Origin of the sequence: Streptomyces sp. MMG1533 (genome assembly GCF_001279775.1) — a bacterium.
Classification (GTDB): Bacteria; Actinomycetota; Actinomycetes; order Streptomycetales; family Streptomycetaceae; genus Streptomyces.
Map to the genome: position 1 here is coordinate 1 of NZ_LGDG01000167.1, position 189,357 is coordinate 189,357.

The following is a 189,357-nucleotide window of genomic DNA, read 5'->3' on the forward strand; positions in this document are numbered from 1 at the left end:
CGGCCTCACCCAGGCCGACGCGGCCAACCGGATGGCCGGCTTCGTGCTGCTCGCCGTGGCGATGCGCCCGATGGGCGGCTGGCTGTCGGACCGCATCGGCCCGGTGCGGGTGCTGGCCGGGGCCCTGGGCGTGGTGCTGGCCGGGGCGCTCACACAGTCCTTCGCACCGGCCCTGGCACCGGTGGGCACGATCGCCTTCCTGGCCATGGCCGCCGCGCTGGGCGCGGGCAGCGGTGCGGTGTTCGCCCTGGTGGCCCTGATGGCCCCGGCGAACAAGGTCGGCTCGGTCACCGGCATCGTCGGCGCCGCGGGCGGCCTGGGCGGCTTCGTGCCGCCGTTGCTGATGGGCTCGCTGTACGGCGCGTACGGCTCGTACGCGATCGGCCTGGTCCTCCTGGGTGTGGTCGCGGCGGCGGCGCTGACCTTCACCGAAACCGGGGTGCGGCACGCACTCGCCCGTCGCACACCCACCGCCCACTCCCACTGAACCGCGCAGAGCGGAACCGAGTCCTTCGATGTGCGAGTACCGCGGCTGCCAGTCCGTGGCGACGATCGACGAGCTGACCCGCGAACACGACAAGTGGTGTCGGCGACGGCGTCGCTCCACGGCAGCGGGCGGTCGGTTTTCCGCACGCGTCGTGAGCGGAGCCGGTCGGACTCGAAGCCACGGCCGCGGCGGATCGTGAGGCGCCCGAGCCGTTCCACCCCGGAATCCGCTCCCCACCGCTTCCCGGTCGATCGGCCGGGAAGCGAAGCGTTCCGCGTTCGTCACCACCTCGCCGGCCATGAGCTCGGTGGACTCAACCGGTGGCTGCACGTGTCTGGCCGGGTTGCTCGGCCAGCGCCTTGACGCCGCGCAAGGTGGCTTCCATGTTGGTGCGCAGCTCGGTGATCCGGAAGGCCACGATCTCCTCTTCCCGCTCGGGCGTGCGGTCGATCGCCAGGCTGACCCCGGAGCGGCCCGGCCCGATGCGGGCGATCTGCCGTAGCCGGGTGCCGGCCCCCTCGGGCTCCAGTTCGAAGCGCCATGTGGCCAGCGGGCTTGCGGGGCGCGGTGACGGGGTGCCGAAGCGGCCGTCCTCGTCGACGACCGCCCAGCAGAACACCCGCTGCTCCTCCAGTTCGACGACGTGCGAGACGGTCCGCCACTCGCCGATCATCCGGTGGCGGTTGTACCCCGCGAAACGCGCCCCCTCCGCGGGCCCCTCCGCGCCTTCGAGCCACTCCGCACGCTGCAGTTCAGGGCTCAGGCGGGCCGACAGGGCGATGTCGGTCACCAGGCTCCACACCCTCGACGGAGCCGCTTCCACGTAGACGTCACAGCGCACACTCGGAGCTTCGGCGTATCGCACGGGCTCTCCTCCTCGACGGGTCGGGTCGGGTCCGGTCTCGTGTCTCAGCTGTCGAAGTCGACCGTGAGAGTGTCGGAGGCGGCATAGGTCTGGCAGGTGAGGACGTAGCCCTTGGAGACCTCGGCCGGTTCCAGGGCGTAGTTGCGGCGCATGTCGGCGTCGCCGTCGGTGACGAGGGCGCGGCAGGTTCCGCAGACGCCGCCCTTGCACGCGAACGGCAGGTCGGGGCGGGCCTGTTGGGCACCGTCGAGGATGCTGCGCCGACGGGGCACGGCGAACGTGGTCGCCCGGCCGTCGAGGACCACGGTGACCTCGCTCGTCGGGCCCCGGTCGGTGGCGTCGTCGCGGTCGGTGGCGGGTGGGGCGGGCGGTTCCTCGTCCGCGTGGAACAGTTCCTGGTGGACACGGTCCGCCGGGACACCGAGTCCGTCGAGGAGCGCGCGGGCGTCGCGCACCATGCCGTGCGGGCCGCACAGCCACCAGTGGGCGACCTCCCGGACGTCGAGGAGAGCGTCCAGCAGTGCGGTGAGCCGCTCGGCGTCGAGTCGGCCGGAGAGCAACTCGGCCTCGCGCGGCTCGCGGGACAGGACGTGGGCGAGCTGGAAACGGGCCGGGTACCGGTCCTTCAGGTCGGCGAGTTCGTCCGCGAACATCACGGTGCCGGTGCGCCGGTTGCCGTACAGGAGCGTGACGCGCGAGTCCTCGTCCGCGGCGAGGACGGACGCGGCGATGGACAGCATCGGCGTGACACCGGACCCGGCGGCGACGAGTACGTGGTGGCCGAGGCCGCCGGTACCGGTCAGATCCGGGCTGAACGCACCGGTCGGGGCCATCACCTGGAGGGTGTCCCCGGGGCGTATGCCGTGCACGAGCCAGGAGGAGAACAAGCCCTCCGGTACCACGCGGACGCCGATGCGCGGTGCCGTACCGGCCGGTGAGCAGATCGAGTACGAGCGCCGCTCGTCGCGACCGTCGATCTCGCGGCGCAGGGTGAGGCACTGTCCGGGCCGGAACGCGAACTCGGCGGCCAGGCGGTCGGGGACGTCGAAGGTGAGAGCGGCCGCGTCGGCGCACAGCGGCTCCACAGAGGAAACCCGCAGTGCGTGGAAGGCCGGGCGGCGGGGCCGAACAGGGGGCAGGGTCATGGCAGGTCCTTGACGTGGGGGAACGGCTCCAGACAGGTACGGCAGCGCCGAAGTGCCGTGCAGGCGGTGGCGGCGAAGCGTGAGATCTCCTCGGTGTCGGCCGAGGCACAGCGCGGGCAGGGCACCTCGGCCGGCCCGATGGTCAGGTTCAGCCAGGTCCGGCCCTGTGCCGACCCCGGCGCGCCCCGTGGGCCGGGCGGTGCGATGCCGTGCTCCGCGAGTTTGCGGCGGCCCTCGTCGGTGATCCGATCGGTGGTCCACGGCGGGTCGAGCACCGTGACCACCCGAACGTCGGCGAAGCCGGCGGCCCGCAGCCGGGCCGCCACCTCGGCGCGCATCTCGGCCACGGCGGGGCAGCCCGCGTACGTCGGGGTGAGCCGCGCCTCGACGGTTCCGTCCGGTGTCACCTCGACGCCGCGCAGCACCCCGAGGTCGGCGAGCGTCAGCATCGGCAGTTCGGGGTCGGGGACCTCGGCGGCGATCCGCGACGCCCGCTCCGACGCCGCCGTCACCACGACGCGTCCGGGTGGGCGCGGGCGACGCTCTGCAGTTCGGCGAGGAGGGGCGCCAGGTGCGGGGTGTGTGCTCCGTTCCTGCCGGAGCCCGGAACCGGGGATGCCGGCGTGTCGAGCGGGGACACGTGATCGGACCGGTTCAGCCCGGCCTCGCCCAGCACGTGGAACAGCTCCAGCCGGGTCCGCGCGGCGACGGCGGCCGGATCCGCGCCGAGGCGCGCGGCCGCACGGTCCGTCAGCAACTCGTCCAGCCAGGGGGCGAGGGCGTGCAGCGCGGCCCGCACACGTCCGGCGGACTCGTCGGTGCCGTCACCGAGCCGTACCGTCCACTCCGCGGCGTAACGGCGGTGGTAGGCCAGCTCCTTGACACTCTTCGCGGCGATCGCGGCCAGCACCGGGTCGGGCGCCGCGGCGAGCGCCTCGCACACGGCCAGCCGCCAGACGGACAGCACCAGCAGACGGGTGACGGTGAAGGCGAAGTCGCCGCCCGGCAGTTCGGCGAGGCGTACGTTGCGGAAGTCCTCCGGGTCGCGGAAGTAGGCGTACGCGTCCTCGCCACGCCCCGTGCCGTCGGCCCGGCCCGCCCTGGCGTACAGCAGACGGGCCTGGCCGAGGAGGTCGAGGCCGATGTTGGCCAGCGCCAACTCCTCCTCCAGTTCCGGGGCGCGGGTGCACCACTCGGCCAGCCGCTGCGCGGACACCAGGGCGTCGTCGCCGAGTGCCAGACAGCAGGCGGCCAGGTCTTCCGCGTCGACCCCGTCGGGCACCGCCTGGTCGACACCGTGCAGCGGGTCGGTGAACCCGGTGCCGAATGCCCACCGCGCGTTGTCGCCGTCGACGTACAGGTCCTCGTCGGTCATGCGCTGCTCCTGGATGTTCCTGGGGATGGCGGCCGTCCCTAGATGTGGGGGACGTCGTCGGGGATGTCGTAGAAGGTGGGGTGCCGGTAGACCTTGTCGCCGCTGGGCGCGAAGAAGGGGTCCTTCTCGTCGGGCGCGGAGGCGGCGATGGTGTCCGAGCGCACGGCCCAGATGCTCACGCCCTCGTTGCGTCGGGTGTAGAGATCGCGGGCGTGCAGGAGGGCCATCTCGTCGTCGGCGGCGCGCAGGGAGCCGACGTGGACGTGGTTGAGCCCGCGCTTGCCGCGCACGAAGACCTCGTACAGCGGCCAGTCGTCTGTGCTCGTCGTGCTCATGCCGCCGCTCCTTCCTGAAGTCGGGCCGTCCGCTTGGCCGCGTGCACGGCGGCGGCCCGCCGTACCCAGGCACCCTCCTCGTGCGCGGCCCGGCGACGGGCGATCCGTTCGGCGTTGCACGGTCCGTCACCGGAGACGACCCGCTTCAGCTCGTCCCAGTCGGGGGCGGAGAAGTCGTGGTGGCCGCGCTCCTCGTTCCACCGCAGGCCCGGGTCGGGCAGGGTGACGCCCAGCTTCTCCGCCTGCGGGACGGTCATGTCGACGAAGCGCTGCCGCAGGACGTCGTTGGAGTGCCGCTTGATCCTCCAGGCAATGGACCGCGCCGAGTTGGGGGAGTCGTCGTCGGGCGGGCCGAACATCATCAGCGACGGCCACCACCAGCGGTCGACGGCGTCCTGCACCATGGCCCGCTGTTCGTCGGTGCCGCGCATCATGGTCAGCAGCAGTTCGTAGCCCTGCCGCTGGTGGAAGGACTCCTCCTTGCAGACGCGGACCATGGCACGTCCGTACGGGCCGTACGAGGTACGGCACAGCGGGACCTGGTTGCAGATGGCCGCCCCGTCCACGAACCAGCCGATCACTCCGACGTCGGCGAAGGTGCGGGTGGGGTAGTTGAAGATCGAGGAGTACTTCTGACGGCCGTCGATCAGCCGCTCCGTCAGCTCCGTGCGGTCGGCGCCGAGCGTCTCGGCCGCCGAGTAGAGGTAGAGCCCGTGCCCCGCCTCGTCCTGCACCTTGGCGAAGAGGATCGCCTTGCGGCGCAGCGAGGGCGCCCGGGTGATCCACTCGCCCTCCGGCTGCATGCCGATGACCTCGGAGTGGGCGTGCTGGGCGATCTGCCGGACGAGCGTGGCCCGGTAGGCGTCGGGCATCCAGTCGCGGGGCTCGATGCGCTGGTCACGGGCGATGGTGTTCTCGAAGACGGCCTCGGGGGCGTACTGCCCCGGGGGCGCTGCGGTGGGGTTGTTCACGAGGGCGATGTCCTGTCGTGGTCGGTGGCGCGGGGTGGTCGGTGGTGGTGAGTGGTGCGGAGTGGTGAGTGGTGCGGAGTGGTGCGGAATGCTGAGTGGCCGGTTGTGGGCGTTGGGCGGGAGTGGTCAGTGGCCGCGGAAGACCGGGTCGCGGCGTTCCAGGAAGGCCGTGACGGCCTCGTGGTGGTCGCCGGTGGCGCCGAGCCGGCGCTGGACGACCGCCTCGCGTTCCAGCGCGGCCGGCAGCGTCGAGGCGCCCGCGGACCGCAGCAGCGCCTTGGTCTCCCGGTACGCGGCGGTGGGGCCGTCGGCGAGGCGACGGGCGAGGGCCAGCCCTTCGGCCGCGGCCCGGCCGTCCGGTACGACGCGGTGCACCAGCCCCCACTCCTGGGCGTCCCGCGCGGAGAAGCGGTCGCCCAGCAGCATGAGCCCGCCGGTCCGGGAGGGGCCGAGCTGACGGACGAGGGCCCGGGCGACCCCGGAGTCGGAGGCCAGCGCGAGGTTGCCGAAGGCGGTCGCGAACCGGGCGCTCTCGCCGGCCACACGCACGTCGCCGCAGAGCGCGATGCCGAGCCCCGCCCCCACGCAGGCGCCCTCCACGGCCACGACGAGCGGCACATGCAGCCCGTTCAGCTCCTTCACCAGGGGGTTGTAGTCGTTGGGGACGTTGGCGAAGGCCTTCGCCGGCGCGGTGCCGAGCAGCCGGGCGTGCTCCTTGAGGTCCTGCCCGACGCAGAAGTGCTTGCCGTGTGCCGTGAGCAGGGCCGCCCGGACGCCGCGTGCGGTGTCCGTCGTCAGGCGCCGCGCGGCCAGGAGGAGCGCGCCGCGCAGGTGCGCGTCGAGCGCGTTGCCGCTGCCGGAACCGCACATTTCGAGGACCGCGACGCCGTCGGTGACGTCGTACGTCACTCCGTACGAGCGGGCCGCCCGCGCGGCCGTGCCGCTGTCGTTCACCATCGGTAGAACCCCTGACCGGTCTTGCGGCCCAGCTCACCGCGGGCGACCTTCTCCCGCAGCAGCCGCGGCGGCACGAACCGCTCGCCGAGCGTCGTGTGCAGGTGCTCCGCGATGGCGAGCCGTACGTCGAGTCCCACCACGTCGGTGAGGCGCAGCGGGCCCATCGGGTGCCGGTAGCCGAGGCGCATGGCCGTGTCGATGGCCTCCGGGTCGGCGACCTGCTCCTCGACCATGCGGATCGCCTCAAGACCGAGGGCGAGGCCGAGGCGGCTGCTGGCGAACCCGGGTGAGTCCTTGACGACGACGTCCTGTTTGCCGAGGGCGTGTGTCCAGCGGACCGCCGCGGCCCGGGTCGCTCCGGTGGTGTCGGGGGCCAGGACCAGTTCGACGAGGGCGGAGACGGGCACGGGGTTGAAGAAGTGCATCCCCAGGAACCGCCCGGGCCTGCGCAGGGCCGCCGCGAGTTCGGTGACGGACAGGGAACTGGTGTTGCTGGCCAGCAGGCACCCCTCGTGCACGACGTCCTCGGCGGCGGCGAGCAACCCGGCCTTGAGAGCCGCGTCTTCCGGGACCGCCTCGACGACCAGGTCCGCGTCGTGGGGCAGTTCCGCGACCGAGGAGACGACGGCGACACGGTCCGCCACGTCGAGGTCCGACGGCCCTGTGAGCGTCCCGCGCTCGGCCGCCTGCCGAAGCCCCGTGGTGATCCGCTCCAGTGCGGCGGCGGCCGCCGAGCCGTCGCGTTCCACGACGACCACGCGTGATCCGGCGGCCGCGAAGGACTGGGCGATACCGGCGCCCATGCGACCGCCGCCGATCACCCCCACCACGCGGGGGGATGCTGTTGCCGAGGTCATGCCCGGCCTCCCTTCTTGTCCAGGAAGCGCGTCATGCGCTCCTCCTTGTCCGGGCTCTCGAAGAGCACCGCCTGGGCGAGGTCGTCGGCCACGGGATGGGCCCCCGGGGCGTCGGTGACGAGCTTCGTGAGCCGCAGGGCGAGCGCCGAGGAGCGGGCCATCCGGTCCAGCAGCGCGTGTGCCTCGGCGGCCAGCCGGTCCGTCGGTACGACGTCCATGACCAGCCCGCAGGCGAGTGCGGCCCGGGCGTCGAGGGTGCGTCCGGCGAGCAGGACCTGCTTGGCCACCGACTCGCCCACCAGTTCGCGCAGTCGCCAGCACGCACCGGCGGCGGCGAGGATGCCCAGGCCCGGTTCGGGGTTGCCGAAGACCGCGCCCGGCCCGGCGATCCTGAGGTCGCAGGCGTACGCCAACTCGGCACCGCCGCCCAGCGCCCAGCCCGGCACGGCGGCCACGGTGGGCAGGGGCAGCCTGCGCACCCGCTCGAACAGGCGGCTGTTGATCCCCTCCAGGGCCTCGTCCCGGCCGCGCCGCCGCAGTTCGCCGATGTCGGCACCGCCGGCGAAGACCCCGCCGTGCCCGGTGAGCAGGAGGAGCTTCGGGGCGCGCTCCAACTCGTCGCACACACGGTGCAGTTCAGCGATCATGCGGCCGTTGATGGCGTTGCGGGCGGCGGGCCGGCGCAGGGTGACGACCACCCGGTCCGTGCGCTCCTCGACCGACAGCGTCTCGTACGCCGGTTTCTCGTACGCCGGTTTCTCGTACGGCGCGTTCTCGTACGGCGCGTTCGCGTACGCCGGCGTCTCGTATGCCGGTTTGTCGCGCGTGCTCATACGCGCTCCACGAGCATGGCCACGCCCTGTCCGACCCCGACGCAGAGGGTCGCCAGGCCTCGCCGGCCGCCCTCCCGTTCCAGTCGGCCCAGCAGGGTGAGCAGGATGCGGGCGCCGGAGGCGCCCAGGGGGTGTCCGAGGGCGATGGCGCCGCCGTCGGCGTTGACGCTGTCCGGGTCGAGCTTCAGCCGGTGCGTGACCGCGAGGGCCTGGGCGGCGAAGGCCTCGTTGAGTTCGATCGCGTCGAGGTCCTCGGCCGTCCAGCCGGCCCGCTCCAGGGCCTTGGCGGTGGCCGGCACCGGGCCGAGCCCCATCAGACGGGGCTCGACCCCGGCCGAGGCGGCGGTGACGACCCGGGCCCGGGGAGTCAGCCCGTAGCGCTCCACCGCCGCCCCGCTCGCCACGACCAGGGCGGCAGCCCCGTCGGACAGCGGCGAGGAGTTGCCCGCCGTGACGATGCCGCCCGGGCGGAAGACGGTGCGCAGGCCGCTCAGCTTCTCCAACGTGGTGGTCGGACGCGGCCCTTCGTCCTCGGTCACCTCACCGTCCGCCACCGGCACCGGGACGATCTCCGGCACGAAGTGGCCCGCCGTCCGCGCGGCCAGCGCCCGACGGTGGCTGCGCAATGCGAAGGCGTCCGCCTCCAGGCGGCTGATGCGGTCCAGGGCGGCGACCTCCTCCGCGGTCTCACCCATCGACAAGGTCGTGGTCGCGGGGAAGCGCGGGTTGGTGAAGCGCCAGCCGAGTGAGGTGTCGTGGACGTCGCCGGGCCGGGACCAGGGTGTGCCCGGCTTGGCCATCACCCACGGCGCACGGGTCATCGACTCGACCCCGCCGGCCACGACCACCCCGGCCTCGCCCGCCCGTATCGACTGCGCGGCGGACGCGACGGCCGTAAGCCCCGAGGCGCACAGCCGGTTGACGGTGTATCCGGGCACGGTGTGCGGAAGTCCGGCCAGCAGTACGGCCATCCGCGCGACGTCACGGTTGTCCTCGCCGGCCTGGTTCGCGGCGCCGAGGATCACCTCGTCCACGGAGTCGGCCGGGATCCCGGCGCGGCGCACGGCCTCGCCGACGACGAGCGCGGCCAGGTCGTCGGGGCGCACGCAGGCCAGGGCACCGCCGTAACGGCCCTGCGGGGTACGGGCCCCGTCGATCAGATAGACCTCATCGGACATCGACGTGCTCCTCGGCGGGGGCGTGACGGCGGGACTGGAGGACCGAGAAGCGGCCGGTGACGAACGCCGGGTCGGTCAGGGTCGCGTTGGCGGCCGGGTTGGCCGACGTGCCGTGGAAGTCGCTGAAGGCGGCGGACTGGTTGGGGAACACGTCGCCGGTCAGGTTCTCCGACAGGTGCACCCCCGCCTCCAGAGCCGTCGCGCGCGCCGCCGTCAGCACGTCCTCGCCCCTCGCGTGGACGCAGGCCGTGAGCGCGCCGTGGCGTCGTACCGTGTCGTGCAGGACGCGCAGGGAGTGCGCGGTGCCGTCGGTGGCGATGACGAAGGCGATCGGTCCGAACCACTCGCTCGTGTAGGCCTTCTCGTCGGCCTCGGCGTCGAGCCGGGCCACCAGCGGGGTGCGGACGACGGCGTCCGGGTGGTCGGGGTGCGCCATGGCCCGCGAGGGATGGGCGGTACGGCCCAGGGCTTGGGCCTCCTCCAGACGCGCGAGGACTCCGCCGTTCACGATCGCGCCGAGGGTGGCGGCGGCACGGGCCGGGTCGCTCAGGAGGTCGTCCAGCGCGGAGCCCAGGTCGGCGGCGAACTCGTCGGCCGTACGCGTCCCTTGGTCGGTGGGGAACCCGTCGCGGGGCACCAGGATGTTCTGCGGGGTGGTGCACATCTGCCCGCTGTAGAGCGACAGCGAGAACGCGAGGTTGCGCAGCAGCCCGGCGTAGTCGTCCGTGGAGTCCACGACGACGGTGTTGAGGCCCGCCTTCTCCGTGTGCACGACGGCCTGGCGGGCGTTGGTCTCCAGCCAGTCGCCGAACTCGCTGGAACCGGTGAAGTCCACGATCCGCACGTCGGGGTGGGTGGCCAGGGCGGGAGCGGTGCGCTCCTCGGGGCGCGAGGCGGCCAGCAGCACCACGTCCGGGTCGAAACCGGCCTCGGCCAGCACCTGGCGGGCGATGCGCACGGTGATCGCCAGCGGCAGCACGGCCCGCCGGTGCGGCTTGACGATCACCGGGTTGCCCGTGACCAGGCTCGCGAAGAAGCCCGGATAGCCGTTCCAGGTGGGGAAGGTGTTGCAGGCGACGAGCACGGCCACGCCCCGGCCGACCGGGGTGTAGGTCTTGTCCACGACCAGCGGTCCGCCCCGGCGCCGGGGCTTGCTCCAGCGGGCGGTGGCCGGATGGCGCCGCTGCGCCTCCCACGCGTACGCCACCGCTTCAAGGCCGCGGTCCTGGGCGTGCGGGCCGCCCGCCTGGAAGGCCATCACGAAGGGCTGGCCGGTGGTGTGCTGGACGGCGTGCGCGATCTCGAAGCTCGCCGCGTTGAGGCGGGCCAGGATCTCGGCCGCCACCCCGGCCCGGACGTCGGGGCTCGCCGAACGCCACGCGGCGGCCGCGGACTTGGCCGTCGCCACCGCGACCTCGGGCACCAGATGCGGGTAGCTGATGCCGAGGGAAAAGCCGTACGGCGACACCTCCACCGCGGGGACCGTGCCGGTGGTGGGATGCCCGTCGAGCGGGAAGGGACGGTCGAGGAGGGCACGGAAGGCCGCCTCGCCCGCCTCGGGTGTTCCGGCTCCGTACGCGGAGGCGCTCGGTGCTTCCGGGTACGGCGTCCAGTAGCCGCGGTCGACCGTGCGGGCCACCGCTTGGTCGAGCAGGTCCGCGTGGCGGGCGTAGAAGTCGGGATGCTGGTCGGGGGACATGAGAACTCCAGGCCGAACGTTCGGTCGGTTGGTGGGTGCAGTGCGCCCAGGTGCGGGGGAGGGGAAGGCAGGTCGGGTCAGGCGTCGGCGAGCAGGATCGCCGGGCGTTCCACGCAGTCGGCCACGTAGCGCAGGAAGCCGCCGGCCACACCGCCGTCGCAGACCCGGTGGTCGAAGCTGAGCGACAGCTGCGTGACCTTGCGGACCGTGAGCGCGCCGTCCACCACCCAGGGTTTGTCCACGATGCGGCCGACGCCGAGGAGCGCCGCCTCCGGGTGGTTGATGATGGGCGTGGAGCCGTCGACGCCGAACACGCCGTAGTTGTTGAGGGTGAAGGTGCCCCCGGTCAGCCGGTCGGGCGGCAGGCTTCCGGTTCGGGCCAGTTCGGTCAACCGGGTGAGCTCGGCGGCCAGTTGGACCGTCGTGAGCCGGTGGGCGTCGCGGACGACGGGGACGACGAGCCCGCGCTCGGTCTGGGCGGCGAAGCCCAGGTGGACCTCGTCGAAGCGCAGGATCTCCCGCCGTTCGGTGTCGACGGCCGAGTTCAGCTCGGGGTAGCGGCGCAGACCGGCGACACAGATCCGGGCGAACAGGGCCAACAGCCCGACGCGGCGGCCGGGTTCGGCGGCCTCCAGCGCCTTCTTGGCCTGGAGCAGTCCGGTCGCGTCCACGTCGACCCAGGTCGTGGCGTCGGGGATCTCGGTCCGGCTGCGCGAGAGCTTGTCCGCGACTGCCTTGCGGACACCGCGGAGTGGGATGCGGACGGGGCTTTCCGAGACGGGTTCCGGCTGGGGGACCGCCGCGGGTTCGGTCGTGGTCGGTGAGGTCTGGGCGACGGCCCGTTCCACATCCCGTCGCAGGACGACCCCGGCGGGACCGGACGGCGCCAGCGCCGTGAGATCGATCCCGTGGTCCCGGGCCATCCTGCGCACGAGGGGCGAGATGACCCGGGGGGCGTGCGGCTCGATCGCCGGCGCCGCCTCGGCCACCGGCCCGGCGGGCCCCGCAGCGGCCCCAGTGCGTCGGCGGCGACGGCGCGGTGCCGGTTCGTGCCCGGTGCCGTAGCCGATCAGCACGTTGCCCGATCCGGCCTGCTCCTCCTCGCGATACCGCTCGGCGGAGGCGTCGAAGGCGGCGTCGGCGTCGGCGGCGTCGGCGGGTTCCGGTGCGGGCACCCCCGCCCCCACCGTGATCAGCGGTTCCCCCACTCCCAGCGCCGTGCCCGCCTCCGCGTGCAGCCGCAGCACCGTGCCCGCGTACGGCACCGGCACCTCGACCGCGGCCTTGGCGGTCTCCACCTCGACCACGATCTGGTCGATCGTCACGGTGTCGCCGACAGCGACCTTCCACTCGACGATCTCCGCGTCGGTCAGCCCCTCGCCGAGGTCGGGGAGCCGGAACAGCTGCTCTTGCAGCGTCGCGGTGGTCATGCGACCGCTCCCTTCAACAGATGCCGGGTGTCGGGCTCGTCGGAGAACTGCAGGCGGTCGACGGCGTCGAGGATCCGGTCGACGCCGGGCAGATGCGCGTGCTCCAGCTTCGGCGGCGGGTACGGGATGTCGAAGCCGGACACCCGCAGTACGGGCGCGGCGAGCGAGTGGAAGCAGCGCTCCTGCACCCGGGCGGCGATCTCCGCGCCGACCCCGGCGAAGCCCTGGGCCTCCTGCACGACCACGCAGCGCCCGGTCCTGCGGACCGACTCCGTGACGGTCTCGTCGTCGAAGGGCACCAGCGTGCGCAGGTCCACGACCTCCAGCTCGATCCCGTCCTCGGCGGCTGCCTCGGCAGCGGCCAGCGCCACCGGGACCGAGGGGCCGTACGCGACGACGGTGGCGTCACGCCCCGCGCGCCGGATCGCCGCCCGTCCGAACGGCAGCGCCCCGCGCGTCTCAAGGTCGGTGTCCTCGCGCGACCAGTACAGCTTCTTCGGCTCCAGGAAGACCACCGGGTCGGGGTCGGCCACAGCGTCCCGCAGCAGCCAGTACGCGTCCTCTGCCGTGGCCGGGGTGACGACCTTGAGGCCCGGCGTGTGCGCGTAGTACGCCTCGCTGGAGTCGCAGTGGTGCTCGACTCCACCGATCCCACCCGCGTAAGGGATGCGGATCACCATCGGCAGACCGATCCGGCCGCGGGTGCGGTTGCGCAGCTTGGCGACGTGCGAGGCGATCTGCTCGAACGCCGGGTAGGCGAATGCGTCGAACTGCATCTCCACCACGGGACGGAAGCCGCCCATCGCCATGCCGACCGCGAGCCCGACGATGCCGGCCTCGGCCAGGGGGGTGTCGAAGCAGCGCTGCTCGCCGAAGTCGCGGGTCAGCCCGTCGGTGATGCGGAACACGCCGCCGAGCGGACCGACGTCCTCGCCGAAGACGAGGACCCGTTCGTCCTCGCGCAGCGCGTCGCGCAGTGCGCTGTTGAGCGCTTGCGCCATCGTGACCTTGGCCATGGTCGTCAGTCCTCCTGGGACGGGGCGGATTCGGCGAGCTCGGCGGCCAACTGGGCACGCTGCTCGCGCAGTTGTGGGGTGGGTTCGGCATAGACGTGGTCGAACAGCTCCAGCGGGTCCAGTACGGAGTCCGCGTTCATTCCGGCGCGCACCCGCGCCGCCAGCTCCTCGGCCTCTTCCCGCAGCGCCGCCACGTCCTCGTCGGTGAGCGCGCCGCGCGAGCGCAGGTAGGTCTCCAGGCGCTCGACCGGGTCGGCCTCCCGCCACTGGTCGACCTCGTCGTCCTCCCGGTAGCGGGTGGCGTCGTCGGCGTTGGTGTGCGCGTCCATGCGGTAGGTGTGCGCCTCGACCAGGACGGGACCGTGACCCGCCCGGGCATGCTCGACGGCCGAGGTCAGCACCGCCAGCACGGCGACCAGGTCGTTGCCGTCCACCTGCTCCGAGCGCACGCCGTAGCCGATGCCCTTGTACGCGAGTGCGGGTGCCGCGGTCTGCCGGGCCAGCGGCACGGAGATCGCGTACTTGTTGTTCTGGACGAAGAAGACGACCGGGGCGCGGAAGACGGCCGCGAAGTTCAGCGCCTCGTGGAAGTCCCCCTCGCTGGTGGCGCCGTCGCCGACGAGGGCCATGGCCACGCCGTCCCCGCCGGCGCGGCGCAGGGACTCGGCCATGCCGGTCGCGTGCAGCACCTGGGTGGCCAGCGGGGTGCACTGGGGGGCGACACGGGTGGCGGCGGGGTCGTAGCCGCAGTGCCAGTCGCCGCGCAGCAGCGTCAGCACCTCGACCGGGTCGATGCCACGGGTCACCAGGGCGACGGAGTCGCGGTAGGTGGGGAACAGCCAGTCGTCCGGGCGCAGCGCGAGCACGGCGGCGATCTGGCAGGCCTCCTGGCCGCGGCTGGACGGGTAGACCGCGAGGCGGCCCTGCTTGGTGAGGGCGGTCGCCTGGGTGTCGAACCGGCGGCCCAGGACCATGCGCCGCCAGGCCTCGAGCAGGATCTCGACCTCAGGCTCGGTGTAGTCGGCCGGCTGCTTCGCGACCGGTGTGCCGTCCTCGGCCACGAACCGCACCGGCGTCAGGGACGGCAGGAGGCCCTGGACCGTCTGGCGGAGGCTCTTCACAGACATGCAGGGCACTCGCTTTCTCTGGACACTTGACAGGAGAATGGTGGCCATAGCGGAATAAGTGTTCAATAGCTCGGAAGAACCGGCGACGAACTGCCGAATCGTAGGGTCTGGGAGGCCAAAGTGTCCGAGGAAACCCCGCTGCCGGGGGCAGTGGCCGGACGAACTGCCGTCCCACTCGACGACATCGACCGGCAGATCCTGAGCCGGCTCCTCAAGGACGGCCGGATCTCGGTCCGGGCTCTCGCCGAGCAGGTGCACATCTCCCGGGCCAACGCCTACACGCGCATCGGCAGGCTCGTGGCCGAGGACGTCATCACGGGCTTCACCGCACAGCTCAACGCCCAGCGGGCGGGCCTGGGCACGAGTGCCTACGTGACACTGGGCATCGACCAGAACGCCTGGCGCGACATCTCGCGCGAGCTGCGTGAGATCCCCTACGTGGAGCACGTCGCCCTCGTCACGGGCGACCTCGACGTGCTGGTGCTGGTGCGGGCGCCGGACAACCTGGCGCTGCGCAAGGTGGTGCTGGAGAGCATCCAGGCGGTGCCGGGCGTGCGCTCCACCCGCACCTGGCTCGTCTTCGACGAGGTGCGGGGGCGCGGCGCCACCTGGACCGAGTGAGCGCGGCCGGTACGGCCACACGTCTCATACGTCTCGCATCACTCACACGTCTCACACGTCCCACTCGCGTCACACGTCGATCAGCTCGGCGGTCAGGCCGGGGCCCGGCGCGGGAACCACGAGCGGCTCCGGCTCCGGCCCCGGCACGGGGACAGGATCCGTCGACGGGGCGTGCCGCCGGGAACGCACCACGCGGAACCGTCCGGTGACGAAGTGGGCGCCCGCGTCCGGCAGTTCGGCGAGGGCCGAGGACGGGTCGGCGGGCAGGTCGTCGAGGTTCTCCACCAGATGCACCCCGGCGTCCAGCGCCGCCGCCGAGGCCGCCGCCAGCACCAGCGGGTCGGTGGAGTACACCGAGGCGTAGAGCGCGCCGTGCCGCGCCACCGTGCGGCGCAGGAGCGCCAGGCCGTGCGAGGTCGAGTCGGTGCCCACCAGGAAGGTCACCGGCCCGGGCCACTCGCGCGTGTAGACCCGCTCGTCCGAGGCGCGCAGCCGAACCAGCAGCGGACTGCGCAGGTCGGCGTACGGGTGGTCGGGATGGGCCACGGGCCCGGACGCGTGCAGTACCGGGCCGCACCGCGCGGCCTCCGTCAGAGCACCGCGCACCTCGTCGGCGGTGACCGCGCCCAGCACCCTTGCCGCGCGGGCGGGATGCCCGAGCAGCCGGTCCACGGCGTCGCCGAGGTCGGCCCCGAGGTCCCGCAGCGTCTTGTGCCCCTGGTCGGTGCTGAAGCCCCGCTCCGGTACCAGGATGTTCTGCGGCGTGGTGCGCACCGTGCCGTTGCCCCGGCACGAGGAGAGGGCGAGACCCCGTACCAGGCCCAGGTAGTCGTCGGTCGAGTCCACGACCACGGTGTTCAGGCCGGTCCGGTTGGCGAACACGGCGGCCTGGCGGGCGTGTTGCTCCAGCCAGTCGGCGAAGCGCGCCGAGCCTGTGAAGTCGACGATGCGCACCGCCGGGTCCGTGGCCAGCCGCCGGTGTATCTGCCGCTCCGGTTCCGCCACGGCCAGGGCCACGAGGTCGGGGGAGTGACCGGCCTGAGCCAGCACCTGCCGGGCGACCCGCACCGTGATCGCCAGCGGCAGTACCGAGCGCGGGTGCGGAGCCACGACGACCGGGTTGCCGGTCACCAGGCTGGCGAACAGGCCCGGATAGCCGTTCCAGAGCGGGAAGTCGGGACAGCCGACGAGCAGTGACACCCCACGGGGCACCAGGGTGCAGGTGCCCCGCAGCGCGCGCGGCGGTCCACCGCGTTCGGCGCTCTCCCAGTGCAGGTCGGCCGGGACACGTTCCGACTCGGCGAAGGCCTGGGCCACCGCCTCCAGGGCACGGTCCTGGGCGTGCGGCCCGGCGGCGCGGAGGGCCACTTGGAGGGGCTGGCCGGTGGTGTGGTGCACCGCGAGGGCCAGTTCGTGGCTGCGGGTGTTGAGCCGGCGCAGGATCTCCACGGCGATCCCGGCGCGCTGGTACGGCCCGGCCGCCCGCCAGCCGGCCGCCGCCCGCCCGGCCGCCGCGACCAGCTCCGCGGGATCGCAGCGCGGGTAGGCGACGGCCGGACCGACGCCGTAGGGCGACGACTCCGTGCGCACAAGACCCGTCTCGCCGGGCTGGCCCAGGTCGAAGGGCCGTCCCAGCAGCGAGCGGAACACCTTTCCCGCGGTGCGGGTCGACCTCATGCCCGCGTCGGCCGCGTCCTGGCCGGTCGCCTCCGTGAAGGGGCGGCGGCATTCACCGGCGGCGATCGCGCGAACCACGCTCTGGAGCAGCTCGCGGTGCCGTTCGTAGGGACCGGAGCCCATGGCCGTCAGCCTCTCCAGCTCGCCGCGAGTGCGAGCAGGGCGTCGTTCTCCTCCGGCAGCCCGATCGTCACCCGCACGCCCTCGCCGGGGAACGGACGGACCACGACCTTCCCGTCCAGGCAGTGCAGGGCGAAGTCCCCGCTGTCCTTGCCGAGCGGCAGCCAGACGAAGTTGGACTGGGAGTCCGGCACGTCGTGGCCCAGCGCCCGCAACCGCCCGGCGACACGGTCGCGTTCGGCGACCGTGCGGGCAGCACGGCGGGCGACCTCCGCGCCCTCGCCGAGGGCGACGACGGCGGCCCGCTGAGCGAGGGCGCTGACGCTGAACGGCACCTGCGTGCGGCGCACGTGCGCGGCGATCCCGGGCGGCGCGACGCAGTAGCCCACGCGCAGTCCCGCCAGTCCGTACGCCTTCGAGAAGGTCCGCAGCACCGCCACGTTCGGCCGGTCCCCGAGAAGGGCGAGGCCGTCGGGGACCCGGGCGGGATCGGCGTACTCCCGGTACGCCTCGTCGACGACGATCAGCACGTCCCGCGGCACCCGGTCCGCGAAGTCGGTCAGGGCCTGCGCACCGACCGCCGTGGAGGTCGGGTTGTTGGGATTGCAGACGAAGACCAGCCGGGTCCGGGCGGTGATCGCCGCGGCCATGGCGTCGAGGTCGAGGGCGTGGTCACGCAGGGGCACCCGCACCGCCGTACCGCCCGCGACGGCGGTGAGGATCGGGTACGCCTCGAACGAGCGCCAGCCGAACACGACCTCGTCACCGGGCCCGACGACCGTGTGCAGCAACTGCCCGCACACCTCGGAGGAGCCGGCGCCCACCGCGATCCGGTCCGGCTCGACCCCGTGGTGCGCCGCCAGGGTCTCGACGAGCGAGGCGGCGTGCAGATCGGGGTACCGCGACACGCCGCCGGCGGCCTCCGCGAGGGTTTCGGCCACCCCCGGCAGCAGGCCGTGCGGGGATTCGTTGCTGGCCAGCACTATGGCCCCGGGCAGTTTGCGGCCCGGGACGTAGGCGGGCAGCTGGGACAGGGAGGCACGGACACGCACCATGCTGGACTCGCTTCTGCAGCGCTGGGGCCCGAGGCATCGCCGTCGGGCACTTGACAGGCAAATCGTGAAGAGAGGACGACAGGCGCTCAACTGTTTGGGAAATTCGGCTACGAATCGCCGAAATCGATGCAGCTGATCGGCAAACCGTCTTCCGACGAGCCCTGCGGGACCTTTGGTACGAGACGGACGGCACGCCCTCTGCCGGGCGTCGGGTCGCCTTCTTGATCACGGGACGGACACAGCGGGCCGTCGGCGTCCCCGCCACGCGCGAGGCCCCAGCAGACTGCTGGCCGCCCGGGCGGCGCGATGTCCGCGGCCCGTCCCGTTCAGATCGAGGGAGACCATGCACAGCACCCAGACCCGCCTCCGCCACGGAGCCCTGACGGCGTGCGCGGCGGCTCTCGCGTTGCTCGCGGCCGGCTGCTCTCAGGCGTCCGCGGGCGCGCAGACCGGCGGCTGCCGCGACGACGGCCACTGGTCGGGACGGGAGCAGGCCGCGTGGCTGCGGACCGCGGTGGCCTTCCGGACCGAAGGGGCCGGCCCTTCGTACGAGGACGCGTCGGTCGTCGTCCGCGCACAGCACAAGGGCGATGCCCGGGTGCTGTGCCAACCGCTCACGGTGCAGGTCGAGTTCTGGACCCTCACGGCCACGGCGACGGGAACGGAGATGTCGTCCGTCATGCGCTATCGGCTGTCCACGGACGGAAACAGGACCCGCACCGTCGGTTTCCCACCCGGCCTTCCCACCGGACAGGAGGGCACCTGCACCCGGATCCTTGCGGCAGCGTACGCGGGCGCGCCCCTGAGCGGTCGGGAACTGCCGCGAACAACACGGGACTTGGGCATCGCCGGGGACAAGGACGTGCGGTTCGGGACGGAGCGGGTCGGTGCGTACCGGTTGCTCCGGCCGCAGGATCCCACCGTGTGCACCACGGACCGGCCATCGGCCGAGCCCGCACCCACCAGGTCGACGACCTGGGACATCTACCATCCGTGACGCGGTCACGCCCTGGTGGCCGGCCGCAACCAACCTCAGGCGCGCGGCGTGTGATGCGGTGGGACGGCTTTCGCCTGACCGCGAACGGAAGTCGAGGGGGACCCGATGGCGCAGGGGCGGACCGGGGACGTGACGTCGGGGACGAGACCGGGCGCGCGGCGGATCAGGACAGTGGGAGCCCAGGCGACGCGCTGGGTGTTCCGCCTCGTCATGGCCGCCCTGATCCTGCTGCTCGCCGTGCGCACCTACGCAGAGACGGGCGTCGCGCTCGCACGGTCGAACGGGTCGCTGCGCACGGCCGAGGCCACCGTCACGGAACTGAGGTCCCACACGGAGTCGGGGAGCGACGGCGGAGGACAGGACGGCGGCAGCGGCGACTGGTTCGTTGACACCGAGTACACGATCGAACTGCGCGTCGGCGACGAGCTGAAGACCGCGGACGGCGTCCCGGACGATTCCGCGTACGAGCTCCGGGAGGGGCAGCGGGTCGAGGCGAGCCTGTGGCACGGGCGAGTCGTGGAGATCGACGGGCGCGACGTGTGGCCCGGCCGGCACCCCGGAGGGTGGGACATCACGCTGTTCGCGCTGTACCCGTTGACCATGGGGTATCTGATCGCCCTCGCCGTGGCCGCCGCCGCGTACCTGGCCGGCCTCGGCGGCCGGGTGCGGCTGGAGCGGCAGGACCGGTCCGGGCCCTGGGCGTTCGGGTTCGTCGTCGGGGTGGCGGCGATCTTCGTGCTGATCGTGTGCGCGGCTTTCGGGAACAGCATCGCGTACTGGCCGCTCGTTCCCGTCGGCGCCGGAACCGCGGCCGCGATGTCGGGGCTGAGGGGGGCGCTCCGGCGGGCCCGGGCCACCCGCGTCGCGGACACACCCGGCGGGAGCACGGCGGCCCGGGTCTGAGAGCCGGGGCTCAGCTGCCCTGGATAATCACGCGAACGCGGTGGGGAACGGAGATGCGATGGTGCCGTCGTTGGACCGGTCGGCGACGATGCTCGTCGGCAGATCCGAGGAACTGAAGCGGCTCGACTCGGTGATCGGCAGCCTGGGACAGGGCGGCGTTCCCGCTGTGGTCGACATCGCCGCAGACGCCGGTATGGGGAAGAGCCGGCTGCTGAGCGAGATCTGTGCGCGGGCTCGGCGGCGTGGGCCGGCCGTGCTGCGCGGCAGGGCCACGGAGTACGAGCGGCACACTCCGTTCCAGACGTTCACGGACGCGTTCGCCGACGTCGATCGTGCCTTTCTCGACTCGGACGAGGTGCCCGACGCGGCGGCACCGGTGCTGCGCGGCACGGACCGTGTACAGGGCGCCGCGCCGGGCACGGGCAACCGCGACCGGTTCGGCCTCTATCGTGCCGTGGCGGAAGTGCTGACCAGCCTCGCGGAGCGGAGCGGGCTGGTGATGGTGCTGGACGACCTGCACTGGGCGGATCCCGCGTCCTTGGAGTTGCTGGACCACTTGATCCGGCACCCGGTGAGTGACCGGGTGCTGCTGGTCGTGGCCCGTCGAGCACGGCAGACGCCGCACTCTCTCGCCGCCGCTCTGGCACGCGGCGTCGACAGCGGAGCCGTGCTGCCCATGGCACTGAGGCCGCTGCCCGAGCAGGACTCGATCGATGCGCTGGCCTCCGACCTGCCACCGGGCGACGCGAAGGAGATCTATGCATCCAGCGAGGGCAACCCGCTGTACCTCCTCGCCCTTCTGCATGCCCGCCGTCATGGGGTGTCGTCGCGCGGCACCACCGTCCGGGCCCACGACGGCACGGTGTCCGGGGTGCCGAGCGGACTGGGATCCCTGTTGCTGGACGAACTGACCGCGTTGACCGCGGCAGAGCGCCGCACCGTCGAGGCAGTGGCGGTCCTCGGCGACCACGCCACGCCGGTGATGCTGCGCCTGACGACCGGGCCCACCACAGCGGAGGAACTCGACGACTGCATCGGTGCACTGGCGCGGCGCGATCTGCTGCGCAGGGGGTCCGACGGCCGCTTGACCCTGCGTCACCCGCTGCTGCGGGCACTGGTCTACGAGAACACGGCGGCACCGCGCCGCGCCGAGATCCACCGCGGTGCGGCGGACGCACTGGCGCGGGCGGGAGCCTCCGCCGCCGAGCGGGCCCATCACGTCGAGAGGTCGCTGGTCGGCTGGGATCCGGCGGCGGCGGCCGTGTTGAGCGAGGCGGCCGCCCAGTTCACCCACACGGCACCCGCGACCGCCGCCCATCTGCTGGACGTGGTCCTCCGGCTCATGCCGCACACGCCCGCCCACGCACGGCGGCGTGGAGAGTTGACGCTGGCCCGCGCCAGAGCCCTGGGTGTGGGCGGCAGCCTTCGGGAGAGCCGCGATCTGCTCCACACGCTGATCGGTGGCTCCGGTCAGGACGACGCATCGCTGCGCGGGGACGCTATCGCGCTGTGCGCCATGATGGAACGACACCTGGGGCACTCCCCGGAAGCGATCGCCCTCCTGCAGCGGGAACTGGTCCGCACTCCCGGTCCCGAGCCCCGTCAGGCGGTCTCCCTGGGACTCGCGCTGGGCATGGCCGCTCTGAACACCGTCTCCTACCCGGACGTACGCGACGACATCGGGCGGACGCTCTCGGTGGCCCGCGCCAACGGTGACCTCATGGGGGAGTTGGGGGCCCTGGCGCTGGGATCGTTGGGGGAGGCCTACGAAGGCGAGACGGCTGCGGCTCGCCGCCTCGCCGATGCCGCCGCCGGGCTCGCCGACGGTCTGACCGACCCCAGCCTCACGGAACTGTGCGAGTCGCTGGTGTGGCTGGCCTGGGCGGAAGCTCTACTGGAGCGCTATGCCGACGCGGAACGCCACGCCGACCGGGGGCTGGACATCGCCCGCCGCAGTGGCCAGGTCCACGTCCTGCCGCACCTGCTGAGCAGCCAGGCGTTCGTGCGCCTCAACACCTGCCGGCTGCCGTCCGCACTGGAGTCGGCCGAGGAGGCGGAAGCCGTCGCACGAGCCATCGGCAGCGGCGATCTCCTGGCCTTCACCCTGTGCTTCAAGGCGCTGATCCTGCTCCCGCACCGCCCCCTGGGCGACACCAGGGCCTTGCTGACCGCCGAGGAGGCCGTGGCCGCGGCCGGCGCAAGCCGCCACTGGTGGGCGTCGTTGGCCAGCTGCGTGCTCGGTCACACGGCGCTCGTGGGCGGCGACCCGCACCGCGCGCAGGACGCCATTCTGAGGGCGGGCGGTCCCGAACTACTGGGGCTGCAACCCTCCATACGCCCGGGCCAGCTGGACACCCTGGTCAGCACCGCCCTCGCGATCGGCGACGTCGAGCAGGCCGCGCGCTGGGCCGCACGAGCCGTCGAGGAAGCAGACCGGATGGGGCTGCACGGTCAGCGCGGGGCGGCACTGCGCGCCGAGGCGGCGCTCGCCCAGCACCACGGTGATGCCCGATCGGCCGCAGACCTCTTCGAGCGTGCCGCGCAGGCGTACGCACCCTCCGGCGCGAGGCTCTGGGAGGCGTACTCCCTGCTGCTGGCGAGCGTCCAGGCGCAGGCCGCGGGCGACGTTCCACGCGCCGTCGCCATGTGGGAGCAGGCCCGCCGTATCGCCGACGACGGCGGCGCGCGTCTGCTGTCCGGCCTGGCCGCGCTCGTGCGTCCCCAAGCCGAGGAGGCCCCCCTCGCTCCCACGGAACTCGACCAACTGACCGCACGTGAACGGGAGATCGCCGAACTCGTCGCCGAAGGACTGAGCAACCAGGCCATCGCGACGAAGCTGTACCTCAGCCGCCGTACGGTCGAAACCCACCTGTCGGCGATCTACCGGAAGACCTCCGTGTCGTCCCGCTCGGCGCTGGCGGGCCTCATGACGCGCACGGTCCTGGACCGGCGCGCGCGTGGACAATGAAACTCAGGCCGTGGCGTCCCGGTAGTCGCCGAGACAGCGGAAGGCGCCCCCGGTCGCCCGGAACAGGTACATCGCGTCCGCGTACCGGTAGGTGGACGAGTCGTAGCGCAGCCGTTTGGTGATCCCCCGGTAGTCGGTCTCGCGCAACCGGCCCATGATCGCGCCCCGTTCCGCGCGCGACGCGCCAAGGGCCGTCATGGCGCGGGCCACGAAGAGCGTCGCGTCGTAGGCCTCGGCGGAGTACCAGGGTGGGGCGGTGTGGAAGCGTGCGCGGTAGGCGGCGACGAACGACTTCGCTGCCGTCACCCGGGTCGGATCGAGGAAGGCGGTGGTGAACACCCAGCCCTCGGCGGCGTCGCCCGCCGAGGCGAGGAAGCGGGGGTCGACGGCGCGTTGACCGGCCAGCCGCGCACCGGAGTAGTCGGCCGAGCGCAGCGCCCGGGCCAGCCGCGCGGCCCGCGCGTACCCGCCGCCGAACACCACCGCGTCCGCTCCCGCATCCGTCACCGACTCCGCGAGAGCACGGAAGTCGTCGTCCGTGTCGTCCTCGGCGGCGAGGGTGCGCCGGACCGTGGTGCGCTGCGCGGACTGGACGGCCTCGTCGACGCCGGCGCACAGACGCCAGCTGAAGTCGCCCTCGGCGGCATCGTCGATCAGCACCGTCCTGCGGGCCCCGGCGGTGCGGACGAGGTACGCGACGACCGGCGCCGCCAGGGTCGCGTCATCGGGGCGGGTGGGCGCGTACACCCGGTACTTGGTGGGGTTCACCTCGTTCAGTCCTACCGACACGGTGACCATCGGGAGCCGTGCCTGCTGGTAGAGGCCGAGGGTGGCCTTGGCGCAGGCGTCGGTGGTCGGCCCGAGCACCGCGCGGACCCGGTCGTCGGCCACCAGCCGCCGGGCGACCTGCCGCGCCCGGGTCGCGCTGCCTTCGTCGTCGTGTACCTGGAGCGCCAGGTCGAAGCCGCGCCCGGCGCGGGAGTTGAGGTGGTCGAGGGCGAGCCGGACGCCGTTCTCCTGGGCGCGGCCCGTCGTACGGCCGCTGCCGCTCAGATCGGCGTGCAGGGCGACCACCAGGCGCGGGATCCGGATTCCGCTTCCCTGGGCCGAGGTGCGGCCGGGACGGTTCGCCGTCCACCACGCTGCCGTTCCGCCGGCCGCCAGGACCCCGGTGGCCGAGCCCAGTACCAGGAAGCGGCGGCGCGTGGCACCTCCCGAGCCGACGGCCGTCTCGTCGCCGGGCGCCGCGTCGGCCACCGTCGTCCCGGACGCTCCGGACACCTCGGTCGCGTCGACGGCGGGCAGGGCGAGCACCGCGGCCGAACGCCGTGCGATCAGCCGGGTCAGGGACTCCGGCAGCCAGCCGCCTCCCTCGCCCTCGCCCTCGCCCGTAGCGTCCAGGGCCCGCCGTACCTCGGCCACCGTCGGCCGGGAGCCGGGCTCCTTCGCCAGGCACCCCCGCAGCAGCGGCAGCAACGGCCCCGGTACGCCGTCCAGGGCCGGCTCGTCATGGACCGTGCGCAGCAGCATCTCGGCCGCGGAGCCCCCGCCGAAGGGGCGCTCGCCCGTCACGGCGTACGCCAGCAGACAGCCGAGCGAGAAGACGTCACTGGCCGGCCCGATCTCCCGGCCCCTTCCCTGGGCCTGTTCGGGGGACAGGAAGCCGGGGGAGCCGACGATCATCCCGCTGGCGGTGAGCGCGGTGTCCTCCGGCATCCGGGCGATACCGAAGTCGATCATCCGGGGTCCGTCGACCGCGAGCAGCACATTGCCGGGCTTGACGTCCCGGTGCACCAGCCCCGTCCCGTGCACCGCGTCCAGCGCCTCGGCCAGCCGTGTGCCCAGGACGCGGACGGTCCCGTACGGCAGCGGGCCGCACTCCTCCACCGCCTCCCCCAGTGCGGGCCCCGGCACGAACGCCGTGGCGAGCCACGGAGACTCCGCGTCCGGGTCCGCGTCGAGCAGCGGCACCACCCAGGGGTTGGCGACCCGGCCCGCCGTCTCCACCTCACGCCGGAAACGGGCCCTGAAGCCCGCGTCGTCCGAGTGCGCCGCGCGGATCACCTTCACCGCGGCGAGTGCGCCTCCGGGGGAGCGGGCCAGGTACACCACGCCCATGCCGCCCGCGCCCAGCCGGCGCAGCAACCGATATCCCGCGATCCTGGCCGGGTCGGCGCCGCGCAACGGCTCCATCAGCGCCGCCCCGTCGGGTGACCCCCTGGGACGCAGAGCCCCATCAGGTGGACACCTGGTAGGGCGCCACGCCCTGGTACGCGAACCGGCCGCCGTCGACCTTCCACAGGTAGACCCCGCTTCCGTCGACGACCAGGGTCCCGGTCGTCTTGTCGAACGCGAGGTTCCTGGCGATCCCCTTGTACGTGGCCGAGCGCAGCGCCGTCGTCAGGTTCTGCCGGGTGCGGCGCCCGGCGGTCAGCGAACGCAGAGTCCTCAAGGCGAGTTGCGCCACGTCGTACGTCTCGACGGCGTACCGCTCGGGCTCCGCGTCGAAACGCTTGCGGTAAGCGGCCCTGAACGCCTTCGCCTCGGGCGCCACGGTGGCGTCCATGACCGGGGCGAGGATCGCCCAGCCGTCGGCCGCGTCCCCCGCGGCGGACAGGAACCGGGCGTCGAGCACCCCCTGGGCGGCGGCCCTGGCCCCCGGGAAGTCACGGCTGCTCAGTTCCCGGGCCAGCAGCGCGGCCCGGTCGTGGTGACCGGCGAAGACCACGGAGTCCGCGCCGCCGTCGAGCAGGGCGTCCAGGGTCGGCCCGAAGTCGGTGCGCAGGGCGCTGACCACCTTCGGCACGGCTGGCTGCCGGGCGTCCCGCAGGATCTTGGCGAGGGTGCTGCTGATCTCCCAGGCGTACGCGTCCGCCGCCCGGTCGTCGACGATCCCGACCGTGCGCGACTTCGCGGTGCCGCGCAGGTACGCGTCGAGGTAGAACGGCAGGATCGTGTCCGTCACCCGGGCGTGCAGGAAGGAGCGGCTGCCCATCACCCCCAGCACGGTGGCGCCGGGCGACACCGCGATCAGGGGCAGCGAGGCGGCGTCGTACGTCGCCAGCGAGGCCAGAGCGGTGGCGTCCGTGGTGGGACCGACCACGGCCAGCACGGAGCGGTCGGCGACGAGTTTCTTGGCCGCTTCGGTTGCCCGGGCCGGATCGCCGCCGTCGTCCACCGTCTTCACGGCGAGTGTGAAGGGCTTGTTCGCACGGGAGTTGAACTCGTCGACCGCGAGCCGCAGCCCCCGCTCCTGAGCCCGGCCGATCGTCTTCTGATCGCCGCTCAGGTCGGCGTGCAGACCGAGGGTGTGCACGGGAGCGGTGGCCGTCGGGGTGGGGTCGTCGTTCTCGCCGTCACGGGTGAGCGCCGCCCACGCGGCCAGTCCGCCCCCGGCCGTGACAACCGCCGCGCCTCCGGTCAGGAGGAGGAAACGGCGTCTGCCGACGGCACGGGGCGCAGCCTGGGCTGCTGCGGTGTCCGTCGGAGCGGGGCCGGCGGACGCGGGGTCGACCTCGGTGTCGTCGATGGAGGGCAGCGCGAGCCCGGCGGCCGACCGTTCCGCGATCAGCCTGACCAACGGCTCGGGCAGCCAGGCCCCGTCGCCGGAGTCCGGCTCCTGCTCGTCGGGGTCCCGCTCATGCTCGTCGGGGTCCCGTTCCTCTTCGCCGGTGATCCCGGGCTCGGGCGCTGGAGGACCTGGCGACATCAGGGCCTCACGGGGGTCGGGAGGCGAGGCGGGCGACGAGGGCGTGGCGGCCGTGAGGGCCTCGGACAGCGTCTCGGCCGTGGGCCGCAGCTGCGGGTCCTTCTCCAGACAGCCGGCCACCAGTTCGGCGAGGCTTTCCGGTACACCCTCCAGGTCCGGCGCGTCGTGCACCGCGCGGAACAGCAGCGCGTCGAGGCTGCCAGTGCCGAACGGAGGCCGGCCGGTGGCGGCGTAGGCCAGCACGCAGCCCAACGAGAAGACGTCGCCGGCCGGCCCCAACTCCCGCCCGCCCTGCGCTTGTTCCGGTGACAGGAAGCCGGGAGTGCCGACCACGACGCCGGTCGACGTGAGCGCGGTGTCCTCCGGGGCGCGTGCCACACCGAAGTCGATCAGCCGTGGTCCGTCGAGCGCCAGCAGCACATTGCCCGGCTTGACGTCCCGGTGCACGAGACCGACGGCGTGCAGGTCCCGCAGTGCGTCGGCGAGCCGCGCCCCCAGCACCCGCAGGGTGCCCACGGGCAACGGCCCGTGCGCGGCGACGGCCTCACCGAGGGAGGGCCCCGGAACGAAGACGGTGGCCAGCCAGGGTTCTGTCGCTTCGGGGTCCGCGTCGACGAGGGCCGCCACCCAGGGGCTGGTCATCCGGCGGGCCGTGTCCACCTCACGCCTGAACCGCTCCCGGAAATCGGTGTCCTCGGCGTACTCGGCCCGGATCACCTTCAGCGCGACCAGTGATCCATCGGCCGGGCGGGCAAGGTACACCACGCCCATACCGCCCGCGCCGAGCCGTCCGAGCAGCCGGTAGCCCGCCAGCTTGGCGGGGTCGGAGGTCCGTAGCGGCTCCATCACTTCTCCTTCAGCCGCTGCTCGATGCGCGTCAGCATCTGAGCCAGGGCCTTGCTGCCCAGTTGTTCGAGTTCCTGCGCGGTGTTCCCGGCCCCGCCCGTCACGGAGACGGACACGACGACCGTGCCCAGCCGGGCGACCATCCACCGGTACGGCTGCGCGACACCGTCGTTCTCGACGTACTCGCCGGCTTCGAGGACGGAGTCGTCGGCGTACTCCTGCTCGCGGGCGCCGAAGGGGGTGCCGAGCGACATCAGACCCGTGATCCGCTCGCCGGACCGGGGCCGCTGCTCCGGGCAGCGCAGCACCTCTTCGAGGGTGGTGCTCAGTTGTTCGTCGGCGCCCAGGGCCGAGGCATGCACGGTGGAGACGGCCGTCACCGTGACCGCGCCCTTGCCTGAGCCGGCCGGCAGCCGACTGTAGCGGGACGTGCTCGCCAGCACCCCGCTTGGGAGCTTCTCGCGCTGCCAGCTGCAGTTCTCGTTCAGCACGGCCCAGGTGCCCGGCGTACTCTCGGCCGGACGCCGGGCGACGAAACCCCGGCCCCAGTCGTCCGGGGAGAGTGCGACGGACTCGGCCAGCCGGCGCCCGTCGTTCGAGGTCCGGGGGACGAGAGAGGCATCGGGCGTGAAGACCGAAGACGCGGCGGACGAGCCGCCCGACGGGGGCGCCCCGGCGCCCGGCGAAGCACTGGCCGAAGCGCTCGGAGAGGCACTTGCCGAGGTCGGACCGCTCTGCCGGGAAGGCCCGTCGTCCGTCCCCTGGTCCGAACACCCGGCCAGCAGAGTCCCCGCCACCAGCAAGGTCACCCAACTGCCCCGTATTCCATGGGCGTTGTCTGTCACTCAGTCCCCTCAACACCGTTCGTGCCGTCCGACGCCTCGAACGTAGACGGCTGAGAGAGAAGGGACCTCAGTAGAAACACGTAGTCGGCTACGTATTCCGCAGGAGTGTTCCGCAGGCCGGGGGCACTCTCGATCGACGCTCACGGCGCTCGACACCGGGACGAGGACAGTCGCGGTCGGCGCCAACGCGCCCGCGGACACGCACAGCAACCGTTCGCAGAAGACGATCGCCGAGAACCAGGCCGTTGCATGCCTGCGGTCGTTCGCCTCACGTCGATCGGCCGAGCGCAGTCCGATGGCGCCGAACCGCTCAACCATCACGCCCGGCTCCGGCGGGGCGCATCGCGCTCCAGGTGCCGGCCCAAAGGGTCCGGCGGTGCTGTGCTGCCCTCGGCCGGTGCTCGTGGACAGTGGTCGGCCCTGTGTTGCAAGAGCACGGCCGCCGCCGGACGCGGGTTCAGCTGACGCGTACGGGCAGGCTCCGGAAACCGCGGGTGATGTTGTTCAGGGCGCGGACCGGCTCGTCGGCGAGTTCGATCCGCCGTACGCGGGCGGCCAGAGCGTTGAGGACGGCGTGCACTTCGAGGCGGGCGAGGCCCTGGCCGGCACAGGCGTGGTTGCCGTAGCCGAAGGCGAGGTGGTCGACGGGGTTGCGGCGGATGTCGAAGCGGTCGGGGGCCGGGAAGTGGCGCTCGTCGCGGTTGGCGGCGCCGTAGCTGTGCAAAACACGCGCGCCGGACGGGATGACGACACCCTCGCCGAGGTCGACGTCCCGGGTGCTGACGCGGGAGAAGACCTGGATCGGGCTCTCCAGCCGGACGATCTCGTTGAAGGCGGCGGGCACCAACGACGTTTCCGAGCACAGCAGTTCCCACTGCTCGGGGTGGCGGGCGAACAGCCACATGGCGCTGGAGAGGGCGCTGATGGTGGTGTCGAACGCGGCCACGACATAGCCCGCGAGCAGGCCGATGGCGCCTTCGACGGGGATCTGCCCCGCCCTGTGGGCCTCCAGCATGGTCCAGCCGAACCCGCCCGGCACGAGGTTCTCCTCGGCGACGACCTGGGCGAGATGGCCCATGAGCGCCTCGACCTTCGGTACTGAGGCCGCCGTACGGGGGCAAGCCGGGCCTGAGCAGTCGAACCAGCCCGCGGCCATGTCGAGCAGTTGGTCGCGGCCCTCCGCGGGCCAGCCGATCAGGTCCGTGATCACGTGGACGGGGAGGTCCTGGGCCAGGTCCGTCACGGCGTCGAAGGAACCCCGTGCCACCAGGCCATCGGCCAGTTGCTCGGCCCGCCGGTCGATGTCCTCGGCGACGGGGCGCAGCGCGCGGGGGGAGAGCCGGTCGGTCAACAGCCTGCGTTGCTCATTGCTGACTGCCGCTCGCTATTTGGGCGGCAGGCTCGATGCGAAGATGCGTCCCTTGTTGATCCACTCGTCGAGGACGTCGTCCTCCGTGAGCGCGGTTCCGGCGACGAGGATCCAGCCGCGCATCGGGCGGCCGGTCATGTCGAAGACGCGTGTGCCGGGCTGGGCCAGGGCCGCCTCCGTGTCGTCAGGACCGACTCGCACCATCAGATCGTCGCCGCTCACGCCCACGGCCATGTTGCCGTGGTGCAGGAAGGCGATTCCCCCGAACATGTGCTTCTCCGTGACGTCCGGATCAGGGGCCAGCCGTTGTCTGATCCGTTCAGCCAGTCCTTCGTCGTACGCCATGCAGGTTCCTCCTGGTGTCCGGTGAGTCTCTGCTTGAGGTCGCGCAGGTCCTTGCTGATGGAGGAGCGGACCTGTCGGGTCAGGGGGCGCCGCCGGCCGGTGGATGCCGCCTTCGCCGCCCCTTACGCGAATGCGGGCGGTGGTGCCATGCGCGTGCGACTCGAAGGTGTACGTGACGTGCATGGGCATCGGGCCGGCCACGGAGATCATGTCCAGCAGGTGGGGCGGTTCGTACGCGGTCCCACGCAGCACGTGGTCGATGCGTCGGCCGAGGAAGTACGCCGTGCGGGTGGTCCCGGTGCCCGTACCGAAGCCCCCTTCGTCCGCTTTCCGGGTCAGCTCTGCGGTGCGGACGCGCTGGGTCCACTCGGCGTCATGGCGCCGGTCCAAGGCGTACTCGGCCACCTGTACGGGCGGGAGCGGGATCACGCTCGCGGCGGAAACGTCGATCGTCATGGCGCTACTGCCTTGTCCTCGACCGGCCGGGATCCAGGGCCACCAGCTCCATCCAGGATCCTCGAGGCGGGAGGCGAGCGCTAGCGCACGACGAGTTGTCGGGCGCTCCTGGAACCCCCCGTGTGCCGGTGCGTCGCAGTGGGACAGCGCGCGGTTTCCGCGAGACGCTGCCGCTGGCACCGCCCCTTGTCCCTTCCGCTCTCCTCCCCGGAGTCCGCCATGGCAGCACCGCCCGCCCCGTCCACTGAGGACGGTTACCGCTTCGACGACCTGCGCGCGCTCTTCATCAACTGCACGCTCAAGCCGTCCCCCCAGCTCAGCCACACCCAGGGACTCATCGACAAGAGCCGGGCGATCATGGACGCGCGCGGGGTGACCACGGAGCTCGTCCGCGCGGTCGACCAGGACATCGCGCCGGGCGTCTACCCCGACATGACCGAACACGGCTTTGCCACCGACGCCTGGCCCGGGCTGTTCGAGCAGGTGATGGCCGCGGACATCCTGGTACTGGCCGGGCCCATCTGGCTGGGCGACAACAGCTCAGTCACCAAGCAGGTCATCGAGCGTCTGTACAGCTGCTCCAGCCTGCTCAACTCCCAGGGACAGTACGCATACTACGGACGGGTCGGAGGGTGCCTGATCACCGGCAACGAGGACGGCGTCAAGCACTGTGCCATGAACGTCCTCTACAGCCTGCAGCACCTCGGCTACACCATCCCGCCGCAGGCGGACGCGGGCTGGATCGGCGTCGCTGGGCCCGGCCCCTCGTACCTGGACCCCGGTTCGGGCGGCCCGGAGAACGACTTCACCAACCGCAACACCGCCTTCATGACCTGGAACCTGATGCACCTGGCGGCCATGCTCAAACGGGCCGGAGGCGTTCCGGCCCACGGCAACCAGCGCACGGAGTGGGACGCCGGCTGCCGGCCGGGCGCGGACAACCCCGAGCATCGCTGAGCCGGACCGGGAGCCCAGCGCTGCCGACCCCCGTGCGCTGCGGGGTGCGGGGCGGCCGCCCGTTTGCGTCGAGTGGGAGAGCAACGGTCGAGTGCGAGAGCAACGGGAGGCTCTCCGACCCGTGACCAGGGCCCCCGACGTGCTCGGGGCCGGGTAGCCGAGCCGTGCGGTCAGGCGGTATCAGTGGGGTCGGGGCAGAACACCGGCACCCGCTGGACGAGGTTGTTGGCGAACCCTCCTCGGTTCCAGGGCTGTTCCAGTGGCTGGGTGTTCCCCGCCTCGTCATGGGCGCGGGCGCTCAGGACATGGTCGCCGGGGTCGGCGGACCACATGGCGGACCACCGGCGCCACGCCCATCGGTGTCCCTGATCCGGATCGAGTACGGCCCTGTGCCACGTCACGCCGTCGTCCGTGCTCACCTCCACCGATGTCACCGGGGCGCGTCCCGACCAGGCCCGCCCCTCCAACAGGACCGAGCCCGGCGTGACCACCCGCGTCCGGGACATGAAGTCGGGAAAGCCCGGCGGGATCAGGAGTGCCCTGGGAGCGATACGGGTGACCGGCTCGCCCGCCTCCTCGGGTGCCTGCCTGATCCGGTAGGCCACGGACTGCTGGAAGCCGGTGAAAGCGGTGTCGACGACCTTGATGTCACACAGCCACTTCACCTGGGCCATGCCGTACCAGCCAGGCACCACAAGGCGCAGCGGGCTGCCGTGCTGGGGCGGCAGAGGTGCGCCGTTCATCGCGTAGGCCACCAGGACCTCGGGCTCGTCGCCCGTGGCGACATCGAGCGGAAGGCCGCGCTGGTAGTCCTGCTCGACACCGCGCTCCACGCCGTGGTCCGCCCCGGTGAACACGACGTCGACCGCGTCGGACTCGACACCGGCCTCGTCGAGGAGCAGACGCAGGGGTACTCCCGTCCAGTCCGCCGTGCCGACGGCTTCGACCAGCCACGGCTGGCTCACCGGCCTCGGCGACAGCAGGGCCCTGCCGTTGCCCGCGCACTCCATCGTCACGCGTGTGGTGACCGCGGGGTAGGCGCGCAGTTGCGCCGAGGTCAGGCTGAGCTCGCGCCGTACGCGACCGCTCACCGTCAGCCGCGGGCCGGCTTCGTCCGGAACGTGGGGGATGTCGTAGTGCGTCAGGACGTAGTGCAGGCCGGGCGGGGTGACGTCGTAGCGCATGGCCTCCAGCGGCAGGCCGTGATTGCGGGCGGCCAGTGCCAGTTCGTCCTGCCCCAGGCCCTCGCCGGACGAGGCCAGCCGGGCGGGGGTGCTCATGTCGGCGAGTCGACGCCTCATGCCCTGATTATCCTCTTCCCTCACCGATCGTGCATGGGTGGAGGGAAGACAAGCGGACTTTGAGTCCGCCCCAGCCCGGAAGAGACGGCACCCACAGACACGGGGTCCCCATCAGCAAGCTGAACCGCACGGAACCCGCACGTGGGCTCCCTTCGTGACGTGGCCGGCGTTCGAGTTCCGCACGGGATTCGTTCAGTTCTGGCAGCCGCGCCTCGGAGGGGCGCGACTGCTCCGCGAAAACCACTTGAGGCGTCCTGCACGCGCTGGCACGGTGGCCCCTTGTGCCTGCAGCGGATGCGCCAGAGAGTCGAGATCGTGAACCAGTTGAAAGGGCCGCGTCACCGGCATCCAGTACTGGCCTCGCGTCCGGGCGGCTGCTCCGCTCCGCTGCTTTCCGATGGTTTCTGGGCGGCCAGTCGATCTCCATGGCCGGCAGTGCCATGTCGCCGGTCGCCCTGGCCTTCGGCGTCTTGGAGCTCACCGACAGTGCGGCCTGGCTGTCGGCGGTCACCACTGCGGCCTTGGTCCCGATGGTCGCGACGCTCCTCCTCGGCGGCGGCATCGCCGACCGCTACCGGCGCGACACCGTGCTGTGCCTCACCAGCCTGGGCGCCGGCCTCACCCAGGTCGGCGTCGCCTTCCTCCTCCTGGCACACCAGCACCCGGCGCTTTTGCTGCCGCTGTCTGCCCTCAACGGCATCTTTCAGGGACTGACCAAGCCTGCGTTGCGCGGCATCGTCTCGAATCTGGCGGCCGGCCGCGGCCTGCAGCAGGCCAGCTCCCTGGTGGCGTCCGTCAGGAACGCCACTCGGATCCTTGGCCCGACCGCAGCCGGCCTGATGACCGCTTGCGTCGGAGGCGGCTGGGCGATCGCCGCGGATGCCGTGTCCTTCCTCCTGGCGGCCGCCTTCTTCGCTCGGATGTCGCTGCCCGACCTGCCACCGCGTACCGAGGACGGCCCGACGATGCTCGGCGAACTGCGGGAGGGCTGGAGCTACTTCAGCTCCAAATCGTGGATCTGGACGGTGACGTTGGCCTTTGCCGTCTTCAACGCCGTCAACATGGGTGTCTGGCAGATCCTGGGCCCGGTGATCGCGAACGGCACGATCGGTGCTGAGGGCTGGGGACTGGTGCTGAGCGCGCGCGGTGTCGGGGCACTGCTGGCCAGTGTGGTGATGGTGAAGCTGACGGTGCGCCGGCCGATGGCGCCGGCGCTGTCCTCGATGTCGCTGGCCGCCGTCCCGTTGATCCTGCTCGGCGCCGGCGTGAACGCATTCTGGCTGGCTGCGGCGGCATTCGTGGCGGGAGTGGTCTCGGAGTTCTTCACGGTCGTGTGGGAGACCGTCTGCAACACCCACGTCCCGGAGCGGCTGCTCTCCCGGGTCGGCGCCCACGACGAGTTCTGGTCGTTCGTGCCTATCCCCGTTGGCCAGCTGTCCACGCCCTTCCTCGCCGCGGCGTTCGGAACGGCGGTGGTCGCCGTGACCGGCGGCTGGGTGGCGGCGGTGGCGATGCTGGTGCCGTTACTGGTTCCGTCACTTCGGAGAATCGAGATCAACCGGAACGACGATTGATCCCCAGAGGTGGAAGGGCGGCAGCCCGGCGAGCAGGCCGGGTAGGTGCTCGAAGGGGGCTGCCCTGCCTTCACCGAGGGCCTCTTCGGAGTCGTCCACCGTCGGCGCGTACTACGCCAGTCCTCGACTGTCCGGGCCTGGGAGGGCCATCGCTGCCCGCGCCGGGAGGGTGGGCGGTGCGCATCTCCGGTGCCGCAGCGGCGTCTTGGGCCGGCGGGCGCGTGCACCGTGCTGGGCAGGTGCTGCGGGGCGCTACACTTGACCTTGAGCTGGTCGCCGGAACTTCCGGTGTCCGAACTGTGCGTTGGTGGTCCAAGGAAAGACGTCCCGCTTCCTGCGGGGAGATGCAGGTGCAAGGCCTGCCCGGCGCTCTGTGTTGCGGATCCCGCCCTCGAATACCCGTGGGGGCGGGATCCGTTGCGTGGGGCGGGCTGCTCGCCGCGAGTGGTACGCGACAGTCTCGCTGCCGGGCTGCCGGGCTGCCGGGCTGCCGGGCTGCCGGGCACCGAAATCCGGGACCTGCCCCTCACCCAGCGATCACCGTCCCTGACGACAAACCGGACCCGCAGACCGACCTCGCTCGCGCACGAAGAGCCGATAACGCATCCGGGTTCACTCGCCGGGGGCGCGATATGCGTCACCGCTGAAGACCGTGTCGCAGATGTCCCGGCCGCCACTGATCCTGTTTGCAGATCGCCATTCGGCTCTACTGGAGGCGGACGGCCATCTCCACGGCCACCTCGTCACCCGCCGAGAGGCCCTGCGGCTTGCGCACAGCGTTTTTGAGCGGCAGCAGGTAGCCGCCCTGCCTGGGGAAGAGCGACGTTGTGAAGGCAACCTCGCCGATCCGGGCCTCGACCGGGATCACGCCCCAACCGTACGTGGCCATCGCGGCCACCTCGCGGATGTCGGCGGACTCCTCGTCCGGGACGGGGACGAAGTAATACGGCGACGGCCCGCGCCATTCGATCACCCGGCCGGAGAAGACGAACTCCATGAGGTCAGTGTCCTTCCTCAATGACGGCCAGGTCGCGCTCAGCGTACATGCGGTGCCACCACTCCTCGTTGAGGCCGTCCTGCAGGCAAGGTTGCGCGACAGAAATGGGTTGCAGTTGAAGATCGTGACGCGGATGCTCCCACCATGAAGATGCATGCCAACCAGCTGACGGTGTCACCTGAGACGGTGCGCATGTTGGTAGAGGAGCAGTTTCCTGAGTGGCGGAGCCTGCCAGTCAGGAGCATCGCGGCGCAGGGTACGGTCAACGCCATCTTCCGTATTGGCGATCGGTTCGCAGCCCGATTCCCTCTTGAGTCCGCAGACGTCGAGTCGACTCGGCGCTGGCTGGAGTCCGAAGCGGAAGCGGCTCGCGAGCTGGCAGGTCGCACGCGTTTCCCCACGCCCGAGCCGGTCGCGCTTGGTGAACCTGGGGCAGGTTACCCGCTTCCGTGGTCGGTGCAGACGTGGCTGCCCGGGGTCGTGGCCGCCAACGAGGACCCAGGCGAATCGTCTGCGTTTGCGCGTGACTTGGCCGATCTCATCGGCGACCTGCGCGCGATCGACACGCATGGCCGCACGTTCGCCGGCACAGGTCGAGGAGGCGACCTGCGGTCCCATGACGCGTGGATGGAGACCTGTTTCAGACACAGTGAGCAACTCCTGGATGTCCCTCGGCTGCGCCGTATCTGGGCAACTTTGCGTGAACTGCCGCGAGGTGCAGCTGAGGACGCCATGGCCCATTGCGATCTGATTCCTGGCAACGTGCTCGTGTCCGCCGGTCGGCTTGCGGGGATTCTCGACGTCGGCGGCTTCGGGCCGGCTGACCCTTCGCTGGATCTTGTGAGTGCGTGGCATTTGCTCGAGGCCGGGCCGCGGCAGGTGCTCCGTGATCGCCTGGGTAGCGACGACCTTGAATGGGAGCGAGGCAAGGCGTGGGCTTTCGCTCAAGCGATGGGGTTGGTCTGGTACTACGTCAAAAGCAACCCGGTCATGAGCCGGACGGGTCAACGATCCTTGGAACGTATCCTGGCGGACAAGTCGCTCACGTGACTTGAAGCAGCTGCTGGTCGCGGGTGAGGAAATCTTGATGGGACTGCTGTGCAATCGCTCTCCGTACTCACGGAACCTGGGGCGGTCGGGGTGCCGGCGGTTGAGCTCTGCTTCCACCGACAGGGCGACGTCGACCCTGTTGAAGACGAGGCTTGGATCCTGCCGTCGATGGTGGTGTCGACCATCTCGACGGCGCGCATCACGACACGCTTGAGCCGTCGAGGCCTACGGTGGTGAACCGCGCCCCCGTCATCTCCGCTCGCTCGCTCCTTGGTGACGGTCCACCACGACCGTGGGCTTGACCCGGGACGCCCCGAAGAGCAGGCCGCCACCACCAGGTTCGAGGATTCGGTCTTGGCCCCACTGACGGTGGCCAGTTGTGATTCCCGAGAACGATCAGTCCCGTTGAGCTTCGCTGGAGGCGGGCTGTCCGCTCCTGCGGGACTGGCGGCGGGTGATGCGCCTGGCTGTGAGCGTGATCGCGGCCCAGGTGATCCGTGAATAGCGACCGGTCTCCGGCGCCCCTGTGAGAAGCCGGCCGAGCCGAACAGGCTGACGCCCTCTAACGATCGCAGGGTGTTCGGGAACCCGCGCACGAAGACCGGCTCCCCGGCCGGTGCACCGAAACCGTCCAAGAGATCCGACATCGCGTTCCGCTGACAGGACAAGCGCCTGGGGGACGGCCAACGTCCCCCAGGCGCCCGGTCCTTGAGGTTAAAGACCGTCACGAACCATGGCGGCGACGATCTGGACGTGACGATCGGCGGCCGTGTTCGAGAACTCGTTCTCGTAGTTCAGGCCGTAGGGCCAGAAGTGCCCACCGCCGGTGGAGAGTTTGGCGGCCGATCCATCGAACCGCTTGACGAGTGCCGTGGCCTCCGCGCCGTTCCAGGTACCTCCGCCGCCCAGGGAGGACCAGCCCGAGCTGGTGCCCACTCCGATGGTGTGGGCGATCTCGTGCAGCGCGGTCCTCTGGGTCATGTAGCTGCGGTTGCCGAAGCGAATGGTTCCGTTGATGTTGCCGTCCGCGGTGGGCACGCCGGGGTCGTAGCGGACGGTGATGCTCTTGCCCAGATCGCTGAGGTTGTTGTAGCGGGCCACCGCGGCGTTCATGGCCGCCGTGATGAGGTCGTAGGCCGTCTGTTGGTCCTGGGTGGGGTTGCTCGCCCGTTCGAGGGTCCAGGTGATACTGGCCGCTGCCACCTGTTCCCGGGGCGCCGATGCGGCCGGCGGGGCAGCCTGCGCGACGCCGGGCCCGGCCAGTACGGCGGCCGCCAGCACGGCCACGACCATCTTGTTGCGCCGGGGTATGGCCGTGCGTGCGCTGGTGCTCTCCGGGGTCTGTCGTGGACTCATTGAGGGGTTCTCCTGTGGGGGGTTGGCCGTCGAGTGTGGGGATGACGGGGTGATCGGTCCGTCCGCCGGGGGAGGCGGTTCGGCAGGTGGAGGGGGCGGCATCCCGGAGGTTCGGGGTCCCGGGATCCGGGGGGCCGGGGTCCGGGGATCCGGGGATCCGGGGGAGAGGTGGTTCAGGCGCCGAGCTTCCCGACGCCCGCCCCGGCCCGCACGAGGGAGGGAACGTCGGCCGCGGGGTCCAGCGTGTACGAGTAGTAGGTGCGCGGCTCGATCACCGTGCCGTTGACCTCGCACGGGCCGGAACCGGTGAAGACGTTGTTGCGCTGCACCAGCCGGCCCGGTCCCGACTCGTCGTACCCGGCGGCGGAGTAGCAGGGGTGGGGAACGCTTTCGAAGTAGTTGCCCTCGACCAGCACGCCCGCGTTCATGGTCGACGCGACGCCGTACAGGGCGTTCCCCTTGTAGTAGTTGTTGTAGACGTGCACGGGTTCGCCGAACCGCACTCGTGGATGCCGCTGCCGCGAGCCGTCGAAGAAGTTGTGGTGGATGGAGACCTTCAACTTGCCGGCGTCCTGGCTGCCGTTGCCGTCGGAGTGCCCGAGCAGCATGCTCTTGTCGGTCCGGTTGAACCAGTTCCACGACACGGTGACGTACTGGGAGCCGCGGACGACGTCGACCGCTCCGTCGAGGGGCGCGACGAACTCGTTGTGGTCGATCCAGATGTGGTGCGACTCCTGGCCGACGTTGACGGCGTCGTCCTCGGCGTCGGTGAACTTGATGTTCCGCACGATGACGTTGTAGGAGCGGTAGAAGTCCAGGCCGCCGCCGTTGATGACGGCCGAGGAACCGACCCCGATGATGGTCTTGTTCGGGCGCACACCCTGCTTGCTGGTGATGTCGATGGTGCCCTGGACCCGGATGACCAGCGGACTCGTGGTGTCGATGTAGTCCAGGAACTGCTGGGTGGTGGTGGCGGTCACGGTCGGTCCGGCGGCTCCGCCGGTGGTGCCGTTCTGACCGAGCGCGTCGACCGCGGCGAAGCCGGTGGGGGACGTCTCCGCGAGCGGTGCCGACGGCGCCGGTGTCTGCGCGGCGGCGCTGCCGCTGCCGGCCGGGACCGCCGTGGCGCCGAGCAGCAGGGCGAGCAGGAGAGCGGGAACGCCGCGCGCGGTGCGTAACGACGACCTCATGTGGTTCCTCCCGGGGCGAGTGGGCGGATCTTCGTCGGGTCGTTCCAAAACAGGAGCACCCTGGAACACACGGGCAGAAAGCGCTTTCTCGGTTTCCCGAATGCTAAGCACGTGTTTTGTGCACGTCAACAAGTTCGCAGCTGTGAAAGGAAGTGTCGTGTCCCATCGGCATCGCATCATCCGGGCGTTGGCGCGGTTCCCCTGGTGCTCGGCGCGGGTCTCGTCGTCGCACCCGCGGCGAGCGCGGACTCGTCGCCGCAGAGCGCGGTCACCGTGCGGATCGACCCGTCCTACCAGCAGCAGGAGTTCGAGGGATGGGGCACGAGCCTCGTCTGGTTCGCCAACGCCACGGGCCGTTACCCCGAGCCCATCCGAAGACAGCTCGTGGACATGCTGTTCGGCGAGGACGGTCTCGGCCTCAACATCGCGCGGTACAACATCGGCGGCGGCAACGCCCCGGACGTCCGCAAGGACTACATGAAGACGGGCGCGACCATGGAGGGCTTCTGGAAGGCCCCCGAGGGAACCACCCGGCAGGACACGGACTGGTGGGATCCGAACAACCCGGACCACTGGGACTGGGACGCCGACGCGGGCCAGCGCTGGTGGGTGGACCAGATCAAGGACAAGATCACCCGCTGGGAGGCGTTCAGCAACTCGCCGCCCTGGTTCCAGACGGTCAGCGGTTACGTCTCCGGAGGCTACGACGCGAGCACGGACCAGATCCGCACGGACCGCGTCGACGAATTCGCCACCTACCTGGTGCGCGTGACCGAACAGCTGGAGAAGGCGCGCGGCATCGAGTTCGACACGTCGCCCCGCTCAACGAGCCCAACACGCCCTACTGGGGCACCCAGCTCGGAGCGGACGGTCAGCCCATGGGCGGACGCCAGGAGGGCGCACACGCGGGACCGGCGCTCCAGCAGAAGGTGCTCCTCGCGCTCGACAAGGCGCTCGACGGGGCCAAGACCGACGCCGAGATCTCCGCGATGGACGAGACCAACCCCAGCATCTTCACCCAGAACTGGAACGCCTACGGCGCCCCCGCGCGAGCCGCTGTCGACCAGCTCAACGTGCACACCTACGGCACGGGCATGCGCACCAGCGCACGTGACATCGCCAAGGGCGCGGACCAGAAGCTGTGGATGAGCGAGGTCGAGGGCACCTGGGGCACCGGCACCGACTTCACCGGCATGGATCCGGGGCTCGGCATCGCCACCCGGATGGTCGACGACATGCGCGAACTGGAGCCCTCGGCCTGGGTGTTCTGGCAGCCCATCGAGGACTCCGTCCCCCAGGCCGCGGCGGGCAAGAATGGGGCAGCATCCACGTCCCGTTCAACTGCACTGCCGAGGACACCCTGGAGACCTGCCCGATCCGGGCCAACTCGAAGTTCCACACCATCCGCAACTTCACCCACCACATCCGCCCCGGCGACCACTTCGTGAAGGTCGACGATCCGTCCAGCGTCGCCGCGGTGAAGAAGTCCGGCCGTGCGGCGACCGTGGTGCACGTGAACAGCGGCACGTCCGCGCGCTCCGTCACCCTCGATCTCTCCCGCTTCGGCAAGGTCGCGCCCCGGGCGACCGTGACACCCGTGGTGACGAGCGCCGACGGTGCCCTCGTCAAGGGCACACCGGTCCGGGTCACCGACCGTTCGGCCACGCTCGCCGTCCCCGCGAAGTCCGTCACGACCTTCCTGGTCGAGGGTGTCAGCGGCGTGGCGAAGGACGCCGCCCTCGTTCAGCCCGGGCATGTCTACCGACTCCAAGGGGCACAGAGCGGAAAGTCGTTGGCTCCGTCGGACGACGGCAGCAGTGTCGTCATCCGCACCACCGACGCCGGCAGTGCGCAACAGCTGTGGTCCGTGGCGAAGCTGACCCCCGGCACCGACAACCGCGAGCGCTACGCCCTTTCCGGCGCCACGACCGGCAAGCGGCTCACGGTGCGTGACAACCAGGCCGTCCTGGAGGGCCCGGCAGGCAGCCAGGTCTCCGAAGCCGCGCAGTGGATCCTGTCGACGACCGGCGACGGCACCTGGACGTTCGTCAACGCCGCCACCGGCCGCCTGCTCGACGTCGCCGGGCAGTCCTCGGCGGAGGGCGCCACCGTGTCCACGTACACCCCGACTTCGGCGGCGAACCAGCGCTGGGCCGTGACCGACGAGACGGTGCTGCGTACCGAGCCGGCCGAGGCGTTCACCGTCCCCGGTCTGCGTCCGGAGCTGCCGAAGACGGTGACACCGGTGTTCCGGGACGGCGCCCGGGGCTCGCTCCCCGTGGTGTGGAACCTTCCGTCGGACCGGAAGTGGCGCCACCCCGGGACCGTACGCGTCAGGGGCGAGGCGACCGACTCCCTCGGGCGGAAGATCCCCGCGACGGCAGTGGTCACCGTCGACACGATCGCCTCGACCCTGCCCGGCCGTGTCAAAACCTACGTGGGCGGGAAGCCGCAGCTGCCGGACACGGTCGTCGGCATCGGCGAGAACGGCGGCCGGGCCGACCTTCCGGTGACCTGGGACCCGGTACCCGACGGGGCCTTCGACACGGCCGGGGTCGTGACGCTGCGCGGCGTCGCACAGACCGTCGGGGGCGGCACGGTCGACGCGGCCGTGCGCGTACAGGTAACGGAAGCCACGGAGACCAACATCGCTTCCGACGAGGGCGTCGCGGTCGCCGCCACGTTCACCGAGAGCGGCTACTCCGCGGAGCGCCTGCGCAACGGTGACCTCTCCGAGAAGGCCTGGTCCAACTGGAAGCCGGGCAACACCAAGAACCCTTCGGACGCCATCACCTTCACGTGGCCGAAGGAACGGGACCTGAACCGGATCGTCGCGCACTTCCACCGGGACGGGAACAGCGCCTCCTTTCCCGAGAGCCTGAAGGTGCAGGTGCGGGCGGCCGACGACTCGACGTGGGTCGACGCGAGCGACGCCATCACGGTCGGGACCGAGGGCACACCCGTGGTCGACGTCCCGCTGGAAGCAGGACCGACGACCGGGGTGCGGGTGGTCATGACCGCACGTCCGGGCGGCTACATCACCATGAGTGAGATCGAGGTGAACGCCAAGGCTCCGGGCGCCTCCTCGGACGCCGCCGCCACGTCCATCGAGGTGGCCGGTGACCCGATCGCCTCGTTCGACCCGGACACGACCACCTACCGGGTCGTCACGGCCAACCCGAACCGGAGCACGGTCACCGCGACGGCACGCGACCCCTACGCGACCGTTGTCGTCGACAGGGCCGGCGAGTCCGGTCGCACGTCGGCCGTCGTCTCCGTGACCAGTGAGGACGGTTCACAGACACGGAAGTGTCGAGTGGTACGACGAGCTCGCGCGCCTGACCGACAGCCCGGTCGTCCGGCTCAACCGTGCGGTGGCCGTCGGCGAGGCCGACGGACCGCGCGCGGGCCACGGGCGGGGAACTCGGCGAACGCCTCCGACTGCTTCGGGTCCGCAACCCCTGCCGCCCGCTGCGAGCCCGTTCCTCCAGCCACTCGAGCCACCCGGCACCGCGCAGCTCGGCCACCACCACCCGGCCTCGGGTGAACGTCCTGCGGTCGCCGTCCGCGTGCACGTATCGCGTGTACGGGCCGTGCTGCGCCGGTCCGGGTGGCCTTGGGGACGCTGCCACACGGTATGCGGCTCTGCGAAATACATCGGAGGAGTTGAGAGGCTTTGGTGAGGCTCACCGATGTGGAGCGAAGGTCGAGTTTTCTCAATGCTGGCCTTTTCATCGCTCATTCTCCAGGTCGTCCAAGTCATTGACAGGTACACGGGGGGTGCCTAGGTTCGCCGATACACCCGATGTATCGAGGATCCGTCAGGTCTGGAGGGCGATGATGACCTCACAGCCGGAGAAACACTCGAAGGTGCCCCGTAGAGCCGTACTCGGCACCGCAGTGGGCGAAGCTGCAGCCGCTGCCCTGCCGGGGACGGCCCACGCCGTACAGCATGAGCAGCCGGTGCCGTCCGACGACGAACGCGGACGCCCCTGGAGACTCCGCAACAGGGTGACCACCGACGGCGCCTGGGCCGGCCGGGTTCCTGCGCGGCCAGGACCTGCTGGCCACCAACCAGGTCCGCTTCACGGTCCAGCACGGCCGCGTCCAGGCCACCGGCCAGAGTTCGGCAGTGGCTGGGGCACCTGTCGGCTGCCGGTCGTTCATCTGATGCTGCTGGACGACGGCAGCCCGGCCCGCACGCAGGACCTGGGCGACGGCACCCTTGCCATCGACCTGCCCCGCGGCCGTGAGGTGCTCGTCCACTCCGGCACCCGCCCCGACCTCGTCATCGAGCCCGTCGCCGTCTGCGAACCGGGCCCGGCCTGGGGACTGCCGTAGCGACCGTTCGTACGGACACACACCACCTCACCTCATCAACAGGGAGCGTTCTCATGGCGGTTCCGATCAGGACCGCGGTCGCCGCGCTCTGCGCAGGGCTGGCGGCCACACTCTTCACGACCGTGCCCGCACGGGCAGAACAGGACGTCGGTTCCCCCGGCCACAGCTGGTCCCTGTCCGCGGCAGCACACGCCCCGCGCGCGCAGATATCCCTGGACGACACCACCGGCACGCTGAGCCTCGCGGTGTCCCGTGGCGGCCGTACGGTCATCGAACCGTCGCCCGTCGGCATCGTCACCGAACAGGCCGACCTCTCCCAGGACCTGCGCTTCCTGCATCGCAAGGACCGGCTGATCGACGAGCGGTACCGGACGAAGTCCGGCAAACGGCTGGACCGCCGGGTCCGCATGAACGAAACCCGTCTGTCGTTCGCCGGCTCCGGCGGTGCCCGGCTCGACCTCGTCGTCCGCGCATCCGCCGACGGCGTCGCCTACCGGTACGTCCTGCCTGCCGGCTACGGCTACGGCGACGTGCTCGGCGAGACCTCCGCGTTCAATCTTCCGACGGACGCGAGTGCCTGGCTCGGCACCTACCGGGTCGACAACGAGGGCCAGTTCGCCAGGTACACCGCCGCGACCGCGCCGACCGGCGAGTACTCGGACCAGGCGCTGTTCGCGACAGACGGCGGCTACACCCTGCTCGCCGAGTCCGACCTCACCGGCACGTACTCCGGCGCCCGGCTCGCCCACGACCAGGGCACCGGCACCTACCGGATCAAGCTCGCGGACGACCGGGTCCACACCGACGGCCCCCTCGCCACCCCCTGGCGGGCCATGGTCACCGGCGACCTCGCCACCGTCACCCGATCCACCTTCACCGACGACCTCGCCCCCGCCTCCAAGGTCGCCGACCCCTCCTGGATCCGGCCCGGCACCGTGCTGTGGACCTGGCTCGCCGGCGGCAAAGAAGCCGGCCAGAGCCTCGCCGCGCAGAAGGCCTATGTCGATTACGCCGCCGAACGGCACTGGCCCTACGAGGCCGTCGACGCCGGCTGGTACTTCAAGACCGACGAGTGGGACACCACCGACCCCGACTGGCAGACCAACAGCTGGATGCCGGAGCTCGTCGACTACGCGCGCGCCAAAGGCGTCGGCATCATCGTCTGGATCCACCAGCGCGATCTCGACACACCCGACGAGCGTGCCCGGTGGCTGCCCACCCTGGAACGCTGGGGCGTGAAGGGCGTCAAGATCGACTTCATGAACTCCGAGGCGCAGCCCATGCTCCAGTGGTACGACGCGATCCTCACGCAGACCGCCGCCCACCACCTCATGGTCGACTTCCACGGCTCCACGATCCCCAAGGGCATCCAGCGCACCTGGCCGCAGGTCATGACCCTGGAGGGCGTCGCCGGAGAGGAGAAGCGCACCAACACCGCCGCCCACCTCACCACCCTGCCGTTCACCCGCAACGTCATCGGCTCCATGGACTTCACCCCCGGCGCCTTCCAGCGCGTCGGCCTGCGCCCCAATTCCGACGCGGCCGAGACCGGGCTCGCCGTCGTCTACGAGTCGGGCCTGCAGATGTTCGCCGGCACCCCCGAGTCGTACGACGCCCGCCCGCTCGCCCGGGCCTTCTACGACCAGCTCCCCGCAGCCTGGGACGACACCCGGCTGCTCGCCGGACAGCCCGGCCAGGAGGCCGTGCTCGCCCGTCGCAGCGGCGACCGCTGGTTCCTCGGCGGGGTGTACGCCGGTGCCGCCCACTCGGCCGACGTACCGTTGACCATCGGCCCCGGACGGTGGCTGGTCGAGACGATCCGGGACGGAACCGACGGGCTCGTCCAGGACCGGCAGGTCCTCCACGGCGGCGACACGCTCGCCGTCGACGTCGTCACCAACGGCGGCTTTGCCGCCATAGCCTGCCCCTGGCGCCCGGGCATCACCACCTGCTACCGATGACCACGATCTCTGGCCGGGTGCCAACTTGGGCGCCCGGCCGCCAGAAGTGGTTTCGCGGGATTTCTTTTCTGCAGTCGACCAGTCGACCAGTTGTCGGCTGCAGGGACGAGCATGAGTGTTTCCCGGCGTAGTGTGCCGGCCACGGCGGCGGGTACGGCAGTGGTGTTCGCCGCCTCGACGCCACCGGCAGCGGGCGCGGTCGACGCCTCGACGCCGGCCCTGCGCACGCGCGGTGCGGCGGCACGTTTGCTCCGATGTGTCGTGCAGGGCCGAGGCCGGCGCGCATCACTTCGGGAAGGCCGTCCGAACTCTTCGGGTGCCGCAGCGGAACAGGTGCCCTCCCGCCCCTGACGTGGGCAGGCGAGCCGTGGCCGATGCCCTCGATCGGCCTACGCTCAGGTGAGGGGCAGCCCCCAGCGGGGCGCGTCCCCGTTCGGGCGTACGGGCGCGACAGTCAGGTCGGGTCGGTCGCCCTTGGCGGTGATGAGGGCCGACTCGCCCTTGCGCAGGGTGACCTGGATCGCGCCGTCGCCGGCGTCGGAGTGCCGTAGGGGGCGGCCCTGCCCGTCCCGTACATCGACCGGTCCCGCGATTGCGTGCCGCACGACGCAGGGAGCGCCTGCCTCACTGACCAGTCGCACCCAGCGCGTGGTACCGCCCTGGCGGAGCGCGCTCAGCAGGAAAGCGCCCTGCGTACGGAAGTTGTGCACGGCCAGGTCCGCCCACGCGGCGGGCAGTGCGGGGAACACCCGGATGACGCCGCCCCACGACTGGCACACCATGTCGTGCAGTGACTGGGCTGCCGACAGGGGCGTCTCGATGACCGGACCGGACTCCTGGTACATGGTGTTGGGCTGGATGAAGCGGGTCATCAGCTCACCGAGGTAGTTCAGTGCGTCCTCGCCCTTTCCGAGCAGCGCCGACATGGAGGCGGCGCCGGTGAAGGTGTAGCCCTGGAGGGCGCCCTCGAATCCCACCCAGTGCGCCAACGATGTCTCGATCAGGGCGTGTTCATCGGCGGTTCGGCCGGTCACCTCGTACAACGGGTAGACCGCGAGCAGATGGGAGTAGTGGCGGTGCGACTTCGCGAAGGGGATGTCCGCGCCGATCATGAAACCGTTCGCGTCCGTCGGATACGGCGCGCGTTTCGCCAGCACTTCGCGCCAGCGGGGGGCCAACGCATCGTCGATACCGAGAAGTTCGGCCGATTCGAGGAGGGTGCGGCAGCCCCAGGTCAGGAGCATCAGGTCGTAGTTGCAGTCGCGCGAGTCGCCGCCGTACTCCGGGGAGAAGGTGGCGGGCAGGTGCAGTTTGCCGTCCGGGCCGGGCTCGAGGAAGTGCAGGTAGTAGTTGATCGCCTTGCGCAGGAGGGGGAAGAGGACGTCCCGGAGGATCGACTCGTCCATCGTGTGGCGGTAACTGAGCCAGACGTTGTGCAACGCCCAGGTCAGATTGCCGACTTCGGGGGTCGGCGGGTCCTGGCCGGGGATGCCGACGCCGTAGCCCGTGAGAGCGCTGGCCGCGCCGTTGACCAGATGGGGGTCGGTGGTGCGGGGGATGCCGAGCGAGTCGGCGCGGTAGGACGGCTCCACCTCCTTGGCGAGGTTGTCCCTGAACTCGCTCAACGCCCGGGTGATCGCGTCGAGTTCGAGATGGTTGGAGCCGTGGATGAGCCAGTACTCGAGCTGGGCGTTGAGGTTCCACCAGGTGTTGGGCCACGGTGTGGGTTCCAGCCACGGGCCGCTCGTCGCCATCACCGGAGCGTCGCGACGGGCGGCGGAGGCGGCCTTGTACAGCTGGATCCAGTAGAAGCGCTGGATGCGGGCGTCGGGGAGGGACAGGAAGCTCTTGCGGTAGAAGGCGTGCCACCAGGCGCGGTGGGCCACCGCCAGGGCGGAGTAGGGCAGTTGTGCTGCGGTGCGGACTGCTTCGAGGGCCCGGTCCAAGGCCGTGTTCTGCGGGTACGAGTGCGCGACGTGCACGTACAACGTCCTCGTCCGGCCCCCGGCCCGTTCCCGCCACGCGGTGACGTGCTGCCCGCCCGCCAGCAGCCGCTGCACGGATACGGCCACCCCGTCGTGGTCGGCGACCTCGGCGGGCGGGTTGCCCTGGTAGCCGTCCGGCAGCGGCTTGAAGCCGGCCCGAGGACTGATGGCGTCGGCCGGGTGGAACACCCAGCGGAAGCCGCGCTCGCCCTCGCTTGCCGTCACCTCCACGGCAAGGACCGAGCGGTCGTTGTGCACCAGGGCACGCAGGGCCAGAGTGCCTCTTTCGGTGGTGAGCGTGCCCGTCAACTCGGCCTCGTGCAGCGACAATCGCCAGTCGAGGCCGGTGATCGCACCCACCGGCTCCAGTGTGAAGTGCCCGATCGGCAGCCGGGCGAGGCCGAAGAGGGAGCCGAACTCGGGGCGGTGGTCCTGCACTTCGGAATGCTGGACGTTGAAACGCACGGCCGTCGACGCGGCACCCGGCTCGGCGTAGATCCCGGAGCCGAGGAGGCCGTTGCCGAGGAACGGGCCTTCGTACCAGGCCGTCGGCATCCGCTGCCAGACCAGGTCGGCGTCGTCGAGAACGGTGCGCCAGGGGTCGGCGGAAAGCGCGGTGGCCTCGGCACGTTCGGCGGCTGTCGCCTGCCCGGTCAGGCCCGAGGCCAGTAGCACGCCGCTCAGAGCGGATCCGGTGGCGAGGACGGTACGTCTGGACGAATCGGGTGCGGAGGGAGAGGGCACGTTGCCTCCAGGCGGGCTCAGTGAATCATCGGATCTATCTCGCGACGCAACTTAGAGAAAGGGGAAGTGTGCGTCAATGCATCGGGATAGATCCGATGTGTTGGCTGCTGTAAGGCGAGGTCGCGGCGATCAGCTCGACGAGCAGCGGGGCCGCGTCGGGGGGCGTCACCCTCCCCGCATCCACGCCCGGGTGCCGAACGAGGCACACGCCCGGGAGGCCACCGCAGCCGCACCCCGCAGGGCCTCGGCGAAACCCTGCGATGTCAGGCGGCCTTGAAGCGCGAGGCGATGGGTGAGGGCTCCATGCAGGATGTCGCCCGCGCCGAGTGTGTCCGCCACCCGGACGGCAGGCACGTCCACCGTGCCGCTGCTGTCGGGCCCCGCCCACATGATGGGCTGCGCTCCCCGGCTGACCGCCGACCAGACGACCCCGTGCTCGTGCAGGAACCGCAGGGTGTCCGCCGGCGTGTTCGCGCCGGGCGGGTGGAAGTCGTCCGAGCACACGGCCACGTCGATCAGCGGCAGCAAGTTCTGCGTGCCGGCTTTCCAGCTGCCCCCGTCGAAGACGGTCCGACGCCCGGCGGCGCGAGCAGCGCGGGCGGCAGCCTGTGCCAGTTCCATGTGGTGGCCGTCGAACTCGACGATGTCGCAGGCTGCCACCAGCGCGTCAAGATCGTCGGGTGGGGCGAGCCGGTATCCCGTCGCATTGGTCGAGACGACGGCCCGGTCCCCGCTGGATGCGGTCACCAGAATGGAGGACACGGCGGGCGGCTCGACCGAGTCGGCTGCAAGATCGGACATGGTCACGCCCAGCCGGTTCAGGTCCGCCGAGACCGCAAGTCCCAGCGGATGGGAGCCGATCGTGGTGAGCAGCCTGGCCGCGCCGCCCAAGTGGGTGAAGGTCGCGGCCGCGTTCGCCGCCGGACCGCCTGCGGCCACGATCTGTTGACTGGCCGTCAGTTTCTGGTTGGAAGCGGGCGTATGTTCCACGACCTGGATGACGTCCAGTGTGCACAAGCCGACGAACAGACCTTCAGGGCGCCCGCTTGTCGCCGGCTCCACCCACCAGCACCTCCTTCTGTCCCGGCACGCGGCCAGTGTACGAACGGGTGACCCCACCTACGCGTAAACGCGCGGGCTTCGTGGCGGCGATCCGGGAGGGCAGTTGGATGTGCCTTGACGCTCTGGGAGTCGAGCACACAGGCAGTCGACTCGGCAGCCCCGGCCTTCGGCCTCACGTACCAACCGACCCAGGAGGCCGTTCAGACGGTCGGTCGCGAAGACGGGTCGAAGCCGGGAGAACTCCTGCGGGCCATCGGCCGAGGCGGTGAGGGGGGGCAAAGAACAGGTATATGGCTTGGGTTTCAACCTCTGCCTGTACGGTGGAAGAGGCCAGGGCTCAACTCATGTGCGAGTTGGGCGAGGTAGGCGTCCAGGGGTTGAACACGTCCCGGGAGGGCGTCCCGGAGGTTCCACCAGTGGATGGCCGCGATCTCCTCACTGGCTTGGAAGTCCCGCCTGTCGGTGGTGCTGCCCGCGAACAGTGCCGCGTACTCGGCCCGTTGGTCGGGCGGGAGTACGAAGCCGGCGTAGCCCATGAACCGCAACGGTCCGTCGGGCTCCTGACCGCTCTCCTCCAGCAGCTCGCGTGCGGCAGCCTGACGAGGGGATTCGCCTTCTTCTATACGGCCACCGGGCAGTTCCCAGCCCTGGCGGAATCGATCGAAGACCATGAGGACACGATCGGCATGCCAGATGGCGACCAACGCCGCCGGCGGCGGCGCGTCATACGGTGGCGCCGCTTCGGCTCCGCGTGTGAAGGAGACCAAGGAGTTGCCGCGATCGTCGACCACGAGCGGTGGGGCTTGAGGGCGTGGCACCTCGCTATGATGCCCGGCCCATCTCGGAGGAATCACTCCGACCGCGAGGGATGGATCGCCGCGCCGCGGGTGAGGGGGGCGGCGTAGCCCTCAACGAGTGTCGTCTGTCGCTGAGTTCGAATGGTCAGTGTGTGTGGGGGGAGGAGGAGGCCGCGGGCGGATCCGGCTCTCGATCCGTGGCGCGACGACGCAGGGTTGGAGCCCGAGGGCTCGTCGGTGTGCCGTGAGTGGTGAAACGATCGCGCCTCGGTCAGAGGGAGGCTCGTGGTGGGAAGTTGGACGGCTGATGTGCACGAGGCGCTGAAGGCCGCGGGCTGGGCGCCTGGCCGGAAGGTCGATACGGGGGCCCTGGCGGATGCGGTTCGCGGAAGCGGGGCTGATCATGCACGAGGCCGCCGAGCGCTTCCTCGCGGAGTTCGGCGGGTTGTATGTGAACGTCCACGGCCCCGGGATCAGCGTCGCCCGGACACCCTTCGAGTTCGATCCCGAGCTGCTGATCGGCGAAGAGGACCGGTTCACCGCGTGGAGCGAGGAAATCGGGCGCCACATCTTTCCGCTGGGCGAGCTGGACGAGGGGCGGCACGACCTCGGCATTGACGAGTTCAGCGAGATCTACCTCGTCGATAGGTGGGCAGCCACTTTCGGCCGGATGCCGCAGGCCATGGAGAACCTGGTCCTCGGCGTCAAGCCCCGTCGCCTCACCGGCTGATCACTCGCACAGCAGGACTCGATGGCGCAGGAGATCGAAACCGGCCCGGCCGACCCCTGCTCCCGGCGCGCTCGGCCTCGTACGTGCACGTCGGCTCTTGACTCGGATCGCCGGGCAGCCGAAGAGCCCCGGACCTGACCCGCTCGTCCGGGGCGGCGGGGGATGAGGGAGGGCCCGACACTCCGGCCTCACGCGGTCGTTGTCCCCGTCACGGCGGGACGTTGGGAGGGCCGTAGGCCGATCGCTTCCCCGGCAAACGGCCGCCACTCAGGATTCCCGGCCGACTGCCGACTGCCGACTGCCGACTGCCGACAACTGAGACGGCCTGTCCCGCCACCCGCGACGGGCTGAGGAACAACCCGGTGTCGCAGGGCTCGACGAGCACCTGGTGAGCCTGTTCAGCGCAGCCATGATCTTCAACCAGCGTGCCGGGGTGTCCTTTACCGATCATTCCGATGCCCGGCTCGGGGCCGGGGTCAGAGACTTCCAGAGCTTCGCGAAGCTGCCGGCGAACGGGCGGGGAGACTTCCAGACCTGGGCCTCCCCGCTGGTTTCCACCGGAGACGACAAGCGCAAGGGACAGAGGCCCAGGAACCTAGCCGACAAACCTGCCAAGCCTTCGGCCAAATAGGCCGAGCGCCTGCAGGCGCCCGGGGCGGGAGCCGCTCTCACGTCCCAGGCGGTGACGTCATTCCCTGGGCGAAACGACCGAGTAGCTGAGGTCCTTCACCGTGAGCGAGTCGGGAGCCAATCGCAGCCACATCGTGCCTCGTTCACCCGGATCGTCATACAGATAGCGCACGAACCGGGTGTCCCACGCAGCTTCGTCTGGTCCCAAATAGCGGGCCAGTTTACGTCGTCCTCTCGGTACGTCGAAAGGAACCAGCTCACCGCGCCCGCGGGCGATCACCTGTTGCACACGTCCCGTCGCGAGATCGCATTCGTCCACCACGAGGGCAACGTTCGGGTCGTCTTTCACACGGCCGAACAACCGGGCCCACGGCCCTGTTAGCACCCAGAAGGCCCCGTTCTCCCACAAGAACCAGACAGGGCGCACCGTGGGCCCGCTGGTCGCGATACGAGCGGTGAGCGGCTGCTGCAAGAACGTGTCTACGTCGAAATCACGAGATGCCACATCTCCCATCTTCTGGTGCCACACGACTCTTGCCTACCGACCTCCGACCTAGGACCAGGGCATCAAGCGGCAAGCCGGGTGGGATGGGCCGGGACACGGCCGTCGGTCTCCCACGCCCCAAGAAGGTGGTGAATTCCGTGAACGTGATCGTGCACACCGTCCACGACTCCATCTTGGAACCAGCCAGCTCCCTCGTCTTCGACTGGCACAGCTGGAAGCCCACCAGCCCCGTCCGCACCGCAGGGGTCACCCTGATCAGCCGTGTGTCTGCCTGGGCTGGCGGATCAGCGGGGCCATCCTCGCAACCTGGCTCCTCGCCTCAGGCCGGTGGGACAGCGCCCCGCTCGTCGTCCACGGCAGCCTGGAATGGCTCGCCGGCGCCGCCGTACTCATCAACCGCGTCGACGACACGTTGCGCGAGGGCGGCGAACCGGTGACGGGCCGCCGGATCACCGCCGCGGCCTCCCGATGCGTCAACGGCAAGGTCCGCACCAAGGGCACCCTCGACCAGGGAGGGCAGACCCGCGCCGGTCATGGAGTGGTGCTCGAGCAACCCTTCGACGTCTTTGGCGCGCTGAGCGCGCTCGACAGTGGCGACGACCTATCGATGGCTTTGCCATCTGCGGTACTGAACAGCTCAGTCGGTGTCCGTCGCGGCGAGTACGGCGATACGGCGGCGGTCGGGGGAGACGGCGACGATGCCGTAGTCGTCCAGGTCGTTGCAGAACCATTCGGTGTCGGCCTCGAACCGGTACCAGGTACAGGCCCGGGCCAGCTCTTCGACCTCGGAAGCGCTTGCCTCGGGGTACTCGGCTCCGCAGAGTCCGGCGAGGGAGAGCCACGCGCTGAAACGCCCCCAGGCGCCGTGGACGCCCGCTGAGCCGAATCCGCCGGCCGAGGCGGTCATGAACAACGTCAGCCAGACCGAGTCGAGCGTGCACGCCTCACCCTCGAACCGGTCATGCTCGCCCAGCCCCCGCAAGCAGTCCAACGGCAACGTGGTCACGACTCCCGGCAGATCCTCCGGGGCGACGGGCTCGTCCAGGACGAAGACCCGTGCTTCGTGGTTGCACCATCTGCCGTCTTTGGCCGGCCTGCCGATCAGGTCGACCAGATGCGCGGGCGTGGTCTCCCGGATGCGGTGGGCGGCGCCGGCTCGACGTGCGGCCGCATCGACAGGCGTCGGCGATTTCATCGTCGGGACGCTTCCGGAGGCACCCCCTTGATAGCGACGGTTCGGCAACCACGCCCTCAGATCCGGCCCCTCCATCTCCGAGAGCCGGGCCGGCAACCAGGAAAGGCCGCTCCAGTGGAACGGGCGGAAATCGGGGCGCCGAGTGGCGTGGGGGACCAGTTTGTCGGCGTCTGCCCCGCGCAAGAGCAACTCGTGGAAGAGGCAGGCCTGTAGCGCCTGGTGCTCTTCGCCTTCCGGGTGCCGGAGGACGTACAGCGCGTCGTCGAGGGACTGCGCCTCCGCGATCAGCGATGCGAGCAGGCGCTCGTCGCTCGCACCCGAGTACCCCACCTGACGACTCAGGGTCAGAAGTCGCTCCATGAACGGTCGCCCCGGAGTGAGTGCCAGGACCCGCTGCACGAACGTGAGGTCGCGATGCAGCACCCTCAGCCGTTCCTCGATCTGCCGAGCCTCCGCGGCGAGCGCCTCACCGACCTCCCCGATCCGTTCAGTCTCCCCACCCTTGGCCCACGCCTCGATGGTGATCCAGGGGTACCGCTCACCGGCGTCCCCTCCCACCGTGTCTACGCTCGCCATGTGCCGCGTTCCCCCGTGAGCCGTAATCCGATACTGATCAGCTGCGAGAGTAGAAGACAGGGAACCCTGGTGCGACGTCTCATGTTGACAAGCCTTTGCCTGCAAGAGCGCTCGCCCGCTTTCCCTGCTGCTGATCCGCACACGTACTCGGAGGGCTGAACGGGCCCCGGGGATGCGCCCGCCGATTTTCCGGCGGCAAGTCTCAGAGTTCGGCTCGGGACGGAGCGCACTGTGGGGCGCATCCCCACAGTTCCGTCGGCTCGGTCAGAAGGCCCTCGCCGGTGCAGAACATGCCCAGGCAGCGGCTGTTGAGCAGGCGTGTGCCGCATAACGAGCAATGACTCCCTTCGACTTGAGCGAGGGTGAGCTTCGGGAGATTCGGCTGTACGCAGTCCGGGGTGACCGGGCGGAGACCGAGCGCGGTCTCCACGGCCGTACGAAGCTCGTCGGTACGGGTGTGCAGCAGGCCCCGCTGGGGGGATAGGAGCCAGTACGGGCCGGGCGGACGGACGCGGTGTTCGGGCGGCAGGGCCACATACGACGAGGAGCTCAGGGCCGATGTCCGCGGAACATCCCACGAGCCGGTCGTGCGCGGGGGTACGAGAAAGTACATGCCACGGGCCGGAGGGCCCATGAGGACGGCGCCCACGGACCCCGACACGAAGGTCATGGTCTGAAAGCCGAGGTCCCGCGGCAGTCGGACGGCATCCCAGTATCTGCCGGCGGGTGTGAGGGCGAATCCGTCGGCGTCGCGGATCGCACCGCCTCGCGGGTCACCGGTCATGACACGACCGCTCCGAAGGGAGAGGGAGCCGTGCTGGGGTGCCCGGATCCCTCCGGGCACCCCACCCCAGGTCAACGCCGGATCGCACGGGGGGAGCGATGCCTGGACGGCCCTGACCTGGCCCGGTCAAGGATGGTGCGCCTTCGACCGGGAGCCGTCGGCGTGCCGGGTGAGCGAACGGGATGACTGTTCGCGTCTGGTGGCCTCGGCCCGCCTCCTTGAACCCCCTCACCTGCACTCCTTTGGTCATGGTGTCCTGCAGTGGCGCCCGGCCCCGACACATGGCGCCGGATGGAAGCGCGCCGGACGGCGTGAAGGCCGGCCGGCGAAGCTTCGGCCAAGCAGTCGACAGGATGCGCGTCGACGTATCACCGCTCGCAAGGCTGGCCGGCGATGAAACTCCAGCCACAACAGATCCTGCTGCACCACAAACCGGAGTGTCAATAATTGTGAACGATCGTGGCGTTGGAGGGAGCATCCCCGTACGATCTCGGTGGATCCCCCGATACGGGGGCAGTCGGCGGGGTAACTTCAGCGGACCCTGCCAGACCTGTCGGGCCACCCATGGAGAGCTCAGGTGAACGAGGCCGTCGAGCCGCCCCCGGTAGCGGGTGACACGTCTGTTCCTGCCGAGCCGGTATCCGCCGAGGACGGCCAACTCGCCGTGGTACTCGCCAGGCTGCGCGAACTTCGGCAGCAGCTTCCGGCCGAAGCCCGCGCGAAGCTATACCCTCTGCTGGATTCCAACCGGATCAGCCACGACACCGGCCTCACGCCGGAACGAGTGACAGAGCTCCTCGACGGCGCGAGCCCCGAACAACAGGCTACGAAGGAAGCCGTACAGACTCGCTTCCTGCGACGCCTGACCTTCCTGCGCGAGACCCGGCTCAAGCAGCCGGTGACCCGCAGGCTCAGCGGCCGGACACCGAGGCCCTACACCTATGGGGAGATCGCCCGCGGCGCGCAGATCAGCCGGCAGACGGTCCACTACATCTTCACCGAGGGCCGCCAGGCGAGCCCGGAGACCATCGCCCGGATCGAGCGGTTCTTCGGGGCGCTTCCCGGCTTCTGCTCCTACACCGAGAGCGAGGCCCTCGTCGCATCCCTGCGCCCGATCGTGCGCGAACTGACCTTCCTCAACAAGGTCACCGACGCCCTCGCCCACGGCGTGACCAGGGTAGCGGCGCGCAGCACCGAGGAACTCGGCCAGGACACCGATGCGATGGACGGCATCCTGGCTGCGGTCATCGCCGCACGCCGCCAGGAGGAGCCCGGCTGAGTTGGCCCACCGGTATGCAGCCGGGCCGTGAACGCCCTCGTGGTTCCACCCCCATCAGCAGACGAACACGGCAATGGGTGTCGACGACCTGCCCGCCCTGCCAAGTGGCGCAATGTGGTCATCGTCAACGACCGGGAGATTCCCCGGCGCTACTTCCTGTTGGCCGGCGCCCCGGTGTGTTCGTTCTCTTCGGCAGCGGCTTCGGCGGCTTCGGCGGCATCATCTGGGCGAACTGGTCCAGCGCTCGGGGAGACTCCCGCACTGACGAGGGGGTCGCCGATCTCGTCGCCCTCGCGCGCCAGTGGGAGTGGACGTACAAGGCGCAGGACGCGGCTGGTGTCGACCGCTATGAGGGCGTCGTTCCCTTCCTGGACGTGTCGTCGGGGCTGAGTCCCTGGGACGACATGGAGGGCCGTCTTCGGGGCTGCAGCATCCGCTGCTTCGAGTACCGCGATGAGAAGACCGTGCGGTCGGCGGGGTCGAATCGCTCTCGTACGAAGGCGATGTACTACTCCGTCTTCTCGGTCATCACCCGGCCCACCATCCCCTGTGCCGTGATCCGAGATCCGCGATCCGGGCGACCTCGGCGGAGACTCCGCCGACCACGAGCTGAAGAAGTTCCTGAGTGCCGCCCCCTCCGGGCCGAGGGCACTCCCCTCCGCTTCGACAGCGGTGAGCTGATCACTTGGTTCGAGGGCCGCTTGCGCTCGGAGGGCGTGCAGCTGAAGCTCAACTACCTTTGCGAGGTCCTCGACCACGCGTCGGCGTCGGTGGGGAAATGGCCATTCTCGCCGCCAATCTCGGAGGCACGGTCACAGCGCTGTTCGAGGTGCCGCCGGCGGACTCGGAGGCCGACCCGGCGGACACTTTTGCGGCTCCTGGCCAGGAGGCGCGACAGTTCGGCGAACAGGTCGGCCGAGTCGTCCAGTTCGGTGAGGATTCCGTACGGGGAGGGAGTCCATGTCCCTCCGGTCCCGTACTGATCGACCAGGGCTGTGCACGACGAGAGTAACTCCGTCAGCGCGCCACGGAGTTCGCCGATGTCATCTTCGGTGTAGTCGTCCTCGGTCAGCTTCACCTGCGTCATGAGACTCGCCCGCCATGGGGGGCGGACGTGGCGGTGAACGCCAAGGCGGGGCTCGTGGCACGCAGTCCTCCCGACCGTGGTCCCCAGCCCAGATCTCGTCCTGCTGTGCTGCCCGGTGTCTGAACTTCGTAGCAGGCTGACGTCTTCCGCATATGGTCCTCCATCGTTGGGGCGCCGGGGTCCATGTCGAGGCCCTGGCGCTCGGAGTCGGTCGAACAATGCCTCGGGCGCGCGTCCTTGGGCAGCCCCGGGGCGGTTCGAGCCGGTGAGATCGCAGGTTCAGATCCTGCTGGAGCGCCAGCCAAAGTGTCAATGATCGTGGACAGTTTGGCTTGGAGTGGGGATCATGCGTATGAAGATCATTGCAGTCGTCGGATGCACGCTCGTGCTGACCAGGCTGGAGTACGAGCTGCGGCGCAGCACCGTCGAGATGGCTCACGCGGAGGGCGAGGCAACCGCCAAGTGCCCCGGCAACCTTGCCTCGTCGAAGCCCACCAAGGCGACCTGCATCACCACCAACAATGGTTGGGCCGCCGAGTCAGGCCCGCGGGTCTGATGACCTGAGTCGTGGATTCGGCATGAGCATGGGGTGGGGAGATCTCACGCATGAGGGGTGGGTCCGGTTGAAGCTGCATCTGCCGAAGTCTGGGCGGCGGGGCGGCCGTTGGGCCAGCCGCCGCAGGGTCATCAACGGCATCCTGTATCGACTGCGCACCGGGGTGCCGTGGTGGGATCTGCCTGTGCTCACAGCGGTGGGGCAGCAAGGGCGGCCGCCCCGCCGGCTTCGACAAGACGATCTACAAGCGAAGGACCGAAGTCGAGCGAACGACCAACGCGTTGAAGAACGCAAGGGCCGTGGCCACGAGGTTCGACAAGCGGGCCTACGTCTTCCACGGAACAATCACCGTCGCAGCGATCCTCTTATGGCTCCGACCACGATGCTCCGGGCAGACCCTAGCCCTGTGAGTCCGGCTTCCAGTCCTGGACGAGGAGACCGAGCAGCACCTCGTCAAGGAACTCGCCCATCACCCAGGCCGAGGACCGCAGCACGCCCTCGCGGACGAAGCCGTTGCGCTCGGCTGAGCGCAGCATCGCGGCGTTGTCCGACAGCGTCTCGATCTGCAGCCGCTGCAAGCCGCGCACGATGAAACCGTAGTGGCACAGCACCGCGACCACGTCGGTGCCGTAGCCCTTGCCGCGAGAGGACGGCAGCAGTCCAAGGCCGATGTGTGCGGACCGGTTGTGGTTGTCGATGTCCCACAGCACCGCGGTGCCGACCAGCGTGCCGCTGTCCAACTCCACTACAGAGAACGGGACGTGCCCTTGCTCCTTGTCGTCCACCACGAGCCGCGAGTCCTTCGAGCCGGGCGTGATCGGCCGCCACGGCCGGCCTTCGGCCCGCGAGGAGTTGACCACGTCGTCGTAGAGCTCAGCCCGCAGAATCGGGATGTCGTCCTCGTGCCGGGCCCTGAGCCCGACCGTGCTGCCTCTAAGCATGCAGGCTTCCTATCCGACCGGGTTCGCTGACGGCAAATCGACAAGGTAACTGCATCGGCACCTCCCAGGCCCCCCAGAGCCTGGAGGTGCGTCGCTGGGCCCCGGATTGATCAGATGGAATCGGCGGGCAGTGTCTTCCCCCGCTGGAACGTTACGGACACCGTCTTCTCCGGGACCGGCCGGCATTCGCCTGTCCCGGCGCCGGCTTCAGCCCTCCGCGTGTGCCGCCGGGCGGTCCGACGCCTGGCGGTGCTGCACCGTCATGCGAAGAGTCCTGGGCCGCACGGTGGCCCGTGCCACCGGCTGTACGGTCTGGCCGGGCGTGAGAGTGAGCCGGACTGCCCTGACGATCGTCGCGATGGCGGTGCTGAGCTCGGTCAGCGCAAACCGGTCCCCGATGCACTTGTGCTTTCCCGCCCCGAACGGGAGGAAGGCAGGCGGGGGGCTGCTGTCCTTCCATCGGTCCGGATCGAAGCTGAGTGGGTCGGGGAACAGCTCGGGGTCGCGGTGCAGGGCGTGTTGGCAGTAGGCCAGCTCGGTGTCGGCCGGCAGCGTCCACTGGCCGAGGCGAGTCTCCTGGGTCGTGCGGCGGGTGACCAGCCAGCCCGTGTGGTGGAGTCTCAGTGCTTCCGATATGACCCGGTTCAGGTACGGCAGGCGTCCGAGGTCGTCGAGTGTCACGGGCCGATCCTCGATGACCTCCTCGAGCTCGGTCAGTACCCGTTCCTCGATGTCGGGGTGGCGGGCGAGCTCGTACAGTACCCACGACAGCACCGAGGCGGTCGTCTCCGTACCGGCTACGGCCAGGGTGAGGATTTCGGAGCAGATCTGGTGTCCGGTCAGTGGTCGGCCGGTCTCCTCGTCCTGGGCGCGCAGCAGCATGGAGAGCATGTCCCCGGTGTCGTGCCCGGAGGCCTGCAGCTCGGCGACGGCTGTGCTGATGGTGGCGCGGACGGCCTCGCGGGCCTGGTCGAAGCGACGGTTGAACGGCAGGGGCAGGCGCTCGAACCAGTCGGGCAGCATGATCCGGGCGCCGACTCCGTTCATCACGACGGACAGGTCGCGGCGCAGTCGGCGGAAGGTCGCCTCGTCGAGGCTGCCGGAGAAGACCGTCTTGGCGAGCATGTCGAGGGAGAGCCCGACCATCGCCTCGCGTACGTCGAGGGTCTGGCCGGGCTTCCAGGTGGCGACGGTGGCGGTTGCCTCGTCGCGCATGATGTCGACGTAGCGGGCGATGTTGGTGTGGGTGAACGCGGGCTGTAGCTGGCGGCGCTTGCGGACATGAGTCTGGCCTGCCGCGGTGACGACACTGTCGCCCAGCAGCTGGCCCATCTTCTCGAAGAAGCGGCCCTTGTCGAGGCTGGGCCCGAGGTCCACCAGCATGGTCTTGATCAGGGTGGGGTCCTGAACGATCACTGTCCGCGTCCCGGGCTGCAGGGTGATCTCGACGAGAGGGCCGTAGGAGTCGCGGAGCGAGGCGATGAAGCCTAGGTTGTCACGCACGAGTTGGAGCGCATGACCAAGGAGAGGAAACGATCCTCCTGCCCTAGGTATGGGGGGAGGCGCTGCGAGCGTCACGGGGACTAGCTCCCTTCACGGCAAATCACGGGCGCATACATCAATTCCCTTCCGAGGGCCCTCCGCAATCCGCGCCACGGGGTGTCGTACGCCACGGCTTCGCGGCTGCGACCGACCAGACTTCCGCGGGCTGCGTCCCTCGCCCACGGAACGCTATGACTGGGGTATGTGCGGACTCATGGCGAGCGTGCAGCGAAAGATGCAGCGATCAATGAGCGCCTCAGGCGAGGCGCTTGAGTGCCTCGGCCACGAGAGGATGGGACAAGTGCACGGCAATCCTCACCTGCCGGGCGCGCTCCAGAGCGGGAGGCGTGTCCTCGCGGGGTGCTTCGTTCGGTCCGAGGGGAGCGGGCAGTTCCGACGCATTCGAATCGTCGCGCCGCTGCCGTGCGTGATGGATCATTGCGGCTGTCTGAAGGGCTTTGACGTCCAGGCCGTTCGCATCGGGGTGGCTCCGGGCGAGGGCCGTGACGGCTTCGGCAGGGGCCGCACTCATCCAGGGCCGCAGACTGTACGTGGCGTCGAGGATCTCCGCGAGGAGGTCGGCGAGCGCGTATCGGCGATTCCACCACGTCATGCTGGGCACGGCGGAGCCATGAGCGTCGGGGGCGGTGACCGTCTCCCACAGTGCGAGCAGGGTTTCGTGGTCGGCGCGCTCGGCAGCGCGTGCGGCGAGTGCGGGTTTGGCCAGGCCGTAGCTGGCGACGAGCGCGCTGATGCTGCTGGCGACCGAGCCGACCGCGGTCAGGAAGTCGAGGGCGTGTTCCCCGCGCGCGGCTGTGATGACGGCCGTGGCGGTGCACGCCACGTAGGCGAGGTCCAGGCCGACGGCGAGCGCGAACAGGCGCAGGCTCTCAGCGAGATCGGGACGTCCGGGCAGGGCGATGACGCCGTCCGGGCCGCGGCACTGACGCACCGTGGCGACGATCCCGACGACCAGGGCGCCGAGATACACCATCTCAAGGGCGAACGCAGCCGGCACGTGGGCGTAGGACGTGGCGAAGGACAGGGGCCGGGCCGGGCCGCTCAGGTCGGCCCACCAGAACAGGACGGTCATCGTGGCGATCGCCAGACCGTACATGGGGGCCCACACGGCCATCGCGCGACGCAGCGCGTGCGGCGATCGCCGGCGGGGGTGCCACAGGAACGTCAGCGCGTGGGCATGACCGACGCACGCCAGAATGGCGATGCTGACCAACAGCGAGGGCAGGCTGGGGGATCCGGCCGCGGCGCCGACGAGGCGGTAGACGGCCGGTGTGGACAGCAGATAGACCACGGACGCGCACAACAGTACGGACGCGGTGATCTGGAGCGTCGTGTCACGGTCGCTGCGGGCGGCCGCGGCCTTGGCGGTACCGACGGTGAAACACACCGCGAATATGGCCAGGTTGACCGCGGTCAGCACGGCTTCGAGCATCGTCGTCAGATGCCCGTACGGCGGTGCGCGAACGACGAGGTGATGGCGCCGGTGCCGTCCCGGTCCTCGTCCAGCGGAATCATCTGCAGCATCTGCCGGGCGAACACCTCGGCCGGGTCGTGAGCGTGGTTGTGCTCGCCGCGCATCTTCACCGGCCTGCGCTGCGCGATCACCTCACGGACCAGCTCGGGCGACAGGGCGCCCAGCACGTCCGGAAGGTTGTCCACGTCGAACACCGAGTGGTCGCCAAAGGCCGGCTCAGCCTTCTTCGGCTGCCGAAGGCGACACCGCTCGAGCGGCCCGGTCACCGACTCCCGCCACAGGCGGGCGAGAGGGCCGGGCCCCACGAAGTCCTCGATCAGGTGCCACAGTTCATGAAGCGTGATCAGTACGCGATGCAGCGGTTCGGCCGCGTCATTGACGACGATGGTGTCCCGGTCCTCGCCGAAGCACGTCAGGCCCGTTGCCGGTGACGGCAGCGGGACGACCTGAATTCCGATCGGCCGACGGCGCAGACGCTCGATGTGGGCGACCATCGACTGCAGTCCCTCATCGGGGCGCAACCCCAGTCTCTTGGCGATCCGGACGACCCGCCGACGGGTCCAGCCCTTCCCGATCGCCTCGCGCAGACGGGCATGCGCGCCACCGGGCCGACGGGAGCCGGCCGCGTGGCTGGGGGAAGACGGCATGCGAATACTCATGTCCGCTCAGCAGCCCACGATCCCCGCGACGGATTGCATGAGAGCGCTTGATGAATCAACGCCCTGGCGCTCCGCACCCCGGGGGACAGAGCTGAGAATCGGCCGGTACACGCTCCCTGATCCCCTCGTGGCAGGCCGTACATGAGTGGCAGGCCGTACATGAATGGTCGCTGATGTACTCACGGACAGTATCAGCGCTCGCTGACGCGCCGGCGGTGACCAGCGAAGCTGCACCGTCGACATCAAGACAGAGTCGGTGCGCACCGATTCGGGCGGAGCCCCCACCCCCGCCCCGCCCGGTTTGCCGCAACAGGCCCTATGTGACCGGCCGTTACCCCGGACCTCCGTCCACCATTGTTGACGGTGTTGCAGATGGTGCACCAAGATCTGGCATCGCAGAGGCCGCAGGGTGTGGCATTCCCGCGCGGACTCCCCGATACCTCCTCACGATCGCGCGCGGCCGCCGCGGTGGCCGCGCCGCCGTCGGTTCACACCTTCAGGAAAACGGTGCCGCGATGACCTACCCCCCTCATGCCCGCCATCACGACAGCGCTGCCCCTTTACCGTCCGCTGACCCCGCACCCCTCGACCCTGTCCGGCTGACCAGTGACGACATGGTGGGCGAGCTGGGCGACCTGTACGGGAACTGGCGCGCCGAGCACGGGCCGGTCGTGCCGGTCGAACTGGACGGCGGCGTCCCGGCCTGCCTGGTGATCGGGCACCGGGCGATCCAGGACGTGTGCCGCAGCGAGGCCACCTACACCTCGGACTCCCGGCACTGGAGCGAGCTGCGCGCGGGCCGCGTGCCCGCCGACTGGCCACTGCTACCGCAGATAGCCTTCCAGGAAGGCAACGCCCGGTTCATGAGCGGCGGGCCCCACCGTCGGCTGCGTGGTGTCGTGACGTCCGGTCTCCACCAGGTCGACCCGGCCGGTACCCGCCGCTTCGTGGAGTGGGTGGCGGACCGGCTGATCGACCGTTTCGCGCGCACCGGCCGCGCGGACGTCGTCGCCGACTACGCCGCGCCGTTGCCGCTACTGGTCATGCTGCGGCTGGTGGGGATGCCCCACGAGGCGGGCGAGAACCTGCTTCCCGCGATCTTCCGGCTGCTGGAGGGCGGCTCCGAAGCTCAGCACGCCAATACGGAGATCAACGCGCTGCTCGACCAGCTCGTGGCAGCGCGGCGTGAACTGCCCGAGCGGGACCTGGTGTCCTGGCTGATCCACGGTCCTGTGGAAGCCGGTCCGCGGCTCAGTGATGTTGAGGTCCGCAACCTGGCATGGCTGACAGTCATGGCGGGGGCCGGCGGGACGACTGGCTGGATCGCCAACGTCATGGAGCAGTTTGTCCGCGGCGAAGACCTGCACTCGCTCTACCTGGGCGGCCGGGCCTCCATCGCGGAGATCATGAACGAAACGCACCGGACCAACCCCGCGGTGCAGAACGTCATGGGGAGATTCCCCCTGCGGGACCTGCCGGCCGGTGAGCTGGGCAAGTACCCGATCCCGCGAGGCACGCTGCTCGTGCTGGGCCTGGCCGGCGCCAACGCCGACCCCGCGGCTACCGGCGGTGACGCAGCAGGCGCCCACCACCTCAGCAACGAGTACCACTTTGCGTTCGGCGCAGGGCCCCACGAATGCCCCTCGGCTGCGCAGCGGCTGGCACACATCATCGCCCAGAGCGCCATCGAGCGCTTCCTGGTCCGCTGCCGGGGCCCGCAACTCGAGGACGCTCAGGCCGTGCGGTGGGGTGGGTCGGTCATCGTGCGGCAGCTGCAGAGCATGCGCGTCACTTTCACCCCCGGGGAAGCCGTGGCACGCCCTGACGCCGCCGGCACGGCGCTGGGGGACGCCTCCCGCAGCTCTCACTCCCTGTTCCCGCCTCGGATGCGCACCGCGCTGACGGCACACGGCGACCGGTGACAGCGTCTCCGGCATCTGCTCCGGCATCTGCCGACGGCTACAGGTACTCGGTGGCCTCAGGTGACGGCGCCGCTGGGTCTCAGCGGCAGAGTGAGTGTGCCGGACAAGCGGGATGAAGGGCGTCCCACCCAGCCGACCGCCGTCGTCGGGCAGGTCTTCCGTGGGCGCTCAGCGCACCGGCGGCCGCTGCCCGAATCACCGTGCCCGCCGGCACCGGTCGCCCGCGCCCCACGGACGTCGGCCCGGACAGGGACGTGGCCAGGCCCCGTCACGAAAAGGAGGGGCCGGGCCACGAACCGGCTCGCGATGCGGACTTGCTGCCGGGGGGCACTTGGCCGGTGCCGCCACGGTGCGGCCCGGGCACACTCGGAGTCTGCCTGGCCGCACCGGCACGCCGGGCACGTTCAGGCCGGAACAGGCTCGTACGTGAGAGCGAAGATCTCCGGTTTGCACGGGTACAGCTCGCCCGCCACGCCCCGGATGATCCAGTCGTCCTCCACTGCCAGCATCAGCCCCTCGAGCGTCGGGATCAGAAGACCGATGCGCGCCACACGGCCGTCGGGAGGGTCGCCGAGGAAGTCGTCCTGTGGGTTGTCGTTTTCGTCGACGTACACGCCGCGCATACCCTCGGGAAACGGCCCGAGGAATGCGCGCACCTCACTCCAGGTGTCGCGGCGGAGTTGCACGGCGTCGACCTCTACGGGCAACTTACGGAAGCGGGTCATTCAGGGATCCAGTCATCGTTGAAGCGGGCCAGGGGGGACTGCCGGAAGGTTCCACACCTCTACGCCGTCGTCGCCCTCGGCGTGAGGCGGACGGGAACCCGGGCCGGGGCGTTGCTCGACAGCGACGCGATCTCCTCGAGTTCGTCCAAGGGCTCGGCGGGGGTGACGGTGAACCGCTCGAACAGCGCAGGCAGGGCGATGGTGGCCTCCAGACGGGCCAGTGGAGCACCGACGCAGTGATGCGGGCCATGGCCGAAGGCACGGTGCTGGCTCGCGTCGGCCCGGTCGGCGATGAAGGCGTGCGGGTGGGGGAAGACCTCGTCATCGCGGCCGATGGCGGCCGTGTAGATCATGACGGGTTCGCCGGCACGGATGGTGACGCCGGCTACCGTCACGTCGCTCGCCGCGTAGAGGAACATCGTGGTCGCGGCCGGGGCGTCCATGCGCAGCCCCTCCTCCACCACACCGGGCCACGGATTCTCGCCCAGGCCTCCGTCCAGGACCCGGGTGAGCTGCTCGGGGGACTGCAGCAGCCGGCGGATCACGTTCGACAGCAGATTCTGCGTGGTCTCCTGACCTGCGATCAGCATGAGGAACAGGCTTCCGGCCAGCTCCTCTTCAGAGATGTTGCCGCTGTCGAACTCGGCGATCAGCGCAGTGGTGAGGTCATCACCGGGCTGCGCACGCTTGGCGGCGATCAGCTGAGCCATGAGACCGAAGATCGAGGCCTGCGCGCCGAGCCGCTCGTCGGGCGGGGTCGTGCTGCTCAGCAACAGACGTGTGTCGATGGCCAGTTGCCGACGCATGCGCGGGTCGTCGACCCCGTACAGCTCGCAGATCACCGTGACCGGCAACTGGAAGGCGAACGTGGCACGCAGATCCGCCACCGCGCCCGGCTTGTCGGCCGCGAGGGCATCGAGGAGTTCACGGACGATCTCCTCGATGCGCGGGCGCAGCTCCTTGACCCGGCGGGCGGTGAAGGCGCGCTGGATCGGCTGGCGCAGCCGGGTGTGGTCGACGCCGTCCATGATGAGCATCGTGGGGGTGGTGAGGATCTGCAGCAGGGGCGTCGACTCCGGTATGCGGCCCTCCGTGTAGGCCCGCCAGAACGCGGGGCTCTTCTTCATCTCCGGATGCGTCAGCAGCAGATCGGCGACAGGTTGCCGCGTCACTGCCCACGCCACCACCTCGTCAAAGACTTCCACCGGGACGATCGGCCCGATCGCTTGGAGGGCTTGTCCCTCTCCGGTGAAGTCGCTGCCGTGGGGGTCGAGGCGGTAGAGAGGCCGGTCGAGCCGCAACTCGTGGGGGACAGGGACGCGGACGGGGACGGGGACGGGGGTGGTGAGCTGGGGCTCGGTGAGTTCCACGCAGGGCCTCCGAAGGCAGATTGAACAGGAGCCCGGCGCGTGCCGGGCTCGGTTGCGGTGAAAGCGACGTGCAGCGCGGCAAGCGCCCGCACGACGAACGAGGGACCCCAGCTCAGGGGCTTGTCAGGATCGGCCGGCGTCATGTGCGGGCAGCACTCCCACAGTCGCTGGAATGCCGCCGTGGTGATCAGCTCGCCGGTGACCTGTGCGGGTCTGGGGCAGTGGTGCGCCCTGGCGCCGTACGCCGCATGCCCGTTGTCGACGGTCGTGTACGCGTCGCGCGCGGCGCCGATGCCGAGCGCGGGATCTTGGTTGGCGCCGCCCAGGCTGAGCACCAGCATGTCGCCTGCCCGGATCTGCCGGCCGCCGAGCATGGTGTCCTGTGTGGCGAGGGCGCCCATGACGTTCTCGGCCCGCGGGGCGTTCCGTAACGTCGCCCGCATGACCCTGTCCAGGGTGAGTGTGCCGTGGTTGAGGCCGTGGCGCAGACGTTCGCCGGTGGACAGCTGCCGCAGCGCGTTGGCGATCCGGTAGGTGGTGACTCCGGCTCCGGCGTTCAGCATGAGCCACAGGTCCTCGCGCACGGCCGGGTCGCCCATACCGGGTGCCGCTTCGATGAGCCGAGACGCCAGGTCGTCCCGGGGAGTCGAGCGTCGATCCTGCACAAGGCGCTGCAGGATTGCCGTGATCTCGAGATCGCCCTGCTGGGCCCTCTGCCCGCCCGCCGGCATCTGGTGGATCGCATCCAGCAGACGGGCCTGCTCTGCGGGTCCACGCGGCCCGAAGGCCGCGCGAGGACCGGCACAGGCAGCGGCCGCGCGTATTCCGCGATCATCTCGGCATCGCCCAACTGCCAGAAGAGGTCAATGAGTTCATCAGCATACGTCGCGGTCGGACGGCGGGTCTGACTGAGATCGACCTGACCGAGCGCCGCCCTGATCCGTACGTTGCGTCGGGGCCGGTGGTAGGGCGCGTCCATGAAACGGGTGTTGTCGCGGTAGGCGAGCTGTGGCAGGAGCCACCGGTTCGCCGGCGCTCGGCCTTCCCGCAGCTCACGCCAGTACCTGGAGTCGGGACTGAAGAGTTGCTCGTTCGCACCCACCTCGGCCGGCTCGGCGTAACCGATGACCAGCCAGGCCGGGATGGCGTTCTCGGTGCCGTCGGGGTCGAGGTAGATGGGCACAACCGGCCCGTACTCCCCCCCCCGCATCGAATGGTAGAGCTGCTCGGGTCCGTGCCTCATGTCGTCGTTGGACAACGCCAGTCGACCCGCCTGGAATGGGCAGTCCTGCGGCTGGTTCCCTAAGGACGCTTCGCTGAACAGATGCCCGGAGGAGTGGGGGGAGGTCAACGCATCGTTTCCTGGTCGTGGAGGGGGAAACTTGCGGGCAGCGCGGCCGCGGTGGCCGTGTGCGGTCTCTCGGGCCCGATCCTGAAGCACCACTCGTACAGTGTCAATAATTGTGGACGATCCGTGCTGGTCGCCGACTGACAGCGCCCGGCGTCCTGCGAGAGACCCGCCCGGTCAAGCAACCTGATGCCCGCCCGCGTTCGCAGGAAGCGAAGACACCGATGACCACAAAATCGACACCACCGTGGGACGGGCCGACAAGTGGCATAGGCGATCTGCACACTGGGTGCATGCGATACGAGGAGAGAGCAAGGCTCACCGTTGTGAGGGCCCTGGTCCCGGTGGCCGTGCTCATCGCCTCGCCGGTACTGCTGATTGCTGGAGCGCCGATCCGCCGCCGGTACCTCCTCTACGTCTACCGGGAAGGCGCCCCGCAGGTCTTGGACAAGGGGCACGGTCAAGTCAGCGCCCACTACTTCGTGATCACCAGCCGCCTCCTCGCATGGTTCTGCCGGCCCACGGAATTGCTCGCGCGTCTCGTCTCACGTTGAGGTGAACGACAAGGGGAAGCCCAAGTGGAGGCTCAAAGCGCGATATTCTCGCTCTTGGACGCTGCTGCAGCAGTGCCCGGCCCACCGCGCGGCATGGCCGACGACCAACCCGCACGTGATGGTCACCCAGGACATGTGATGGTCACCCAGGAACCAAGGCAGGCGGAGCCCAGCTTCGACTGCCTATCTCTCCCACGTTCAAATCCACTCGCCCGCCCAGATGATCACCGCTACCGTGCAAGGGTGATGACGGCTGACGACGTGCTGTCCATCCTCACTGTGCTGCGGGACGCGGACGCCGACATCTGGATCGGCGGTGGCTGGGGCATCGACGCCTTGGTCGGGGAGCAGACGCGCCAGCACCGTGATCTGGACCTGATGCACCGCGAGAACCAGGAACCAGCCGTCGTGGCGTACCTCGCGGATGCCGGATTCGCTGAGACTCTCAACTGGCGCCCCGTGCGGTTCGTTGTCACCGACCCGCTCGGCCGAGAGATCGACCTGCATCCGTTGACCTTTGTCGCAGATGGATCCGCAGTGCAGGCCTCACCCGACCCTGACCACCCGTTCGTCTATCCCGCCTCGTGCTTCGTCACCGGCACAATCCAGGGGGTCAGCGTCCCGTGCCTGTCATCCGAGCAGCAGGTCTACTTCCACCAAGGCTACGAACCGGCCGATCACGACCGTCACGACATGGCCCAACTCCGCCGAGCATTCGGCATCGCCACCCACTTCTGACCGGTTCCCGACAAGCACAAAGCACAGGGTTTGTCGGAGAAGTTCCGTGTCGCCCTGAAGTGCGCCCGGACCAGGCGAGCGCCGAGGGCCGACGAGGTGACGCTGGAGTAAGTCAAGGCCGTGTACGCGAAGTTCGTCTCCACACTGGGGGAGTCCAGCTGCAACCGGGAGCTGTACCGCTCCGACTGGATGCACCTGATCCGCTCCCGGGCCTTCGCGAACCTGTGGTGGAAGACGCACCGGGCGTACGACGCGGGTCTGATGGTCGTCCGCCGAGCAGGCTGAGATGACCGAACAGACGAGGTCTGCCAGTTCACCTACCGGGGCGAAGTGCCGGCGGGCGCGTTCATGGACCAGGACGCAGCTCAGGGATCTCGACCTGCCGCACCAGCCGGGCGGACCGGTCCGCGCCACGATGGAGGGCCGAGACGGCGCCGGTCGCCGCGCCACCTTCAACCACTACCTGATCAGCGAGACGGCGCCCACCTCCGCCGACGCCGCGCACCTGGCCGCGGACGCCGCCCGCCGTATCACCGGCACGCGGGTTTGCGGGCAGTGCGACGCCCGCCCTGAACTGCCCTGCACCCCGGTGGAGTCGTGGCTGCTGTGCCAGGCCTGCGCGCACATCGAGCGGCTCCGGGTATGGTCACCCCTCCGCCCGGGCCAGGGTGCCGACGATGAGGGTGGTCAGCATCTCCTCCAGCGTGTCGGTGAAGTCCATGCGTAGGGCCGCGAGCGAGGGATCCGCCTCGTATGCGGCGAGCATGGCCGCGGAGGGCCGGGCGTGGGTCCACACAGCGCCGATCACCATGATGGCCTGGGTGCACAACTGGTCGGCGTGGCCGTCGAGTTCGGGCAAGTGGCGGCGGGCCAGGGCGGCCAGGGCGGCGACGTTGTCGAGGGCGGACCGCTTGTAGCGGGCGGCCACGTCGGCGGAGACGTTGTGCTCCAGGACGCCGGCCTGGGCACTGAGCAGGTCGCACAACACGCGGTTCTGTGTGAGGGACCGGGTCAGGACGCCGGCGAAGGCTTGACCGCGCTGAAGCACCGGGGTGTCCGGGGCGATCGCGACGTCCAACTGTGCCGGGAGCCCGGCCGTCCACTGCCGCCAGTTGTGGTCCAGGAGTTCCAGCAGGATGGCCTCGCGCGACTCGAAGTACCTGAGCACGTTGGACTTCGCCAGGCCGACGCGCCGGCTCAGCTCGTTGAGGCTGACCGCGCTCACCGGCATCTCGTCGAGCATCGCCGCCGCTGTGTCAAGGATCGCCCGCTGCCGGACCTCGCGCTGTTCCTCGCTGCGCGCCCGCTGGAAAGTCGCCATACGCACATGTTACAGACTGCCGGTCTATTGACATCGGACCGACGGTCTCTTAACTTGGGGCGCATAAGAGACCGCCGGTCTTCTATTTCGGGATCGTCGGCCGTACGCACCATCCAGCACGTGAAAGAGGTCTACCGTCATGAGCGTTTCCAGCGTCGCCCTGGTCACCGGAGCCACCACCGGCATCGGCAAGGAGACCAGCCTGTCCCTGGCCCGCGCCGGCCACGCCGTCGTCGTCTCCGGCCGCCGCAAGGAGGCGGGAGAAGCCGTGGTCCGCGAGATCCGCGACAACGGTGGCGAAGCCACCTTCGTCGCCGCGGACGTCGACTCGGAGGAGTCCGTAGCCGCCCTGATCGCCGCCACCGTCGAGCGTTACGGCCGACTCGACGTCGCGGTCAACAACGCCGGCGTCTCCCTCGACACCGGCCGTCTGGCCGACGAGCCCACCAGCGCCTTCCAGCAGATGCTCACCACGAACGTACTCGGTGTCTTCTGGGGCATGAAGCACCAGATCCAGCAGATGCTGGCCCAGGGCAACCCCGGCGGAGCCGTCATCAACCTGGCCTCGATCGCGGGCCTCGGCGGCATCCGCTACGCGGCCAACTACTCCGCCACCAAGCACGCCGTGGTCGGTCTGACCAAGTCCGCCGCACTGGAGTACGCCACCGACAACATCCGCATCAACGGCGTCGCTCCCGCCGCGGTCAAGACCGACATCCTCGCCAACGCCATCGAGTCCGGCACCTGGGACGAGGCCACCATCGCGGCACTTCAGCCGGTGAACCGCATGGGCCGCCCCGAGGAGATCGCTGCGGCCATCACCTGGCTCGCCTCCCCGGCGGCATCCTTCGTCACCGGAACCATCCTCAACGTCGACGGCGGCTACAAGGCCCAGTAAGGGCGCGTCTGTGAGCTTGTCGGCCCGACGTGGTCCGCGCAGGCTCGGCAGAGGGTGACCGCTGCCGCGATGAGTTCCGGCCGCGTCGTGAGTCTGTTCTGGTGAGTGTCGTATGAGTCGTACGACGCTGCCCGGCACGAGACACCACGGAGGACGCCATGACGACCACGCCGAGTGACCCGACCACCGCGGTGCCCGGCCGCCCGCCCGTCGTTGACCTGGCCACCTGGCAGACCGCCCGTGACGAGCTTCTGGTCCGCGAGAAGGCCCACACCCACGAGGGCGACGCCCTCGCCGCGGCCCGCCGCCGGCTGCCGATGGTGGAGTTCGACGGGGCGGTCGAGGTCGTCGGACCCGACGGCCCGGTCCCGTTCCTGGACCTGTTCCAGGGCCGCGACGAGCTCGTGGTCTACAAACACATGTGGTACGACGGCGCGCCGCACCAGGGTCAGTGCGAGGGCTGCACCACCACGGCGTGGCACGTGAAGGACGCCGTCTACCTCAACGCCCGCGGCGTCTCGTTCGCCATCCTCACCACCGGCCGGTGGGACGAGGTGGCCTCCTACGTCGAGTTCATGGGCTACACCCAGCCCTGGTACTCGGTGCGCGACGTGGACGCGCCGGTCGGCGGCAGCATGGGTTACCTCACCTGCTTCCTGCGCGACGGCGACCGCGTGTTCCTCACCTACTCCACGACGGGCCGTGGAAACGAGCGGGTCAACGGGTCCCTCGGCCTGCTCGACATGACGCCCTACGGCCGCGGCGAGGCATGGGAGGACAACCCCGAGGACTGGCCCGAGGGGCGCAGCCCGTGCTGGTCCTGGCGCTCGGACGCGGAGGGGAACGCCACCTGGGGTCCGACCAGCCGCCCCGTGCCGCAGTGGACCCGCCCCGGCGCGACCCCCGTGGAAACCCTCGGCCGGCACGGCCACCACCACTGACGCGCCTTCGTCGACGGCGTCGGCAAACGGTGTTGGGTGCCGGCCGGAACCTCCTGGCCGGGGTGAGGATCGTCCCTCGGGGTGGCACTCCTACCCCGGTTCGACGATGACCGACGGGCACGCCGGCGGCAGAGCGGCCCGCAGGCGCCCGTCGTACCCCGACTGCCGGGGCGCAGGCAGATGAGTTCGGGATCGTCACAAACAGATCATTGAGGCCCTTGCTTCTTCTGCGGCAAGGGGTTTCGGGTGAGCAAGTTCGAAGGGTCTCGCTGTGCGGCGACGACCTCGTGGACGTTCCGCAGAAAGCGCTGGATTGTTGCCATCTCCGTGTCGGAGAAGGTCAGTGTCGCAGCGAGGAGCTCCGCGATCAGCGGTCCGAAGAACGACTGTCCGAGGGTGACTGCCCGTTCGTCGACCTCAAGCAGTACACGGCGTCGGTCGCGGCTGTCTCGCGTGCGTCGCACGTGGCCGAGCCTCTCGAGCCGGTCGACGAGGGCCGTGGTGCCCGCGGAGTTCAGGCCCAGCTGCCGCCCGAGCCAGCCGGGCGTCGCGAGGGTGTGCGCCCGAGCGGCGTCCAGCAGGCAGATCAGGGCACGCAGGTCGGTCGGGTGCAGGCTGTTGCGTTGTGCGAACTCGGCTCCGAGCAGGTCGAGTTCGACGGTGATGGCACGCAGCTGATGCACAACCCGCAGTCCAGGCTCCTCTTCATCCATGCCACGCCGCCCTTTCGCGATCGATCCGGCATGCATAGTATCTCGTTGGGCGAGATACTTGCTCAGCGACCTATTTCTCTGAGGGCGTCCCATGGCAGCAGACCTGACTCGATTTCTGGCGGCGTACGACGCCGTCCTGGACCACTGGCCCGTGCCCGTCGACCGGATGGACCTGACGTCGGAGTACGGCACAACCCGGGTCACCGCGTGCGGCCCAGTGGACGGGGAGCCGCTGGTGCTGCTGCACGGTGGCGGCGCCACCTCTGCAGTGTGGTTTGCCAACGTGGCCGACCTGAGCCGCACCCGGCGCGTCTACGCCGTCGACCGGATCGGCGAGGCAGGCCGCAGCCTGCGCGGGGGCCGCCCCGTCCGGTCCGTCGACGACCTTTTCGACTGGCTGGACGGCGTACTCGACGGCTTGGGCCCGGGCCGCGTCGACCTGTGCGGGCACTCCTACGGCGGATGGATCGCCCTCACCTATGCGTTGCGCACGCCGCAGCGGGTCCGCAAGCTCACTCTCCTCGATCCCACCCAGTGCTTCGCCGGATACAAGGCCGGGTACCTGCTCCGCGCCCTTCCCATGCTCATCCGGCCCACCTCCCAACGGGCGCGCGCGTTCCTCGCCTGGGAAACCCGTGGCGCGGAAGTCGACCCCGCATGGCTGGACCTGTACGGGCTCGCCGCCGAGTTCCCGCGCACCAAGGTCGTCGTGGGCAGACGCCCGAGGTCCCGACGACTGCGGAGCTCGACGATCCCGACGCTGGTGCTGCTTGCCGGGGACAGCAGGGCGCACGACATCCGGCGCGTCGAGGCGGCGGCGCGGCTGCACCTGCCACACGTCGAGACCGCAGTACTCCCCGGCCTGTCGCACCACGGCGTCCCGTTCGTCCGGGCCGCCGCACTCAACAGCATGCTCCTGGACTTCCTCGCCAAGCCCTGAACCGGGGTTGAGGGCCACATCATTCGCGGACGCGGACTCAGCAGCGGGAACGGCGCAGGAGAACGCTGGGAGTGGTCGTACGCAGCCCGTCAGTTTCCGCCGGAGCCTGCCTGCCGGGCAGGCCGAGACCGGCGTCCGGCATGATGAGCCCGTGGATTTCGAGCCGTACCGGGGTGAGCTGCTGGCGTTCTGCTATCGGATGCTGGGTTCGTTCCACGAGGCCGAGGACGTGGTTCAGGAGACGTTGCTGCGTGCCTGGAAGGCCCGGGAGCGGTACGACCCGGCGCGCGCGTCGGTGCGGACGTGGCTGTACCGGATCGCAACCAACGCATGCCTGACCGCGCTGGAAGGACGCGGTCGGCGCCCGCTGCCCTCCGGGCTGGGCGCGCCGAGCGACGATCCGGAGGCGCCGCTGGCGCCGGCGCTCGACGTCCCCTGGATGGAGCCGTTTCCCGGCGCGCGGTTCGACGTCCAGGCGCGGACCGACCTGCGTCTGGCGTGGGTGGCGGCGGTGCAGGCCGTTCCGGCGCGGCAGCGCGCCGTGCTGGTGCTGCGGGACGTGCTGGAGTTCACCGCGGCCGAGGTCGCCGAGCAGCTGGGAACCACCGTCGCGGCGGTCAACAGCGCGCTGCAACGCGCACGTGCCGCCCTCGCGGGTGTGGGTGATCTCGATGCGGTGTGCGAGCCGGACGATCCCGAGGTGCGGGCGGTGGTCCAGCGGTACGTGCGGGCGTTCGAGGCAGCCGACGTGCCCGCACTGGTGCGGCTGCTGGCCGACGACGCGGTCCTTGAGATGCCGCCGGTCCCGCTGTGGTACCGGGGGAGAAGCGACTACGGCCTGTTCCTGGCCCGCGTCTTCCGGATGCGCGGAACCGGCTGGGTCATGCGGGAGCTCACGGCGAACGGGCAGCCGATGCTCGCGGCGTACGCGCCGGAGCCCGACGGCGGGCACCGGCTGCACACCCTCCAGGTGCTCACCGTCACCGGCGGCCAGGTCACGCACAACGTCGTCTTCGCCGACCCGCGCGTCTTCGACGCCTTCGAGTTGCCGCAGCAGATTTTCGTCGACGATTTCCCGCAGGAGCGATGAGTCCAGCAGACGCCGCCGGTATGTACCGGTGAGCATCTGACCGAAAGGATTCACCGTGAGCGTCATCGTCATCGAGTTCATCACCCTGGACGGGATCGTGTCCGACCCCGACGGCTCTGCGGGCACACCATTGGGCGGCTGGGCGTTCCGGTACGGCCGTGAAGCCGTCGCCGGAGACAAGTTCCGACTCGGCCGCACTCTGGACGACGGGGTCCTGCTGCTCGGGCGCGCGACCTGGCAGCTCTTCTCGCGGCTGTGGCCCGGACGCGACGACCCGTTCGCCCGGCGCATGAATGCCGTCCCGAAACTGATCGCCTCCCGCACGCTCACCGACGCCGACACCGCAGCATGGGCGAACTCGCGGATCCTCGCAGATGACGTCATCGACGCCGTCAAGCACGAACCACGCGACGTGGTCATCACCGGCAGCCTCAGCCTGGTGCACCGGCTCATGACCGAGGACCTGATCGACGAGTACCGGCTGCTGACCTTCCCCACCGTCCTCGGCACGGGCGACCGGCTCTTCCCCGCCGGGGGCCCTCACGCGGACTTGGAGTGCCTGTCGGCGGAACAGATCGGCGCCGCCGTCCTCACCCGCCACCGGAAGGCAGCCCGATGACCGCCCGCTTCATGGCCCTGTACGAGGTTCCCGCCGATCCCTCAGCATTCGATCGGCACTACGCAGTACACGACGTCCACATCCCGCTCGCACGCCGGCTCCCGGGACTGCTGGCCCCGGGCCAATCCACTCGTTCACGCCACGCAGTAGTGATCTTTGAGTGGGCCCAGAACACTCAGTCGCGTGGGGCCGGACGACTCGTTCGAGCAGGAGCGTCTGAACGCGGGGGGCGAGGGCCGCGAGTCGGATCGTGCTGCACCTGTCCGGAGTCCTTTTCGGCGCTTCCGCCGGGCTGAACCGGCTGCTCGGAGCCGGAGACAGGCGGATGCGAGCGGGGCTGTGCTGGTGCTGGCGTGCGAGCCGTTGCGGCGGATTCTTCAGGTGAGGCCGGGGAGAATCAGGTTCTGCGGGTCTATGACACCGTCACCGACGCAGAAGCCAAGCCGTCGTCGGCGACTGAGCCACACCATCGGCAGCGAGTTCAACGAGGGCGCGAACGGGAGGCCGACTTCAGCGGGGTGCCGGAGCGGCTGGTCGAGATCGAGGACGTCCTCGTTGCGCCGTCAGTCGCGTCGCCGGTGCAGGAGGGGTCGGATCACAGGGTGCGGCCCGGACTGCCGCAGCAGCTCGTTCTCCAGCTCCAGGACCTGTACGACGCGGGCGAACTGCTGGGCCTGGAGGGCGAGGCGGTCGCGTTCTTCGTTGCGCCGGGGCCTTGGCCTTGAGTTCTTGTGCAGCGCCCGGCAGGCCAGCTGCACCGGCAGGTGCTCACGGGCCATCACGCGGATGGTTTCAAGCGGCCATTTGGGGACGTCACCTTGCCCCAGCAGTTCGGCGGCCCGCCGGTGGACGACTTCGGGCTCAGCGACGCCACCGCCGTGCGCCACGTCACCACCGCCCATGGTGAGCGCACCGCGCAGCTGCCGAGGTTGACCGCAGCCGGCCTGGCCGGCCGATCGGGGGTGCGGGGTAGAGGGTGGCCGGCGACGGGCTGATGACCATGCGGTCCTCACCTATGGGGTGAGCGCTCGTCGCAGTGCCTCGTCAAGGAGGTGTCGCAGCCGGGTGGCGGTGTCGGCCACCGCGGTGGCGAGGAGTGCCGGGCCGGCCAGGGGGACCAGCGCACCGTGGGCTGGGGTGTCGGGGTCGCCGAGGAGGACCGGTGGGAGGGCTGGCGGGGCGAGGGACGGGTCGACGACGAGGAGTTGGCCGCAGGCGCGGTGCGAGCCCATGACGGCCGGGCCGTCCCAGGCGGGGTGGAGGTCGCCGTAGGAGGTGTGCTGGTCGAGAAGGGGGCGGCCTGCGCGGAGCACGGTGAGGCGGGTGGTCAGGTTGCCGCTGGTCTCACCGGTGCGGCCGAGGATCTGTTCGTCCCTCAGGATGAGGCGGGCGGTGGAGGCGAGGTCGACGGTGCAGGTTTGGCGGAGGTTGCTTCCGGCGGTGCTGATCAGGGGCTGCGGCAGCCAGTGCAGGGCGGCGTCGTCGCCGACGGTCAGATGGACGTCGTAGGTGGCGGTGTCGTCGGTGGGGCCACGCAGCGCGATGGTGGAGGCGGCTCCGGTGATCTGGAGGCGGGCGTGCGGGCCGGCGTCGGCGTGGAGGGCGAGCCGGTCGCCGCCGAGGGGGCCGCTCATGGCGCCGATGACGTCGACACGGGCGAGGCCGCCACGCGGGCGGAGCCTTCGGAGGTGAAAGGGGCCGTCGCTGCTGAGCAGCGGAAGGGTGGTGGTGTGGCCGTTGTGGCCGGCCCGCACCCGGGCGGTTGCCACGACGGTGGATGCGTCCGGGCGGGGCGCAGCGAGGGGCGCGAGGTCTTCGGCGAGCGTTCTCATGTCTCCTGCCGGGTCGTTGCCGGGCCGTGACGGGATCAGTGCGCGGCGACGGCGGGTTCGGGCCGTGCGGTCCCGTGGTGCCAGGCGGTGAGGCGTTCCAGCACCCAGTCGGCGACGGGCCGGACGCCGTCGTCGCCGGTGAGGGAGGTGAAGACGACGGGCAGGTCGCCGCGCCGGTGGCCCGCGTCGGCGGCCATGGTGGCGAGGTCGGCGCCGACGTACGGGGCGAGATCGGTCTTGTTGACGACGAGGAGGTCGGCGGTGGTGATGCCGGGGCCACCCTTGCGGGGGATGTCGTCGCCGCTGGAGACGTCGATGACGAAGATCTGCGTGTCGACGAGACCCCTGGAGAAGGTGGCGGTGAGGTTGTCGCCGCCGGACTCGACGAGGATCAGATCCAGGGCGCCGAGGCGGTCCTCAAGCTCCTCTGCGGCCTCCAGGTTGGCGGAGATGTCGTCGCGGATCGCTGTGTGCGGGCAGGCTCCGGTCTCCACGGCGGTGATCCGCTCGGGGGGCAGGACGGCCTCGCGGAGCAGGAACTCGGCGTCCTCACGGGTGTAGATGTCGTTGGTGATGACGGCAAGCGAGTACCGGTCGCGCAGGGTGCGGCAGAGGGCGGCGACGGTGGCGGTCTTGCCGGAGCCGACCGGACCGCCGAGGCCGATCCTGAGGGCGCGGCGGGTGCCGTCGGGGCGGTGGGCGTCGGCGGAGACGGCGCCGGGGCCGTCGTGCCTGTGGTCGAGGTGCATGGGCGTGAGCTCCTTCGGGTGTGCGGAGAGTGTCCGGGTTCGGTGTCAGGAGGCGAAAAGACGCATCGGCCAGGCGGCGTGCTGCTCGGCGGTGATGTCGAGCAGTGGCGACGAAGCGGCCGGCAGGACGCCGACTCCCTCGTCGGCGACGCGGGCGGCGGCGTCGGCGGCCCGGGTGGCCACGGCGTCGACGTCGTCGCAGAGACGGGCCAGGACCGCAGTGGCATCGAACGGGTCGAGGCTGAGCAGCCGCACGGCCGCTGTGGCGGGGCCTGTGATGTTGTTGAAGGCTGCGGCGTGTGCGGCGTCCAACGCGGTAAGTCCGGCCGCGTGGCCTGCGACGCCGAGCACTACGGGCTGGTGGGCGCCGCCCGGCAGATCGCGTGCAAGCCGCTCCAGCGCCTGGCACGGCCAGGCCGCGCGGGCCGCCCGTAGCATCTGCCGACCCAGCTTGCGGGCCGTGGCCCGCAGCGCCGGGGCGGGCGTACGGGCGTCGGCGGCCTCGTCCAGGACGAGCGGGTCGTGTCCGGCGGCGGCCGCAGCTGCCAGTGCGGCGGCGGTGAGGCCCGCGGTGTGCAGGCGGCCACGGCAGAACGCGTAGAGGGTGGCGGGATCGTGGACGGCGCGGGCGGCGACGGCGGCCTCGACGCCGCCGGAATGCGCATGGTCTCCTGCCGGGAAACGGCCGTCGGCGAGGACGAGGAGAGCGGTACGGCTCATGGACGGGTGGCGATTCCTTTCGAGGGCGTGGCGGGAAAGTCGGGACGGGCGAGGTCCGGCCTGCCGGGGCGCCCGCCCTGTTGTCCGCCGGATGGTCAGAAGATGAAGTAGCGCTGGGCCATGGGAAGTTCTGACGCGTAGTGCTTGGGGGCTGACCGCTGGGGGCAGAGCGCCTCATCGGCCTGCGCCTGTTCTTCCTTCTGCTGACGCAGTTCGGTGATGCAGGTGTCCTCGATGAACACCTCGTAGGTGTTCGGGTCGACCCGGATGTCCGGGGTGGCATCGTTGAGGATCATGTGCCGTTTGAACACCTGGCGGGTGTCCTTGATCTCGTACAGGGGCTTGCTGATGCCGAGTTCCTGCGCGGTGACCGTGGCCTGCGGGCTGACGAAATTGACCGAGTTGGCGCCTGGCGCGTTTCCTTCGGCGCCCCACATCGGGCGGGGCAGGACGGGCTGCGGCGTCGGGATGGACGCGTTGGCGTCCCCGACCTGCGCGTAGGCGATCTGCCCGCCCTTGAGGACGAGGTGCGGCTTCACGCCGAAGAACTTCGGCTCCCACAGCACCAGGTCCGCCAGCTTGCCCCTCTCCACGGAGCCGATCAGGCCGTCCGCGCCGTGGGCGATGGCCGGGTTGATCGTGTACTTGGCGACGTAGCGGCGGGCGCGGAAGTTGTCTGCCTCAAGCCGCTGCCGTTCCTGCTGCGGGGCAGTGCCTTCGCGCAGCTGGCCGTAGCGGGTCTTCATCACGTGGGCGGTCTGCCAGGTCCGCATGATCATCTCGCCGATGCGGCCCATGGCCTGCGCGTCGGACGACATGATCGAGATGGCGCCCATGTCGTGCAGCAGATCCTCGGCCGCCATCGTCGAGGGCCGCACCCGTGAGTCGGCGAAGGCCCGGTCGGCGTCCAGCTCCGGGTTGAGGTGGTGGCAGACCATCATCATGTCGATGTGCTCCTTGACGGTGTTGACCGTCAGGGGGCGCGTCGGGTTGGTGGACGCGGGCAGGACGTTCTCCTCCCCGCACAGCGTGATCATGTCGGGGGCGTGACCGCCGCCGGCGCCCTCGATGTGGAAGATGTGCAGGGGACGGTCCTTGAACGCGGCCTTGGTGCTCTCGACGAAGCCCGCCTCGTTCAGCGAGTCCGCGTGCAGGGCGAGTTGCACATTGTTGGTGACGAGGCCGTCCGTCCGGTCGTCGTCCGCCGGGCTGTTCCTGCCCTCGCACACCTTCAGGCAGGTGTCGATGACCGCGGGGGTGGCGCCCCAGTCCTCGTGGATCTTGAAGCCGATCACGCCGGCCTTCACCTGGCCGAGCAGCGACTCACGGGACATGGTGCTGCCCTTGCCCAACACCCCTACGTTCACCGGAAACCCGTCGAGCGCCTTGAAAAGACGCTCGACGTGCCACTTGCCTGGCGTGACCGTGGTCGCGGTGGACCCCTCGGCCGGGCCGGTGCCACCGCCGATCAGGGTGGTCACCCCGGACGCGAGGGCTTCGCCGACCTGTTCCGGGCAGATGAAATGGACATGAGTGTCCACCCCGCCCGCGGTCAGGATGCGGCCCTTGCCCGAGATCACCTCGGTCTCCGGGCCGATCACGAAGTCCGTCGGCCCGTCCGTCCGGCCCTCGTGGATCTTGGCCATGGTCTCCGGGTTGTACGCCTTGCCGAGGGCGGTGATTCTCCCGTCCCGGATCGCGACGTCCGCCTTGACCACGCCCCAGTGATCCAGGATCACCACGCCGGTGATCACCGTGTCCGGAGGACCGTCCTCGCCGTCGCCGCGTGGCGTCGCCGACTGGCCCATCGACTCACGGATCACCTTGCCGCCGCCGAAGACCACCTCGTGCCCGCTCCTGCTCGTCAGCAGGCTGACCTTGCTCCGGTCCTTGCCCTGGCCGTTGTCCTCGTCCTCGGGCGCAGGAACGAGCGGAGGGTCTGCCGGATCTTTGGTGAGACCGCCTGACCAGTCGTCGGTGACCTTGATACGCAGCGCGGTGTCCGCCAGCCGGATCTCGTCCCCGGTCGTCGGGCCGAACAGGTCTACGTAGACCTCGCGCTCGGTCGTCCTGGTGTTCTGCCGCTCATTCACGGTCATCAGCTCCCTCACCGTCGGAGTCGTCCGGGGCCTGGTCCTGCAGCACCCCACCGACCAGCCCGCGCAGCCCCAGCACCTTCCGCTCGCCCTCGATGCGCACCAACTGCACCGTGCGGCGATCACCCGGCTCGAACCGTTCTGACGTGCCGGCCGCGACGTTGAGCCGCTTGCCGTACGCCCGTGACCGATCGAACTCGAGCCCTGCGTTGGCCTCATAGAAGTGGTAGTGCGACCCGACCTGCACCGGCCGGTCGGTCGGGTTGTGCACCTCGATCTCGGTGACGTCCAGCCCCGGGTTCAGAGGCACCGCCTCGTCGACGAAGTCGACTTTGCCGGGGTGGAGTTCGATCTCCTCGCGCGGCGCGTCGAACGGGTCGTGGATCGTCACCAGCTTCGTGCCGTCCGGGAACGTCGTCTCGACCTGGACGTTGTCGATCATTTCCGGGACACCGGCCATGACCTCGCCCCGTGTCAGGACCCCCCGACCCGAGTCCATGATCTCGCCGACGCTCCGGCCGATCCGCGCCTGGTCGTAGACGTAGGCGGTGAGTAGCGCCACCGCCTCCGGGTAGTTCAGCTTGATTCCTTGCTCTCTGCGCTGCCGCGCCACGCCGGCCGCCACATGGACCAGCAGGCGCTCCTGCTCATGGGGAGTGAAATGCATGGTGCCCTTCTCGGCTCCAGAGACCAATGTCTGTTGACGGCGCGGGCACGCCGGGCCCACCGCAGCCAGAGGTCCGGGCCACGCTGCGCCACGGCTGATCGTCCTGGCTCGGGCCGGCGCGTCGACGTGGAACTTTCGCTTTCACTTCGGACGGGGGGCGAAGCGAACAGTTCGGCGAGAGCGGAGGGAATGAGACTTTCATTCATGAATCAGCGATTTACGGCCAGCAAGGTCCGCCTCCCTCGGAGGGCGTGACACGCGAACGTTTCTGCGCCGAGGCAGTGGGCCCCTCGGCTTGGAGGCGCACTTACGGCCGGACAGGAGCCGCCCCCTTCTGTGATCACATACCGCTCCTTCCCTGCCGATGCCCGATCAGCAACCGGCACGCCACGCAGGCGTCTGGTGTCGGCAGTGGCCGGTTCACGACCGTCGTCCGTAGGCGGATCGCACGTCGCAGCGGGGGTGATGCGCAGGCCGGGCAAAGGTGGCACTCGTAGCGCAGCCGAGACTCGAGACCAGGGACAACGGACAGCCTGAGACCCTGTCGACAGGAAGCCTCGATGCCGGCTGCGCCCGCGGCCGGGTCCAGCCAGTCCAGGGCGATGGCCCGGTCCGCGGTGGCGGGGCACAGGGTGAACGGAGCGGTGAGCGCGTCGCCGACGAAGAGATTTTCGAGTTTCGCGCGGCGCTGCAATTCACCGAAGTTCAGCGCCCCCTCGTGCGGCACGACGAGCTCGCCGGGGAAACGAGCCGACTCCGCCCGCCGCCGTGAACGCGTCCTCCAGGCCCTGGATGCGGCCCTGCGCAGCGGTCGGAACATCACTGTGTCCGGCCTCGCCCGCACCGCCCGTGTCGACCGCACCTTCCTCTATCGCCACCGCGACCTGCTCGAACGCGCCCACGCCGCGGCAACCACCCCTGCCGAGGCAGGCAGAACAGCGGCCGTGAGCAGAGCCTCGCTCCAAACCGACCTTGCCAACGCCCTGGAACGCAACACCCGGCTGACGGCACGCGTCCGGCAGTTGGAAAAGCGGCTGTCCGAGGAGCTGGGCACGACGGTCTGGACCAAATTCGGCCTCGGTGCTCCGGCCGACCTCGACCAGCTTCAGCGCCGCATCACCGAACTGGAACAACAACGCGCCGACGTGCAAGGGCAGTTGGACGAACGAACCGAGGAACTGGACGCGGCACGCGCCGCCGACCGTGAACTGACCCGGGCGCTGAACCACACGCCGGAGGGAACGGGCCCACCCACAGCCCGAAGGCCCCGCCCTCGATCAGGATGAGCAGACCGATCGCGATCAGCACCAGCGGCAGCAGAATGTGGCCCCAGCGGCTGAGTGCCTTGGCGACGACCGGACGGGTGGCGAAGAACCTTCCCGCCGAAGCACCACACCGCGACCAGGGTCAGAAAGACCACGGCATACACGCTCATCCCGCCGACGCCGGCGGTGGCAAACACCGGGACGTAGACACCGATGTTGTCACCGCCGTTGGCGAAGGTGACTGCGGCGACCTCCAACGAGCTGCGGCCGCCCTCCTTCGCCTCTACCTCGTCCGCGTCTTCACCGTCGCGGTGGTTCTTCCACGCTTCCCACGCCGCCTTGAGACCTAGGTGATCAATTCAAGGGGGTGCCTGCGGAGGGTGTGGCGGTGGGCGGTCAGGCGTCGGGGTCGACTTCGGGGTGCGTGAACCGCACGGGCTTGCCCAGCGACCGGGCGTAGGCGATTTCGGCTCGGGAGTCGCCGACTACGAGCACCTCATCAGCGAGCCGGATCTTCGCCCGGTGCAGATCGTCGAGTCGAACCTTCAGCGCCTTGGCCTCGACAGGATCGGACCAAAGTTCGTGCGGCGACTTCATGTCGCAACCCGGCTTGACGACAATCCTTCCGGCTTTGGTCTCCCGCACATCGGCCTCGTTCATCTCGGTCATGAAGCGGGTGGAGCCGCAGATCACGACGATACGCGGGAGGCCCAGCTGCTTTTTCGCGTCGGCGAGTTTCTCCTCGGGGGTGAGCGATCGCGGGTATGACACTGGTTCCTCCTGGTGGGGTGGTCCAAGGGGTGCCTGCGGGGTGTGACCGAGGTACGCGCCAAAGGGGCAACGAGATGATCTTGAAGCCCTGAGCGCTCGGCCCCCGTATTTCAGAGGGACACGCGCACTGTTCTGCCAGCGGCAGAACACCGGCCGGACCGGGCTCGACGATCACTACAGTCCAGTCTCATGACGACGCTTACGACGCGTACGGTCGAGTACCCGGCCGACGGTTTGACGATGATCGGGCACCTCGCGCTCCCGGCCGGTGTCGACCGCCGACCCGCGGTGCTGCTCGGACCAGAGGGCATGGGGCTCAGCGACGTCGAGCGCCGCCGGGCCGATGCTCTCGCCGAGCTGGGATACGTAGCGCTGGCCTTCGACCTTCACGGCGGGCGCTATTTGGGCGATCCCGAGGAGATGCTGGCCCGTTGCATACCACTGCTCTCTGATCCCGACCGGATGCGGGGCATCGGCCATGCGGCGCTCGACGTGTTGCGCACCGAATCGCGGGCCGACCCCGACCGGATCGCCGCCATCGGCTACGGCACCGGAGGCGCCGTCGGGCTGGAACTCGGGCGCGACGGCGTCAACCTGCGCGCGATCGGGACAGTCAACGCACTGACCACGGGCCGACCGGGCGAGGCGGCGCGCATTCGCTGCCCGGTGTGGGCCGGCGTCGGGTCGGAAGACCCGATCATGCCGCCCGCACAACGGAACGCGTTCACCGCCGAGATGCAGGCCGCAGGCGTCGACTGGCGCCTCGCGGTCTACGGCGGCGCCTTGCACGCCTTCCACCACCCGCCGGTCGACCACCCCACGGTCCCCGGCGTCGGCTACCACCCACAGCACGCGCAGCGAGCCTGGCGCGACGTCGTCGACCTGCTCGCCGAGTGCCTGCCCGTGACGGAAGATCTGCGGGCATGACCCAGGCAAACAGCCTGGCGCCAGGCCTGGTCCGCGTCGGGCACTCACAGTCCCCTCCCCTCAAGTCCCCATAGCAGAACCACATTCGGGCGGATGCTCGATCGCGGAGACGCGTTCGCAACTGCCGCAGTAAATACCGGATTTACTGCGACGGAGCCCCTGCCGTGATCCTCGCGACCTGCGGCGGTCCGTTCCGGCCGCCAGGGCGAGGTCTACGCATTTACTGCGGCCTCACTGTGCTGACCACGTGCGAAGTCGCATCAAGATCAACTCATCGCCCCTTTGGCGCGTATCTCGGCTGGACCCCCGCGGAGACGAGAATGAGGGTGTCCAAGATCGTCTTATGGCGAAGAACGTGGACACCCTCGCCATGATGCGGACCGCCCGGCGACAGTACCCGGCGCACGGCCCCGCAGTGCCACCCGGGCTCCACGGCAGCCTCGTCAACGAGATGGCCGCCCAACAGCCCCTTCAGGCGACAGCACCACACCTGTCGCAGTGGCCAGACTCCCGATCAATGGCGCTGAGCTGCACCAACGTGAACCACTCGCCAACGCCACAGCCCAGAACCCCAGAGAACGCGCAGCGGCCTGGGCAATGTCCGGGAAAGACGCCGTGAGGTCCGAGCCCTGGCGGGACTGCACATGTCGCCGTACCCAGGCACGTACCCGACACTGCACGGCCAGCAGACCCGGGTGCCGGTTGTTCGCGTTGCGCCACCGCAGAGACGCGTGCAACTCCCGCCCTCGCCCTTCCCGTCGGCCGACCTATGATTCGCCCTTGGGCCTCCAAAATCCTCGGAGAGTACGCATGAGTGATGTGAGCACCGGCACCGGCAAAGTGGTCGTGAACAGGGCGATGTCGCTGGACGGCTTTATCGCCGGTCCTGGCCACGCGATGGACTGGATCTTCGAGTACCTGACTGCGGATGTGTTCCCGGAGGTCATGGCGGCCACAGGCGCCATGCTCATCGGCCGGGGCACGTACGAGGTCGGCAAGCGTATGTCCGACCAGGACGCCGCCTACGAAGGGGGAGCACAGTTCGTCCTCACCCACGAGCCTCCCGACGAACCGGACCCTGCCGTCACGTTCCTCACCTGTGGACTTGAGGAGGCCGTTGCCACGGCACGCAGCGCCGCGGGAGGCAAGAACCTGGAGATCCTCGGTGCCGACGTGGCCGCCCAGTGCCTGCAGCGCGGGCTCGTCGACGAGATCCTGGTGTATGTCCTACCGGTGCTGCTCGGCGACGGTGTCCGCTTCTCGCCCCCAAGCCTCGACAGGATCGACCTGGAACCTTTCAGCAACACCCAGTCGGGCGCCGTCACGATGCTCCGCTTCCGCGTGCGAAAGTAGGCGCGGTCCGCAAGTGGCTAGCGCTTTGATCGCACAGGTGCGCCGGAGCGTTCAGGCTGCGGTGGCGGGCGTTGGCGTTGCGCCACCTCAGGTAGGCGGGCAGTGCAGGGTCTGCCCGGTGTGGTGGAGGTGGTGGGAGTTGGCGATGGTGAACTGCCGCAGGGGCCGGAAGTGGGCCTCGATCGGGTTGGCCCAGGACGCGTAGGCGCACCATCGCGCGCCGATAGCGCACCGAGCTGGTGCTGCCCCGACGTACGATCTGCTGCAGCTTCCGCCCCTCTTGGTCGGTCAGACTGCGCCCATGGACAGGCTCGGCCAACGCACCTCCAGCGGTCGGATCGGACATCACCGCCCATCCGGCTCGTAGCCTCAGCCTGTGACTGGGAGAAGTGAGACAGAGGGCGCTTTCAAGAATCGGTGCGCGAACGCCGAGCGGATGCTCGCGTCGCTCACCGGCTACTTCATCAGTCGGATCTCGTTCGAAGCCTTCAACGAGGACGACTCCATGGAAATCACCATGAGGGACGGGCCGACGAAGCCTGACGTCGTGATCTCCCTCTCCGACCTGCGGTACGTCGCAGTGTCGAAGCCCCCTGGGATCTCCGGGTACTTCATCGACGCGATCTCCCTGACGCACCTGCCGGTGATGCCGCACCCCTGGCCCGAGGACGCGGCCGGCCGTGTCGGCCGATACGAGCACCTGCCCCGCAGTTCGGAGTCGCGGGTGTACTGGGCCATGACCGCGGTGATACTGCGCCGGCTGACCGGGGCAACCGCGTCGGCCTGGCGCACCACATGACCGGCGGGGAGCTGACGCTCGGGGCGGTGCTGGTGCGGCTGGAGGAGCGGGAGGGGGAGCTCGCCGCGCAGGCCGGGACGACGCGGGAGCAGATCGCGCAGCTGACCACGCGGCTGGACGAACTCGACCGGGCCGCCGAGGAGGTCCGGATCACCCGCAAGACACTGCTGGAGCTGCCCGATCCGCTGCCGCCCGCGCTGCCGCCCTCGAAGCTGCCGGACCATCCGGCCTACCAACAGATCATGGCGGTGTTCGCCGCAGCAGAGGCCCCGCTGCGGGCGCGGCAGGTGTGCGAGGCGATGGACCTGGAGATCGCACCCAACACCATCAACAACACCCGTCTGAAGCTCAAGCGGCTCGTCGAACGCGGAATCCTGACCGAGACCGAGCAGGGCTTGTTCACCCCTCCACGGCCGTAAGCCGCCCTGCGTCGCCGCGACCTGCCCGCTCACCCAAACGAAGCGACGAATCAGGCATCAAGTCTCATGCAGCCCTTTCAGTACGCCGCGCGGGGTGTGCTGGGTGACCGTCGTCGTCCTCGCGGCGGGCTCGCCGGACGAGCCACCATGACGGCACCGTCCGACAAAAGGCCTCTGCTCACGTCGCCGTCACTCGCCGCCAGGGCGGCACCGTAGCCAGGCTCCACAAACCGTCCAGGTGCTGGTTCCAAGTGGCGACAGCGGCTCTGGTGGTGTCGGTGTCCTTCGCGGACCAGACATTCAGATCGGCACGGTGGCCCTTGGGGTCGTAGTACTCAGGGCCTGAGCTGCGCAGCATCAGGCGGGCGAGCACGTCGTAGAGGCCGTGCAGCACCAACTCCCGGTTGAGAATGCAGATCTTGTCTCTCGGGATGCCGGGGTAGAGGCGGAACTCGCTCTCCACCGTCACCCGTCCCAACCTGTTGAGCCGCTCCGCGAGCACGGACAGCGCCTCGTCGAACCCCTGGCACCTCCGTTCCTGGCTTCGCCGTAGTTCAGAGTCGTCCAGCGGCTCACCAGTCGGCCCGACCCTGGACGGCACAGTCATGGGCTGCCCGAAATCCGGCACCAACACTCTGATGCACACGCGCCTGGTCGGTCCGGGATCGTCGAGAAGGTCCTCCAAGCGGCGGTAGAGCGGGCCGACAATCGTCTCCCCGGTGTAGCCGAGAAAGGTGATCTCCACCGTCCGGGCGCGGAAGGCCTCGTCCACGAATCGGCCCAACTCACGCGACCCCACCTGAGATCGCTCGGGCAGCCGAAGCGACGCGGCCAGGTCCTGGACCGCGTCGTACAGCACGTACGCCACGAGGCTGAGGAGCGCGCCGCCGAGGAAAGTCTTGTCCTCCAGGGCGTCTCCGACCGGTTTGACGAACTGGGCAGTCAGTCCGACGGTGAAGATTCCGAGCAGAAAGTACCGTGTCACCGCAGGCTCGAAACGTGTCAGATGCCGCCTCAGACGATGAGCAACGCCGGGCTCGGCCGACCCGTTCCCTGGCACAGACATGCGCAACCCCTCCCCGTACCGAGCCGCCCGCGTCGCCTCATGTGCCCGCGGGGCCGGCCCGTCTCATGCCGTCATGGTTTCCAATCCGGCACTGGCCGGGCAAGATGGGGATTCGCTGTCGCGCCGCACGTCGACCAGCGGATCCACCTTGCCGGGTCCGTGGTGTGGGATCACCACACGGGTGCGGGTGCTCGGGGTGGTCACCGTCTCCTCCTCAGCGAACGCCGTGTGGCTGACGCCGGGGGAGCAGGCTCAGCGAGTACGACGACCTCCTGCAGCAGCTTGTCCGTATCCGCGACGACATCATCGCCAGCACCCACGAAGGTCGTCGGCTGCGAACCGCTGCCCCGTCCTCGGACAGCCTGGCGACGGTGGCTGCTGTCCGCCCATGTTCTGGCTGGAGTTGAGGGTGAGAGGTGAGGGTGGGATGGGCGGCGCGGACCCTGCTCGGTCTTGTAGGGCTTGCGCTCGCTCACGACGACCAGCCCAGCACGCCCACGGCCGCCGACCGGCCGGGATACCGTCCTGCCACACGTTCAGGTGACGACAAAACACCTATGCACTCACATACCGCCCTCTGATGCGCAGCGTGACCTATTCGATGAGCGGCTCACTTGACGGCTACATCGTCGGACCGGACGGCGGCCTCGACTGGACGGCGCCCGACGAGGAGGTCTTTCGCTTCGCCATCGACGTGATTCGACAGGTCGGCGTCCACCTATTGGGACGACGGCTGTACGAGACGATGCTGTACTGGGAGACCGCCGACCAGGATCCATCGCTCGACGACTCAAGGCTCGAGTGGACCGCGCTCTGGAAGCCGCTCCCAAAGGTGGTGTTCTCCACCGCGCTGTCGGCGGTGCAGGGCAATGCCCGCCTGGCCTCCGGCGGCCTGGCGGAGGAGATCGAGCGGTTGCGAGCCGAGCCGGGGGAGGGCGACATCGCGATCGGCGGCGCGACTCTCGCCGCCGAGGCGGCTGCGTTGGGGCTGATCGGACGAGTACCGGGCCAGGGTCTACCCGGTGCTGGTGGGCGGTGGCATTCCGTTCTTTCCCCAGCGCGAGCGCCGGGTGGATCTCGAACTCGTCGAGACCCGCACCTTCAGCTCGAGAGTCGTCTACCTCCGCTACCGCGTGGCGCGTTAGCCGCTCGTCCGCCGAGCCCTGGGAGGAACGGGCCAGCCAGTGACGTTCCCTCAGCGAAATGACCTGCGCGAAGCGGTGTGAACCACCGCCTGGCGAAGGCCAGTTGGACGGACCACGCTCGTCCGCAGACGCACGAATCCGTCGGTGTCGAAATTGTGGATCACGTCCCGGACCCGGTCCGCGCTGGTGAACATCACTTCGGCGATCTTCGCCACCGGCATGCCCTGGGCGGACAGCAGCACCATCTGGGCCCGCTCGGTTGGTCAGCCTGCTGGCGGGCTCTGCAGGGCCTACGCTCGCGTGAACCCGTGGCTCCGCTCCACTTTCGCCACATGCAGCGTGTAGCTCTGGTACCACTCGGCCTGCCCACGCTTTTGCGCCGCGCGGTGCTCGGCGTTGGACCGCCACTCCGTGAGGGCGTCGGCGTCGCGGAAGTACCCGACGGTGATGCCCAGCCCGCCAGGAGTCTGCGCGTGGTCCATCCCCAGGAACCCAGGGACGTCCTTCACCAGGTCTTCCATGCGTGCGTTGGTCTCGCTGTAGCCGCTCTGGTCCTGGGTTCGCACCGCAGTGAAGACAGCCACGTAGTAGGGGGGTTCATAGGCCTCGACGGGCGCGACAGGCGCTTCCGAGTGATCACTCATGGCGCCACCGTAAGGCGGGATGCGCCCAACGATCCAGCGTCTTTCCTGAGTGGACGTTAAGTCCGATCTTCCTCGGTTCGTGGTCGCTCGATCGTGGTACTGATCGCCGCACGGGCCACCGGTTGGGCATGTCCATGCAGAGATGCTGGGCATGGAGCGAGAGGCGTACCTCAGCCACTTGTCGGACGAGCAGTGGCTCTTGATCGAGCCGATGATTACGGCCTGGAAGCAGGACCGGGTGGCACGGTCGGCGACCGGCGATCCCGGGGCCTGCGATCTGAGGGAGGTCGTGAACGCGATCTTCTACCAGAACCGGACGGGCTGCCAGTGGCGCTATCTGCCCCACGACCTCCCGTCCTGGTCAGCGGTGTTCTACTACTTCGGGCTGTGGCGCGAGGACGGACTCGATCAGCGGATCCAGGAACTTCTTCGCTGCCAGGTGCGCGAGAGAGCCCGCCGATTAGAGGACCCGTCCCTCGTGATCATCGACACCCAGTCCGTCCGCGCGGCCGCCGGTGTCCCGAAGACCACGACGGGACTGGATGCCAACAAGAAGGTGTCGAGCCGCAAGCGGGGACTGGCAGTTGACGTTCTCGGGCTGATCATCGGCGTCGTCGTGCCGGCCGCTTCCGCTCACGACAACACTGCCGGCGCCGCCCTGCTCGACCAGGCCGCCGAGCGGTGCGGCAACCGCCTGGAGAAGGCCCTGGTGGACCAGGGCTTCAAGGATGAAGTCGTGATCCACGGCGTCCTGTTGGACATCAACGTCGAGGTCGTCCGCCGCAACCCCGAAGACCAGGGAAAGGGCTTCGTTCCGCAACCGAAGCGGTGGATTGTGGAGCAGGTCAACGGCACGTTGATGCTGCACCGGCGGCTGGCCCGCGAGTACGACCACCGGCCCGACACCTCCGCCTCGCGCGTCTACTGGGCCTCCATCGCGAACATGACCCGCCGCCTCACCACACCCGCCGCCACCTGGCGCGACATCCTCCAGCTGGCCGCATGAACATCATCGAGCTCCTGGCAGACCTCCAGGCGCGGCACGACAAGACCACGGCCCGGGCCGGTGAACTACGCGACCAGATCGAGCACTTGACCGCAACCCTGGCCGAGACCGAAGCGCGCCTCGCAGACCTGGCCACCGCCCGGGAGATCATCGCCGAACTCACGCCGGCTGGAGGCGAATCCGAACCACCCGAGACGAGCACCGCTTACCAGGCCATCGTGAGCGCCTTCAACCAGCACCCCGACCGGGAGTTCCGGGCCCGTGAGCTGCACGAACTCCTCGGCATGCCCACCGACGAGGCATCGGTCAACGTCACCCGCGCTCGTCTCGGACGCCTCACCCGCCAAGGCTTCCTCACCCAACCCGGACGAGGCCGCTACCAGAAACGGACTTAACGTCCACTCAGTGGGCGTTTAGGGATGTTCAGAGGCATGTATCACCTTTGAGGCCAGCAGCTTTCATGACGCTTCGCCCTGTAGGAGCGCATTCGCACACTCCGAAGTGTCGATCGGACCGCCCGTTCAGTTCGCACATGCCGCTCGAATTCCGTCTCGTTTAGCAATGGGATGAAAGCTCCCTACTGGTAGAGAGCTTCCAGGCATTGCAGGCCATGCGCGTTAGTAATCAAACCAGGCAAAGTATGTTGAAACGGTCGGCGCGAATCAACATCAAATGCCCACTCAGGCGTTGAGGATCCAACGGCTCCACGAGCTGCACGAGTCGCCGAGGCATGCCTTGACCCGCACCCGGCTGCCCACGCCGCCGTGGGCGTTCTTGCTGCTGTACTCGTACATCTCCTTGTTGCAGGACCCCTGGGTGCCGGAACCGCCCGACCACGTGCACTTTCCGTTGCGGTAGAGCCCCCAGTTCCCATTGCTGTCACGGAGCTCGTTCTGCCACTCGGTGGTGGCGGAGGCGCCGTCTTTAAATTCGTCGCCGGCGAAAAGGACATCGCCGGACGGCTTGAAGCAGGCACGGGCGCTGGTCCAGAGGTCGTCCTTGACCACGCAGTAGTAGTCGTTGACCGACGTCGTGTCCTTCACCGCGGTGTCGTACTCCATCGTGGCGGCGGCTGCCGGGTTGCTCATCGCCAGAACGAGCATGCCTGTGGCGGCCATGCCCAATACGGTTCTTATCGCGCCGCGCATGCGGACGCCTCCCGTCGGGTCGAAGCTGACTGAACTCCAACCCTGGGGTACGCAGCGCCTCGGCGGTACCTAGAACGTTTCAGGGTGCCCTGAGTGGCCGCTACCAGAAACGGACTCAACGCCCACTGAACGGGATGCATAAGGGATCGGACTCTTGACCGAAGCCGTCTGAGCTCTCCCCGCCCCAGCTCCCGGAAACGGCCACGAGCCCACCGGCTCACAGAACGGTCCAGGGGACGGGGAACACCAGGGCGAACGTTGGCTGATGCGGCACTAGCTACTTGCTGCTGAAGAAGTCGTTGGTGCCGCTGGGTTGACCTATGGGGAGAGCTGGTCCGGGCTGCCGGCAAAGCATGCTGCTGGTCTCATTGCTCACGCTCGTCTTGGACACGCTCGCACCCTAATGAGCGTCGGGCGCTGTCCCGTCGCCCGGCCTACCAGGTCCACGATGGCTTGCACAGCCGAAAGGGAAGGAATGTGCTTGCCGCGGGAGATGCGACTGAGCGTGCTGGAACGGAGACCGATGTCCAGGTCGGCGCTGATGCGCCGGTAGGTCCAGCCCCCTCTTTCAATGGCTCAAGCAGTTGCTCGCGCGCCACGGCCGCGAAACGCGTGCCTGCTTGCCGACGTCTGCGACGTGTCCACGCCTTTTCACCGTCGTCAACTCGCATGTCGTCTTTGCTCGGTGTGTCTGGCCCCAGAACTGGCGCGACACCTGAACCTCGAACCAAACACTTCCGCCGGGACAAAACACTCTTCAAGCCCGGGGCGCATCCCGAACAGCGGGGTGAGGGCCCGCTTGTCCTCGTCGGTGAGGACGGGCCGCCCAGTTGGGCTCGGCAGGTATGCCCCGGATCACCAGGGTGTTGACGAAGACAAGTGCCTTCCGCAGCAGGTGGAGCGCCGGCCATTGTGCGGTGTTCACCAGCTGATTCCGGCCGCCACCGGCAGGTGGTCACTGCCCGTGGCCGGCAGCGACCATGAGCGCTCCGGCTTCACGCCGCGGACCAGGATCTGGTCGATCCGCGTCACCGGGAACTTCGCCGGCCAGGTGAAGCCGAAGGCGTCCCCGGCCGCGTCCTGGGCCGAGTGCAGCTGCGAGGTGATGTCGGCGAGTGCGCGGTCGTCCGTGGTGCCGTTCAGGTCGCCGAGCAGCACCACTCGCTCGTTCTGTTCGGCGGCGATGGCCTCACCGAGCGCCTGGGCGTTTCTGTCCCGCGAGTCCGTCCAAAAGCCCGCCCTGGGATTCACGCGTACGGACCCCAGGTGGGCCACGTAGACCGCCAGTGGCCCGTGGTCCGTGGCCACCGTGGTGCGCAGTGCCCGGTTGTAGGCCATCTTGATGTCGACCGGCTTGGTGTCCGCCAGCGGCCCGTAGTCCATCTTGATGTCGACCGGCTGGGTGTCCGACAGCGGCAGCTTGCTCCACAGCCCCACCGTGCCCTGCACCGTGTGGTACGGGTACGCCTTCGCCAGTTCTTTCTCGTACAGCAACTTCGCCTGCGGGGTGATCTCCTCCAGGGCCAACACGTCCGCGCCGGAGGCGGCCAGGGCGTGGGCGGTGCCGGCCGGGTCGGGGTTGTCGGCGCCGACGTTGTGGCTGGCCACGGTGAGGTCGCCGCCCGAGTGGGACTTGTCGCTGAGCAGCTCGCCGAAGAGGTTCAGCCACACCAGGACCGGCAGCAGCAGCGCGGCCACCGCGGAGGCGGAGCGGCGCCACAGCGCTCCGGCCAGCAGCACCGGGACGAACAGGCCGAACCACGGCAGGAAGGTCTCCACCAGACTGCCGAGGCCTCCGATCCGGTTCGGGATCTTCGCGTGCAGCAGCATGAGCAGGCCGAGCAGCAGCGCCAGCGCCGCGAGCACCAGGCCGCGCCGCCAGGGCCCCGGCCGGGAGCCGATGCGGATCGCCCGGCGGATGCCCGCGCGCCAGGGTCCGGCGCCGGTGTCCCGGCGGATGCCCGCGCGCCGGGTACCGGAGTCGGCATCCCTGCGGTCGGCGCCGCCCTGTCCGGTCTCCGCCGTGTCCACCTGTGCCATTGTCTGTCCTCGCTCACTGCCGGTCACCGCGGCATCCTCGGGTCCTGGGTGGGGTCGGCATACAGGCGCGGGCAACCACGATCGATGGCATGGGCGCGCAGTTCGTAGTGCCAGGGTTCGTTCCTGTAGATCTGGCACAGCCCGTACTCGGCACCATGCTTGGACAGCCATGCCGTCGCATCGGAGCGCCCGATGTCGATCGCGTCCCCCGACACGTGGGGAGACGTCGCTGCGGTGGCCACCCATCGGGCGGCCTCGTCTTCAGACCCGTACTTGGACACCGCCTCGCGAAGAAGCTGATTCTGGTATCCCGGGGAACGCCAGCCGCTGGTGACGCTGAACTCGACTCCGTCGTCCGCGGCAGCCGTTGCAGCCTGGCGGAGGGACTTGAGCAGACCTGGATCGAGGTTGGCCACTGCCGGAATCGCGTCATCGAAGACCGTCACACCGTCGGGGACGACACCGTCGGCCTCGCCGAGCGCACCAAGGTGGTCACTGCGAAGAGCATTCGAGGGTGATGCGGTCGAAGAGGACGAGGAGTTCGCCACCTGGTAGCCGAGGGCTGCGGTGATCACTGCCAGGACGACCAGCGGGCCGACGACAAGAAGCCGGCGAATCCGGCGGGTCGTTGTTCGTGCTAATGGTGGGGTTCGAGTCATACCGCCAGTCAAGACAGCGCGGTGTTGCCGGCACGTATCCGGTTTTCGATATGCCGACGATATGCGTCGGCTCGTAGCCTCGGAGCATGCGTGTGCTGATCGTCGAGGACGAGCCCTATCTGGCAGAAGCCATCCGCGACGGCCTACGCCTGGAAGCGATCGCGGCCGACATCGCGGGTGACGGTGACACCGCTCTGGAAGTGCTGAGCATCAACGCCTACGACATCGCCGTCCTCGACCGCGACGTCCCCGGACCGTCCGGTGACGAGATCGCCAGACACATCGTCGCCTCCGGCAGCGGCATGCCGATCCTCATGCTCACCGCTGCCGACCGGCTCGACGACAAGGCATCCGGGTTCGGGCTCGGCGCCGACGACTACCTCACGAAGCCGTTCGAACTCCGAGAACTCGTGCTCAGGCTCAGAGCACTCGACCGCAGACGTGCCCACAACAGGCCTCCCGTGCGAGAGATCGCAGGTCTGCGGCTGGACCCGTTCCGCAGAGAGGTGTACCGGGACAGCCGCTATGTCGCGCTGACCAGGAAGCAGTTCGCAGTGCTCGAAGCCCTCGTCGCCGCCGAAGGCGGTGTCGTCAGCGCCGAAGAACTCCTGGAACGCGCATGGGATGAGAACGCCGACCCGTTCACCAACGCCGTACGCATCACCGTCTCGGCACTGCGCAAACGGCTCGGCGAACCCTGGATCATCGCCACCGTGCCAGGCGTCGGCTACCGCATCGACACGCAACCGGAGGCCGGACACGAGGGAGGCGAGCGTGGATAGGGCACCTGGGCTGAGCGTTCGCCTCAAACTCACCCTCAGCTACGCCGGGTTCCTCATGCTGGCCGGCGCCCTGCTGCTCGCGGCGGTGTGGGTGTTCCTCCTCCGCTATGTCCCCGACCGTGCGATGCTCATCAACCCCGATGACAAGCCCACGAATGGTGTTTTTCCCATCCGGTCCGTCCTCCTGGACGTTTTCGCTCCGAGGGCAGCCGCAGTACTGGCATTCCTGCTGGTGTTCGGCCTCGTGGGAGGGTGGATCCTCGCCGGCCGGATGCTCGCCCCGCTGACCCGGATCACCAACGCCACACGCATGGCCACGAACGGAACACTCTCCCACCGGATCCGGCTACCGGGCCGCAAAGACGAGTTCCGCGAACTCGCCGACGCCTTCGACACGATGCTCGCACGGCTCGAAGCACACGTCGCCGAACAGCAGAGATTCGCAGCCAACGCCTCTCACGAGTTGCGTACCCCGCTGGCGATCTCGAAGGCGCTTCTCGACGTGGCCCGCACCGATCCGAACCACGACGCCGGCGAAGTCTTCGACCGCCTCCACGCGGTCAACACCCGGGCGATCAACCTCACTGAAGCACTGCTCCTGCTCAGCCACGCCAACCAGAGGTCCTTCACCCGAGAACCTGTCGACCTGTCCCTGCTTGTAGAAGAGGCCACCGAAACACTCATCCCCCTCGCGGAAAAGCACGGCGTCACCATCGAGACCTCCGGCGACATCACCCCCACGACCGGATCGCAAGCGCTCCTGCTACAGCTGACCACGAACCTCGTGCACAACGCGATCGTCCACAACCTGCCTGAGCAGGGCACCGTGTGGGTCAATACCAGTGCCTGCCCCAAGACTGTGGTGCTCACTGTCGAGAACACCGGCGAGAAGCTCACCCCAGAGCTGGCCTCGACATTCACCGAACCATTCCAGCGCGGCACCGAGCGCATACACGCCGACCACGCAGGCGTCGGCCTCGGCCTGGCAATCGTCAAGACCATCACCCATGCACACGACGGAACACTCACCCTCACCCCGCGCTCCGCCGGCGGGATCCGCATTACTGTGGAACTGCCCGCGACAGCCCCGCACGCCGCCAGGTAATGAATCAGGGAATTGATGCTGAATCAGAGAATTGCGTGGACCGAGTCGGGTGCCGCCGCAGTGGTCGGCAAGACGACGACCATCGCTGATGAGGACTACCAGGGCACCGGACCGGTCATCCCGCACCGGCGCCCCGCCGGTGGTCATCGCTGCGACTGGAAGAAGGAGCACAACCACTCGCACAAGCAGGTCCGTGCCCGAGTCGAGCACCGTCTTCGCGCCGATGAAGACCTGGAAGATCCTTCGCGACTGCCGTCCGAAGGGCGACGGCGTTCACACCGCGATGCTCGGCATCGCCCGCATGCACAACCTGATCCAGGCGGCGTAGCCAGGGCGGCGTCGTTCAGTCGGTCTGACCGAATTGATGGCTTCATGGAGGCGGACTGGGTGTGACGTCCGCGGATGCGGCCGGAACGTAGGCAGGCACGGCCTCCGTTCCGGGCGCTCCTCGGATCCCACAGCCATCTCGCCACCTGAATTACCATCAAGTCGGTCAGACCGAACGACGAAGCCGGCAAGGACGACGGCGTCGACCGGGCCAGGCTCGGCATCGTCGGACGTCGGACTTCACAATCTCGCCCTCACGTGGGGATAACTCCCGCCCCATACGGGACCACCTTTAGAGAGGCCCAAGGGAGACGGCTTCCCACCTCGCCGTCTCGGAGGATGCTCAGTCGAGACAGAACTCGTTGCCCTCGATGTCCTGCATCACGATGCACGACTCATTGTGGTCATCGGCAAGCAGCAGTTGCACCTGTGTCGCGCCGAGCGCGACCAGTCGTGCGCACTCGGCTTCGAGCGTGGCGAGGCGCTCTTCACCCACGAGCCCAGTGCCGACTCGCACATCAAGATGCACCCGATTCTTGACGACCTTGCCTTCGGGGACGCGCTGGAAGAACAGTCGCGGGCCCACGCCTGAGGGATCACTGCAGGCGAACGCTGAACCCTGCTCCTCGGGCGGCAGAGAGCGATCGAAATCGTCCCACGTAGCAAACCCCTCCGGTGGAGGCGGTACGACGTACCCCAACACCTCGCACCAAAAGCGAGCGACGTGCTCAGGTTCTGCGCAGTCGAAGGTGACTTGGAACTGCTTGATCGATGACATCGGCGCACCATAGCAGGGGGACTCTGTGGCTCATTTCCCGGTGTGGATCCGCATGTTGTCGGGAGGACGGCCCTTGCTGGCCGCTGCTACACGGTGGTATCGAGGATGTCCAATTCGGTCGTCACACACTGACTTTGGACACCCTCGCCGCGGCTCCGGCGGGAAGAACGAGGGACTGTCACGGTCCGGAGCTGGCGGGAACACTCGGATTGGTCGTGTCGAAGTAGACCGTGTCCGTGCCTGGATCGAGATAGAACGCGCCGGTGTACGTCCCAGCCGTCATGTCATGGTCGAAGGAATCACTCCGAACCCACCGTGCATCCTTGGGCACGAACTCGGCGAGCTTCTCGGGCGGTTGAGGTGGCGCCTCTGGCTGAAAGCTCTGCCGCGAGGCACCCGTGATGGCGGCAACGGTACCCGCTCTCAGCTGGGCGGTCCCCACGACGCGCACATCGGTGGGGCCCGGAACGGACCCCCGCGAATCGGTGCCCAGTACGCTGCCGAGCCAATGCGCATCCGACAGCGGGCCGAGGCCGGCGAACCTACGTTCCAGAGGCTCCAGGTCGGTGCGGACCTTGGTGCCATCTGCGCTCTTCGAATTCGCCGTGCACGCCGCAAGCAGCGTCACTGCTCCGAGCGCGAGCACCCCGCGGCGTCCGAAACCCGCCATGCCACCCACAAGCCGCCCTCCCCAAAGCCCCCACATCTCACGCCTGATCGTAGCCGTCAGCTCGCTGCTGTCGGTGCGCAGCGGCGAGTTCCGCTCCTTGTGGGCACGCGAGTACACCCGGTCTCGCCCTGCGACGTGAAGCAGGTGCACCACTCAGCCGTGGGGGACCTGGAGTTGCGGCATGAGGCCCTCAAATATCCGCAGCGTTCCGGGACAGCAGTTCGTCATCCTGCAGGCCGAGCAGGGTTCCCCCTGCGCGAACCGCTGGCCCTGCTGGGCACCATCAGCGCACCCGAAGTACCTCACCAGCAGAATCCCGCACACGGCACCTGAACCAGGCGACCACCGGAAAGCCGTCTCCGGCGGGACACTCATGTGCCCCGGCGGGACCAGGGCGGGTTTGAGACATGGGCTTGGTGCGGGTTGGCGCGGGTTTGGTGTGGGGCACGATCCGATCGCTGCGATGTTTCGGATCGCTCCTCAACCGATCCGCCAGGGACGGAGCTTCTCGGGGTTTCGCACCGCCCAGATATGCCCGATCCGGTCGCCCGCGATCTCGAAGGCGAACACGGTCGCGATGGCGCCGTCCTGCTGCGCCACCAAGCCGGGCAGGCCGTTGACCGTGCACTCCAGGAACGTCGTGCGGTCGCCCGACACACGGGCGATCTCGGCGTAGGCACGTGCGATCTGCTCACCGCCCACGATCGGGTACAGGTGGGTGACGGCCAGTCCGCCGCCGTCGGCGGTCGCGGTGGCGTCGGGGTCGAGCAGGCTGATCAGGGCGTCGATGTCCTTGGCCTCCCACGCCGTTTTGAACTGCCTGACGATGCCGGCCTGCCCGGCACTCGGGCCCGCCGGGGTCTGCGCAGTGCGGATGCGACGGCGGGCGGACGAGGCCAGTTGGCGGCACGCCGCCGGAGTGCGGCCGACGATCTCGGCGACCTCGCCGAAGGGGTAGCGGAAGACGTCGTGCAGGACGAACGCGACGCGCTCGGCCGGGGTCATCGAATCGAGGACGACCAGGAAGGCCATCGTCACTGACTCGTCGAGGGTGACCCGCTCGGCCGGGTCGGTTCCGCCGACGCCGGAGCGACCGGTGATCCACTCCGTGGGCTCGGGCAGCGGTTCCGGGATCCAGTCGCCCACGTACGTCTCCCGCCTGGCCCGCGCCGACCCGAGCAGGTTCAGGCAGATGCGGCTGGCGACCGTCACCAGCCAGGCGCCGGGCGACTCGATGGCCTGCTGCTCCCGTGCCGACATGGCGTACCAGCGGGCGTAGGTCTCCTGCACGACGTCCTCGGCGTCGGCAAGGGACCCGAGGAGCCGATAGGCGAGGTTGATCAGCCGGCGCCGCTCGCTCATGATCGCGCTGAGGCCCGGATCGCTCTGATCGTCGCCGGGCTCGGCTCTGGTGGTCATGGTCTGGCCGTCTCCCTCGCTCGCTTCTGTGCCTCTACCCGTTACGACAAGACAGCGCACCGGAATGTGAGGCCGACGCGCCGCCTCACATTCCGAAGGGCTGCGTTGTCGTACCGGTGAGGACGACAACAGGACGGACAGGGGACTCCGATGAACGACTTCCAGGCCATCGCGGATCGCGTCGAGATCGAGGCACTGCGCGGCGAGTTCACCGACGCGGCGATGATGCGGGACCGACCCCGCCTGGCGTCGCTGTTCACGCCGGACGGTGCCCTGCGCATGCCCAACATCCCCGCCGAGCAGGTCGGCCGCGAGGAGATCCGTGCCGGGGGCGAGCGGCTGCAGAGCCAGTGGGACTTCTTCGTACAGACCACACACCCCGGCACGATCCTGCTCGACGGCGACACCGCGACCGGCCGCGCCTACATCCAAGAACTCGCGCGCACCCTCGATGGACGCCAAGGTCTGAACTACGCGGTCTACCACGACCGTTACCAGCGCACCGCGGAGGGCTGGAGGTTCGCCGAGCGGGTGTACGAGGTCAGGTACCTCGACACCTCCCCGCTGGCGGGCACGGCGCCCCACACGGCGCAGGGCTCCGGGACCAACCCGGCAGACGCCACGGCCACCGCGGCTCTGGCCGCGTCCTTCGCCGATCCGGCATCGGCAGAACGACTGGAGCGGGTAGCCGCCGCGCTGCGTGCAGGCGGCTTCGCCGCCGAGATCCTCGACGACGCCGCGGCAGCGCGCGCCCGCATCAAGGACCTGATCCCCGAGGGCGCCGGCGTGCTCACCGGAGCCAGCGAGACCCTCCGGCTGTCCGGCATCGACGAGGACATCAACGCCGGCGGCCGGTACGACGCCATCAGGCCGCGCGTCCTGGCCATGGACCGTGCCACCGGCGCCGACGAGATCCGAAGGCTGGTCACGGGCCCCGAATTCGTCGTCAACAGCGTCGCCGCGGTCACCGAGACCGGCTCGCTCGTTCTTGCCTCGGGCAGCGGCAGCCAGCTCCCTGCCAACGCGGGCGGTGCCGCCCACGCGGTCTGGATCGTCGGCGCGCAGAAGGTGGTGCCTGACCTGAGCACAGCGCTGCGCCGCGTCGAGGAGCACGCCCTCCCGCTGGAGAACGCCCGCGCCCAGGCGGTGTACGGGATGCCCAGCGCCGTCAACCGCCTGCTCATCCTCAACGCGGAACCCCGCCCAGGGCGCGGCACCGTGCTGCTTCTCCGAGAGGCCATCGGATACTGACCCGGCCCAGGTCCGTTTGACCCACGGGCTCAGAGACAGTCATTGACAGCGGCGATCTGGCGGTGGCTTCGTAGCGGACCGCGCGCTTGTCGTACCGGGTCGCCACGGTCCTGTACCGCTTGAGGCGGTTGATTCGGCATTCCACGGCGTAACGGCGCTTGTACAGCTCCTGGTCGAAGCTGTACTCGCGTCCGCCGTGCGAGCCCTTCTTCCTCCGGTTCGATCGCTGGTCGTCCTGGACCGGGATCACGGCCTCGGGGAACACGCAGGCGGGCGACTACGGGTTCGGCTCCCGCTTCGTAGCGGCCCCGGTGGGGTCAGCGGGCGAGGGAGACGGCGAAGGGCTTGAAACCGTGTCGGCGCAGGATGTGGGGCACGACCACCCGGGACCAACTCGGCCTGATCACACTGCCCCTGCCGCTCCAGATGCCCGCCATCCCGGTACCTACTGTGGCACCAGCGCTACGACGACGACCGCGCCCACACCTGGCTGCGCGACCTGGCCACCGAAACCGTCCAGGCACTGTTCGCGCCACCGACCGCCTCCCAACTTCCCCTCACCTTCCGAACCGGGCAGTGACGACACTTGAGGCGAACAGGGGCGGAATATCAACAGCACCGCACCCAACAGCATCGACGAGTTGCGGAAGTGCGTCGCCGCAATTGGTGCCCGGCGTGACCATGCGGTTCACCGACAGTCGCTCGCGGTCCTCCTCGCCGTCCGGGACGCTGGCGACCGTAACGTGCTCACCATCTGGCTCACCGAGATCAACGCCAAAGAGCCCAAGCGGCCGACATGACCCTTCGCCCTGAGCCTGGTACGCGATGGTCTCCCAGGCCCACTTTCGCACCACGATGGCCGGCGATCACCTGGATGACTTCCTCGCCGGCTCCCGATGCTGTCGAGAGCACCGCCCGAACAGCTCTTCAAGTCGGCGTGAGCGAAAGGAAATGCACGCACTGCAAATGGCCGCGCAGACATCGAAGTCGGGACGACGCGCCTGGCTGTCTCCGCCGTCTGACTGCTGTCGGGTTGGGTGGGGTGATTTCTCAGGGCCTCGGCCTCCGCTGGGCCCGCGCCACCTCACATCACGGCATCACAGCGTGACGTCACGGCTTGCGGGCGAGGCCGCCGTGTTCGGCGATGACTTCCGGGGCCGGGTCGGTGGGGTCGGGTCGCCAGTGGGGGACTGAGACGACGCCGGGGTCCAGGAGTTCCAGGCCGTCGAAGAACGAGGTGATCTCGTCGACGGTGCGCAGGTTGTACGGGACGGCGCCGCTCTCGTTGTACGCGTCCTGGGCCTGCTCGAAGACCGGGTCGATGCTGCGCGAACCGTCGTTGATGGAGAGGTAGCTGCCGGACGGCAGCGCGCCCATCAGGCGGGTGACGATCGAGCGCGCATGGTCGTAGTCCGCGACGTGGCCCAGGATGTTGCTGAGGATCAGGGCCGTCGGCCGGCTGAAGTCCAGTGTGTCGGCGGCGGCCGCCAGGATGTGGTCCGGGGTGAGCACGTTCGAGTCGACGTAGGCGGTCGCCCCCTCCGGCGTGGAGTAGAGCAGGGCTTGGGCGTGGGCCAGGACCATCGGGTCGTTGTCGACGTACACGATCCGGGACTCGGAGGCGATCCGCTGGGCGACCTCATGAGTGTTCTCGGCGGTCGGCAGGCCTGTTCCGACGTCCAGGAACTGTCGTATGCCTGCCTCGGCGACCAAGTACGTGATGTTGCGGCGCAGGAACGCACGGCTGCTGCGGGCGATGGGAACGATGCCGGGGAACACGGCGGTGTATGCGTCGCCGGCCTGCCGGTCGACGGGGTAGTTGTCCTTCCCGCCCAGCCAGTAGTTCCAGATACGGGCCGAGTGCGGCACCGAGGTGTCGATCTTCTGATGCTCCGCCGGTCCGGGCGTGGTCGCGTGCTCGGTCATGTCTACCGTCCGTCTCTTCAGCCGAAGCGAGGAGTTCCGGTCACAACTTACGGCCCGACACCCGTGCTCCGTACGTCAGTTCACATATCCGGTGCGTCCCGGTGGGACTCCCTTGTTGGGTGTGTGGACGCACGTGAAGTGACCCGTGTCCGGGCGGTGTTGGCGTTGTTCGTGGCGGATGTGTTCGCCTCGGTGTCGCGCAAGGACCAGCGGGCGAAGGGCGACTGCTGTCTGCGGGGGCTGATGCTGGACGGCCGGCGCAAGTCGATCCAGGTGATGGCCTCCCGGCTGCCGGACGGCAACGAGCAGAACCTGCAGCAGTTCGTGAACCAGTCCACGTGGGAACCGGTACCGGTGCAGCGGTACTAGCGGGTCGGCTGGGTCAAGCCGCGGGGCAGGGGTGGGTGATCAGGGCCTCGCTGCGCTGCGGGAGGCGCTCGTAGTCCCGGACCAGGCGGCGGGCTGATGGGGGTGCCCGAAATCGGGTCTGGTCGGAATTTCGTGACGGTCACGATCGTGTGTTTCGCGCGGCGCTTGGGGGCCGTCCTCAGTGTGACGACCATGCACGCCGCCACCGTCAGGAGCAGGAACAACCGGCCGAGGGCGCCTGGGGGTGCTGTACGCCCCCAGGCCCCTCGGCTGTTCGAGGACCTCCCCGCCGGTCCGGTGTCAGCCGATCTTGTCCGTGAAGCCCACCGACAGGTACGTCTGATGGGTGACCTTGCCCTTGCCGGCTCCCGCCGTCCACGTGAAGGTGTACTCCAGAATGGAGCTCGTCTTCGGGTCGACGATCACCCGGCCGACGCTCTTGGCCTCCGCGAACTCCAGGGCGGTCCCGCCTCGCCCGGTGCTGTCCTTGACGGTCCCGACGAGCTTGACGCCCTTCAGCCCCGCCATCGCCTTGAACAGCCCCGCCCGCAGTTTCGGGCTCGCCGGGGACCCGCCGAGCAGGGTGACCGCCTGGTCGAAGGGGGAGATGCTCTTGGGCCTCGGCGGAGTCTGGAGCAGCCGGAGCAGCTTCGCCGGGTCCGTGGTCAGCTGGTCCAGGGCCTTCCAGTCGAGGTCCTTCGGCCCGAACTGCCAGTCGGGCCGGTGCCCCTTCTTGTAGGCCTTGCCGTCGTTGACGACGTAGAAGTCCATGGACTGCGAGAGGTACGAGTCGCCGACCGTCAGATGCATCTTCCAGTACTTCCCCGAGGAGACCGACTGGGTGGCGGCCACCGTGGAGAGGTCGTTGAGGAAGACGGACGCGGTGTCCGCGCGCGCCTCGCTCCGCGTGCCCGTGGGTGTCTCACCGGTGTTCGCGTACGTCACCACGCCGACCGCGACCGCGGCGGCGGTGAACAGGCCGACGAGGACCCGGCGGCGCCCGGACATCACCCGCAGCGGTGCGGTCACCACAGCACCCTTCTTGCGCCCGGCGGCGTGCCCGGCCTCCTGCGCGACCTCCTGCGCGGCCACCGCCGCCTCGATCCCCGCCAGCGCCCTGGCCAGCGCCTGTGCCGACGGCGGCTCGACCCGCCCTGCGGCCACCAGTGCATCGGCGCCGGGGAAGTCCAGCAACACCGCCCGCTCGGTCATGCCGGTCTCCTCCACGTCCTGCGTACTCATGCCGGTCCGCTCCACGTCGTCGTACGTACTCATGCCACGTCTCCCGTCACGCTCAGGTGCCGTCCGACCGGGCGTGTCGGTGCGAGCCGGTCGCGCAGCCGACCCCGTGCCCGGTGCAGCCGCGAGCGGGCGGTGCCCGCCGGGATGCCCACGGCGGCGGCCGCCTCGGCGGGGGTGAGCTGCTCCCAGCTGACGAGCAGCAGCACCTCCCGCTCCTCGACGGGCAGTTCGGCCAGCGCCCGGCGCAGCGCGGGGGCCAGCGCGGCCGCGTCGAGCCGCTGGTCCACCGCCTGCCAGGGATCGGTGATCTCCACTCCCGGTACGGCCTCCTGCCGCCCCGCCCGCCGCAGGTGCTGGGACAGTACGTTGCGGGCCACCCCGAACAGCCAGCCCCGCGCCGAGCCGCGCGACGGGTCGAACGTGCGCCGCGCGGCGAACGCCTGCAGCCACGCCTCGGCCAGCAGATCGTCCGCCGCGCCGGGCATGCGCCGGGCGAAGTAGCCGTGCAGGGCGGGCGAGTACGCCTCCACCAGCGGGGTGAACGCCGCCGCGTCCCCCGCCGCCGACCGTGTCAGCTGGGCGTCGCTGTCGCCGTCAAGATTGGGGGCGCCGTCGCTGCGCTGCTCGTGTTGCCGGGTATCCGGTTTCACGGAATCTCCGTCTCCGACCGCCGGACGACGGTCTCACCCTGTACTTGTCATCAAGTTGCGGATCCGTTCGCACCTCCTGCCGGTGTGGCTCCCTGTCGGAGTGGCCTCGTCTTTTGTTGGCGCGGCTCGAACGCGTGCATCATTGCTCGGCCGTTGTCGATGGAGCTGGCGTATGGCGAACGGCGGATGGCGCGGCGTGCCGCCGACGGCGATGGCCCCGTGCAGGCGCTCTGAACCCGCAGTCTGGGCGCGACACCTCCGCCACGTGGTGCCAACTCACGTTTGACGGAGGTAATGATCCTGCCGGATTATTCGGGGGTGGCTCTGTTCACGAGGAAGGCCAGCAGTTCGACGGCGGTTCGAGAGGCACCAGGCCGTCGGGACCGGACGGGAGTCACGAGTATCGACAGCGCTGGGCCCCCTGACCGGCCGACTGTGACCGTCGCTCGCCGACGGCAAAGGTGTCGGTGGCTTGCCGCGAGGCTGAAGGCAGGCACTCATTGCGGCTTGCCTGGTGGAGCCGAGCGGTGGATGGCAGGACCGAGCTCCTCGGGCGGGGCTCAGATCTGTTGATCGTTGCTGCGGCGGCCGAGGCCGCGGCCGAAACGTTCGGAGACGGCCGGCATCAGGCTCTCACCGTCGGCTGGGCGGTCCAGACCGAAGACGCAGCCGGGGAAGTCCAGGTCCTTCTGCACCGCCCAGATCCCGTCGTGGTCCTCCGGCGGAAGGATACGCACCGGGTCGCCGACGGCGACCCAGCCGATCGGCACCATCGAGTCGGCGGGCAGCACGGTGCGCGGATGCACGATGCCGTTGATCCGCACCTCGGAGCGGGTCCCGATCCGTGCTCCGTTGAAGACACGGCTGCCGGTGGCCAGGAAGACCTCGTCCTCGACCCGGCAGCCGGTCAGGTAGGAGGTGGGGCCCACCAGGACCTGCCGTCCCAGAATCAGCGGATCCCGTCGGGTACCACGCAGGACCGCGTTCTCCATCACGATGCTGCCCTCGCCCAGCTTCACCGGCCCGCCCTCGGCGGTGAGCACCGCACCGAACAGCACCCGGCACCCACGCGCACGTCCCCGCACAGCGTGGCGGTCGGAGCAACTTAGGCCGTGGGGTGGACCTTCGGCGAACAACCCTCATGAGCGATCAGCATGGCCGCGATCATGCCGCGCCCTGGGGCGCTGGCGCACACCATTTCACCAGGCAAGGCCCGCGCCGGGCCTGGCTGAGTACCCGCGAGAGGGTGTTCTGCTGGTTCGTCAGATTTGGCTTGGGTTGGCGTCCAGGGCCGGTCGTGACGACCGGCTGGGCTTCGTGCTCCTGTTGGTGTTCTCGACGCCCGGTCACGGGGTCGGGGAGGCGGTCAACGCGTGGACGAGCTGGGCGAATTCGGTACGTTGCCGGTCGGTCAGCGTGGCGTAGAGCGGCGCCTGCAGCTCATCGGTGAGCTGCTCGGCACGCTGCCATCGGGGGACCAGGGTTGCGGCAACGGGATGTGGCTCTTGCCAACCGTAGCGGGTTGCCTGTTCGACGCCGAGGTTGATGACCATTGCCGCTCGGGCGCTCAGCCCGCACAGGCGCATTGCCGCCAGATGGCAGGCGCCACGGTGTTCCCGCAGTACATGGATGCGCTGCATGGCCGCACCGACCGGGTCGTTGCCGGGGCAGGGTTGCGCGCGCCAGCCGGCGAAGAGAGGCAGTGCGTCGGCGTCGGCGGCGTCGATCAGCTGCTGTGCCAAGCGGTTGAAGTGCTCCACGTCGACGTCGGCAGGGATGCTGGTGCGCCCCCACGTGCGGACGGCCTGTGCATAGCAGGCAGCGGCTTCCTCCGCCGGCATCACGGACCGTCCTGCCAGCCAGCCAGCGGTAACCAGGTGGGGTCCGAGGAAGCCCTGTACCGCTTGGACCACCGAGGCCGGTGCCTCGCCGAGCACCCCGAACCGTCCGCGGCAGTAGAAGCCGCGCCCTGGCGGAAACCCGGCACGCAGACCGACGGCGGCGGTCGCCTCGTCGGACATGAACTCGTCGCCGAAATCGTGGATGGGCCGGGCAACCGCGGCGATGCACTCGAAGATCTCCATGCGCCGAAGGTCGCCCACCATGACTCAATAGGTCAAGTGGGTGATTTCTGATGGAACCCTTTAGGTAATCTATCGAGTCATGCTGGATATCCGCCGTCTGCACATGCTCAGGACCGTCGCCGCCCGCGGCTCCATCGCCGCGGCCGCCCAGTCACTGGCGTTGTCCGCCGGTGCCGTGTCCCAGCAGCTGTCCGCGCTGCGGCACGACGTGGGGGCCGATCTGCTGCGCCCCGACGGGCGAACCGTGGCACTGACGGAGGCGGGTCGGGTGCTCCTCGAACACGCCGACCGGATCCTCGCCGCCGTGCAGGAGGCCGAGAGTGCCGTCGCAGCGGTCAAGGGCACGGTCGGCACCACCGCCACGCTCGCCGCGTTGCCGTCGACCGTCGCCACGATCGTGGCCCCCGCGCTCACCGCACTGGGCTCACACCACCCTCAGCTCACCGTGACCTGCCTTGTCACCGACCAGGCGCAACTGCGGGAACTCACGCTCGGCACCGTCGATGTGGTGCTGGGACAGCGCTATCACCACCTGCCCGACACCGCACCCCGGGGCATCGAGGTCTCGCCGCTGCTCGACGATCCGCTGCTCGTCGTCACCGCGGCCGGCCAGGCCGACGAGCGGCCCGTCGTGCTGCGGGAACTGGCCACGCACAGCCTCGCCGTGCCGCCGCCGACCACGGACTGCGGGCAGGCCATCCTGCACGCCTGCCACCAGGCCGGCTTCACACCCACGACGCGCTACGTCACCGCCGACATCGCCGCGCAGCTCGCCCTCGCGCGGGCCGGCCTCGCCACCGCGCTCGTCCCCCGGACGGCCATCGACCCGGCCACACCCGGAATCCGCACGGCGCCCATCGAGGACCGCCCGATCCTGCGCCTCCTGTTCGCCGCGAACCGTCACACCGAGACCGCGAACCCGACCACCACAGCCGTCATCGCAGCGCTGCGCACCGCCGCGCGGCAGGGTCGCGCCACGCACCTCCCGGGACAGAACATCTAGGACAGGCCGTCGAGCGGCCGGAGGAAGCGGCGCTCGTACCGCTTGATGCAGCGGGTGTCACGAGCCAGTTCGAACGCTTCCTGGCACTCCGCGTCGGACATGCTGTCCGTGCGGTACTGCTCGTACGCGGCCAGGCTGGGAAAGGAGAAGAGGGCGTAGGCGATGTCGCTGTCGCCCTCACTCGGCAGGAAGTAGCCGTGGTGCGTCCCGCCGAAACGGTTGACGAGCCGGACCCAGCGGCGACCGTACTCCTCGAAATCCTCGAGCTTGTCAGCGTCGACCTCGTACTTCAGATGAATGGTGATCATGCCTGCATGATGCCGTGTGACGGTTCGGACTTCGTGAGCAGCACCAGGGGGTCACGCGGCGAGGGAAAGGCCGAGCCGGGCGAGGTGGCTGACACGGGTGCGGTCCAAAGGATGCCCGCTCCACCAGGCGTCGAGGCGGATCAGGTTGAGCGCGACAGCGGCGAAGACGTGCTCGAGGTGGGTCTTTCGCAGGCCGCGGTAGCGGGCGCGTCTCATGCTGCACCCGCTCGAAGGCAGGCCGGCGGCTTCCTCCCACACGGCCAGCTCGCCGTCCAGTGCGGTCGCACCCGGCAGCTGCGCGGCGCCGGCACGATCTCCGGGAACGAGGCCGTTCCATATCGAGTGGCCCGTTGTTGCTCGTGTGGGCAAGCTGACCACGTGACGTCGATGAACCGGCCTGAGGGGTAGGCCCGTCACCGGCGTGTCCGGCGACCTAGGGGCTTTCGCCGGCGGGCGGGGCACGGCGCTCAGCCCGGGCGTCAGCCGGTCAGGTGGGTCACCACCGAACGCATGGCGTGGCGCAGGGCCGGACGAGTCTCCTCGGGCGCATCGATGGTTTCGAAGCCGTGGTGGCCGTTCGGGACGTCGACCAGTTCCAGGTGCGCCCCGCAGTCCTTGGCCGCGGTCACGAACTCCTCCACGGTGGCGGCGATCTCGGGTGTCTCTTGCCCCGCACGGAGGAGGACGATGGGCAGGGGACCGGCGTGCGTGACCGCCCGGGCGGGGCGGAACCGGCTGCCGGTCAGCGCCCAGTTGGGCAGCGGCGCCAGGATCGGGTAGGAGGCGGCCAGGCAGCGCAGCCAGGCCGGGGGTTTCGTCAGCCAGTGCGCGGTGAGCAGGCCGCCACCGGAGAAGAACCACAGGGCGACCCGGTCGGCGTCCACTCGGGGATCGGCGCGCACCAGTTCCACCGCGGCGGTGACGTCCGCGGTGGCGCGCTCGTAGTCGGCGATGTCGTGCAGCCGGTGGTCGAGGGTCACGCCGACCATGCCCTCGGCGGCCGCCAGGCGGGCGTATCCCACCAGGGTCGGCCAGTCGCGCGGGGTCGGCCGGGCCCCGGCGGGGACCGGGCCGCCGTGCACGAAGACCACGGCCGGTCGCGGGCCCTCGGCGTCGGGGACGTACAGGTCGACATGTCCCTTGCGGTCCCGGGGCAGCTCGGGCACCTCCAGCGGGAACGGGCGCAGATGGGCGGGCGGCGCGCCGCCGCCGGCCGGTCGCAGGCGGCGCCCCTCGCCGGCCGCGGCGCGCAGCAGGACGGCCGCCAGTTCGGCGGGGCAGGACAGCATCGGCCAGTGCCCAGTGGGCAGTTCGAAGAAGCTGGTCTGAGGGTCGGTCAGGGCCGCCAGCATCGGGTCGCCGAAGTCGACGAGCCGCTGCACCAGGTCGACGCTGACGCCGTTACGGGTGCACAGCACCCCGGTGGTGGGCACGGCGGCCACCGCCCCAGACAGCCGCAGAGGCTGGAGCAGGGTGCTCAGCGGCTGCGGCGCGGCAAGGGCGGTGAGTCGGTCCAGTGCCGCGTCGGAGACGCCGGCGGTACTGCCCCAGCGCTGCCACTCGTCACGGGTCGGCGGCGCCAACTCGCCCTCGGCCTCACCGCGTTGGGCCCGTTCGGCCAGCTGCGCGCGCAGGGTCTGGTCCGGTACGGCGGCCAGGGCCGGGACGCCGTTCTGCGGCATCCCGCAGTCCAGGTACACGACGCGGGCGACGCGCTGTGGCCGCCGGTCGGTGGCACCGAGCACCGGGTGGATGCCGTAGTCGTGACCGACGAGCACGATCTCCCGGCCGGGCACCGCGTCCACCGCGTCGATCACCGCGATCACGTCCGCGATGTGCGTCTCCAGATCGACGCTGGCTGACGTGGTGGGGCGGTCCGCGTCGACTCCGGTGAGCGGGACCGCGTGCACTTCGCTGCCCGCCGCGGCCAGCCGCGCGGCCGTCTCCTGCCACACATGGGTGCCGGTGAACACGCCCGCCACCATGATGAACACGGTCATGGCCCTCTCCTTGGGTCCGTAACATGACGTCGCGCCGGTCGCGCCGGTCGCGCACGCCGTGGTCCCGCGGACCGGGGACTTCGCCGGGCCCGCGCGCCGGTATCGTAGGAACTCCCCCAGAGGGAGGTTCAACTGTCCACGTCGCACGAGGATCTCTGGAGCATCGGCGAGCTCGCCGAGCGGGCGGGTGTCACCGTGAAGACCGTCCGTTTCTACTCCGACCGGGGTCTGCTGCCTGAGGCCTCCCGCAGCGGCGGCGGGCATCGCCGGTACGGCCCCGAGGGGTTGGAGCGGCTGCGGCTGATCCGCTCCCTGCGCGCCCTCGATCTGCCGCTGCCCGAGGTTCGCCGGGTTCTGGAGGACGAGGGCGCGGAGGGCGGGGTGCTGGAGGACGCCGTCGCGGGCCGGCTGCGCGAGCTGGGCAGTGAGCTGAAGGCGTTGCGCTGGCGGGAGGCGGCGCTGCGGCTGGTGCGTGAGTGCCCACCCGCGAAGCGGGCCGACCGGCTGCGGCTGATCGGCGCGGTGAGCAGCCCGCCGAGCACGGCACCGCTGGCCCGGTTCTGGCGTGGCTGGCTGCCGCCGCGGATGCCGGCCCGGGCGACGGCGGCGTTTCTGGAGGTGGCCGTTCCGCAGCCGCCCGACGAGCCGGACCCGGCGCAGGTGCTCGCCTTCGCCCAGCTGCACGCGATGACGACAGCCCCCTGTCCCGCCGGCCGGCAGCCCCAGCCGGAGGTGCACCGGGTGGCCGGGGCCCGCGGGGCGGCCGTGCTGTACGCGGGCCTCGCCGAGGCGTACGAGCTCGCGGGCCCGCAGCTGCGCCGAGCACGGGATCCGTTCCCGGGTGAGGCGCTGGACGCCTACGTGGCGGTGCACGCGAGCGTGTACGGCAGCCGGGACACCCGGGAGTTCCGCCGCCTGCTGGCCGCGCGGCTCGCGGCCGGGCCGCGTCTGGACCGGTACTGGGAGCTGACGGCCGTGGTGCTCACGCCGCCGGGCGGCCGGGCGGAGCCGACCCCGGGCTCCGCGGACGACTGGCTGCGCGCGGCACTGGAGCGGGACAACGCCAAATCGGCGTAGACAGCTACCTGTTCTGTTCCGACGGTCTGCCCAGCGTCGTGCCGACCGAGGATATCCGCGGGTGCTCTCCGAGATCCCGGAGCCGAGCAGGCCGTCGACTAACTCATCACCTCGCCAACGGTTTCGGCAGCGCAAACCCGCCATCGATGCCGGATCAGCGGGCGGGTTTCTCCCAGGTCAGCGAGTACCGGCGCAGCACATGTCGGCGGTAGCGCACGCCGGGCAGCAACCGCCGGGCAGCAGACCGTACCTGCCCATAGCTCATCTGCGGGTCGGCGACCGGCATGCCCTGCGGGCCGCGCGCGCGACGCAGCACCTTCGTGATCCGCACGATCGGGGCAGCGGCGATCAACGCCGCCCACTCCGTCACGCTCGCCTCGCGGGCCAGACCGACCACCACCAGCGTGCCGCCCGGCCGCAGCAGCTCACGCATGCGGACGAGGGCCGCCTCGAAGTCCATGTGATGGATCGTGGTCACCGAGCAGACGAAGTCGTACTCCGCACCGGGAAGTTCCGCGGTGAGGAAGTCTCCCTCGACGAAGGTGAGTTGCGGGTGACGGGCGGCGGACTCGCGTGCACAGGCGATCATGTCCGGCGACTTGTCGATCCCGGTGACGTGTTTCGCCCGCCCGGCAAGCTTCCGTGCCAGCAGCCCGTCCCCGCAGCCAACGTCCAGGGCATCGCCGCACCCCTCGGGAACAGACCGGAGGATGCCCGGGTGCCGGGCAACGTTGGTGTTCCAGTACGGCTCTGCGGCGGGCTGGCGCATCGGATCATCGTAGAGGCCGGTTATGGCCTGCCGAGTGCACCCGACGGATTCCACCGTCCCCATGGGGAGTCGTGATCGCAGGGATGGGGAATTAGGTGACGCTGATCATGCTGATCATGCTGATCATGCTGATCGTGGGGAATTGCCTGACCGTCGACACCCCGACAACGCCAGCTGCGTGGTCGCCGACGTCCTTGGCCGCGTAGGTCTCAACCGAGGCCGCTCCTCGATGGGTTCCGGCAGCACTCTGCAATTACTCTCCGTGCCGGCACTGTCCCGGCAGCGCTTGTGAAGCCCGATTCAGGGCTCGGACAGGCCGGTGGCTTGATGCCCTGCGTGAGCGGGAGCGGGAGCGGGAGTCCTTGGGCCCGTCTCCGCCCGGGGTGGACGAGTTCAGTCCGTTGAGGCCCGCACCGCGTCGTCCCAAGCGTGGGGGCTGCGGTAGTGGTTCCTGTGTCCTTCGGTGAGCACGGAGCGGAGTTCCGGGAGATGTGGGGTGTCCGCGGGGAGTTGCAGGCGGGCGAGGAGAGCGAGTGCGGCCGTCGGCTCCAGGTCGCCGTAGACGTCGTGGTAGCCGGCCAGCAGCCCCTCGAAGAGCGGCACGTGTAGTGCGGGGAGCCGTACGACGGTGTCGTACGCCTTCTGCTTCACGAGCCAGGGCACGGGGCCCGAGCAGGCCAGAACCCGGCTGGCACGGCGGAGGAGGGCGTCCGATCCCTCCGCAACGACGTGGTCGATGTCGTTCCCAAGGACCTCGGCGAAGGCCGTCGCGGTGGTGTCGCGATCCTCGAACCAGTCGACCCAGAGGGAGTAGCTGACGGCCTCGGCATCCCGCTCCGCCTCCAGTCGTCGGCGATAGCCGTCCCACAGGACGTCGGCGGGCAGCGGCCCCTGCGAACCCCGGTCCGCGAACCGGATCTCGCACGTCACCCAGTAGTCGTCGAGAAGATCCAGCATCCCGAAGGCCAGCCGCGCCTGCTCGGCCACGTCCATGCTCTCGTCGGTGAACACCTCGCCGGCCCAGGAGTGCGCGATCTCGTTTGCGGTGAACGGCCGCTCCGGCCCCTCGGCGCCGACCCACTTGCCACCGACCTCGACAACGCCCCGCTCGGCGAGCCAACGCCGCGCGTCCTTCAGGGCTTGCGTCTCCATACGAAAAGTATGACAGCCGTGGGGCAGCGTCCGACCGCTATGTGTGACTCCCGAACTCGGTTGTGGCACAGATCTTTGGGGACCGGTCGCGGAGGGTGATCCCGGACCTTCGCAGAGGCGAGGCGGTCAGGTGGTTTGGAGTCGGAAGTGCAGCAGGTCGGTGGCATCAGCAGGGGCGGGCTTGCCGTCCGGATCGGTGACCGCGGTCACGACCAGGCCGGCGGTCGTGGCCAGCTTCTCGAACTGGTCCCGGGTGTACCAATGCATGATCCACGGGCGCTCTTCGATGGTGCTGTCAGAGCCGTGGTGCCGTTCGTAGCGTAGAAGCGTCGTCTGTATCCGGGCTGTCTCGTCGCGTTGCTCGGCGACGACGGATACCCGGAGCTCGGCGCCGTCGGGTGCGGCGGCCGTGCGCACCCGACCGATCTGTTCGGCGGCGGTCGGTGCGGGGGTGAACAGGGGCACCAGGGCGGTGCCGCCCTCAGCCAGGTGAGCTCGGATGCCGCGCAGGGCGGCGAGCGCTGTGGCGTCGTCGGGGAGCAGGGTGAAGGTCGGCCCGGCGAGGAAGATCGACCGGTAGCGACGGGGCAGGTTCAAAGCCTCCATGCGCTGGTGGAACACGGTGGCACGGGTGTTTTGTTCGTCTGCCCGGCGTCGGAGCCGCTCCAGCATGTCGGCGGAGGAGTCGACGCCGTCGACGTCCAGGCCGCGTCGGCGCAGTTCGAGTAGGGGCTCACCGTCTCCGCACCCCAGCTCCAGTGCCGGCATGCCGGCTTGCTGAATGAAGGCTGCGTAGGGTTCGGGGTCCTGGGAGAAGGACTTCAGCGGTCCGTAGATCTCCGCGACGATGCCGGTGTAGAAGTCAGATGGGTCCACGCTCGGCACCCTACGCAGCCCCGTCCGTACGTTCACTCGAATATTGAGGGTGGGTCACTGCAAAAGGATCATCTTGCGGAGCAGTTCAAATCCCGCTCGCCCGTAGAGATGCCTCTTGATCTTTTTTGATGCGGCTCACGGCGCCTTCGGTGCCGCCGGAGCTCCATGCGGGGTGAGTCCGGCCGTCACCGCGTCGAGGTCCCGGAGCAGGTGGGGTGCGAAGCGGGTGGGCCCGGCAGCTGACCTGCCGTCAACGGTCGATCCAGGCAGGGAGCGTGGGACCGAGGCGGTGGGCCGTCATCTCGCCGAAGTCGCGGACATGCCCTGCGGCGGCGTCCAGCTCGGGCAACGGGCCAGGACGCCCTTCCGCGCGGCGCGGTGACGCGCAGGGTAGCGAGGTAGGCGCGGACCATCTGATAGGTGACGGGGGGCGTTCTCGGCGAGGAGCTCACGGTGCAGGAGGGTGACATTCGAGCAGCCTGCGGCGAACCGCGTTTACGGGCAGGGCTTTTAAGGGTCCAGCCTGCTGAACCGGGGGCGGTTCTCGCGGAGGGGGTCCTGCCAGTGCGCGGCGCGCGCGTGGCGCAGCACGTTGTTGAGCCCCCAGCCCAGGTGCCGGGCGATCGCCCGGCGCGAGTGGCCCTGTGCGGCAGCTCATGGGCCAGGTCGTGCGCGGCGTTCTTACGCTGAGCCCGCCTGGCGACCGGCTCACGGTCGGCAGGCTCCGAGCCGTCCGGCGGAGTGTCGGCGCTTGTCGTCTTGAGCTGTGCCGGTGCTCGTAAGCACTCCCCGTGAGCGGCGAGGCAGGTCTCCACGGCTCGGCCGAGGCCCTGCCACAGGTGAGCCGAAGGCGGCGGTCACCGTCTCGACGTCTACGTCGTCGATCCCGCCGAACACGAGAGAGTCCCAGAATGATGCGTAGGCCTGCATGACCAGTACCGTCACCGGCCACAGCGGAGGACCGTTCGCGCCGAGCGCGAAGAAGACGCTGGACCTCGCCCTGCGCGAGGCGCAGCAGCTGCACCACACCTACATCGGTACGGAACACATCCTGCTCGCCCTGGTCAGGGAAGGCGACGGCGTCGGCGCGAAGGTGCTTGCCGAGCGGATCAATCCGATCAGCAAGATCCGTGCCGCGGTGCTGGCATCACTGGAGGGGTCGCAGGACGTCGCGGCCGGTCCATGGCCGACCGGCACACCTGCCACCGAGGACACCGTGTCCACCGCCAGCGCGCTGGCTCGGTGGCGCACCGGTCGGCAGCCATCACCTGCTTGAGGCGATGCTGCGGGCGGAGAACAGCATGGCGGCCAGGGTGCTGCGCGAACTCGGGGTCGACCCGGACGCGGTCGCCGCCAAGATCGACGAACTGGATCCGCAGACGACCACGGACGCAAACCCGGAGGAGGCCACCGCGCGCAAGATGGAAATCCGGCTGGTCGACGATGAGGTGCACCTGATCCTGCGGGACCCGACAACGGTCACGATCGCCAAGAAGGTCACCGAGTTGTCCGGCGGCCCTATCCAGGGCGTCGGGCCGGTGGCCGGCATGTTCGTCCCGCTCTGGCGGTCGACCAACCAGCTGCTGCTGCAGATCCAGCGCGTACTGGAACCAGAACCCGAAGAAGAGGGCGGATCCGCCGCGAGCAACCTGGCCAAGGTCGTGCGCACGGTGCTCGCGCCCCGGCTCCGCCGGTGAACCGGCTGATCAACGGGCCGGAAACGGTCGGTGGGACGGGACAGGACGGGACAGGCGAGGACGGGGGCATAGTGAGCGGCGATGCGCCGGCGCCGTTCCCGCCGGCGAACAGGGCGTGGTTCACAGGCGCGTTCGCCGCGCCCACCGAGCCTGCCGAGCGGCTCAACGCCCGGCTGTACGAACTGGTCGCCGAGCCGGCCGAGGCCGGCCGGCAGACCAGGTTCCCTTGGGTTCCCGGCCGAGGCGATCGGCGAGTCCGGGATCGCGTTCGGCGCCCCACCGGTGGCGGCCCACGCGCACCACGGGTCGATCTCCCGCGAGCAGGCAATACGGCGAATCGGAGGCAACCATGACCACCACCACCACCATCACCATCGTCGGAGCCGGACTGGGCGGCCTGGCCCTTGCCCGTGTGCTGCACGTGAACGGCATCGACGCCGTCGTGTACGAACGGGAATCGTCGCGCAGCGCGCGCGGTCAGGGCGGCATGCTCGATCTGCACTCCGGGACCGGGCAGCGGGCGCTGCGCGAGGCCGGCCTGATCGACCAGTTCCACGCGATTGCCCGTCGTGAAGGCCAGGACCTGCGACTTCTCGAGCCGGACGGCACCCTGCTGCTGCAGGAGGATGCGCCCGACGACGCCCCGCTCGAGCGACCTGAGGTCGACCGTGCCGATCTGCGCAACCTGTCTGCTGGACTCCCTCCCCGAACACGCGGTGCGCTGGGGGCATGCGTGCGAATCCGCCGACAGTGGCCTGCTGTACTTCACCGACGGCAGCAGTGCGACGTACGACCTGCTGGTCGGCGCCGACGGCGCGGAGTCCCGGGTCCGCGCACTGCTCACCGACGCCCGACCAGCGCACACCGGCCAAAACGTCGTTGAGCTCGGTATACCCGACATCGACCGCACCCACCCCGACCTCGCGGCGATGGTCGGGCGCGGCAACTACTGGGTGCTCGGCAACGGACGATCCCTGTCGGCACAGCGCAACGGCGACGGCCGCGTACGCATCTACCTCAGCTTCTACAACACCGCCGAGGACTGGTTCGCGACCATTGGGATCCCGTTCGGCGACCCAGCCGCCGCCAGGGTGCGGCTGATCGAGCTGTTCACCGGCTGGGACTCACGGTTCACCGCACTGATCGCAGCCTGCGACGACACGGTCCTGCCGCGGTCGATCACCTCTCTCCCGGTCGGCCTGACCTGGCCGTCGAGGCCAGGCGTCACGCTGCTCGGCGATGCCGCGCACCTGATGCCGCCGGTGGGGCAGGGCGCCAACATGGCGCTGCTCGACGGCGCCCTGCTCGGCCTCGCGCTGGCCGCGCACCCGGACGACTTTCCCGCCGCCGTCAAGGAATACGAACGCGAGATGTTCGAACGCACCAGCGCTGCCGGCCGACAGTCCGCGCACGTCCAGGAAATCCTGACGTCGCCCGACGCCAGCCAGAAGATGCTTGCGTTCTTCCAACCTGGCTGAAGGTGACCGAATACGGCCAGGCAACCGGCCGCTCAGCCAGCGAGCTCACCCGCGGTTCAGGTCCCTCGGTTGTCTCAGGGGAGGTCACGCAGGTAGATGACGTGCGCTGTGGTGGAATTCAGAGCTTGCGCGACGTGCGCGACGGAGAAGTTGCCGACGGGTTCGGCCTGGTGGAGTCGGGCAACGGTGACGCTGTCCGGGTCAGGTCCCGCAATTGGAGACGCCGCAGGCTGGGGGTGTTGCGTGAGACCCAGCGTTGCGCGTGCGTGATATCGGGAGTGTGGTCAGCACCCCGTCAGGCGGGTGGAGGCTTGGATTGCGGTGGTGTTGCCGACCAGCAGGCAGGCGACGGGCGAGGAGTTCGTCCGGCCTGGCGGCGGGGGAGGGGGCAAAGAACCGGACCGTACCGTCACCGCTGCCGGTCGTCAGGGTCCGGCCGATCTGACGGTGGGTGGCCGCGTCCCACAGGCGTACCGAGCCGTCGTACGACGCCGTGGCGAGAGTCTTGCCGTCCGGGCTGAGGGAGACGTCGACGACACGATTGGTGTGGCCGGGCAGGATGGCATGACCCGGCCGGGCCGCCGCGGCCGACAGACCGTAACGGGAGGCGGCGGAAGGGTGGAAACGCCAGGCCGCGAGGCTCCGCAGTTTGGCGGCCGTAGGGTCACCGTGGCGCCGCCGGCATCTGATCCTCTGCCCTGCCCCTGACCCCACAGTGAGTGGTGCTGCTCAGTCAGGTACTTGCCCGCCGCACGCGGAGGCGGGTGCGGTAGCTGAGACCTCCGAGGGCGAGGCCGGCGGCGCCGAACACGGCGCTCAGCAGCCACTCCAGCAATCCGCTGCCACCGTCGGGCTCGAACGTCGTCGTCTCCTCGATCCAGACCGGCACTACGGCGGCCAGGACCGCGAGTACCGCACTGATGCCGGCGAAGATTGCCTGGAGCCGCGCTCGCCGGGTGAGCCTCGCCTGTTCGGGTGCTGGGCCCATACAGATCCCCCGCTCTCTGGTGCGGTGATTGTAACGGTCAGTAGAAATATATGTACATAAAATCACCATCGATCATGCGTTCAGGAATAGACTCCCCGCTGTCGCACCGCGTGGTCTGGTGGACGGAGATGCGATGTCGCGCTCACCCAGGCGTGCCCCCGCCGCATCGGCGGATACGCCGAGGCCGTCGGGAGTGTTGGCCGACGTTGACGTTCACGAGCGCGTGCGCCGACTTACCCCGCTCGCCCGTAGGGCCCTCGCACCGCGTCGTCGTCAGGAGCTGCTTGAGCCCGGCATGGTCGCGGTCCTCCCGGCCGGCGGAATCGCCAAGGAGCTGACGCTGACGCGCCCGCGGCTGGAGGAGCTGCTGCGCGCGGCGCTCGCCATGGCGGACGGCACGCGGTCGGTCGTGTGGGTCCGCGGCGACAGCGAGATCGCCGTACACACATCCCGTGCCAGGGTGGCGCTCGGCCCCGGAGCGCTGGTCGTCGGGGTACGAGTCGAGACCGACCAGACCGGCCCGGCAGAGATCAGCGTGCCGTTGGCCCTCGGCTCCCCGGCGCTCGCGGCGGGCCTTGTCATGGCGGCCCCCACCCGTCCGGACGGCCTGCCGCTGCTGGTCGAGCAGTGGGGCGAAGTCGTCGTAGCCGCTGTCTACCGGGCACTGCTCGACGTTGTCACCGCCGCCGCAGCCACTGCGGGGGTCGACGCCGACGGCCGGCCGCTCCTGCCCGGCGCGGTCTCATCCGACGGCGAGATGTTGAGGATCGTGCCGCAGGCCCGGCACCCGATCGACCGGCGGCCACTGTGACCGCCGTCCGGGCCGAGGGACTCGTCGGCGACCTGCTCGAGGCCCTGGGCGTGACTCGCGACGGCAGTCTCGACGGCGCGTTCCTCTCCGACACGGGCCGGACCCTCAAGGGCGTGTTGCACGACGCCCGCCGACGGGGGCGGTTGCTCGCGGTCGTGCAGGGCGTGCTCACCGAGGCGGGGCTGGACCTGGGGCCCGCGCAGACGGTCGACGACCGAGACTGGTTGCCACTGGTCGGTCCGGAGCTCGGCGCGAGCACATCCGGCCGTACCGACCACCTCGACCTCTCCGTCGTCCTGGATCATTTGGCAGCCGAACGCACCGTCGTCGGGCTCGGCGTGCGGTATACGCACAATGCGCCTGCCGACCGGCCGCGCGTCGCTCTGCGCGCCGTCGTTCCGCTCGTCGCCGTCCCGCTCTCAGGCGCCGCGGTGCTCGCCCCTGGCACGCCGTTCGGCGACGTGCACCTGGACGCGAGCCTCGAGCCCGGCACGGAGGGGGGTGCCATCGACGTCGAGGCGCTGCGCGCAGTCATGCAGGTGCCCACCGACGGGGCCCGTGCCCCGCACGTCGTCGTCACCGCGGAGGGCCTGCGGCTCGGCGACGCCGAGCCGATCGATCTGAAGCTCGACGCTGCCGACCCGCTTGCGGACCAGGCACTGCAGGTCGGCGCGACCCTGCTGCGCGGCCTGGCCGAGAGTGCGAACCCGCGGCTCGGCGCACTGCTGCGGATGATCGGTCTGGGCGCGGACGGCGTGGTGCCGCCGCTGCCGCTTGCGGACCTCGTTGCGAGCGGGCGTGTGGCTTTCTGGTCCTGGCTGCGTTCGCTCGCGGCCCCGGCCGCGGCGCGTGGCTGGGCCGATGCACTGGCGGAATTGCTTTCCGAGCACGCTGTCGTCGAGGGAGACGGGACGCCGGAGCGGCCGGCCCGCGTCCGCCTGCCGGTCGGCCAGGCGACCTTTGAGGTGGCACTGCTGCTCGGTGCCGCCGCAGACGGTTCGCCGGTGTTGACGCCCCGTGTTGCGGTGGACGTCGACACCCCGGCTGTGGCTGCGTTACCGCGACTGCTCGGCCGTGCGGAAGTCGACATCGTCGCGCTGCGGCTGGGCGCCGTTCCTGAGGCGACGGCCGTACCTGGATTGCGGCTGTTCGGGCGGGCCGGGCCGGATGCGCCGCGGGGCGCGGCGCCGGCCCTCGTGCAGCAAGCGGCGCCCGTCGCGGTCGTCGTAGGCTCGCTGTCGGCCGGCCTCGCACTGGATGCCGACCGCCGCCTGGTCCCGCTGCTCGCGGCGCACGAGGTCGTCGTCGGCAGCGGCGCCCGACAGGTGGTGCGGGAGCGGGTCGACCTCACCGACGCGCAGGCCGTCGCCGACCTCGGAGCCGCAACGCTCGACGCCCTCGTGGAGCAGGCCCTGACCGGACTCGGTGCCGGGGACCAAGTCCGGGCTGCTCTGAGCCTGCTCGGCCTGCGCGACCCGCACGACCGGGGCGGCGCGGGCGAGCCTGCCTGGCCGCACCGAGTCAACCTTGCGGACCTCCTCGCCGATCCGCTGGGCGCCCTGGCGGCCTCAGTGGCCGGCGCAGTGGCCGCCGGAGACCTGCCCGTGCTGCTCGCCGAGCTCGGCTGGCTGCTGCCCCGCCCCGACGCGGCAGTCAACGTCCGCGCCGGTCCCGTTCCAGGCAGTGGCACGGCAGACGATCCGTGGCGGATCGCCCTGGACGATGATCCGACCGCCGACGTGGAACTCACCTGCACTGCTGAGGCGGGCACCGCGGGTGCGCCGCACCGGCTGACGCTCGGTCTGCGAGCCGCCCCGGCCGCAATCGGCGTCCCTGGTGTCGGCGCGCTGGCCCTGGAGATCGAGGGGGGCCTCTGCACGCTGACACTGCCGACGGCTGCCGGCGGCCGGCCGGCCGCCGAACTGGCGACGTCGCTCGGGGTGCGGGCCCGGATCGAGGGGCCGCTGCTCCTCGGCGACCCCCTCCTCGGCATCCGGGCGGACGCCCTCGCGGCGGAGCTGCGCTGGACGCCCGCCGACGGGCTGCGCGTCACCGGCTCGGCGCCGGCACTGGTGCTCGACGTCGGCGGCCTCGAGCTGCCGCTCGACCTGGCCGCACCGGAGCCGCCGTGGCCATCGCTTGAGGCGCTCGCCGGGTACGCGCTGCGGTCGGCCGGCAGCCCGGTACTGCGGGCGCTCGGCGACCTGCTCGGCTGGGGGCTGGGCGACGGCTCGGACGGCCCGGGCGTACCTGCTCACCTGGCACTGGACAGCCTCGTCGCCGACCCGGTCGGCGCGCTGCTCGACTGGCTTCGCAGCCTGGCCGGGGACGGCGACGCGGCTGTCATGCTCTCCCCGCTGGTGGCCTGGCTCGCCGCGCTGTTCGGCGACCTGCTGGAGGACGACGACCCGGCGGACGCGGCGCTTCGGGGCATCGGCACGCCCGCTGACCCGTGGGCGCTGCGGCTGCGTGCAGCGGGTGCCACGGCGCCGGCCGCTGCGGCCGGCGGCGCGCGCGGAGCCGAGCTGCTGCTGTGGTGCGAGCCGGAGGGGCCAGATGTGCCGCTCGGCTCGGACCTGACGGGTGTCGCGCTGCCCTCATGGCTCGAGCTCGGCGTCGGCGAGGACGGCGATCCGCCCTCGCCGACAGACCTGGCGGCCCTGCTTGCCCAGGCGGCGACGGTACTGCCCGGCCTCGGCGACGTCGTCCGCGGCCGCTCCGATCTGGCGACGTCGCTCGCAGCGCTGCGCGACCGGTTGACCGGCGGCGACGGCCTGCTGCCTGCGGCAGGCGCGACGCCCGCGCGGTGGACGGCGAGCACACTGGCCGGCGTCGACCACGCCGGCCTCCAAGCGGCGTGGGAGGACGGCACACTTGACCCGGCCACCGCGCTGTTCGTGACCGGCCCGCTCGGTGACCCGGCGCGCTGGCCGCTGTTCGACCCGGCACGGCTGATCGACCTCACAGCACCGGCCCTGCCACCAGCGGCGTTCGACCTCGCGGCGATCGACGGCCCCGGACCTTGGTTCGTCGCGCTGCCGGCCAGGGGCGCGGCACGGGTCGATCCCACCGCGCCGGACGACGGGTTCGACCATCTTGTCGCCCGGTTGCGGACCTGTGTCGAGGCGGTGCGCGCCCAAGCGGGCGGCCCCCTGACAGTGATTGCGCACTCCACCGCCGGTCTCCCGGCGCGGCTGCTCGCCGCCACGGCGGCCGGCGGGATCGGCCGCCTGGTCACCCTCGGCACACCCCTGGACGGCGCGACGGTCGGCTTTGCCGACCTGCGGCCGACTGCGGACGCCGTGCATGCGCTTCGCGCAATATGGCTCGCGGCCGGGATTGAACCGGGCTCGGCGGAGCTGCCCGACGACCTCCGCGCGGGAGCGGGGCTCGTCGGCACCCTCGACACGCTGCTCCGCACCGACCCGCTGCCACCCGCCGAGTTCGCCGCGCCGACCGCCTGGCCGTCGGAGGCCGCGTCCGTCACACGCGAGTCGGTGACCGGGGCGCTGGCCGCCACGGATGTCGTGGACGGGATCGTGCAGGCCGTCAGGGCCGCGCTGCACGGCGGGCTCTCGGCACTCGGCGCCCTGCCGCCGCTCGTCACACCTGCCGACGACTCCGAGGAGCCCGGCCGCCCGGCGGTCACCGCGCTCGCCACGGGCGTCCGGCACGACCTGCCCTCGGCGCCAGACGAGCGCGGCATCGCGGTGACCGTCCGGACCACGATCAGCGGGCCGCGGCTCGGCACACGGGTGCCCGGCGAGGGCGAAGAACCGCTGGAACTGCCAGGCCTCCGGCCGCCGGCCGTCGAGTTGCGGGTCGCGCTGCGGCGCGAGGCCGGCTGGCTCGTCGGCGGCCCGCTGCCCGAGACCGGGATACCGCCCGCCGCCCGGCCGCCGCGGCTGCGCTGGGCCGAACTCGTGCTGGCCAGCGAACTGCACCCCGGTGGGCGCGCCACCGTTGCGATCGTGCTGCACGAGGCCGAGGCACTCGGTGTCGAGCGGGTCGCCTGGCCGCTGCGACTGACCGACGACGGTGCCGCCACGCTGCCCGCCGAGGCACGCGTGCTGCTCTTTCGACTGGCCTCGGCGCTGGGCACCACGGACGACGGCGGGCCACTGCCGGCCACCGGCGCGGCGCGCGCGCTCGCCGAGGTGCTCCAGGCGCTCGGGATCGCAACCCTGGACGATGCCGGGCACGTCGGCCTCGTCGCCGAGGCGGTCGAGCGGTTCCTCGTCGCACCGGGCACAGCGCTTCGTGAATCGGTCGGCGGCGGCCCCGGCGGTGCGCCGCGGCGGCGACAACTCGCCCGGGCCCTGCGCGTGCTGGCCGGCGTCGCCTCACCGCAGGACCTCACCCCCGGCACCGCAACGGATGCCCCGGGGCCCGCCCGGGTCGATGTGACCATCGACGGGCTGCGCCTGCTGCTCGACCTCGACCCGCTCTCCTCGGGCGCCGCCGCGACGCTCGACGTGGCTGCCGTGCTCTCCCTCGCGGGCGTTCTCACCTTCTCGGGCACCTGCCGGATGGAACTGGTCGACGGCGGCCCGCGGGTATCCGGCTCGGCGCGGCTCGAAGCCGCTGCCCCGGCGTCAAACCTGCCCTACCTGGCGCTGGAACTGCCACCCGGTGGCCCGGCCGCCCTGAGCGCAGGGCTGGACCTGGCACCCCATGTCCCGGCCGGGTGGTTCCCGCGGCGCCTGCCCCTGTGGCCGCCGCCGGACACGGCGGGCGATGTCGTGCCGGAATTGGCCCGGCCGGCGCTCGCCTGCGCGCCCGCAGCCCTCGCCCGGCTCGGGATCACTGCGCTGCGCGGCGCGCTGAACGGCACAACGGCCGGGACGGCACTGGACCGCGTGCTGCGCGCCCTCGGCCTGCTCGGCGCCGCGGACTCGGATGGCATCGCGCATGTCCGACTGCCAGTGGCCCTCGTCGTCGACCCGGCCGCCGCGCTGCGCGCGGCACTCGACCTCACCACGCCCGGCAGCACGGCCGGCCGCGCCGCGGCCGAGCTCGTGGACGCCGCCCGCGCGCTCACCGGGCTCGGCACGGCCGCAACCCCAACCGGGCACCTGCCGCTCCCGTACGGTCTGGACCTCGCGGTGGTCGGCGACCCGACGGCCGGCGGGCTCACCGTGTCCCTCGGCACGGCGGCGCCCACGGCCGCTGCCGGCGCCGTCGTCGCGGTCGCCGCCGGCGTTCGGATCGAGTTCGACCCCGCGACCGGGACCCGGGCACAAGGTCGGCTCACCGCCGATGTGGCGCTCCGACCGGCCGACGCTCCGGCCGCGCTCGCCGTGCTGCGACTCGTCGCCGAGGACATCGTCCGGTTCGACCTCGTCCTGCCCGGCCCGCCGGAGCACATACTGCCGCTCGTGCCCGCGGGACCCGGCCTCGGTGAACTCGTCGGCGAAGCCGCCGTCCGGCTGCTGCCGACCGTGCTGGACGCCGTTGTGACCGAGGCGGGCGAGATCGGCGCCGTCGTGGCCGCAATCGGCGACGCGCTGGGACTGCGCGCGGATGCCGACGCGGGTCGGAGATTCGACGCCGCAACGCTTGGCACCCTGGCGGAGGATCCGTCCGCGGCGCTGCTGGAGCGCCTCCGCGACCACGTCGGCGACGTCGTCGGGGCGCTGAGCGACCTCGCCGACCTGGTGCTCGCCCCGCTACCGGTCGGCGTCGTCGTCGTCACGCCGGCCGCCGATGGCACCCGGCTGCAGGTGGTCATCGCGGAGCGGGTCACACTGGCACTTGCCCGTTCGGGCTCCGGAGCGGGCACCGGGGTGCGGCTCGACGTAACAGCCGAGGCACCAGTGCTCGTGGACGGCATACCGTTCGGCTCCGTCCGCGGCACGGTCGCTGTTGACCAGCACGGCCTGGCCCTCGTATCCGGCGGCGCGAGCCTCGACGGCGACCTTCTCGCGATCCTCGGAGTGCCGCTGCGCCCATGGCTCGACGCGCGGTATGCGCCCGCCGAGCGCGCACCCACGGGCGCCGAGACACCGACGAGCCGCCCGACGGTCCGCGCCGGGCTGGTCGTGCCGGAGGCGCCCGGCCGCCCTGTCGCCGCCACCGCCCTCCGCGTCGTGGCCGCGACCGTGTCCCCCGGTCAGGAGCTGACGGTCGGGGTCGTCGACGGCACCGGCGCGCCGGTCGGCGACGACCCTGGCCTGGCAAGCGCCCGGGTGCTCACGCCGCTCGTGCTCGGCATCGGCACCGAGGCGGCCCACGATCTGCTCGACACGACAGTCGGCGCCGGGCCCGGGACAATCGGCGAGGTGCTCGACGGCGTGATACTGCGCCGGACGGGAACCGGCGCCACAGCTCGTTGGGCGCCGGTGCCGGACGTGCTCGACCCGGATGCCTTGCTCGGCCGTGTCGTCGCGCTCGGCGGCAATCTGCTCAACGCGTTCACGCCCACGCTCAGCGTCGGTCCGCTCACGGTCACCGGCGACGCGAACCTCGTGGGCAACGCCGCCACCCTGCGGGTACGGCTCGGCGTAGCGGCAGGCGAGACCTGGTGGCTCGTCGATGCAGGCGACATCCGGATCGGGCTCGAGGTGGCCACAGAGTGGGCCGGCATCGCGGCGGCGGACGGCGGCGTCGAGCTCTCACTGACTGTCGACCCCACGCACTCCGAGCCGGTCCGCGGCGTCACCGTCGCGGTCCGCGGCGCGACCATCCGGCTGGCCGGGCAGCAGGGTGAGGATCTCCTCGACCTCGGTGTACGGCTGCGCTCGGTGGCGCTCTCGGCAGCGTTCGTCCCTGTCCCGCCCACACTGTTCGGCGGCCGCCTGGCGCTCGACCGGCTCGCCGTGCCGCTCGGCGGCGCGGGAGGCGCCGGGGGTAACGGCGTTGCTGCCAAGGTGCTCGACGCCGACGCGACCGGTGGCTCTGCCGGCGGCTCCGGTGACACCCAGAAGCCCGCGCCGGCGCTCAGCCCCGAACTGGTGCTTCTCTCCCGCGCCGGTGACCCGGTGACCGTCGACCTGCGGATGGGCGACGGCGCGGGGCCGTGGTGGCTGCCGCTGCAGGCGCACCTCGGGCCGGTCTACATCGAGCAGTTCGGCTTCGGGGTCACGCGATCGGGTGGCACCGTGACCCGGTTGCGGCTCCTGGTCGACGGTGGCGTGAGCATCGCCGGGCTCACCGCCCAAGTCGACGACCTTGAGCTGAACCTGCCGTGGCCCGCGCCGTGGGAGATCTCCCAGTGGCGGCTCGACCTCGCCGGGCTCGCTGTCGGCTACCAGGGCAGCGGGGTGAGTCTGGCGGGCGCGCTGCTCAAGACCGCCGGTGCCACCCGGGGGGACCCGCCGTCGTACCTCGGCACGGTCGCCATCTCGGCCGCGGGCTTCGGTGTCAACGCCTTCGGCGGATTCGGCGTCTACCCCGTGCCGCGCTCGAGCGACACCTACGTGTCGCTGTTCGTTGTCGCCGCGCTGCATGCCCCCCTCGGCGGCGTGCCCGCGTTCTTCGTCACCGGCGTCGGAGGCGGCGTCGGCATCAACCGGGCCCTGGTGCTGCCCACCGACGTCGCGGCGCTGCCGCGGTTCCCGCTGGTCCAGGCACTCGACCCGAGTAGCTCGATCGCTGCCGACCCGATGGGTGCGTTGCAGCAGATGGGCCACGCGTTCCCGCCGCAGCGCGGGGCGATCTGGTTTGCGGCCGGTGTCTCCTTCACCTCGTTCAGCATCGTCGAAGGCGTCGCGCTGGTCTCGGTGAGCGTGGGCGACGGCGTGGAGATCGCCCTGCTGGGCCTGGCACGGCTCGGGCTGCCCAACCCGCGGCAGCCGATCGCACAGATCGAACTCGCACTGATCGCCAGGTTCAGCACCCGCGAAATGGTGCTGTGGATCCAGGCGCAGCTCACCGACAACTCGTGGGTGATCAGCCCGGATGCGCGACTGACCGGGGGCTTCGCGTTCGTCACCTGGTTCCGCACCGGCGACTTCGTCGTCACGCTCGGCGGCTACCACCCGAACTTCAAGGTCGCCCGCTACCCGCAAGTGCCACGACTGGGGCTGTCCTGGACCCTCGGCGAGTTCCTCTCGATCCGCGGCGCCACCTACTTCGCGCTCTGCTCCACGGCGGTCATGGTCGGCGCCCGGATCGACGTCAGCTTCCGCGCCGGGCCGGCGTACGCGCGCGTGATCGCGGGCTTCGACGCGCTCGTGCGATTCGACCCGCTGTACTTCGAGATCGACGTCTACGCCTCGGTGACCGGTGGGATCCGGATCGAGATCGACCTGGGCTGGTTCGGCTCCATCGTCATCGACCTGAGCATTTCGATCGGCGCCCGCCTGCACATCGAGGGCCCGGAGGTGCACGGTACGGCGACGCTGCAGATGGGGCCCGTTGAAGTGCCGTTCCGATTCGGCCCGCAGGCGCCGCCCGAGCGCGCCGCGCTCTCCTGGCCGGCGTTCTTCGACAAGTACTTGCGGCCAGGCGGCGGCCAAGTGCTCACCGTGTCGGTATCCGGTGGGGCAGCCGCCACCCCGGGCGAACCCGCGGAGTCCCGAAACGACGGCAGCAATGCCACCGCGCCGTGGCCGGTCCTGCCCGAGTTCGACCTGACCGCCGCGACGACGCTCGCCGCGCGCAGCTACGCCGGCACGATGGTCGCCGGTGTCGGCGGCCTGGGCGTGGGGCCGATGGACGTGGCCGCGCTGGCCTCGGACTGGCGGGTGACCGTCCGCGCCATGGGCGTCGCCGGTGCGGCGGGCGACCACACGGCCCGCCTGACGGCCGCCCCCCGGACCCAGGGCGTGCCGCCCGCGGTGTGGCGGGCGCTGCCCCCGGGCCAGGCATCGCCCGCCCTCGCCTCCGGGGTCGACCTGGTGACGGCTTGCACGGGGGTCGACCTGCGGGCCCGGGCGAGGCTGGTGGACGCCGGCGGCAGTGCATCGTTCGACCCCTACCAGGTGGAGGAGGATCGCACCCTCCGCAAGCCGCTGCCGTTCACGGGCGAGCAGGCGGCCCGGCCCAAGATCCGCCCGGCTGCGGGAGAGGCCGTACGCGCCGACACCTCCACGACCCCGCAGCGCGAGCTGGCCGGCACGGTCATCGAGTGGCTCACCCTCGGCCCGGACGTCGCGCGGGCGACGCGGGACCATCCCGGCCCGGCAACGCAGCTCCTCGGCACACTCGCAGCGGCGGACGCCGGCGAGGCCGAGCGAGTCCGGCTGCTGCGCCGCCGGGTCCGCAACTGGCAGGCGGTGCCGCGGCCGGTGCGGATCACCGAGGGTCTCGGCCCCGCGTTGGAGCTGCCCGCCGTGCTCACCCAGCGGCCGGCGCCGCCGCCGGATTCCGGGGTCGACGTCCACGTCGGCCGGCCTGCGGTCCTCGCGCTGCTCGACACGGGCGTCACGGCCGGGCACAGCGGCGGCCGGACGACGGTCACGAAGCTCCGCGGCGCCGCAGCCGAGGCCGCCGCCACGCTCCCCAGGCGAGCGGCTCCTTCCACGGACCTCGGTCGGCTCGCCGACCGTGCCGTGCCGGCCCGGCTCCTGGTGGCGCCCGGTCGGTTGGAGCGCAGCGGCTCGACGGTGCGTCCGGCCGACGGCGGCGTGCGTACCAACCAAGCCGGCGGGCCCGGCGAGCTGCGCCGCGCGCCCGCCGTCGACCCACAGGTGCGCAGGCGCCTCCGGGACGCAGCCGCCCAGCTCTCGGACGACTCCGGCCTGACCGTCGTGCCGGGGCAGGCCCTCGTGCTGGGCCTGCCGAATCCCCATGACGACGCGGCCCCACAACGGCCGGTGCTGCGCGTCGCCGCCGGCGCGGCCGGCAGCGGGGCGGTCCGCGTCGTGGCCCTCGACGTGACCGCCCGGGCCCTCTCCGACACCACACTGGCAGCCGGGGAAGTCGAGGTACCGCCGGGCACGGCGACCCTCGCCGTTCTCGGCGTGGGTATCGGGCAGCCCTCGGCCGCGGGACTGGCGGGCTGGGCGGCCGCGGGACCGGCGGTGCAGGTGGCGCCCGGAGCGGCACTCGTCCCAGGAGCCATCCTGCGGGGCCCGGCCACATCGGGCCGCGAGGCTGTCGGTGACCGCTCGGCGCGCGGCGCGGCGATCGTGCGCGCCGGGGACCTCGTCCGTGGCACCGGCGTGGTCGAGACCGTGCTGCCCGCCGGCTCGCGCACCCTCCTCGTCGCTCTGGACCGGATCTCCGGCGACACCGTCGACGGACTCGTCCTCGGCCTCGCCGGGCTTCGACGCCGCACCGGACCTGATGGCGTGCTGGCGCCGGTGCCGGTGGTACAGGGCCGCCGGACGGTGCTGCTCTACCCGGTTGAGGCTGACCCCGACGTGCTGGTGCGGGTACAGGACGCCGCCGCGGCGGCCGGCCGTACCCGTCCGGCAGAAACAGCGACGGTGTCGATCGCGTCGGACGCGCGCTGGGAGGTCGCGGCCGTGGTCGGTGGCACGGACTCGGCCGACCTGATGGCCCGCGACGTGATCGACTCGGGCGTCGAGGGCCTGGTCGCGCCCCTGGTGGGAGGCAGCATCGGCTCCGCAACCGTCCGATTGATCCACGAGGAGGGCTCATGAGCCCGGTCAGCCGCAAGGGCCCGGTGCCGACCCGGACGATCGTCCTGCACGACCGGATGGAGCCGCCGCTCGTCGCCGGTGACTACGAGGTCCGGGTCAGCCAAACCGTCGGCGGCGACCCGGACCTCGGTGCGGTCCCGGACGACGTGCGGCACGTGCGGGTCACCGGGCCGCGCTACCGGCTGGCGGCTACGGAGGTCCTGTCGACCTTCCCGCCCGCCAACGGTGACGGCCCGTTCACCACCCGGCTGGCGCAGGTCGCTCTACGCCGCAAGACGCTTCCCTGGGAACGCGCGGCGTCGCCCGAGCGGCCGTGGCTGGCGCTGGTCCTGCTCAGCGACGCCGAGGGCACGTACCTGCCGTCCGTGCCGGTGGAGCAGGCGCTGACGGCCGGCGTCCGGCTCACCGGCCCCAACCCGGACGGTGCAACGTGCGCGGCCGTCGAAGTCCCGGTCCGGGTGGTCCGCCAACTCTTCCCGAGCCGGCAGGACCTGCCCTTCACCTGCCATGTGCGGGAGGTGCCGCTCGACGACACCGAGCTGGCGCAGGGCGACGACGACGGCTGGGTCGCCGTCGTCCTCGGCACCCGGCTGCCGCGGCCGGGCATGCGGTACCGCGCTTGCCTGGTCAGCCTCGAGGGCCAATGGGACCAGCTGCCGGACAACCCGCCGGTGGAGGAACGGATCACGAAGACGACGGTCTACGAACTCGCCGACCGCGACATCGCGCAGGCCCGGCTGTCGCGCAGCGACGGCGTCCTTCTCAAAGGGGCCATCGACCGGAGCAGGCACGCCGCGGGTGGCGGGCTCGCGCCGAAGCTCCCGAAGGATGCTGTCGACCGCGAGGAGGTGGAGGCCCTGCCTTCACCCGCCAGCAGCGGGCACGCCGCCGCCGACGCCTGGACGGCGCCTGCGACGCCGGCACCGGCGGCGGCCCAGGCCGCGCCGGTGCCGGCGTCTGCCGCGACCTGGGTGGCGGGACTGGGCAGCGGGTCGGTGATCCTCGACGTCTCGTTCGAGGTCATTGACCCGGGCGCGCGCCTGCTCCGCTTCCCGGTCCTGATGTCCTGGGAGTTCCGCTGCGAGGGCGACCAGGACTTCGCGACGCTCGTGCAGGACCTCGACGTGGGCCTGCTCGGCACGGCTCCCGCCTCGGCGGGCCCGACCGACCGGATCCCGGCCGTCGCGGAGACCGGGCACGTGGTGCTCGGCGGGACGGACCGGGCCGGCGGGGCGACATCGTCGTGGTACCGCGGCCCGTTCGTGCCGCGCGCCATCGAGCGCCGGCCGGCGACGGCGGTGCACGTCAGCGACCAGCTCCGCCGGGTCGCGGAGGACGGCCGCGCCGAGGTGGGCGAGGCGGCCGCGTTCGAGCTCGGCCGGCTGCTCGCGCTCTCCTCGCCCTCGACCGTGGCATCGCTGCACGAATGGCGCCGCCGCAAGTTCACCGCGCGGCGGGCCGGCGAGGCCGGCTCCGCCGCCGTCTTCGGCACCCTGGCGACCGGCTGGGCGCTGGTGGAAAACGGCGTACTGACCGTTGACTCCTTCGCCACCGCGCTCGGCCACACGCTTCTCGCCACGGTAGGCGGAGACACCGTCGACGCGCTGCTGCCGGCTCGGCCGGCCGTCGACCCGCTGCCCGACCTCGACCTGCTACGCGACCCGGCGGCAACGATCTCGAGAGGCCTCGGGATGCCGCTGCGACAGCTGCGCGCATCGCTCGAGGGCGGCACCCGGCCGGAGGTGACGGCCGAGCTGCTGGCGCCGGTCGCCACGGTCGGGTTCGAGGCGCTGGCCAAGCAGCCCGGGCTGCTCGCGCCGCTCGCGGCCGAGCTCGCAGCCCGGGTCGTTGAACTGACCGCGGACGTCGGGCGGTTTGCCGGGCCGACCAGCCCCGCCATGCCGCACCCGGACGCCCCGACGGCAGGCGCCGCCACCGACGACACGGTGGAGGCACTGTTCCCGGGCGCTCAGACGATGGAGGGAAACGGGCAATGAAGGCCTCGATCACGGGCGCGGCCGCCCTTTCGGTGGCGATGGCCGCAGCCGCGTCGACGAAGACCCCGCCGGACACCGACGGGGTGGCAGGCGAACCGGACATTCTGCCGCCCGAACTCGTCGACATCCTCGTCCGGCTGCGTGTGCTCGACGGCGTTCCGTTCGAATACGTCGTGCCGGACGAGCGGCTGCTTCCCCCAGAGTCGATCCGCTTCTTTCACCTGGACCGGAACTGGACCGACGCGCTCGTCCAGGGTCTGCTCTCGGTCGGTGCGGTCAGCACCCGCGACCGGATCGACGTCGCGGCGCGCTGGCCGGCGGTGCGGGACGCCGTTGACGCCGCCGAGCACGACGTTCGCGCGAAGCTGTCGGGAGCGCCGTCCGTGACGGGTGACGCCGAGGCGGTCACCGGCTTCCTCGCCCGCTCACGCGCCATCTCAGGCTGGCCCGGCATCGCCGTCCGCGCTTACCGCCGGACCGCGCCGGAGACGGGCGGCGACCCGTTGTCCGGCCTGGAGGAGATGCGCATGCTACGGCTTGAGCGGCTCGCGCCGGCGGTGCTGCTGGCGCTGGTCGACGGGGTGCCGGACCAGGTGTGCATCGAGGAGCCGCGGGCCGGCATCCAGTTCGGCGTTGACGAGGAACCCGCCGCGGCCGGCGGGGCGATCACCGCCGCGCTCAAGGACCCGGCGACCGGCCGGCGGGTGCAGCGCGGCGGCGGCGACGTCGCCGTCCCGGTGCCGTTCCGCCGCGGCGCGCCCGGTGTCGTCGCGGTGGCGAACCTTGTCGCGGCCTTGCAAGCGGCGGACAGCGAGGGGGTCCTCGGCCCGACAATGGGACCCGCCGAGTACGCCCTCCAGATGCTCCAGCTGCCCTACCGTCAGGTTTTCGGCGAGACCGACGCGCCCGCGCCTGTCGACGACTTCCACGTCGTCCGGGCGGATCTGACGATCGAGGCGCTGACGACGGTCTGGCGGGCGGTCTGATGGCGGAGCGCCCGGACCTCTCGGCGCAGTTCTCCGTACTCGCCCGCGCCGGATTGCCGCCCTCGGCCCTGGTCACCTGGGCGCCGACACTCTGGCGGGAGCCCCGCCTGCTCGTTCCGGTCGACGTCCAGGCCCTCGTCGTCACATCCGCGGCCCAGGAGGAGTGGGCGGACGTCGCCCGCCGACTGCCGGAGGGCGCGGAGCCGTCCGCCGGCAGTGCCCCCCAGCCCGGCACGCTGGCCGCGCCGCCGCCGTTCACGCCTGTGACCGGCGGCCGCTCGCCCGGTGTCTACCTGCACTGGGCGCTGCCCGACGCGCTGGCCACCGGCACCGTCCCGCACGACGCCGGCTCGGCTCCCGGCCCGGCGCAGCTCGGCATGCCAGTGGTGCCCAACCGGTGGCTCGTGGCCCGGATCGGCGGCGGCACGCCGCGCCGGGTGGCGGCCTGGGTGGTGGAGTCCGACCGCGGGCTGACCCGCCCGCTCGGCATCTGGGCCGAGGCCGCCGACCCGGCGCCCGGCGCCCGCACACCGTGGCTGCAGCCTGGCTCGCTGACCGCCGTCAGCGGCGGGGACCCGGCCTGGGCGGCGGTCCTCGACGGCGTGATCGACCGGTTCGCCGTGCACGACGACCTCGCGGACCTCGACCGGGCGGACGCCGCCGGAACCCTCAGCTACCTGGTGGCCGGCTGGTATTCCGACCCCGCCCTGGACCCGCTGGCTGGCGCCGACGCCGCGCGAGGCTTCGAGGCGCTGCTGGCGCGGCTGCGGTGGTCGATCGACGCCGACGCGCTCGCCCGCGCCCGGGCGTCCGCCAACGCCGCGCGCGAGGCGGCCACCGCCGCCCGGAAGCAGACCGGCCCGCGGGCCACGGGGGCCGAGGTCATCGCGACCCTCCAGGTGGGCGCGCTGAACGCCCAAGTGCCGGTGCCCGCCGCCGACAGCGGGCTGGTCGAAGGCGCCACCCCGCGGATAGCGCCGGGAGCGTGGTCCCCGCGCCAGACCATCTGCCACGGGCACGTGCATGGAGTCCGGCCCGACGGCGTCGGCGCGGACGACCGGCCGGCCGCGAGCGCACTCACGGCCGCGCTCGGCTCCTGCCCGGAGGACTCGTTCGCCGCCCTGCTCGCCCCGGCACTGCCCGACCCGCTCGGCGGCGAACGGCTTGCCGCAGCGTTCCTGCGGGGCACAGCCGGCCGGTACGACGACCCCGACGGCGCGGTCGACGTTGACGAGGACCTGCATGGAGCAGAGTTCGTCGCGCTGCCCGGAGGCACCCGGGACAGGGGAGACCGACTGCGTACAGGCGGCGCGGCCGACTCCGTCCTCGACACGCTGGGTACGGCCGCCGACCGGCGCGCAGCGGGTCCACCGCGGCGCACGCGCAAGGACGGCTCGCGCACGGCCTCCGTCCGGTTCGGGCTGCAGCGGAAGGCCCTGCACATCGTCGACGACGGCACACCCGTGCTCGAGGTGTTCGAGGAACGCGGACGGCCCGGCCCGACCGACAGCGGCGAGCCCTCGCAGGCGCCGGTCCGCGGACCGGCCGGCTTCCGCGACGTGGAAGTCGGGCTGCCCCGGATGCACGTGCCGGCCGACCCCGTGCTCACCCTCACCGGTGCCGCCCGCTCACTCCGCCACGGCTCGGACACCCGGCACACCGAAGACGGCCTGTTGGCCTGCCGCCTCACCGGCGAACCCGTACGCCGGATGCACGGCGTCATCAAGGGCCACCAGGTCGTCGCGCCGCTCGGCCACGGCGGGCTGCCTCCCGAGTGCGAGGAACTCCTCGCCGAGGTGGCGCTCACCGACCCTTTCCATGCGGCAGAGACCGCGCAGACCGCCGCGCAGGCGGCGGGGGCGGCGCCGGTCTCGGTCACCAACCGGGTGTTCGGCGAGATCGCCCTCGCCGCGAGCGCCGCGGCGGGGAAAAAGGTGGCGTGGGCGGCGGCGGCCTCCACCATGGACGGAACGCTTCCCTCGCCCCAGGCCACGACGTGGTGGCGGCAGCCGTGGGTGCCGCTGTACCTCGAGTGGGAGCTCGAAGTCGACCTGGCGGACGACGACGCGGCGGCGCTGCGCGCCTGGGACCTCGGCGAGGTCGACCTCGAGCCGTCGGCAGCTCCGGGCGCCGCACCGACCACGACCATCCGCTCCCTGACCGGGCGCAGCCTGCTGACGCCCAGTCCCGCCTCCGCGTTCGCCGACCGGGTGCGCACGGTGCTGCTCGCCGAGGCGGAGCTCGACCAGGCCGGCGGCGACCTCGAGCCGGCCACCGAACAGGCGCTGCGCACGCTCGCCGCCCGATCCCGGACCCTCGACGTCACCGCAGCCGCGCTCGAGGGACTGCGACAGTGGCTGCTCGGCTGGGACGACAACGTGGCCCGCGCCAAAGGCGGAACACCCGGGGCCGCCGTGTCGCCGGTACCCGCGCGCGTTCCCCGGCTGCTGCGCTCCGGGGCCTTCCGGCTGGTGCGGGCACGTGTGGTCGACACCTTCGGCCGCATCGTCGACCTCACACCCGGGCTGTCGGGAGTGCGAGTGGCGGGCTCGCTGACCGCAAACGGCGAAGGCACCGGCGGAGCGGCCGGCGTACTCGTGCCCCGGCTCACGACGCCCGCACGGCTCATGCTGCGACTGGTCGACCCCGCGCACGAGGACATCGAGGCACACGTCGACCAGGAGACCGGCGGCGCGTCCCCCGTCGCGGGCTGGCTGCTGCCGGACCCCGTGGACCACGCCGCCGAACTGTTCGACGCGGCCGGCGCACCGCTCGGACAGCTCATCCACGACCCGGACGGCCCTGGCGTGCTCTGGGAGTCCGCACCCGGCCGGCCCGGACCGCTCGGCGCGCCGCCCCCCGTGAACGGCCCCGGCGACCTGCCCCTCGCCGGCGTGGTCACCGGCCTCCTCCGGGCCGACGCGCAACGCCGCGCTGCCGGATTGGCGCCGGAGACCGAGGACCTGCTGGAGGAGGAGGAAAGCCCCCTGTCCGCCATGCTGCGGGTGCTGGACACGACAGCGGCCACGGTCGACTCGGCTGCTGCGGGCACCGACCACCTCGCCGGACTGATGAGCCGGCCGCTCGCCCTCGTCCGGGCGCTATTGCGAATCGAGATCGGTCCCGACGAGGCACCCCCGGAGACGCCGCAGCCACTGCGCCGGCTGCGTGAGCAGAGACTCGCCGAGGTCGCCCGCCTGGAGGTACCGGTCCGGCTGGGCGCGCTCAGCCGGCTGGACGACGGCGTGCTCGGCTACTTCGTCGACGACGACTATGGCCGGTTCCACCCGGTCGCGGGTGACGTGCTCGCGGCGGCGCTCGACTCCGGCCCGCGCCGCGGCCTGCTGGCCAGCGGCGCCGATCCGGCCGCCCCGGGCACACGGCCGGTCACCTCGGGCTACGTGGTGGCCGACCCGGTGCTTCGGGTCCATCCCGGCCAGACCGTACGGCTCACTCTCGTCGTCGTCGCCGGTGCCGCGGTGCACGCGACGTGCGGGCTGCTGCCGCGGACGTCGGTGCGCCTGCACCGGGACTGGACGGCCGAGGCGCTCGAGCGGATCGCACCGTCATTCCGGGTCGGGCCCGTGCTCGTCGACCCTGCCACGATCCGGATGCCCGCGCCCGGCGGCGGCGGGATCACACCGACGTGGGCGCACCGGGACACCCCGGCGACGTGGCGCGAGGACCCCATCGCCGCCGCCACCGCGGAGGCCCGGATGGCGGAACGTCCCGCCGCCGTGCAGGACGGCTGGCTGCGGCTCGTCCGCGGCGAGGAGGAGCCATCATGAGGCTGGGTGACCAAAACGCCCGGCGTGAGGCGTGGCTGCGGCTCCACGGCCCGCACGGTACCGACGGCGCGCTGCGCGGCGGCGCTCCCACGCTCGACAGCGCGGGCCGGTTGGTGCCGAAGGACGCCCCGCACCCGGGCGCCGACTGGGTGCCGCTTGGACCCACGGTGGCGACGGGCGGCCAGGCCTCCGACCGGCCGGGCGTCACCGGGCGAGTGCGCAGCATCGCGTTCGCCCCGGGCGGGCAGCGCGGTTACGCCGGCACTGCAGGAGGCGGTGCTTGGATGACGCTGGACGCCGGCGAGACATGGCAGCCGCTCGACCCCTGGCGGGACACCCCGAACGCTGCGCTCGCCTTCGGCGCCGGCGGCCTGGTGGTCGGCTCGCTGGGGGCGCAGTTCGGTGCGGACGCCGACGGCGAGGACGATGTGCTGTTCGTCGCGACCGGCGAGCCGAGGAAATCTCTCGGAACGTCGGTCCGGCGGTTCGGGCGGGCGGGCGGCGCCGGCCCCCGGGTCTGGACCGACGAGGCCGTCGGCGGCGGCCGCTGGTCCTACCGGCTGCTGACTCCGCCGCCGACGAGTGCCAACCCGGACCGGGCATGGCTCGCCGCATCCGGGAATCTGTTCGAGCGGCCGGGCGCCGGACCGTTTGCCGCGTGGACGGACATTCCCCTGCCGGTGCCGTTCAGCACAGTCGTCCCTGGCCAGCCGCTGGTCATTGTCACCGACGTGGCATTGCTGTCCGACGGAGCCGACGAGTGGCTGTACGTTGCCGTATTCGGCCGCGGCGTCGTCCGGATCAAGCTCGCGGCCGGATCGGCGACAGGCCAACCAGTAACGCCCTGCACCGGCATCACGGAGCCGATGTCGGCCCAGGACCGCGCGAAGCTGGGCCGGATCTCCCTCGCTACCGCCGAGGACGGTGGCCCGCGGGTCTACGCTCTGGCGCACGTGGCCCGCGGCGTTCGCCGCGCGCGGCTGTTCCGGCTGGCGCACACACCGGTCGCCCTCGCGTTCCGGGAGGTGACGGCGGGCGTCCCCGGGTCACTGTGGGTGGTCCAGGGCAAGGACCAAGGTGACTATGACCAAGCCGTCGCGATCGTGCCGCAGCCCCGCCCGGCGCCCGGCACGGCGACCGACGAAGTGGTGATCGCCGGATCGACGGAGAGGCTTGACGGCGACTGGCAGGCCGCCGTCCGCCGTGGCCCGGTGCAAATAGTCGCCGGCGTGCTCACCCTCGTCGGGACGGTCCTCGGCCGCGGCGCGCACGCCGACGTCCACTGCATCGCGCACAACCGGCTGCCCGACGGCGGCCTCGACCGTGACGACCTGTGGCTCGGCACCGACGGCGGCGCGTACCGGGCCCGGCCGGCGATCGAGAGCGGCCGGTTCCAAACTGCGCACGGCGGGATCGGCGCCGTCCAACTTACGTTCCTCGCCCAACATCCGACCGTGCCCGCGTTCCTCCTCGCCGGCAGCCAGGACAACGGCATGCTCATCCATTCCGGCGAACCGACCTGGCGGCGACACGTCTGGTCCGGCGATGCGGGCGGAACGGCCATCGACCCCACCAGGCCGCGCTGGATGTGGCAATACACGAGGGCGAAGCTGTACGGCACCCGGCCGCCCGGGACGGCGCTGCCGCCGCCCGAAGTGGCCTTCCCACCGACCGCGAACGCCGCCAAGAAGAAGGCTGAGGCCAAGCGCGTCTCGTTCTACCTCCGACTGGCGGTCGTCGAGGTGCCACCGCTCGCTGCGCCCCCCGCTGCGCCGACACCGCGGGTGGCCTTCGGCGGACACCGGCTGTGGGTCAGCAATGACTGGGGCGCGACCTGGCGCACCCAGCCCAGCGATACCAACCCCCTCGACACCGGGACTGCCACAACGGATCAGCTCGACGGGTCGTCCGCTCTGGCGGTGGCCTGGGCCTCGCCCACCGTCCTCGCAGTGGTCACGAGCAAGGGCGTGTACCGGATCGACGGTATCGGCACCGCTGCCCGGACCGGCGTCGTCCTCGCCCGCCAGGCTGCGACGGCGAACCGCGGCTTCCGCCGCGCCGGTGAGGCGGCGAATGCCACCCCTCCTTCCTTCCGCACGGTGACCTCTTCCGTGGCGGCCAACGTCGGCCCCCTGCCGGACGACTTCGTGCCGTCCGCCGTCGCCGCGGTCGACGCCACCGGCGAACGTCTCTACGTCGGCCTCTCCAGCAAGGGCACACCGGGCGCCGACCCGCTGTGGTTCCACCGCACCGCGCCTGCAGGGTGGGTGCCGAGTGAGCTCGGCGCGTTCCTCGGCGGACGCACCCGGGTGCGCTCGATTCTGGTCGACCCGGCGCATCCCGAGGATGTGTATGCCGGCACCGACGTGGGCGTCTACCTGGGCGTCCGTACCGACCACGGCGCCGCGCCGCCGACGTGGGTGTGGTCGGATTTCTCGTTCGGACTGCCCGAAGCGCCCATCTCAGACCTCCAGTTGTGGGCGCCGCCGGGCGCCGCCGTCCGGTTGCTGCGTGCTGCCACCTTCGGGCGTGGTGCGTGGGAGATCGACCTGGAGCGCGCAACCGGCCGGCACGCAACGCCGGCGCGTGAACCGGAGGTGTTCCTGCGGGTCTGTGCCGCCGACGACGGCCGGCTGAATCTCGGCGTGCTGCGTCAGCCTGACCCGCTCGACCCCACACCGCCGACCGCCGTGCCGCCCCCGAGGCCGAGTGGCTTCGTGGAGAGCCCGGACATCGCCGTCGTCCGGGCCCGGGCGCGGGTCGAGCGGCCGTGGCCGGGCGGAGCAATGAGCGGCGCCGACCGCCGCGCCTGGCGAATAGCCGCGGCCACCTGGGGCCATCGGCTTGTGCCCGGGACGGGGGCGTTCACGCCGACGGACCGTTCCGCCTGGCAGTCGATCCAGCGCGAGCGGCTGATCCCGGTGACGGCGACGCTCAACGAGCGCACCTGGCAGGCCACATTCAAGGGCCTCGCCTCGGACCCCGACCACGTCCGCTACGTCGACCGGTACGGTCGCGAACTCGCACCGCCCGCGCCTGCTCCACCGCCCGGCACCCTTCCCGTGCCACGCTGGCAGGTCGCAGACCCGGCCCCAGGCATCAACCGGCTGCTCGTGCATGTACGCAATCGCGGCCCGCTGCCGGTTCCGCCACAGCGCACGGAGGTCGTGCTCCTGTGGCAGCGGGTCGCGCCCGTGACCCCTGTCCCCGGCCTCGGGCCCGCGCCGGCGCTGCCGCACCCGGGAGTCGTCCTGCCGGCGCTGCCCGCGCGTTGGAGGGTCGGTGTGCGGGACCGGAAACTGGCGCTGCTTCGCACCGACGGCTGGGCGGTGGCCGGGACGGGTTTCGAGCGCGCGGACGGCGGGCTGCTGTTCCCGCCGCCCTTCGACCCGGAGGCACCGCGCGTCGTGGGCCTCGACCTCGTCCTGACCGGTCTCGCCGTCGGCGACCTGGTCGCGCTGTTCGCCGTCGTGCGCTGTGACGACGACTTGCTGCCCGGACCGGCGATCCCCGACGCGACCGACCCGCTGCGCACCGTCGAGACCGTGGTGACCAGCGAAAACCGCACGGCGCTACGCGTGATCCAGATCCGCGACCCCGGGACCTGAGGCGCGGTCACTCCGGCGGATCGTCCGGTGCAGCCTCCCCCTGCAGCCCGATCGGCCGCCAGGCATCGGCGAGCAGGGTGCCCGCGAGCACCGTGCCGGTCAGCGCGACCCGGCTGCCCCCGCCCGCGGCCAGGGCGGCAAGGCTCGCACCCTCGACGCTTTCGTCAATGCCGTACGCCGGTCCGCCGCGGCGGCGCACCGACAGCACCCGGCCGTCGTCGGTCTCCAGCACGAGTGCCTCGCGCTCGCTCTTCGAGCCCGGCGCGATGTCGGTGCGCATGAGCCGACCGGTGAACTCGGCCGGTTCGTTGCCGCCGGTGCTCACCGGGCTCGCAGGAGTGTCACCTGCTGCATGCGGCCGGCCTCTTCGCGCGCCACGATGGCCCGCAGGCCGCTCGGCCGCCGTTCGAGCGCAACATGGAAGCGTTCGCCAGGACCGGCCACGGCGGCCGCCGCCGCCATGACGTCGAAGCTCAATACCCGGCCCTCAGCCGACGGCAGCAACTCTGCGATCACCCGCCGCTCACGCGGGTTCAGCTCCCGGGGAACCGAAGCCGCGCGCGTGGTCGTCGTCTCCAGCGCCCGGCCGTTGGCCACCAGCCGACGGCGGCGGGCGGCGATCCCACCCGGAGGGGCAGCCAGGGCCCCCTTCGGTACGGCCGCGCCGTCGGCCACCGCTGCGGTCGGCCGCACGATCGGCTGCACCGAGGGATCGCCGAAAAGCGTGAACTGCGCCAGCGTCTTGATGTCGATGGGCGAGAGGCTGGCCTTCGTGAACGCGTAGTCCTGCCGGGCCTGCAGCATCGCCCGTCCCACGGAGCAGCCGGCCAACACGTGCTGGAGGAAGGCGCGGCACACGAGGTCTGCGGCATCGTTGGTATCGGCCGGGCCGTAGGCAACGTTCGTCGCGGCACAGTATCCATAGGCACCGGCGGCCAGGTAGGTGTCCGCGAATCCCCGGACACCGCCCGACTCTGCCGGGTCGAACAGCATGCCGCCGTAGCAACACTCAGCCGCACAGACCGTCCCCTCAACCAGCCGGCGCCCCCCGCCCAGCTCGGCCGCATCGAGCGCCACTGGGAAGGAACGGCCACGTTGTCCGTAAAAGCGCGGGTCTGCCACGGCGCCGTGCAGGTTGACCAGGTGCAACCGGCGCCGGGTCTGCGCCGCCGGCCAGGGCGGCGCATCTGGAGGCGCGTCGTGCAACTCGGTCGCGTCCCCGGCGAGTTTCGTGAGGGTGGCCGCCGTCGAGCCGCGCCACTCCGCCGCGGTGAGCGCGAACGCCGGCAGGTACGACGACCGCCGCCGGGTGCGGTGCCTGGCCGACGTCGCGAGCAGACGAAGGAGCTGCGCCGGGCCTCGCGCCCCCGTGCCGTCGGGGAGCCGCCCAACCACGCGGGTCGCGCCCACGAACGTCCCGGCGTCCGTGGAGTGCGGCGCGTCGGACGCGTACGGCAAGTCGCTGGGGATGGTCTCGTCGGGATCGCCGGCGCGCGGGTCGCCGGTCCACAGCGGGTTCGCCAACCCGGGCATCGGGACGACGTCGGGCGACCCGAGCAGCAGGATGTAGCTGGGCTCCCAGCGGGCTGCGGCCGCGTCGGCAAACGCCTTGGCGGCGGCTACGTCCCCAGCGTCCGAGACCTGGGACACGCCGAGCCCCCGGGCCCGCCGCCCATCGTCCATGGCGACCAGCCGGGTCTCGACGCCGCGGGCCGCGTCCGCCGCTGCGAGATCGGCGACGGCAGCCGCGATTTGCGAGACTCCCTGCGCGCCGTGCTTGCGCCGCAGCGCGCCAAGATGAGTCAGGACGATTTTGACGGCTGGCGGCCACGCTGGTCCGGCCCGAGCTGAGGACGGCATGACCGAACGCTAGTCCCTCGATGGGCCCGGATCGCCGCTTTTGGCGACCGGGTCGTCTCCTTTAGTGAGCCAAGAGAGGCCGCACGCCGTCGTCCTCGTGCTCGCGGGTACGGAACGCAATCATCTGGCACAGCAGGTCGCCCGGCACGGGCCGGCCCTACGGGAGCTTGACGGAGCCCTTGCCAATGGCGAGTCGGCGAGGTCGGCGTCGAACGCCTCGCGGGTGCTGGGGGTGAACACGACGTTCGCGTGCTTCGCGTGGCCGCTGACCATGAACAGGAGTCCGTACAGGTCAATGGAGGGTGGGTCGGTAGATGAGCTCTTGGACGTGACCGTCGAGCGTCCGGTTCTCGACCAGCTCCAGGTCGAAGTCGGCCGCACCCTGGAAGATCGGGTCCAGCCCGGTCTGACCGGTGATGACAGGGAAGAGCGTCACCTGCAAGCGGTCGACCAGGCCGGCGGCCATCAGTGCCCGGTTCATGGACAGGCTGCCGTGCGAGCGCAACGGCACCTCGGACTCCTCCTTGAGCCGAGCGACGACGTCGACGGCATCGCCGCTCACGACTCTGGCATCCGGCCAGTCGAGGGACCCTTCCAGCGTGGTCGACACCACCGTTGCCGGCAGGCTCCTCATCCGTGTGACCCATGGGTCACGCACTTCGGACTCGTCGGTGCTCGAGGCCAGCATCCGCGCGAATGCCCGATACGTGTTGGCCCCGAAGACCATCCGCTGCTCCTCGCCGTACAAGGCAAGGCGATGGTCGAGCAACTCGGGCCCTTGCTTCCCCCAGTAGCCGGTCCAGTTGCCGCCGGCGGCGCCGAAGCCGTCGAGGCTGGAAAAGACGTCGAAGGTGTAGGTCGCGGTCATGTCGTACTCCTCGAGCGCGGTTGATCCGTGTGGGTACAGACCGAGACCACGGCGAAACTCATCGCCGTCGGACTGGCCACAGCGCTGTGCAGGCGTTTCCACTTCGTCACGCCTTGGGTGAGCCCCCGACAGGCGCACGTACAGGTCAACGCGCAACTGGACACATAGGTGCGGGAAGCCCCCGTCCGCGGGTGGCGGAACGGGGGCCTCGGGAGTGCGCGGGGATGTCCGTCACCACCAGGACGTCACCGAAGCGGCGCCAGAGTCGGCGCAGCGCACCCCCTCGGGCACGATGCACGCCCGGAACGCGACGCTGGAGCTTGAGCTCGTCTGAGTTCCGCTCGTCCAGTATCTCGTGCTGTTGAGCGGCCCGTACCACGAGCCGCAGTCCCAGTTTCGGTCGCCGTTGGTGTCCACCTCGAAGCGGATCCAACGGTTGGTCGCGCCGTTCAGCGCGCGGGCCCAGCCGTACTGGACGCCGTTGACGGACCCGTACCGAACCTGCGCGGTGCCGACCGAACTAGCGGGCCCCTGTACTGCGGTGCCGGCGCCGGTCGCGGTGGTCGGGTCGTCCAGGCTGGCCAGCCCGTTGCACGCGAGGGTGGGACCGAAACCCTGCGTTCCGTCAGCCGCGTCAGCGGTCCCGGCCAGCAACGACCCCGCGAGCAGGAGAACCCCTGCGGTGGCTGTCGCGACCCTGCTCATCCTGCGTTCCATAAATTTCCCCCTGTTGCTGGACTGGTGCGGAAGGTCGCGGTGACTCTTCCGTCCCCCAGGCTGTCGGTCGCCGCCGTGGCCCCGCCACACGTTGAAAGGGTGGCTTAAACGTCAGGTGCGGTGTTCCGCGGGCTGTTGAGGAGGGCGAGTCCCGAAGGGGTGATGGTGTGCAGCACGGTCCTGCTGCGGCGCATGCTCAGCAGCAGGCCGGCCCGGCGCAGGACGGCGGTGTGATAGCTGGCGGCCGGATCGGAGATTCGCAACCGCTGGGCGAGTTCCCTGGTCGTCCGGCCGGTCACGGCGTCCTCCAGGATGGCGGCTCGGGTACGGCCGATGAGGGAGACCAGCGGCGCGTGCTGCTCCGGCGTGCCGCGGCTCGGGGTGGCCCAGCCGAGGGTGTGTTGGACGGGATAGACGAGGACAGGTGGGACCTCGGGGTCGGCGAGCGTGACGGGTCTTCGAATACAGAAGAAGGATGGCTGCAACAGCAGGCCTCGTCCGCCGAGCCACAGGTCGCGGTCGACCGGATAGTCGGCTTCCAGGACCGGCGGCTGCCAGCGCAGGACGGGTCGGAAACCGGTCAGCAGCCCGTCGGTGCCGCCCTCCAGCACGGCCCGGGCGCGCAGGGCACGGTCGGCGTCGACCAGTGCCCGGATGTGCGGCCAGAAGGGGGCAAGCGCGTGCCGGTGGTAGGCGAGCAGGGCGGAGCGTAATCGGTGCAGCGCCGTGAGGTCCGCTTCGGCCAGGGCACGGATCTCGGTCGGCACCGGCCACGGTCGGTCGCGAGAGGCAGTGAGCCGGGCCAGATCACGGCGCAGGAGACTCCGGGGCGTGCTGAGCACCATGTCGACCCCGCCCTCCAAATCGAAGCAGCCCCGCAGGTCGGGCGTGAGGAAGTCGGGTGAGTACCCCTGGGGCGGCAGCAGTGGCGCGAGCATCCGGCTGGTCGCGGGCAGCCGGGGCCGGACGAGGCGCCGCCACGCTCCGAACACCGGAGCGTTCTCCTCCGTGATCAGGGCCTGGAAGCTGTTGGTGATCTCCCACAGGGGATCGGGGCCCGCGGCGACGCGTACGCGTGCGACGTCCTCGCGGGTGAAGTGGATTCGCAGCATGAGGGCTCCAGGGCTCCGATGGGTGGCTGGTCCTCGGTCGAGTGCGCGGTACTGCTTCGATGCTTGCGCCCCGAAAGGGGCGTGGGGAACCGCGCGACAAGCCACCTTCGCCCGCGGCCGGGAACCGACATGCAGTTGTCACCCCGCCCACCCAACCGGCCACACACCGGGCACTTTGCCGGCTCACCCAACTGCATCGCGATCACCCTCTGCCGGGTCCGCCGCAGCCTGCGTCACCGCCGTGACCTGCACCGACCCGAGCAAGGCGTTGACCACGGCGTGGCGGCTCACCCTGGCTGCGACCGTCTACGCCGAGGCCGGCGACCCCACCAAGGCCGGCGAGGGACATCACGTACACGGCCGTCCGTGTCAGCCAGGTGATCCAGGGCACTCGTGGGGGTGGCACCAGACGTCGAGAAGAACAGACCGCGCAGGTAATGGATCACTCCTTCCAACTCTCCGGTAACGTCTCGGTATGAGTCATCCGCATCCAGAGCTGCAAGCCGCCCCGCCACTGCCCGACGGAGGGCTGCGGGTCGTCGCCTTGGGCGGCCTCGGTGAAATCGGCCGCAACATGACCGTCTTCGAGCACGCCGGCAAGCTGCTCATCGTCGACTGCGGGGTGCTGTTCCCCGAGGAGACCCAGCCCGGCGTGGATGTGATCCTGCCGGACTTCACTTCGATCCGGGAGCGCTTGGACGACATTGTTGCCGTGGTGCTCACCCACGGCCACGAGGACCACATCGGGGGCGTGCCCTATCTGCTGCGCGAGCGTCGGGATATTCCCGTCGTGGGCTCGAAGCTGACGCTGGCGTTCCTGGAGGCCAAGCTCAAGGAGCACGGCATCCGGCCGCGCACGGTGCGGGTGCGTGAGGGCGACCGGCGCGGGTTCGGGCCCTTCGACTGCGAGTTCGTGGCAGTGAACCACTCCATCCCGGACGCTCTGGCGGTCGCGATCCGTACCGGTGCCGGGATGGTCCTGCACACCGGCGACTTCAAGATGGACCAGTTCCCGCTGGACGACCGCATCACCGACCTGCGCGCCTTCGCCCGCCTCGGCGAGGAAGGCGTCGACCTGTTCCTCACCGACTCCACCAACGCCGAAGTGCCAGGCTTCACCGTCTCCGAGCGCGAGTTGAACCCCGCGATCGAGCAGGTCCTGCGTACCGCGCCACGTCGCGTGATCGTCTCCAGCTTCGCCAGCCATGTGCACCGCATCCAGCAGGTCCTGGACGCCGCTCACCAGCACGGCCGCAAGGTCGCCTTCGTGGGCCGCTCCATGGTCCGCAACATGGGCATCGCCCGCGACCTGGGCTACCTGAAGGTTCCGCGCGGCCTGGTGGTCAGCATGAAGGAGCTGGAGAAGCTCCCCGACCACAAGATCACCCTGGTGTGCACCGGATCCCAGGGTGAGCCGATGGCCGCGCTGTCGCGGATGGCCAACCGCGACCATGTGATCCGTATCGGCAAGGGCGACACCGTCCTGCTCGCCAGCTCCCTGATCCCGGGCAACGAGAACGCCATCTACCGGGTGATCAACGGGCTGACCCGGTGGGGCGCCCATGTCGTCCACAAGGGCAATGCCAAGGTGCACGTCTCCGGGCACGCCAGTGCCGGTGAACTCGTCTACTGCTACAACATCGTCAAGCCCCGCAATGTCATGCCTGTTCACGGCGAATGGCGCCACCTGCGGGCCAACGCCGATCTGGCCATCCGTACCGGCGTCGATCCCGATCGGGTGGTCATCGCCGAGGACGGCGTCGTCGTCGACCTCGTCGACGGGCGCGCGTCGATCACCGGCAAGGTGCCCGCGGGCAACGTCTACGTGGACGGCATGGAAGTCGGCGGCGCCACCGAAGCCTCCCTGAAGGACCGCCTCACCCTCGCGGAGGAAGGCGTGGTCACGGTGGTGGCGATCGTCGACGCCGACACCGGCTCCCTCGCCGAAGCCCCCGACTTCCTGGCCCGCGGATTCGTCCACGACGGAACCACCTTCGAACCGGCCATTGCGGTGATCGAGAAGACGTTGGCCACCGCGGCCGAGGAGGGCGTCGGCGACGCGCACCAGCTGGAACAGCTCATCGCCCGCGCCGTGGCGAACTGGGCGTTCCGAACCTACCGCCGCAAGCCACTGATCATCCCCGTCATCATCGACGCCTGACACTTCCCGGACCGGCACTTCCGTCCCTGTTCTGGCCGACGGCAGGGAAGTGCACAGCGCCGAGCCCGCAGAGCAGGGCTCGGCGTACGCATCGTCGGCATCAGAAAGGTGAACGGATGAGCGCGCGTTTCGAGGAGATCGACTGGCGCCCGACGGCGATGGGCGACATCAGTCTGCGGCGCCGACGGGACCCGGCACGGGGCGACGACGTGTACGAAGTGAAGCTCGGGGACGAGTTCCTGATGTCCAGCCTCTTCACGGCGGGCGAGATCGCCCTGACCCGGCTCGGCCTGGCGAAGCTGCCCGACACCGCCCTCGACATCGCGGTGGGCGGGCTCGGCCTCGGCTACACCGCCCAGGCCGCCCTGGACGACCCGCGTGTCCGCTCCCTGGTCGTCATCGACGCACTCGGCGAGGTCATCGAGTGGCATCAGCGCCACCTGGTCCCGCTGGGCGCCTCTCTGGCGTCGGATCCCCGCTGCCGGCTGGTCCAGGGCGACTTCTTCGCGATGGTCGAAGACTCCTGCGGACTGGACCCCCGGGAGCCGGAACGCCGCTTCCACGCCATCCTGCTGGACGTGGACCATTCGCCACGCCATGTGCTGCACCCACGTCACGCGAGGCTCTACCAGCCCGCCGGCATGCGCGCCCTCGCCGGCCGTCTACGGCCCGATGGCGTCTTCGCCCTCTGGTCGAACGACCCGCCGGACGAACAGTTCAGCTCCGTCCTAGCAGAGGTCTTCGCGGAATCGGAAACCCACGTCGTCGACTTCAACAACCCACTGCAAGGAGGAACCTCGGCCAACACCATCTATGTGGCACGGAAAGCGGGCGGCGCGAACTGAGCTACGTCTGACGCCGATCGTCACGCAGGGCGGCCTTCGCCAGGCCGAGTCCGCCGACCGCTTTGCGTGACCTGACGCGCGGTTTCGTTGCCTACCCCCGGGTCGCTGATCTCCATCGCCTTGACCCTCATGGTTGCCTGCCATGGCTGTGGTCACGCACAAGACCTACGCGCGGGCCCGGAAGTTGTGCACGCAGATCCACATCGAGGTACAGACTCTGCTTCGGGACATGGACGCTCATTTGGGGAGCCTGCGGTAGTGGATGAGGGCGCAGGTAATCGCTCACCGTTGTCCCTCCTCCGTCACCGCCCGATCCTCCCCGGTCGTCGCACGTTGTGTGCACGCGCCGTCTGGTCCCACCAGGCCGGGACGAGGGCTGTCAGCATCAGGAGCGCGGTCAGGACGAATGCCCAGGGGTAGCCGGTCAAGCCGGCCACCGCGCCGAAGCCGACCGCGCCGATGCCCATACCCGCGTCGTAGGCGACATTCCACAGGGCGCTCACCGTCCCGTACCCGGAGGCCGGGACCCGGGAGTACATCAGCGTGAGGGTTGCGCTCTGGGTGATACCGAAGCCGACCCCGAACACGGCCGCACCCACGACGACCGCAACGGGGACTCCCGTGAGGGCAACGACGAGGATGCCGGCGGCCGAGGCGACCAGCCCCGGCACGACCAGTCCGGCGGCTCCGCGCCGATCGGCGTGCCGACCGGCGAACCAGCGGGATGCGGTCGCGGCGGCCGGTTGCACGAAGAGAGCCGCGGCGACCACGCCGGAATGGCCCGGCGCCACGGCCAGTGGCAGAAAGGTGACGACGATCCCGGCGCCCACTGCCGTCACCGCGAACACTGCCGTGGGGCGGCCGAGCGTGCCGGAACGGGCCCCAGCGAAGATCCCGAGGGGCGGCCCCGACGCCGCTTCCCGGCCGGGCAGGCCCGGGACGGCGGCGATGGAGACCAGGGCGATCAGTGCCGCCACCGAGCAGACGGGCCCGTACCCCGTGTGCAATGCCAGCCAGGCCCCGAGCGGCAGGCCCACCAGCGACGGCACACCGGCCATGACGCCGATCAGAGCCAGCCCCTCCCCGCGGCGTTCGGGCGGGATCAGCGACGCCGTCAGCGCCCCACCCGCCACCAAGGTGAACGCGAAGCCGAGCCCCCGGACAAGGCACACCGCCAGGATGGACGCCATGGTCTGCGACACGGGCAGGGCCAGGGCCGGAGCACCCAGCAACAACAACCCCGCCCCCAGCATCACGCGATAGCCACAGCGTGCGGCCAGCCATGGGGCCATCAGCTCGCCGGCCACCGTGGCCAGCATCAGCGCACCGGTGACCAGACCCGCCTTGTCACTGCCCCCGCCCGGCGCGCTCTGCGCGTACGCGGGAACGACCGCCAGCAGCAAATAGAAGCTCGCCGAGGAGCCGACGACCGTCACGAAGCGCAAAAGCAGCGGGCGGGTCACCAGACGCGGCCGCGCCTCGGCAACTCCGTCTTCAGGACCGACGGATGAGGCCATGGGGTGAAACTAGGGGACGGAGCCGCCTGAAGGCTCCCCGTTTCCATGCCTGTCCAGCCTCGCAACTACCTTGTCATTTCTCGGACTTGCCGCCGCGGTCTGCTGCAACAAACGGCTCGTCCGCCTCACCACGTAGGACGCGGTCCAAGTCTGCAGGGCATCCTGTACGTCCTGCACCAGGACCTCGTCCGGCAACTCCTCCCGCTGGAGCCGGGGTTCGGGTCCGGCAGACCTGCTGGCGGCGCCGGGCCCGCTGGCAGCGGGCAGAGTCTTCGAGCGGTTGCACCGGATCCTGCTCGCCGAGCTCAACGCGGCCGGCGAGCTCGACTGGACCCGCAGGCGTACGACTCGAAGGCTGTGCGCGGTGAGTTGCGACGCCGACGCGTCCAGGCGGTGATGTCCCGCAAGGGCTCCCCGAACATCAAGGGTCTTGGCAAGCTCCGCTACGTCGTCGAGCAGAACTTAGCCCTGCTCCACCAGTTCAAACGCCTCGCGATCCGCTGGGAACGACGTATCGAACTCCCCGACTACTTCGTCTCGTTGGCTTGCAACCTCATCTACTGGAGACGCCTCAAGAAGACCGGATCATGATCGCGTTACGAGCTCATAGGAAATGATTTGAGCGAGGCGGCGCCCCGCTGCTACTTTCGCGGTGGACCGTGAAGTCGTCGTATGGAGGTGAGCCCCGTGAACACAGTTACCCATGGGTGCTCCCTCAACCCGTCACGGTCCGGCGGCTGACGTTCGGTGTCGCCAGGAGCGCCTGAGATCGAGGCACTCCTAAGGAGACTCCGATGAACACGAAGCCTTTCACATCTGGCCTGAGCGAGAACGCGGTGATGATCACGCGCGTCGCGGACAGGCAATGGCATGCACTGGATGACGACCTGGTGGTCGGCCGCGGGCATGCGCAACACCGGCCCGACGGACGCTTGTTCGTCAGTATCGACGCCTGGCACGACGCCACCTTCGACCGGCTCGCCGAGGCGATGCTGGCGGAACTGCCGGCGCCGCTGTACACGGTGGTCGACGAAGCCGACGTCGAGCTGAGGGCCGGCTGGCGGCGGGCCGGTTTCACGATCCGGCGCCGCGAGTGGGAGTACGTCGTACCGACCGACCCGCGGGTCACAGGGCTCGAAGCAGTCCTGCCGCCTTCGGGCGTGACGGTCGTGCCCGCCGGTCAGGCGGACGAGCCTCTGCTGCGGGCGGTGGACCGCGCGATCCGTGACGAAGTCGAGGCGACCGTCGGGTGGCAGTCGATGCCCGCGGAGGTAATTCGCCGCCCCGAAGGCGACACCATCGTCGACCCGTCGAAGTACGCGGTGGCCGCGGCGCCGGAGGGCTACCTGGGTCTGATCCGGGTGGTGACGGTGAACCGGCCGCGCATCGGGCTGCTCGCGGTCCGGGCCGGCGAGCAGCGCCGCGGCATCGCGCGGGCGCTGCTGGCCCACGCGCTGGGGACGCTGCACGGCTCCGGGTTCGCCGCGGCCTGGACCGAAGTCCACGAGTCCAACCAGGCAGCCTCGGCGCTGTTCGAGGGCATCGGCGCCCGGCCGATGAGCAGCAACCTGGAGCTCGTGCGATGACGAAGAACAAGAACGTCATCGAAGTCGAGGGCAAGGTCGTCGAGTGCCTGCGCAGCGCCATGTTCACCGTGGAGCTCGAGAACGGCCACCAGGTGCTCGCGCACATCAGCGGGAAGATCCGCAAGAACTACATCAAGATCATGCTGGAAGACCGAGTGCTGGTGGAGCTCCCGCCGTACGACCTGACGCGCGGCCGGATCGTGTTCCGGTACCGGAACTAGCGGCGGTCGGCACCTTCCGCGGTAGCTGATCCTGGGGCCCCGGTCACGGCGTTTCCGTGACCGGGGCCCCGATGCTGGCTCGCACGGCCGCGGCGGCCACCGCTCCAGCCGCCGCACCGCGGCCAGCGCCGCGCCCCGCGGCGACCGTGGCGCCCACCAGCAGGTCTGGCCCGAGCCGAACCCCAGCTCCAGGGGCAGCAGTTGCCAGGAGATGTCGTTGTGCAGCACGTACAGGATGCCCTGCAGGCACAGCCGGTCCGGCACCGGCCGCGGGCCTGCTGGGGGCCGCCTGAAAGGGCCGAAGCCCACCCGTCGCGGCCAAAGCCCACCGGTCGCGGCAAGCACGGATCGAGGATCCGCCTCGTCTGCGACCGGCAGGCTGTGCCCGACCGCGCCGGTCTCCCTCGTCGTCGACCACGCGGGTCGCCCGCTTCCTTGGTGGACCGAGGCTCAGGCGTCGGGGGCCGCGTGGACACGTCGCCCGTCGACGAAGGTCTCCAGGACGTGGGTGGCGGCGATATCCCCGGGCGGGCCTGCGAACGGGTCACGGTCGAGGACGACGAGATCGGCCGACTTGCCGACAGTGATGCTGCCGGTGGTGCCGTCGAGGTGGTTCACATAGGCGCTGCCCGCCGTGTATGCGGCGATGGCGGCACCCAGGTCGAGGCGCTGCTCCAGGAGGAAGGCCGGAGTGCCCTCGGGTGCGTCGGGTGCGATTCGGTTGACGGCGACATGGATGGCCTGGAGCGGATCGGGGCTGCTGACCGGCCAGTCGCTGCCCGCGGCCAGCGTCGCGCCCGCGCGCAGCAGATCGCCGAAGGGATACTGCCGTGCGCCGCGTTCGGCGCCGAGGAAGGGCAGGGTCAGTTCGTCCATCTGCGGTTCGTGGGCGGCCCACAGCATCTGCAGGTTGGCGCTCGCGCCCAGGGCGCGGAAACGGGGTACGTCGGGTGGCTGCACGACCTGGAGATGTGCGAGGTGGTGCCGCGTGTCGCGGTGGCCGTTGGTCGTGCGGGCGGACTCCACGGCATCGAGGGCCTCGCGCACCGCGCGGTCGCCGAGCGCGTGGAAGTGGACCTGGAAGCCGAGCGCGTCGAGTTCGGTGACGTACTTCCTCAGCTCTCCCGGTTCGACGAAGCTGATTCCGCTGTTGTCCGAGGCGCAGCCGCAGCCTGTCAGATACGGGCTGAGCATGGCGGCAGTGTGGTTCTCGGTGATGCCGTCCTGCATGATCTTCACGGTGGTGGCGTGGAACCGGCCCCCGCTCAGCTCCTCGCGGCGGGCGGCGAGTTCCGGGATTTGCTCGGCGCCGCGCTCGCGGTCCCACCACAGGGCGCCGACGACGCGGGCGGTGAGCAGGCCCCGGTCCAGGGCCGCCAGGTAGGCGGGCGCCGGGTCGGTCATGTTGGTGTAGGTACCGACGATGGCGTCCTGCCAGGTGGTGACGCCGTGGGAGTGCAGTACGGCCTGGGCGCGCAGCAGGGCGGCGAGCTGTTCCTCCGGTGTGGGGTCCGGCACCAGTCGGCCCACGAGGTGGACCGCGCCCTCCTGGAGCATCCCGGTGGGGTTTCCCTCGGCGTCGCGCTCGATCCGGCCGTCGGCGGGGTCGGGGGTGCGGGAGTCGATGCCGGCACGTTCCAGTGCCCGGCTGTTGACCCAGGCGCCGTGGTGGTCACGGTTGGGCAGGAAGACGGGACGGTCCGGGACGATCGCGTCGAGGGCGGCGGCGGTGGGGGAGCCGCCGGGGAACGCCTCAAGGGACCAGCCTCCACCGGTGATCCACTCGATGTCCGGGTGTTCGTCCGCGTACGTCTTGATCCTGCGCAGGTACTCGGCCGGCTCGATGGTGTCGCCGAGATGGCACAGGCCGAGTTCGATGCCCGCGCCCTGCGGATGGACGTGGGCGTCCTGGAAGCCGGGCAGCAGCAGCTTCCCGGCGAGGTCGACGACTTCGGTGCGCGGCCCGATCAGCTCGTGCACCTCGGCGTGGCCGACGGCGGCGATCCGCCCGCCGCGCACGGCCACGGCGGTGGCGCGGCTGCGGGCGGGATCGACGGTGTGCACGGGGCCGCCCGTGAGGACGAGATCGGCCGGTCCCGTGACCCGGGGATGCGACATGGGGGTGAACTCCATGGGGGTTGGGAGGGCTGACAGAGGTGAGGGTCAGATCGCGGCGCGGTCCATGGGGAGGGTGAGGGCCTCGGCGTCGGTGCCGCGCCCCGTCGTGAAGTACGGCGAGTGCCGGACGTACTTGGCGACGGCCGCCATGCCGAGGCCGAGGAGGATGATCCCGGCGGGCAGCGAGAACATGAACCAGCCGTTGTCCGGGCTGAGTTCGAAGTGGTCGCTCATGGTCAGGTACGAGTAGCCGAGGTAGCCGCCGAGGCCCAGCAGGACCAGGCCGGCCACGGCGGGCACGCCGACGGCGAGCAGCGCCTCGCGTGCTCCTTCGCGAAGCGCGGAGCGGAAGCGCACGGCGCAGGCGAGCGCGGTGAGGCCGTAGTAGAGGGCGACGATCAGGCCGCTGGCGTTGACGGCGGCCAGCAGCATGTCGCTGAGCTTGGGAATCGCGACGGCGAGCAGGGCGATCACGGCGGCGATGGACATCACGACGACCGTGCCGGCGGCAGGGGTGCCGTACCGCGGGTGGATGCGGGTCCACAGTGGTCCCATGGTGCGGTCGCGGCCCATGGCGAGCAGTCCGCGTGCCGTGGGAATCAGGGTGGCCTGCACGGAGGCGAACGCGGAGCACATCAGCGCGACCAGGGGCAGGGTGGCCCAGGGCTCGGCGGCCAGCTTCTGCCCGAGGTACGGGAGGGCCTGGGGGCCGTTCTTGACGAGTTCGGCCAGGCTCATCTCCCGCTGGAAGGCGACCGAGGCGAAGAGGAACAGGCCGAGCATGGCGAACAGGGCGATCAGGCCTCCCCGGGCCGAGTCGCCCGGGCTCTTCGTCTCCTCGGTGACGCTGAAGGCAGCGTCCCAGCCCCAGAAGAAGAACACCGCGAGAACCATGCCCTGGGCGAAGGCGGTGCCGTCGGGGATCTCGAAGGGGTTGAACCAGGAGAGGGAGAAGGCGTGGTCACCGGTGACCAGGGCCCAGCCGCAGAAGCCCAGCAGCACCGTGTACTCGAAGACCAGCAGGGCGAACTGGAACCGGGTGGTGGCCCGCATCCCGGTGAGGGCCAGAGCCGTGAGGGCGAGGAGGAGCACCAGCCCGACCGCCGTGCTGACGCCGGTGGACGCCGGATCGAGGGCGATGCCGGCGAGGCTGTGCAGGCCGGCCTTGTTGGCGAGGATCAGGACGACCGAGCCCATGATGGCGCTGGTGTAGGCACAGAAGATGATCGAGCCGACCAGGGTGACCCAGCCGGTCAGGAAGCCGGGCCAGGGGCCGAGGGACTTGCCGACCCACACGTAGCCGTTGCCGCAGTTCGGCTCCGAGCGGTTGAGACGGGCGTAGGCGGTAGCGATGCCGAGCACCGGCAGGAACGCCAGCAGCAGGAGCGCCGGGGCCTGAAGACCCACGATGGTCGCGATCGTGCCCATGCCGATGGCGATGCTGGTGGTGGCCGCGGTGCTGGACGCGGCGATGGCGACGCCGTCGACGACGCCGAGGGAACGGCGCAGGGCCGGGCGGGGCCCGGCGGACGGGCTCGGAGGGGATGACAGGGGAGGTGCGGACGACATGAAGGGCTCCTCGGGGACGAGGGATGGGAAGAGCCGTGCGGGAATGCGATGGAACAGCTGTCGTCCGCATACCGTCAACCCTGTTGACGTAAGGAGCCCGGTGGCCGTTCACTGGACGGTACGCAGTGCCCGGTCGGCGTGGACGAGAGGAACCCGGTGATGGCCACCCGTATCCCACAGGAGCGCAGACGCCGGCGGCCCACCCGCTCCGGGGTCCTGCTGTCGGAAGACCTGATCGTCGAGACCGCCCTGCGGCTGATCGGCGAGCACGGTCCCGAGGCGCTGAGCGTGCGCCGGCTCGGCGCAGCACTGGGCTGCGACCCGACCGCTCTGTACCGCTACTTCCACGACACCGACGACATGGTGCTCGCCATCGCCGACCGGATCATCGGCGACGCGATGGCGGGGTTCGTCCCCGGAGACGACTGGGTGGCCTCGCTGCGCGAGATGGCCCTGCGGGTCCGCGCCGGATACCTCGCCCATCCCCGGGCCGCCGCCATGGCCGCGCACCGGGTGACCCGGCGCAAGAACGAGATCCAGGCCGTGGAGACAGGGATCGGCCTACTGCTGTCCGCGGGCTTCGAACCGGCCCGCGCCGCACGGCTCTATCTGGCCTTCATCGACACCGTGCTCAGCCACGCTGCCGCGGACGCGGCGTTCCAGGCGCTCCCGCGGCAGCAGCGCGAGGCCGATCAGGGGGCGTGGAGGGACGTCTACCAAGGTCTGGACCCGGTGGCGTACCCGGCGCTCACCGCGGCACGCCGTGAGCTGCCCGGGATGGCGGACAACTCCTTCGAGGAGGCGGTGGACCTGCTGCTGGAGGCGTTGGCGGCCCGCGCCCCGGCGAGGCGGGGTTCGGGCCGCTGAGGTAGGGACACGTTCGGGACACAAGGACAGGAACAGACTGACAAGACCCGGCGGGTACCGACACGAGCCATGCCTGCGTCATGCCGACCGAGTCTCATGAACAAGTCGCACGAACAAGTCGCACGAACAAGTCTGTCTCCACCGCGGACGGGTGCCGTGGTCGCGCGGCCGCTGAGGTCCGGTCCGTGGCCGCGCAGGTCAGTTCCCGCTGAACGGCCGGTGAATACGTTTCCTCCAACGCCCGTGAAGCGGGACGAACGAGGAGGCAGCCCGTGAAGGAAAGCCAGTTTGATACGTGTGTGATCGGGGCGGGACCCGCCGGGCTGGCGGTCGCCAGGGCCCTGGCGGAGCGGAACCTGCCGTACACGCACCTGGAGCGGCACACCGGGCCCGGCGGCATCTGGGACATCGACAATCCCGGCAGCCCGATGTACGAGTCGGCCCACTTCATTTCCAGCAGGACCCTGTCGGGATTCGGCGGGTTCCCGATGCCCGACCACTTCGCTGACTACCCGCCCCACCGGCAGATCCTGTCGTACCTGCGGTCTTTCGCGGACGCCTACGGACTGACCGACCGCATCGAGTTCGGCGTCGAGGTCGAAAACGTCGAGAAGAACGCGGACGGTACCTGGACGGTCACCCGTGCCGACGGGCGGGAAAGCGTGCACGGGCAGGTCGTCGTGTGTACGGGCTCGCAGTGGCACCCCAACATCCCGGAGCTGCCGGGGGAGTTCAGCGGGGAGGTCCGGCACACCGTCGGGTACCGCAGCGCGGAGGAAATGCGGGGCAAGCGGGTCCTGGTCGTGGGGGCGGGGAACTCCGGGTGCGACATCGCCTGCGATGCGGCCCGGACCGCGGACCACGCGGTGATCAGTATGCGGCGCGGGTACTGGTTCATCCCCAAGCACCTGTTCGGCCGGCCGGTGGACACCATCGCGGGCAGTGGGCCGCACCTGCCGATGTGGCTGGCGCAGCGGGTCTTCGGTGCTCTCCTGCGGATCATCAACGGCGACCCGACGCGGCTGGGGCTGCCGAAGCCGGACCACAAGCTGTTCGAGACCCACCCGGCCATCAACTCGATGCTGATCCACCACCTCCAGCACGGCGACATCACCGCCAGGCCCGGGATCGCCCGCACCGAGGGCAGGAGCGTGTACTTCACCGACGGCACGAGCGACGACTTCGATCTCGTCCTGCTGGCCACGGGCTACGTCCACAAAGTGCCGGTCGCGCAGCGGTACTTCGGCGACGAACAGCACCCCGACCTGTACCTGTCGTCGTTCTCGCGCGAGCACGAGGGCCTGTTCGGCATCGGCTTCATCGAGACCAACTCCGGTGCGTACCAGCTCTTCGACTCACAGGCGCAGCTGATCGCCGGGTACATCCATGACGCGCGGCACCGGCTGCCGAACGCGGAGCGGTTCGCCCGGATGATCCGCACCGACCGGCCGGATCTGTCCGGCGGGCTGAAGTTCGTCGACTCGCCCCGCCACACCGGTTACGTCGACGGCGCGGCCTTCGTGAAGTACCTGGGCAAGGTCGCGGGGGAGATGGGCTGGCGTACCGAGGGCCGGGCTCCGCGGGTGCGGTCCCTTCGGCCCGCGGAGGCGACGGCATGAGCGGGTTCGACTTCACCGACAAGGTCATGCTGGTGACCGGCGGCGCGGGCGGCATCGGCAGCGCGCTGTGCCGCCGCTTCGCCTCCGGCGGCGCCCGCTGTGTCGTTGTCGACATCGACGGGATCCGCGCCATGAAGGTGGCCGCGGACCTGCCAGGCGCCGGGCATACGGGCATCGGATGCGACCTGATGGACCGCGCCCAGGTGGAGCGGCTGTTCGAGGTGGTCGCCGATGACCACGGTCGCCTCGACGTACTCGTCAACAACGTGGGCATGACCAGCGCGGAACGCTTCGACGTCCGCAGCGTCGAGAGCATCGAGCGGGAGATCACCCTCAACCTGACCTCACCGCTGGTCGCGACCCGGATCGCCATTCCTCTTCTCATGGCTTCCCGGGACGCCCGGGTGGTCACCACGGTCTCCCTCGGTGGGGTCTTCCCGCTGGGGGAGACCCCGATCTACACCGCTTCCAAGTTCGGGCTGCGTGGCGCGATGCTCGCCATCGGGCTCGACCTCAGGAGCAAGGGCATTCGGGCCGGGTCGGTGCTCCCGTCGGCCACCGACACCCGGATGCTGCGTCAGGAAGCCGTGGACGGCGGGAACTCCATGCAGTTCCAGGACCGTCCGCAGCAGCCCGCCGATGTCGTCGCGGCCGTGGTGAGCCTGCTGGACAAGCCCCGGCTGGAGGCCTACCCCCGGCCCGGTGAGTCCCGTCTGGTGCGGTTCGCGATGCTCATGCCGAACCTGCTGCCCCGGGCCTTCCCGCTGTTCCGCAAGCGCGGTGACCGCGGCATGGCTCGCTACCTGGAGGAACTCCGCCGGCGCGGACTGGCCCGCCAGACCGACGGGCGCTGGGAGCTGGTGGAGGAAGTATGACCACGAACGAGATGCTGCAGGTCGTCAACCCCGCCACCGGGGAGCCGATCACCACCCTGCCCGCCGCAAGCGCCGACGACGTCGCCAAGGCCGCCGAGCAGGCCCGGCAGGTCCACGACGCCGGGGTGTGGTCGCACCTGCCGGTCCGGGAGCGCGGTGCGGTGCTGCTGCGGCTGGCCGACCTGATGGAACGCGACGCGGAGATCCTTGCCCGGCTGGACAGCGAGGACGCGGGCAAGCCGATCACGGAGTGCCGTACGGGCGACGTACCGGGCGCGGTCGAGTCGATCCGCTGGTTCGCCGAGGCGGCCGACAAGGTCTTCGGCCGGGTCACGCCGAGTGGGTGCGACGCTCTCGGTCTCATGAGCCGTGAGCCGGTCGGGGTCGTCGCGGCGATCCTGCCGTGGAACTACCCGCTCGCCATGGCCGCATGGAAGGTCGGACCGGCCCTGGCTGCCGGCAACTGTCTGCTGGTCAAGCCCGCCGAAGCGACCCCGCGCTCCGCCCTGCACCTGGCCGCTCTCGCAGCCGAGGCAGGCCTTCCCGACGGGGTGCTCACGGTGCTGCCCGGGTACGGCCAGGAGGCCGGGGCGGCCCTCGCCCGTAACCCCCTCGTGGGGGCGCTCTCCTTCACCGGGTCCACCGCGACCGGCCGCCGCATCCTCAAGGACGCCGCCGAGAGCAACTTCAAGCGGGTCTCGCTGGAGATGGGCGGCAAGAGCCCCCAGGTGCTGATGGCCGACGCGCTCTCCTACGGCGACGAGCTCATCGACAACATGATCGAGGCCGCGTTCCTGACCATGGGGCAGAACTGCACGGCCGGCTCCCGGGTTCTGGTTCACCGCAGTATCGCCGAGGAGGTCCTTGAGCGGTTCACCGCTGCGGCGAGAGAGCTCGTCATCGGTGATCCGGCCGACCCGCGCACGCAGATGGGGCCGCTCATCAACCACACCGCCTTCGACCGGGTCGCGGGAGCCGTGGAGGCCGCCCGGGCCGGCGGAGCCCAGATCCACACCGGGGGACTGCCCCACGGGCTGCCTTCGCGCGGCGCCTACTACCCGCCCACCGTGATCACCCGAGCCCCCGACGGCAGCGACGTCCTCACCAAGGAGTTGTTCGGTCCCGTCGTCACCGTCGAGACCTTCACCTCCGAGGACGAGGCGGTACGCAGGGCCAACGCCACCGAGTACGGTCTCGCCGCCTCGGTCTGGACCCGCGACCTCGATACCGCGCTGCGGCTGGCCCGCGGCATCGAGGCCGGCGTGGTCTCCGTCAACGCCTACAGCGAGGGCGACATCACCACCCCCTTCGGCGGCTGGAAGCAGTCGGGATTCGGGGGAGTGGAGAAGTCCACCGACGCCTTCGGCCAGTGGACCAGGGAGAAGACGATCTGGATCCGCACCCGCTGACCTCGGCCTCAGAGCCGATCCGAACGCATCCGCTCCCGCAGCTGGACCGGGGAGGTGCCGTGCCAGCGGCGCACCGCGCGGCGCAGCGCCCGTTCGTCGGAGAATCCCGCCCGGCGGGCGATGTCGCGCAGTGTCAGTTCCGGGCGGAGCAACAGCTGTTCGACGCGTTCCCGGCGCACTCCCTCGACGAGTGCCTCGTACGTCGTGCCGCAGTCGGCCAGCCGACGGCGCAACGTCCGCTCGCTCGTCGCATGCCGCCGCGCCTGCTCACCGAACGAAGGCACCACCGGCAGCCCCTGCGCGACGGAGATTTCCAGCACCTCCAGCAGATCCTGCTGGTCACGGCGGGAAGCCAACTGCGCGTTGAGCATCTCGAGCGTCGACGCGTAGCTCACAGGATCCCGGCCGGGCATCCGGGTGCGGGCCCACGCGGGGTCGATGACCATGCGGTTGGTGGGGGCGCCGAAGCGGACCGGACAGCCGAACAGGGCCTCGTACAGGTCGAGTTGGCGTGGTGGCGGAAAGGAGAACTCCACCGCCCTCGGCGCGAAGCCCGGCCCGACGGCCAGCCGGGACAGGGTGACCACGGAGGCGAACGCCTCCTCGCTCAGGAAGGAAGCCACGGCCGGGTCCATGGCGGGATCGGGAAGATCGGCACGCAGCACGAAGGCGTCGTCCTCCTCACTCACAGCGGCCGACCACACCACCATCGCCCCTGACAGGTTCTGGTACTTCACCCCGGTCTCGATGGCGTGCCGCAGCGTGTTGTCGGCCATCAGGGCGAAGCCGAGCAGGCCCCACGCGGTCAGGTGCTGCGCCGCGCCGACTCTCAGCCCCAGGCGCTCGTCCCTGGTGAGCTCCAGTGCACGACGGATCACCGCGCTGCCCTGCCGGTACGACACCCGCAGCGCGGCGGAGCGCATGACCGTCTCGTCCAGTCCCATCTGCTTCAGCAAGGGCCGCAGATCGACGCCGTGCTCGTCGGCGACCACGACCAAATAGCGCAGGATGTTCGGCTGGATCGTCGCCGAGGTGCTGCGGCTGGTCCCGGGAAGGTCTGCCGGGCCGGGGGCAAGGGACATTGCACTCACCTTCTGCTGGGCGACCACCGTAGGCACCGGGCATCACCGGTCGCACTCCCTGGCCCCGGAAGTCCCCTGTACGGCCCCTGGCGTCCTGAGTCTGCCTTCCGGGCCTGGCTACGGTTTCCCCAACCCGCACGGCATTCGATTCGCTGGTCCTCGACTGCTCACCCCAGCGCACACAGGAAATGAAGGCGCGACAGCATCATGTCCTTTAATGCTCCAGCACGGGCGAGGGCCGGGCACCCGGTCTCCAAGACCGGCGCCCGAAGGGGCGCGACCCTCGCGTTCGCCGCGCAAGGGGTGTCCGTCGCCGCCGTGTACACGACCGTCCCCGCTGTCACGGAACACCTGAGACTGGCTCCGCTCCTGACGACCACCCTGATGGTCGCGGTGGCGCTGATGGCAGGGGGCGGCAGCTTCCTGGGTTTGGCCGCGATCCGCCGCGCCGGTCCCGTCGCCACGATGCGCGGGGCCATCCTGACGGCCGCCGCCGCGCTGGTGATGATCGGGTGGGCCCCCGGCGAGGCGACCGCCATCTGCGCGTACATCCTCTTCGGGCTCTCTGTCGGTGCCCTCGATGTCGGGGTCAGCACCCGGGCAGCGGCGATCGAACGCGCCTACGGCCGCAGCATCTTCGGCTCCTTCTACACAGCATGGAGCGTCGGCGGCGTGGTCGCGGCCCTGCTCACTGCCGGTGCCGCCCGCCTGGAGTGGCCCGTAGCCGCCGGCCTGAGCGTTCAGGCATGCATCGTGCTGCTCCTCGCCGCCTGTATGCGCACGCATGCCCTGCCCTCCCCCTCCTCCGCAGGGCCGCCGGACGCTCTCGCGCAGCCGCCGCTGGGGCGCCGCCTGTGGATCCGGCTCATCCCCTTCGGCCTGGTCCTCCTCGTCGTCTATGTCGTCGACTCCACCGTCTCAGCCTGGTCGGCGGTCTACCTGCGCCAGACCCTCGCCGCGTCTCTCACGGTCGCGCCGCTGGCGTACGCGGCCTACCAGGCCGGCACAGTCGTCGGTCGCGCCGCCACCGACCGACTCGTGCAACGGCTCGGTGCGGTCGCCGTCGTGCGCACCGCGGCCCTGCTCGTCGCGGTCGCCCTGACAGGCATGGCCGCCACGCCGAGCTGGCCGTTCGCCGTTCTCGCGGCCGGGGCTGTGGGCCTGGGGGCGTCCGTCCTGGCTCCGCTGTGTCTGGCCGCCGCCGCGCGGCTGCGTCCCGCTGCCTCGGAGGCGGTCCTGGCACGCCTGAACCTGTTCAACTACGTCGGCGTCATCACCGGTGGCGCGGTGAGCGGACTCCTCGGCTCCACCGGCCAGTTCCGTCTCGCCTACGCGGCACCGGCCGCCCTGGCGGTTCTTCTCCTGGCCGCCGCCCGCCATTTCACCCAGCAGCCGCCACGCTCGGCCCGTGGGGAGCGAGTCCCTCCCTTCGACCGGGCAGATCCTCAGCCACTCGGCTGAGCGTTCTCACACCGGGTGCGTCCGGACCGTCGACGATGGAAAAGCCGTGGGGTGACCGCGTACGCGTCCGGCTGCTCCCAGTGCTTACCGGGGGCCCCGCAACGCCGTCCAGGCTCGCCGGTGGGCATGTTCATGCAGAGGTTCGTTGCATGGAGCGAGAGTCGTATCCGAGCGACTTGGCGGATGAGTAATGGGCGTTGATCGAGCCGATGATCACGGCGTGGAAGTGGGAGCGGGTCGCACGGTCGGCGGCCGGCGATCCCGGGGTTGCGATCTCTGGGACGTCGTGAACGCGATCTTCTACCAGAACCGGACGGGCTGTCAGTGGCGCTATCTGCCTCATGATCTGCCGGCGTGGTCGGCGGTGTTCTCCTACTTCATGCTGTGGCGCGAGGACGGGCTCGACCAGCAGATCCAGGAACTGCTGCGCTGCCAGGTGCGGGAGAAGGCCCGCCGATTGGAGGACCCGTCCCTCGTGGTTATCGACACGCAGTCCGTGCGCGCGGCCGTGGGGGTCCCGAAGGCCACGACGGGGCTGGACGCGAACAAGAGGACTCCGGGCCGCAAGCGGGGACAGGCCGTCGACGTCCTGGGGTTGATCACCGGCGTCGTCGTGCTGGCCGCCTCGGCCCACGACAACGCCGCCGGCAGAGCCCTGCTCGACCAGGCCGCCGAGCGTGCGGGAACCGCCTGGAGAAGGCCCTGGTGGACCAGGGGTTCAAGGACGAGGTCGTCATCCACGGCGCGATGCTCGACATCACCGTCGACGTCGTCCGCCGCAACCGGGCCGACCAGGGCAAGGGCTTCGTTCCGCAACCGAAGAGATGGGTGATGGAGCAGGTCAACGGGCACGTTGATGTTGCACCGGCGTCCGGCCCGCGAGTACGACCACCGGCCTGACAATGCCGCCTCGCGCATCTACTGGGCATCCACCGCGAACATGGCCCGCCGCCTCACCACGCCTGCACCAGCCTGGCGCGACGACTTCGTGGCGGCCGCGTGAACGTCATCGAACCCCTGGCAGATCTCCAGATCCGGCTGGCAGGACGCGCCCGCCACCCGGGCTGGCGAACTGCGCGAGCAGATCGAGCACTTGAACGCTGCTCTGGCCGAGGCCGAGGCCGAGGCGCGTCCGGCGGAACTTGTCACGACCCGGAAGGCCATTGCGGAACTCGCCCCGACCGGGACCGAATCCGAACCGCCTGAGTTGACCACCGCCTACCAGGTCATCCTGAACGCCTTCAACACCCACCCCGATCAGGCGTTCCGGGTCCGTGATCTACACGAACTCCTCGGCATGCCCACCGACGGCCCGGCCATGAACGTCACCCGCAGCCGCCTTGGACGCCTCACCCGTCAAGGCTTCCCCACTCAACCTGGACGCGGCCTCCACCAGAGACGGACTCAACACCGCTCTTCGCGGGCTGGAATCGGCACGGCCGCCGGCCGCCACTCTCGCCTGATCAACCCGAACACCCACGAGTCGGATACCTCGCCGTTCACGACGCAGTCCTCCCGCAACGTCCCTTCACGCATGAATCCGATCTTCTCCAGGACCCGGGCAGATGCCACGTTGCGCGTATCGGTCTCGGCCTGAACTCGATTCAGGTCCAGTGTGTCGAATGCCCACTGCAGCAAGGCGTGCGCGGCCTCCGTCGCGTAGCCGTGTCCCCACATCGCTTCGTCGAGGACGTAGCCCAACGACGCGCTGCGGTAGTCCGGGTTCCATCCGGTCAGACCGCACCAGCCGACGAAGGCCCCGTCAGAAGCGCGGTCGATGGCTACCCGGGCCCCGGTGCCTTCGTCCGCCATCTTCCGGCACATGTTGATGAAGCGTTCGGCGCGGGCCCGTTCGTTCCACGGCGGGGAGTCCCAGTAGCGCATCACGTAGGTGCTGCTGTGCAGGGCGAAGAGCAGGTCCGCGTCGGCGTCGGTGAAGGGGCGCAGCCGCAGGCGAGCGGTCTGCAGTATGGGGGTGGCCAAAGTCATGCGCACCATCTTGTGTCCTCATGGGGCGGGCAGAACATCGAATATCCGATCCCGGTCCGATCCTCACGACCAAGGCTCCGCCCACCAGCAGATCGTGCACGGCACGACTACTCGGCCTGCCAACCGACGACCCAGACAAGAACGTCACCCACAGCCGCCTCGCCCGCCAAGGCCTGCTGTCGGGACACGGATTGGACGCCGGTATGAGCAAGTGCCCGTGAGGGGTCGACGGGGGCGTGGTGTGGCATCCGGTGTGGAGGCGCTGTCTGGCCGCGATCGCCAAGCTCGGCCCGAGGTGTGCATGCTTGACGGCGGGCCCCGCTTCCGCCGTGAATGGCGCAGGCGTGAGCCGCAGAGGCCTTCTCGGGGCTGTTTGCTGCGGGAGCGCGGCCGCTCTCATGGCCGGTTGCTCTGAGGACTCCCGACCGTGCGGCGATTGCTGTTCGCGACGGGGCCGGAGGGCGGACCGTACAACGCATCGGAAGGGCCTTGGCGAAGGCGGTGACCGAGAGCGTGCCCCGGCTACGCATCAGCCCGGTGAGTATGTCGGCGAGCGTGGGCACTCTGCGAAGGCTGGGCGCCGGCTTGGCGGGACTCGCCATGGCCATGGCGGACACGGCGCAGGATGCTGTTCGGGACCGCGAGGCATCGTTCTCCCAGCCGTCAGCCGTCAGCCGTCAGCCGTCAGCCGTCAGCCGTCACGGCGCCGGCACGCGTGTATGTGAACTATGCGCACCTTGCCGTCCCGACGGACGGGCCCGTGCACCGAGTTGAGGATCTCGCCGGAAGACCGGTCGCCGTGGGCGTCCCGGGTTCGGGGACGGGGTGGTGGCGGGGCTGCTGCTGCGGGCGTCCCACTCGGCACGCCAGCCGTTGCTGGTGCCGACCTCCAGCCATAGGACTCCTAACAAAAGTGGTGGACTTGACCTGGTCAGAGGTCGGTGTCGCGCACGAGGCCGCCGGGTATTGGGACGCAGCCAGCCGCGTAATCGCACGCGATAAACCCGGCGACCTCGGCGATCATCCCCGGGATACTGGTCGCCCATGGATGAGGTCAAAGTCGTTGTCGCCCATTCCGAGCGCGCGACCCTGCGCGTCGGCGACGTGTTCCTGAAGGTGGACGCCGATCAGGCGCGCATCGACGTCGAGGTCGAGGCGATGTCCCTCGCGCCGGTCCCGACTCCGGAGGTCCTGTGGCGCAAGCCGCCCGTGCTCGCGATCGCCGCACTCCCGGGGACGACGCTTGGGCGCCTCGGCGGGCCGTCGACCGGGTCGTCGGCGGCGTGGGCAGCGGCGGGCGCCGCCATCCGGAAGCTGCACGACGCGCCGCTCCCGCCCCGACCCGGCCGGTCCGGCCGGAGCATCGTCGCGCTGGCGGCGGAACTCGACGACGAGTGCGAGTTGCTCGTGACGAACGGCCTCCTGCCCGCTGACCTGGTCACCCGCAACCGCCAGGTCGCCGAGGCCGCGCTCCGGCCGTGGACTCCGGCATTCACGCACGGCGACCTGCAGATCGCGCACGTCTTCGTCGACGGCGACGAGGTCACGGGCATCATCGACTGGTCCGAGGCGGGCCAAGGCGATGCCCTTTACGACCTCGCCACCTTCACGCTCGGACACGAGGAGCACCTCGACGACGTCGTCGCCGGCTATGGCACCGACATCGACCTCGACGTGATCCACGCGTGGTGGTCGTTGCGAAGCCTGCTGGCGGTTCGCTGGCTGATCGAGCACGGCTTCGACCCGTTCGCGCCGGGCTGTGAGGTCGACGTACTGAGATCCCGGATGTGAGGCTGTGCGGGCCCGACTGCCACGAATGCGTTCTGACGCATCGAGCAGGCCATCCCCTGGGGCGCATCGCCTGCCCTTACTCTCGACAAAGTGCGGTGCGCAGTCGTCGCCAGCAGATGACGGCGCAGCCGAGGGTGACGAACGCGTGGTGGATGTCGTCGCGGATCTCCCAGCGGATGCGCAGGCGGCGGAACCACAGTGCAGCAGCGCGAGCGCTCCTTCCACGACCCAGCGGTACACGCCCAGGCCGGAGCCGTGCCCGGTGCCGCGCCGGGCGAGGTGCGGGGTGACCTGGAACCGGCGGACCTCGTCCCGGTAGACCTCGTGGTCATAGCCGCGGTCGGCGTACAGATACCTGGGGCGGCGCAGTGGCTGGCCGCGCTTGCCGCGGATCGGCGAGACGGCCTGGATCATCGGGATCAGTTGGGTGACGTCGTTGCCGTTGCCGCCGGTGGTGATTGTCGCGAGAGGAATGCCGTGCGCCTCGACCATCAGGTGGTGATTGCTGCCGGCCTTGCCCCCGGTCCACCGGGGACGGACCGGTGGCCGGCCGGCCCATCATCGCGCGGATGTGGCTGGAGTCGACCGCTGCGCGGGAGAAGTCCAGCAGGTCTGCGGCCCGCAGCTCGGACAGCAGCAGCTCGTGCAGGCGCTGCCATACCCCGGCCTCGTTCCAGTCCCGCAGCCGTCGCCAGCAGGTCATCCCCGAGCCGAAGCCCAGCTCCTGGGGCAGAAACTCCCAGCGGATCCCGGCGTACAGCACGAACAGGATCCCGCACAGCACCTTGCGGCTATCCAGACGCTTACGACCTGGACGCCGCGGATTACGCGGGGCGACCGGCAGCAGCGGCTCGATCCGCGCCCACAACTCGTCGTCGATCTCCCACGGTCTGGCAGCGGTCTTCCTCGTCTCGACTGGCGCGACCCCCTTCGGCCAGCATCAACGAGAACTGACACACCGTCATTCCCCGCGGTCCCGAAACCTCCTTTTGTCAGGAGTCGTGAAACGTTGTCCCGTAACTGCAAGCTGGGTCTAGGCTGAACCAGCCATCCGGGTACCGCTCTTGTGGAGGCTGAGACTGCGCCGATGGACATATCTCTGCGCCGGCTTGAGGACAGCGACCTGCCGATCTTCTGGCAGCAGTTGACGGATCCCGAGTTGCAGCGGATGGCAGCTGTGACCAGGAAATATCACTACGACCGTGGCCACTTCGACCAGCACTGGGCGAAGGTGCGCTCGGATCCGTCCGTGATCTTGCGAACCGTTCTTGCTGACGGCGTTGTAGCAGGGCATGCCGCTGTTTTCGGTCCGCCCCAGGAGCGTGAGGTCACGTATGTCATTGGGCGAGCTCATTGGAGTCAGGGCATTGCCACCGCCGTCCTTGCCGAAATGATCGAGCTGGAACCCGTCCGGCCGCTCCACGCCGACGCCGCCGCTGACAATGCCGGCTCCATCCGTGTGCTGGAGAAGTGCGGCTTCATCGTCACGGGGAAGAGCCGGTGCTTCGCCCGGGCTCGTGACGAGGAGATCGACCTGGTGCACTTGACTCTGAGCTGAGTACGGTGGCGCCGTTGGCCACGCGGACGAGCACGTACGCCCCGCACGCCTTGGACGACTCGTGGTCGGCGTGGTTCATCGCCGCAGTCATGAGGTCATCGCTCGGGCCGTACAGGCAGGCGCCGTCGCCGGTCCCAGCGGCGTAGACGGTGGCGACTCCTCGGTAGGTGACCTTGGGTCGAATCCATCCCGCCAACGGCGCCAGGGCGGAAGTTGCTTGTGGGGTGCTCGTGACCGACGGCTGCGCCGGCGCGGTGATCGCAGCCGCCGCCAGGGAAACCGCCCCTGCCGCCGCGGTCAGGGCCGCCGCGGACGACTCCCGCCTTGGCCCGTTGGCGAGACGATCACCTGGGTGCCGGCAGCGGGCGTGGCCGAGGCATGCCCGGCCTCGGCCTCGCAGCCGGGACGCAAAGCCATGACCAGGAACGCGACGAGCCAGGCGACAGCCACGGCGGCGGAGACGTGGGTGGTGCGCCGTATGCGGAAGGAACGGCCGTGGGAAGCCTGCTCGCCTGTGTCGCCCCCGACCTCACCGACGAACTGCGGCGCGGACAGGAGGACCTCCACGACCGAGACCGGAGACCCCGTCCAATTCCGGTACCTCTGCCGGACGTTGACCACCTGAAGATCACCAACAGCATCCCGATTACGCGACAGAGCCGTTGAATTGACGCACCCGCTGCGGCTGGTGGGGATCGCTCCCACCGGCATTTGGTTCATGGCGGTGGGCGTCGTCAGGGCGACGCCCACCGCTCGGTACTCGGAATCAGCTGCACTTACGTCCGGTGTTGATGCACTGGACCGCCTTGTTCATCAGCTTCGCGTCGAAGACGTTGATGAAGTCACCGTGGTCGGTGACCGGCTTGTGCTGCTGCTCGGGGAAGCCGTCCAGCGCGAAGAACGGACGGGTCTTGCCGTTGTCCTTGACGCTGGGCGCGTCCACGTCGTACACGAGACGCTGCACCAGCTGCGGAATGGCCTTGAAGCCGGTCGGGCAGTTGCCGGCCGCGTCAGCAAAGGCCACGTGCGTACGGTGGTTGGCGCTGTCGATGTTCGTGCCGTCCCAGCAGCTCTGGAACTTGAAGGTGCGCACCACGTCGCTGCCTGACGGGCAGAGGGGGTACTTGTCCTTCAACTGCACCTTGTTCTCGAAGCCGGTGCAGCTCCAGGAGGCGTTGGCGTTGGCCGTGCCGTTGACGAACGCCTTGGCGTCACCGGTGATGATGCGCAGGAGTTGGGGCATCGCCACCACCTTGCTGCGGGGGCTGCCCACGAAGTTCAAGGTGGCCTTCTTGGCCGTCAGGATCCGGCCCGTGTTGCCCTCGGCGCCGCCGCCCTGCTTGTCGGCGTCGAACTCCTTGGTGCCGTCCTGCAGGCGCAGCACCGGCCAGTAGTAGGACGACTTGTCGCCCTTGTTCTGACAGCTGGTCCCGGCCTTGAGGAAGTCCTGGTCGCTCGAGAAGGCGTCGTTGTCCTGGTTGCCGATGTAGTCGTGCACGTGGTGTGCGCCGTTGGTGACACCGGGCGCGACGATGACGTTGTCGCTGTTGTACAGCTTGTTGGCGTTCACTCCGCACTTGCTGACGAAGACACCCTTTGAAGCCTTCGCCGACTTGGCCGGCGTGCGCACATTGGACTTCACCTTGGTGATGTCCACGAAGTCGGCGGCGACGGGGCCGTTGCCGGTTCCTCCGGCATTGGTGTTGTTGCCACCCTGGTTGTTGTTGCCGCCCTGGCCGGCGGTGGGCTGGTTGCCGGTGGCGCGCAGCGTGCAGGCCGCCAAAGCGTCAAGGCCCTGCGGCTTGGCTGCCACACGGCCGATGGCGGTGGCGATCCGGTCGATCGTCGCCTTCCGCTTGTCCTTCAGCGGACCCACGATCGCGTTCTGGGCGAAGTTGGGGTCCTGCTGAATTGCCTTCTGGGAGGTGGCAAGGCGCTGGTATGCCTCGGATATCTGCTTGTCGAGGAGCGCCAGTTCCTTGTCGACCTGGGCCTTCGCCTGGGCGGGCACTGATGTCAACTGCTGGCCGACGTCGGGGCAGTCAATGGTGGAGCTTCCAGCCGCGAGCGTCTGGTTCTGGGCAGAGCCCTTCGACGCGCTGGTTTCGTCGGCCGAGGCGTAGATGTTGACCGCCACCAGTCCACCGGCCCCTATGGCCAGTGCGGCCGCCGCGCCTACCGCCCGGCGGGCAGTCTTCGATCTTTTTCGCGTGTTGCGTCTCATCGGGCCTCTCAAGGACATCTCCGGAGCCGGCAGGACTTCCGGCATGGGTGAAGCGCGTCCTCAGATACGAATATGCGCGCCGAATGCTCAGCGAATTCTCAGGTTCGTAGGTTCCTCCATCCGCAAATGGTGCATGACCACCCAATCCACACTGCTTCCAGTGATTGTTGTGACCAGTTCACAGGCTGTCTTCGCCACGCCCATGACCGGAAGTTCGGGGTGGTCTCGCGGTGGTCGAGGTCGGGCAGCAGGTCGCCCAGGACGGTGGCGGCGAGTTCGACGCACCGGCCGATAGCTGCCTCTGCGCCATCGGGTGACAGCGTCTCCCGGGCTCCGGAGGGTCGCGTATCTCGAAGTCGCGCCCCAGCAGGAGTACGCGCATCAGCACGGCGTAGAGGTCCGGCGGTGCCACTGGGCACCTCGCAGAGCTCGCTCCCTCGCCGTCGTGCGATGGCCGCCGACGCCGGAATCTGCGCGCACACAGTGTCGGCCGACACGGGCGCAAGGAAGCGCGCCTGGTAAGGGAGCGCGCCGTGGGCAGACCCGGTTTCCCACACCCTCCTGCATGTACGTTGCCGCGTCGGGTGCCGCGCGCGGCGGAGGTGCCAGATCCGTGTGCACACGTCGGTCATCCGGTCGACGCGAACCTGCGCCGGCCCTCGGTCCAGGTAGCTCGCGGGGTGAATGGGGCATGCGGGGGCTGATGGCCGTCGTCGACACGTCGCGGGGTGGGCCGCCGTACCTTGTCCGGCTGTTCAAGAGATGGACCTGCCGATGCCCTTGGTTCCCGCGTCTCGCACGCACGGGCGTCCCAACCGGACAGGACGAGGCGGGCCGACGCTGCTACCTCTGCGGCTGGGAGGCTGTGCAGGGCAGGCCGGTTGACCGCGGTGACCCAGCAGCTGAAGTCCGTGGCGAGCCAGTTCTGGGCGGTCTTTTCCAGCGGCACGACGGAGCTCTTGGCGATCCGCAGGGCGGGCCCACGACCAGATTCAGGACGCGGCGGTTTTCGTCCTGAGGGAGGGGCGACACCCGGTTCATCCGCGCCAACAGGTCGACCAGAGTGGTCGGCAGATCCCTCGGGAAAGGTCATGAGCGCATTGCGAGGTCGAGTACGGCGAGGCACAGTGCACCCTCGTGGTTGATGAAGGGGTTGTGCACCGCGATGTCGGGTGATGCGGATGCGAGGACGCGGGTGGTTGCTGCCGTGTCTGGCCGCGGCAAGGCGCCCGCTCGGCGCAGTACCACGGCGAAAAGGTACCTGCGCTGCAACGGCTGTACTTCCGGGGGTGCGTCGTCAATTGGGTCCGTGGCTTCGTTCACTTCAAGCAGCAGCGTTTGTCCATCGGTTCGGGAGGCGATGGGCGGTCTGCAGAACGGTGAATGTTCACCAGAAGTGGCGTTACTTCGCGGGACGGGACGGCCCTGAAGCCCTAACTCGGACACCAGGAACCCGTCGGTACCTCTTCAGAGTTTCTGGGGGGGGTAGGAGCCGCGCAGAGAGTGCAGTTCGGTGTCACACGAGTTGACCTGGAGCTGAGCTGGTCTGGGCGTTCTTACACGGCGCTCGCCACGTGATGGCGGGAGACTGCGGCGAAGTTCCGCGGAAAGCGGGGATCGCTGCTCGTCCTTGGCGGCTGTGGCCGGGAGGTCGGCCAGGCCCTGAAGGTGGGTGGCCGGTCCGAGGTCGGTGAACGTGCGTCTGCCGACACTCCGGGGTTCCTTGGCTTAGGTCGGTCGCCGTTGCACGGCGTCGGCGATGACCGCTGTCACGAGCTTGTTGACGACTGCCGTGGCCGGAGGGCCGGGGTCGCGGTTTGCGAACAGGAGATGACCGCCACCGACCAGAGAGAGCGTGAGTGAGTCGATGTCGGCGTCGGCCGCGATGCGGCCCAGTTCACGCTCGTCGGCCAGATAGGCGGAGATCGCGGTCGTGGCCTGGGCGAGGATCGCGATGCCGCCTTCGGGCCTCGCCTCCCGCAGTCGTGCGCGCAGCTCGTCCCGGAAGGTGATGAGCGGGATGATCGCCACCGGAATCGGTCCGAACAGGGTGGTCAGCGCGCTGGTGAGGTTGTCGGCCACTGTGCCGGTGCCGACGGACTTGCGCAGCGCACTGGCCTGTGTCTCGAGCTGCGCGGCCCGGTCGAGCACGAGGTCGGTGAGGAAGGCGTCGAAGTCGGCGAAGTGCCGGTGCAGGACGCCTTTGGCGCAGCCCGCCTCGTCGGTGACGGCCCTGCTGGTCAGCCCGTTCGGCCCGTCCCGCAGAAGTACGCGTTCGGCAGCGTCGAACAACTGCTGCCGCGCGTCGCGAAGGTGCACCCCAGTCGGCACTCACAGATCCTCTCGTGCGGTCCGCCCGCTGGCGTCCGTTGCCCAGTGGGCGAGCGCCCACTAAGGTGGGCGCATGCCCATCTTACCGCGAGAGCAACCAGAACCGTCCCCAGCGGTGCCGCATGAGGCCCGGCGGATGGCCGAGTCGTTCGGCGTGGACGCGCAACGCTACGACCAGGCCCGGCCCGGCTACCCCGATGCATTGGTGGCGAGGATCGTCGCCGGGAGCCCCGGGCCTGACGTGCTCGACGTCGGCTGCGGCACCGGTATCGCCGCCCGCCAGTTCCAGGCCGCCGGCTGTGTCGTGCTCGGCGTCGAGCCCGATGCGCGGATGGCCGACTTCGCGCGAGCCCGTGGCCTGCCGGTCGAGGTGGCGGCCTTCGAAGCCTGGCAGCCGGCCGGCCGGACGTTTGACGCGGCCATCGCCGCCCAGTCGTGGCACTGGGTGGATCCGGTCGTCGGCGCAATGAAGGCGGCCCGCGTGCTGCGCCCAGGGGGACGGCTGGCGATCTTCGGGCACGTGTACGAGCCGCCTGCCGAGGTGGCTGAACCGTTCGCCGCTGCCTACCGGCGGGCGGCGCCCGACTCCCCGCTCAACAGCCAACCGGCCCGACGTCCGCTCGACCTCTACCAGGCGGCATACGCGAAGTTCGCCGACAAGATCCGCGAGACCGAACAGTTCAACGATCTCGAACAGTGGCGATTCGACTGGGAGCAGTCCTACACGCGCGACCAATGGCTGGACCTGCTGCCCACCACCGGCGGCCTCACCCAACTCCGTCCCGATCAGCTGGCCGAGATACTGGACGCGGTCGGGGGCGCCATCGACTCCCTGGGTGGACGCTTCACGATGAACTACACCACCCTGGCCGCGACCGCCGTACGCACCGGCGCCTTCCTAGGTCCATCCGCCAAGTCGCCGCCGACCTAGGAACCAACGCGGCCGTTCGACGCTCTGCCGGGCGTCGGCGGAGTGCGGCCAGGCGCATGGGCAGCCATCCCGGCCAGGAGTTGCAGGCCGGGCAGCTTGTCGGTGACGACGGGGATGCCGGCGGGGCCGCGTGCTCCCGCGCCTCCCACCAGGCCGAGTCCAGGCCCTTGCGCACAGTCCGCCACGAAACGTTGTACTGCCCTCCAACGCCCGCATCCTCATGCCGTCGCGGTGGTCACGTCGGATCGCCGCGTACAGCTCGACCTTCGACATCTTCGGCATGACCAGGCCCTATTGGCTGCGGCGTGCTCTTCCGGCTCCACCGAGGCGCATCTCCGGCGGGCCCCAATTTTTTGAAGTCGGCGGGATCAACCGACCCCGGCCAGACCTCATTGTCACCGCGGCCACCCCTCCGACCGCTCGCTCCGCCCCGCTCCAACAAGCCCGGCACACCGACACGACGACCAGCCGGACCACAGCAGAACTTCACCCACCAGAGTGAAGATCACCAACAGCATCCGGAATCTGAGCCAGAGCCCGAGTTTGAAGGCACTGGATGCCAGGGCGGCGTCAAGGTGTTCTTGGTGAACGGATGGCTACGGCGACGTCATTTGGGACCACCGAGGGGTCTCGAAGCGGCCCCGACCTGTGAAGATCGCCTCCCGTGAAGGCGGCCTGGAATGGCTCTACTTGGCCCTTCCGGCTCGTCACTCGTGGGGCCATTTCAGGTCGTCGCGGTACAGGCACCTGCAGCCGCAGATCGAATACACCCTCTACGGCGCCGTCGCCGCCGCCCAGGCGGTACTGCCCGCCATGCGCAAGGCCGGCACCGGTGTGCACGCCGCGCACGTGGCGATCAACATCTGGATCGGCGACGGTGGGCCGCCGGGTTTCCCGACGGCCATACCTGAGCAGATCGCGCCCCTGTACTGGGACCTGCACGAACGCAACCACCGCTCCGAGGCCGTCTTCAACGCCTGAGCAGTGGCCGGTCACCAGGAGAGGGGCAGCACTTGCGCCCTCCCCATCCGTCCCTCTCCCGCCACCCGCCTCCGTTTCCCCCATCCTGAAGGACCCCTACCGTGAACGTCTTCCTATGGATCGTGCAGGCCGTGCTCGCCGGCATGTTCGCCATAGCCGGTGTCATGAAGTCCACTCAGCCCAAGGGCAAGCTGGTCGGCCAGGAGGCGGGTGTGCCCGCACCGAAATCCTTCGGTGGCTTGTTCCAGCGACTGCCCCAAGATCGGAGTCTCTATCCCTTTCTCGATGTGGATAGCATTCTCCGATTCTTCGTGGTCAGCGGAGCGGTAAAAATGGATAGGTCAATCCGATTGCTAGACTGGCTGGTATGAACCCTGGCGCCCAGCACCCCGACGGTCCCGCCGCTCAGCGTCTGCGCAGTGACGCCGAGCGCAACCGGGAGCGGATCATCGCCGCAGCGCGCACGGTGTTCGCGCGCGACGGCCTGAACGCCTCCATGGCCTCCGTGGCCCGCGAGGCGGGCGTGGGGATCGCCACCATGTTCCGCCGCTTCCCCACGAAGGAGGAACTGGTCGACGCCGTCTTCTCCGACCGCATGGGCGCCTACGCCGACGCGGTCACCGTCGCCCTGGAGGACCCCGACCCCTGGAACGGCTTCGTCGGCTACATCGAGGCCGCCTGCGCGATGCAGGCCGCCGACAACGGATTCGCCGACGTCCTGACCATGACCTTCCCCACCGCCAAGGTCCTGGAGCAACGCCGCAACGAGGCGTACGAGGCCATGCTGCGCCTCATCGACCGCGCCAAGGCCACCGGCCGCCTGCGCGAGGACTTCGACCCCTCGGACCTGGTACTGATTCACATGGCCAACGCCGGCGTCGTCAACGCCACCGGCGACGCCGCCCCGGACGCCTGGCGACGCGTGGTCGCCCTGTTCATCCAGTCCCTGGAAGCCCCGGCGCGCGGCGCTCTGCCCGCGTCGCCCGGGCACGAACCCCTTTACAAGGCAATGCTCCGCGCCGGCCAGGGCACCGCCCCACCGCAGCCGGGCAAGAGTGGCTGATCCCGGGACCGGAGCACCGTGCGTGTCGGGGAAGGGGGTCCAAGCACAGAGCTTGGATGCTGGTAGCGCAGGTCAAGGGCCTGGTGCCGGTTGTGGTTCCGGATCAGTGTCGGCCGGCTGGTGCGGGTCTTCAGGACGAAGTCGAACTCCATCGTCCGGTAGGGGCCCTGGAAGCCGGCTGCGGCGATGTCCTCGGGGTCCTCGTGCAGGACCGTGTCGGCCTGCAGGGAAAGCGGGGCCTTCTTTCCGCCTGCGAAGTCGACGGGGATGACCGGATCTCCCTTGAAGTAGATCCCGCCCGCCCAGGGGGTGATCAGGTCGAGGTGGTGGACCTCGTAGTGGATATGGGCCGGGCGGTAGAGGCTGCGCCCGAGGGCCGCGCAGGCCTCGGCGACTCCGTCGACCGCCGCGAGGTGGGGTTCGGCATAGGCCGACGGGGTGATGGTGGTGAAGGCGTAGCGGCCGTCGGCGTCGGTGAACTGGTGCCCGCGCAGGTTGTACGTGGGCACCCCGTCGTCGTAGAGCCCGGAGTAGTTGATGTCCATCGGAGCGACGCCCTTCTCCTCGATCGCGCCGCGGCCCGGAACTCCGCGGCGCGATCGAGGTTCGACGAAAGGCGATCACGAAAGTCGCTCCGGTGTCAGAGGCTGAAGACGAGTTCGGCCTGGTCGCGCTTGGTGGTGTGCAGGTCCCAGTAGACGGGGGAGATCTCCTCGGGCTGGGCTGTCGGGAAGTCGGGGATGACCGACATGCCGATCGACACGTCGATGCCGACGTGTGCGGCCTGGACGCCGGTGCCGTCCAGCTCCTTGTGCAGGTTGATCGCCCAGTTGCGCAGCGCCGCCGCGGCGGCGTTGACGTTGCCGACCTGCGGGACGGGGTCGATGGAGCCGGCGCCCGTGGTGTAGAGCAGGGTGCCCGCGCCGGCCTCACGCATCGCGGGCAGCGCGGCCTTGGTGGCGGCGATGGCCCCGTACAGCTGGAACTCGATCTCGTGCTGCACGTGGGACGGTTCGGTGTCGGTCGGAGTGGTCAGCGCGGTGGAGCCGAACGTCCCCACCGGGGAGTACTCCAGCACGTCGATGCCGCCGAACCGGGTGGCGGCGTCCTTGAGCGCCTGGGTGAGCGCGTCTCGGTCGAGCACGTCCGCGGGGAACGCGGCGGCGGTGACGCCCTCAGCGGTCAGTGTTCCGACGAGACCGTCGAGCTTCTCCCGGTTGCGGGAGACCAGGGCGACGTCGAAACCCTGCGAGCCGAAGGTGCGGGCGATGGCCAGACCCAGCTGGGGGCCGGCTCCGACGATGGCGATGCTGGTCACGGCAGAGTCCTTTCGGGAAGGCATGGCACGGGAAGGCCCAAGATTTGGATAGATCTATCCATTTCTTAAATCGGATAGGGCTTTCCGGTTTGGTGTCGCCACCGTACCACGGAATCGCATAGGGTGATCCGATTGCTGGGTGCGGGCCAGCCGGCGTTCACGGAGTGGCTGCCGCCGAGGGCCGCCCGAAGGGCTGGGTGAGGTTCTCGGGTCGCAGGATCGTGTCCAGCTGGTCGGTGGTGAGCAGGCCGGCCTCGGCGGCGAGGTCCTTGACGGGGCGGCCTGTGGACAGGGCCTGGCGGGCGAGGGCGGTGGAGGCGGCGTAGCCGATGTGCGGGGCGAGCGCGGTTACCAGGCCGATGGAGCGGTGGACGCTGTCGTGGAGGTGTTCGCGGTTGGCTGTGATGCCGGGGACGCAGCGGGTGGCCAGGGTGTCGCAGGCCGCGCGCAGATGCGTCAGGGAGCGCAGCAGGCTGTAGGCGATGACGGGTTCGAAGGCGTTGAGCTGGAGCTGTCCGGCTTCGGCGGCCATGGTGACGGTGAGGTCGTTGCCGATGACCTCGAAGGCGACCTGGTTGACGACCTCGGGGATGACCGGGTTGACCTTGCCGGGCATGATCGACGAACCCGCCTGCACCGGCGGCAGGTTGATCTCGCCGAGCCCGGCGGTGGGGCCGGAGGAGGTAAGCCGCAGGTCGTTGCAGGTCTTGGAGAGCTTCACGGCAACCCGCTTGAGGACGCCGGAGAGCTGGACGAAGGCGCCGCAGTCCTGGGTCGCCTCGATGAAGTCGCCTGCGGGCCGGACCCTTTCGCCGCTGATCTCGGCGAGATACGCGCAGGCGAGTTCGGCGTAGCGGGGGTGGCCGTTTATGCCTGTGCCGATGGCTGTGCCGCCGAGGTTGGACTCCAGTAGCAGGGTGGCGGCCTCGGTGAGGCGCTGCCGGTCTTCCTCGATCATGACGGCGTAGGTGGTGAACTCCTGGCCCAGCGTCATGGGGACGGCGTCCTGGAGCTGGGTGCGGCCCATCTTCAGGACATCACTGAACTCGGCCGCCTTCTCGGTGAAGGTCGTGGCCAGTGCCCCCAGTGAGTCGCCGAGCCGGCGCAGTGAGGTGACCAGGGCCAGGCGTACGGCGGTGGGGTAGACGTCGTTGGTGCTCTGGCCGAGGTTGACGTGGTCGAGCGGGTGGATCACGTCGTAGCGGCCGCGGGGGTGGCCGAGGATCTCCAGGGCCCGGTTGGCGATGACCTCGTTGGCGTTCATGTTCGTCGAGGTGCCGGCCCCGCCCTGGACGGGGTCGACGACGAACTGGTCGGTGAGCCGTCCCGTACGGATCTCCTCGCACGCTTCGATGACCGCTGCGGCGATGTCCGGGGGCAGCAGGCCGAGGTCGCGGTTGGCCTGGGCAGCCGCCGGCTTGACGGCCGCCAGCGCAGCGATCAGGTCGGGGAACCGGGCGATGGTCGATCCGGTGATCGCGAAGTTCTCCACGGCCCGCACGGTGTGCACGCCGTAGTAGGCGTCGGCGGGGACCTCCTTGTCTCCGACCAGGTCGTGCTCGATGCGTACGGCCATCTGCTGCTCCTCGCTCTGCTGCGGGCCCCTTGACAGGCCACTGCCTCCGGCCTCAGTGTTGCCGACCAACATGCAGAACGCAATATATTGCGTATCCCAGGAGGTCTCATGGACACCGTTCACCCCCGCCCCACCGGCACACCAACCTTTTGGAAGCGATGTCTTCGTATGCCGATCGGCGTCCAGTCGGTCATCGCCGTAGGGCTTGGCGCCCTGATCGGGTCCCTCGCCCCGTCGGCGGGCGAGCAGATGAAGATCCTCGGGGAGGTGTTCCTCAACCTGGTGCAGGTCGTCGTCCTGCCGCTGGTCTTCCCGCTCATCGTGCTGGGCATCGCCCGCATGGAGTCGGTCAGGAAGGTCGGCCGGATCGCCGGCAAGGCCATCCTCTACTTCGAACTCGTCACCACCGCCATCCTGCTGATCGCGGTCGGCCTGGCCAAGCTCACCGGCATCGGCAAGGGAGCCCCCGTCCAGGGCGCCGACGCCACGGACCTGGACGGCCTGAGCCAGGGCATCGACTTCCACGAACTGGTCCTGCACGCCTTCCCCAAGAACATCTTCGCCGCCTTCGGCGAGGGCAACCTGCTCGGCGCGATCGTCTTCGCCCTCCTCGTGGGCGTCGCCATGGCCTCGATCGGGGAGAAGTCCGAACCGTTCGCCGCCGTCCTGGAGTCCGTCGCCGCGGCGATGTTCAAGGTAGTCGGCTACGTCATCCGGATCGCACCACTGGGCGTGCTCGGCTTCATCTCCTACGACGTCGCCCACTACGGCTTCGGCAACCTGCGCAGCCTGATCGGTTTCATCGCCGTGGTCTACGCGGGACTGGCCATCGTCGTCGGTGTGCTGTTCCCGCTGATCGCCGCGATCTACCGCATCCGGTACGTCGAACTGCTGAAGTCGATCGCCGGGTTGGCCGGGATCGCCTTCGTCACCCGTAGCTCCGAGTCGGTGCTGGCCCCGCTGATGGGCAAGCTGGAGGCGTTCGGCGTCAGCCGGTCGACGACCTCCTTCGTCGTCCCGCTCGGCTACTCCTTCAACACCGACGGCTCCGTCCTCTACCAGGCCACCGCCCTGGTCTTCCTCGCCAACGCCTACGGAGCCGATACCTCCCTGCCCGCCCTGCTCCTCATGGTCGGCGTGCTGGTGATCCTCTCCAAGGGCATGGCCGGCGTCGCATCCGCCTCCATCGTCGTCCTCATCGCCGCAGGGAACAGCATCGGCCTGCCCGCCGAGGGGATCGCTCTGCTCCTCGGCGTGGACTTCATCGTCGACATGGCCCGCACCGGCGTGAACGTCATCGGCAACTCCCTGGCAGCCGCCGTGGTCGACAGCTCCGAGAAGCGGCGCGAAGCCAAACACGGCAGCCGCGAACACCCCCACACCCCGGTCGGCCTCCAGAAGGAATCCGCACGGTGACCACCTCCACCCGTACGGAGATCATCGGCATCCTCGGCGGCATGGGCCCGGCAGCCACCGCCGACTTCTACGCCAAGCTCGTCGCGACCACCCCCGGCACCAGCGACCAGGACCACCTCCGTACGGTCATCTGGTCCGACCCCACCATCCCCGACCGCACCGAGGCCCTGCTGGGCGACGGCCCCGACCCCACCCCCTGGCTCCTCGACGGCAGCCGCGTCCTGCGCGAGGCCGGCGCCACCGTCATCGCCATCCCCTGCAACACCGCGCACGCCTTCGTCCCGCGCATCACCGACCACATCGGTCTGCCCATCGTCCACATGATCGGCGAGGCCGCCCGGCACCTCACCACCCTGAGCCCCCGCATCCACACCGCCGGACTGCTCGCCACCACCGGCACCGTGCGCGCGGGGCTGTACCAGGAGTGGCTGGACCGCTTCGGCATCCGGCTCGTGCTCCCCGACGCCGACAGCCAGGACCACGAGGTCATGGCCGCCATCCACGCGGTGAAGGCGGGCACCCACGACGACATGACGACCGCGTTCCTGGCCCGCGCCGCCGGACGCCTCATCGAACAGGGCGCGCAGGCGGTCGTCGCCGGCTGCACCGAGATCCCCCTCGGCCTGCCCGCCGACGCCGTCGACGTCCCCCTCGTCGACCCGGCGCTCGTCCTCGCTCAGGCACTGGTCCGCCGGGCCACGGCCGCAGCCGTATAGGACGGGGGAGCGCGATGTACTGTACGCAATATGTCACTTGACCAGCCTGTCTCTCGCCGTCTCCTCAGTGACGAGGTGTTCCACCGCCTGCGCGACTCCATCGTGCGGGGGGAACTCGTCCCCGGTGAGAAGGTCAAGGACGGTGAGCTCGCCGAGCGCCTCGGCCTCAGCCGCACCCCGGTGCGCGAGGCGCTCGCCCGGCTCGCCGACATCGGCTTGGTCGAGGCCAAGCCGGGCGTCTACACCCGCATTACGACCCTCAACCGCCGCGACGTCGAGAAGACCCTCGCGGTCCTGCGCTCGCTCGACCAACTCGCCATCGGGACAGCGGTTCCGGTCATGACCGAGCAGCACCTTGAGCGTATGCGTGAGGTTAACCGCGACTTCGAACGGGCTGTCGCCGCCAACGACACGGCCGCCGCACTCGCGGCCGACGACCGCTTCCACGCCATCCCCATCGCGGCCGCGGACAACCCCGTACTCAGCCGGATCGTCGAGCAGCTCCATCCGCAGATCCACCGCATCCTCTACCGCAAGTTCTCCACCCTGCTCGGCGGCCGCAACACCATCGAGCACCACGACGAGCTCATCACCGTCTGTGCCGGCGGCGATGCCCGTGCCGCCGCCGAACTCTCCGGACGGCACTGGTCCGAACTCGGCGGACACATCAACGAGCTCTTCGACACCAACCAGTTCGCCGAGACGGCCACTGCTTAGGGGCCAGTCTGCTGACCCCGAGCGCTGGACCACAGACTGTAGGCGGGTGCCGGTAGTAAACGGACTGATCCCTCCGATTGATAAAGTGGCCCGATGGCAGCAACGGAGAGCACACCGACCGCCAAGCGAGGACTTCGCGCGGACGCGCTGCGCAACAGGCAGCGCATCCTGGAGGCCGCACGGCAGATCTTCCAGGAGCGCGGGGTCGACGCGCCGCTCGACGAGGTCGCGGAGCGTGCGGGGGTGGGTGCCGGGACGCTGTACCGGCACTTCCCCACCCGCATCGCGCTCGTCGAGGCGGTCTTCGAAGAGGAACTCGCAAAAGTGGCGGCCATCGGGGAGGAGGCGTCGCGTTGCGAGGACCCGTGGGTCGGACTCAGCACCTATTTCGAGCGGCTCTGCGGCGCCATGGCGGCCGACCGGGGACTCGGCGACCTGTTCCTGCTCAGAATGCCCGCCTCGGACGAGCTGGAGGGCGTGTGCGACTCCCAGTCCCGCGCCCTGGCCGACCTGCTGCTGAGGGCACAGGAGGCCGGTGTCGTCCGGGACGACCTCGTCCCGGAGGACCTCTTCCTGTTCCTCGTCGCCAATGGGGCCGTCACCCAGATGACCCGCTGCGCCGCCCCGCACGCCTGGCGGCGCCTGGTCGCGCTTCTGCTGGACGCCTGCCGACCAGGAAGCAACGGGCCGCTGCCGGCCGCGCCGACACCCCTGCAGACCGAGCGTGTGAAGCGGGAACATGCGGAGGCCAAGGGGCTGAGGCCGGTGGAGAGCTCGAGTTGACCGTTGATATTCGAGGCGCCCACTGAGTGACGCAGGTCACACAGGGTGGCGGAAATAAGTGGAGAGCGCAGTCCGGTTCATCTGATCAGCGAACAGGGAGTGTCGGCGCGCCCTTGAATGACGCGCCCCTGACTGATCAGGAGGCTGCCATGACCCAGTCCGCAGTGTTTCGGGACGGAGCATCCCCCTCGCCGAACGCGGCGAAGCGGAAGGCCGATCGCGTTGTGCCGCTATGGGAAGCGGCCAGGGCGCAGCGCTTGAGCGGCGCGGCGCCCCGTGCCGGAGTCTCCCGGTGAGCTGCGCTGCCACCTGCGTGGTCCGTGGACGCGGCGCACGGCGTAAGCCGGTGTCCGGTCGGGCGGTGCCACGGGAGATCCGAATCTCGCTGTGTGCGGCTGGGGGCGTTGTGCTGGCGCTGCTCGTGTACGTCGTTCTCCTGTCCGTGTCCGGCCGTTCGGCGTTCTTCACCGAGGATGAGTGGGTGTCGTCCTCCGCCGGACGTCTGTGCCCCTATAGGGCTGCCGTGGCGGAGTGGGGAGCGGTGTTCACGCACGCGGCGGCACAGGCACTGACCTGAATCGTTGCCTTCATCCCCGTGCCCTTGGCGGTGTTGAGCCTTCTCTGGCTGGCCCGGCGGGACCAGAGACTCTACGTCCGGCTCGCCACCGCGTTGCTGCTGTCCGGCGCGGTCGGCCTCGGCGCCACCGCCATGGTGCGGGGATGGCCGGTGCACGAAACGTCCCTGATTCGCGACTACTTGGCGCTCCCCGGTGTCCATGCGGGCTGGTACGTCCTGATGGCCTTCGCGGTCGTCGCCGCCACCACGAAGACAGGGCCCCGAATCGGCGTGACGTTCATCGCGCTGTTCGCGGTCGTGACGGCACTGTGCACTACGGAGCACCCGATGGTCGATCTCCTGCCCGCGGCAGTTGGACCGCTCCTGGCGTGGTACGCCACAGGACGCCTTCCCCGGTGGGGAAAGCGGCAGTCGCGTGCGGCCGGGGACGCCTTTCCTGTCGTGCCGCAGGCCGGGACCGCCTCGGAGCGCGTCCCGTTGCGGCAGGCGGGCTGACGGCCATGGACGTGGGTGCTCTGATCGAGGCGGCCGGATGGTGGTCGTGCGTCGTCGTGTTCGCCGTGACGGCGGGGGAGACCAGTGCTTTCATCGGTGTGCTGCTGCCCGGTGAGACCGTCATCCTGCTCGCGTCCGCGCTCGCGGGCCGGGGCGATCTCGATCCTTTGCTCCTCTCGGCCCTCGTGGTGGCCGGTGGCATGACCGGCGACGGTCTCGGCTACGCCCTGGGCAGTGGTACGGGCGGAGCCCGAACGGCCGGCTGGTCCGCCGGATCCGGTCCGAGGGCCGGATCGGCAAGTCCCACGACTTCCTGACGCGTCATGGCGGCGCGGCGGTCGTCGCGGGCCGGTTCATCGGATTCGTGCGGACCTTCCTGCCCTTCGCCGCCGGGGGTGTCCGCCATGCGGTACCGCCGTTTCTTCCTCTTCAGCACGGTCGCCTCGCTGGTCTGGGGCATCGCCAACGTGCTCCTCGGCTACTTCGCCGGCGCCGCCGCCACCGACTTCCTGCACGAGGCCGGGCTGATCGGCGCGACCGTGCTCGCCGCCGTCGCCGTGGCGCTGTTCGGCCTCGTGTGGTTGCTCGGGTGTCGCCGGGACAGCGCGCGCGGGGCGGAGGTGGTGACCGCCACGGGCACTCTGCGGTCCGGCGTGCCGTGGTCACCGTGGGGCCGTGGATGCCGACGACCGTGCCGGGGCTTCCCCAGGACACCGTCCGGATGCCGATCTGCTGGTTCCGTCCAGCCGACGAGAAGGGTGGGGAAGGGCGGGAGAGATTCGGTCTCCACCGGTTCCCGGAGTTCATGCGGGAGGTCGACGGCGGTCAGGTGCTGTGGGGCAACGGCCGCGAGAACTCAAGGCTGACTGGCTTCAAGAAGCGCGGGTGACGAGAATCGAACTCGCGCTCTCAGCTTGGGAAGCGACGGCGCTTGGGCGGGCTCCAGGGAGTTGACCTGGGTGAATACCTCCCTTTCGAGGGCGCTGGTGGGGGTCGGATCACACCCAGGTCCGCCGACACTGTGGAGGTCTTCCCGGGCGCGACGGCGGGCCCCGCCGTCGGCGAGAGGCTCCCGGCTCCGGGTGTCCGGAGCCGGGAGCCTCAGGGGGCCGCTGGGAGGGTCAGTGGGCCGCTGCGATGCGGTAGGCCCGGATGACGGTCTGGGTGACGCTGCTGCCCGCCCTGTCCGTGGCGGTCATCCGCAGGGACGCGTAGCCGGCCCTGTTCGGGTGGTGGAGCAGGGCGCTGCCCGCAGCGCCGTGGCGGGTGACGCGGACGGTCTTCCAGGTGCGGCCGTCGTCGTAGGAGACCTGGAGCGTCAGCCGGGTCACGGCCGTCCGCTCGGCGCCCCCTGGCCGCTGCACGGTGAGGGGCAGGCGGAAGGCGCGGCCGGCGGGGGCGGCGCTGGTGAGGTCGACGGCTCCGCCGGCGTGCACGGTGAGCAGGGGCAGCACCGAGGTGGCCGAGCCGCGGGGCCGTGCCGAGGTGAAGCCCCAGGTCGTCGAGGTGCGGGTGCCGAGGGTCGTCCAGTCCGCCTTGTGGGTGACGCGGGCGGTGAGGGTGTAGTGGCGCTTGGCGGCGGTGGGGGCGGTGAGGAGGGCGGCGAAGGGGCTGGTCCGCTCGATCACGTGTCCGCCGGACGAGAGTACGACCTCTCCGGCCACCTCGTCCTCCGCCGTGGAGTAGTCGAGCTGCTGCCCGGCGCCGGCGGCCGCGAAGGGCGCGAACTCCAGGGTCAGGTCGTTTCCGGTGCGGGTGGAGGTGTAGACGGCGGGGCCCACGGGAGCGCGGTTCCAGTCGACGCGGTAGGTGCGGCCGGCCCGGTAGGTGCGGGGCGCGGTGATCTCCTCGTGGTCGGGGGCCGAGCCGTCGGGCCGGCTCTGCGTCGTCCCGAAGAGGTCCAGGGTGTGGGTCCAGCTCAGTCCCGGGGAGTAGTACTCGGTCACCCGGCTCGGCAGGGCGGTGCGCACGTCCGGGGCGTACGTCAGCAACCCGTCCTTGGCCGAGGGCACGTCGTTGCGTATCGCCACCGGGTGCCGGCCGCCCTGGGAGGCGTAGGCGCTCTGCACGGTGGCGAGGTCGCGGTTGTGGACGACCGGCTCGGTGTCCGCGGGGACGCCGCCGCTGTGTGCGGTGCGCAGGGAGTAGCGGTAGGGGTGACCCGCGGCCTTGCCCGTGAGGGTGGTCGCGGCGGCGTAGGTGACGCGGTGGCCGGTGGCCCGCGCGGTGGGGGTGGCGTACAGGGTGGCCTTGCTCCCGGCGACCGCGATGAGGTCGTAGGTGGCGTCGGTGTCCCCGTTCGTCGGCACCAGTTCCACGGAGGCCGTGGTGGAGAGCGCGGTGGCGTCGCGGTGGTCGGTGCGGGCGCCGACCCGGCCGGCCGTGCGTCCGTCGAGGAGCACGGTGCGGTCCTGGTCGGTGCGGACGCCGGTGGCGGCGAGCAGGGTCCGGGTGCCGGTGGTGCCCGTGCTGCTGGACGTGGCGAGGCTGTCGTCGACGCCGACGATGTCGTAGTCGTCCTCGGGCAGACGCAGCCGGGAGGTGCCGTCGGGGCCCAGCCTGACGTCCTGCTGGATACCGGTGTGCGGGCCGAAGACCGTCAGCAGCGCGCCTGCGGCGGGCTTGCCCTCGCGGTTGAGGCCGCTGATGGCCAGCGTGTGGCGGGCGGGCTCGGCGAACAGGCCGACCGCGGTGCGTACCGAGGTGCCCGTGGCGGTGGCGACGACGGCGCCGCCGAAGCGGCCGATCTGCGCCTTGGTGGTGCGGCCGGTGACGGTCGCCGTCGCGGTGCCGTGGGCCGGGACGGTCACGCTGCCGGCGCCCAGGGAGAACATGCCGGCCGGGGCGGCCTTGCCACTGGGGCCGTGTACGTCCAGGGCGAGCTTGAGGGTGACGGGCCGGTCGCCGTCGTTGCGGTAGGTGATCTGCCGGGTGGCGGTGGTGCCGGTGTGCGGCCAGGTGAACAGGCCCAGGTTGGCGGCGCCCGAGGTGGCGTACACCTTCTGCTTCAGCGCTCGGACGACGTCGAGGCGGCCGGAGCCCTGCTGGAAGGCGGTCAGGTTCTTCAGGCCGTGCGTGGAGGAGGTCAGGGCCTGCTTGAAGTCGGCGGCCTTCCAGGTGGGGTGGGCCTGGGCGAGCAGCGCCACCGCGCCGGACACCTGCGGGGTGGCCATGGAGGTGCCGGAGGCCTGGACGTACCGCGGGTTGGCCACGGGGATGTCCAGATTGGTGCCGTCGGCGCGGGCAGCGATGATGTCCTCGCCCGGCGCGACCATGTCAGGCTTGACGGCGTCGTCGCCGAGCCGGGGGCCCTGGCTGGAGAAGTCGCTGAGGGTGTCGCTCTTGGTGCTGCTGCCCACGGTGAGCGCGGCCTCGGCGCTGCCCGGGCTCTCCACCGTGCCGTCCACGCCGTTGCCCGTCGGCCCGCCCTCGTTGCCCGCGGCCACCACGAACAGGGTGCCGGTCTGCGCGGTGAGCCGGTTCAGGGCGGTGGACACCGGGTCGGCGCCGTCGGTGACCGTGTCGCCGAGGCTCAGGTTGACGGCGACGGCGTGCTGGGCGGCGGCCCACTCCATGCCCGCGATGATGTCGCTGTCGGTGCAACCGCCGTTGTCGTCGCAGACCTTGCCGACGAGCAGTCTGGCGCCCGGCGCCACCCCGGCGTACTTGCCCTTCGACGCCGCGCCGGTGCCGGCGATGATGGAGGCGGTGTGGGTGCCGTGGCCGTAGACATCCTTGATGCCCGACCCGGTGAAGTCCTTGGTGCCGGCGATCCCGCCCTTGAAGTCGGGGTGGGCGGTGTCGATGCCGGTGTCCAGGTCGGCGATGAGGACGTTCTTGCCGGTCACGCCGGACTTCCAGGCCGTCGGGGCACCGATGACCTTGTTGCTCTCGTCGTCCAGGACCCTGGCCCTCCCGTCCAGCCAGACTTTGCTGACGCGGCCGGACAGCCCGCCCTTCAGCAGCGAGTGCCACAGCTCGCCGGTGCTGTCCTTGGGCTGGGTGAGGGTGCTGCCGTTCACGGCCGACAGGGTGCGGCCGAGGTCGGCGCCGAGCGCGCTGAGCGTGGGACGGGCGGACGTCGTGCCGTGCCGCTGCGCGACGATCAGCGGCAGGGAACGCGACCGCCGGTCGTCCTGCCCGATACGGATCAGCTCCGTGACGTCGAACAACCGCGCGTCCAACGTACCGGCGGACAGCGGGTGTTCGGCGTCGGCGGGGATCACGCTGATGTGCTGCGTGCCGGATCGGCGGGCGCGTTGCACGCGGAAGCCGATGTCCTGCCTGCCCTCGCTGGGCAGCACGGACACGATGGGGGCTCCGCCGCCGGACCGGGAGCGCACGGTGACCCGGTCACCGGTGACGAGGGTGACCGTCCTGACCGTTCCCTTCCCCGTCGTCGCCGGATGCTGCGACGCCGAGCCCTTGGCCTGGGCGACCGGCCCCGACACGGCGACCGCGACGGTCACCACGCCGGCGAGGGCGGGGAGCAGGCCCCACCGTATGGACTTGTACAACGCGTACTCCTTCGCTGTCCGGCCGTTCGCCGGAAAGGTGATGGTGGGTCAGGCGGCGCGGGCGGCCCGTCAGAGGGTGGCGCGCAGGTGGCTGGATCACCGATCGTTCAGGTGAGAAGCGTTTTTCAGCGACCCACGGCGTCACCCTGAACAATCAGGGCCGCGGCCCGCGCGAGAAAAACGCGGGAATGCCGCCGGGGGCGTTCGCGCCATGTCCACCGGGTGTGAAGAGAGCCTCTCAATTCCCACCCAACTGGCAGCATTTATACGTTACTTGACTCGCCCATTGCACAGAACGCGAAATCCGGCTGAGTGATCACCGGGTGAGCCTGATCAGAACACGCGCGAGTGGTGCCGTCCTGGCGACCGCCTCGGCGCTCCTCGCGGTCACCGGCACGGCGCAGGCCGCGCCCACGGAGGCACGCGCCACCGTGACCCCGTCCGAGCGCGTCATCGTGATGAGGCGCGACCAGCACCCTGACCTCCTGACACGGACCGGAGCCGCCCGGCGGGCGAGCGCCCTCGGCAGGGACCAGCTGCCGCTGGTGCGCGAGCTCAGGGACAGCGGTGCCGAGCACCTGGTCCGTCTGAACGCGGTCAACGCAGTCTCCGCGACCGTGTCGTCGGCCGAGCGGGCGCGGTTGGCCGCCGACTCGGCCGTCGCCGCCGTCATACCGGACCGCTGGATCCCGGCACCCCGCACCGAGGCCGCCCGGTCCGCCGTCACGTCGGCGGCCGGGACGGCGACGGGACAGTGCCCGGCGGGGTCGGACAGCCCCATGCTGGAGCCCGAGGCGCTGCACCTGACCGGGACCGACGCCGCGCAGCGGCTGGCCACCGGTAAGGGGGTGAAGGTCGCGTTCTTCAGCGACGGGGTCGACGTGGACAACCCGGAGTTCGTCCGCCCCGACGGCAGCCATGTCATCACCGCCGTGCGGGACTTCACCGGCGACGGCACCGAGGACCACACCGACGGCGGCGAGGCGTTCGGGGACGCCGGGGCCATCGCGGCGCAGGGCGCCCGGACGTACGACCTGGCCGAGCAGCTGCCGTACGCGGGCCTGGCCAAGGGCTGCTCGTTCCGGATCCGCGGTTTCGCCCCGGACGCCCAACTGGTCGCCCTGAAAGTCTGGGGCGAGCACGCCGGGGGCTGGCTGTCCCAGATGGCGCGGGCCGTCGACGAGGCCGTCTGGAACGAGAAGGCCGACGTCATCAACCTCTCCACCGACTACGGCGCCGCGAAGGAGCGGACAGAACTGGGCCTCGACGGGCTGCTGCCGGCCGCCGTGGAGACCCTGGATGACCAGGCCGACCGGGCGTACACGGCGCTCCTCGGCTACGACAAGCCGCTGAACCGGCACATCTACCTGCGCCAGCTCCAGGACACCAACGAGGTGCTGTTCCACCGGGTGGTCACCTGCCACCTGGAGGAGATGCTGCCGATCGTCTACACCCCGACCGTCGGCGAGGCGTGCCGCCGCTTCAGCGAGATCTACCGCCGCCCCGGGGGCTGTTCCTGTCGTACGAGGACCCATCGCTTTCGGGAGATCCTGCGCAACCGCCCGCACGACGACGTGGACGTCATCGTCGTCACCGACGGCCAGCGCATCCTGGGCCTGGGCGAGCAGGGGGTGGGCGGCCTGGGCATCCCGATCGGCAAGCTCAGCCTCTACACGGCGATCGGCGGCATCCATCCCGCTCGTACGCTGCCGATCCTGCTGGACGCCGGGACGGACAACGAGGAACTGCTGAAGGACCCGCCCCGCCCTATCTGGGCCGCCGCGAACGCCGGGTGACCGGGGCCGCGTACGACGAGCTGGTGGAGGCTCTGGTGGCGGCCGTGGAGGCCGAGCTGCCGGGGACGCTGGTGCAGTGGGAGGACTTCGCGACGGCGCACGCCCGGCGCATCCTCACCCGCTACCGGGACCGGCTGCTGACCTTCAACGACGACATCCAGGGCACCGCCGCCGTCGCGCTCGGAGCACTGACCACGGCGACGCGGGTGGCGGGGACCCGGCTCGCCGACCAGCGGATCGTGATCCTCGGCGCGGGCTCGCCGCGGTCGGCGTGGCCGACATGATCCGTATCGCGATGGTCGACGACGGCGTGCCGGAGGAGGAGGCCGCCTCCCGGTTCTGGTTCGTGGACGTCGAAGGGCTGCTGACCGCCTCCCGTGACGGGCTGACCGACGAACAGCGGGTCTACGCCCGCGACGACGAACAGGAGCCGTATGGCCTGGCCGAGGTGGTGGACCGGGTCGAGCCGACCGTGCTGATCGGGCTGTCCACTACTCATGGCGCCTTCACGGAGGAGATCGTGCGGCGGATGGCGGCCTCCTGCAACCGGCCGGTGATCTTCCCCCTGTCCAACCCGGCCTCCCACGCCGAGGCCGACCCGGCCGACTTGGTGCGCTGGACGGACGACAGGGTGCTGGTCGCGGCAGGCTCCCCGTTCCCGCCCGTGACGGTCGACGGCCGCGAGGTGCCGGTGGCGCAGGCGAACAACGTGTACGTGTTCCCGGCCCTCGGCCTGGCGGTCACCGCGAGCTGGGCCACCCGGGTCACGGACCGGATGATGGTGGCCGCCACCCGCGCGTTCGGTGACTGCGCCGCCCAGGACGACAGCGACACCCCCGCGCCGCTGCTGCCGCCGCTGCGGGACATGCGGGACGCGGCCCGGGAGATCGCGCTGGCCGCGGCGACGGCGGCGGTGGAGGACGGCGTCGCCCCGAAGGCCACGTGGGAGGAGCTGCGCGCGACGGTCGGGGCCGCTCAGTGGAGCCCCGAGTACGCACGGTGACGCGCTGCCGCCCGTGTGCGGGCGGGAAGACG

152 protein-coding genes and 19 pseudogenes are annotated in these 189,357 nt (G+C 70.4%); 79 read left to right on the top strand and 92 right to left on the bottom strand.

Features of this window, described 5'->3' with window-relative positions; all coding sequences use genetic code 11:
* Window positions 1–487 (top strand): MFS transporter (locus ADK57_RS17440; protein WP_159050087.1); only part of this gene is annotated, 487 nt, incomplete at its 5' end.
* 313 nt (window positions 488–800) lie between these two features.
* Here the strand turns inward: ADK57_RS17440 and ADK57_RS17445 are convergent.
* The 14 genes from ADK57_RS17445 to pdhA all read right to left on the bottom strand — a co-directional run bounded on the left by ADK57_RS17445 (window position 801) and on the right by pdhA (window position 14,275).
* The gene (locus ADK57_RS17445; protein WP_053750398.1) at window positions 801–1,352 is read right to left on the bottom strand and encodes an SRPBCC family protein; all 552 of its coding nucleotides are present in this window, start codon (window positions 1,350–1,352) and stop codon (window positions 801–803) included.
* A gap of 44 nt (window positions 1,353–1,396) precedes the next feature.
* Window positions 1,397–2,497, bottom strand: coding sequence for a 1,2-phenylacetyl-CoA epoxidase subunit PaaE (gene paaE, locus ADK57_RS17450; protein WP_053750399.1), 1,101 nt, complete (start codon window positions 2,495–2,497; stop codon window positions 1,397–1,399).
* Window positions 2,494–3,012 carry a 1,2-phenylacetyl-CoA epoxidase subunit PaaD gene (gene paaD, locus ADK57_RS17455; RefSeq protein WP_053750400.1) on the bottom strand — a complete coding sequence of 173 codons (519 nt, stop codon included), beginning with the start codon at window positions 3,010–3,012 and terminating at the stop codon, window positions 2,494–2,496. Before paaD ends, paaE begins: the two co-directional genes overlap by 4 nt.
* Window positions 3,006–3,872, bottom strand: coding sequence for a 1,2-phenylacetyl-CoA epoxidase subunit PaaC (gene paaC, locus ADK57_RS17460; protein ID WP_053750401.1), 867 nt, complete (start codon window positions 3,870–3,872; stop codon window positions 3,006–3,008). The genes paaD and paaC overlap by 7 nt, the downstream gene beginning before the upstream one ends.
* A 38-nt stretch (window positions 3,873–3,910) precedes the next feature.
* Window positions 3,911–4,207: a 1,2-phenylacetyl-CoA epoxidase subunit PaaB gene (gene paaB, locus ADK57_RS17465; RefSeq protein ID WP_053750402.1), complete on the bottom strand. Its 297-nt coding sequence runs from the start codon at window positions 4,205–4,207 to the stop codon at window positions 3,911–3,913.
* Window positions 4,204–5,178 carry a 1,2-phenylacetyl-CoA epoxidase subunit PaaA gene (paaA, locus tag ADK57_RS17470; RefSeq protein WP_053750403.1) on the bottom strand — a complete coding sequence of 325 codons (975 nt, stop codon included), beginning with the start codon at window positions 5,176–5,178 and terminating at the stop codon, window positions 4,204–4,206. The genes paaB and paaA overlap by 4 nt, the downstream gene beginning before the upstream one ends.
* A 126-nt stretch (window positions 5,179–5,304) precedes the next feature.
* Window positions 5,305–6,135 (bottom strand): enoyl-CoA hydratase/isomerase family protein, encoded by an 831-nt coding sequence (locus ADK57_RS17475; RefSeq protein ID WP_078973183.1) that lies wholly within the window; start codon window positions 6,133–6,135, stop codon window positions 5,305–5,307.
* A complete protein-coding gene (locus tag ADK57_RS17480; RefSeq protein WP_053750404.1) occupies window positions 6,129–6,992 on the bottom strand; it encodes a 3-hydroxyacyl-CoA dehydrogenase family protein in 864 nt (287 codons plus the stop codon). The genes ADK57_RS17475 and ADK57_RS17480 overlap by 7 nt, the downstream gene beginning before the upstream one ends.
* Window positions 6,989–7,825 carry an enoyl-CoA hydratase/isomerase family protein gene (locus ADK57_RS17485; RefSeq protein WP_078973184.1) on the bottom strand — a complete coding sequence of 279 codons (837 nt, stop codon included), beginning with the start codon at window positions 7,823–7,825 and terminating at the stop codon, window positions 6,989–6,991. Before ADK57_RS17485 ends, ADK57_RS17480 begins: the two co-directional genes overlap by 4 nt.
* Window positions 7,822–9,003: a thiolase family protein gene (locus tag ADK57_RS17490; protein WP_053750405.1), complete on the bottom strand. Its 1,182-nt coding sequence runs from the start codon at window positions 9,001–9,003 to the stop codon at window positions 7,822–7,824. Before ADK57_RS17490 ends, ADK57_RS17485 begins: the two co-directional genes overlap by 4 nt.
* Window positions 8,993–10,702 carry a phenylacetic acid degradation protein PaaN gene (gene paaN, locus ADK57_RS17495; RefSeq protein WP_053750406.1) on the bottom strand — a complete coding sequence of 570 codons (1,710 nt, stop codon included), beginning with the start codon at window positions 10,700–10,702 and terminating at the stop codon, window positions 8,993–8,995. Before paaN ends, ADK57_RS17490 begins: the two co-directional genes overlap by 11 nt.
* 77 nt (window positions 10,703–10,779) lie before the next feature.
* Window positions 10,780–12,132 (bottom strand): dihydrolipoamide acetyltransferase family protein, encoded by a 1,353-nt coding sequence (locus ADK57_RS17500; protein ID WP_053750407.1) that lies wholly within the window; start codon window positions 12,130–12,132, stop codon window positions 10,780–10,782.
* A complete protein-coding gene (locus ADK57_RS17505; protein WP_053750408.1) occupies window positions 12,129–13,148 on the bottom strand; it encodes an alpha-ketoacid dehydrogenase subunit beta in 1,020 nt (339 codons plus the stop codon). The genes ADK57_RS17500 and ADK57_RS17505 overlap by 4 nt, the downstream gene beginning before the upstream one ends.
* 5 nt (window positions 13,149–13,153) lie before the next feature.
* The gene (gene pdhA, locus ADK57_RS17510; RefSeq protein WP_053750409.1) at window positions 13,154–14,275 is read right to left on the bottom strand and encodes a pyruvate dehydrogenase (acetyl-transferring) E1 component subunit alpha; all 1,122 of its coding nucleotides are present in this window, start codon (window positions 14,273–14,275) and stop codon (window positions 13,154–13,156) included.
* A 120-nt stretch (window positions 14,276–14,395) separates the two neighbouring features.
* Between pdhA and ADK57_RS17515 the strand changes: the two genes are divergently transcribed.
* Window positions 14,396–14,896: an Lrp/AsnC family transcriptional regulator gene (locus ADK57_RS17515; RefSeq protein ID WP_053750410.1), complete on the top strand. Its 501-nt coding sequence runs from the start codon at window positions 14,396–14,398 to the stop codon at window positions 14,894–14,896.
* Between the two features lie 69 nt (window positions 14,897–14,965).
* Here ADK57_RS17515 and ADK57_RS17520 read toward each other — a convergent pair whose 3' ends face one another.
* Together ADK57_RS17520 and hisC are read right to left on the bottom strand one after the other, a co-directional pair.
* Complete coding sequence (locus ADK57_RS17520) at window positions 14,966–16,696, bottom strand: aldehyde dehydrogenase family protein (protein ID WP_234390251.1); 1,731 nt, start codon at window positions 16,694–16,696, stop codon at window positions 14,966–14,968.
* Window positions 16,697–16,701: 5 nt separating this feature from the next.
* Complete coding sequence (gene hisC, locus ADK57_RS17525) at window positions 16,702–17,748, bottom strand: histidinol-phosphate transaminase (protein WP_053750411.1); 1,047 nt, start codon at window positions 17,746–17,748, stop codon at window positions 16,702–16,704.
* 343 nt (window positions 17,749–18,091) lie between these two features.
* Between hisC and ADK57_RS17530 the strand changes: the two genes are divergently transcribed.
* The 3 genes from ADK57_RS17530 to ADK57_RS17540 all read left to right on the top strand — a co-directional run bounded on the left by ADK57_RS17530 (window position 18,092) and on the right by ADK57_RS17540 (window position 22,616).
* On the top strand, window positions 18,092–18,745 hold the full coding sequence (locus ADK57_RS17530; protein WP_053750412.1) for a hypothetical protein: 654 nt from the start codon (window positions 18,092–18,094) through the stop codon (window positions 18,743–18,745).
* 105 nt (window positions 18,746–18,850) lie between these two features.
* On the top strand, window positions 18,851–19,648 hold the full coding sequence (locus ADK57_RS17535; protein WP_159050088.1) for a hypothetical protein: 798 nt from the start codon (window positions 18,851–18,853) through the stop codon (window positions 19,646–19,648).
* A gap of 58 nt (window positions 19,649–19,706) precedes the next feature.
* Entirely contained in the window at window positions 19,707–22,616 is a 2,910-nt protein-coding gene (locus tag ADK57_RS17540; RefSeq protein WP_234390253.1) for a helix-turn-helix transcriptional regulator, read from the top strand.
* Window positions 22,617–22,619: 3 nt separating this feature from the next.
* Here the strand turns inward: ADK57_RS17540 and ADK57_RS17545 are convergent, their stop codons facing one another.
* The 5 genes from ADK57_RS17545 to ADK57_RS52255 all read right to left on the bottom strand — a co-directional run bounded on the left by ADK57_RS17545 (window position 22,620) and on the right by ADK57_RS52255 (window position 30,186).
* Window positions 22,620–24,809, bottom strand: a complete 2,190-nt coding sequence (locus ADK57_RS17545) for a bifunctional serine/threonine-protein kinase/ABC transporter substrate-binding protein (RefSeq protein WP_063785969.1) — start codon at window positions 24,807–24,809, stop codon at window positions 22,620–22,622.
* 43 nt (window positions 24,810–24,852) lie between these two features.
* Window positions 24,853–27,171, bottom strand: coding sequence for a bifunctional serine/threonine-protein kinase/ABC transporter substrate-binding protein (locus ADK57_RS17550; RefSeq protein WP_053750415.1), 2,319 nt, complete (start codon window positions 27,169–27,171; stop codon window positions 24,853–24,855).
* Complete coding sequence (locus ADK57_RS17555) at window positions 27,171–28,016, bottom strand: hypothetical protein (protein WP_234390255.1); 846 nt, start codon at window positions 28,014–28,016, stop codon at window positions 27,171–27,173. The genes ADK57_RS17550 and ADK57_RS17555 overlap by 1 nt, the downstream gene beginning before the upstream one ends.
* Before the next feature lie 457 nt (window positions 28,017–28,473).
* Entirely contained in the window at window positions 28,474–29,367 is an 894-nt protein-coding gene (locus ADK57_RS17560; RefSeq protein ID WP_234390256.1) for a cytochrome P450, read from the bottom strand.
* Between the two features lie 33 nt (window positions 29,368–29,400).
* Window positions 29,401–30,186, bottom strand: a complete 786-nt coding sequence (locus ADK57_RS52255; protein ID WP_324612196.1) for a TfoX/Sxy family protein — start codon at window positions 30,184–30,186, stop codon at window positions 29,401–29,403.
* Window positions 30,187–30,405: 219 nt separating this feature from the next.
* Between ADK57_RS52255 and ADK57_RS17575 the strand changes: the two genes are divergently transcribed.
* A complete protein-coding gene (locus ADK57_RS17575; protein ID WP_053750418.1) occupies window positions 30,406–31,143 on the top strand; it encodes a flavodoxin family protein in 738 nt (245 codons plus the stop codon).
* Window positions 31,144–31,313: 170 nt separating this feature from the next.
* Here the strand turns inward: ADK57_RS17575 and ADK57_RS17580 are convergent, their stop codons facing one another.
* Window positions 31,314–32,444: a sulfite oxidase gene (locus ADK57_RS17580; protein WP_053750419.1), complete on the bottom strand. Its 1,131-nt coding sequence runs from the start codon at window positions 32,442–32,444 to the stop codon at window positions 31,314–31,316.
* A gap of 281 nt (window positions 32,445–32,725) precedes the next feature.
* Here ADK57_RS17580 and ADK57_RS17585 point away from each other — a divergent pair, with 281 nt between their 5' ends.
* Window positions 32,726–34,018, top strand: coding sequence for an MFS transporter (locus ADK57_RS17585; protein WP_107091572.1), 1,293 nt, complete (start codon window positions 32,726–32,728; stop codon window positions 34,016–34,018).
* 706 nt (window positions 34,019–34,724) lie between these two features.
* On the opposite strand, the gene ADK57_RS17590 is transcribed toward ADK57_RS17585, so the two are convergent.
* The gene (locus ADK57_RS17590) at window positions 34,725–35,015 is read right to left on the bottom strand and encodes a DUF1905 domain-containing protein (RefSeq protein ID WP_053750421.1); all 291 of its coding nucleotides are present in this window, start codon (window positions 35,013–35,015) and stop codon (window positions 34,725–34,727) included.
* 144 nt (window positions 35,016–35,159) lie between these two features.
* Here ADK57_RS17590 and ADK57_RS17595 point away from each other — a divergent pair, with 144 nt between their 5' ends.
* Window positions 35,160–36,065: an aminoglycoside phosphotransferase family protein gene (locus ADK57_RS17595; protein WP_107091573.1), complete on the top strand. Its 906-nt coding sequence runs from the start codon at window positions 35,160–35,162 to the stop codon at window positions 36,063–36,065.
* A 714-nt stretch (window positions 36,066–36,779) separates the two neighbouring features.
* On the opposite strand, the gene ADK57_RS17605 is transcribed toward ADK57_RS17595, so the two are convergent.
* On the bottom strand, window positions 36,780–37,358 hold the full coding sequence (locus ADK57_RS17605; RefSeq protein ID WP_107091578.1) for a hypothetical protein: 579 nt from the start codon (window positions 37,356–37,358) through the stop codon (window positions 36,780–36,782).
* A gap of 236 nt (window positions 37,359–37,594) precedes the next feature.
* A complete protein-coding gene (locus ADK57_RS17610; RefSeq protein ID WP_053750425.1) occupies window positions 37,595–38,611 on the bottom strand; it encodes a pectate lyase family protein in 1,017 nt (338 codons plus the stop codon).
* Between the two features lie 204 nt (window positions 38,612–38,815).
* Here ADK57_RS17610 and ADK57_RS52435 point away from each other — a divergent pair.
* From ADK57_RS52435 to ADK57_RS17620, 4 genes and pseudogenes are all read left to right on the top strand, one after another.
* A pseudogene (locus ADK57_RS52435) lies at window positions 38,816–41,930 on the top strand (glycoside hydrolase); the annotation flags it as partial.
* Window positions 41,923–42,294, top strand: a pseudogene (locus ADK57_RS52440) (hypothetical protein); the annotation flags it as partial. The pseudogenes ADK57_RS52435 and ADK57_RS52440, both read left to right, overlap by 8 nt.
* 487 nt (window positions 42,295–42,781) lie before the next feature.
* A pseudogene (locus ADK57_RS52445) lies at window positions 42,782–42,952 on the top strand (hypothetical protein); the annotation flags it as partial.
* Window positions 42,953–43,005: 53 nt separating this feature from the next.
* A complete protein-coding gene (locus ADK57_RS17620) occupies window positions 43,006–44,913 on the top strand; it encodes a glycoside hydrolase family 97 protein (RefSeq protein ID WP_053750426.1) in 1,908 nt (635 codons plus the stop codon).
* A 395-nt stretch (window positions 44,914–45,308) separates the two neighbouring features.
* Here ADK57_RS17620 and ADK57_RS17625 read toward each other — a convergent pair whose 3' ends face one another.
* The 3 genes from ADK57_RS17625 to ADK57_RS47465 form a co-directional block, all read right to left on the bottom strand.
* On the bottom strand, window positions 45,309–47,642 hold the full coding sequence (locus ADK57_RS17625) for a glycosyl hydrolase family 95 catalytic domain-containing protein (protein WP_053750427.1): 2,334 nt from the start codon (window positions 47,640–47,642) through the stop codon (window positions 45,309–45,311).
* Between the two features lie 165 nt (window positions 47,643–47,807).
* Window positions 47,808–48,659: a PfkB family carbohydrate kinase gene (locus ADK57_RS17630; protein ID WP_234390258.1), complete on the bottom strand. Its 852-nt coding sequence runs from the start codon at window positions 48,657–48,659 to the stop codon at window positions 47,808–47,810.
* 347 nt (window positions 48,660–49,006) lie between these two features.
* Window positions 49,007–49,558 (bottom strand): NUDIX hydrolase, encoded by a 552-nt coding sequence (locus ADK57_RS47465; protein WP_324612197.1) that lies wholly within the window; start codon window positions 49,556–49,558, stop codon window positions 49,007–49,009.
* Window positions 49,559–49,877: 319 nt separating this feature from the next.
* Between ADK57_RS47465 and ADK57_RS17640 the strand changes: the two genes are divergently transcribed.
* Both ADK57_RS17640 and ADK57_RS17645 read left to right on the top strand, forming a co-directional pair.
* The gene (locus ADK57_RS17640) at window positions 49,878–50,231 is read left to right on the top strand and encodes an SUKH-3 domain-containing protein (protein ID WP_053750430.1); all 354 of its coding nucleotides are present in this window, start codon (window positions 49,878–49,880) and stop codon (window positions 50,229–50,231) included.
* A gap of 388 nt (window positions 50,232–50,619) precedes the next feature.
* Window positions 50,620–50,862, top strand: a complete 243-nt coding sequence (locus tag ADK57_RS17645) for a peptidoglycan-binding domain-containing protein (protein WP_053750431.1) — start codon at window positions 50,620–50,622, stop codon at window positions 50,860–50,862.
* Window positions 50,863–50,919: 57 nt separating this feature from the next.
* Here ADK57_RS17645 and ADK57_RS47470 read toward each other — a convergent pair whose 3' ends face one another.
* From ADK57_RS47470 to ADK57_RS17660, 3 genes are all read right to left on the bottom strand, one after another.
* Window positions 50,920–51,375 carry a pyridoxamine 5'-phosphate oxidase family protein gene (locus ADK57_RS47470; protein WP_078973195.1) on the bottom strand — a complete coding sequence of 152 codons (456 nt, stop codon included), beginning with the start codon at window positions 51,373–51,375 and terminating at the stop codon, window positions 50,920–50,922.
* 628 nt (window positions 51,376–52,003) lie between these two features.
* Window positions 52,004–53,137, bottom strand: a complete 1,134-nt coding sequence (locus tag ADK57_RS17655) for a DUF6183 family protein (protein ID WP_053750433.1) — start codon at window positions 53,135–53,137, stop codon at window positions 52,004–52,006.
* 202 nt (window positions 53,138–53,339) lie between these two features.
* Entirely contained in the window at window positions 53,340–53,921 is a 582-nt protein-coding gene (locus ADK57_RS17660; RefSeq protein WP_053750434.1) for a hypothetical protein, read from the bottom strand.
* Between the two features lie 577 nt (window positions 53,922–54,498).
* Here ADK57_RS17660 and ADK57_RS17665 point away from each other — a divergent pair.
* A complete protein-coding gene (locus ADK57_RS17665; protein WP_053750435.1) occupies window positions 54,499–55,200 on the top strand; it encodes a hypothetical protein in 702 nt (233 codons plus the stop codon).
* A gap of 733 nt (window positions 55,201–55,933) precedes the next feature.
* Here the strand turns inward: ADK57_RS17665 and ADK57_RS17670 are convergent.
* On the bottom strand, window positions 55,934–56,287 hold the full coding sequence (locus tag ADK57_RS17670; RefSeq protein WP_053750436.1) for a hypothetical protein: 354 nt from the start codon (window positions 56,285–56,287) through the stop codon (window positions 55,934–55,936).
* Window positions 56,288–56,639: 352 nt separating this feature from the next.
* On the opposite strand from ADK57_RS17670, the gene ADK57_RS17675 reads away from it, so the two are divergent.
* The 3 genes and pseudogenes from ADK57_RS17675 to ADK57_RS52455 all read left to right on the top strand — a co-directional run.
* Window positions 56,640–56,843, top strand: a complete 204-nt coding sequence (locus ADK57_RS17675; protein ID WP_053750437.1) for a hypothetical protein — start codon at window positions 56,640–56,642, stop codon at window positions 56,841–56,843.
* A 28-nt stretch (window positions 56,844–56,871) separates the two neighbouring features.
* Window positions 56,872–57,018 (top strand): annotated as a pseudogene (locus ADK57_RS52450) (transposase); the annotation flags it as partial.
* 16 nt (window positions 57,019–57,034) lie between these two features.
* Window positions 57,035–57,253: pseudogene (locus tag ADK57_RS52455) on the top strand (hypothetical protein); the annotation flags it as partial.
* Here the strand turns inward: ADK57_RS52455 and ADK57_RS17680 are convergent.
* From ADK57_RS17680 to ADK57_RS17695, 4 genes are all read right to left on the bottom strand, one after another.
* The gene (locus tag ADK57_RS17680) at window positions 57,242–57,784 is read right to left on the bottom strand and encodes a GNAT family N-acetyltransferase (protein ID WP_053750438.1); all 543 of its coding nucleotides are present in this window, start codon (window positions 57,782–57,784) and stop codon (window positions 57,242–57,244) included. The pseudogene ADK57_RS52455 and the gene ADK57_RS17680 sit on opposite strands and share 12 nt — an antisense overlap.
* Before the next feature lie 207 nt (window positions 57,785–57,991).
* Complete coding sequence (locus ADK57_RS17685) at window positions 57,992–59,362, bottom strand: cytochrome P450 (RefSeq protein ID WP_053750439.1); 1,371 nt, start codon at window positions 59,360–59,362, stop codon at window positions 57,992–57,994.
* Window positions 59,363–59,582: 220 nt separating this feature from the next.
* The gene (locus tag ADK57_RS17690; RefSeq protein ID WP_053750440.1) at window positions 59,583–60,779 is read right to left on the bottom strand and encodes a DUF6545 domain-containing protein; all 1,197 of its coding nucleotides are present in this window, start codon (window positions 60,777–60,779) and stop codon (window positions 59,583–59,585) included.
* Between the two features lie 5 nt (window positions 60,780–60,784).
* Window positions 60,785–61,468, bottom strand: a complete 684-nt coding sequence (locus ADK57_RS17695; protein WP_053750441.1) for a hypothetical protein — start codon at window positions 61,466–61,468, stop codon at window positions 60,785–60,787.
* A gap of 626 nt (window positions 61,469–62,094) precedes the next feature.
* Between ADK57_RS17695 and ADK57_RS17700 the strand changes: the two genes are divergently transcribed.
* Window positions 62,095–63,402 carry a cytochrome P450 gene (locus ADK57_RS17700; RefSeq protein WP_053750442.1) on the top strand — a complete coding sequence of 436 codons (1,308 nt, stop codon included), beginning with the start codon at window positions 62,095–62,097 and terminating at the stop codon, window positions 63,400–63,402.
* A 404-nt stretch (window positions 63,403–63,806) separates the two neighbouring features.
* On the opposite strand, the gene ADK57_RS17705 is transcribed toward ADK57_RS17700, so the two are convergent.
* Genes ADK57_RS17705 through ADK57_RS47485 form a run of 3 tightly spaced genes read right to left on the bottom strand, consistent with a single transcriptional unit; the run spans window position 63,807 to window position 66,096 of the window.
* Entirely contained in the window at window positions 63,807–64,127 is a 321-nt protein-coding gene (locus ADK57_RS17705) for a hypothetical protein (RefSeq protein ID WP_053750443.1), read from the bottom strand.
* 59 nt (window positions 64,128–64,186) lie between these two features.
* The gene (locus ADK57_RS17710) at window positions 64,187–65,299 is read right to left on the bottom strand and encodes a cytochrome P450 family protein (RefSeq protein WP_159050089.1); all 1,113 of its coding nucleotides are present in this window, start codon (window positions 65,297–65,299) and stop codon (window positions 64,187–64,189) included.
* Window positions 65,296–66,096, bottom strand: coding sequence for a hypothetical protein (locus ADK57_RS47485; protein WP_053750445.1), 801 nt, complete (start codon window positions 66,094–66,096; stop codon window positions 65,296–65,298). Before ADK57_RS47485 ends, ADK57_RS17710 begins: the two co-directional genes overlap by 4 nt.
* A gap of 1,042 nt (window positions 66,097–67,138) precedes the next feature.
* Between ADK57_RS47485 and ADK57_RS17725 the strand changes: the two genes are divergently transcribed.
* The 3 genes and pseudogenes from ADK57_RS17725 to ADK57_RS47495 form a co-directional block, all read left to right on the top strand.
* Entirely contained in the window at window positions 67,139–67,399 is a 261-nt protein-coding gene (locus tag ADK57_RS17725; RefSeq protein ID WP_053750447.1) for a hypothetical protein, read from the top strand.
* A 246-nt stretch (window positions 67,400–67,645) separates the two neighbouring features.
* On the top strand, window positions 67,646–68,137 hold the full coding sequence (locus ADK57_RS17730; RefSeq protein ID WP_199830607.1) for a nucleotidyltransferase domain-containing protein: 492 nt from the start codon (window positions 67,646–67,648) through the stop codon (window positions 68,135–68,137).
* A 24-nt stretch (window positions 68,138–68,161) separates the two neighbouring features.
* Window positions 68,162–68,419: pseudogene (locus ADK57_RS47495) on the top strand (transcriptional regulator); the annotation flags it as partial.
* Between the two features lie 364 nt (window positions 68,420–68,783).
* On the opposite strand, the gene ADK57_RS17735 reads toward ADK57_RS47495, so the two are convergent.
* Window positions 68,784–69,458 (bottom strand): TetR/AcrR family transcriptional regulator, encoded by a 675-nt coding sequence (locus ADK57_RS17735; RefSeq protein WP_053750449.1) that lies wholly within the window; start codon window positions 69,456–69,458, stop codon window positions 68,784–68,786.
* Between the two features lie 139 nt (window positions 69,459–69,597).
* On the opposite strand from ADK57_RS17735, the gene ADK57_RS17740 reads away from it, so the two are divergent.
* Window positions 69,598–70,356, top strand: coding sequence for a glucose 1-dehydrogenase (locus ADK57_RS17740; protein ID WP_053750450.1), 759 nt, complete (start codon window positions 69,598–69,600; stop codon window positions 70,354–70,356).
* 158 nt (window positions 70,357–70,514) lie between these two features.
* On the top strand, window positions 70,515–71,297 hold the full coding sequence (locus ADK57_RS17745) for a DUF899 domain-containing protein (RefSeq protein ID WP_053750451.1): 783 nt from the start codon (window positions 70,515–70,517) through the stop codon (window positions 71,295–71,297).
* A 206-nt stretch (window positions 71,298–71,503) separates the two neighbouring features.
* Here the strand turns inward: ADK57_RS17745 and ADK57_RS17750 are convergent, their stop codons facing one another.
* On the bottom strand, window positions 71,504–72,010 hold the full coding sequence (locus ADK57_RS17750) for a MarR family transcriptional regulator (RefSeq protein WP_053750536.1): 507 nt from the start codon (window positions 72,008–72,010) through the stop codon (window positions 71,504–71,506).
* 91 nt (window positions 72,011–72,101) lie between these two features.
* Here ADK57_RS17750 and ADK57_RS17755 point away from each other — a divergent pair, with 91 nt between their 5' ends.
* The 3 genes from ADK57_RS17755 (at window position 72,102) to ADK57_RS17765 (ending at window position 74,659) form a co-directional block, all read left to right on the top strand.
* The gene (locus tag ADK57_RS17755) at window positions 72,102–72,950 is read left to right on the top strand and encodes an alpha/beta fold hydrolase (protein WP_053750452.1); all 849 of its coding nucleotides are present in this window, start codon (window positions 72,102–72,104) and stop codon (window positions 72,948–72,950) included.
* Window positions 72,951–73,056: 106 nt separating this feature from the next.
* The gene (locus ADK57_RS17760; protein WP_078973196.1) at window positions 73,057–74,040 is read left to right on the top strand and encodes an RNA polymerase subunit sigma-70; all 984 of its coding nucleotides are present in this window, start codon (window positions 73,057–73,059) and stop codon (window positions 74,038–74,040) included.
* A 55-nt stretch (window positions 74,041–74,095) separates the two neighbouring features.
* Window positions 74,096–74,659: a dihydrofolate reductase family protein gene (locus ADK57_RS17765; protein ID WP_053750454.1), complete on the top strand. Its 564-nt coding sequence runs from the start codon at window positions 74,096–74,098 to the stop codon at window positions 74,657–74,659.
* A 563-nt stretch (window positions 74,660–75,222) separates the two neighbouring features.
* On the opposite strand, the gene ADK57_RS49955 is transcribed toward ADK57_RS17765, so the two are convergent.
* The 6 genes from ADK57_RS49955 to ADK57_RS17800 all read right to left on the bottom strand — a co-directional run bounded on the left by ADK57_RS49955 (window position 75,223) and on the right by ADK57_RS17800 (window position 80,723).
* A complete protein-coding gene (locus ADK57_RS49955) occupies window positions 75,223–75,561 on the bottom strand; it encodes a hypothetical protein (protein ID WP_159050090.1) in 339 nt (112 codons plus the stop codon).
* A 111-nt stretch (window positions 75,562–75,672) separates the two neighbouring features.
* A complete protein-coding gene (locus ADK57_RS17780; RefSeq protein WP_053750457.1) occupies window positions 75,673–76,491 on the bottom strand; it encodes an urease accessory protein UreD in 819 nt (272 codons plus the stop codon).
* 35 nt (window positions 76,492–76,526) lie between these two features.
* Window positions 76,527–77,240 carry an urease accessory protein UreG gene (ureG, locus tag ADK57_RS17785; protein WP_053750458.1) on the bottom strand — a complete coding sequence of 238 codons (714 nt, stop codon included), beginning with the start codon at window positions 77,238–77,240 and terminating at the stop codon, window positions 76,527–76,529.
* A gap of 45 nt (window positions 77,241–77,285) precedes the next feature.
* Complete coding sequence (locus ADK57_RS17790) at window positions 77,286–77,960, bottom strand: urease accessory protein UreF (RefSeq protein WP_053750459.1); 675 nt, start codon at window positions 77,958–77,960, stop codon at window positions 77,286–77,288.
* A 95-nt stretch (window positions 77,961–78,055) separates the two neighbouring features.
* Window positions 78,056–80,059, bottom strand: coding sequence for an urease subunit alpha (gene ureC, locus ADK57_RS17795; protein WP_053750460.1), 2,004 nt, complete (start codon window positions 80,057–80,059; stop codon window positions 78,056–78,058).
* The gene (locus ADK57_RS17800; RefSeq protein ID WP_053750461.1) at window positions 80,046–80,723 is read right to left on the bottom strand and encodes an urease subunit gamma; all 678 of its coding nucleotides are present in this window, start codon (window positions 80,721–80,723) and stop codon (window positions 80,046–80,048) included. The genes ureC and ADK57_RS17800 overlap by 14 nt, the downstream gene beginning before the upstream one ends.
* 560 nt (window positions 80,724–81,283) lie before the next feature.
* Here ADK57_RS17800 and ADK57_RS51230 point away from each other — a divergent pair.
* Complete coding sequence (locus tag ADK57_RS51230; RefSeq protein WP_234390262.1) at window positions 81,284–82,009, top strand: DUF6262 family protein; 726 nt, start codon at window positions 81,284–81,286, stop codon at window positions 82,007–82,009.
* Between the two features lie 143 nt (window positions 82,010–82,152).
* Here the strand turns inward: ADK57_RS51230 and ADK57_RS51235 are convergent.
* Both ADK57_RS51235 and ADK57_RS17815 read right to left on the bottom strand, forming a co-directional pair.
* Window positions 82,153–82,245: pseudogene (locus ADK57_RS51235) on the bottom strand (cadmium transporter); the annotation flags it as partial.
* Window positions 82,246–82,384: 139 nt separating this feature from the next.
* The gene (locus ADK57_RS17815; RefSeq protein ID WP_053750464.1) at window positions 82,385–82,759 is read right to left on the bottom strand and encodes a hypothetical protein; all 375 of its coding nucleotides are present in this window, start codon (window positions 82,757–82,759) and stop codon (window positions 82,385–82,387) included.
* Window positions 82,760–82,948: 189 nt separating this feature from the next.
* On the opposite strand from ADK57_RS17815, the gene ADK57_RS17820 reads away from it, so the two are divergent.
* Window positions 82,949–83,686 (top strand): dienelactone hydrolase family protein, encoded by a 738-nt coding sequence (locus ADK57_RS17820; protein ID WP_053750465.1) that lies wholly within the window; start codon window positions 82,949–82,951, stop codon window positions 83,684–83,686.
* Between the two features lie 810 nt (window positions 83,687–84,496).
* Window positions 84,497–85,039, top strand: a complete 543-nt coding sequence (locus ADK57_RS17825; protein ID WP_053750466.1) for a dihydrofolate reductase family protein — start codon at window positions 84,497–84,499, stop codon at window positions 85,037–85,039.
* Window positions 85,040–85,100: 61 nt separating this feature from the next.
* Here the strand turns inward: ADK57_RS17825 and ADK57_RS51240 are convergent.
* Window positions 85,101–85,243 (bottom strand): annotated as a pseudogene (locus ADK57_RS51240) (IS630 family transposase); the annotation flags it as partial.
* Between the two features lie 172 nt (window positions 85,244–85,415).
* On the opposite strand from ADK57_RS51240, the gene ADK57_RS51250 reads away from it, so the two are divergent.
* Both ADK57_RS51250 and ADK57_RS17835 read left to right on the top strand, forming a co-directional pair.
* Window positions 85,416–85,838 carry a hypothetical protein gene (locus ADK57_RS51250; RefSeq protein ID WP_234390264.1) on the top strand — a complete coding sequence of 141 codons (423 nt, stop codon included), beginning with the start codon at window positions 85,416–85,418 and terminating at the stop codon, window positions 85,836–85,838.
* Window positions 85,835–86,257: a hypothetical protein gene (locus ADK57_RS17835; RefSeq protein ID WP_053750468.1), complete on the top strand. Its 423-nt coding sequence runs from the start codon at window positions 85,835–85,837 to the stop codon at window positions 86,255–86,257. The genes ADK57_RS51250 and ADK57_RS17835 overlap by 4 nt, the downstream gene beginning before the upstream one ends.
* 178 nt (window positions 86,258–86,435) lie before the next feature.
* Here ADK57_RS17835 and ADK57_RS17840 read toward each other — a convergent pair whose 3' ends face one another.
* A complete protein-coding gene (locus ADK57_RS17840; protein WP_053750469.1) occupies window positions 86,436–87,323 on the bottom strand; it encodes a hypothetical protein in 888 nt (295 codons plus the stop codon).
* Window positions 87,324–87,386: 63 nt separating this feature from the next.
* The gene (locus tag ADK57_RS49960; RefSeq protein ID WP_159050091.1) at window positions 87,387–87,527 is read right to left on the bottom strand and encodes a hypothetical protein; all 141 of its coding nucleotides are present in this window, start codon (window positions 87,525–87,527) and stop codon (window positions 87,387–87,389) included.
* Window positions 87,528–87,903: 376 nt separating this feature from the next.
* Here ADK57_RS49960 and ADK57_RS17845 point away from each other — a divergent pair.
* Window positions 87,904–88,468 (top strand): annotated as a pseudogene (locus ADK57_RS17845) (dihydrofolate reductase family protein).
* Window positions 88,469–88,602: 134 nt separating this feature from the next.
* Here ADK57_RS17845 and ADK57_RS52260 read toward each other — a convergent pair.
* Both ADK57_RS52260 and ADK57_RS17855 read right to left on the bottom strand, forming a co-directional pair.
* Window positions 88,603–88,722: pseudogene (locus ADK57_RS52260) on the bottom strand (helix-turn-helix domain-containing protein); the annotation flags it as partial.
* A 36-nt stretch (window positions 88,723–88,758) separates the two neighbouring features.
* Window positions 88,759–89,112, bottom strand: coding sequence for an antibiotic biosynthesis monooxygenase family protein (locus ADK57_RS17855; protein WP_053750471.1), 354 nt, complete (start codon window positions 89,110–89,112; stop codon window positions 88,759–88,761).
* A 151-nt stretch (window positions 89,113–89,263) separates the two neighbouring features.
* Here ADK57_RS17855 and ADK57_RS17860 point away from each other — a divergent pair, with 151 nt between their 5' ends.
* On the top strand, window positions 89,264–90,118 hold the full coding sequence (locus tag ADK57_RS17860; RefSeq protein WP_053750537.1) for an IS5 family transposase: 855 nt from the start codon (window positions 89,264–89,266) through the stop codon (window positions 90,116–90,118).
* Window positions 90,115–90,513 (top strand): hypothetical protein, encoded by a 399-nt coding sequence (locus tag ADK57_RS17865; protein ID WP_053750472.1) that lies wholly within the window; start codon window positions 90,115–90,117, stop codon window positions 90,511–90,513. The genes ADK57_RS17860 and ADK57_RS17865 overlap by 4 nt, the downstream gene beginning before the upstream one ends.
* A 285-nt stretch (window positions 90,514–90,798) precedes the next feature.
* On the opposite strand, the gene ADK57_RS50470 is transcribed toward ADK57_RS17865, so the two are convergent.
* From ADK57_RS50470 to ADK57_RS17880, 3 genes are all read right to left on the bottom strand, one after another.
* Window positions 90,799–91,236: a hypothetical protein gene (locus tag ADK57_RS50470; RefSeq protein ID WP_053750473.1), complete on the bottom strand. Its 438-nt coding sequence runs from the start codon at window positions 91,234–91,236 to the stop codon at window positions 90,799–90,801.
* Window positions 91,237–92,187: 951 nt separating this feature from the next.
* Window positions 92,188–93,096 (bottom strand): endonuclease/exonuclease/phosphatase family protein, encoded by a 909-nt coding sequence (locus tag ADK57_RS17875; protein WP_420711867.1) that lies wholly within the window; start codon window positions 93,094–93,096, stop codon window positions 92,188–92,190.
* A 233-nt stretch (window positions 93,097–93,329) separates the two neighbouring features.
* Entirely contained in the window at window positions 93,330–93,965 is a 636-nt protein-coding gene (locus tag ADK57_RS17880; protein WP_053750474.1) for a M15 family metallopeptidase, read from the bottom strand.
* 86 nt (window positions 93,966–94,051) lie between these two features.
* Here ADK57_RS17880 and ADK57_RS17885 point away from each other — a divergent pair, with 86 nt between their 5' ends.
* The 3 genes and pseudogenes from ADK57_RS17885 to ADK57_RS17895 all read left to right on the top strand — a co-directional run.
* On the top strand, window positions 94,052–94,747 hold the full coding sequence (locus ADK57_RS17885) for a response regulator transcription factor (protein WP_053750475.1): 696 nt from the start codon (window positions 94,052–94,054) through the stop codon (window positions 94,745–94,747).
* Entirely contained in the window at window positions 94,740–95,852 is a 1,113-nt protein-coding gene (locus ADK57_RS17890) for a sensor histidine kinase (protein WP_199830608.1), read from the top strand. Before ADK57_RS17885 ends, ADK57_RS17890 begins: the two co-directional genes overlap by 8 nt.
* Before the next feature lie 33 nt (window positions 95,853–95,885).
* Window positions 95,886–96,180: pseudogene (locus ADK57_RS17895) on the top strand (transposase); the annotation flags it as partial.
* Between the two features lie 342 nt (window positions 96,181–96,522).
* Here ADK57_RS17895 and ADK57_RS47520 read toward each other — a convergent pair.
* The 3 genes from ADK57_RS47520 to sigJ all read right to left on the bottom strand — a co-directional run bounded on the left by ADK57_RS47520 (window position 96,523) and on the right by sigJ (window position 99,046).
* Window positions 96,523–96,957 (bottom strand): VOC family protein, encoded by a 435-nt coding sequence (locus tag ADK57_RS47520; protein WP_078973188.1) that lies wholly within the window; start codon window positions 96,955–96,957, stop codon window positions 96,523–96,525.
* Between the two features lie 178 nt (window positions 96,958–97,135).
* A complete protein-coding gene (locus tag ADK57_RS17905; protein ID WP_159050092.1) occupies window positions 97,136–97,744 on the bottom strand; it encodes a hypothetical protein in 609 nt (202 codons plus the stop codon).
* Between the two features lie 363 nt (window positions 97,745–98,107).
* Window positions 98,108–99,046, bottom strand: a complete 939-nt coding sequence (sigJ, locus tag ADK57_RS17910; protein ID WP_053750478.1) for an RNA polymerase sigma factor SigJ — start codon at window positions 99,044–99,046, stop codon at window positions 98,108–98,110.
* A 150-nt stretch (window positions 99,047–99,196) separates the two neighbouring features.
* Here sigJ and ADK57_RS47530 point away from each other — a divergent pair, with 150 nt between their 5' ends.
* On the top strand, window positions 99,197–100,297 hold the full coding sequence (locus ADK57_RS47530) for a nuclear transport factor 2 family protein (RefSeq protein WP_078973190.1): 1,101 nt from the start codon (window positions 99,197–99,199) through the stop codon (window positions 100,295–100,297).
* Window positions 100,298–100,681: 384 nt separating this feature from the next.
* Window positions 100,682–100,877 (top strand): annotated as a pseudogene (locus tag ADK57_RS51265) (LysR family transcriptional regulator); the annotation flags it as partial.
* Window positions 100,878–101,407: 530 nt separating this feature from the next.
* Here the strand turns inward: ADK57_RS51265 and ADK57_RS17925 are convergent.
* On the bottom strand, window positions 101,408–102,223 hold the full coding sequence (locus ADK57_RS17925; protein ID WP_053750479.1) for an SAM-dependent methyltransferase: 816 nt from the start codon (window positions 102,221–102,223) through the stop codon (window positions 101,408–101,410).
* 123 nt (window positions 102,224–102,346) lie between these two features.
* On the opposite strand from ADK57_RS17925, the pseudogene ADK57_RS17930 reads away from it, so the two are divergent.
* Window positions 102,347–102,586 (top strand): annotated as a pseudogene (locus ADK57_RS17930) (transposase); the annotation flags it as partial.
* Window positions 102,587–102,892: 306 nt separating this feature from the next.
* Here ADK57_RS17930 and ADK57_RS17935 read toward each other — a convergent pair.
* The 4 genes from ADK57_RS17935 to ADK57_RS17950 all read right to left on the bottom strand — a co-directional run bounded on the left by ADK57_RS17935 (window position 102,893) and on the right by ADK57_RS17950 (window position 106,568).
* Entirely contained in the window at window positions 102,893–103,867 is a 975-nt protein-coding gene (locus tag ADK57_RS17935; protein ID WP_053750481.1) for a hypothetical protein, read from the bottom strand.
* Window positions 103,864–104,484 carry an RNA polymerase sigma factor gene (locus ADK57_RS17940; RefSeq protein WP_234390266.1) on the bottom strand — a complete coding sequence of 207 codons (621 nt, stop codon included), beginning with the start codon at window positions 104,482–104,484 and terminating at the stop codon, window positions 103,864–103,866. Before ADK57_RS17940 ends, ADK57_RS17935 begins: the two co-directional genes overlap by 4 nt.
* 560 nt (window positions 104,485–105,044) lie before the next feature.
* The gene (locus ADK57_RS17945; protein WP_199830609.1) at window positions 105,045–105,542 is read right to left on the bottom strand and encodes a gamma carbonic anhydrase family protein; all 498 of its coding nucleotides are present in this window, start codon (window positions 105,540–105,542) and stop codon (window positions 105,045–105,047) included.
* Between the two features lie 288 nt (window positions 105,543–105,830).
* The gene (locus tag ADK57_RS17950) at window positions 105,831–106,568 is read right to left on the bottom strand and encodes an SCO6745 family protein (RefSeq protein ID WP_159050093.1); all 738 of its coding nucleotides are present in this window, start codon (window positions 106,566–106,568) and stop codon (window positions 105,831–105,833) included.
* 79 nt (window positions 106,569–106,647) lie between these two features.
* Between ADK57_RS17950 and ADK57_RS17955 the strand changes: the two genes are divergently transcribed.
* Window positions 106,648–107,571, top strand: a complete 924-nt coding sequence (locus ADK57_RS17955) for a LysR substrate-binding domain-containing protein (RefSeq protein WP_053750483.1) — start codon at window positions 106,648–106,650, stop codon at window positions 107,569–107,571.
* Here ADK57_RS17955 and ADK57_RS17960 read toward each other — a convergent pair.
* The 3 genes from ADK57_RS17960 to ADK57_RS17965 form a co-directional block, all read right to left on the bottom strand.
* The gene (locus ADK57_RS17960) at window positions 107,568–107,879 is read right to left on the bottom strand and encodes an NIPSNAP family protein (RefSeq protein WP_053750484.1); all 312 of its coding nucleotides are present in this window, start codon (window positions 107,877–107,879) and stop codon (window positions 107,568–107,570) included. The two genes, ADK57_RS17955 and ADK57_RS17960, sit on opposite strands and share 4 nt — an antisense overlap.
* 51 nt (window positions 107,880–107,930) lie before the next feature.
* A complete protein-coding gene (locus ADK57_RS52000) occupies window positions 107,931–108,248 on the bottom strand; it encodes a transposase (protein WP_159050094.1) in 318 nt (105 codons plus the stop codon).
* Window positions 108,249–108,358: 110 nt separating this feature from the next.
* Window positions 108,359–109,879, bottom strand: coding sequence for an alpha/beta fold hydrolase (locus tag ADK57_RS17965; protein ID WP_053750485.1), 1,521 nt, complete (start codon window positions 109,877–109,879; stop codon window positions 108,359–108,361).
* Window positions 109,880–110,011: 132 nt separating this feature from the next.
* On the opposite strand from ADK57_RS17965, the gene ADK57_RS17970 reads away from it, so the two are divergent.
* Window positions 110,012–110,956, top strand: coding sequence for a MerR family transcriptional regulator (locus ADK57_RS17970; protein ID WP_053750486.1), 945 nt, complete (start codon window positions 110,012–110,014; stop codon window positions 110,954–110,956).
* Between the two features lie 154 nt (window positions 110,957–111,110).
* On the opposite strand, the gene ADK57_RS17975 is transcribed toward ADK57_RS17970, so the two are convergent.
* From ADK57_RS17975 to ADK57_RS17985, 3 genes are all read right to left on the bottom strand, one after another.
* Window positions 111,111–111,725 (bottom strand): class I SAM-dependent methyltransferase, encoded by a 615-nt coding sequence (locus ADK57_RS17975; protein WP_053750487.1) that lies wholly within the window; start codon window positions 111,723–111,725, stop codon window positions 111,111–111,113.
* 393 nt (window positions 111,726–112,118) lie between these two features.
* Window positions 112,119–112,877: a hypothetical protein gene (locus tag ADK57_RS17980; RefSeq protein WP_053750488.1), complete on the bottom strand. Its 759-nt coding sequence runs from the start codon at window positions 112,875–112,877 to the stop codon at window positions 112,119–112,121.
* A 126-nt stretch (window positions 112,878–113,003) separates the two neighbouring features.
* The gene (locus ADK57_RS17985; RefSeq protein WP_053750489.1) at window positions 113,004–113,753 is read right to left on the bottom strand and encodes a class I SAM-dependent methyltransferase; all 750 of its coding nucleotides are present in this window, start codon (window positions 113,751–113,753) and stop codon (window positions 113,004–113,006) included.
* A 961-nt stretch (window positions 113,754–114,714) separates the two neighbouring features.
* Between ADK57_RS17985 and ADK57_RS52460 the strand changes: the two are divergent.
* The 3 genes and pseudogenes from ADK57_RS52460 to ADK57_RS17995 all read left to right on the top strand — a co-directional run.
* Window positions 114,715–114,853: pseudogene (locus tag ADK57_RS52460) on the top strand (Clp protease N-terminal domain-containing protein); the annotation flags it as partial.
* Between the two features lie 201 nt (window positions 114,854–115,054).
* Window positions 115,055–115,450: a hypothetical protein gene (locus ADK57_RS51280; protein WP_234390271.1), complete on the top strand. Its 396-nt coding sequence runs from the start codon at window positions 115,055–115,057 to the stop codon at window positions 115,448–115,450.
* A gap of 349 nt (window positions 115,451–115,799) precedes the next feature.
* A pseudogene (locus ADK57_RS17995) lies at window positions 115,800–116,928 on the top strand (FAD-dependent oxidoreductase).
* Window positions 116,929–117,129: 201 nt separating this feature from the next.
* Here ADK57_RS17995 and ADK57_RS47545 read toward each other — a convergent pair.
* Both ADK57_RS47545 and ADK57_RS18000 read right to left on the bottom strand, forming a co-directional pair.
* Window positions 117,130–117,642 carry a WD40 repeat domain-containing protein gene (locus ADK57_RS47545; protein ID WP_078973192.1) on the bottom strand — a complete coding sequence of 171 codons (513 nt, stop codon included), beginning with the start codon at window positions 117,640–117,642 and terminating at the stop codon, window positions 117,130–117,132.
* Window positions 117,643–117,661: 19 nt separating this feature from the next.
* Window positions 117,662–117,916 (bottom strand): hypothetical protein, encoded by a 255-nt coding sequence (locus tag ADK57_RS18000; protein WP_053750490.1) that lies wholly within the window; start codon window positions 117,914–117,916, stop codon window positions 117,662–117,664.
* Between the two features lie 295 nt (window positions 117,917–118,211).
* Here ADK57_RS18000 and ADK57_RS18005 point away from each other — a divergent pair, with 295 nt between their 5' ends.
* From ADK57_RS18005 to ADK57_RS18030, 6 genes are read left to right on the top strand one after another with little or no spacing between them, the layout of a single operon-like run.
* Window positions 118,212–118,727, top strand: a complete 516-nt coding sequence (locus tag ADK57_RS18005; RefSeq protein WP_053750491.1) for a hypothetical protein — start codon at window positions 118,212–118,214, stop codon at window positions 118,725–118,727.
* Complete coding sequence (locus tag ADK57_RS18010; protein WP_053750492.1) at window positions 118,724–129,277, top strand: DUF6603 domain-containing protein; 10,554 nt, start codon at window positions 118,724–118,726, stop codon at window positions 129,275–129,277. The genes ADK57_RS18005 and ADK57_RS18010 overlap by 4 nt, the downstream gene beginning before the upstream one ends.
* Window positions 129,274–131,274 carry a hypothetical protein gene (locus ADK57_RS18015; RefSeq protein WP_053750493.1) on the top strand — a complete coding sequence of 667 codons (2,001 nt, stop codon included), beginning with the start codon at window positions 129,274–129,276 and terminating at the stop codon, window positions 131,272–131,274. The genes ADK57_RS18010 and ADK57_RS18015 overlap by 4 nt, the downstream gene beginning before the upstream one ends.
* On the top strand, window positions 131,271–132,260 hold the full coding sequence (locus ADK57_RS18020) for a hypothetical protein (protein WP_053750494.1): 990 nt from the start codon (window positions 131,271–131,273) through the stop codon (window positions 132,258–132,260). The genes ADK57_RS18015 and ADK57_RS18020 overlap by 4 nt, the downstream gene beginning before the upstream one ends.
* Window positions 132,260–136,048 (top strand): hypothetical protein, encoded by a 3,789-nt coding sequence (locus ADK57_RS18025; protein ID WP_053750495.1) that lies wholly within the window; start codon window positions 132,260–132,262, stop codon window positions 136,046–136,048. Before ADK57_RS18020 ends, ADK57_RS18025 begins: the two co-directional genes overlap by 1 nt.
* Complete coding sequence (locus ADK57_RS18030) at window positions 136,045–139,656, top strand: hypothetical protein (protein ID WP_053750496.1); 3,612 nt, start codon at window positions 136,045–136,047, stop codon at window positions 139,654–139,656. The genes ADK57_RS18025 and ADK57_RS18030 overlap by 4 nt, the downstream gene beginning before the upstream one ends.
* 7 nt (window positions 139,657–139,663) lie before the next feature.
* On the opposite strand, the gene ADK57_RS18035 is transcribed toward ADK57_RS18030, so the two are convergent.
* From ADK57_RS18035 to ADK57_RS18055, 5 genes are all read right to left on the bottom strand, one after another.
* Window positions 139,664–139,936: a hypothetical protein gene (locus ADK57_RS18035; RefSeq protein ID WP_234390273.1), complete on the bottom strand. Its 273-nt coding sequence runs from the start codon at window positions 139,934–139,936 to the stop codon at window positions 139,664–139,666.
* Window positions 139,937–139,977: 41 nt separating this feature from the next.
* Window positions 139,978–141,516, bottom strand: a complete 1,539-nt coding sequence (locus tag ADK57_RS18040) for a C25 family cysteine peptidase (protein WP_053750498.1) — start codon at window positions 141,514–141,516, stop codon at window positions 139,978–139,980.
* Between the two features lie 292 nt (window positions 141,517–141,808).
* Complete coding sequence (locus tag ADK57_RS18045) at window positions 141,809–142,384, bottom strand: dihydrofolate reductase family protein (protein ID WP_053750499.1); 576 nt, start codon at window positions 142,382–142,384, stop codon at window positions 141,809–141,811.
* A 231-nt stretch (window positions 142,385–142,615) separates the two neighbouring features.
* Window positions 142,616–143,089 carry a hypothetical protein gene (locus ADK57_RS18050; protein ID WP_053750500.1) on the bottom strand — a complete coding sequence of 158 codons (474 nt, stop codon included), beginning with the start codon at window positions 143,087–143,089 and terminating at the stop codon, window positions 142,616–142,618.
* Window positions 143,090–143,205: 116 nt separating this feature from the next.
* Complete coding sequence (locus tag ADK57_RS18055; protein ID WP_053750501.1) at window positions 143,206–144,213, bottom strand: ArsR/SmtB family transcription factor; 1,008 nt, start codon at window positions 144,211–144,213, stop codon at window positions 143,206–143,208.
* A 475-nt stretch (window positions 144,214–144,688) separates the two neighbouring features.
* Between ADK57_RS18055 and ADK57_RS18060 the strand changes: the two genes are divergently transcribed.
* Window positions 144,689–146,374 carry a ribonuclease J gene (locus ADK57_RS18060; RefSeq protein WP_053750502.1) on the top strand — a complete coding sequence of 562 codons (1,686 nt, stop codon included), beginning with the start codon at window positions 144,689–144,691 and terminating at the stop codon, window positions 146,372–146,374.
* Window positions 146,375–146,490: 116 nt separating this feature from the next.
* Entirely contained in the window at window positions 146,491–147,219 is a 729-nt protein-coding gene (locus ADK57_RS18065; protein WP_053750503.1) for a spermidine synthase, read from the top strand.
* A 302-nt stretch (window positions 147,220–147,521) separates the two neighbouring features.
* On the opposite strand, the gene ADK57_RS18070 is transcribed toward ADK57_RS18065, so the two are convergent.
* On the bottom strand, window positions 147,522–148,736 hold the full coding sequence (locus ADK57_RS18070) for an MFS transporter (RefSeq protein ID WP_053750504.1): 1,215 nt from the start codon (window positions 148,734–148,736) through the stop codon (window positions 147,522–147,524).
* Window positions 148,737–149,105: 369 nt separating this feature from the next.
* On the opposite strand from ADK57_RS18070, the gene ADK57_RS50475 reads away from it, so the two are divergent.
* From ADK57_RS50475 to infA, 3 genes are all read left to right on the top strand, one after another.
* Window positions 149,106–149,327 (top strand): transposase, encoded by a 222-nt coding sequence (locus tag ADK57_RS50475; protein ID WP_078973199.1) that lies wholly within the window; start codon window positions 149,106–149,108, stop codon window positions 149,325–149,327.
* A gap of 203 nt (window positions 149,328–149,530) precedes the next feature.
* Window positions 149,531–150,322: a GNAT family N-acetyltransferase gene (locus tag ADK57_RS18080; protein WP_053750506.1), complete on the top strand. Its 792-nt coding sequence runs from the start codon at window positions 149,531–149,533 to the stop codon at window positions 150,320–150,322.
* Window positions 150,319–150,543, top strand: coding sequence for a translation initiation factor IF-1 (infA, locus tag ADK57_RS18085; RefSeq protein WP_010981942.1), 225 nt, complete (start codon window positions 150,319–150,321; stop codon window positions 150,541–150,543). The genes ADK57_RS18080 and infA overlap by 4 nt, the downstream gene beginning before the upstream one ends.
* Window positions 150,544–150,705: 162 nt before the next feature.
* On the opposite strand, the pseudogene ADK57_RS51285 reads toward infA, so the two are convergent.
* From ADK57_RS51285 to ADK57_RS18095, 3 genes and pseudogenes are all read right to left on the bottom strand, one after another.
* Window positions 150,706–150,888 (bottom strand): annotated as a pseudogene (locus tag ADK57_RS51285) (IS5/IS1182 family transposase); the annotation flags it as partial.
* 105 nt (window positions 150,889–150,993) lie between these two features.
* Window positions 150,994–152,661, bottom strand: coding sequence for an amidohydrolase (locus tag ADK57_RS18090; RefSeq protein ID WP_053750507.1), 1,668 nt, complete (start codon window positions 152,659–152,661; stop codon window positions 150,994–150,996).
* Window positions 152,662–152,706: 45 nt separating this feature from the next.
* On the bottom strand, window positions 152,707–154,230 hold the full coding sequence (locus ADK57_RS18095) for an APC family permease (protein WP_053750508.1): 1,524 nt from the start codon (window positions 154,228–154,230) through the stop codon (window positions 152,707–152,709).
* Between the two features lie 159 nt (window positions 154,231–154,389).
* Between ADK57_RS18095 and ADK57_RS18100 the strand changes: the two genes are divergently transcribed.
* The 4 genes from ADK57_RS18100 to ADK57_RS18115 all read left to right on the top strand — a co-directional run bounded on the left by ADK57_RS18100 (window position 154,390) and on the right by ADK57_RS18115 (window position 159,000).
* On the top strand, window positions 154,390–155,097 hold the full coding sequence (locus ADK57_RS18100) for a TetR/AcrR family transcriptional regulator (protein WP_053750509.1): 708 nt from the start codon (window positions 154,390–154,392) through the stop codon (window positions 155,095–155,097).
* A 272-nt stretch (window positions 155,098–155,369) separates the two neighbouring features.
* Window positions 155,370–156,716, top strand: coding sequence for a flavin-containing monooxygenase (locus ADK57_RS18105; RefSeq protein ID WP_199830610.1), 1,347 nt, complete (start codon window positions 155,370–155,372; stop codon window positions 156,714–156,716).
* Window positions 156,713–157,591 carry an SDR family NAD(P)-dependent oxidoreductase gene (locus ADK57_RS18110; protein ID WP_053750511.1) on the top strand — a complete coding sequence of 293 codons (879 nt, stop codon included), beginning with the start codon at window positions 156,713–156,715 and terminating at the stop codon, window positions 157,589–157,591. Before ADK57_RS18105 ends, ADK57_RS18110 begins: the two co-directional genes overlap by 4 nt.
* Window positions 157,588–159,000, top strand: a complete 1,413-nt coding sequence (locus tag ADK57_RS18115; protein WP_053750512.1) for an aldehyde dehydrogenase family protein — start codon at window positions 157,588–157,590, stop codon at window positions 158,998–159,000. Before ADK57_RS18110 ends, ADK57_RS18115 begins: the two co-directional genes overlap by 4 nt.
* A gap of 8 nt (window positions 159,001–159,008) precedes the next feature.
* On the opposite strand, the gene ADK57_RS18120 is transcribed toward ADK57_RS18115, so the two are convergent.
* Window positions 159,009–160,082 carry an AraC family transcriptional regulator gene (locus ADK57_RS18120; RefSeq protein WP_053750513.1) on the bottom strand — a complete coding sequence of 358 codons (1,074 nt, stop codon included), beginning with the start codon at window positions 160,080–160,082 and terminating at the stop codon, window positions 159,009–159,011.
* Between the two features lie 207 nt (window positions 160,083–160,289).
* Here ADK57_RS18120 and ADK57_RS18125 point away from each other — a divergent pair, with 207 nt between their 5' ends.
* Together ADK57_RS18125 and ADK57_RS18130 are read left to right on the top strand one after the other, a co-directional pair.
* Window positions 160,290–161,543, top strand: coding sequence for an MFS transporter (locus tag ADK57_RS18125; RefSeq protein ID WP_078973193.1), 1,254 nt, complete (start codon window positions 160,290–160,292; stop codon window positions 161,541–161,543).
* A 209-nt stretch (window positions 161,544–161,752) separates the two neighbouring features.
* Window positions 161,753–162,546 (top strand): annotated as a pseudogene (locus ADK57_RS18130) (IS5 family transposase).
* 401 nt (window positions 162,547–162,947) lie between these two features.
* On the opposite strand, the gene ADK57_RS18135 reads toward ADK57_RS18130, so the two are convergent.
* Complete coding sequence (locus ADK57_RS18135) at window positions 162,948–163,532, bottom strand: GNAT family N-acetyltransferase (RefSeq protein ID WP_053750542.1); 585 nt, start codon at window positions 163,530–163,532, stop codon at window positions 162,948–162,950.
* Between the two features lie 1,044 nt (window positions 163,533–164,576).
* Here ADK57_RS18135 and ADK57_RS18140 point away from each other — a divergent pair.
* Window positions 164,577–165,323 carry a phosphotransferase family protein gene (locus ADK57_RS18140; RefSeq protein WP_053750515.1) on the top strand — a complete coding sequence of 249 codons (747 nt, stop codon included), beginning with the start codon at window positions 164,577–164,579 and terminating at the stop codon, window positions 165,321–165,323.
* Between the two features lie 76 nt (window positions 165,324–165,399).
* Here the strand turns inward: ADK57_RS18140 and ADK57_RS47560 are convergent.
* A pseudogene (locus tag ADK57_RS47560) lies at window positions 165,400–166,203 on the bottom strand (IS5 family transposase).
* A 207-nt stretch (window positions 166,204–166,410) separates the two neighbouring features.
* Here ADK57_RS47560 and ADK57_RS18145 point away from each other — a divergent pair.
* Entirely contained in the window at window positions 166,411–166,881 is a 471-nt protein-coding gene (locus ADK57_RS18145; RefSeq protein ID WP_053750516.1) for a GNAT family N-acetyltransferase, read from the top strand.
* Between the two features lie 297 nt (window positions 166,882–167,178).
* Here the strand turns inward: ADK57_RS18145 and ADK57_RS18150 are convergent, their stop codons facing one another.
* From ADK57_RS18150 to ADK57_RS18160, 3 genes are all read right to left on the bottom strand, one after another.
* Window positions 167,179–167,448: a hypothetical protein gene (locus tag ADK57_RS18150; RefSeq protein ID WP_053750517.1), complete on the bottom strand. Its 270-nt coding sequence runs from the start codon at window positions 167,446–167,448 to the stop codon at window positions 167,179–167,181.
* 199 nt (window positions 167,449–167,647) lie between these two features.
* Window positions 167,648–169,105 carry a DUF1996 domain-containing protein gene (locus ADK57_RS18155; RefSeq protein ID WP_053750518.1) on the bottom strand — a complete coding sequence of 486 codons (1,458 nt, stop codon included), beginning with the start codon at window positions 169,103–169,105 and terminating at the stop codon, window positions 167,648–167,650.
* 1,728 nt (window positions 169,106–170,833) lie between these two features.
* Window positions 170,834–171,436 carry a TetR/AcrR family transcriptional regulator gene (locus ADK57_RS18160; RefSeq protein ID WP_053750519.1) on the bottom strand — a complete coding sequence of 201 codons (603 nt, stop codon included), beginning with the start codon at window positions 171,434–171,436 and terminating at the stop codon, window positions 170,834–170,836.
* 73 nt (window positions 171,437–171,509) lie between these two features.
* Between ADK57_RS18160 and ADK57_RS18165 the strand changes: the two genes are divergently transcribed.
* The 4 genes from ADK57_RS18165 (at window position 171,510) to ADK57_RS18180 (ending at window position 174,411) form a co-directional block, all read left to right on the top strand.
* Window positions 171,510–172,367, top strand: coding sequence for a class I SAM-dependent methyltransferase (locus ADK57_RS18165; RefSeq protein ID WP_053750520.1), 858 nt, complete (start codon window positions 171,510–171,512; stop codon window positions 172,365–172,367).
* 648 nt (window positions 172,368–173,015) lie between these two features.
* Window positions 173,016–173,348 (top strand): hypothetical protein, encoded by a 333-nt coding sequence (locus tag ADK57_RS18170; protein WP_053750521.1) that lies wholly within the window; start codon window positions 173,016–173,018, stop codon window positions 173,346–173,348.
* Window positions 173,349–173,449: 101 nt separating this feature from the next.
* Window positions 173,450–173,719, top strand: a complete 270-nt coding sequence (locus ADK57_RS50480; RefSeq protein WP_053750522.1) for a hypothetical protein — start codon at window positions 173,450–173,452, stop codon at window positions 173,717–173,719.
* Window positions 173,716–174,411 (top strand): TetR/AcrR family transcriptional regulator, encoded by a 696-nt coding sequence (locus ADK57_RS18180; protein ID WP_053750523.1) that lies wholly within the window; start codon window positions 173,716–173,718, stop codon window positions 174,409–174,411. Before ADK57_RS50480 ends, ADK57_RS18180 begins: the two co-directional genes overlap by 4 nt.
* On the opposite strand, the gene ADK57_RS18185 is transcribed toward ADK57_RS18180, so the two are convergent.
* The 3 genes from ADK57_RS18185 to ADK57_RS18195 all read right to left on the bottom strand — a co-directional run bounded on the left by ADK57_RS18185 (window position 174,348) and on the right by ADK57_RS18195 (window position 177,305).
* On the bottom strand, window positions 174,348–174,956 hold the full coding sequence (locus ADK57_RS18185; RefSeq protein ID WP_053750524.1) for a hypothetical protein: 609 nt from the start codon (window positions 174,954–174,956) through the stop codon (window positions 174,348–174,350). The genes ADK57_RS18180 and ADK57_RS18185 overlap by 64 nt on opposite strands.
* A 95-nt stretch (window positions 174,957–175,051) precedes the next feature.
* Entirely contained in the window at window positions 175,052–175,729 is a 678-nt protein-coding gene (locus ADK57_RS18190; protein WP_053750525.1) for an SDR family NAD(P)-dependent oxidoreductase, read from the bottom strand.
* A 157-nt stretch (window positions 175,730–175,886) separates the two neighbouring features.
* Window positions 175,887–177,305: an aspartate ammonia-lyase gene (locus tag ADK57_RS18195; RefSeq protein ID WP_107091575.1), complete on the bottom strand. Its 1,419-nt coding sequence runs from the start codon at window positions 177,303–177,305 to the stop codon at window positions 175,887–175,889.
* Between the two features lie 168 nt (window positions 177,306–177,473).
* On the opposite strand from ADK57_RS18195, the gene ADK57_RS18200 reads away from it, so the two are divergent.
* The 8 genes from ADK57_RS18200 to ADK57_RS18230 all read left to right on the top strand — a co-directional run bounded on the left by ADK57_RS18200 (window position 177,474) and on the right by ADK57_RS18230 (window position 182,898).
* The gene (locus ADK57_RS18200; RefSeq protein ID WP_107091576.1) at window positions 177,474–178,721 is read left to right on the top strand and encodes a dicarboxylate/amino acid:cation symporter; all 1,248 of its coding nucleotides are present in this window, start codon (window positions 177,474–177,476) and stop codon (window positions 178,719–178,721) included.
* Window positions 178,718–179,437, top strand: a complete 720-nt coding sequence (locus ADK57_RS18205; protein ID WP_234390278.1) for an aspartate/glutamate racemase family protein — start codon at window positions 178,718–178,720, stop codon at window positions 179,435–179,437. The genes ADK57_RS18200 and ADK57_RS18205 overlap by 4 nt, the downstream gene beginning before the upstream one ends.
* 30 nt (window positions 179,438–179,467) lie before the next feature.
* Window positions 179,468–180,154, top strand: coding sequence for a GntR family transcriptional regulator (locus ADK57_RS18210; RefSeq protein WP_053750527.1), 687 nt, complete (start codon window positions 179,468–179,470; stop codon window positions 180,152–180,154).
* A 93-nt stretch (window positions 180,155–180,247) separates the two neighbouring features.
* Window positions 180,248–180,937: a TetR/AcrR family transcriptional regulator gene (locus tag ADK57_RS18215; RefSeq protein WP_053750528.1), complete on the top strand. Its 690-nt coding sequence runs from the start codon at window positions 180,248–180,250 to the stop codon at window positions 180,935–180,937.
* 361 nt (window positions 180,938–181,298) lie between these two features.
* Window positions 181,299–181,514, top strand: coding sequence for a hypothetical protein (locus ADK57_RS49970; protein ID WP_159050095.1), 216 nt, complete (start codon window positions 181,299–181,301; stop codon window positions 181,512–181,514).
* A 33-nt stretch (window positions 181,515–181,547) separates the two neighbouring features.
* Window positions 181,548–182,009, top strand: a complete 462-nt coding sequence (locus ADK57_RS18220) for a hypothetical protein (protein ID WP_159050096.1) — start codon at window positions 181,548–181,550, stop codon at window positions 182,007–182,009.
* A gap of 5 nt (window positions 182,010–182,014) precedes the next feature.
* Complete coding sequence (locus tag ADK57_RS50485; RefSeq protein ID WP_053750530.1) at window positions 182,015–182,326, top strand: DedA family protein; 312 nt, start codon at window positions 182,015–182,017, stop codon at window positions 182,324–182,326.
* A gap of 362 nt (window positions 182,327–182,688) precedes the next feature.
* A complete protein-coding gene (locus tag ADK57_RS18230) occupies window positions 182,689–182,898 on the top strand; it encodes a hypothetical protein (RefSeq protein WP_199830611.1) in 210 nt (69 codons plus the stop codon).
* Between the two features lie 232 nt (window positions 182,899–183,130).
* On the opposite strand, the gene ADK57_RS18235 is transcribed toward ADK57_RS18230, so the two are convergent.
* The gene (locus tag ADK57_RS18235) at window positions 183,131–186,526 is read right to left on the bottom strand and encodes a S8 family serine peptidase (protein ID WP_053750532.1); all 3,396 of its coding nucleotides are present in this window, start codon (window positions 186,524–186,526) and stop codon (window positions 183,131–183,133) included.
* A 323-nt stretch (window positions 186,527–186,849) separates the two neighbouring features.
* Here ADK57_RS18235 and ADK57_RS52465 point away from each other — a divergent pair, with 323 nt between their 5' ends.
* Together ADK57_RS52465 and maeA are read left to right on the top strand one after the other, a co-directional pair.
* Entirely contained in the window at window positions 186,850–188,322 is a 1,473-nt protein-coding gene (locus ADK57_RS52465) for a S8 family serine peptidase (protein WP_420711866.1), read from the top strand.
* 23 nt (window positions 188,323–188,345) lie between these two features.
* Window positions 188,346–189,325: pseudogene (gene maeA / locus ADK57_RS52470) on the top strand (oxaloacetate-decarboxylating malate dehydrogenase).
* Window positions 189,326–189,357: the final 32 nt, after the last annotated feature.

Coding starts and splice junctions, on each gene's coding strand:
- paaE (WP_053750399.1), bottom strand. CDS start 2,497: ATGACCCTGCCCCCTGTTCGGCCCCGCCGCCCGGCCTTCCACGCACTG.
- paaC (WP_053750401.1), bottom strand. CDS start 3,872: ATGACCGACGAGGACCTGTACGTCGACGGCGACAACGCGCGGTGGGCA.
- paaB (WP_053750402.1), bottom strand. CDS start 4,207: ATGAGCACGACGAGCACAGACGACTGGCCGCTGTACGAGGTCTTCGTG.
- ADK57_RS17475 (WP_078973183.1), bottom strand. CDS start 6,135: ATGGTGAACGACAGCGGCACGGCCGCGCGGGCGGCCCGCTCGTACGGA.
- ADK57_RS17480 (WP_053750404.1), bottom strand. CDS start 6,992: ATGACCTCGGCAACAGCATCCCCCCGCGTGGTGGGGGTGATCGGCGGC.
- ADK57_RS17485 (WP_078973184.1), bottom strand. CDS start 7,825: ATGAGCACGCGCGACAAACCGGCATACGAGACGCCGGCGTACGCGAAC.
- ADK57_RS17490 (WP_053750405.1), bottom strand. CDS start 9,003: ATGTCCGATGAGGTCTATCTGATCGACGGGGCCCGTACCCCGCAGGGC.
- paaN (WP_053750406.1), bottom strand. CDS start 10,702: ATGTCCCCCGACCAGCATCCCGACTTCTACGCCCGCCACGCGGACCTG.
- ADK57_RS17500 (WP_053750407.1), bottom strand. CDS start 12,132: ATGACCACCGCGACGCTGCAAGAGCAGCTGTTCCGGCTCCCCGACCTC.
- ADK57_RS17505 (WP_053750408.1), bottom strand. CDS start 13,148: ATGGCCAAGGTCACGATGGCGCAAGCGCTCAACAGCGCACTGCGCGAC.
- pdhA (WP_053750409.1), bottom strand. CDS start 14,275: ATGTCTGTGAAGAGCCTCCGCCAGACGGTCCAGGGCCTCCTGCCGTCC.
- ADK57_RS17520 (WP_234390251.1), bottom strand. CDS start 16,696: ATGGGCTCCGGTCCCTACGAACGGCACCGCGAGCTGCTCCAGAGCGTG.
- hisC (WP_053750411.1), bottom strand. CDS start 17,748: ATGGTGCGTGTCCGTGCCTCCCTGTCCCAGCTGCCCGCCTACGTCCCG.
- ADK57_RS17530 (WP_053750412.1), top strand. CDS start 18,092: ATGCACAGCACCCAGACCCGCCTCCGCCACGGAGCCCTGACGGCGTGC.
- ADK57_RS17535 (WP_159050088.1), top strand. CDS start 18,851: ATGGCGCAGGGGCGGACCGGGGACGTGACGTCGGGGACGAGACCGGGC.
- ADK57_RS17540 (WP_234390253.1), top strand. CDS start 19,707: ATGGTGCCGTCGTTGGACCGGTCGGCGACGATGCTCGTCGGCAGATCC.
- ADK57_RS17545 (WP_063785969.1), bottom strand. CDS start 24,809: ATGGAGCCGTTGCGCGGCGCCGACCCGGCCAGGATCGCGGGATATCGG.
- ADK57_RS17550 (WP_053750415.1), bottom strand. CDS start 27,171: ATGGAGCCGCTACGGACCTCCGACCCCGCCAAGCTGGCGGGCTACCGG.
- ADK57_RS52255 (WP_324612196.1), bottom strand. CDS start 30,186: ATGACGATCGACGTTTCCGCCGCGAGCGTGATCCCGCTCCCGCCCGTA.
- ADK57_RS17575 (WP_053750418.1), top strand. CDS start 30,406: ATGGCAGCACCGCCCGCCCCGTCCACTGAGGACGGTTACCGCTTCGAC.
- ADK57_RS17580 (WP_053750419.1), bottom strand. CDS start 32,444: ATGAGGCGTCGACTCGCCGACATGAGCACCCCCGCCCGGCTGGCCTCG.
- ADK57_RS17590 (WP_053750421.1), bottom strand. CDS start 35,015: ATGGAGTTCGTCTTCTCCGGCCGGGTGATCGAATGGCGCGGGCCGTCG.
- ADK57_RS17595 (WP_107091573.1), top strand. CDS start 35,160: ATGAAGATGCATGCCAACCAGCTGACGGTGTCACCTGAGACGGTGCGC.
- ADK57_RS17605 (WP_107091578.1), bottom strand. CDS start 37,358: ATGGTCGTGGCCGTGCTGGCGGCCGCCGTACTGGCCGGGCCCGGCGTC.
- ADK57_RS17610 (WP_053750425.1), bottom strand. CDS start 38,611: ATGAGGTCGTCGTTACGCACCGCGCGCGGCGTTCCCGCTCTCCTGCTC.
- ADK57_RS17620 (WP_053750426.1), top strand. CDS start 43,006: ATGGCGGTTCCGATCAGGACCGCGGTCGCCGCGCTCTGCGCAGGGCTG.
- ADK57_RS17640 (WP_053750430.1), top strand. CDS start 49,878: ATGCGGTTCGCGGAAGCGGGGCTGATCATGCACGAGGCCGCCGAGCGC.
- ADK57_RS47470 (WP_078973195.1), bottom strand. CDS start 51,375: ATGGGAGATGTGGCATCTCGTGATTTCGACGTAGACACGTTCTTGCAG.
- ADK57_RS17655 (WP_053750433.1), bottom strand. CDS start 53,137: ATGGCGAGCGTAGACACGGTGGGAGGGGACGCCGGTGAGCGGTACCCC.
- ADK57_RS17660 (WP_053750434.1), bottom strand. CDS start 53,921: ATGACCGGTGACCCGCGAGGCGGTGCGATCCGCGACGCCGACGGATTC.
- ADK57_RS17670 (WP_053750436.1), bottom strand. CDS start 56,287: ATGACGCAGGTGAAGCTGACCGAGGACGACTACACCGAAGATGACATC.
- ADK57_RS17675 (WP_053750437.1), top strand. CDS start 56,640: ATGAAGATCATTGCAGTCGTCGGATGCACGCTCGTGCTGACCAGGCTG.
- ADK57_RS17680 (WP_053750438.1), bottom strand. CDS start 57,784: ATGCTTAGAGGCAGCACGGTCGGGCTCAGGGCCCGGCACGAGGACGAC.
- ADK57_RS17690 (WP_053750440.1), bottom strand. CDS start 60,779: ATGCTCGAAGCCGTGCTGACCGCGGTCAACCTGGCCATATTCGCGGTG.
- ADK57_RS17695 (WP_053750441.1), bottom strand. CDS start 61,468: ATGCCGTCTTCCCCCAGCCACGCGGCCGGCTCCCGTCGGCCCGGTGGC.
- ADK57_RS17700 (WP_053750442.1), top strand. CDS start 62,095: ATGGTGGGCGAGCTGGGCGACCTGTACGGGAACTGGCGCGCCGAGCAC.
- ADK57_RS17705 (WP_053750443.1), bottom strand. CDS start 64,127: ATGACCCGCTTCCGTAAGTTGCCCGTAGAGGTCGACGCCGTGCAACTC.
- ADK57_RS47485 (WP_053750445.1), bottom strand. CDS start 66,096: ATGGGCGACCCGGCCGTGCGCGAGGACCTGTGGCTCATGCTGAACGCC.
- ADK57_RS17725 (WP_053750447.1), top strand. CDS start 67,139: ATGCGATACGAGGAGAGAGCAAGGCTCACCGTTGTGAGGGCCCTGGTC.
- ADK57_RS17730 (WP_199830607.1), top strand. CDS start 67,646: ATGACGGCTGACGACGTGCTGTCCATCCTCACTGTGCTGCGGGACGCG.
- ADK57_RS17735 (WP_053750449.1), bottom strand. CDS start 69,458: ATGGCGACTTTCCAGCGGGCGCGCAGCGAGGAACAGCGCGAGGTCCGG.
- ADK57_RS17740 (WP_053750450.1), top strand. CDS start 69,598: ATGAGCGTTTCCAGCGTCGCCCTGGTCACCGGAGCCACCACCGGCATC.
- ADK57_RS17745 (WP_053750451.1), top strand. CDS start 70,515: ATGACGACCACGCCGAGTGACCCGACCACCGCGGTGCCCGGCCGCCCG.
- ADK57_RS17750 (WP_053750536.1), bottom strand. CDS start 72,010: ATGGATGAAGAGGAGCCTGGACTGCGGGTTGTGCATCAGCTGCGTGCC.
- ADK57_RS17755 (WP_053750452.1), top strand. CDS start 72,102: ATGGCAGCAGACCTGACTCGATTTCTGGCGGCGTACGACGCCGTCCTG.
- ADK57_RS49955 (WP_159050090.1), bottom strand. CDS start 75,561: ATGGGCGGTGGTGACGTGGCGCACGGCGGTGGCGTCGCTGAGCCCGAA.
- ADK57_RS17780 (WP_053750457.1), bottom strand. CDS start 76,491: ATGAGAACGCTCGCCGAAGACCTCGCGCCCCTCGCTGCGCCCCGCCCG.
- ureG (WP_053750458.1), bottom strand. CDS start 77,240: ATGCACCTCGACCACAGGCACGACGGCCCCGGCGCCGTCTCCGCCGAC.
- ADK57_RS17790 (WP_053750459.1), bottom strand. CDS start 77,960: ATGAGCCGTACCGCTCTCCTCGTCCTCGCCGACGGCCGTTTCCCGGCA.
- ureC (WP_053750460.1), bottom strand. CDS start 80,059: ATGACCGTGAATGAGCGGCAGAACACCAGGACGACCGAGCGCGAGGTC.
- ADK57_RS17800 (WP_053750461.1), bottom strand. CDS start 80,723: ATGCATTTCACTCCCCATGAGCAGGAGCGCCTGCTGGTCCATGTGGCG.
- ADK57_RS51230 (WP_234390262.1), top strand. CDS start 81,284: ATGCCGGCTGCGCCCGCGGCCGGGTCCAGCCAGTCCAGGGCGATGGCC.
- ADK57_RS17820 (WP_053750465.1), top strand. CDS start 82,949: ATGACGACGCTTACGACGCGTACGGTCGAGTACCCGGCCGACGGTTTG.
- ADK57_RS17825 (WP_053750466.1), top strand. CDS start 84,497: ATGAGTGATGTGAGCACCGGCACCGGCAAAGTGGTCGTGAACAGGGCG.
- ADK57_RS17835 (WP_053750468.1), top strand. CDS start 85,835: ATGACCGGCGGGGAGCTGACGCTCGGGGCGGTGCTGGTGCGGCTGGAG.
- ADK57_RS17840 (WP_053750469.1), bottom strand. CDS start 87,323: ATGTCTGTGCCAGGGAACGGGTCGGCCGAGCCCGGCGTTGCTCATCGT.
- ADK57_RS17855 (WP_053750471.1), bottom strand. CDS start 89,112: ATGAGTGATCACTCGGAAGCGCCTGTCGCGCCCGTCGAGGCCTATGAA.
- ADK57_RS17860 (WP_053750537.1), top strand. CDS start 89,264: ATGGAGCGAGAGGCGTACCTCAGCCACTTGTCGGACGAGCAGTGGCTC.
- ADK57_RS17865 (WP_053750472.1), top strand. CDS start 90,115: ATGAACATCATCGAGCTCCTGGCAGACCTCCAGGCGCGGCACGACAAG.
- ADK57_RS50470 (WP_053750473.1), bottom strand. CDS start 91,236: ATGGCCGCCACAGGCATGCTCGTTCTGGCGATGAGCAACCCGGCAGCC.
- ADK57_RS17875 (WP_420711867.1), bottom strand. CDS start 93,096: ATGCTGCTGCACGCGAAGATCCCGAACCGGATCGGAGGCCTCGGCAGT.
- ADK57_RS17880 (WP_053750474.1), bottom strand. CDS start 93,965: ATGACTCGAACCCCACCATTAGCACGAACAACGACCCGCCGGATTCGC.
- ADK57_RS17885 (WP_053750475.1), top strand. CDS start 94,052: ATGCGTGTGCTGATCGTCGAGGACGAGCCCTATCTGGCAGAAGCCATC.
- ADK57_RS47520 (WP_078973188.1), bottom strand. CDS start 96,957: ATGTCATCGATCAAGCAGTTCCAAGTCACCTTCGACTGCGCAGAACCT.
- sigJ (WP_053750478.1), bottom strand. CDS start 99,046: ATGACCACCAGAGCCGAGCCCGGCGACGATCAGAGCGATCCGGGCCTC.
- ADK57_RS47530 (WP_078973190.1), top strand. CDS start 99,197: ATGAACGACTTCCAGGCCATCGCGGATCGCGTCGAGATCGAGGCACTG.
- ADK57_RS17925 (WP_053750479.1), bottom strand. CDS start 102,223: ATGACCGAGCACGCGACCACGCCCGGACCGGCGGAGCATCAGAAGATC.
- ADK57_RS17935 (WP_053750481.1), bottom strand. CDS start 103,867: ATGAGTACGTACGACGACGTGGAGCGGACCGGCATGAGTACGCAGGAC.
- ADK57_RS17950 (WP_159050093.1), bottom strand. CDS start 106,568: ATGGAGATCTTCGAGTGCATCGCCGCGGTTGCCCGGCCCATCCACGAT.
- ADK57_RS17955 (WP_053750483.1), top strand. CDS start 106,648: ATGCTGGATATCCGCCGTCTGCACATGCTCAGGACCGTCGCCGCCCGC.
- ADK57_RS17960 (WP_053750484.1), bottom strand. CDS start 107,879: ATGATCACCATTCATCTGAAGTACGAGGTCGACGCTGACAAGCTCGAG.
- ADK57_RS17965 (WP_053750485.1), bottom strand. CDS start 109,879: ATGACCGTGTTCATCATGGTGGCGGGCGTGTTCACCGGCACCCATGTG.
- ADK57_RS17975 (WP_053750487.1), bottom strand. CDS start 111,725: ATGCGCCAGCCCGCCGCAGAGCCGTACTGGAACACCAACGTTGCCCGG.
- ADK57_RS17980 (WP_053750488.1), bottom strand. CDS start 112,877: ATGGAGACGCAAGCCCTGAAGGACGCGCGGCGTTGGCTCGCCGAGCGG.
- ADK57_RS51280 (WP_234390271.1), top strand. CDS start 115,055: ATGGCGGCCAGGGTGCTGCGCGAACTCGGGGTCGACCCGGACGCGGTC.
- ADK57_RS18000 (WP_053750490.1), bottom strand. CDS start 117,916: ATGGGCCCAGCACCCGAACAGGCGAGGCTCACCCGGCGAGCGCGGCTC.
- ADK57_RS18005 (WP_053750491.1), top strand. CDS start 118,212: ATGGTCGCGGTCCTCCCGGCCGGCGGAATCGCCAAGGAGCTGACGCTG.
- ADK57_RS18015 (WP_053750493.1), top strand. CDS start 129,274: ATGAGCCCGGTCAGCCGCAAGGGCCCGGTGCCGACCCGGACGATCGTC.
- ADK57_RS18020 (WP_053750494.1), top strand. CDS start 131,271: ATGAAGGCCTCGATCACGGGCGCGGCCGCCCTTTCGGTGGCGATGGCC.
- ADK57_RS18025 (WP_053750495.1), top strand. CDS start 132,260: ATGGCGGAGCGCCCGGACCTCTCGGCGCAGTTCTCCGTACTCGCCCGC.
- ADK57_RS18030 (WP_053750496.1), top strand. CDS start 136,045: ATGAGGCTGGGTGACCAAAACGCCCGGCGTGAGGCGTGGCTGCGGCTC.
- ADK57_RS18035 (WP_234390273.1), bottom strand. CDS start 139,936: ATGCGCACCGACATCGCGCCGGGCTCGAAGAGCGAGCGCGAGGCACTC.
- ADK57_RS18040 (WP_053750498.1), bottom strand. CDS start 141,516: ATGCCGTCCTCAGCTCGGGCCGGACCAGCGTGGCCGCCAGCCGTCAAA.
- ADK57_RS18045 (WP_053750499.1), bottom strand. CDS start 142,384: ATGACCGCGACCTACACCTTCGACGTCTTTTCCAGCCTCGACGGCTTC.
- ADK57_RS18050 (WP_053750500.1), bottom strand. CDS start 143,089: ATGAGCAGGGTCGCGACAGCCACCGCAGGGGTTCTCCTGCTCGCGGGG.
- ADK57_RS18055 (WP_053750501.1), bottom strand. CDS start 144,213: ATGCTGCGAATCCACTTCACCCGCGAGGACGTCGCACGCGTACGCGTC.
- ADK57_RS18060 (WP_053750502.1), top strand. CDS start 144,689: ATGAGTCATCCGCATCCAGAGCTGCAAGCCGCCCCGCCACTGCCCGAC.
- ADK57_RS18065 (WP_053750503.1), top strand. CDS start 146,491: ATGAGCGCGCGTTTCGAGGAGATCGACTGGCGCCCGACGGCGATGGGC.
- ADK57_RS18070 (WP_053750504.1), bottom strand. CDS start 148,736: ATGGCCTCATCCGTCGGTCCTGAAGACGGAGTTGCCGAGGCGCGGCCG.
- ADK57_RS18080 (WP_053750506.1), top strand. CDS start 149,531: ATGAACACGAAGCCTTTCACATCTGGCCTGAGCGAGAACGCGGTGATG.
- infA (WP_010981942.1), top strand. CDS start 150,319: ATGACGAAGAACAAGAACGTCATCGAAGTCGAGGGCAAGGTCGTCGAG.
- ADK57_RS18090 (WP_053750507.1), bottom strand. CDS start 152,661: ATGTCGCATCCCCGGGTCACGGGACCGGCCGATCTCGTCCTCACGGGC.
- ADK57_RS18095 (WP_053750508.1), bottom strand. CDS start 154,230: ATGTCGTCCGCACCTCCCCTGTCATCCCCTCCGAGCCCGTCCGCCGGG.
- ADK57_RS18100 (WP_053750509.1), top strand. CDS start 154,390: ATGGCCACCCGTATCCCACAGGAGCGCAGACGCCGGCGGCCCACCCGC.
- ADK57_RS18110 (WP_053750511.1), top strand. CDS start 156,713: ATGAGCGGGTTCGACTTCACCGACAAGGTCATGCTGGTGACCGGCGGC.
- ADK57_RS18115 (WP_053750512.1), top strand. CDS start 157,588: ATGACCACGAACGAGATGCTGCAGGTCGTCAACCCCGCCACCGGGGAG.
- ADK57_RS18120 (WP_053750513.1), bottom strand. CDS start 160,082: ATGTCCCTTGCCCCCGGCCCGGCAGACCTTCCCGGGACCAGCCGCAGC.
- ADK57_RS18125 (WP_078973193.1), top strand. CDS start 160,290: ATGTCCTTTAATGCTCCAGCACGGGCGAGGGCCGGGCACCCGGTCTCC.
- ADK57_RS18135 (WP_053750542.1), bottom strand. CDS start 163,532: ATGACTTTGGCCACCCCCATACTGCAGACCGCTCGCCTGCGGCTGCGC.
- ADK57_RS18140 (WP_053750515.1), top strand. CDS start 164,577: ATGGATGAGGTCAAAGTCGTTGTCGCCCATTCCGAGCGCGCGACCCTG.
- ADK57_RS18145 (WP_053750516.1), top strand. CDS start 166,411: ATGGACATATCTCTGCGCCGGCTTGAGGACAGCGACCTGCCGATCTTC.
- ADK57_RS18155 (WP_053750518.1), bottom strand. CDS start 169,105: ATGAGACGCAACACGCGAAAAAGATCGAAGACTGCCCGCCGGGCGGTA.
- ADK57_RS18165 (WP_053750520.1), top strand. CDS start 171,510: ATGCCCATCTTACCGCGAGAGCAACCAGAACCGTCCCCAGCGGTGCCG.
- ADK57_RS18180 (WP_053750523.1), top strand. CDS start 173,716: ATGAACCCTGGCGCCCAGCACCCCGACGGTCCCGCCGCTCAGCGTCTG.
- ADK57_RS18185 (WP_053750524.1), bottom strand. CDS start 174,956: ATGGACATCAACTACTCCGGGCTCTACGACGACGGGGTGCCCACGTAC.
- ADK57_RS18195 (WP_107091575.1), bottom strand. CDS start 177,305: ATGGCCGTACGCATCGAGCACGACCTGGTCGGAGACAAGGAGGTCCCC.
- ADK57_RS18200 (WP_107091576.1), top strand. CDS start 177,474: ATGCCGATCGGCGTCCAGTCGGTCATCGCCGTAGGGCTTGGCGCCCTG.
- ADK57_RS18210 (WP_053750527.1), top strand. CDS start 179,468: ATGTCACTTGACCAGCCTGTCTCTCGCCGTCTCCTCAGTGACGAGGTG.
- ADK57_RS18215 (WP_053750528.1), top strand. CDS start 180,248: ATGGCAGCAACGGAGAGCACACCGACCGCCAAGCGAGGACTTCGCGCG.
- ADK57_RS50485 (WP_053750530.1), top strand. CDS start 182,015: ATGGACGTGGGTGCTCTGATCGAGGCGGCCGGATGGTGGTCGTGCGTC.
- ADK57_RS18230 (WP_199830611.1), top strand. CDS start 182,689: ATGCCGACGACCGTGCCGGGGCTTCCCCAGGACACCGTCCGGATGCCG.